Raw genomic sequence first — 224,111 nt, forward strand, 5'->3', positions numbered from 1 at the left:
ACGAATTGAATCAGCGACTCATCAGTCGATCAAGGAAGAGTTTTTCAACGGAATACGCCCAAAACGACAAATGCTGCGCCCATAGCCTAAGTCGCCTTTGGGCTCGAAGCGGAAGATGAACGGGAGATTTCGAATGTCTGCTTGGGAGTGGCGAGCGGACGATCTGACCCGCCTCCGCCAGTGTCTTTTCCCAAAAAGGCTCTACAGCCTCAATGACAGGTATCGCTTCAGCCCTGATAGTCCGGATCGGTTGGGGCTGCCGTAGCTGATGCGGCAGGGCTTTGGTCAGCAGCGGCTGCTTGCGCCTTCCGATCGGCTTTGATCTTCACAACTTTTTTGTGAAAATGCATGATCGTCGGTTTGACCTTGGTCGCGCTGTCCTCGCCAATATTGGCGCAATTGTTCTTCGACAAACCTTCAAGCCAGTTACCCAGTATCTTGTCTTTGTCATCCTGGATCAGTTCGGCACCATATTCACGCTTCCACCGAACCCAGTTCCCAATGTAAGAACGTGCCTCCTTGATCGCGGCGGGCACGGCTCGCAATTCTTCCGGGATGCGCTGATGGTGTTGCTCGCCCGGCGCGGCCTGATCTGAAAACTGCAACTTAAGATCTGAAAGGCCCGCACGGTTGAAGCCGTTTCGGATGGCCTTCTCTGTCTGCGCATTGAGCTTCACACCGCCGCGACGGTAGCTGAGATAGTACGTGTCCCCTTCCCGTTGGATTTCGCCTTGGCACGACTGCTTTATATCCAACTCGATCCGTTTGGAGCCAATTATGAAAATCGGCAACTTCTCCCCGCTTTTCTTGCGATCATCCATGAAAGAAAAATGCCATGGTGGGGCACCGTCTTTTATCTTCTTCGGGACGGATTTGAATCGATCTTTGCGGCTTTCGCCCATTAACGCTTTTTGCAAGTTCATTTGCCTGCTCCAAAAAGTATCAAAGAATGTTAGCAGGTTAAGCTGCCATTTGCATAGTTACGACTGAATGTCTACGAATTGGTCGTTCAGAAAACTATGACAAATGTCACAATTTCGGATCCGCGCTGCAAATGTGGCCGATCTGGCTTGCGGCTGTGCTCACGCTTGCCGCCTTCCGTAGAGCCCTTTCTCACGAAAACAATTCAGCATGAGTATGAAATTCGCGCCGCGGAAGTCATTGAGGGCCTCGCACCTACGCTTGTCAGCGGATGCTGTTATCAGCAGCTGGGGCATAAAGGTGCAAAAAATTTAGGATCTTTCTGAATAGCCGAGCGGTTGCTGAAAAATAGACTCCCTTTACTTGCTCGCCCCATCCAATCCCCGCAGGGTAAAAGCACGTGCTTGGCCTAACAGAAGCCGCACAATCAAAAAAAGGGACAGAATAAAATGGCTTTTTTGGAATCAATCTTTGGCCTGATAGGCGATTTGACGTGGGGGTGGGCACTGATCCCGTTTCTCGTCATCTTCGGCTTGTTTTTAACCATAGCGACAAATTTCGTTCAGTTTAGGTATTTTAAACGCATGTTCCGCGTACTCAAAGCGGGCAATCAATCCGCAGATCCTAACACAATCTCTGCGCGCGAGGCATTGTTCGTTTCCGTCGGCGGCCGCGTCGGCGGTGGTAACATCGCCGGTGTCGCGGTCGCCATCACACTTGGCGGTCCGGGTGCTGTGTTTTGGATGTGGATGATCGCGCTTATCGGCATGGCGACCAGCCTCGTCGAATGCACCTTGGCGCAAGTCTTCAAGGAGAAACAGGAAGACGGTTCCTACCGAGGTGGTCCGGCCCGTATGATCATGCATGGTCTTGGCAAAGAGTTTAAGTGGCTCGCTGTCCTCTATGCGATTTGCTTGATTGCGGCCTTCGGGATCGGTTTTCCGGCGTTCCAAGGCAATACAGTGGCTGGTGCAGCTGAAAATTCCTTTGGCCTGAATCGCTTCATAACGGGCGCGATACTCACCATCGGAACTGGCTATATCGTCTTCGGCGGCATTCACCGGATCGCCAAGGCGTCGGATATCATTGTTCCGATCATGGCGCTTGGGTATATCGCCATGGCGCTTCTCGTCATCATCATTAACATCGCCGAAATTCCCAGCATTATTGCAATGATTGTGGGCAACGCACTGGGCTTTGAAGAGGCCGTCTCGGGCGGCATGGGCGCTGCAATCGCCCAAGGTCTCCGTCGCGGTCTCTTCTCGAACGAAGCTGGTCTTGGCTCGGCTCCGAACGTAGCAGCCGCCGCCGACGTGATGCATCCTATCAGCCAGGGCATCACTCAGTCGTTCTCGGTCTTTATTGACACTATCTTGATCTGTAGCTGTACAGCCTTTGTGATCCTGATGAGCGATGTCTATGTACCCGGCGCTGATGTAGATGGCGTGGTCCTGACACAAAACGCCCTTGTGGATCACTTGGGTGCCTGGACGCAGTACTTCTTGACGATCGCAGTCCTGCTTTTTGCGTTCAGCTCAATAATCTACAACTACTACCTGGGGGAAAACGCGTTGTCGTTCATGACACCGTCGCCCCAGGCATTGTTCGGGTTCAAGCTTGTGTTGATGGCCATTGTCTTCGTCGGCGCTGTCGCTCCGGGCGCAACGGCGATCTTCTTCTTCTCTGACCCGATGATGGGCGTCTTGGCCCTAGTGAACCTCTTGGCTCTGATGATGCTCTTCCCGATCCTACGCCGCGTACTTAAGGATTTTGACGAACAGCGCAAAGCCGGTGTGGCCCGCCCAGTCTTCAATCCAGAAGACTTCCCGGACCTCGAATTGGATCACTCGGCGTGGCACCACAAAGACCAGCAAGAAGCCTGATGCAAGGCAGTTGAGGCAAAAAGTCTGGGGAATCCCCTGGACTTTTTTAAACCTGCATCTGTCCAGTAAGAGGAGATGTGAAACAGAAAATCCGCGCTACGAAACCAACGACTCGCTGCTTTCCGCCCACACGCGGTCAACTGACAGAAAGACGCAAATGACGACTTCGAGCCCAAAATTGACCGTTGATGCAGATTGCACGGAGGTCCGCCTTCTTTGCAGACAACAAGCGCCACCGACCACGACGGGCTATTAATATTAAGAAGCGATGTACATGGAATTCAACCGGAGCCTTTCAAGTGACAGTCGCTGATCGATTTTGCACTGTTACGTAAAGCGGATAGTGCGGGGGAAGTTATGAAGATTGACGGAGAACGCCACTGTGGCGCGATTACGCAAGCGGCGGAGCTTGATCCCGCATTGGTTGGGATTTGTCATTGTGCCGGTCTTGTCAGATTAAATTGATCCGATACCGTTTCAGTTGCCTGTTCTTTTGTTTCGCGCCGCTCTGCAAAGTCTTTTTGTTTACAGATTAGTTTGTTGCGAGCTCTCGTTCGAAGCGAGTGCCAAGAAGGACGGCAGAATGTGATTCCTCTGACATTACCCGCCTGAGGCATCGATAAGTCTCTGCAGAGGTCTGAAACGTTTTTCTCACCTTCCATTAGTCTTAAGAGTATCTGCAGTCGCCCTGGATGAGCCATACGGTCGTCTCCTAGCCTCTGGTGATGCACACCCACCGGTACACTCGGTGTCGCACTCGAGATCGATGAGAGCCTCGAGAAGTTCACCTTTGCACGGCACGAGCAAACCGAAGTTGCCGAGGCTGAACTTGAAGGACGTCTCGACTGCATAGAAGCGATGATGATAGGCGGTTGATGACGCCCAAGAACAATAAAAAGAAAATTACATCCTCGGGGTTCGCTCCGAAACAATGTTCTCGATCGCATCCGCTAGGTGAACATCGGCTATCGCCAGGTCACCACGTTCCACACGAAGCCTGTGAGCTTCAGCCAGAACGTCACCGTGAGTTGCTCCTTCGGGTGGCTCAAACCGGTAACTCGCAAGTTCGATCCTCAAGCCCAGCGGGTCGTGAAAATAGATCGAGTTCATGAAGCCTCGGTCTTTGATCGGAGTGTGCTTGATGCCCCTTTCATCCAACCGCTCCTCAACTTGCATGAGGACCGAACGGGACACAGCAAATGCTAGATGATGAACCGCGCCGACTTGATCCTCGAGCAATCTGCCGGACGGCTTTCGATCTTCATTAGTGAACACGGTGATCGTCTGACCGTTTCCGGCAGCGAAGTACAAGTGACCCTGTGAGTAATCATCCAAGTTTGGTTGATCAAAGATAAGCGAAAACCCGAGAAGACCCTCCCAGAAGTCTATTGATGTCTGCCGGTCTGCACCTGTCAGGGTAATGTGGTGAATGCCCTGTGCCTGCAACTTGCGCATGTTGAGTTTCCTCCCCTTTGATGAGTTCGCGTCTCACCCAACCATTAAGTCCGCAAGCAAACCACGATAGCAACCGCACGTTTTCAGGTTGCAGCTTCCGTACTACCGAAAGCCTCCCCATCAACATCCCTCGACTCCCCAAATCACCTCCCGTGATCCATTGATTTCATTAGCTTTTCTGAGGCTAAAATCGACCCTCCGCAGGGGTCGGTAGGGAAATGCTGTTTTGAGGGTTCTGAGGGTTTCCACAAAGGACTCCAAATATGGCCAACGCTATCACAATTGGTGACGCCAAACGTCACTACCAAAAGCACACACCGCTGCACGGAAGAACTCGCCAGCACAAGGCAGACCTCGACGCAATCGCCAAGGCATCCGCTCCGATGACCAAGGCCGAGAACATGGTTTCCAAACGCCGTGACGAGGTGATCGACCGAAAGATCGGTGACATGCTCATGCGTCTCCAAGGACGCCGCACCCGGCATCGCTATGACCAGTCCGCAGTGATCGCCCTTGAGCATCTGACCGATGACCCATTCGACCCCAACACGCAACTGCCGATCTGGCGGGACATGTTGCGCCGGTCGAAAGGGACAACGCTTGGCAAAGCCGAGTTCTTTCGGGATGCCCGCGCGATCTTCCAGCAGCACTCAATGTTCAACCCAGCGGCTCAATGAGATCGCACAACCAAAGGACCAACAACATGACATCAAAGACCAACCCCACAACGGGACCGCTGACCGACGAGACCGAAAGCTGGAAGCGAACCCTCTCGATACTCGCAGGTCTCCGTCAGATCGCTCAAGAAATGCGAGACGAGGCTGAACAGATCGAGACAGCCCACCCGAACCAGATGATCAAGCCAGGATACGGCGAGCGGGCTGAGATCGTAGCCATCCTAAACAAGACCTACGCTTTCATATCCACAGACATCCGCAGGGTCGCAAGAAGTAGCGGGCTGACTATGCCGGAGGAACTGAAATGAGCAACTCAAAGTACAAGGGTCACTTGCAACTTGACCTGATGCGTCTCCGCGAGAACCTCTCCGCAGCCTACTGTGAGGTGTTGACCGCAGGCACTTCGGGTGCAGCCTTCGTCCTCCAACAACCGTCAGGAGCCGTCTACACGGACCGTCCTGGTGCCTGGACGTTTGACCTGAGTTCCGCTCGAGGCTTCCAAGCAAAATCAAACCACATTCTCGGTGCAGAGATCGTTCCGTTCGAACATGCCCGCAGGGTCATGAAAACCAAGCTCCGAACACAACTGTCGCAGATCGATGGGTTGCTCGGGATAACCAAGGACGCACCGAATGGCAGACTTTGAAGTAATCCCCCAAGAGGCCATCGATAAGCTGGTCGCCAACCCAACAGTAGCCCCCGCGTTTAACTCAGTGTTCGGCGCGGGTCGCGCTGAGGAAAGGCTCACGTAAGGCGGAACCGTGAGTTGTTCCCGGCGAATGCTGGTGGGGCGTCGGATGTTCGAGGTTTTGCTGAGAGAGTGACCTAGAGAGAACTTAGAGGGAGCTGCTTAGGCCCCTTCCTTTTTCGTCGGGCAAGGGCACTTATCTGACCAGCAACGCATCCGCAAAGAACAACTCAATGACCGCTCCGAGCCAAACCCATCAAGTTGCTGCGAAGCTGCGAAAGTCAGGTATCCGATGTTGGACCCGGTTATGAGAGATGGCTTTGGTGAAGATGTGCTGCCGTACCTGCAATCGACTTCGGCGGCTCACCAAGTGTTTGCGCAGCATCGGATTTAGGCGGCCCGCAGCTACTGGAGCCGCCCTGATTGTTAGACTCAAGCCGGGTGGTATAGCCGACGCGTAAACACACCGCTTTGCTTGCTGTCACGAAGAAGCTTCGCGCCAGCCAACACTGCCAGGTCAGCAATGGGTTCAACCAGAACCACCATCAGGTAAGCTGCGCCGAAGCTTCCAACGGCGGCCATGTTCTCGGCTCCGAAGCCTTGGCCATAAAACGCCCAGAATGCCACCCAAGCAATCACACCACCTTGGTAAGCAAGTGAAAGCTTGAATACTTCGCCGTAGCTACAATCGACGTAGGCTTTTTGCTCAGGGATGATGCGTTTTGCCAAGGCGTCGATGAGGAACAGCGGGAACAACAGCGTTGTCACGTTCACGAAGTACATGGGCATGTCGCTCGGCGCAAACAAAGCACCTTGGACAAAAAGCCCACCCGCAAGACCAATTGCTGCGGGTCCCGCACCAAGCAGCAGCAGTATCGTGGTTCCCAATATGAAGTGCACCTCAGAGATGCCAACCGCAAAATGCGGGAACACCTCGAAGAACAAAAACACCGTAGCCACAGCCAGCACACTGCGTACCCCGAATGAAATCACCGAGTGCGACTTCAAATCGTCGGCCACCAGCTTGAGGGAATAACCAGCGGCGGCGGCGGCCGTTCCGTAGGCAAACACCATTTTCGCGCCGTCTACGACGCCCGGTTCAATATGCATATTCAGTCTCCTTGCCGTCCTTCCTGACGACATTTGATGCCGAGAAACTCGGCGGTTGCTCTAGCGGCAGGTCTCCTGGCTTGCGACTCAACGCGCTCCCGAGCCTTCCCAACACAGTGTGTCAGTGGTGCAATTCCGGGTTTGCTCACCGCTTACAGTTGCAGGGGCAGCCGAGGATTCTCACCTCGTTCCCTTTTCAGTCGGAACGAACCATCCCGACCACCGCATCGCATCCTATTCACGCGCTTTCCCGACGAGTCAATCAAAACGCTGACGCCTGACAAAACAATATCCTTGCTCTGGCTCAATTTGGCGTCAGGAGTTTCATTCCGTTAGGCACTAACCTGTTGATGGAGCTTGCTATCACGCCGCTCCGCCAGAGCTTGGCGCACGATTTGTACAGATGATGACAAAAACAAACCCGCCATGATCGTCGCTACGATTAGGTCAGGCCATCCTGTGGCTGTGCCCCAAACGCCGAGAGCGGCAAACATCACTGCCACGTTCCCTATGGCATCATTGCGGGAACAAAGCCAGACGGAGCGGACATTCGCGTCTCCATCTTTGTACCTGACGAGCAGAAGAACACTGGCAAGGTTTGTAAGCAGTGCAAGGAACCCCACCATTCCCATGATTTCAGCCTCAGGAACGCCGACGTAGAACACCCGATATACGGTCGACCCGAATACCCATGAACCCATCAGAAAAAGGCTGAGGCCTTTGGCTAGGGCAGCATTTGTTCGCGCTCGGATTGAAGCGCCTATTACAGCCAGAGAAATGCCATAGGTGAGGGCATCCCCCAAGAAGTCGAGTGCGTCGGCCTGTAGTGCCTGAGACTTCGCATAATGCCCGGCGGTCATCTCGACCACAAACATCGTGGCATTGAGTGCAATGACGATCCACAATCGCCTTTTGTAATCATCTGAAACGCCGTCAAACTTCGCGTCGTGTCCGCAACATCCTGACATAAGGAAACCTCTTTGAATCTGTCTTTAGCATAGTGTAGTTTCTCTAGTGGCTAGAGGTTCAAGAGGTAATTTGATGTTTTCGATTGGTGACCTGTCCAAGCGCACAGCGGTCAAGATTCCGACCATCCGCTATTACGAAGAGATGGGCCTGCTTTCCGCACCAGAACGCACTGAAGGCAACCAACGGCGCTATGATGCGGCTGGGTTGGAACGCCTTAGCTTCATCAAGCATGCGCGTGACCTTGGCTTCTCGATTGAGGCGATTTCGGAACTGATCGAGCTTCAATGCCACCCAGATCGTTCATGCCAAGCCGCGACGGATATCGCCATCTCACAGCTTTCCGAAGTCAGGGCCAAGATCAAACGGCTAAGGTCACTTGAAAAAGAGCTGGTTCGGATTTCCAAGGGTTGTGACGGCGATGGCGTGTCGGAAGACTGCTATGTTCTGGCTTCTCTAGCGGATCACAAGCTTTGCAATCACGAGCATTAACCCGAAATCAGACTTTGGCGTTGACGTAGCGAATTGGAGCTTTGCCCGCCCCGCAGACCTTGATGAGTCATGCGGCGAAGGTCCTGAGCGAGCCCGAATTCACCGATGCTGCAACGTCGGCCAATGTCTGCTACGCAAGGCTCTGGAGGTATTTTGCAATGCTCAAAGGTGCCGTATTGTACGCAAAAGACTTGAAAAAACTGCGTGCTTTCTATCTCGCGATTGGCGGCAAACAGACCGACGGGATCGACGGTGAATTTGCGGCCATCTCGAATGCCGATACCGAACTCATAATTCTGCAGGTTCCACAGACAATTGCACCACAAATTGTCATCGAAGACCCCCCAGTGGTGCGTTCCGGCACGCCTATGAAACCAATAATCAGCACCATTTCCATTGCTGATGTGCTCGAAATACTGCCAGAGATCGGTGGCAGGCCGGTTCCAGATATGAAGCAATGGAAGTTCCGTCAGAACCTTGTTCAAGACATTGTTGATCCTGAGGGCAATGTCGTTCAGCTTTGGCAGCCGGAAAGCTCTTGAAGCGGTCATTGATGCAGAGACTTCGTATGGCAGCTCCGTCCGCATAGCTGACTTTGCGTATTACCCAAGCGGGGAGCGCTCATCAGGAAAGTGATTGAGGCTTACCGCAAGGCCGCTCAAGGCGACGTTCATCCTCCGCGAACTCATGAACCATCACCGCAGTGACGTCAGATAGGGAAATATCTCCGGCGAAGTCCTTGAATTGCTCAAGGGCGTGTTCTGCTTCGCGCTGAGTCTTGATCGTGCTGTACGGATTGGTCTCAAGGTACTCCCTAGAGGCGCTGGCGAGGTAAACTGTTCCCGGTGCAACCTTTCGCTCGGTGCCGCCAGCCTTCCACTCTTGGTAGACCTTGAGAGCTTCTATGGCCTGCTCGTTGACCACCTCTACAGCAACGTCGTTTTCTTCATTCTCCCCGTATTCGAGGTTTTTGTGGTATTTGATGAGGTCCTCAAGTTCCCCGATGTCCTCCATACGTTGAACCTCGTCGGCGTCACCGATCCAACCGAGTAGATCACTGATCACGTCGCGCGGATCAGGCTTGCAGTTGTCCAGTTGGCTATAGAGTTCGGCTGAAAGGTTGTGCTGCCTACGCTTGGCATCGGCCAAATCACTAGTGCCGGTAGACTTCTTGAGTTGCTTCCTGCCATTGAAGTGCTGGCGAAGCTCAGCAGGGATTGTGAGAAGTACGTAATACTTGCCTTTGTTTAACGCCAAGGTTGTCGCGGGGTAGTCAAACACCTGTATCCTCCAAAGTATCCTCCGTGAGATACTCCAAGTATCTAATTTATTGAGAAAAAATACAATAAGGATGTGTGGAGGCGAGTACCGGAATCGAACCGGTGTACACGGATTTGCAATCCGCTGCGTCACCACTCCGCCAACTCGCCTTTGTAAATGAAATCAATCACTTGCTGTGGTGTGGTGGGCGTTCTAGCAGCTTTCCGTGGGAACGTCCAGAGCTTTGAGGGCAAAACCATTCGGTTGCAGTGAAATCGGGGTTCATGGCTCTGGATTTTGCTTGACCAACGCTTTGGTGGTCGTGGCCCGTTGCCGCAGCGCTGTGGATATGGCAAAAGCGCGAAAACAAGGGAAACAGAAAGACCGATCCCATGACAGATTTCGCAGCCCGACGCCTGACAATGGTCGACACCCAGATTCGTCCGTCCGATGTCACGAAATTCCCCATCATCGATGCCATGCTGAGCGTCGAGCGTGAGAAATTCGTGCCCGATGCGCTGCGTGAGGCAGCTTATGTCGGAGACCTGACCGATCTGGGGCAGGGGCGATGCCTGCTGGAACCGCGAACACTGGCAAAGATGCTGGATGCATTGAATATTTCCAATGACGAAGCGGTGTTGGATGTTGGCTCGTGCTATGGGTATTCTACGGCGGTGGCCGCACGCATGGCGCAGCTTGTTGTTGGCGTCGAAGCAGATGAAGCCATGGCTTCTGAGGCGCAGACCGTGTTGATGGAAACGGGTGAAGATAACGCGATTGTCCATATCGGACCTTTGGAACAAGGTGCGGCAGAGCATGGACCGTATGACGTGATCCTTGTTCAAGGCGGGGTCGAGCGAGTGCCCGAGGCGCTGTTGGATCAGCTAAAGGACCAAGGCCGGATTGCCTGCGTTTTCATGGAAGGCGACCTTGGTACTGTGCGCGTTGGTCACAAGATCGACGGGGAAGTCAATTGGCGATTTGCGTTTAACGCCAGTGCGCCGGTTTTGCCCGGGTTCACCCAAGAGTGTGCATTTTCGCTATAGTCCTGATTCAAAGTTTTTGACTGCCTTGATTAGTTCAATTCAAAGGCGCAAATTGCGGTCGAGGCAGTGTTTTTTTGAATTCGAGAGGAATCGGAGATGGGTGGGACCCTAACAAGAAAGTTGGCGCACGCGCTGGCTTTGACCGCGGGTATCGCAGTTTCTAGCCTTCCGGTGCGTATGGCTTGGGCGGATAACCTGACCGATGCATTTATCGGTGCCTACAACACCAGTGGTCTATTAGAACAAAACAGAGCGCTTTTGCGGGTTGAAGATGAAGACGTCGCAATTGCTCTGTCTGCATTGCGTCCGATTGTGAATTGGACCGTCGAAATCTCGCAGGATTTCAATCGCGCACGAACCAACAATTTCGTAACCTCCAGTCAACCAACGGATTTTTTCACCGGGCTGACTTTTAGCCAATTGCTTTATGACGGTGGCGCAACCTTGTTTGGCAAGCAATCGGCCCAGGAAACTGTGTTGGCGACGCGGCAAACATTGTTGGATGTCGAGCAGCAAATTCTATTCCGGGCGGCGACTGCGTATCTGAGCGTGTTGCTGCAGGAAGAAACCGTCGGCATCCGCCAGAACAACGTCGATCTGTCCAGCGAAGAGCTTCGTGCGTCTCAGGACCGGTTTGAGGTTGGCGAGGTGACCCGAACGGACGTTGCGCTGTCTGAGGCGCAATTGGCCAGTTCGCGGGCCGATCTTGCCGATGCGCGCGGTGATCTGGAAACAGCACAGGCAGAGTATGTTAATGCCGTCGGCAAACAACCGGGCAAGACAAGCGGGCAGCCAAGGCTTCCAAACCTGCCCAGCAGTCTGTCTGAGGCTCAGGGCTTGGCACGTCGCAACCACCCTGCGATCCAGTCGGCGCAGCACCAGGTGCGTGCGTTTGATCTGTTGGTTGAACAACAGCGCGCAAACCTCGGACCTAATGTCAGCCTGAATGCAAGCGCGGGTGTGACCGAAAGCTTTGACGACGATGATTATAGCAACGCAGGTTCGGTCTCGCTGAACCTGACCCAACCGATCTATCAGGGTGGTGGGCTTGCTGCGGCTGTTCGTCGGGCCATGGCCACGCGCGATGCGTCTCGGGCGAACTTGCTGAACGTTGAAAAAGATATCACTCAGGGCGTCACAGATGCATATGTGCGCTTCGAGACCGCCACAGCCAGCCTGCGCGCGTCGACCGAACGGGTGCGTGCGTCTCAGGTGGCATTCGATGGGATTCGCGAAGAAGCGACGCTGGGTGCGCGTACAACGCTTGACGTTTTGGCCGCTCAGCAAGACCTCCTTGACGCTCAATTGGCGGAAATCGCCTCTCGTACTGAGCGGTCTTTGGCGGCCTATCAATTGCTGCAGGCGCAGGGGCTTTTGACCGCAGAACGTCTTGGTTTGGCAGTGCAGATTTACGATCCGACCCTGTACTACAATCTGGTTAAAAAAGCGCCATCAGCGGTGAGCAAACAGAGCCGAGACCTCGATCGTGTGCTGAAAGCCTTGCGGCGCGACTAGTGCCGCAATACTACCTGTTGTGGGGCGAGGGCGGATTGGCTACACTCGCTCGCACAGGTAGAGCGGTAGAGAAGAATGTCGGATAGTGTCGTCAAAGCAGGCGGTGAGGATGTGCTTTCTTCGATCAAACGATTGGTGAGCGAAGAAGTGCGGGACGAGCCAGAGTTTCTTTTTATCCCAACGGCGCAGCCAGCCAAGCCAGGGCGGCTGGTTCTGACCGAAGCGCTGCGCGTCGGAGAAGATGCCGGTGCGGACGTCGAGCGCGACTCGCCTCTTCAGTTGGTGCGACAGTTGGACGAAAGCCGGGAAATCGCCGCTCGCAAACCCGGTTCTGAAGATACTGGTCCGATTCGATTGCGCGCGCGAGATGCGGTTGGCCCTGCACCGCTTGAGCGCAGGAATTGTGCGGTTGACGGGTCTGCCGACCCGGTTCAGAGCGAAACTGCAAATGGTTCTGGTCGCGACTTGGCTGGCAGCCTGAGTGCCAAGATTGAAGCGCTGGAAGCGGCAATTGCGCGTACCGAAGATCAATGGGAACCTGACGGTGAAAGCAACGACGCCTATTCCGGGACGCGCACGCGCGCGGTGGACTGGCCTGCCGAAGCGGATGAGACAGTCGACGACGATGGTGCTGCGATTTTCATCCGCGCCCGAAAAAACACCACTGATGTAGCCGCGCCGAGCGACAGGAAAGCACTTCTGCCCGAAGGTCTGGACGAAACGGCATTGCAAGAGCTGATCGCTCAGATCGTGCGTGAAGAATTGCAGGGCGAGTTGGGTGAACGCGTGTCGCGCAATCTGCGCAAAATGGTCCGGCGCGAGATTGCGCGTGCCTTGATCGCCGAAAAGGTTGATTGACGATCACCCTTTGTTGGGGTGTTGCGCCAGCGCCAGAAGTTGATCCAGATCCATGTGCTGTTCCAGATGGTCGGCCAAGGCGTCGAGCGTATCCTCGACGCCGTCTTCGTAAGCGATATCCGAGGTGACGCCCAGCCGCGACAGATAACTGGCGCGAAATGGATCCGATGAAAAGATCCCGTGCAGATAACTGCCGCGCACGCGGCCATTGGCGCTGCTGGCGCCTTCGGGGCGGCCATCAATGTCCAACCAGGCGCGCGCGCAATCCGGGCCAACTGTGCGACCCATATGGATCTCGTACCCGTTGACAGGCTCTTGGTCGGGCAGGGCTGTCGCCTGTGTCAGCTTTACCTGCTTGCTGCCCGTCATGACTGTTTCCACGTCCAGAAGACCAAGCCCCTCAACTTTGCCAGGGCGGCCATCCACGCCGTCTGGATCATCGATCGAGCGGCCCAACATCTGATAGCCACCGCAAAGGCCCAGGACATGACCGCCACGGCGGACATGGGCCAACAGATCGATATCCCAGCCTTGCGCACGGAAATAGGTCAGATCGCCGATCGTCGACTTGCTGCCGGGCAATAGCACCAGATCGGCATCTCCGGGCAGGGCGCTACCGGCGGGTACAATCTCGACCGTGACACCGGGTTCAGCCGAGAGCGGATCGAGGTCATCGAAATTCGCCATCCGCTCTAGCTGAGGCACAACGACCTTGCAGGCGCCACCCTTGGTGGATCGGATATCCATCATGTCTTCGGCGGGCAGCTTCCATGCATCGTGGAACCAAGGTACGACGCCAATGCAGGGCCAGCCGGTGCGCGCGGCAATATCGTCGCGGCCATCGTCGAACAAAGACACATCACCCTTGAAGCGATTGACAGCAAAGCCCCGGATCATCGCCAGATCAGCTGGGTCGAGCACCACCTGAGTGCCAACGATCTGCGCAATTACTCCACCGCGATGAATGTCACCCACCAGAACAACCGGAACGTTGGCCGCGCAGGCAAAGCCCATATTGGCGATGTCTCCTTGACGCAGATTGGTCTCTGCCGGGCTGCCAGCGCCTTCGACCAGAACCAGATCGGTATCCGCGCAAAGCCGGTGAAAGCTTTCGAGCGCCGCGCCCAGTAGCTTGGATTTGTCTTTGCGGTAGTCCCCAGCCTTCATCGTGCCAGCCCGTTGTCCCTGCACGATGATCTGAGCGCCTGTATCGGTCTCGGGCTTTAGCAAAATAGGGTTCATATCCGTATGGCTGGCCCGGCGCGCGGCACGGGCCTGTAGCGCCTGGGCGCGCCCAATCTCGCCACCGCTGTCGGCCACGGCAGCGTTGTTCGACATGTTCTGTGGCTTGAACGGTGCGACCCGCAAGCCACGCCGGGTAAAGGCGCGGGCCAGACCGGCCACAAGAACCGATTTGCCGACATTGCTGCCGGTGCCCTGAATCATGATGGACCGCGCCATGGCTTGTCTCCTATGTTGGCGGTCAGATGACCTGATTTGCAGGCAAAGGAAAAGCACAAGTTGAACACGCCTGCGCATCTTTTGATTGGGGCCGCTGTCTTTGCCCGCCCGGCCAAAGGGCGCGTGCTGGCCGCTGTACTGATCGGATCGTTGCTGCCTGATCTTTCGCTTTACCTGATGGCGGGGATTTCGCTGCATGTGCTGGCCATCCCGCCGCAGGTTGTGTTTCGCGAGCTCTATTTCTCAACCGCCTGGCAAACTGTGTTTGCCATCGACAATTCGTTTCTGCTGTGGGGGCTGGCCCTGCTGATCGGGTTATGGCGCAGTTGGCGTCTGGTGGTGCTGGGGGCTGGCGCTGGGCTATTGCACTTGGTCACTGACTTTGTGCTGCATGCCGGCGACGGACGCCCGCAGTTCTGGCCGTTCAGCGGTTGGGTGTTTCACAGCCCTGTCAGTTATTGGGACAGCAGTCATCACGCGTTCTGGGTGGCGCCGGTTTTGGCGCTCGCCTGCATGGCGGCTTATGGGGCGTTGTGGCTGCGCGGCCTGACACCTGGCGCCAAACTGTTTTTTGGCGCGCTTCTACTGGCCGAGTTGTGGGTTGCACGGCAATGGCTTTTGTTTTTCTGAGCCCAAAGAAAAACGCACCCCGATGACAGGGGCGCGTTTTTTCGTCCGTTTGAGACGGTGATCAGGCGGCTTCGGCCTGCTGCGCGGCGTTCCGACGCTCGCTTTCTTCACGCGACAGCGCAACGGATGTGCGCACACCACGGCCAACGAACTCCATCAGTCCGCTGACAACCCGCTCATTGGGGTCGATACCCGCGCAAGACAGCACTTCGCGCCCATCGCGCGAGCGTGCCCAGCGGGCGATTTGTTCCGGGCCATTGCCATATTTTTTGTCATCCGCAATGGCGTCGTCCAGTGCGGCCAACACAACAGCCGCGAAAAGTTTGCGTGCACGATTGCCTTGCTCGTTGTTAAAGGCAGTGCCGTCAACGAAATCTCTCATCTCGTCTTCCTTGTTTTTCTTGCTCTTGCAATTTTCGGCGTGACGGTTCTTATGACCGATTAGTTGCGATTCGGATACACCTAATTTGCATAACTACGTTGCGTCATTTGCATGGCTTGCTGCACCTGCAGCACTAGGTTTCGTTGTCTTGCCAGGTGTAGCCACGCCAGATATAGGGACGACAACTGACGCATCAACCGTTTGTGAAGGATTTATGTCATGCCCAAGATAAATGGGAACGAAATTCGCCCCGGCAATGTGCTTGAGCATAATGACGGGCTGTGGGCTGCTGTAAAAGTTGATCACGTAAAGCCCGGAAAAGGTGGCGCTTTTGCACAGGTCGAACTGCGCAACCTGCGCAATGGATCGAAGCTGAACGAACGGTTCCGGTCTGCGGACAAGGTTGAGCGTGTGCGTCTGGAGCAGAAAGATCAGCAGTTCCTCTACGAATCCGACGGCATGTTGGTGTTCATGGACTCCGAAACCTATGAGCAGATCGAACTGCCCGCCGAGTTGTTGGGGGAACGCCGACCGTTCTTGCAGGATGGCATGACCATTGTGGTGGAGTTCTATGAAAGCGAAGCGCTGAACGCGACGCTGCCTCAGAAAGTAACCTGCAAGATTGTCGAGACCGAGCCGGTGGTGAAAGGACAGACCGCTGCGAACTCGTTCAAACCAGCTGTGCTGGACAATGGCGTAAAGGTTATGGTGCCACCCTTTATCGGTCAGGATGAGATGATCGTGGTGAATACCGAGACCATGGAATATTCGGAACGCGCCTGATCCGGAAATTCTACCGACAAGACCGCATGGCTTTGGCCGGGGCGGTCTTTTTTACGAATGGTGCCCGATCCGGCGATAGCGTTCCGGGTTCGGGCCAAACAGTTCCAGCATCAGCTCGTATTTGATGCGGTTTGCGCTGACTTGCCTGTAAAACGCGATCAGAAACGCCGTCGGTCCCTGAATACGCGTAAGCCCGCTGGTGGCGGCAACCACCGTTCCGACATCGGTCTTTCCGTCCAGCACCAGATACCCGCCCAGCATCAGAATCCCTACGGTTCCCGCTCCGTTGATGACGCTTAGCAGGAATTTGGCGGAAAGCTTCCACAGAAACATCTTGCGTCGTGTTTCGAAGATTTCGTCGAATTGAGCGTCAATGTCTGTCGCAATCTGGTCAATCTGTTCTGTCGTCAGTTTGTCCGTCGCCCCGCGCAGAATACGGACGCGCTCTGCCACGAAGACATTCACTTTCCGCTGCGATATCAATACGATGACGATCTGCGGCACGATCATCGAAAACGCGATCATGCCCAGGCCGGGTTGGGTCGACGAGATATATCCTATGACACTGATCAGGGTGCCGATCTGGACCACTGGATCAGAAAAGGCACCACCGGCAAACTTACCCAGCTCCTCCGCTTCAGCTGAAATCGCGGTGGTCATGGTCCCCTTGCGAAAGGACTCACCAGATTCGGTGAGATCCGTCGCCCGCACAAGCAAACGCTGTCGGATCATGCGGATCAAATCCTCACCCAGCGTTCCCGCGCGGTAGCCCAGCAGCCATTTCAGGGCAAGGCTGAGCAGGATTACGGCCATCATGCCGCTTCCCAGAAGCAACAGACGGTCACCGCTGACATCGTCAGATGTTAGATGGTTCACAATATCGCGCTGGAATTCCAAGGGAACAGCGGCGAGGGCTGCGATTGCGATCGACAGCACGATCAGGATGATCTGCCGTCCTGCGCTGGCCCGCCAGATCGCGCGATAGAGTTTGAACATGTCTGCGCCCGCGTTACTGAACTTTGCCCAGTCTGACAGCACATAGGGTCATATTCAAATCTTATCCGGGGCTTAGTTGGCCGCGTTCACTCAACCAGGCGCAGCGTTGCGTCTGCGGCCTGCATCTCTCCACCGGCGCGGTCGAAACGCAGATAGGCAATCGCTTTACCACCGGATTGGGTAAACAGCGTGCCAACAGGTTTGCCGTCGGTCGTGATCTGGGTGCCCGCAGGGGCAGCCCCCGAGATTTCCACGACGCGCAGCCCTTTGCGCAGCTCGGTCTTGTGCTTCATGCGGGCCGTAACTTCCTGCCCGACATAGCAGCCCTTTTTGAAGTCGACGCCGTTGAAGTCTTCGAAGCCGGATTCAAGGATATAGCTGTCTGGCGTCAATTCGATGTTGGTTTCGGGGATGCCATGGCGTACCCGGATCGCATCCCAGTCGGTGCCGTCATGGGCTTCGGCGGCCTCGGTATAGGCCCGCCAGCCCATGTCTTTATGCCTTGGATCGGGCAGGGCACCTGCTGGCGCAGGACCTGTGCCGCGTTGCAGGTTCAGGCCCGAGGGTTCGATCGTTACATCCGCACGCAGCTTGTACATGGTCAACCGCTTGTGCAGCCCGTCTGCCAATGTCTCAGCCACGTCCAGCAGAACCGCGTCTCCGTCCCGTTTCAGAAAGAAATCGGCCAGATACTTGCCCTGAGGCGTCAACAGCGCGGCATAGACCAGCCCATCCGCCAGGCCCTCGATGTCATTGGTGATCAAACCTTGCAGGAAACTGTCAGTGTCCGCGCCGGACAGACGAAAGATGCGGCGATTGGGCATGGTTGATCCTCGTCATTTGCCTTGGCCCCGTGATATAGGAGTTCGCGCCGCCAAGACCAGAGGTAACAGACGTGCCCGCACCGATCAGTGTTGTCATTCCCACCCTGAACGCCGCAGACAGCCTGCCGCGGGTGTTCATGGCCCTTTACGAAGGGGTGCAGGAAGGTCTGATCCGGCAGGTGATCGTCAGTGACGGCAGGTCCAGCGATCTGACATTGGACATTGCCGACGATGCAGGGGCGCTGATCTTGCAAGGTGCTCCGTCGCGCGGGGGGCAGTTGCGCCGGGGATGCGCCGCAGCAACCTCGGAGTGGCTGTTGGTGCTGCACGCGGATACCGAGTTGCAGCAGGGCTGGACCGCGTTTGTGTCGCAACACTTGTCCACGGGCCAACCGGCCTGTTTTCGGTTGCGTTTTCGCGCGCAGGGCATGGCGCCGCGTATTGTTGCCGGATGGGCGAACCTGCGAAGCCAGGTGTTGGGCCTGCCTTACGGCGATCAGGCGCTACTGGTTCGAAAGACGGATTACGAAAGGGCAGGCGGGTATCCCGATCAGCCTTTGATGGAGGATGTGGCCCTGGTGCGAGCCTTGCCAGCTGTCACGTCGCTGCGCTGTGACGCGGTTACGAGTGCGGAACGCTATACCCGTCAGGGCTGGCTGCGTCGCGGCGCTCGGAATCTGTGGACTCTGACGCGGTATTTTCTGGGGGCTGATCCTCAGAAACTGGCACGGGCATATCGTCGTTGAAGGCAGTGCGCAGCTCGACAATCGATTTACCCAGACGGAAGGGCGCGGCGAAGCTGACCAGGCAAAGGGCGACGATCTGCAGCACCAGAATATGCGCATTGGCCTGGAGGTATTCCCATTCATCCTTGAGCTTGCCAACCTGTTCGATCAGGTCGTCATAACTTTGGGCGAGGATCAGGTAATCTCCTGCAATTGCGGGCACTTTGCGCCGCATATTGTCGATTGCCACCTGTGTTTCCTCGTCAAGCGAGGTGAAGACCAGAAACTGGTCGATGCTGAACGCGTCGACCTTGGCGGCCATGTCACGCGCCTCTTCCATGTCATCTTTTGAGCTTCCGCCAAACAAAAAGTGCAGACCCTGCAACGGGGCGACTTCATTTGTAACCTCGATGAACAAAGGCAGTTCCGAGTTGCTGGCGGTCGATGCCGACAAAAACTCGACCTTTTCGCATAAAATTCCGGTGTCCGGGTCATAGGCTGGGTCGCAAAATCGCAAGCGGAACCGCGCCGCGTCGCGGTCGAATGCCAAAGTAGCGGCGTAGGCCACGTCAATCTGCCGATCCAGCCTGGAACTGTCCGAGGTGTAAAGCCCCGCCAGAACGGCAACCAATGCACCGATTCCGCCCAGCACGACCCAGACCAGGTCAGCCAGCTTCCAGGCTCGATGCCCAGCTGGTTTGCGAAACAGAAAGCCAGTACCCACCAGTCCGATCAGGAAAAACAGGATCAGCAGGGGCAATTGGTTGTCAGTAATAAAGCTCATGGGCCGGAGTTTACGATCTATCCCGGCGCTGGCAACCGTGCTCACGCAGTGTTGTAAGTTGTGAAGGATTTAAGACCCTGAACTTTGGCCGAATTTTCGGAACAATCGCGTGCGATCAAAGGCCTGTTCCAGCGCATCGGTCCGGTCTTTCACACTGTCCCAAAGCCGTTCCTGCATCTCGGCAATCACGCATTCCAACAGGACGATAAGCGCCGACATCGAATCCCACGCCGAAGGCACCGCGATGCGGGCCGCAAAGGTATGTTTCGCCAACCGATGAATGGGCGAGCGCCATTGGTCCGTCAGCAGAACAACTTCGGCGCCGCGTTCGTGACAGAGTTGGCCGATCAGCAAGGTCGTATTCTCGTAACGCCTCACATCCAGGGCCACCAAAACATCCCCATCACGCACTTCCAGCAGATCATGCGTCCAGGACACCGCGTCCGACAGCATCTTCACGTCCGGGCGGATCATTTGTAAGTGCAGGTAGAGGTAGCGCGCCAGCGCCCCGGTGATACGTCCGCCGGTGATGAAGATGCGGCGATCAGGATCGCACAGCATGCGACAGAGGTTGTCGAATTCGTCAGGATCGATCTCGTCAATGGTCCGTTTCTGGTTTTCCAGGGCCTGCTGCGAATACCGGTTCAGAATATGCTCTTCCGGCAGATCGTTTTGCCAGACGTCACGCTTGTCTTCCGGGCCCGAGATCATCTCTTTCACCTCGGCGCGTACAGCGGCCTGAAACTGCGGATAGCCGCCAAAACCGGTCTTTTGCAGCATGCGCGCCACTGTCGTTGTCGAGACAGAGGCGACACTGGCCAGCTCGGTGATGCTGCCCAGCCCTGCCATAGGATAGTCATCCAGCAAAACACTGACCAATTGACGTTCAGACGGCGTCATCTCTTCGCGGTGGGCCATCAGTGTTTCTGTTACCCGCACGAGTGTCTCTCCTTCAGCGAACGTCGTGTTCTGTACAATTTTTAACATCATGACTTGGGTTGCAAGTTTTTGTACAGGAAAATTATTGACAGGTGAACTGCGGATGTAGAGATTTTTCCCATGGCGCAGTTGGAATCACATCACACCAAACCCGGATTTGGCCCGGTCGTCTTTGCCGAGCAGAGCGGCGAAGCGCCCTCGGTAATCGTTGTGTGTGAACACGCTTCGAACCGGGTGCCTGAGTTTTTGGGCGACATGGGCGTGGGGGCAGAAGCATTGCGCAGCCATATTGCCTGGGACCCGGGCGCTTTGCCGGTGGCCCGGAATATGGCGCGTCAGATGTCGGCTAGCCTGGTTTTTGGTGGCGTGTCTCGCCTGGTCTATGATTGCAATCGCCCGCCTGAGGCCGTTGACGCAATGCCCGCGCGCAGCGAAGATGTTGACGTGCCGGTGAACGCAGCGATGTCATCCGTCGACAGGGTCGAGCGCGTTGAACAGGTTTACCTGCCTTTTTCCAAGACGTTATCCGATGAAGTTAAGCGGAACCGAACGTCGTTGCAGTTGATGGTGACCGTCCACAGTTTCACACCTGTTTTCAAAGGCCAGAAGCGACAGGTTGAACTGGGCTTGTTGCATGGTGCCGATAGCCGGTTCGCAGCGGCGATGATCGCACACGCGCCTGCGAAGCTTCCCTATGTTACGCGGCTGAATGAGCCTTATTCAGCGGCAGATGGTGTCGCGCACACGCTGGATGTGCAGGGCCTGCGCAACGGGCTGTTGAATGTGATGATCGAGATCCGCAACGACCTGATCCAAACACCAACGCAACAACAAGCCGCAGCTGATTGCCTGGTTCCATGGATCAAGACCACGCTGACTGCCCTGAACGCGGAGGACGCTTCGTGATCAAGGCGATGGCGGCATATGTGCGCGTCGTTGATGCGGTGAACTACCGGATCGGACGTGTGATGATGTGGGGCCTCTTTGTGATGATGGGCATCCTGCTGTGGTCGTCGATCTCGAAAACCTTCTTTCTGCCCTCGCTCTGGACGTTGGAAATGGCTCAATTCGCGATGGTGACCTATTACATCATGGGCGGGCCATATTCGATCCAGCTGGGTTCGAACGTGCGGATGGATCTGTTTTATCACAACTGGAGCCCGCGCCGGAAAGCCTGGTTCGACGCCTTCACCGTGCTGCTGCTGATCCTTTATCTGGGCGTGCTGTTTTACGGCGGGCTGGGCTCAACCGCTTATAGTCTTGGCTATTGGGGCACTGAGCCGGTTGCCTATTTCACCGGGTTGCTGACCGGCAGTGAAGAGATCGGGCGGCTGGAACGGTCTTCGACCGCGTGGCGCCCCTATATCTGGCCGATCAAGGCGATCATGGTGCTGGGCTTTTTCCTGATGCTGCTGCAAGCGGTGTCGGAATTCTTCAAAGACATAGCCCGGATCAACGGGCAGGAGATCGGGGTGCGGCGGGCATGAGCCAGGACTATATCGCCATTTTCATGTTCGCCTCGATGATGCTGATGCTGTTCACTGGTCAGCGCGTATTCGGGGCCATCGGCGCGGTGGCAACCATTGCTGCGCTGGCCCTGTGGGGCACGGGCGGGCAGGACATTACCTTTTCTGCGGCGATGAAGCTGATGAAATGGTACCCGCTGCTGACTCTGCCGATGTTCATCTTCATGGGCTATGTGCTGTCCGAAAGCCGATTGGCGGACGATCTCTATCGCATGTTCCATGTGTGGATGGGGCCGGTGAATGGCGGGCTGGCCATTGGCACGATTGGGTTGATGGTGCTGGTCTCGGCCATGAATGGCCTCAGCGTCGCGGGTATGGCCATCGGGGCCACCATCGCTCTGCCCGAACTGCTGCGGCGCGGCTATGACAAAACGATGGTGACAGGCGTGATCCAGGCGGGGTCCAGCCTGGGGATTCTGGTGCCACCTTCGGTGGTGCTGGTGCTTTATGCAATGATCGCGCGGCAGCCGGTGGGGCAGCTTTGGTTGGCCGGGATTGTGCCGGGCCTGATGATGGCAGGAATGTTCATCCTCTATATCTGGATTCGTTGCCGCCTTCAGCCACATCTGGGCCCCGCAATGGAAGACGCGCATGAGGTGCCGCGGGCCGAAAAGATCCGGCTGCTGGGGGCCGGGGCGCTGCCCCTGATCATCTTCGCCGCGATGATGGTGCCCTTTGTAAACGGTTGGACTTCGCTGGTGGAAAGCTCGGCCATCGGGGCGCTGACGGCACTCTTTGTCTCGGTCGTCAAACGTCGGATGACGTGGAAGATATTCGAGACCTGCACCAAACAGACGCTGGCGATTTCCTGCATGTTCATGTGGATCATCCTGGCGGCGCTGGGTTTTGGCGCGGTGTTTGACGGGCTGGGCGCGGTCAGAGCCATCGACAACCTGTTCACCGAGCAATTGGGCCTGTCGCCCTGGCTGATCCTGATCCTGATGCAGCTCAGCTTTATCGTGATGGGCACGTTTCTGGATGACACCGCGATGCTGGTCATCGTGGCCCCGCTTTATGTGCCGCTTGTGGACATTCTGGGGTTCGACCTGATCTGGTACGGGGTGCTCTATACGATCACCACCCAGATCGCCTATATGACGCCGCCCTTCGGCTATAACCTGTTCCTGATGCGCGCGATGGCCCCGCCCGAGATTGGTTTGAAGGATATCTACCGCTCGATCATTCCCTTTGTCGGCGTGATGGTCCTGGCGCTGGTCATCATCATGGTTTTCCCAAATCTGGCCCTGTGGCTGCCCGGCTATGTCTATGGAAATTAACGAAGAAGGCCCCGCGAACGGGCACGTGAAACTTCAACAGAGAGGAAATTGACATGACAACAAGACGTAAGTTTCTGAAAACCGCCGGGGTGGGCGTTGCCGCAGCACCACTGGCCGCGCCGGCGCTGGCGCAAAGCGCGATCACCTGGCGCATGCAGACCTATGCGGGCCCCGCACTGGCCGCGCATGTGATCGACCCGGCGATTGAGATGTTCAACAAGATCGCCGGTGACCGGATGCAGATCGAGCTGTTCTATGCCGATCAGCTGGTCCCAACGGGTGAGCTGTTCCGCGCCATGCAGCGCGGCACAATCGATGCGGTGCAATCGGATGATGACTCGATGGCGTCACCCACCGAGGTCACCGTGTTCGGCGGCTATTTCCCCTTTGCCTCGCGCTATTCGCTGGACGTGCCGGTGCTGTTCAACCAGTGGGGCCTGAACGAGATCTGGGATGAGGAATACTCGAAGGTCGGCGTCAAACATATCAGCGCCGGGGCCTGGGATCCGTGCCATTTTGCCACCAAGGATCCGATCAACTCGCTGGAGGATATGAAAGGCAAGCGTGTCTTTACCTTCCCGACGGCGGGCCGGTTCCTGTCGCAGTTCGGCGTTGTACCGGTCACCCTGCCTTGGGAAGACATCGAGGTCGCAGTGCAGACCGGTGAGCTGGACGGCATCGCCTGGTCAGGTATTACCGAGGATTACACCGTCGGTTGGGCTGACGTGACCAACTATTTCCTGACCAACAACATCTCGGGCGCCTGGGCAGGGCACTTCTTTGCCAATATGGACCGTTGGAATGAGTTGCCTGAAGATTTGCAGACTCTGTTCAAAGTGTGCTGTGATCAGTCGCATTATTACCGCCAGTGGTGGTATTGGGGCGGCGAGGCCAACCTGCGGGTCAACGGCACCAAGATGCAGCTGACCACCATTCCGGATGAAGAATGGGCAACCGTCGAAGAGGCGGCTGTGAAGTTCTGGGATGAAATAGCGGCGGAGTCCGAGACCAAGGCCAAGGTCGTTGACATCTTCAAGCGCTATAATGCCGAAATGCTCAAGGCCGGGCGGCCTTACCGTTACGGCTAGGACAAGCGGGGCAGGCGGCTGCGCCTGCCCTGACCACAAGGGAATGAGGGTGATATGACACTGGACGATCTCAAGGCGCTGGTTTCTGCCGGGGACATCGACACTGTGCTGGTCTGCATGGTCGACATGCAGGGCCGGTTGATGGGCAAACGCTTTCACGCGGGTCATTTCGTGGCCGGTGCGTGGCAGGAAACCCATTGCTGCAACTACCTGCTTGCCACGGATCTTGAGATGGGCACACCCGATGGCTATGCCGCAACCAGTTGGGAACGGGGCTATGGCGATTATGTCATGAAGCCCGACCTCAGCACCCTGCGCCCGGTGCCGTGGCTGGAAGGGACCGCGATGGTGATGTGCGATGTGCTGGATCACCATACACATCAGGATGTGCCCCACGCCCCACGCTCGATCCTGAAGAAACAGGTCAAGCGGTTGAAGGCGATGGGCTATGACGCAATGTGCGCCACCGAGCTGGAGTTTTTCCTGTTCGAGAAGAGCTTTGACGAGATCCGCAAGGACGGCTTCCGCGATCTGGCACCGATCTCGGGCTATAACGAGGATTATCACATCCTGCAGACCACCAAGGAAGAACATGTGATGCGCCCGATCCGCAATCATCTGTGGGATGCGGGCATACCGGTTGAGAACTCCAAGGGGGAGGCTGAGACCGGGCAAGAAGAGCTCAACATCAAATACGCGCCTGCGATGGAGACGGCCGAATACCACTCGATTGCCAAGAACGCAGTGAAAGAGATCGCCTGGCAGCACGGTCATGCGGCGACTTTCCTGCCAAAATGGCATCACGACAAAGTGGGCAGTTCCTCCCATGTGCACCAGTCGCTCTGGGCTGACGGGCAGCCCGCGTTTTACGATAAATCCGACGCGCTGGGCATGTCGGTGCTGATGAAAAGCTATATGGCAGGGCTGCTGAAATATGCGCCGGACTATACGTATTTCATGGCGCCCTACATCAACAGCTACAAACGCTTCATGAAGGGAACCTTTGCGCCGACGCGGATCATCTGGTCGGTGGACAATCGCACCGCAGGGTTCCGTCTGTGCGGCGATGGCACCAAGGCGGTGCGGGTGGAGTGCCGGATCCCGGGCTCGGACATGAACCCCTATCTGGCTATGGCGGGCATGCTGGCTGCCGGAATTGCCGGGATTGAGGAGGGTCTGGAGCTGCAACCTGCCGCGACTGGCGATGTTTATCAGGGCGACACCGGCATGATCCCGGGCAATCTGGGTGCGGCACGGGATGCGTTGCACGGGTCTGCGATGCTGCGGGCAGCGATGGGAGATGATGTGGTCGACCACTATGCGCGTGCGGCTGAGGTCGAGATCGAAGAGTTTGCGCGCGTTGTGACCGATTGGGAAATTGCTCGCGGGTTTGAGCGTGCGTAACCTCGCTGGTCCGGTCGCTGCGCGCCCGGTGCCTTCGGCGAGAGTTTTTTGGAAAAGATGAAGCGGGGTAGTCCCTGCGCGTATTCAAGAGGTTGAGATGGCTCAAATACTGAGGTGTATCTCACCGATCGATGGATCGGTTTTTGCCGAGCGCGAGGTTCTGACGCGTGATGCGGCGTTTGCAGCGGCCGGGCGCGCACGAGCGGCGCAGGCGGATTGGGCAGCGCGGCCTTTACAGGAACGCGTCGATCTTGTCATGGCAGGCGTCGCCGAAGTGGGCGCGATGAATGATGAAATCGTACCGGAACTGGCCCAGATGATGGGGCGGCCCGTGCGCTATGGTGGTGAGTTTGGCGGGTTCAATGAGCGGGCCAGCTATGTGGCCGAAATCGCCGAGCGGGCGTTGGCGGATATTTCGGTGGGTGAGGATGAGACGTTCCGGCGCTACATCAAACGCATACCGCATGGGGTGGTGTTTGTGGTGGCGCCCTGGAATTATCCTTACATGACCGCGATCAACACGGTGGCCCCGGCCCTGATTGCAGGCAATGCTGTGGTGCTGAAACACGCAACGCAGACGCTGTTGGTAGGCGAACGGATGGCGCAGGCATTCCATGCCGCCGGGGTGCCCGAGGATGTGTTCCAGCACGTATTTCTGAGCCATGACGTGACCAGCGATCTGATCGCTGGACGGGCGTTTGATTTCGTAAACTTCACCGGCTCTGTCGGTGGCGGGCAGGCGATGGAGCGCGCCGCTGCCGGGACCTTTACCGGTGTTGGGACCGAGCTGGGCGGCAAGGATCCGGGCTATGTCATGGAGGACGCTGATCTGGAAGCAGCCGTTGAGACGCTGATAGACGGCGCAATGTTCAATTCAGGTCAGTGCTGTTGCGGCATCGAACGGATCTACGTGCACGAAAGCCTATTCGACGCGTTCCTCGCTCGCGCTGTCGAGATCGTGCAGGGATACAAGCTGGGCAACCCTTTGGACCCCGAGACGACGATAGGGCCAATGGCCAATGTGCGCTTTGCTGACGAAGTGCGCGCACAGATTGCCGAAGCGGTCGCCGATGGTGCCGTGGCGCATATCGAGACGTTCCCAGAGGATGATGGCGGGGCTTATCTGACGCCGCAGATCATGACCAACGTGACCCATGACATGCGGGTGATGCGGGATGAAAGTTTTGGCCCGGTGGTCGGGATCATGAAAGTCTCATCCGACGCTGAAGCCGTTGAATTGATGAATGACAGCGAGTTTGGCCTGACGGCCAGCCTCTGGACACGCGATGTGGACCGCGCGGCGCGGGTGGGCGATCGAATCCAGACCGGAACCGTGTTCATGAACCGCGCCGACTATCTGGATCCGGGCCTGTGCTGGACCGGGTGCAAAAATACCGGGCGGGGCGGTGGCCTGTCGGTGATCGGCTATCACAACCTGACCCGCCCCAAATCCTACCATCTGAAGAAAGTCACATCATGAGCCTTGTTGGAAACTGGTCCTATCCGACCGCGATCAAATTCGGTGCGGGACGTATCAAGGAATTGCCCGAGGCCTGCGCCGCAGCCGGGATCAAGCGCCCGCTGCTGGTCACGGACAAAGGGCTGGCCGATCTGCCGATCACTGCGGCGACGCTGGACATTCTGGAGGCCGCCGGTCTGGGGCGCGGCCTGTTCAGCGATGTGGACCCGAACCCCAATGAGCAGAACCTGGATGCGGGGGTGACTGCCTATAAGGCCGGAGGCCACGATGGGGTGATTGCCTTTGGCGGTGGCTCGGGCCTTGATCTGGGCAAGATGGTGGCTTTCATGGCCGGTCAGACACGCCCTGTCTGGGATTTCGAAGACATTGGCGATTGGTGGACCCGTGCCGATGCCGACGCCATTGCACCGATTATTGCGGTGCCGACCACTGCCGGGACCGGCTCGGAAGTCGGTCGCGCAAGCGTCATCACCAATTCCCAGACCCATGCCAAAAAGATCATCTTTCACCCCAAGGTGCTGCCCTCGGTCGTGATCTGCGACCCGGAATTGACCGTGGGGATGCCCAAATTCATCACCGCAGGCACGGGGCTCGATGCCTTCGCCCATTGTGTCGAGGCGTTCAGCAGTCCGCATTACCACCCCATGTCTCAGGGCATCGCGCTGGAAGGAATGCGGTTGGTCAAAGACTACCTGCCGCGCGCCTATGCCGATGGCACCGATATCGAGGCCCGCGCCCAGATGATGAGCGCGGCGGCCATGGGGGCAACCGCCTTCCAAAAGGGTCTGGGCGCGATCCATGCAATGAGCCACCCCATCGGCGCAGTGTTCAACACCCATCACGGCACGACCAATGCGGTCTGCATGCCTGCGGTGCTGGACTTCAACGCGCCAGCCATTGCCGACCGGTTCCAGCAGGCCGCCGCCTATCTGGGGATAGAGGGCGGCTTTGACGGGTTCCGCGCCTTTGTGCAGGAGTTCAACGACGCGCTGGGCATTCCCCGCACACTGTCTGATCTGGGCGTGACTGAGGGCGCGATCCCCGAACTGGTCAAAGGCGCGATCATTGACCCGTCTTGCGGCGGCAACCCGATTGAGCTGACCGAGGACAATCTGACCGCGCTCTTCAAGGCAGCGCTCTAACCTCTTGCGCGCACCCTTCCTCATCCTGCACTCTGCACGCAGGTGAGGGAGATTTGCATGACCAAAGAGATTGTTCTGATCCACGGGGCCTTTGCGGGCCCTTGGTGCATGGAGGATTACGCAGGCTTTTTCCGGGCGCGCGGCTGGACGGTGCACACGCCCGCGCTGCGCTTTCATGGCGGTGATCCCAAGGCCGAGCCTGATCCGGGCCTGACCGACACCAGCGTGATGGACTATGCCAACGATATTGCGGAATTCGTGCAGGGGCTGGACAGCAAACCGGTGCTGCTGGGCCATGCCATTGCGGGTGTGGTGGCGCAGCAGGTGGCGTCTCGCGGTCTGGCGAGCGCGATAGTCTTGATCAACCCGAACGCGGCCTGGGGGACCTTGCCCGAAACCGACGACGAACGCGCCGTGCCGCGCGCGTTGATGGAGGGCGGGGCGTTCTGGAAACAGCCCATGCGGGTCGAGTTCGACCTGATGGCCCCCTTTGCGCTGAACAAACTGCCCGAGGCGCAGCAGCACGCGGTCTTCGACCAGCTTGGCCCCGAAAGCGGGCGGGTGATGTTCGAGATGTTCTTTTGGATGTTTGACGACCACCACGCGATGAAGGTCGATATAGACAAGGTCGACTGCCCGGTGCTGATCGTTTCCGGCACCGAGGACCGGGCGGTGAACCCCAACACCTGCCGCGCGCTGGCGAAGCTCTACGGAGACCGCGCGACGTTTCTGCCCGCCGAAGGCCACGCGCATTTTCTGTTCATGGAGCCGGGGTGGGAGGGGCCTGCGGGGCAGATTGCGGAGTGGTTAGGTGAGAAAACCCCCTGACCAGGGTTTCAACCACGCTTGTGGAGATGTCCCGTACGGTCCCAACAATGCTTGATGCAAAGCATCAAGCACGCGCCCGACCCGCCCCCCAGGGCGGGCGCGTTCCGCACCCACCCTCGGGCCGGGCGCGAGGGTTGTGTATCGCGTCGCAAGATTACGTGCCGAAACTCCACCTGAATGGGCGCGGCGTCTCGTCTCTTTCAGATGATCTAACCGCGAGCCACCCCTCGGCTCCGCCAAAGGACTCCAGTTCCGTCACACGAGCGCCCAGACGAGACGCCTCAGAACTTATCTGCGGGAAGGCGAACCCTACCTCCACATCAGGTTGCCGGGTTTGAGCCGGTCCATCAGGGCGGTTATCGCCTAATTTGCAGACCTCGGTTTCGCCGCACCAAGGCGTCAATTTATTCCTTACCCGTTGTCCCGTTTGGGCACTCCGGCAAGTCGGCGAACCTACCGCTTCAAGTCAGGGAGAAACAAAAAAGCGTCCAAACAAAGGGCGCTCCTTTCTCCCACACTTGTGTGGGTGCGTGTTATCTAGGTACTAAATATGGTGGTTCAAGGGGCAAACCCTTCAAACATCCAACTCCTCCACAAACCGCGCGTTCTCTTGAATGTACTGGAATCGCAGCTCGGGTTTCTTGCCCATCAGGCGCTCGACCAGATCGCCGGTTTCGCCGGGTTCGTCCTCATCAATCGTGACACGGATCAGTTTCCGGGATGCCGGTTCCATCGTGGTTCCCTTCAGTAGGAGCACTCTGATACAATTTCTTTTGTACCAAATAGAACACTCCAGCTAATGGCCACCATGCGATCAAATATAAGTATCCAGAAAAACGCAGTTTTGAACTTGGTAGAAAACCTGGGAAGAACACGATCAAAATGACCACGGCTATCCAGCAAATACTGAAAGCTTTTATGACGCGTCCGATTGCGCGTGCTTCAGATTTATACCTTTCCGGTCTTTCAGGGCCTAGACGGATTTCAAAGATCTTCCTCAAACATCCAACTCCTCCACAAACCGCGCGTTCTCCTGAATATACTGGAACCGCAGTTCGGGTTTCTTGCCCATCAGGCGCTCGACCAGATCGCCGGTTTCGCCGGGTTCGTCCTCGTCAATCGTGACGCGGATCAGTTTGCGGGATGCCGGGTCCATCGTGGTTTCTTTCAGGTCCTTGGCGTCCATTTCACCCAGACCCTTGAAGCGGGAAACGTCGATCTTGCCTTTGCCGCCCAGACCTTTCTCAAGCCATGCATCCCGCTCGGCCTCATCCAGACAATAGACGCGTTTGGCGCCTTGGGTCAGGCGATACAAAGGCGGGCAAGCGAGGTACAGGTGGCCAGCGTCAATCATCGGACGCATCTGGGTGAAGAAGAACGTCATCAGCAGCGAGGCGATATGCGCCCCGTCCACATCCGCGTCGGTCATGATGATGATCTTGTCATAGCGCAGGTCATCGACGTTGAACTTGGTGCCAAGCCCCACACCCAGGGCCTGCGTCAGGTCATTGATCTCGGCATTGGTGCCCAGTTTCGAGCTGGCCGCGCCCAGTACGTTCAGGATTTTGCCGCGCAGGGGTAACAGCGCCTGGGTCTTGCGGTCGCGCCCCATCTTGGCCGACCCGCCTGCCGAGTCGCCCTCGACAATGAATAATTCCGTGCCGTCCCGTGTTGAACTACTACAGTCCACCAACTTGCCGGGAAGACGAAGTTTCTTAGTGGCGGATTTGCGTTGTGTTTCTTTCTCGGCCCGCCTGCGCAAGCGCTCCTCGGCCCTCAGGATGAGGAAGTCAAGGATGGCGCCTGCGGATTTCGTGTCGGCCGCCAGCCAGTTGTCGAAATGGTCGCGCACGGCGTTTTCGACCATCCGCTGCGCCTCGACCGTGGCCAGCCGGTCTTTGGTCTGGCCGACAAATTCGGGCTCGCGGATGAAACAGCTGACCAGAGCGCAGCCGCCGGTGATCAGGTCATCGCGGGTGATCTGGCTCGCTTTCTTATTGTTGATCAGCTCACCATAGGCCTTGATCCCTTTGAGGATCGCGGCCCAGAACCCCGCCACGTGGGTGCCGCCTTCGGGGGTGGGGACGGTGTTACAATAGGATTGGATGAACCCGTCGCGCGAGGGAGTCCAGTTGATCGCCCATTCGACCTTGCCGGGAGTATTGAATTTCTCCTGAAAGTCCACGGTACCGGCAAAAGGCTGCTCGGCATAGGTGGACGAGCCGTTCATCGTTTCCTTGAGGTAGTCGGACAACCCGCCGGGGAAGTGAAACGTCGCCTCTGTCGGGGTTTCTCCGTCGTCGATGGCGGATTTCCAACGGATTTCAACGCCCGAGAACAGATAGGCTTTGGAGCGGATGGACTTGAACAGCCGCGCCGGTTTGAACCGGTGATGGCCGAAGATATCCGGGTCGGCGTGGAAGGTCACAGTGGTGCCGCGCCGGTTCGGGGCTGCGCCAACTTTTTCAACTGGACCCAGCGGGATGCCGCGCGAAAACCGTTGTTCGAACAGCTGTTTGTCCCGCGCCACCTGCACGACCATCGAATCCGACAGAGCGTTCACAACCGAGGCCCCAACACCATGCAGACCGCCCGAGGTCTGATAGGCCTTGCCAGAGAACTTGCCGCCTGCGTGCAGGGTGCAGAGGATCACCTCCAACGCGGATTTATCTGGGAATTTCGGATGCGGATCGATCGGAATACCGCGCCCGTTGTCGCGCACGGTGAGGGCGTAGTCATCGTGCAGTTCGACCTCAATCCGGTTGGCATGGCCCGCGACCGCTTCGTCCATCGAGTTGTCGAGGATTTCGGCCACCATGTGATGCAGCGCGCGCTCATCCGTGCCACCGATATACATGCCGGGGCGTTTGCGGACCGGTTCCAGCCCTTCCAGCACCTCGATGGACGAGGCGTCATAGGTGGCGGTGGTACTGGGCGTCAACAGATCGTCTGGCATCGGGGCTGCTCTTGCTTTTGAGTTTTGCCCATTATGGCAGGTGATGTGGTTCGGGGGAAGAGGGCCGCGAGGTGTTGTGGCGGATTACCCGGACGAAAACCCGCGCGATCCTTTCTGCCTTGTGGCGGATTACCGTTTTCCCACTGCTGCTGTTCTGTCTAACGACAGCCAAAGTTTGCCGTTTTTGTATCCGCCGCGCACCGGGTCTTTGGCTTTCATGACATCGGCATAGTCCTCGGCCCAATCGCGGAAGCGGTCGTTTGTCACGATTGTCGCGTCATAGTCCTTGGCGACCTGAAGCACATAAGGGTCCGCAGGCACGCCTTTGGGCGCGACCATGACGCGGTTTTTGGGCAAACCCAAGTGCAGGGCCAGCGCAGTGTCACGCATGTATCTATCGGACACTTTGTATCCGACATTTGCGTCAAACACGACGCCCGGCGTCAGACCTGCCTGTTTTAGGGCGTCCACGACATCGCGAACTGTGTCGAGGCTCGGCTCTCCGTCCTTCCAATGCATTACATTCGAGCCGTCGATAACCGCCCAATTCTTGGGGTGTCGCAGCCATTTGCGTGCAAGCAATAAGGCGCTGGATATGGCGCATGGTACTGACAGCAAAAGCCAAACAGAAAACGAAGGGATCACGATGGCGATGGCAGTCGCGCTGATGGACAGCAGGAAAATCAGAAGGAAAAAGGGCATGGTCGAAATCTAAAGGTCACTTGGAAATAGGAGTTACGCCTTTATCGACCAATGCGATCTCATAGCCCAGCGGTTTTCAGATCATGGTTGCGAAGCGGTTCATTTTTGCACTCCAAACCTGTCACCGGCCTCGCTTTCCTCAGAATTCGCTTTTAGGTTGGCACCAACGACGAGCAGGAAGAGGAATACCGCGTATGAGCTGGATCAAAACGGTGCCGTTTGAGAGCGCCACGGGCAAACTGAAAAAGCTCTATGACCGGGTGACCGGGCCCGGTGGTAATGTGGACAACATCATGATGGCGCATTCCTTGCGGCCGCATTCGATGGAAGGCCATATGGCGATGTATAAGGCGGTGCTGCATCACTCGGGCAATACGATTCCAAAATGGTTTTTGGAAACACTGGGGGTCTGGGTCAGTTCGTTGAACAGCTGCTGCTATTGTGTCGAGCATCATTTTGCAGGGTTGCAGCGTTTGCTTGGGGATGCGGCGCGCGGCGATGCGATCCGGGCGGCGATTGAGGCGCGGGATCTGGCGAGCGCACCTTTGGATGCGGCGCAAGTTGCGGCGATGATCTATGCGCGCAAGTTGACCGAGACGCCCGGGGAGATGGTCGAAGCCGATGTCGAGGCTCTGCGCGCGGCAGAGTGGGATGACGGTGAAATCCTCGAGATCAATCAGGTCTGCGCGTATTTCTGCTATGCCAACCGGACGGTACTTGGGCTGGGATGCTCGACCAAAGGGGATGTGCTGGGTCTGTCGCCCAACAACTCGGACAATCCTGACGATTGGGGACATCGCTAAACACCGGCCAATGTTCAGGTGTCTTGTACCCAATCCAGAATGGCTTGCGCCACGGTCTCGGGCTGTTGATGGTGCAGCCAGTGATCGGCATCCGCGATGGAGATGCGGGTCAATCGCGGTGCGAAATCTTCAAGGTTTTCGGTTGCTTCTGGCAAAAGGGCAACGTCGTCTGCGCCCCAGATCAACAGATGAGGGCAGGTGACGCGCAAACGGTCCAAGGGCAGTTCCGGCACATCTGTGCACGGCTGTCCGGGCTCTGCAATCACAAGGGGCGAGGCTCGATACCAGTTCAGCATGGCCTGCAATCGCCCCGGACGGGCCCATTCGGTACGGTAGGCTGTCATCGCTTGGTCCGACAACCAATCTTGCCCCATACCGTGACGAAAAAATTTTTCGAGCTTGGCAAAATTGTTGGCTGACAGATGGCTGACGGCTGCGTCAGACCGCAACAGATGGATATATTGCGAGGCTTCAGATTGTGCACCTCCGGCCGCCAAAGCGCGTTGGAACGGTACAGGATGGACGCCGTTGGCGATGATCAGACGGTCGACAAGCTGAGGCTGGAACATGGCCAAACCATAGGCAACGGCTGCGCCCCAGTCGTGGCCCAACACCTTAACAGGTGCGCCGATTTGATCGATCAAAGAAACCATATCAGAAACAAGCGCTTGCAGGGCGTAGTTCTGAGATCCCTCTGGCGCCCAGCTTTGGCCAAAGCCACGCTGATCGGGGGCAATGCAGTGAAACTGATCGGACAGAAACGGAGCGAGATCGCCCCAGGCTGCGCCGAATTCAGGAAACCCGTGCAACATCAACAAGGGTGGCAGGCTAGGGTCGCCCCAGCTTCTGATACAGAAGGGTTGGCCGTTCAGGTCACGAAACGCGGTCTTCATGAAACGCCTTTGATGCGGCTTGGATGTAGGGGGCAGAATTTTCCACCCACTTGGCCAAGTCAACTTGATTCCAATCAACGCGGGGTATTGGAAAATCTGCTAGCTGGCCAGCAGAACAATGAAAACAGGAGAGTGTGAATGGCCGCGACAGTACAGTTTACCCCAGACCTTGAACGCGTGAATTCCGCGCCAAACCCCGCAAACGCCACCGCGCCGAGCGTCGAGAACATCCGGCATGCCTTCGAAAGCGGTGAATACCCCTATGGCCGCAAAATGGCCCGATCGGCCTATGAAAAGCAAAAAGCGAAACTGCAGGCGGAATTGTTGAAGGTGCAATTGTGGGCGCAGGATACAGGTCAGCGGTTTGTGTTGCTGTTCGAAGGCCGGGACGCCGCGGGCAAGGGCGGGACGATCAAACGTTTCATGGAACATCTGAACCCGCGTCAGGCCCGCGTTGTGGCCCTGAACAAACCCACTTGGGAAGAAAAGGGCCAATGGTATTACCAACGCTACGTGCAAGAGCTGCCAACGGTTGGTGAAATGGTCTTTTATGACCGGTCCTGGTACAACCGCGCGGGTGTTGAACGGGTAATGGGCTTTTGTTCGGCCAACGAATACCTTGAGTTCATGCGCCAAACGCCGGATCTGGAACGGATGCTGGTGCGCTCGGGCATTCAGCTTTACAAATACTGGTTTTCGGTCACGCAGGACGAACAGCAGCGCCGGTTCAAAAGCCGTGAGACGGACCCGCTGAAACAGTGGAAGCTGTCGCCCATCGACAAGGCAAGCCTGGACAAGTGGGAAGACTATACCGAGGCAAAAGAGGCGATGTTTTTCTATACGGATACCGCCGATGCGCCTTGGACCATAGTGAAATCCAATGACAAAAAGCGCGCCCGACTGAACTGTATGCGCCATTTCCTGTCGACGCTGGAATACCCGGACAAGGATCATGATCTGGTGGGTGAGCCAGACCCTTTGATCGTGGGGCAGGCGCATCATGTGATCCGGCAGTCAGACCATATTCTTGGGGCGTCGCTGCACCCCGAGTCGGATAGCTCTGCCGCTTCCGAACCCAAATAGGGCGCTGTTTCACCTGGTCTCGTTTTGAAATTTCACGCGCTGGCTCTTGCCCGATCCATCGGTCAGGACTAAGGCTGGCGGAATGCAAAACGGGATGACATATCGCGGCCATGTACGGGCCATTACTGTGCTGGGGCTGCCGCTGATCGGCGGCCATCTGGCGCAGTTTGCCATTGGTCTGACCGATACCGTCATGCTGGGATGGTACGGGGTCGAAGCGCTGGCGGCGGTGACATTGGCCAGCAGCTATTTCTTTGTTCTGTTCCTGTTTGGTGCCGGGTTTGGCTGGGCGGTCATGCCGATGGTTGCCACCGCTGCCGCCGAAGAAGATCAGACGCGCATTCGCCGGTCTACCCGCATGGGGTTGTGGCTGTCGCTGATCTATTCCGTGATCATGATGCCTTTGCTGTGGTGGTCCTACCCGGTTCTGATCGCCATCAAGCAAGAGCCGCAAGTGGCTGAAACTGCGTCAGAATACCTGCGCATTGCTGGCTGGGGCTTGTTTCCTGCGCTGTTGGTCATGGTCATGAAATCCTATCTGGCGGCGTTGGAGCGGACCCAGATCGTATTGTGGATCACCGTTGTGGCGGCGGTGGTCAACGGTTTGACCAACTATGCGCTGATCTTCGGCAATTGGGGCGCGCCCGAGCTTGGGGTACGGGGTGCCGCCATCGCGTCGGTTGTCACTCAGATCGTGTCTTTGCTCTGCGTGGTGATCTATGCGGTGCAGGTACTGCCGGAGCACAGCCTGTTCCAAAGGTTTTGGCGACCGGATTGGGACATGTTCATGAGCGTGCTGCGTTTGGGCGTGCCCATCGGTCTGACCACTTTGGCCGAGGTTTCGCTTTTTGCAGCGTCAGCCGTGATGATGGGCTGGCTTGGGCCGGTGCCGCTGGCAGCCCATGGCATCGCGCTCAATCTCGCGTCGGCCACCTTCATGGTGCATCTGGGCTTGTCGAACGTGGCCACGATCCGCGCAGGCAATGCATTGGGGCGTCAGGACCGGGCACATCTTGAAAAAGGCGCGGTCACCGTCACGGTCATGTCTCTGATCATGTCGCTGGCAACGATCATCTTGTTCCTGACCTGTGCCGAGCCGCTGATTTCACTGTTCATGAAATCCGGTGATCCGCAGCGGCCCGAGATTCTGATGATCGGGACGGGCCTTTTGGCGATGGCTGCGTTGTTTCAACTGGTGGATGGCGCTCAGGTCATCGCGCTTGGATTGCTACGTGGCTTGCAGGATGCCAAAGCACCGATGGTCATGGCGGCGCTCAGCTATTGGGTCATTGGGCTGCCCGCGTCCTACTATTTTGGCTTTGTTCAAGGCATGAATGGTATCGGCGTCTGGCTGGGGCTGGTGCTGGGATTGGCCTGTGCTGCCGTCTTGTTGATGGGGCGGTTCTGGTTGCATGCAGTGCGTGCAATCGCACTTCCGGCGACCTAGCCACTATTTTCCGGACAGCCGATCCGCCTTTTTGCGCACCAAAACCGTGCGCAGATCGTGCATCGCCATGAGCAACCGGTCGGTGACGTCTTCCAACTGAGCCTCCGTGGCCTTGGATTGTGCCCATTGAGTGGTCAGGTTCAGATGGTCGACGGCCCGGTGGATATCATCCATATCGCGCTGCGCCAGCACGGCTTTGCGCGCGTCCATCCAGCGATCAATCTCTGCTTTGTCGGCCTCGGTCAAAACCTGCTGACCATGTGGTTTGACCTCGCCGTTGCGAATGTTCAGCACAGCGATCTGCGTCATCTCGATCCGCTGATGCCGGTTTGCCGTGTCCACCTTGAACACGGCGGCACCGTTCTCGCGGACACGGAAGTAATACTCGGGCAATTCAGTGGACATGCCGTCCTCCGATCAGGTGAGGCCCGCGCAGAACCGCTCAATACGGTCGCAAGCCTCGGTCAATGCAGCATCCGAAGTCGCATAGCTGACGCGAAAGTTGGGAGACAAGCCAAAGGCCGCGCCAAAGACGACAGCCACATCAGACTCTTCGAGCAACGCGGTGGCAAAGGCCTCGTCCGAGTCGATCAACGTTCCCGCAGCCGAGGTTTTTCCGATCAGCCCGGCGATGGACGGATAGACATAAAACGCGCCCTCAGGCGTGGGACACGTGATGCCGTCGATCTGATTGAGACGCTCAACAACAAGATCCCGGCGGCGTTTGAACAACGCACTATTGGGTGCCAGGAAGTCCTGCGTTCCGTTCAATGCCTCAACGGCGGCCCATTGGCTGATCGAAGACGGGTTCGATGTGGATTGTGACTGGACCTTGCGCATGGCCGCAATCAACTCGACCGGACCGGCCGCATAGCCAATCCGCCAACCGGTCATGGCATAGGCTTTGGACACCCCGTTGCAGGTCAGCGTTCGATCATAAAGCTGCGGTTCAACTTCGGCAGGGGTGCAGAAGTCGAAATCGCCATAGGCCAGATGTTCGTACATGTCATCTGTCATCACCCAGACATGAGGGTGGCGCAACAGAACATCCGTCAGGGCCTTCAATTCGTCCCGGTTGTAACCTGCGCCTGTCGGGTTTGAGGGTGAGTTGAAGATGAACCACTTTGTTTTGGGCGTGATCGCGGCCTCTAACTGGTCTGGCGTTAATTTGAAACTGTTCTCCAGCGAGGTTTCGACAACAACCGGGGTGCCCCCGGCCAGAAGAACCATGTCGGGATAGCTGACCCAATAGGGGGCAGGGATGATTACCTCGTCCCCGTCGTTCAGTGTTGCCATGAACGCATTATAGAGCGTCTGCTTGCCACCCGTGCCCACCGAAATCTGCGCCGGAGTATAGTCCAGCCCGTGATCGCGCTTCATTTTGGCGCAAACCGCCTGTTTCAGCTCGGGGATACCATCGGGGGCGGTGTATTTGGTCTTGCCCGCTGCAATCGCTGCCACTGCAGCGTCCTTGATGTTCTGCGGCGTGTCGAAATCGGGTTCGCCCGCGCTCAGCCCGATGATGTCACGGCCAGCGGCTTTCAATTCGGCGGCCTTCGCCGTCATTGCGATGGTCGGCGAAGGTTTGACGCGTGACAGTGTCGCAGACAGAAAACTCATGTCGGGCCTCGGTTTGTATGTTGATCGGGACTGTCATAGGGTGCCGCCCAAAGACGATCAAGCCGATAGAGCACAGGAGCCATGGGCGCGTATGAATGAAGAAACGGATTGGTTCGGACCCGAGGCCGCAACCTTTGGGGATCGGGTCGCAGGTGCGCGCGAAGCTGCCGGAATGACGCAGGTTCAGTTGGCGCGTCGTCTGGGGGTGAAAAAGGCCACAATCGTCAACTGGGAAGACGATTTGTCTGAACCGCGCGCCAACAAATTGTCGATGATGGCGGGCATGTTGAATGTCTCGATCCGTTGGCTGCTGACTGGCGAGGGCGAGGGGACTGAGTCTCCGCTGGAAGAGGAGCCGCTGGACACCGAATTGGCTCCGCTTTTGGCCGAAATCCGCGCGATCCGGGGCGAGATGCGGGCCAGTTCGGAAAAACTGGCTCGGGTCGAAAAGGCGTTGCGCAGAACGCTGGAACGCAGCGCATGAGTGAGACCCGAGAGAACCGGATCAAGCGTATGCAAATGCGCTCGATGCGGCGCGGTATCAAAGAGATGGATTTGATCCTGGCCGCGTATGCGGATCGCAATTTGGCGGCCATGGATGACGCTGCGTTGGATTTATATGATCAGTTGCTGCTTGAGAATGATCAGGATCTGTACCAATGGGTGACAGGGCAGGCCGCCCCGCCGCAGGCTTTGGCCGATCTGATTTCTGACATCGCGCAAACGTTTCAAAAATAACACAAAATACGGCTTAACCGATTTTTCGGGAATTCGCGTCATCCTGTCTTAAACGGCGCGAGTGAATCGGAGGATCGTATGAGTATGGAAATGCAGGTTTCCACACCGGGCAGTAAGGGCTTTATGAACAGCTATCTGGAAGCGCTGGCCTTGGTTGAGCGTTTGCACCGGCTGCTGCTGGACGTCATTAAGGATGAGTTCGAGCGGGTCGGCGTGCTTGAGATCAACGCGGTTCAGGCCTTGTTGCTGTTCAACATTGGCGACCATGAAGTCACCGCCGGTGAATTGAAGAGCCGTGGTTACTATCAGGGCAGCAACGTGAGCTACAATCTCAAGAAACTGGTCGAAATGGGCTATATGCACCACCAGCGCTGCGAAATTGACCGCAGATCCGTCCGAGTCCGGCTTACCCCGCGCGGGCGAGAGATCCGTGATATCGTTTCAGAACTGTTCGCCCGTCACGCCGAAGGCCTGCAGGGACGGGGTGTGCTGGGCGCTGAAGGGATCGAGGATATCACCAGCTCGTTGCGCCGGGTGGAGAGATATTGGACGGACCAGATCCGCTATATCTACTGACCTCACAAACGCGCCAATGAAAAAGCTGGCCAACGCGGCCAGCCCTTCAGATCAGATGGGATTACCAGTGGCCGGTGCTTTCCATACTGGCCCAGGGTTCCGCCGGTTCCAGCGCATCACCGTTTTGCAGCAGCTCGACCGAGATATTGTCAGGTGAGCGGACAAAAGCCATACGGCCATCGCGCGGTGGGCGGTTGATGGTGACACCATTATCCTGCAGGTGCTGGCACATCTCGTAGATGTTGTCGACGCCATAGGCGAGGTGGCCGAAATGGCGGCTGTCGCTGGGCAATTCATCATCGCCATCCCAATTATGGGTCAATTCAATCGGTGCGTCTTCCTGACCCGGAGGTGCCATGAAGATCAGCGAAAAGCGTCCCGCTTCGCTGTCATGCCGACGAATTTCCTTGAGACCCAGCAATTCATAGAAGGCCATTGATTTCTCCAGATCCTTCACGCGGACCATGGTGTGCAGATATGTCAGCGCCATCGTGGCTTCCTTTCGATACATTAGATGACCTGCACCTTAGCGCGCAGCCCATGACTGTCGAGGGGGCAGGGTGCGAAGAAGTGCGAAAACCTGACGTCGACCCACATCTCGCGGTTCCTGTGGTCACGATGTCGAGATATAGTGGCCAGCGACTCATTGTTGAAAAGGAGAGTTTCATGCCTTTGTCCGCCGACCAGCAGGCCGAAATCGAGGCACAACGAGCGCAGTCGCAACCGACGCGCCGTGTCGTGGCCGAGGGCATGGAGGATCATCTCTACACGGCGCATCAAGTGCTGGACCACGGCTTTGTTCGCGTGATCGACTATATGGGGGATGACGCTGCCATTTGTCAGGCCGCTCGGGTGTCCTATGGCAAGGGCACCAAATCGGTACAGAATGATGAAGGGCTAATTCGCTATCTGATGCGCCATTGGCACTCGACCCCGTTCGAGATGTGCGAGATCAAATTGCACGTCAAACTGCCCGTCTTTGTTGCCCGCCAGTGGATCCGCCATCGGACCGCGAATGTGAACGAATACTCGGCCCGCTATTCGATCCTGGACCGCGAATTCTATATCCCGGCCCCCGAACATGTGGCGGCACAATCCGAGATCAACAACCAGGGCCGGGGCGAAGCGCTGCAAGGGGAAGAGGCCGCGCGCGTGCTGGAAATCCTCAAGGCCGACAGCGCGCGCTGTTACGACAATTACGAGGCGATGATTGATCAGGACGGCCAGCAGGGTCTGGCCCGTGAACTCGCGCGGATGAACCTGCCCGCCAATATCTATACCCAATGGTATTGGAAGGTTGATTTGCACAACCTGTTCCACTTCCTGCGCCTGCGCGCCGATCCACATGCGCAATACGAGATCCGTGTCTATGCGGATGCCATGTGCAAAATCGTGTCGGACTGGGTGCCCTTTGCCTATCGCGCGTTCGAAGATTACCGATTGGGTGCGGTGAGTCTGTCGGCCCAGATGGTCACTTGCCTGCGCCGTATGCTGGCCGGCGAGGATGTGACGCAAGAGACATCAGGCCTGACGGCGCGGGAATGGCGTGAGTTTCAGGATGTGATACGCGAAGGCTGAATTCGCATATCAGTTGTCTATACAAGGCGTCATGAAACCGTTACATTGGTTTCATGATACTGAGACAATCGATGAACGGAATTGGCCTTGCTTTGCTACTGGCAGGTACGGCGCAGGCGAAATCACCGATCGCTGAGGTGATCTGCGAACCGACCGAGCGCATGCATGACAAGCTGGAACGTCATTTCCGGGCGCAGCAGACCGCCTCTGGCATGCGTGGCCCGGAGCAAATGATGGAGGTCTGGACCAGCGAAACTGGCGATTGGACCATGGTTGTGACCTACGCCACCGGCACGTCCTGCATCGTGGCCATGGGCGAACACTGGTTTGCCCACGAACAGGACAATCCTGCGCGGGGATAGGTCTTGTTGTGTGGTTAACGGCCGCTAATTGGCCGTCAACCTGAATAAATCTCACCCGGTTTACGGGTGGAACCGATTACAATGGCTTCAAATCAGCCGCCATCTGACGACCGTCGCGTCCGTCCTGCAACTCGTACGAGACCTTTTGATTATCAGCGAGCCCGGTCAGACCGGAACGTTCAACGGCTGAGATATGCACAAACACGTCTTTGCCGCCTTCATCGGGGGCGATAAACCCGTAGCCTTTAGTGGTATTAAACCATTTCACGGTGCCGGTTGGCATTTCCCGTGTCTCCTTCTACTTTCACGTCATCCCCTAAATTGGCGGGGCAGTGGTTGGCGCGATCGCAATACAACACTGTTTCGCCCAAACGATACGGCCCGGATTGCGTGTTTCACCTTTTTCAACATTGCACGGTAAAGCAAAAAATCAAGAATAACCGGGATCAGTTGGCGTTTTTGCCCATTTTTGCATCAAAAACAGGAACTCTCTAAATATGCGCCTTTATGGACTAAAGACTTGCGATACTTGTCGTAAGGCACTGAAATCTCTTCCAAATGCCGAGTTTTTTGACGTCAGGGCAGAGGGTGTGCCGAAATCGGTCCTTTCGCAAGCGTTTGAAACTTTCGGCAAGGCTTTGCTCAATACCCGATCGACCACATGGCGCGACTTGGACGAAACACAACGCGCAAGACCACCGCTGGAGCTTTTGGTTGATCATCCCACTTTGATGAAACGGCCTTTGATCGAGAACGAGGGCGCACTTTTCTTGGGGTGGACTGAAGAAACCCGTAAAGGTCTTGGCATCGCTTAATCGGCTTCTTATCTGAACCCGACCAGTTTGGAGAATGATAAATGCGCAACGCCGCCATGATCTTGGGTATCGTCGCTGGCCTGATCGGAATGATAGTCGGTTTCTTTGGATATGGTTTTGTCGCGCTGATCAATCAGTTCGGAGAAATCGAAGGCCTTGCAGAGCAGGTCGACAACCCGGGATTGGTGCAGACCATGTCGATTCTGGCTCCGCTTTTGGCCATCGCGGGTGGTGCAATGGCGCATGCGAGGGCTTTGGTTGCGGGTGTGTTTTTGCTGATTTCAGCTGCGGGCATGTACTACGCCTTTGGTTTTGGCGCTTTCACCATGTTCCCGATTGTGTTTGCCGGAGTGGCAGGCGTCCTTGGGCTGGCCGCGGGAAAACCGGATCAGCCCAAGGCACATTTCTAGATCACTTCAGACGCAACAGACGGTCCAGCGACAGCGGACCTGCGCCATTGATAAAGATCACAAGGAACAGGAACGTCCACATCACACGCTGATCCATCAGGTCAGGCGCGGAATTGAACAAGCTGCCCAGTGTAACGCCGTGGCCGGTGACATCGACCAGGGTTTGAACCCAGACAAAACCGATCATCGCCAAGGCGGCAAAGCGGGTGAGCAAGCCGACCAACAGCAAAGCAGGCAGAACGAACTCTGCAACCGTGCCAAAGAAAATCACGACGCGCTGGAAAAAGGTCATTTGCGTGACGTCATACAAAACCGCTTCGGCTGCCTTCGGGAAGATCTGGCCAAAGGCACCGGCGGAGGCCGAGAAGATCGAGCCGTCAATCTTCAGCGAAGCCGAGTTCCAGTAATACACGAGAAGGACGGCGATAAAGACCAGCCGTGCCAGGGTTGGGGTCAGCCAACCGGATTTGGCATCCACCGTTTCGACAGCGTTGTTGTAGGATGAGATCAGGGCAATCATGTCTCCAGCCTTTCGAGAGTCACAGAAGTTATAGCTTCGCCCTGAAGCAGAAGGGCGAGTGTGGTTCCAAGGTCGAACTCGGAGGTTTCGGCGGCGGTCGCCTCATAGGCTTGGCCGATGGTTTGCCCATCTTGCAGGCGGTTGATCCAGTCTGCTCCACCAGGGGGCAAGACGTGGGGTTGAGGGTCGTAATCGAGCCGGGTGATCAGGATATCCTGACCTCCGGCCTGGGGTTTCGGAGCGTCGGGCTGTGTGTTGAACGCCCAGATCGCATGAACCGGCCAATCCGATATCAGCACCTCTAGTGAAGGTGCGAGGCCCAATTTGGCACGCATCAGATCTTCGGGATCTATAGCAAGCGCCTCAGCAGGGATCGGCTGCGCATCTGCTGCGTGATAGGACCGCCTGAGGGCCAGTTCCAGACGCGCGACGTCCGGCAGGTACCCCAGATGCGATAGCTGCTGCATGCCAGCTAGAAAACTTGGAAACTCTTCGCCATAGAACATCATCAAAGGCGAGGTCGGTGGGTGTTGGCGCAAGAAAATCCCGGCCAGCCCATCCATGTTCTGCGTGCCAAGCAACTTGGTGATCACAGGAAACGCCTGATGCATGGCCTCGGTCAGAGAGACCGCGACATTGTTGCGATAGACGCTAAAGCGTCGTCCTGCCGGCTGCGCTTGAGCGTCCAGCAATCCCTGCGGCACCGGTTGAGTGGCATCCAACAGGGCAGAGCGAAAACTGGATTGGCTCACACTCATGCCGGGATCCGATCCAATGCGGTCTGCGCACGTTCGGCCTCGGCCCGCAGCACAGGCCAATCCGGAACATCAGTGTCCCATTCGACCAGCAGGGGTTTGGGGCCAGAACGTTCCAAAACGTAGTCCAGCAAGGCCCAAACGGGGTCGACCACTTCGCGGCCGTGACTGTCGATCAATAGAGGGCGACCGTGATCATCCTCGTCCTCGTCATGGCCCCCTAGGTGAATTTCACCCACTTTTTCAAGCGGATATGCGTCGATATACCCTTGGGGCGAATAGTCGAGATTGGTGGCGGACACGAAGACGTTGTTGACGTCCAAAAGCAGGCCGCAACCAGTGCGGTTCGAAACTTCGCGCAGAAAATCGGTCTCGGACCAAGTGCTTTCCTCGAAGGCAAGATAGCTGGAGGGGTTTTCCAGCAGCATCTGCCGCCCAACCACGTCCTGCACTTGATCGATATGCTCGCAGACGCGGGCCAATGTGCTGTCGGTATAGGGAAGGGGCAGCAGGTCATTCAGGAAATGGCTGTCATGTGTCGACCAGGCCAGATGCTCGGAAAAGCTGGCTGGATTCAACCATCCAACCAAGTGTTTCAACCGCGCTAGGTGGTCTGGATCAAGTGGACCTTCGCCACCGATCGACAGGCCAACACCGTGCACGGAAATGGGAAACTGTTCGGAGAGGTGACGCAGCTGCGCCAGAGGACGCCCGCCGTCACCCATGTAATTCTCGGCATGTATTTCCAGCCATGCCACTGGGTCTGCATGTTCGAGTATCTGGGAAAAATGCTGAGGTTTATATCCCACACCCGGTGCTGCGGGTAGGCGATTTGACCGATAAGTATTGTCCAACATTTTTCACTTCCTCAATCACGACGAAAGGGCGGGCGATGGTGCCCGCCCTTTTGCTGTTCTTAGCCTGCGCTTATGCGGGCAGGTCGCGCTCGAGCGGCTCCAGCGAACCTTCGCGCGGTGTGCCGTTGGCTTCGGCGGGCAGTTCGATCGAGGCGCAGGTACCTGCGTCAACCAAAGTCCATGCGTTGCCCTGATAATCAACGGTCGAGGTGCCCGCGCAGGTTGTGCCGGGGCCTGCGGCACAGTCATTCTGACCGGCCAGCGAAATGCCATAGCACTTTTCTTTCGCTTGTGCGGAGGCGGTTGTTGCAACACCAGATACTGCGGCTGCTACTGCGGTTGCGATAACCAGTGACTTTGCTGTGTTCGACATCTCGGAAATCCTTCTAGTGACTGCGTATGTCTGCTTGTGACAATGACAAAGTAGTGGCTTGGACGCCCGAGGTGAATTCACGAGCCCGTGTCTCACAACCCCGTCAAAGACTGTCATGGCCTATTGAAGGTTAACACATTGTTTTCGAATTGAAAATTGTAAATTGTTTCAATCCGGCCCGGTGTTCAGGGCCGGATTCAGGGCAAATTCACGCCGAATGTTACAGCAAGTCCGGTGGCGTTGCGGCTGTAGAAAGCTCATTTGTTACAACGTCAAGCGGCTGAACCTGCGTCTGTTTTTCACCTAGGCGACGCACGCTGACGGTACGTTCTTCAACCTCGCGGTGTCCGATGGCCAGAATCACAGGGACTTTACCCACCGAGTGCTCGCGAACCTTGTAGTTGATCTTTTCGTTGCGAATGTCCGCTTCGGCCCGTATGCCAGCGGCACGCAGGGTTTCTACAACTTCGGCAACATAGGCGTCTGCATCCGAGGTGATCGATGCGACGACAACCTGACGCGGGGCCAGCCAGAAGGGCAGTTTGCCCGCGTGTTCTTCGATCAGGATGCCAATGAAGCGCTCGAACGAACCCAGGCAAGCGCGGTGCAGCATGACGGGCCGGTGTTTGGCCCCATCTGCGCCGACATAGCTGGCGTCCAGCCGTTCCGGCAGCACAAAATCCACCTGGAACGTGCCGCATTGCCAATCGCGCCCGATGGCGTCGGTCAAAACGAATTCCAACTTGGGGCCGTAGAATGCACCTTCGCCGGGGTTCAACTCGGGTTCCACTCCTGCAGCGCGGGTGGCGGTCAGCAGCGCCTCTTCGGCCTTGTCCCAGGTTTCGTCCGAGCCGGCCCGCTGCTCGGGACGGTCAGAGAATTTGACCTTGAAGCTTTCAAATCCGAGGTCTTTGTAGACATCCGTGAGGAAGCCGATGAACCGCGCGCATTCATCGCCGATCTGATCCTCGGTCGAAAAGATATGCGCGTCATCCTGTGCAAAGCCGCGCACCCGCATGATCCCGTGCAGCGCGCCCGAGGGTTCATAGCGCGCGCAAGAGCCGAACTCGGCCATGCGCAGCGGCAGGTCGCGATAGGATTTCAGGCCCTGTTTGAAGATCTCGACATGGCAGGGGCAGTTCATCGGCTTCAGAGCATTCACAGCCTTTTCGCGGGCATGCTCCTCGTCAACTTCGACGATGAACATATGCTCTTGATACTTGTCCCAGTGGCCCGAACGTTCCCACAGTTTACGATCGACGACCTGCGGGGTGTTGACCTCGACATAGCCGCCCGCATGTTGCTTGCGGCGCATATAGTCCTGCAACTGAGTGTAGATGGTCCAGCCGTTGGGGTGCCAGAAGATCTGACCGGGGGCCTCTTCCTGCATGTGGAACAGGTCCATCTCGCGGCCCAGCTTGCGGTGGTCGCGCTTGGCGGCCTCTTCCAGCATATGCAGGTGAGCTTTGAGCTTTTCCTTACCGGTGAAGGCCACGCCATAAATGCGTTGCAACATCTGACGGTTGCTGTCGCCGCGCCAATAGGCTCCGGCGATGGACATCAGTTTGAACGCATCACCGGGCACCTGTCCGGTGTGCTGAAGATGCGGGCCGCGGCACAGGTCCTGCCAGTCGCCGTGCCAATACATGCGCAGCGGTTCGTCGCCGGGGATGGCGTCGATCAACTCGACCTTATAGGGCTCGTTGTTCTCGGTGTAGAAATCAATCGCGCGCTGGCGGTCCCAGACCTCGGTGGTCACCGTGTCGCGTTTGTTGATGATCTCCTTCATCTTTTTCTCGATGGCGCCGAGATCTTCGGGGGTGAAAGGCTCTGACCGGTCAAAGTCGTAATACCAACCATTGTCGATGACGGGACCGATGGTGACCTTGGTGTCGGGCCAGATCTCCTGCACCGCTCGGGCCATGATATGTGCCAGATCGTGACGGATCAGCTCGTTGGCCTGCGCCTCATCCTTCATGGTGTGAATGGCGATTTGCGCATCAGCGTCGATGGGCCATTGCAGATCCCAGTGCTGGTCGTTCACCGTGGCCGAGATGGCCTTTTTTGCCAGCGAAGTCGAGATATCGGCGGCGACCTGCGCGGGAGTTACGCCTGCGTCATATGATCGTGCATTGCCATCAGGAAAGGTGAGTGAGACGGATTTTGAATCCAGGGCCATTTCGGCTCTCCTCGTCGGTTTGGCGCCCACTGAACGCCCGGTTGCGGGTTATATGTTTCGCGCTGCTTTGGCAGGTGCAGGGACAGGTGTCAAGGGTTGGGGCGAGGGGCGCTGCCCCTCGCGCTCCCCGCCGTATTTGGAACAAGAAGAAGCAGGGGCGATTGCGCTTGCGACGGGCGCGTGCATGATGCTTGGAAAAGTGAAGAGGGTTTCATGGCAGCGACGGAATTTCTGCAGACGGCGCAAGGGCGGCGGTTGGCTTATCACAAGAGTGCCGGCGTCGGCCCGACGATAGTGTTCTTGGGAGGGCTGAAATCGGATATGGAGGGCACCAAAGCGGTGCACTTGGAGGCTTGGGCACAGGCGCGCGGGCAGGCGTTTTTGCGCTTTGACTATTCGGGCCACGGCGAAAGCTCGGGTGCGTTTACGGACGGGTGTATCGGGGATTGGCACGAAGATACTCTGGCGGCAATGGACGCATTGACGGAAGGGCCCTTGGTGGTTGTTGGATCGTCCATGGGCGGGTGGCAGGCGTTGCTTTTGGCGCGGGCCAGGCCCGAGCGGATTGCCGGGTTGGTCACGGTCGCGGCGGCGCCTGATTTCACCGAAGATGGCTATTGGGCGTCCTTCTCAGACGCTCAGAAGGCGGCGCTAGAAGCGGTTGGTCATGTGGAATTGCCGTCGGATTACATGGAGCCTTACATCATCACAAAGCGGATGATCGAAGATGGGCGCACACGGCTGGTGCTGCGGACGCCCTTGGACCTGCGGTTTCCGGTGCGGTTTTTGCAGGGCACAGCGGATACGGCGGTTTCGACAGAGACAGCTGTGCGGTTGATCGAGCATGCCACGGGCTCGGATATGCGGTTGTTGCTGGTCAAGGATGCGGATCACAGGTTCTCGGACGGGCCGTGCCTGCAGATGATCGAGCAGGCGGTTCTGGATGTGATGGGTGATCATTAATGCGCAGGGCTGGCTGGGTGATTGGCCGGATCCTGTTGATCCTTTTGCTGGTTGGTGTCGGAGTTTACCTGTTTGCCCCGCGTGAGCCTGTAGATTTGAACCCGCGCTTTGATGCCCGCAAGTTTGGCGAGGGGGTGCAGATCTATTTTGAAAGCGTCGAAAGCGGTTTTGACGATATCGTGCCGGGCGTGGAAAAGCGGGTGATCTGGCAGGAGGGGTTCCGGGAACAACGCACGCGGTACGCCGTGCTCTATATCCATGGGTTTTCTGCCAGCTCTGAGGAAATCCGCCCGGTGCCGGATCTTCTAGCCGACGCACTTGGTGCCAATCTGGTTTATACCCGTCTGCAGGGGCATGGCCGTGAGGGTGCGGCGATGGGGGAAGCCACCGCAGTTGGGTGGATGGAGGACACGGCAGAGGCTTTGGCCGCCGCGCGGGCTGTCGGGGATGAGGTCATTGTTTTGTCGACATCAACCGGCGGTACGTTGGCTGCGGCGGCTGCCTTGGATCGTGAGCTGAGTCAGAACGTGGCGGCGATGATCTTTGTCTCGCCCAATTTTGGCGTCAACACGCCGGGTGCCTGGGTGCCCACCTTGCCACTGGCGCGCATCTGGTTGCCTCTTGTGATGGGGGATGTCCGCAATCCGCCGGGGCCAGACACCGAGAGGAACCTGTATTGGTCGACGAATTATCCGTGGACGGCTGTTGTGCCGATGTCAGTTCTGGTGGACGCGATTTATGCGTTGGATTTTGCGGGTGCACAAATCCCGGCTTTGTTCTGGTTCTCAGAAGATGATCAGGTCGTACGCCCTGACCGGACACATGATGTGGCGCGCGCTTGGGGAGGGTTTGCTTCGGTCAACCTCGTGACGATGGGCCCGGATGATGATCCGCAGTCACATGTCATTGCGGGCCGATTGATGTCTCCCGGACAGACCGAAGGTGCGGTGGCCGGTATGCTCGCCTGGCTGGCCGAGCAAGGGATCGAATGATGCGCAAACCGAAAAGCATGTGGAGCCTTGAAACTTTGGGCCGCGTGCGGTTGTCGCGTCACTTTTTCATGCGCGAGTTTCTGTATTCCGAAATCGGAAACATTCACCAGATCCAGAATATCCCCGACGACCCCGACCTGGCCATCGAAACGGGGCGGGCTCTGTGTGAAACCTTGCTTGATCCACTGCAGGAAACCTTTGGTCGGATCGCCATCCGGTCGGCCTATCGTGCGCCGGATTTGAACCGGTTCGGCAATGAAAACAAACTGAACTGCGCGCGCAATGACAATCCGATGGAATGCCATATCTGGGATCGCGGCAGCGGAGAGGATCGCATCGCCGGGGCCTCAGTCGTGATCCCCTGGTTTGCGGATCGCTATGCAAAGGGGCGCGATTGGCGGGATCTGGCCTGGTGGATGCATGACCATATCGACTATTCCGAGATTTGGTTTTTCCCCAAGCTTTGCGCATTCAATCTGGTGTGGCGGCCAACGCCTGTGAAGCGGATCGACAGCTATATTGCGCCACGAGGCTGCCTGCTGCGCCCCGGTGGGACGCCAGATGAAAGGCTTGAGGAGCGCCAAACACGTTATGGTGATTTCCCAAGTTTTCGCGGGATCCGGTATCCGATGTGACGAGATGAGCAAGAGGTGTCTTTTGAAAAGACGGGTCATATTGGCCGGAATGATGTCGGCTTCGTTGGTGCCCGATCAGATTTGGGCCGCGCCCGAAGGGAAACGACGCGCAGAGGGACGGTTTACCACTGGAAGTACCGCGGGCGGTGTGTCGATTTTTCAGGATGCGGATCAATGGGCTGTCTATCTTGAGGCGGATTTTGTCCATGACGGCTCGCCGGATCCGTGGGTTGCGCTGGGTCAGGATGGGTTTCGCCGCGACGCCATCATCGGAGAGCTGAAGCAGTTTCGGGGCGCACAGAGTTTTCCGATTGGGCCCAAGCTTACGCCGATCGAATTTAACGAGGTCTATATCTGGTGCGTCCAACACAACACGTCGCTTGGTCGGGCCAGGCTGACTTGGCTTTAGGGATACAGTGCCGCGCGTTCAGATTTTGACAGCGTTGTCGGAGTGACGCAGGGCGTTCCTGTTGCGACATCGAAAAAGGGTGTGTTTTTCCAGCGCCCCACGAGACGGGACGGCACAACCCGTGTGATTAGCCCCCACGCTGCGTAATGCAGCTTTTCATGTGATTGTTTGCCATTCCCGCGCGGGACGAAGCCGCGTGTGGTCACAGGGCCAATTGACTCAGGGGAGCGTAACCGGTTCACGTCAAAACCCGCAAACGGGATTTTGGGGGTGGGGCTTGTGGTTGCCAGCGGCGCGTTACAGCACTTGGCGTACCAGCGCAGCATGCCTTTGGGGCTAAGGCGCATGCAGGAGAGGTTCTCTTTGCCAGACAGAAATGTGATCTCTTCCGGTGACATTTGAAAGACATTCACCGGCCCCGGAGCAGGGTCGGGTTGTCCGAAATAAAGCTGGGCCGCGCGGCAGTCGTGACAAAAGCACACAACATGAGTCCCGGTTCGCGCACCACGCTCGGAAATGCGTCCTGTCAGCGCCCCGCATGAGCAGGAAAAGGTCAACCCCTGGTCAGGGCCGGGGGTCATGCCACCTTGTTGCTGTTCGCGGCGCGGCGGCGGGGTTTCTTGCGGCTATTTTCATTCATGAAATCAATCACAAGCGGGCGGATGTTGTCGCGCCAGCTGCGCCCTGCGAAGATGCCATAGTGACCCGCACCGGGTTCCACATGGCTGGCCTTCTTGCTGTCCGGCAGACCGGTGCACAGGTCAAGCGCCGCGATACACTGGCCCGGGGCCGAGATGTCGTCATTGGCGCCTTCGACAGATTTGACCGCGACATCTGTGATCTTGCCGATATCAACCTTGTGCCCGGCCACGACGAATTCATTGCGGGCGATCTCGCGGTTCTTGAAGACACGTTCGACTGTGGACAGATAGAATTCTGCGGTCATGTCCATCACGGCCAGATACTCATCGTAGAACCGGTTATGGGCATCGTGGTCTGACGCTTCATCCCGCATCACACGCTGAATCTGATCGGTGAAAGCCTTGCTGTGGCGTTCGGCGTTCATCGACATGAACGACGCCAGTTGCAGCAGGCCCGGATAGACCATGCGACCAACGCCCTTGTACTTGAAACCGACACGCTGGATCATGGTTTCTTCCAGTTGCCCCATCGTGACGCGCCGTCCGAAATCGGTCACTTCAGTGGGGGTGGCGTCCGGGTCAACCGGGCCACCAATCAGCGTCAGGGTGCTGGGCTGTGCTTTGGGCTCGACCTCGGCCAGATAAGCGGTGGCGGCCAGAGTGAGCGGCGCCGGTTGACATACCGCGACCACGTGGGATTCGGGGCCCAATTCTTTCATGAAATCGACCAGGTAAAGCGTGTAGTCTTCGACGTCGAACTTGCCTTCGGACACCGGGATATCGCGGGCATTGTGCCAATCGGTGATATAGACTTCGCAATTCACCAGCAGACTTTTGACGGTTGACCGCAGCAAGGTGGCGTAGTGGCCCGACATCGGCGCAACCAGCAAGACTTTGCGAGGCTGTTCCTCGCGGCCGTTGACGCGGAAGTGGATAAGGTCGCCGAAGGGGCGTTCCAAAACAGTCACGACATCGACCAGATGATCTTTGCCGTCCTCGCAGGTGAAGGCGTGAATACCCCAGTCGGGCTTGACGACCATGCGTTGAAATGTACGCTCGGTCACCTCGCCCCAGGCGGCCATCCAGTTGAAGGCCGGATTAGGGATCATCGAGAATTGCGGGTAGGAGGCCATGGCACTTGCGGTAGCACCAAGCCACTGGTTGGTGTTACGCATGGTTTCCATCAGGTCATAAGTCATCATATAACGCATGGTACGGGCCTCCTGTTTGATTGCCCGAGCGTTCGGACCACACGTCGCTTTGCCCGAAGGTTAAAGCCACGTTATTCTGCACAGCAGCAAGGGTAAGTGGGAATAGTTAAAATGACAACCAGTGATGGCCAAACTCCTGAATTGACCGAAGAACATATTGAACGTCTTAAGGAAAATATGGAGAAAGTCGAAGCATTGTCCAAGCGGCTGGTCGAAGTCATGGCCGGAAAACAAACCCATTCCCCCGCGCTGGACGGCCCGAATCAAGAGCTTTTTGCAAAAGCAGCAACGGCTTACTGGACCGAGACTCTGCAGAATCCGGCCAAGATTCTGGAACAGCAAATCGAATACTGGGGTAAGTCGGTGCTGAACTTTGCCGAAGCGCAGCAGGCGATGGCAAAAGGCGAGGTGGGTGAACCCGGTCAGGTTTCCAAAGATCGTCGTTTTTCCAATCCCATGTGGGACACAAACCCCTATTTCCGCTTCATCCGCCAGCAATATCAGACAAATGCTGAAGCCATTGAACAGGCGGTTGCGTCAGTTGAAGACATGGATTCGAAAGACAAGCAGCGCCTGCGCTATTTTTCGCAGCAGATTATCGACATGATGGCGCCGACGAATTTTCTGGCCACCAATCCGGACGCATTGGAAAAAGCCGTCGAAACCGAAGGTCAGTCGCTGATCAAGGGGCTCGAGAATCTGGTCTCTGATCTAGAAGCGAACAACGGAGAATTGGTGGTCAAACTGGCCGATGACAGCGCGTTCGAAGTAGGTGGCAACATCGCGACGACGCCGGGCGACGTGATCTATCGCAACCGCATGATCGAGCTGATCCAGTACAAAGCTGTGACAGACACTGTGCATGAGACACCCATTGTCTTGTTTCCCCCCTGGATCAACAAATTCTATATCCTCGACCTGAAAGCCCAGAACAGCCTGATCAAATGGGTTACAGAACAGGGGTACACCCTGTTTGTCGTGAGCTGGGTCAATCCAGATGAGTCCTTTGCCGATGTCGGGATGGAAGACTACATCCAGGACGGGTTTTTGACCGCGATCGAAGAGGTCAAGAAAATCTGCAAGGTGAAACAGGTGAATGCCGTTGGCTATTGCATTGCAGGGACCACCTTAAGCCTGACGCTGTCTTTGCTGAAACAGCGCGGTGACAAATCGGTCAAGTCTGCCACGTTCTTTACCACGTTGACAGATTTCGGAGAGCAGGGTGAGTTCACCCCGTTTTTGCAAAACGACTTTGTCGACGGGATTGAGGACCAGATCACCAAGGATGGTATTTTGCGCGCCTGGATATTGGGGCGCACCATGTCGTTCCTGCGCTCGCGTGATCTGATCTATACGCCCGCAATCCGCAGCTACATGATGGGGGAAACACCACCCGCGTTTGATCTTTTGTTCTGGAACGGTGACGGCGCGAACCTGCCCGGAAAGATGGCCATTCAATACCTGCGCGGACTTTGCCAGAGAAACGATTTCGTCGGCAGTGGGTTTGACCTGATGGGGCACAAGCTGCAGATCAGTGATGTGGATGTTCCCGTGATGGCGATCACCTGTGAAACGGATCATATTGCCGCCTGGAAAGACTGTTATCGCGGCGTGCAGCAGATGGGGTCGCGCTCGAAAACCTTTGTCGTGTCTGAATCCGGCCACATCGCGGGCATTGTGAACCCGCCTAGCAAAAAGAAATACGGTCACTACACCAACTCTGATCTCAAAGCCGATGCTGACGACTGGATGAAGGGTGCCACGTTCAACGACGGGTCGTGGTGGCCTCTGTGGGAGGCATGGCTGAAGAAACGTTCTGGCAAGCAAGTTCCTGCACGTCAGACTGGTGATTCGGATCATCCGAGCCTTGCACCGGCCCCTGGTGAGTATGTGAAGGTCAAGGCAAGCGCCTGATTTCATTTTGAGATTAAAAATTTTCTGCACTGCAGCAAGAAAAAACTTGAAATGCTGCGGCGCAGCAATCATATTGCCTTCAAGCTGATGAAAACCGGGGTGGTCCCGGAGCGGCTAGAAGGATTTAGGACAATGGCAAAGACCCAAGACTTTACCGCAGTCATGAAAGACATGATGGGCGCATTCCCGATCGACACATCGGCACTGGAAGACGCATTCAAGTCGACTGCATCACTGAACGAAAAACTGTCTGGCGTAGCGCTGGACGCGGCTGAGAAATCGGCAGAGATCTCGAACAAATGGACCAAAGAAACTCTGGCCAAGCTGACCGAGATGTCGAAAGCCAAAGCAGAGCCTGCTGACTACGCAAAAGCTGCAACCGACTTCGCAAGCGCGTCGGCTGAAGTTGCTGCCGAAAACATGGCTGCTTTCGCTGAGATCGCCAAAAAAGTTCAGTCGGAAACTGTTGAGCTGCTGATGGCTGCCGGCAAAGAAGCTGCAGAAGATGCAACTGCTGCCGTCAAGAAAGCAACCAACGAAGTAACCGCTGCTGCCAAGAAAGCAACAGCGGCCAAATAAGCCGAACCTGCGGTCGGCACCTTTCCCTCCCAACTGGTGCTATCGCGTCGGGCAGGTCATTTGACCTGCCCTTTCTTTTTGTTCTGCACTCGCATAACCTATGCTGCAATGCATCATCATTGGGGAGGGTCAACGGTGGCAGAACAAGAAAAGCCTTTGCTGATCAAACGCTACGCAAGTCGGCGGTTGTACAACACCGAAACCAGCGACTACGTGACGCTTGAAGACATTGCGGGGTTCATCCGTGATGGTCGTGAGGTGCAGATCATCGATCTGAAAACCGGCGATGACCTGACGCGCCAATACCTTCTCCAAATTATCGCAGAACATGAAAGCCGGGGCGAGAACGTGCTGCCGGTGAACGTGCTCAACGACCTTGTGCGCAGCTATATGGTGCCGGGCGGGGGGATGATGCCACAATTCCTGCAAAGCTCGTTCGAGATGCTGCGCGAAAGCCAGACCAAGATGATGGAGAACATGAACGCGATGAACCCGATGTCGCAGATGCCCGGGTTCGAAGCGATGCAGGCGCAGCAGCAGGCCTTTCTCAAGGCAATGACCGGTGGCCTGTCTGGGAACTGGTCCGGGCCGGACAGCGAAGCCGAAGGCGATGACGAGCCCAAGGAAGATCTGGACGACATCAAAAAGCAACTCGCCGAGTTGCAGCAAAAGCTGTCGAAACTCAGTTAATCCGCATCACTCGGGAAGGCCGGCGCGCCGCAAGCCTTCCAGCCATTTCTCCCAATCGTCGTCATAGCGCACGGGTACCATCTTGCGGACCATGGCGATGGTAAGGCTGGGCATGGTGTGCAGCAACCTGTCAACGGATGCCTGTGCTTCATCCGATTTGCCAAGCATCGCAAGCGAGGCCGCCTCTTGCCGCATCAAAGAGGCATAACCGGGGCTTTCCTTCAGGCCCGCGCGGGCGTTTTCAAGACAGATATCGAAACGGTCCGTCACATAGGCGGCAATTCCAAAGCCACCCCGCCAGAAGGCCCGCAAGGGATCCCGAGGGCTGAGGATGGTCGACTTTTCATAGGCTGCCTTGGCCTCGTCAAACCGACCTGCAATTCCATAATAGGCAGCAAAATTACCAAACCCTGTCGCGAGGTTCGGATTAAGCGTCACTGCGCGTGACAAGTGAGTTTCAGCCTCGTCAAATTCGCGCGCGAACATACTGGCCATGCCAAGCATCGCATGGGCATGCGCATTGTTGTCGTCCAACCCGGTGGCGATACTTGCCGCATCTTTCGCCGACAAGATCGCGTTGCGCGTATCCGGCCGCCAGACATGCAGCATGGCCATCAAATCGCAAAGCGCAATGCCCGCATGCCCGTCACACAGGTTCGGGTCAGCCTCCACTGCGTTTGAGAGCAAGGCCCGCGCCGCGTCGTTGTCGGCTTTGGCGAACTTGCCCAAATGCCACCGGGCCTGCAGCACCTTGTCCCACGAGGATAGGCTGTCAGGCCGTTTGGCCCGCGCGCGGCGCGTTTCGGCCCCCAGCGTTTCCGGCGCAACGGCTTGGACAATGGCCTGGGTGATCTCGTCTTGCACCGCAAAAATGTCGTCGATGGCGCGGTCGTACCGCTCGGCCCAGATATGCGCCCCTGTCGACCCGTCAATCAGCTGTGCCGTCACTCGGACCCTTTGACCGGCCTTGCGAACACTGCCTTCCAGCAAATAGCGTACCCCAAGATCGCGACAGACGTCGTCCACGCGAATGGCCTGGCCCTTATAGGTAAACGACGTATTCCGCGCGATGACAAAGAATTCTCGGAAATGGGACAGGGCGGTGATGATGTCTTCGGCAATACCGTCCGAGAAATATTCCTGCTCGGGGTCGGCGGACATGTTGTCAAAGGCCAGAACTGCGATGCCCGGATTGTCGCTGATTGGCTGGGTCTCGGTGACGTTCTGGGGTACCGGCGCGTCATCTGGGGACCATTGATAGATGCGCACGGGGTCTTCGATGTTCTTCAGACTATGCTCACCGCCATCCGAAAACATGGCACGTAGTCTTTGGCCGATCCCCTGTCGCACCATGTCCGAGATACAAATACCGCCGGGTTGCGCCTTCGCCTCAAGGCGGGCGGCAACATTGACGCCCTGGCCATAGATGTCGCCGCCTTCGATGATCACATCGCCCAGGTTGATCCCGATCCGCAGACGTAACTCGGGATCCGCCTCAGCATCGATCTGCGTCTGCACCGCAATCGCGCAGGCGACCGCATCCGTGACGCTTGGGAATTCGACCAACGCACCATCGCCCATCAGCTTGACCAAACGCCCCGAATGCGCGGCGATTTGAGGATCGAACACGGTTTTGCGCAGGGTGAGCAGCTTGTCGAGGGTGCCTTGTTCGTCCCGCGCCATCAGGCTGGAATATCCAACGACATCAGCGGCAAGAATAGCGATCAGACGGCGGGGCATGGCGATCTCCGGACATCAGGTCCAATCGCCTGACGTCCGGTATTTGTACAAAATTTTCGACACTTGCCTACTTAAAAAGGTCGGGCTGTCAGGTGCCAAAGGCCTGCGCGGGCGTTGTCACATCAGCCACGGCAGCCAGCAGGATGTCAGCGATTACGTCCAGCTCTTGCCGTGTCAGACGGACCGGCAGGCGCACATCGCACGCTTTCATCAGCATGGCGCGGGTCTGGGGTAGGTCGAACTGCTCGGGCAGGAATTGCCAGTTCCAGAACGCCCGCGCGTTATCTTCGCTCAGGCCAAACACCTGAACCTTGACGCCGCGCGCCTCGGCGGCGGCGGCAAATTCGCGTGTTTCGGCTTCGCTCAGCCCAACCAGGTTGAACTGAATGGAATCAGGTGCGCGCCGTTCTGGGGCCAGCGGGGCAGGCACGTTGATATAGGGCGAGCTGTTCAGGCGTCCGGCCACATAGTCGTGGTTCACCAACCCGTCTTTCACACGCCGCGCAAGCTCCGGGATCTGTGGGCGGATAACTGCCGCGCTCAGATTGCTCATCCGCAGGTTATAAAGCGGCAACTGGTTCTGCCATCGGGCAAAGGCTTCTACCAGATCCGACGTATTGTCGCCCTGCGGGCCTTTGTGCTTTTTCCAGTTATGCTCGTAAGCGCCCGACATGATCACCGCGCGAGCAACAAGATCCGCATCATCCGTGATCAGGATGCCACCTTCGCCCGCATTGATCATCTTGTAGGACTGGAATGAGAAACACCCGACCTTGCCAATCGTGCCGATATTGCGCCCGTGCCAGGTTGTGCCAAGCGAATGGGCCGCATCTTCGACCACCGGAATACCGCGCGCGTCGCACAGTTCCATGATTGCGTCCATATCCGAGGTATGGCCTCGCATGTGGCTGATGATCACCGCTTGAACATCGTCCAGCTTGGCCGCGAAATCCGTGATATCGATGCGATAGTTTTCACCGACCTCGCACAAGACCGGAATGCATTCCGCATGTACGACCGAGGACGGGACAGCGGCAAAGGTAAATCCGGGGATCAGCACCCGCGCGTCCCGCGGCAGACCCAACGCCTTGAGCGACAGGAACAACGCAGCCGAGCAGGACGAAACTGCCAGCGCGTATTTGGTTCCCAGCAGGGCCGCAAATTCCGCCTCAAGCAGGGCAACCGGCGCATCTTGAGGCGCGGTATAGCGAAACAGGTCGCCTGATTGCATCAGGGCGTCTATGGCATCTCGGGCTGCGGGAGGGATCGGTTCGGCGTCGTGGACGTTAGGAGGAAGCGTCATATTTGATTTTCCCAAATTCTATTATTTGGAAATATAAAGTAACGGGACTGTCAAACCAAGTGTTCATTCTGCCACTCGGCAAAATTTCACCAAACTGTCGTAGTTTTAGGGGATCAGACGCCCAAACGGTCGCGCAGCGCGTACCAGGTCATCGCCAGTGCCAAAAGCGGGCTGCGCAGCGCCGCGCCGCCGGGAAAGGGCAGGGCGGGCACGCGGGCCATGGTATCAAACCCTTCGGCCTGACCCCGAATGGCCAGCGCCATCAATTGACCTGCATGGGTTGCCGTGCCGACACCGTGGCCGGAATAGCCCGAGGCCGACAGGATGTTCCTGCCAACCCGGGCCATATAGGGCATACGTCGCATGGTAATGGCCAACGTCCCGCCCCACGCATAGTCGATCTTTACGTCGCTCAAATGCGGAAAGATCTCACTCATGGGTTTGCGCACTTTCGCCGAGATGTCAGCGGGAAAACGATAGCCATAGCTTTCACCACCCCCAAACAAAAGACGGTTATCGGCGCTGAGGCGGAAATAGTTCACAACAAACTTGGTGTCGGCAACCGCCACGTCCTGGGTCAGAACCCGCGCGGCCTCGGCCCCCAAAGGCTCGGTTGCCGCGATGAAATTGTTGATCGGCATGACCCGCGTCGCCACCTGGCCCTGCAACGCGCCCAGATAGCCATTGCAGGCCAGGATCACATGAGCCGCTTTCACCTGGCCCTTCGCTGTTCGCACGATGGCCGGATCGGTTTCCTCCAGACCGGTGACCTCGGTGCTTTCAAAGATCCGCACGCCCGCCGCAGCCGCAGCTTTTGCCAGACCCAGCGCGTAGTTCAGCGGATGCAGATGCGCAGCACCCCGATCCAGATACCCGCCACAATAGGCGGGCGAGGGGCAGAGGTCATGGCCACCCGCCGCGTCCAGCAGTTCCATCTGGTCATAGCCATAGCGGTCCGACAAATGCGCCGCGTGATCGTGCAACTCTTGCTGTTCGCTACGGTTGAGGCCCAGAACCGCCACGCCCGGTTTCAGGTCACATGCGATCTGGTGCTTCGCGATCAGCGATTTGACCAACTCTTTCGCATCCTCGGCCAGATCCCATAGCTTTGCAGCGTCATCGTCGCCGACCAGCTTTTCCAGATCTTCCTGATCCATCCGCTGCGCGCTGCCCAACTGGCCGCCATTGCGACCCGAGGCACCAAACCCGACCCGGTGCGCCTCAAGCAGCACAACATCCATCCCGGCCTCGGCCAGATGCAGCGCCGCCGACAGACCGGTATAGCCGCCACCCACGATGCACACATCCGCTTTCAGATCTTCCTCAAGCGTCGGAAAACGCCCCATTGGGTTGGCAGTGGCCGCGTACCAGCTGCCCGGATACTCGCCCCTACGGTCGTTGGAATAGAGCAGATTCATCTTCTTCTCGTTCCAAATACGGAAATCCCGAACAGCTCCAAAAGCTCAGACATTCAGCAACAGGTGCTCGCGCTCCCAAGGTGAAATCACCTGAAGGAACTCCTCATACTCGGCGCGTTTCACGATGCCATAAACACGCGCGAATTCAGGGCCCAGAACCTGGTGGAGCGCTTCGGCCTCATCAAACAGATCCAAAGCGCTGCCCATGACCTGGGGGATGTCCCCGTCGCCATCATAGGCATCGCCATAGAACTGGCGGCGCGGGCGTTCCTGATTGACCATGCCCAAATACCCGCAAGCCAGCGAGACAGCGATGCCCAGATAGGGGTTACAGTCCATCCCGGCGATGCGGTTTTCAACCCGGCGGCTGTCCGGCCCCGACAGGGGCACCCGGATCCCGGTTGTGCGGTTGTCGCGCGCCCATTCCAGATTGATCGGTGCCGCATGGTCTTTCACATAGCGGCGATAGGAATTTACATATGGCGCCATCACGGCCAGCCCAGCGGGCAGATGGTTTTGCAGCCCGGCGATGAAGTTATAGAACGCATCCGTCTCACCACCTTGCGGGCCCGAGAAGATGTTCTGCCCGGTCTCCAGATCGGTGATCGAGTGGTGAATGTGCATCGCCGATCCCGGCTCATCCGCAATGGGTTTGGCCATAAAGGTGGCAAAGCAGTTGTGCCGTAAGGCGGCCTCGCGGATCAGGCGTTTGAAATAGAACACTTCATCCGCCAGTTTCACCGGATTGCCGTGACGCAGATTGATCTCAAGCTGACCTGCACCGCCTTCCTGGGTGATGCCGTCGATCTCGAACCCCTGGTGCTCGGCGAAATCATAGATATCGTCGATCACCGGGCCAAACTCGTCCACCGCCGTCATCGAATAGGCCTGCCGCGCGGCTGCCGGTCGGCCTGAGCGCCCCATCATCGGCTTGATGCCCTGCGCGGGGTCGACATTTGGGGCGACCAGAAAGAACTCCATCTCGGGCGCGACGATCGGCTTCCAGCCTTTGTCATGATAGAGCTGCACAACGCGTTTCAGCACGTTACGTGGGCTGAAAGGGATCGGTTTTTCATCCCGGTCATAGGCGTCATGGATCACCTGCAAGGTCCAGTCCCCAGTCCAGGGCGCGGCGGATGCGGTTGAGAAATCGGGCTTGAGGATCATGTCGCGTTCGATGAACCCATCCTCGCCCGCAGCCTCTCCCCAATCGCCGGTGATGGTTTGGTAAAAGATGCTGTCGGGCAGGTGGAAATAGGCCTGTTTGGCGAATTTCGATGCGGGCACGGCCTTGCCGCGCGCGATGCCTGGCAGGTCCGAGATGATGCACTCGACCTCATCCAGACGCTGACCTTCGATATAGGTTTGTGCCGCTTGCGGCAGCTCGTCTTTCCAGTCGGCCATCAGGCCCTCTCTTTCTTCAAGAAATCAGCCATGAATTGGGCGATGCGCGTGTTGTCATCGTGGCTGCCCATCCGCATCGTTGCCGAGTCCAAAAGCGGGTCCGGTATCATGCCTTTGCCGCGTGTTTCGATCAATCCGCGCTGAAACCCATCAGTATGTTCCGGGTGCGGTTGCACCGTCCAGATCGTGTCCCCGTAAGCCACCACCGCATTGCGGCAAAACGCATTCGAACCCAAAACCTTGGCGCCCTCTGGCAGCTTGGTGACCTGATCCTGATGCCATGCGTTCAACGCCACGGTTTCGCCGTTCAGCTGGTATTCCGTGCGACCAACGGCCCAACCTTCGCGGAATTTCTCGACCGTGCCGCCAAGCGCCTGCGCAATGATCTGGTGCCCAAAGCACACACCGATCAGCGGTCGCCCGCTGTGTTGAATGGCCCGGATCAGATCCTCTAGCGGCGGGATCCAGGGCAGATCTTCATAAGCTCCGTGGCGCGACCCGGTGATGATCCAGCCATCGGCAGCCTCGGGGCTTGCAGGGAATTCTCCGTCGACCACGGCAAACGAGACATAGTCGAACCCATTGCCTTCCAGCAATGTGCTGAACATGGTGTCGTATTCACCGAACTCGTTGAGCAGTTCGTCAGGCGGATGGCCGGTCAGAAGGATGCCAATTTTCATAGGTCACCAAATTTGATCAAATTTATCCTAAGGCCGGAACTCGGGGCGGACAAGGGGGTCATACAGAATCGAGATAGCTGAGCCAATGTTCGTCTTTTGAGCGATCCGCGAATCGGGCGATTTCCTGACGCTTGGTCAGGCAGAAATTGCGGATCAGATCAGTTGGCAAAACCCGAGCCATCAAAGGGTCCGATTCGAAGGCAGCAATGGCCTGCGGCCAATCGGCGGCCAGCTGCGGCAAGCCCTTGAACTCGTAGGCATTGCCGGAAACCGGGGGCGGCGGTTGCATATTGTCTTCGATCCCCACCAAAGCGGCGCCCAAGACGGCAGCCAGCATCAGATAGGGATTGGTGTCCCCACCCGCAACGCGGTTTTCGATGCGACGTGCAACAGGCGCGCCACCGGGGATCCGCAGCGCGGCGGTTCTGTTATCATAGGCCCAGCTTGCCCCGGTGGGTGCATGCGCGCCTGGCACAAGCCGGTCATAAGAATTGCCGAAGGGTGCAAAGATCAATGTACTGGCGGGCATTGCCGCCAGACATCCCGCCACAGCAGCGCGAAGTAGGTCTGAACCTTGCGGGCTTCCGTCATCAAAGATGTTTTTGCCCGTCTTGTCTTTGACCGAAAAGTGCACATGCATCCCATTGCCCGCGTCGTCGCGATATGGCTTGGCCATGAAGCTTGCGGCAAACCCGTGTTTGCGCGCCAGTCCTCGGGTCAACATCTTGAAAAGCCATGTATCGTCAGCACAGCGCATCGCGTCCTGATGGTTCAGGTTGATCTCGAACTGGCCGACGCCACTTTCCGAGATTGCGGTTTGCGCCGGAATGCCCATGGCCGCGCAGCCATCATAGAGCGCGTTGAAAAACGCATCAAACGCGTCCAGCTCTGACATCGATAAAACCGCTTCGCCGGCAAGTCGCCGACCCGTTACCGGGTTGATGGGTGGGCGAGGGCGGTCACCTGACGCGTCAAGCAGTGTGAACTCAAGCTCGGTTGCCGCGACAACTGACCATCCACGCTGTGCATAGCGGTCCAGAACCGATTGCAGCGCATGGCGGGGATCTCCGGAAAACGGAGTGCCATCATCGTCAAACAGGCTCATCGGAACCAATGCGGTCGGAGTGTCCAGCCACGGGACCGGCACCGGCCCCCGTTCGGTCGGGCGCAGCACACCATCCGCGTCACCGGTTTCAAACACCAGCGGGCTATCTGCGATATCCGCCCCCCAAAGATCGACGTTCAGGGCCGAGAACGGCAGGCGCACCGCGCCTTTGTCCAGTTTCTCACCATAGCTGGACGGGACGCGTTTACCACGGGGCACGCCGTTCAGATCACAGGCGGCGACGCGAAATGTGTGCAGGGCACTCAGGTCCATGGGGGCTCCGTTCCTAGTCTGGGGTAGGTGTAATTCAGCTTGCGGCCCTTGTCACGGAATTTGATCAAATTCTTAATGCTGCAGCAAACGGTGCGAAACGTTAAAGCAATTGTGCCGCGAAGCTTGCACCATATATTGGGTGGCGATGGTTATATTCTTCTCACTCCTCCTCTTGGTCGCCGGTATTCTGGCCTATCGGTACTGGTCGAAACAATCCAAACGCGCGGCGCTGTTGGCCACAGCCTTGTCCGAGGACGAGCGTGACACGATCGAGCGGATGGTGCCGATCATCCGAAGGCTACCCGCAGGTTTACGCAATAAGCTGGACGGCAAGGTGAACCTGTTTCGAAATCAGGTCAGCTTTTACGGATGCGACGGGTTGGAGGTGACGGAAGAGATGGAGCTGTCCATCGCCGCCCAAGCCTGTCTGCTCGTGATCAACAGCGATCTTTGGTATGACAATCTGACAACGATCCTGATCTATCCCAACGCCTTCAAATCCAAGCAGCAGCGGCATTCGGGTTATGTGGTGACCGAAAAGGAAATCATCCGCACCGGTGAAAGCTGGGATCGGGGTCCGGTCATCCTTTCCTGGGCGCATAGCAAACAGGGCGCTTTGGATGACCATGACGGGCACAACGTTGTTCTGCACGAGTTCGCGCATCAGATTGATGATCTGTCAGGCGGCACCAACGGTGTCCCGATCCTGAGCGCGGGGCAAAGCTTTGCCGAATGGGAAAAGGTCTTTCTGACCGCCTATGACGCGCATGTTCAGGCGGTGGAACATGGCCATCCCACGGTGATCGATCCTTATGGCGCCACCGGGCATGAAGAGTTTTTCGCCGTGTCCGTCGAGGTGTTCTTTGAACGCCCGCGCGCGCTGAAACAGGCAGTGCCGGATGTGTACGCTCAGTTGTCCAAGCTCTTTAGGCTGAACCCCGTGGACTGGGCTTAGCGCGCCAGGTTCAGGCGAAAGCGCATTTTGCTGCGATGGGCTGCGGGCAGGTGACGGTTCAGACGTTTGTTGACCCGGCCAAAACCCCAGACGATGACAAGTGTGAGCAGGATGAAATAGAAGGCCAGGATCGGGTAGGGGATGAACGGATTGAACGTCTTGTCCGCGAAATAGCTTGCGTAATACAGCGCGTCTCCCCGTTGCTGCCAGGCCGGGAAGGCCGAGAAAAAGACCAGCGTGGTCGACTGGAACACAAAGATCGCCTCATTTGTATACGCAGGCCAGGCCAGACGCAGCATGGTGGGCCAGACGATCCTGCGAAACCGCGCCCAACCGGTCATGCCATAGGCGTCGGCGGCCTCGATATCGCCTTTGGGGATCGAGCGCAGCGCACCATAGAAGATCTCACCCGAATAGGCGGATGTGTTTAGAAACAAGACCATCAGCGCCCCCAACCAGGCCGAGGTAAAGGCGTCGAACATCGGATAGGCCTTCTTCAACGACAGGAAGAAGAAATAGGCAAAGAAGAACTGGATAAAGAGCGGCGATCCACGGAACAGGAAGATGAACCATTCGGCCGGTTTGCGCAGCCATTTGTTTGGCGAGGCTTTTCCGACCGCCAATGCGGTGGCCAGAAAGAAGCCGGTTACCATGGCCATGATCCCGAAATAGATATTCCAGATCATGCCCGAGCCGATCAGCGTAAAATGCTCGCACAGGGTGAAGTCTGTTTTGGGAAGCAGCCGTTCGCCGAAGCCGATGGACCGGAGCGCGTAGTCCTGAATGGTCTGGATGCAGCTCATGCGAGGGCTCCTTGGAAAAGAGCGCGGGTGCACGGTATTGGTTGTGCAGCAACTGCGCGCGGCATGCAGAAGAGGTCGTGCAGCAGGCGGGTCATGCTGTGGTCTCCTTGCGCAGAAGCTCTCCGCCCGATGTGGCCTGACCGTGGGACAAGCGGCGCATCAACCTCTCGAGCCCGATTTCCGAGACGCGGGTCATGCCCAGATAGAAGATCAGCAGGAACAGGAAGTACCACATGCGCCAATCGCCATGTGGATAGTCGGTAAAGCGCGAGGTTTTGGTGCCACCCAATTCGCGCGCCCAATAGACAATGTCTTCGATCCCCAGCAGGAACAGAAGCGGCGTGGCCTTGATCAGCACCATCCAAAGGTTGCTGAGGCCGGGCAGGGCATAGACCCACATCTGCGGTACGAGGATGCGCCAGAAAGTCTGGCGGCGGGTCATGCCGTAAGCCTCGGCCGTCTCTAGCTGCGCATGGGGCACGGCGCGCATGCCACCAAACAGGACGTTGGCGGCAAATGCGCCGAAGACGATGGAAAAGGTGATTACCGCAAGCGCAAAGCCATAGGTTTCATGCACCCATTCGGGCGCGGTGCCCAATGGCAGTTTGGCCGATTGGCAGACCAGAAAATCATTGCCCTGACGGATCGGATCGGTCCACTCGGGGCACAGCACCTTGTGCCGGATCCACTCGAATCCCTGATCCAGTGCGATGACAAAAAACAGAAAGAAGGCGATGTCGGGCACACCGCGCACGACGGCGATATAGGCCTTGCCCAGCCAGCTGAGGGGCAGGAATTGTGACCGGGCCGCCATGGCGCCTGCAAAACCAAAGCTGAGCGCGACAGGGGCGGTGACCGCCAGCAGGCCCAACACTTTCAGGAAAGACAGATAAAACGACCAGTGGACGCCATTGGTCAGATAGCACGAAAACCAAAAGAATGTGCTTAGCGTTTCGGGATCAGCGCAATAGGAAAACATATGGCGTCTTTCGAGCGTCAGGTCCGGTCCGGGGCCGGGGTCGGCCCGGCACCTAGATCAGGTGCCGAGCCGTAGAGATATGGCTTAGTTGGTTACAACCGAGCCGTCGGTGCCATAGGTCGCGGTGCCTTCACCGAACCACTTGATTAACATCTCGTTCAGAGAGCCGTCAGCCTTCATCGAGGTGATGGCTTCGTCGAACTTGCCGCGCAGTTCGCCGTCACTTTCGCGCAGGCCCATGCCGACACCGCCACCCAGTGGGACCGGATCGCCAACAAAGACCAGTTCGCCGCCCGATTCCTCGACCAGCGGCGCCAGATAGTCACGGTCGGCCAGAACCGCATCTGCTTCACCATTGCGCACTGCGGCAATGGTTTCTTCAGGTGTTGCGAATTCGACCAGCGTCGCGCCGGATTCGGCCACGTAACCCGCCTGGATGGTTGCGGTTTGGGCCGCAACGATACCACCGGTCACATCAACGCCTTCCGATGCGGCGACATAGGCCGAGGCTGTGGGCGGATAGTAGTTCTGGGTAAAGTCGATAACCTCGTCACGCTCGTCCGTGATCGACATGCCCGCGATGATGGTGTCGTAGTTGCCCGATACCAGGTTCGGAATGATCGAATCCCAATCATTCTTGACCCATTCGCATTCCAGTCCGGCGCGTTTGCACAGCTCATCACCCACTTCACGCTCGAACCCGTCGATCTCGCCAGCGTCGTTGATGAAGTTATACGGAGGGTAGGCACCCTCGGTGCCCATGCGCACAGTGTCGGCCATGGCGATGCCAGCGGTCAGCGCGAGTGCCGCGGTGGTCAGAATCAGGTTTTTCATGAGTTACTCCCCTTTTTTGGTTCTGATTTTGATTAAGCCGCCTGAGTGGCGGAAAGAAAACCCTGAAGCCTTTTGGATTCAGGGGCAGTGAAAATGTCTTCGGGCAGGCCTTCTTCCTCGATCAGACCCTGGTGCAGGAACACCACGTGGCTTGAAATATCGGCGGCCATTTTCATGTCGTGGGTCACGATAATCATGGTGCGCCCCTCGGCAGCCAGATCCTTGATCACGCGGATCACTTCCTGTTCCAGTTCGGGGTCGAGGGCCGAGGTCGGCTCATCGAACAACAAGGCCTCGGGCTCCATGCACAGGCCGCGCGCGATGGCGGCGCGCTGTTGCTGACCACCGGACAATTGTGCTGGATAGACATCGCACTTGTCGCCGATACCGACCTTTTCCAGATACTTCCGCGCGCTGTCCTCAACCTCGGCCTTGTCGCGGCCCAGAACAGTGATCGGCGCCTCCATGACGTTTTGCAGGATGGTCATATGGGCCCACAGGTTGAATTGCTGAAACACCATCGACAGGTTGGTTCGAATGCGCATTACCTGCTTGGCATCTGCCGGACGGCGACTATGCCCGCTGCCAGCCCATTGAACCGGTTCACCTTTGAACAGAATTTCGCCCTGCTGGCTGTCTTCCAGCAAGTTGCAGCACCGTAGCAGCGTGGACTTGCCCGATCCTGAAGATCCAATCAGCGAAACGACGTCGCCGCGATGGGCCGTAATATCCACTCCCTTGAGCACTTCGAGATTGCCGAAGCTTTTGTGCAGGTTCTTGATCTCGATGACGGGCGTGGAGTCTGTCACGGGCGGTCCTGTTGTTGTGAACGGTTTTGATGCGCTACTTGGACTGAAAAAAGCCGCCAATGCAATGAGCAAAACACAGAATCCGGGGCGGATACTGCCAAATTGACCAAAGGGAATTGCCGAAATGGTCAGCTCTTGTGCAAAAGCGCCTGCGGTGATGGCGGTGTCGGAACGCGCAAATAGTGCTCGGCCGGAATGTCCACCAGTCCCCGGAGGTGCAGCGCTGAGCGGTCCTGCAGTGCAAGGTCTGAAACCGCTTTGCCAAGGGCAGAGTTGAGCTGCGCAGCGTCCCGTGTATTCGAAGTAATGTAGGGCAGCGCAGGGGTTGGCGTGGTAAGCTCTACCTCGCGCAGAGCTTCCCCCAAATCCGTGTGTTCGCGCAGCAGCAACCAGGTCAGAAGGTCAAGCGAAGCCAGATCCGCCTGACCGCTGGCAACAGCCTGCGCCGAAGCCGCATGTGCGCCTGTTTGCAATAGCGTGTCGGGGCTCAGCCCCAGTTCGGATAAATGCGTGATTGGTGCGGACCAGCCAGATTGTGACAACGGCTCGTTATAGGCAAAACACCCGCGAACCAGTTCGGACAGAGGCCTGTTGTCCTTCGCACGCGCCACAAAAATCGAACGGTAATAGCCGGGCGGGCATCCGGGTAGGCCATAGTCCGGCGTACCCACGAGCTGAACTGTATCATGCAGCTTCGTGCGATAGGGCATTCCACAAGTTTGTGCAAAGACCAGATCCGGGTCCTGCCAGATCTCCCAAAAATCGCGATCCCGGGTCAGCCTTGGCGGGCCAAGCCCAAGATGATCACGAATCAAGGTCCAAAACCGATCATTGGCGGGCTGGAGGGCGGGCATGTCATACATGCCCAGCATTGCCGTCACGCTTGGGAAGCCTTCTGTCGGGCCCGCGCGGAATCCACGTCGCTGACGCCCAGCAGGCTGACCACAAGCCGCAGCAGCGAATCCTCTTCTCCGCTGCGTTGGCCATCGGCCAGCGCTACCGACCACATGGCCTGCACTACGGATAGGCGGTCATCGTAGGCAACCGCCTCTTTGATAGCGCGGGTAAAGCGGACCGTGTCGGGGGCTTCGGCCTCCAGGTCTTCGGCGCGGGCGCGCAAGGCGGCAGCCTCGAACGGGGACAGCCCGTAACGTTCAGCCGAAATCCGATCGATCCGAGCCATTTCGGTGTCGGCATAATCATTGTCTGACCGGGCAATGCGCACCAGCAACGCCGTGAGTGCAAGGCGGGCATCGTCATTAGCCAGCGGATCGGGTTCGGGCTGTGTCAGCCGGGACAGAAGATCTTTGAACATGGGTTTGATATAGTCCCGACCTATAAGGCTTCCAAGCGGCTTTGTACCCGCGCGCGCGCTGCCTGACTGTCGTTAAAGCTCAGACCCATGGCCGCGCGGGCCTCTTCCACGATCTTGATCTCACCTTCGTCTGATACGCCGTCGGCCAGCACCACTTCCCACAGGGCTTCCATAGCGGCCAGACGTTCGGCCTCGCCCGTTGTTTCGCGGATCAATTTGCCGAACGTATCGGTTTCGGGTGCTGCGGCATGAAGCTTTTCGCAGGTGGCGCGCACTTTTGCGGCCTCTATCGCGTTATGCTGATAAAGACGCGCCAGAATGCGGTCGATCAGGCTGATCTCTTCAAGTTTATAATCCCGGTCCGCCTGTGCCACACGCACCATCAACGCCCCAAGCGCCAGTTCGGCGTCGGGATCAGGCAGCATGTCATGCTGTGGCGGTCGAAACGCCTGAAAGAGCTTTTTCAACATGGGCATAGTTTATTCGATATTTTGATAAGCGCCAAGTTCCAGCTATCCGTCATAGCCTTGGATGATCACAAGATCGCCGGTCGAGATCGGGTCGCGCAAGGCCTTGGCCTTTTGATATCCCTCGCTTTGGTAGCAGGCCAGCGCCTGTTCATAGCTGTCGAACTCGATCACAACGGTCCGCGCGCGGGCGGTGCCTTCTGCAATTGTTCTTTCACCGGCGCGAACCAGAAATTTCCCACCATATTCTGCAAATGGCGCAGCATTGGCAGCGATGTAGTTTTTATAGACGTCCATGTCCTCGATATCGACATGTGCAACCCAATACCCTTTGGCCAAGGTGCAATCCTCCTGAGGTTGAGGCCGCAGGGTGCGAGGATCAGATCGAAATTGCAATGGCGGATTGATCAACCGGCGGATTGCAGCGCTGTTTCGGCCTTGGCTTTCAGCCATCCCAACATCTCGCGATAGGGCACAGGGCCATAGCTGATCCGGGCGACGCCCAGTTTTGCCAGTGTCACATTATCCGGTGTACCGGGCAGAGCAATGATATTGACCGGCAGCTCTGTGGCGTCACACAGCTTGCCAATCATCACCTCATCCCGAAGGCCGGGTGCGAAAAAACCGCTGGCACCTGCATCCGCATAGGCTTGGGCCCGCAGGATGGTATCAGTCAGCATCGCCTCATCATGGGTATCGGGGTGCGCTTTGAGGAAAATATCTGTCCGCGCGTTGATAAAGGCCGGAACGCCTGTAGCGTCACAGGTTTCGCGCAGGGCAGCGACACGGGCGGCTTGAATCTCTGTCTCGTAAAGCTCTTTCGTTCCAACGATCTGATCTTCAAAGTTAAAGCCCACCACACCCGTTGCCAGTGCCTTTTTTGCGTTCAGTGCGATGTCTGAGGGAACTTCGGCATAGCCGCCCTCGAAATCCAGTGTCACGGGCAGATCAACCGCCTCGACAATCCGGCGCACATTGTCCAGTGCAAAGTCCAAGGGCAGGATTTGACCGTCCGAGAAACCTTGGGCCATCGCAACTGGTGCGCTGCCCGTCGCGATGGCCTTGGCACCTGCGTCGCGCACGGCTCCGGCGCTGCCTGCATCCCAGATGTTGTACAGGATTACAGGATCACCTTTCTGATGGAGCGCGGCGAATGCCTCAGCGCGTTGAACTTGGTCAGTCATGAGATCGTTCCTTCAAAAATCGCAGTTGGATCACTGTAAGACGCAGCATATGCGTTGGCCTGCCTATTCGCTGCCCGCGCTGCCCGAAACATAACGCGCGCTGAAAGTCGCCTCTCCCAGCCGTTTCAGCAATGAAAGCTCGGTCTCCAGCCAGGATTTATGTCCTTCTTCTTCCAGCAAGATACGCTCGAACAGGGTGCGCGATCCCACATCGCCCACTTCAGCAGCCTGTGCCGCCGCTTGGGTATAGAAATCAACGGCTTCCGCCTCGTCCTTGAGATCCGATGAGAACATCTGCTCAAGGCTTTCAGCCGCTGCGGGGCTTTTCTGAAGTTCAAGCTGCGGGGTGCCGCCCAGAAACAGGATGCGCTCGATAAAGACGTCCGAATGCCCCATCTCTTCTTGCATTTCACTGCGCATCTTCTCGGCCAGAATATCAAGGCCCCAATCATCCAGCACATGCGCATGCAACTGATACTGATGGGCCGCCGTCATCTCCATCCGAAGCGCTTGTTGAAGATTGGTGATCGTTGTCGCGTTGCTCATCTGAACACTCCCAAGTCTCTGATCCAAGCCTGACCAGCCCAAAGGGGCAAGTCTGCTTGTTCAAAGACTTAGGGGGTCGCATCGGTCAAAGCAATGCGCTTGCGCAAACAGAGTACGATCAGACCAGGCGCGAGCTGTCTTTCGCTGCCCGCACAAAGTCGCGAAACAGCGGATGGGGATCAAACGGCTTGGATTTCAGTTCAGGGTGATATTGCACCCCGATGAACCAAGGGTGATCTGACCACTCGACGATTTCTGGCAGGCGACCATCGGGCGACATGCCCGAGAAGTTCAAACCAGCTTTTTCCAACTTGTCGCGGTATTTGATGTCCACCTCATACCGGTGGCGGTGCCGTTCCTCGATCTGGGTGTTGCCATAGACATCCGCCACTTTGGAGCCCTCGGCCAGAACCGCGTTATAGGCGCCCAGCCGCATGGTACCGCCCTTGTCGTCACCCACTTTGCGCTCGACCTTGTGGTTGCCCTGAACCCATTCTTTCAGGTGATACACTACTGGTTCGAAACGCTTTTTCCCGGCCTCATGGTCAAATTCCTCTGACCCGGCCTCCGTTATGCCCGCCGCATTGCGCGCAGCTTCGATCACCGCCATCTGCATGCCCAGACAGATGCCCAGATAGGGCACTTTATGCTCGCGCGCATATTGCGCGGCCTTGATCTTGCCTTCCGTGCCACGCTCGCCAAAACCGCCGGGGACGAGGATGGCGTGATAGCCTTCCAAATGAGGTGCTGCGTCTTCGGTGTCAAAGATCTCGGCATCGACCCATTCGACCTTGACCTTGACCCGATTGGCCATGCCGCCATGGGTCAGCGCTTCGGCAATCGACTTATAGGCGTCTTCCAACTGCGTGTATTTGCCGACAATCGCGACTTTCACCTCGCCTTCGGCATTGTGGATGCGGTCGCTCACGTCTTCCCACTTGGCCAGATCGGGCTTGGGGGCCGGGCTGATCTGGAACGCGTCAAGCACCGCCTGATCCAGCCCTTCGCGGTGATAGGCGAGAGGGGCATCATAGATCGTCGAAAGATCCTGCGCGGCGATCACGCTGTCGGGGCGTACGTTACAGAACAGGGCCAGCTTTTCGCGTTCTTTGGTTGGAATCGGACCTTCTGAGCGGCAAACCAGAATATCCGGTGCCAAACCGATTGAGCGCAGCTCTTTCACCGAGTGCTGGGTCGGCTTGGTTTTCAACTCGCCCGAAGCCTTGATGTAAGGCAGCAGGGTCAGGTGCATAAAGATGCACTGCCCGCGCGGCTTGTCCTGGCTGAATTGACGGATGGCTTCGAAAAAGGGCAGGCCCTCGATATCGCCCACGGTGCCACCGATTTCACACAGCATGAAATCAACCTCATCCTCGCCGATGGCGATGAAATCCTTGATCTCATTGGTGACATGCGGGATCACCTGAATGGTCTTGCCCAGATAGTCGCCTCGGCGCTCTTTCTCGAGCACATTCGAATAGATCCGCCCGGAACTGACCGAGTCGGTCTTGCGCGCGGCCACGCCGGTGAAACGTTCGTAGTGACCCAGATCCAGATCCGTCTCGGCCCCGTCATCAGTGACGAACACTTCGCCATGCTCAAAGGGCGACATGGTGCCAGGATCGACGTTCAGGTAGGGATCCAGCTTGCGCAGGCGTACGGAATATCCCCGGGCCTGCAACAAAGCGCCCAAAGCCGCCGAAGCCAGCCCTTTTCCCAAGGATGAAACCACACCACCGGTGATGAAAATAAAACGCGCCATGTTGTTCGGCTAGCTCCCGTGAGACGTCAAAATCAGCTGCCCGGCGGTTCAAGAAAAACCGCTGCATCACGGGACTTCACGTATAAAGGATTCGCGCCCATAGCGCAAGAGAACCGCAAGATGCTGTTGCAGTTCTCTGTCGAGTTTCTAGGTTTAGTGGCTTAGTCGGCCTGAGGGATCAGCGGAGCATTGTCGCCCGACGCCGGTGGCAGCAGGTCATCCGCCGACGGAACCGCAGGTGTGCTGTCTTCGGCCGAAGCCGGTGCTGGAACGCCCAAACGGTCAATAACCGAGCCGCTGGAAGATTTTTGCGCCGCCAGAATGGTCAGCGTGATCGACGTGACGATAAAGCAGGCCGCCAGGATCCAGGTCACCTTACCCAGTGCCGTTGCCGCAGCGCGTCCGGTCATGGCACCGCCACCGCCGCCGCCGCCCATGCCAAGACCACCGCCCTCGGACCGCTGCATCAGCACGACGGCGATCAGGCCCAAAGCCAAGAGAAGGTGGATGATAAGAACGACGTTTTCCATAGTGGTCCTGTACAGCGTGGCGTGTATCGCGTGGTACTTATGCAAGTTTGCCATCGGGGGCAAGTCACGACTTCGCGTCATTTGCGTTGATGTATCATATCACAGCAAAGGGACTGGACAGAGCGATTCATCCGGCGCAGGTTGCGGCCATGCCACATGACAGTCACGACCACCCGCACGCCCTGTTGCCGCCTGAGCCCGCTTTGCGCGTCAAAGCGCTCGAGACGATCCTGACCCGCAAAGGGCTGATCGATCCGGCTGCACTGGATGAAATCATCGATACCTATCAGAACAAGATTGGGCCCCAGAACGGTGCCCGTGTTGTCGCAAAAGCCTGGACCGACCCAGACTTCAAGGCCGCGCTGCTGGAAGATGCCACACCAGTGGTGGCCGATCTGGGCTATTACGGGCGTCAGGGCGAGCATATGGTGGTGGTCGAAAACACGCCCGAACAGCACAACATGGTCGTCTGTACCCTGTGCAGCTGCTATCCTTGGCCTCTGCTTGGCATCCCACCGGGTTGGTACAAATCCGACGCCTACCGAGCCCGTGCGGTGCGCGAGCCGCGCAAGGTTCTGGCCGAGTTTGGCGTCAGCCTGCCCGAAACCTCATCAGTGCGCGTATGGGATTCAACCGCTGAAGTGCGCTATCTCGTCTTGCCCATGCGCCCGGAGGGCACAGAGGCGCTGGACGAAGAGGCGCTATCCGCTCTGGTCACGCGCGACAGTATGATCGGCACCGGCTTGCCCAAGGTGCCGGCATGACTCGGGTGCATGACATGGGTGGACGCTTCGGCGACGGGCCGATCAACCCCGAACCCGAAGACGTGCCTGTATTTGCCGAAGACTGGCATGGCCGGGCGCTGGCTGTCATTCTGGCGGCAGGGTTCCTGGGGCAATGGAATATTGATGTATCGCGCCACGCGCGCGAATGTCTTTCCCCCAAGGACTACACGCGCTTTTCGTATTATGAGAAATGGCTTGCTGGTCTGGCCGGCCTGTTGGTCGATCGCGGCGTTCTGACCTTGGATGATTTACGCGGGGCAGGTGAGGATGGCCCGCATCCGCTGGCGGACAAGATGTTGCGAGCCGAAGCTGTGGCCGCTGCGCTGGCCAAAGGCGGGCCCGCAGATCGCCCCTCGAATATCGCGCAGCGTTTTTCGATTGGGCAAGAGGTTGTCACCGCGCGCCCTGCTGGCAATCGGCTGGTTGACGGTGGCCATACACGGTTGCCGATCTATGCAGCAGGTGCCAAGGGACGCATTCTACGCGTGCACGGATCCCATGTGCTGCCGGATTCCAGCGCTCATGATCTGGGCGAAGCACCCGAACCGCTCTATGCGGTGTCCTTCGCAGCCTCGGAGCTTTGGGTAAACCCAGAACACCCCAAGGACGAGGTCGTGTTGGATCTGTGGCAAAGTTATCTGGAACCCGCATGAGCGATTGCGCCGAAATAGCCGCGCCGGAACCGGTATTTGCCGAACCTTGGCACGCGCAGGTCTTTGCGGTGACCGTCGCGTTGAACGAGGCAGGGCGGTTCGTCTGGCCAGAATGGGCCGCGCGGTTTTCCGAGACGCTCAAGCGAAATGGGCTGAGCCGCGACTTGGACGGCGGTGACGACTATTTTCACGCCTGGCTCGAAACGCTTGAAACGTTTTTGGCGGAACAGGGCGCGGCGCTGCCCGGTGACGTTGCCGATGTACAGTCGGCCTGGGAAGATGCCTACCTGACCACACCACATGGACAACCGGTGCGATTGCCTCAGGGCAGGTAAGGGCAATTTGCCTCTGCGCCATTTCAGGGCTGCGGCGAAATATCGGTTTCCCTGTTCACAGAGCCTCGTTATACGAGCCGAGTTTGAGTCCTCAGAGTGAAAAGGATCGGGTATGGCCAACGTGGTTGTTGTCGGCGCCCAATGGGGTGACGAAGGAAAAGGCAAGATCGTCGACTGGCTCAGCGAGCGGGCGGATGTGATTGCGCGTTTTCAGGGCGGGCACAATGCCGGGCACACTCTGGTCATCGATAAAGAGGTCTACAAGCTCCACGCGCTGCCCTCGGGCGTGGTGCGCGGTGGCAAGCTGAGTGTGATCGGCAATGGCGTTGTTCTGGACCCGTGGCATCTGATCAAAGAGATTGGAACGATCCGCGCGCAGGGCGTCGAGATTACGCCCGAGACGCTGATGATCGCGGAAAACACACCGTTGATCCTGCCAATTCACGGTGAGTTGGACCGGGCGCGCGAAGAAGCGGCCAGCAAGGGCACCAAGATCGGGACCACCGGTCGCGGGATTGGCCCGGCTTATGAAGACAAGGTGGGGCGCCGCTCGGTTCGGGTTGCTGATCTTGCCGATGAGGCCACGCTGGAGGCGCGGGTGGACCGCGCTTTGCAACACCACGATCCTTTGCGCAAAGGTTTGGGGATTGATCCGGTGGATCGCGACGCACTGATCGCCCAGCTCAAAGAGATTGCGGCCGAGATTTTGCCCTTTGCGGCACCAGTGTGGAAGGTCTTGAACGAAAAGCGCAAGGCTGGGAAACGCATCCTGTTCGAAGGGGCGCAGGGCGCGCTTTTGGACATCGACTTTGGCACTTATCCCTTTGTCACCTCGTCCAATGTGATTGCGGGGCAGGCGGCCACCGGCGTGGGGATCGGCCCGGGCTCGATTGATTTCGTTCTTGGCATTGTGAAAGCCTATACCACGCGCGTGGGCGAGGGGCCGTTTCCGACCGAGCTGGAAGATGCTGACGGGCAGCGCTTGGGCGAACGGGGCCACGAGTTTGGCACCACCACCGGGCGCAAGCGCCGCTGCGGCTGGTTTGACGCCTGCCTTGTGCGCCAGACCTGCGCCACCAGCGGGGTTAACGGGATATCTCTGACCAAGCTGGACGTGCTTGACGGGTTTGATACGCTGAAGATCTGTACCGGGTACATGCTGGACGGTGCGCGGCTGGATTACCTTCCCACCGCGGCAGATCAGCAGGCGCGCTGCACGCCGATCTATGAAGAAATGCCGGGGTGGAGCGAATCCACCGAAGGGGCGCGCAGCTGGGCCGATTTACCAGCGAACGCGATCAAATATGTGCGCCGGGTCGAAGAGCTGATCGAATGCCCGGTGGCGCTGTTGTCCACCAGCCCGGAGCGGGATGACACCATTCTGGTGACCGACCCGTTTGCAGATTGATGGCGGATCAGCAGAAACCCGGCCTCAGCTACAAAGCCAGGCGGCGCTGGTCGCTGGTTTTGCTGCTCGTCGGCTTGCCGCTTTACATTGTCGCGGTGGTTACCGTGGTGAATTGGCTTGATCGTCCACCGATCTGGTTGGAGTTTGTCGTCTATGTGGTTTTAGGTGTGCTCTGGGCTTTGCCGTTCAAATTCGTCTTTCGCGGTGTCGGCAAGGAAGACCCTGATCACGACCAATAGTTCGGTTGCCTCTCGAAGGACGATCACCGAAGGACCAGATGGTCCGCGCTATGCCGCTTTCTCTGACAGAGCACCTACAAGCGGTAGGTGCTGGATTGATTAGACGTCAACGCAACCCCGGTGGAAGGAAAAAGGCCAGAGCATAACTCTGGCCTAGTTTACGAGGGGTAATTTCTAACGCAGGCCGGTGTGCTTACCCGGCCGCGCGTTCATCGTCCGGGCGAAAACCGATATCCGTTGACGCGGCAAAGCGACCGCCACCGGCTTTTTCGATCTTTCCGTCCCGCAGCAATTGACCGAATGAACGCAAGCTTTCTTCTCGGTCAAAGCTGTCTTGTTTCAGCGAACGCACCTTGTTCATCAGTTGCGGGCGCGAAAACTGTTCCTGACCTTCGATGAACGACAAATAAGCCGCAGCGGCCTCAAGAAGATCCGGAAGGGATTGAGCGCCTTGTTCTTGCGCGAAGGTTGCAAATCCACCTTCTTCTTCGCCAGAGAGTGGCTGAGACGCGCTGCTATGCTGCGCCAATGTCTCGTCTTCGTTCCTCTCTGGCGCGGCGTCCACGCGCTGTTCAGCTACCAGTTTCAGCGGAGACGCGGCATCCGCATTTGGGCGTTTGCTGGTGACCTTGACTTCGGGGCGACGCGGGCTCACCACCGAGGCCAGATCGCCTCTGTACTCTTCGTCTGGTGAGCCTTGGTTCGCGTTCGGATCAGCCTGTCTTTCTGCTTCGGTCGCAGCCACGGCTGTACGCAGATGCGAATACGCTTCACGCTGTCCGCTGGTTTCCGGGTCTTCCATCCGTTCATCTGCCGTATCCATCAGACGCGAGACGTCTTCGGTGCGGGTGTCTTCTTCTGGAGCGTCCTCTGGCGGGGTTGGGCGTGCCGCCATTTCAGCTTCGATCAGTGAAATCTCTTCCAACAGGTCGGCTTCATCATCCGCGTCCAGGACGTTGCGCTGATCCTCCTCCTCGTCCGACTGCTCTGGCGTGTGCGATGTCGCTGAGGTTTGACGTTCGCTGGAATCTTCCGGCATGTGCGGTGGCTCGCTGCTTTCAACGACGTGATCGGCACTGACAGCAGCTTGATCCGTGGTGTCGTCTTGACCCGCATCGGTATCACGCGCCAGCATTGCAGCGGCTTCTTCGATAACCGAACTGTCGAAAACCGGCTCCATATCGGCGGGTTCTTCTTCAGTGTCAAAGTCCGCGTCGAGATTGCCCGGCTCTATCGGCGTTGTGGGCAATTCCTCAGCGAATTCTTGAGGCTGGGGTTCGGTCTTAACCTCAGGTGCAACTGTTTTCGGACGATGGGCTTCATACTCTGCGACTACAGCTTCCAGTTCACGCTGCTGACGGTCGGCTTCCGGCCAATCGTCTTCCTCCGCAGGTTCATTTTCGGCGCTGTCGGAAGTCTCAGCTTCCAAATCCGAAGGATCGAGAGCACCCGAGGCGAACGCAGCAGAAATTGCGTCATATTGCGGCTTTTTGGGTTCGATATAACCGGTATCCACATCTTCACCGCCCGCGTCGGCGGCAGGGGTTTGATCCGAATGCGAAACGACAGCGCGGATACGCTGCAGTTTTGCAGCAATGCTGTCTGCCGGAGGTTCGTCTTGAAAGTCGACTGCCGGGGCAGGCGTGGGAACAGGGCTAGATTCAGTTAGGGTTGGAGCCGCAGCGGCAGGGGTGTTGTCAGCACCCTCAGCATTACCCGTTTCGCTTTCGGTCGCGCGCAAAAGCAGTCCGCTCTCGCTTTGGCGGGCTTCGACATGGCGCGATGCTTCGCGCTGGGCAATGCGGGTCAGCATCGCGGCGTCAGGTTGTGGAGGTTCGGACCCAAAATAGCGGTCGTCAGCCGCCAGGTCACGGAAGTACTCGGCAATCGCCTTCATTGTTTCAAATGAGTCGTCAAAGCCTTCCAATGTGCATGAGAAGGTGCCGTAAGAAACGGTCAATACCTTGTTGTTCTGTACCATCAGACGCACGTCCTTTACAAACTAACGGGCCGTTGTACCGCGCGTGTGGCACGGCCGCGACACTAAACTATGACCATGAGCCTATCATTTTGTGGTCTCAATATGTCCAAAACCGGGAAAAATGGTCAATCTTACGAAAATTGAGGTTATTGTACGCTCAAACGGGCCAATAGCGTTGTTTGGTGGGGGTGAAATCGCCCCGCAAGACGTCGAATTGGCGTTAAGCCGCGCCGAATCCGTTGTCGCGGCGGATGGCGGTGCCGCGCGGGCAATCGATTCGGGGCGTATTCCTGACGCGGTAATCGGTGATTTCGACTCGTTGGACACGCGATATAGCGATCAAATCCCGCCCGAGCGTTTGTTTCCAATTCGTGAACAGGACAGCACGGATTTTGAGAAGGCACTGACTCGCATTTCTGCGCCCGTCGTCCTGGGTATCGGGTTTCTGGGCGCGCGTGTAGATCATCAATTGGCGGTCTTCAATACGCTGGTGCGTTATCCCGACAGTGGCTGCATTTTGCTGGGCGCGCATGAGATTGTTTTTCATGCGCCACCGCGTCTTTCAGTGCCGCTGAACGGCGGAGAAACCGTGTCTTTGTTTCCGATGCGACCGGTGTCCGGGCGCGGTCAGGGTCTGGAATGGCCGATAGACGGGCTGGCACTAGCGCCGGACGGGCGCATCGGCACGTCGAACCGGGCCACCGGTGATCTTGATGTACAGTCGGATGCTCCGGGCCTGCTGGTGATGCTTCCGCGTGCGGCTTTGGATGATGTTATGCAGCTGTTTCTGTCAGGGCGCTGCGGGCGATGGAGCGTTCCCTCCATATGACATAGAACCCTGCGGCCATAGTGATGAGGATGCCAATCGCGGCCAGCCCGTTGGGAAGATCGTGGAATATGATCCAGCCGAACAAGGTGGCCACCGGAATCTCCAGGTATTGCATTGGGGCCAGTGTCGCCGAGGGTGCATACCGCAGCGACCAGGTCATGCAAAGATGTGCCAATGTGCCCATCACGCCAATGCCTGCCAAGAGCCAGAGGGGCGTGTTGTGAGCGATGGTCAGCGAAATATCCCAGGTCTCTGTCAGTGTGCCAATCAGCAAAACCGGCAAAAGCACAACCGAAGCCATAGCGCCCGACACCGCCTGTTGTGAAACCGGATCGGTTTCCTTGGCGATTTGGCGCGTAACCAGCATGAACAGCGCAAAGATTACAGCGACGACAAGCGGCAGCAGGGCAGGCGCACCCACCTCGGCAAAGCTGGGTTGAATGACCATCAAGGTGCCGATGAAACCCACAACGCAAGCCATCAGACGCCGTGCGCCGACCTCTTCATTCAGAAAGTAATTGCCCAAGAGCAGCAGGATGAAGGGCATTACAAATGCGATGGCCACGGCATCGGCCAATGGTAGAAACTTGAGCGACGTGAACATGGCGGTAAGACCTGCGATCTGCAGCGCTGTCCTGAGTGCGGTCAGCCAAAAGATCCGCCCGCGCATCCGCCATGGTCGCCTGGTCAGATAGACAATCGGAACAAGGATCAATGCTTGCACCGCAAAACGGGCAAAAACCAAAAGGCCGATGGGCGTTGTTTCCCCTAATAACTTGGCCAAGGCATCACCCATCGGGGCGAGCAGGCAAAAGCCAAGCATAAACATGATGCCGATCAGCGGCCGATCCTGAGTCATTGCGCGACGCTAAACGGTTGTTTGGTTGGGGGAAAGGCGGATGAGCTCTAATTTTCAGGCAAGGGCTGAAATTTTGTGTAGTCAGGACCGATGCAATGCGGCAGACCGTCATTCAACTCCAGCCAGTTCAGTTTCTCTTCGAACGCGACGTGCAGGGTCGGGCGCAAAGCCTCAGGGTCTAACAGCGTTGCAACATAGAGGTGCAGGACATCCGACATGGCGGTCGAGCGGAATGAGATCGGTGTGCCGCAAGTCGGGCAGAAACTGCGTTCAACACCAGGAGACGAGCGGAACAGCTTTGGCGCTTCGCCGGTCCAGCGCCACTTGCCATCCCGCACAGCAAAATAGGTGGTCATGGGGGCCGCGCATTGGCGTCTGCAACTGTCACAATGGCAGGTCACGCAGGACATAACCGGTGGTTCAACCTCATAGCGTACCGCTCCGCATAGGCATCGACCTTCCATTCGGCGGCTCCTTTTTTCGTTATCCCTTGCGCTCAGCAGTTGGGCACGTTCACGGCCAACCCGCCCAGCGATGTTTCCTTGTATTTCTCATGCATGTCATGCCCGGTCTGGCGCATGGTTTCGATCACTGAATCTAGTGGCACAAAATGCTGCCCGTCTCCGCGCAGCGCCAATGACGCGGCAGACACAGCCTTGATCGCGCCCAGCCCGTTGCGCTCGATACAGGGCACCTGCACCAAACCCGCTACCGGATCGCAGGTCATGCCAAGATGATGCTCCAGCGCAATTTCCGCGGCGTTTTCAACTTGTTCTGGCGTTCCGCCCATCACGGCACACAGCCCAGCCGCAGCCATGGCCGAGGCGCTGCCAACTTCGGCCTGACACCCGGCTTCAGCCCCCGAGATCGAGGCGTTGAACTTGACCAAGCCGCCAATAGCCGCAGCGGTCAGCAGGAAATCTTCGATCCGGCTTTCCGAGGCGCCGGGCACGTGATCAAGGTAATAGCGCAAGACCGCAGGCAAAACGCCCGCCGCACCATTGGTGGGGGCGGTCACCACCTGGCCACCGGCGGCGTTTTCCTCGTTCACCGCCATGGCATAGACGCTCATCCAGTCGTTGATCGTGTGCGGTGCGTTCAGGTTCATGCCCCGCTCGGCTTGCAGCGCATCGTAAATGCCCTTGGCGCGGCGGCGCACGTTCAACCCACCGGGCAGGATGCCATCGGTGGTCAGGCCACGCTCAATACAGTCATTCATCACTTGCCATAGCCGGGCTGAACCCTTGGCAAGGCTTTCGGAACACCCGCGTGAGATCTCGTTCTCGCGTTTCATCTGTGCAATCGACTTGCCGCTGGACCTGGCCATATCCAGCATTTCGACCGCCGACTTGAACGGGAAGGGAATAGGCGCGCCTTCTTCGGTTGCCTTACCTTCGGCAAGTTCCTCTTCGGTCAGGACAAAGCCACCTCCGATGGAATAATAGACCTGCCGCAAGATCACATCGCCTTGCGCATCGGTGGCCATCAGGATCATACCATTGGCGTGGCCGGGCAGGGTGGTGTCGAAGTCGAAGATCAAATCGGCTTTGGGGTCAAACGCCAGATCAGGCAGGCCTTGAGGTGAAACCTTGTGTGTCTTTGCAATCTTGGCCAGAGTGGCTTCGGCCTTTTCGTGGTCGTAGGTGTCGGGCACAAACCCTGCCAGCCCCAGAATGGTGGCACGGTCGGTGGCGTGGCCCACACCGGTAAAGGCCAGGGACCCATACAGCGATCCGCGCAGGCCCGAGAATTCAAACGGTGACGCGCGCATCAGATCGAGAAAGCGCGCGGCAGCCACCATCGGGCCCATTGTGTGCGACGAGGACGGGCCGATGCCCACTTTGAACATGTCGAAAACAGAAAGGAACATATCAGAGAGCAGAGCCTTCAGGCGGGTTGGGGAGGATCGGTGACGTAAACGGGTTTGGCCCCAGACCTTCTGCAACAATCGCAGTCTGCGTCGCGGGGCGGGATTCAAGCCGTGTCAGGATGTGATGCAGATGGGGCGTGTCGGCCAACTGAAACCAACTTTTGTCAGCTTGCGTCGGATAAAGTTGCATCCACCGCATCATCGCGGCCAGATAGTAGGTCAAGACCGAGGGGTGATCGGGCTGCAACCAGCGCGGGGATCTCGCGGCTTCTGCCTCCAGGTTCTGCAGATGGGTTCTCAACCGTGGACGAATTCCGGTGCGCAGGGTCTCGGCCTGTCCGGAGGCTATGTACTTTTCAGCATAGAACAGGATCCGCAGATCCGCGTGCAGCGTGTTCGATGCAAAAAACAGCCATTTCAGAAAATTCGCGCGCTCGGCGCTGTCAGGGGCGGGGGCAAGTTGTTGGTGCGTGTCTGCAAGCCATAGTAAAATGGCGGCGGTTTCAAAGATCGGCCCTTGGGGCGTTTCCAGAACCGGGATCAACCCGTTGGGGTTCAACGCGCGATAGGCCGAACTGTCCTGCGCCTTTTCACGCCGGTCTACCAGCTTTGTCTGATAGCGTTGGCCCATCTCGTCCAGCGCCAGGCGGACGACCAGCGAAGCGTTGTCAGGAGCATAGTGAAGCACGTAAGGCGTTTGCATAAGCCCTGTCTACGGCCATGGGCTCGAGTCGGAAGGTTCGAATGCGACGTTTCCTATCGGAAACGCGCAGCAAATTCCACCTTCTATCCTTTGTTTTCGTGAATTGCCCCTCGCAGTTGTCGGGGTCATTCCGTATAAGCCTCGCACGAGGGTGTAGGAAAGCTTTCATGGTAGGAGAAATGACACCGATCGAACGGGCCAAACGGGTTGCAGCTTACCGTGCTGCAGAACTTGTCGAAGACGGAATGCGCGTGGGTTTGGGAACGGGCTCGACCGCCGAATGGCTGGTGCGGCGCCTGGGCGAACGGGTTCGGCAGGGTGGCTTGAAGATCAAGGCGGTCCCGACCTCAAGTGCCACAGCTCAGTTGGCGCGCGAAGTGGGGATTGAGGTGGTCTCAATGGATCAGGCGCGTTGGCTGGATTTGACAATCGATGGCGCTGACGAATTCGATGACGAACTGAACCTGATCAAAGGCGGCGGCGCGGCTTTGTTACATGAAAAGATCGTTGCAACGGCAAGCGACCAGATGGTTGTGATTGCTGATGCCGGAAAAGAGGTTGAGAATCTGGGTGCCTTTCCCTTGCCCGTCGAGGTTATCCCTTTTGGCTGGCAAACGACGCGGACGCTGATCGAAGAAGCGTTGGATGCAATGGATGTGCTGGGCACTTCTGTCACCCTGCGCATGGCAGGTGAAGTTCCGCGCGTCACCGACGAAGGCAACCATATTCTGGATCTGCACCTCAAGCGGATCGGCAATGTCCGGCAAATGGCATTGGTTCTGAACCAGATCCCGGGCGTGGTCGAGAACGGGTTGTTCATCGATATCTGTGACAAGGTCGTGATCGGCTTTGGCGATGGCCGGGTCGAGCTGCGCGATATCAATGCGGGCACGGTCCAGACCGATCAGCCGCAAGACAATACAGAAAACGTCTTCTCGGACGAGATGGACTGAGTCCCACGGGCCGAGATGGTACAGTTCGAACGCAAAATCGCTTTTCTTGCGCCAAGGGGTTGGCAGGCCGGAAATAACGCCCAGATATCCTGCGGTATTTGGCAAGCTGATAGAAGGAACCCAGCATGAGCTTTGACTATGATCTTTTTGTCATCGGTGGAGGCTCGGGTGGGGTCCGTGCGGCACGTGTCGCGGCAGGAGAGACCGGTGCAAAGGTGGCTTTGGCCGAGGAAGATCGCTATGGCGGTACCTGCGTAATCCGGGGTTGCGTGCCGAAAAAGCTGATGGTGTTTGCCAGCGAGTTTTCCGGCATGGTCGGTGACGCGCAGGCGTTTGGCTGGGATATTCAGCCCGGTGCGTTCAACTGGGATACGTTTCACGGTAAACTGGTGGCCGAGCTGGACCGGCTGGAAGGCGTTTACCGCAATATCCTGAAAAACAACGGTGTCGAGAGCTTTGACCAGCGCGCGCATTTGGTGGATGCGCATACAGTTGAACTGGCTGATGGCACCCGCAAGACCGCCAAGCATATCTTGATTGCCACGGGTGGGCGTCCGGTTGTGCCCGAGTTTCCGGGCTCGGACCTGGCGATAACATCAAATGAGGTCTTTCATCTGGACAAGCTGCCAGACAGCATCCTGATTGTCGGAGGTGGCTATATCGCCAGTGAATTTGCCGGGATCATGAATGGGTTGGGCGTCAAAACCACCCAGTTTTACCGCGGTGCGCAGATTTTGCGCGGCTTTGACGATGAGGCGCGTGGGCTGGTCTGTGAGGAAATGCGCCAGAATGGGATCGATGTGCGTCTGGGTACGAATGTGCTTGAGATGACCAAAGAGGGTGATCAGATCCGCGTCAAGGCCACTGACGGGACCGAAGACCGGTTTGAGGTCGTCATGTACGCCACCGGCCGCGCACCCAATGCTGACAACCTTGGGCTGGAAGCTTTGGGCGTCGAACGCGGCCGTAAGGGTGAGATCGTCGTGGACGCATACAGCCAGACCGCCGTACCGTCGATCTATGCAATTGGTGACGTGACGGATCGGGTCAACCTGACCCCCGTTGCCATCCGCGAAGGGATGGCCTTTGTCGAAACCGTCTTCAAAGGCAACCCGACGCCTGTGGATCACGAGCTGATCCCAACCGCGATCTTCACCCAGCCTGAAATGGGCACAGTGGGGCTCGGTGAGGAAGAGGCGGCTGCGCAGGAACCGATCGAGGTCTATGCGACCACGTTCAAGCCGATGCAAAAATCGTTTGCGGGCGGTACCCAGCGTGTTTTGATGAAATTGCTGGTCAGCAAGGCAACCCGCAAGGTTCTGGGCTGCCATATTGTGGCTCCGGGCGCAGGGGAGATGATCCAGCTGGCCGGCATTGCCATCAAGATGGGCGCCACCAAAGAGGATTTTGACCGCACGGTTGCAGTTCATCCGGTCATGGCCGAAGAACTGGTCACTATGCGGCAACCTGTGCGCACGGCTTGATTTGCAACCGGACGCACACAAGTTACAAGTAATTCCGTGATCACACGGGCCTAGACAAAGGAAATGATACATATGGCGGGCAACAGCGGCGGCCCCTGGGGGGGCGGAGGCTCCTCGGGCGGCGGAGGAAATCGGGGTAACAACGGGAACGGGCAACGTCCTCCCGAAGGCGATGGCCCGCAGATCCCCGAGATCGATGAGCTGATGAAAAAAGGTCAGGAACAGCTGCGCGTGCTGATGGGCGGACGCGGTGGTTCGGGCCGTGGCGGCGGCGGCAAAGGGTCTGGCGGCGGTGGTCCGGCCTTTACCAAAAGCACGATTGCCATAGGCGCTGTTGCAGCCGCTGTGCTGTGGGGGCTGGCCAGTTTTTACACGGTCAAGCCAGAAGAACAGTCGGTCGAGCTGTTTCTGGGCGAGTTCTATGCGGTTGGAAACCCAGGCCTGAACTTTGCCCCATGGCCCTTTATCACCGCCGAGGTCATCCCGGTCACGCGCGAACAGAACGAAGATATGGGCGGGTCAACCGGACGTGACGACGGCTTGATGTTGACCGGCGACGAGAATGTGGTCGATATCGACTATCAAGTGGTGTGGAACATCAACGATCCCGCCAAGTTCTTGTTCAACTTGCGTGATCCGCGCCAGACAATCCGCGCGGTGTCTGAATCGGCCATGCGCGAGATTATCGCGCAAAGTGAACTGGCCCCGATCCTGAACCGGGATCGTGGTGTGATCGCCGAGCGTTTGCAGGAACTGATTCAAGCCACCATGGACAGCTATGATTCCGGTGTGAATATCGTCCGTGTGAACTTTGACAAAGCAGACCCGCCGCAGGACGTGATCGCCGCCTTCCGTGACGTTCAGGCTGCCGCTCAGGAACGCGACAGGTTGCAGAACGTGGCCGATGCCTATGCCAACCGCGTTTTGGCTGAAGCCCGTGGTGAAGCCGCGCAGGTGTTGGAAGAGGCCGAAGCCTATCGCGCGCAGCAGATCAACAGCGCGCAGGGTGAAGCCAGCCGTTTCAGCGCGGTTTTGGAAGAGTATACCAAAGCGCCCGATGTGACGCGCAAGCGCTTGTATCTGGAACGGATGGAACAGGTGTTGGGTGACGTCGACAAAATCATTCTTGACGAAAACTCGGGCGGCCAAAGCCAGGGTGTTGTACCCTATCTGCCGCTGAACGAACTGCGCCGCAATTCCGGTCAGGAGAATAACTGATGCGTAAGTCCACTCTCATTCTTCCCGTCATTGTTGTTCTGATCGTCGGTCTTCTGTCTTCGATCTTTATCGTGGACGAACGCGAGCGTGCGCTGGTTCTTCAATTCGGTCGTGTTGTCGCGGTTAAAGAAGAGCCGGGTCTTGCGTTCAAGATCCCGCTTATTCAGGAAGTAGTCCGCTATGACGACCGCATTTTGTCGATTGACGTGCAACCTTTGGAGGTGACACCTCTGGATGACCGCCGTCTCGTGGTGGATGCCTTCGCACGCTATCGGATTTCGGATCTGGAACAGTTCCGGCAAGCGGTTGGTGTTGGTGGCATACCCGTTGCCGAAGACCGGCTAGACCGCATTCTGCGCGCCGAAACCCGCGAAGTTCTGGGTTCGGTTTCGTCCCGCGATATCCTCAGCTCGGATCGTGCTGCCCTGATGCTGCGGATCCGGAACAGTGCGATTGCCGAAGCGCGGGCGCTGGGCGTGAACGTGATCGACGTGCGTTTGAAAGCAACCGACCTGCCACAAGCCAACCTTGAAGCCACATTCGACCGGATGAAGGCGGAACGTGAGCGTGAGGCAACGGACGAGCGCGCCCGTGGTAACGAAGCCGCGCAACGTGTGCGCGCACAGGCCGACCGTACCGTGGTGGAACTGGTGTCCGATGCGAACCGTGAGGCCGAGATCATTCGCGGTGAGGCGGACGCCGAACGCAACGCGATCTTTGCCGAAGCTTTCGGTAAGGATCCAGAATTCTTCGAGTTCTACCGGTCCCTGTCTGCCTATGAGCGCGCCCTTCAAGGGGGCAACAGCTCGATGGTCCTGAGCCCAGATTCTGAGTTCTTCAATTATCTGAAGTCTCCGACCGGGCAGGCCTCGCAGTAATGGGTATGATCCTGCTGGCTTTCGGGCTGGTGCTGATTGTCGAGGGGCTGGCCTATGCGCTGGCCCCTTCGCTTATCGAACGCATGTTGGAAGCGCTGCGTTCGGTTCCGGAACAAGCACGCCGCCTGATGGGACTTTTATGTGTTGTTTCAGGCCTGATCCTGCTCTGGGGCGCCTATCAGTTCGGGTTTTGACCTGTCGGAATTTCACGGCTGAGTGAATTCCCTGCGATCCCGAGTTGCGGGCGTGATCAAACTGACTACATTGTTTCCCAACACATGCCGCGAAACGCGGACATTTAGGGTTGGTATAGGGTTGGTATAAGGAGATCCCAGGTGCAGGCACATGCGCGCAGTCTTGCGGTACGATCTGACGAAATGGTCACGAAAATGCGGTTGGTATGGTTGGGATTTGCTACGATCCTGCTGGTGATGGCGCAAGCTCTGGCCGCGCATGCGCGGGGCGAAAGCCTGGCGCCATTGGCAGAACAGATCAGCCCGGCGGTGGTCAACATCACCACAAGCACCTTGATCGAAGGGCAGGCTGGCCCGCAAGGTATCGTTCCCGAAGGCTCTCCGTTCGAAGATTTCTTCCGTGAATTTCAAGACCGCAACGGAGGTGGCGACAGCGACCGCCCACGGCGCAGCAATGCGCTGGGGTCAGGATTCGTGATCTCGGAAGATGGTTATATCGTTACCAATAATCACGTTATTGCCGAAGCCGATGAGATCCTGATCGAGTTTTTCCCGGGCGATGGTCAACCGGTCAAGGAGTTGGTGGCCGAAGTTGTGGGCACCGATGAAAAAACGGATATCGCGCTGTTGAAGGTAGAGGCCTCGGGCCCGCTGCAATATGTGCAGTTCGGTGACAGTGACACCGCGCGCGTAGGCGATTGGGTCATCGCGATGGGCAACCCGTTGGGGCAAGGCTTTTCGGTCTCGGCTGGCATCGTTTCGGCACGCAATCGTGCGCTCAGCGGATCTTATGACGACTACATCCAGACCGATGCTGCAATTAACCGAGGCAACTCGGGTGGGCCATTGTTTAACATGAGCGGCGAGGTGATCGGTGTGAACACCGCGATTCTGTCGCCCAATGGCGGATCGATCGGGATCGGCTTTTCGATGGCGTCGAACGTTGTGACCAAGGTCGTTGATCAATTGCGCGAGTTCGGTGAAACCCGTCGTGGCTGGCTGGGCGTGCGCATTCAGGACGTCACCGAAGACATGGCCGAGGCGATGGGCCTGGAAAAACCCGGCGGTGCGCTGATCAGTGATGTCCCGGATGGCCCTGCTAAGGAGGCGGGCCTGCTAGCTGGTGATGTGATTGTCAGCTTTGACGGTGTCGAAGTGGAAGACACCCGTGGGTTGGTCCGTCAGGTCGGTGAGACCACAGTCGGGAAGTCGGTTCGTGTTGTGGTCCATCGTGACGGTGGCACGCAAACCGTTCTGGTGGTGCTGGGACGCCGGGAAGACGCAGAACGTGCCGAAACCGCAGAGGCGCCTGCAGTAGAGGAAGAGGAAGGCGCAAACAGCGAATTCCTGGGCCTGACGATTTCTCCGCTGACAGACACTCTGCGGGAAGAGCTTGGTCTGGCCGCTGATGCCGATGGCTTGGTTGTCACGGATGTAGACGAAGCGTCCGAGGCGTACTCCAAGGGCTTGCGGGCAGGGGATTTGATCACAGAAGCAGGCCAGCAAAAGGTCACTTCGGTTTCCGACCTCGAAACGCGCATGGAAGAAGCCACAGAGGCGGGGCGCAAGTCGCTGCTCTTGCTCGTACGGCGGGGTGGTGAGCCGCGCTTTGTCGCGCTGAGCCTTTCAAGCTGACGCTCTCTAAACTGAAAACGTATCAAGGCCGGGGGCTATGGTCCTCGGCCTTTTCTTTTTCTCAACGCGCACGCAAGAAAGAAGCCATATGCCGGGGAAGGCATATGGCTCTGGTACAGGGAGAGGCCGATGGACAGATATCGGGGATGATAAATCAGCCTCCTACGGTAACACAACAACGGCTAAACCCAGAACTTTGTCCAGTCTGTGAACAAGTTCACATAAGCCGAAAAGCTACATCAGATCCGACTCGGCCAATTCGCGCAGAGCTTCGAAATCATGGATCTGAACGCCGCCGCGAGTCGCCTCGACCATATCCTTGCGTTTCCAAGTCGAGATCGTTTTTGAAACGGCTTCTCGTGTGGCCCCGACAAATTCGGCCAATTCGCTTTGCGACATGGTGATGCGGTCGTTTGGATCGTCCTGCTGGTTGGCCAGATACAACAGTTTCCGCGCCAACCGGATGGGCATGGGCAAGAATACCTGTTCGTTCAACTGCAACCCCATATGGCGCATCCGCGCTCCGGCCAGCCGGATCATATCGACGGCAAGGTCAGGTTCTTGCCGGATCTGAGCCATGACATCGCGATGAAACACGCGCAACACGCGCGATGGTTCGGCAGCAGCGACGGTCGCAGTGCGCGGGCCTTGGTCAAACAGGGCAATCTCGCCGAAAACTTCGCCCGGACGCATCAGGCTGAGAGACAGTTTTCGCCCACTCATGGAAAGGAACGAAACCTCTAACGTGCCGTCCAGTATAGCATAAAGCGCATCCCCTTCATCGCCCTGTTCAAACAGGATATCCCCGCGATCCAAGGACACTTCTTTTGCCTGCGCGGTCAGCATCTCGCGCAGTTCCTCTGACGCTTCGGACAGGAAGCCGCTGTTGGGAAAGGCCATCATTGGCGCTCTAATCTCCGATTGAGTGGTGGCAGTGGTGCTTCAACCTTCCACAGCTTTGACGCCAAGCCAAGGAATTTGTCGCGGCTATTCGCTGCGCGGTGGGGCTTTCTCAGCGTCCGGGTCATCCATGAAACGTTGCAGCATACTGAACTGCAGCATCAGGAAAGCCATCAATGCGATCGGGAAGCCGAAGGTTTCGATTTTGACCCAAAGGTCGGTGGACATCGTCCGCCAGACGAACTCATTGGCGACTGCCAAGACGGCAAAACAGGCGCAGAGGCGGCGGGTCAGGATCATCCAGCCTTCGTGTTTCATCGGCAGCATGTCTTCCAGCACATAGGCCAGATACGATTTTTTCTGCAGCAGACCAATGCCGAGGATCAGCGCGAAAAAGCCGTAGACGAGCGTTGTTTTCATCTTGAAGAAGCGTTCGTCATTGAACCATGCGGTCAGTCCGCCAAAGAACAGCACCATGAACGCAGTGAAGATCTGCATGCGGCTGAGCTTGCCCGTCAGGAACCACAATACACCCATCGCCGCCAGCATGAGGGGGACAAAGAGGATCGTGGCGACGATAAAGCCGGAATACTCGGTGCCGCCGATCATGAAACTATCGTCGCGCAGGCGCAGGTAGATGAAGAAAAAGGCCAGTGGCGGCCCAAGTTCCAGCACCTGTTTCAGAAACGGGTTGATGTCTTTCTTGTCGGTCATCTGAGCCTTCCTGCTGCTTACCCGCCCATTTCAACTATTACGGCGCCAAGTGCAATCAATGCCATCAAGGCGATCCGTCGTGGTCCAACGGTTTCTTTCAGAACCAGCCATCCGATCAAGGCGGCAAAGACGGTTGAGGTTTCGCGCAGGATGGCGGCTTCACCCACTTTGTCGAGACGTGTGGCCAACATGATCGAACCGAAAGAGAGCGGGGCGATGATCCCTCCGACCAACCCGCGCAGCATAAGAGGACCTAGGGCCGGGCGGTTGACCATGGCGCGCCACCGGAGCGCGGCATAGACCGGCATCGCCGCGCCGTCGATCATGAAAAACCAGGCCAGAAAGGTGAAGGGATCGGCTGTCGCGCGAATGCCGTAGGCGTCATAGGTTGTGTAAAGCGCCACAAACAGCCCGGTGATCACCGCAAGAACCAGAGCGATGCCAAGTGTATCCCTGTCCGTCTCAAGATAACGCAGGTTATACGCGGCCAGACCGAAGATGCCCGCCATCAATGTGGCGACACCCAGCCATTGGATAACGTTGAAGGTCTCGCCAAACAGAAGATAGGCACCAAAGACCGTAAACAACGGGCCGGTGCCGCGCACCACCGGGTAGACAACCGTATAGGAGCCCTTGGTATAGGCCAGTGCCTGTAGCGTTTTGTAGGCGATATGGATCAGCCAGACCAAGGCGAAGATCGGCCACATATAGGGCTCGGGCCAAGGGACCACGAAAAAAGCAAACGGTGCTGCCATGAGCCCATAACAGGCGTCGATCGCGCCACGCGACAACCACGGGTCGTGGCGGCCTTTTTGCAGCGCGCCAAAAGCGGCATGCAGGAAGGCGGCGCTGAGTGCCAGTGCAAGGGCCAGATGATGGCCCGCTTCGGTACCTTCGAGGGAGATTAGCCAATCGCTCAAATCAGGGCTTTCGCTGGGAGAGAGGCCGGGGGTTTTCCATCCCCAGACCCCCGGAGGATTTTGGGGCCAGATGAAGGGGCGGATCAGCCCTGGGCGAGGCCGGTGAGGGCGGCGGCGAATTCTTCGGGATCGAAGGGGGCCAGATCATCGATCTGTTCGCCGACACCGATGGCGTGGATCGGCAGGCCGAACTTGTCAGCCAGCGCCACCAGAACGCCGCCTTTGGCGGTGCCGTCAAGCTTGGTCATCACAAGGCCCGAGACATCAGCCAGCTTCTGAAAGGTCTCGACCTGGCTAAGCGCGTTCTGGCCTGTGGTTGCATCCAGCACCAGCAGCGTATTGTGCGGGGCTGTTTCATCGACCTTGCGGATGACGCGGACGATTTTGGCCAGCTCTTCCATCAGGTCGGCGCGGTTTTGCAGGCGGCCGGCGGTATCGATCATCAATAGATCCGCGCCCTCGTTCTGCGCCCGCGTGAGCGCGTCAAACGCAAGGCTGGCCGGGTCCGAGCCCTCGGGTGCGGTTAGGACCGGCACACCTGCGCGATCGCCCCAAACCTGAAGCTGTTCGACAGCGGCGGCACGGAACGTGTCACCGGCGGCAATTACGACCTTTTTACCAGCCGCTTTGAACTGACTGGCCAGCTTGCCGATAGTGGTGGTTTTGCCGGATCCATTGACGCCCACAACCAGAACCACTTGGGGCCGCTTGGGGTAAAGCGGCATCGGTTTGGCCACAGGCTCCATCACCCGAGCGACTTCCTGGGCCAGCAATTCTTTGATTTCCCGGGTCGAGAGTTTGCGGCCAAAACGGCCTTCGGCCATGTTGGCAGTGACGCGCAGAGCGGTGTCGACGCCCATATCCGACGCAATCAGAAGCTCTTCGAGCTGTTCCAGCATATCGTCATCCAATGTGCGCCGGACAACGGCGCGGTCATCGGATTTGGAGAACAGACGGCTGAGCAACCCCTTTGGTTCCTCAGCTGGTTCCTTGGCGGTAGCTTGGGGTTCCGGATCGGGCGCGGCGGCGGGTGTGGGCTGCGGTTGTGGCGCGACCGGGGCGACTTCGACGGTTTCTTCAGGCGCGGGGGCTGTTTCCTCACCGCCATCTTCGACGATCGCATCCAGACCCTCTTCCAGGCGGGATGAGGATTTGAACAGCTTGTCCTTCAGCTTTGAGAAAAATGCCATTTATCAAGTCTCCGCAGGTGTTCCCCTCACCTAATGCGGATTTGCAGCAGTTGCAAAGGGTCCGGTGCATGCAATTGGATGCCCGACAACTGTGGGGCAGGTGGTCGGACAAATCGGGTTCTGTTTTGCCTCAAGCGTGAATGGCGTGGCGGCGCAAGCTCTGCCAAGATGGAGGCATGTTGAAACGTATAGTGATTCCCGCGCTGATTTGCGCCCAGACCGCTGCGGCCCAATCACCGCTGAGCGCGGATGAGTTTGACGCCTATACTCAGGGCAAGACACTTTTCTATGGGTTTGAAGGTCAGATCTATGGGGTCGAACGCTATTTGCCGAACCGCCGTGTGATCTGGTCGTTTCTGGACGGACAGTGCAAAGAAGGCATCTGGTATGAGCAACAAGGCCAAATCTGCTTTGTCTATGAAGACCGTTCGGACCCGCAATGCTGGGTGTTCACCGAAACCGGGCGCGGGTTGCTGGCGCAGTTTGAAGGCGATCCGCAGGCTACCGAGCTTTATGAGGCCGAAGATATCGGGGAAGAAATGGTCTGCCTTGGTCCTGAGGTGGGCGTTTGATCAGCGCGCGCGCAGTTCGTCATAGTCAAGCATGACATGGGTTTGATAGGCGCGCCTTTTGGTGAGGCGGCGATAGTAGGCTTGCAGATTGGTGAGTGGCGGGCGCGGGATGTCGATATCGTAATACCGGTAAAGAACGTGACCTAACTGTATGTCGGCAAGCGAAAATTCCTCACCCGCCAACCACTTGTTTTGTGCAAGCTGTGCATCGGCAATAGCCAGTTTGTCGTGCAGGTCGCGAAGGGCTTGGGTAAGGGCCAGAGCGTCTTGCTGATCAGGCGGTGTACGCACAACGTGCCAAAAGACAGGGACAGTGAACGCCATTGCCACATTCAGCTTGGCCCATTCGGCCCATTTGTCGATCTGGGCGCGGCGCGCGGTATCCGTCGGCCAAAAGCTGCCCTGAGCATGGACGCTGGCGAGATATCGCAAGATTGCACCGGTTTCCCAAAGAACGGGCCCGTCATCGTCCTGCAGAACCGGGATGGTTCCATTGGGATTGAGCGCCAGGAACTCGGGCGTATCCAACCCGCCAAAATGATGCCCCAGATCATGCCTGTGATAGGGCAGTCCCAACTCGCCCACGCACCACATCAGGGCCTGCACGTTTGACGATGTTTTCCGCCCCCAGATCGTAAGCATCGCTTAGAACAAGCTGCCCTGATCAGGCGCGTCAGGTTTGGGTTTCTTGGGCGCGGGTTTTGCAGCAGTGCCTGTGCTGAGAATGCCGTCAGCGAATTCGATCTCAAGCGTGCTTTGTTTCGAAGCTTGGGCCTTGGTCGTCACCACACCGCCCTCGGCGCGAACCACCGCGTATCCACGTTCGAGCGTTGCCTTGTAGCTGAGCGTTTCGCGCAGGCGGTCGGTGGCCTGAAGCTGTTGGCGAAGGCGCTCCAGCCTTGTGGCTTGCGCCGTGTTCATCCGGTCAGTCAGGCGGGTCAGGTTGTCTTTTTGCTGGCCGATGTCGCGTTGGATCGGGCGCAGCGACAGGCGCGACGAGACATTGCGCAGCGCATCTTGGCGCGTCGTTACCAGATTGCGCAGGGTTGCGGGTCGCAGATGGGCCGAAAGCTTTACCATTTGCAAACGCCGGTTCTGCACGCCGCGATCCAAGGCTGGGGTCAGGCGATCTGCAATCAGATCAAGCCTTTGGCGCGGGGTGTTCAACAAGCTGTCTGGGCGCGGCAAGGCGCGGGAGAGGTCGCGCAATCGCTGAGCCCGGCGTTGCACCGCATCGGTTGCAGCGCGCGACAGGCGCGCACCTTGTTCACCGGTCCACGCCAGCAGTTCCATGCGCACGGGTACAGCCAGCTCGGCGGCTGCCGTGGGCGTGGGTGCGCGCTGGTCTGAGACATAGTCGATCAGCGTTGTATCCGTCTCGTGCCCAACGGCCGAGATCAACGGGATATCCGAGGCTGCGGCGGCGCGGGCAACAACCTCTTCGTTGAAACCCCAAAGGTCTTCGATGGAACCGCCCCCGCGGGCCACGATGATCAGATCAGGGCGCGGCAATGCGCCTCCCGGCGTCAGTTTGTTGAAACCGTCAATGGCGCGGGCAACTTCAGGGGCGCAGTTCGCGCCTTGAACAGCCACGGGCCAGATCAGCACCTTGCGCGGGAAGCGGTCGCGCAGGCGGTGCAGAATATCACGGATCACGGCGCCCGAAGGCGAGGTCACCACACCAATGATCTGCGGCAGATAAGGCAGGGTTTTCTTGCGCTCGGCTGCGAACAGACCTTCTGACTCAAGCTGCTTCTTGCGCTTTTCCAGCAAGGCCATCAGCGCGCCTTGGCCGGCGACGGCAACCTCATCAACGTTCATGTTGTATTTTGACTGGGCCCCAAAGGCGGTCAGGCGGCCGGTCACGACAACCTCAAGCCCTTCTTCCGGCACCACAGACAAGCCCGTGATCTGACCCTTCCACGTAGTGCAGGCCAGCACGTTCCGATCATCCTTGATGTCGTAATACAAATGCCCTGAGCGCGCCTTGAAGACGCGCCCGACCTCACCACGCACTCGGATTCGTCCGAAAGTGCCCTCGAGTGTGCGTTTTATCTCACCCGAGATGTCAGAGACGCTGTATTCGGGGGTATTTTGGCCGGGAAGCGGGTCATCAAGCAGGTCGGACATTTCAGCGCCTTGTGTCAAATGCTGACCCAGCTTAGAACGCCGCGCAGGCAAGGCCAAGCAGATCGGAGCGCATTCATGAATATCCTCATTCTCGGCAGCGGCGGGCGCGAACACAGCCTGGCCTGGGCGGTGATGCAAAACCCCAAATGCGACCGTCTGATCGTGGCTCCGGGCAATGCCGGGATCGCGCAGATCTCGGATTGTGCTGCGCTGGACATCGAAGACGGTGGTGCGGTTGTCAGCTTTGCCGAAGAGAATGCAATTGATTTCGTGATCGTCGGGCCTGAGGCGCCTTTGGCCGCAGGGGTCGCAGATCGTTTGCGCGACGCAGGTGTGCTGGTGTTTGGCCCTTCGGCAGAGGCTGCGCGGTTGGAGGCCTCAAAGAGCTTTACCAAAGAGGTCTGTGATGCATCCGGCGCACCCACCGCAGGGTATGCGCGGTTTACTGAGGCTGAACCCGCAAAAACCTATATCCGCCAGCAGGGTGCTCCGATTGTGGTCAAGGCCGATGGGCTGGCTGCAGGCAAGGGCGTGATCGTTGCCATGGATGAGCAGACTGCTTTGGACGCCATTGATGATATGTTTGGCGGGGCCTTTGGCGGTGCAGGGGCCGAAGTGGTCATCGAGGAGTTCATGGAGGGCGAAGAAGCGTCATTGTTCGTGCTCTGTGATGGCGAGGATATCCTGTCCATCGGCACTGCGCAGGATCATAAGCGGGTGGGCGAGGGCGATACCGGTTTGAACACCGGTGGCATGGGCGCCTATTCACCCGCACCGGTTTTGAGCCCCGAGGTCGAGGCCCGCGCCATGGACGAGATCGTGCGCCCGACCATGGCCGAAATGGCGCGCCGAGGTACACCGTTTCAGGGGGTTCTCTATGCCGGTCTGATGATCAAGGACGGTCAGCCGCGTCTGGTGGAATACAATGTGCGCTTTGGCGACCCGGAATGTCAGGTGCTGATGATGCGTTTGGGCGCTCAGGTGTTGGATCTGATGCATGCCGCTGCTGAAGGGCGCTTGTCCGAGGCGCGTGTAAACTGGGCAGACGATCATGCCATGACCGTGGTTATGGCCGCCAAGGGTTATCCCGGGTCCTATGAAAAGGGCACAGTGATCAACGGGTTGGAGGGTCTGGGCGAAGACAGCGTGAACATGGTGTTTCACGCTGGTACAAAAGACGCGGACGGCAAGATCGTGGCCGCAGGAGGACGGGTTTTGAACGTCACGGCGCGCGGCGACACGCTGCAAGAGGCGCGGGATCGGGCTTATGCGATGGTGGACGATATCGACTGGCCAGACGGGTTTTTCCGCCGCGATATCGGCTGGCGTGCGCTGTGATCCAAAGGCCGGGCTTTGCCCGACTTGGTTTTTGGGGTAGGGGGCCTTGCCCCCTAGACCTGTGGCCTCACACCCAGGATTTTTTGGCCAGATGAAGGGGCGGATCAGCAGTTCAGGGCCTGGTCGAAGCTTGCGGGGCCGTTAAAGGGCCCGATATCGGATTGTGTCCAGCCGTTTTGGTAGGACACGCTGATCAGCCGCGACCAGTTTGCATTTGCTACAATGAGCTCTGGGCTTGCCCCGCAATCCCTGACACCTCCACTGATGAAGTCTTCACCGATGCGATGGTTGGTGAGATTGGGCAGGGTTGCAATCTCGGTCAGGCCGCCGTTTTTGAAGCGCCATATCCGCAGTGTTTTGGCCAGGTGAGGACGGTCGATATAGGCGATTTCCACATGGCGGTCATTGTCCAAGTCCAAAATTGCGACCGGTGCGAGCCAGCGAAACCGAGTGCCGATATGCGGCGTGGCGGCGAGTTTTTCACCGGCTGCATTGTAAATTGCCAGCTGCGCTCCGGTGTCTTGATGCGACTCAACGACAACTACCTCGTTGGTGCCATCCAGATCGACATCCGCGAGGCGTGGGGCGAGATCCTCAAACACCCTATTCTTTGGCAATCTGATGGTCAGAACGGTTTGCGTCCCACCGGATTGTCGCGCATCACTTTGGACAGTGATTTCAAGCGCACCAAATTCGATGTTGTCGCCCAAAACGCCATGCGCATAGCGCGTTGTGGGCTCTGTGTAGTGGGCTGCAACGATCGTTTCGGCTGCGGCAATGGTTCCTGCTGCCGATAGCCACACGCATAACACCAGCAGCGCACCGCGGGCCCCGCCGTGCCAGAGGCGGACGGGCAGGCGCGGCGCTTTGAGGCGCATCAAATTTGCTTTTCGGGCATCTGAACAACCAGACCGTCCAGCGCGTCGGTCACCTTGATCTGGCAGGTCAGGCGCGAACGGGCAGGATCGGGTTCAAAGGCAAAGTCCAGCATGTCTTCTTCCATGTCGTCCTTTGCAGGAAGCTTTTCGACCCAATCGGGGTGAATGTAGACATGGCAGGTCGAACAGGCGCATGCGCCGCCGCAATCGGCTTCGATGCCGGGAATGTTGTTGTCACGGGCCCCTTCCATGACGGTCAGTCCGTTGGCGACCTCGACAGTGTGTTCGGTCCCGCCATGCTCGACATAGGTGATCTTTGCCATTGCGTGCGTCTTCCTTTTGCGATGTTCGAAAAGCTGTTTAATCAAGGCGTACCGCTCTGACCAGTCCGATTTGCCAGTCGTTGCAGCATGGCCCGGTTTTCTTTCCAAATGTTCCGTTTGTGTTCCAAAGATGCTGCATGAGTGCGCGTACTGTCGCAGGTCAGTGGGTTTGTGCGTCAGGGCTTGCGATTCCGATAGTGTTCAATTGCGGTTTCAGCCGATGAAAAAGCTCTGAATTGCAGTGTTGATTTTCGATGTAGAATCGGTGCCTGTATTTTGCTCAGCATCCGGTAACGGGCGTTGACCTTGTTATCGGAGCCCAAATGGCCGCGTCTTCCCAAGATCACTCGCTTGCTGCAGCAGGCCTCATGATCGCCGCCATGGCAGTGATTGGGGTGATCGACAATTACATTGCACCTTTGGCGCGCCATGTCGGGCTTTGGCAGTTTCACTTCACGCGTGCCTTGTTTGCTCTACCCCTGGTCTTGTCGCTGTCGCTGATCGGGCTGGGCCGGTTGCAACCAATGCGTCTTTGGGCGGTGGCCTTGCGCAGCGCGCTTGTTGCGACTTCGATGCTGTTTTACTTCACCGCGCTGGCCATGATGCCAATTGCCGAAGCGCTGGCCGGGCTGTTTACGTCGCCGATTTTCATATTGTTGATTTCGGTCGGAGCCCTGAGGCAGCGGATCGGGATCTGGCGCATTTTTGCGGTCCTTCTTGGGTTTCTAGGCATTGTTCTGGTGCTGCAGCCAGATCCCCGAGATTTTGACGTCACCGTCTTGATCCCCATCTGCGCTGGTTTTTTCTATGCTTTAGGTGCAATTACAACGCGTAGCCTGTGCCGCGGTGAAAGCACTGTGGCCTTGCTGGCGGGTATGTGGATCACGCTTGGAACGATCGGGGCCTTGGGCTCGGTCGCCTTGTCGATCTGGCCTCAGGTTTCGAGCGGAGATGAGGTTCAGTTTTTCAATCGACCTTGGGTTTGGCCGATCTGGCCGGCCCTCCCTTTGATCGTACTACAAGCCGTGGGGTCGGTTGTCGCCGTGTTCATGATTATCAAGGCGTATCAGTTGAGCGAGCCAAGCTATGTCTCGGTTTTTGAATACTCTGTCATGATATTTGGGCCGCTTTTTGCATGGATCGCATTTGGTCAGCCTGTTGGTGGGTGGCAGGTGCTGGGGATCGTGTGCATCGGCTTGGCCGGGACCATTATCGCTCTGCGATCACGTTAAGTTTAGCGGCCCGAACGCAAAACACGAGAGTCACGCGACTCAATGCCCTGATTTTGCCCGATTCATCGTTCAACTATAGGTTAAGTTTGGGTATATTTTGATGAATAACAAGTATTTGTATCGATTGTTTCGACTAAGGCGATTAATTACTGTCAGTTTGGTCTTGCTCTTCACCCAATGGGCCTTGGGGTGGTGGATCTTCGGATCTTCGACGCTGCTGAGCCATCCTTTTTTGATCTACTCAGCCGCTCTATTTTGTACCGCAGTAATCTTTGCGATGGTTCTTATCTATCCTCGAGTCTGGGTCGAAACGATATCGACGGTGATGGTTCTGGGGTTGGTTCTCATGCTCTTGCCCGTGATCGAGCATTTGCCCGATATCGCGTCTGAACGCAGCCGTGGTTTTGCGATGATTTGGACCACGCTTGGCACATTGCTAGGGGCTCTGTTCCTTTGGTTGGGGTTGAATTGGCTTCCCACGCTTTTGATCGAACTGCCATTTGGCGCGCGGCAATGGCGTTCAAGCATATGGTTTGAAATCTCCGCAAAGGACGCGATGAAAGCGTTGAAGGCCAGCCCCAACACCGACAACGGGCGTACCCACTATGGACCGCTGGAAAGCGACGGGATGTTCTGGGCATGCACCCGCATCAATTCGGTCGACCCGGTAAGCCATAACTCCGATGTTCAGGAATTGTCTTACAAGTGCAAGATCGAACAGGAGAGTGAAAGTCATCAAGTGATAACGGTGGTTTACAAAATCGACGGTGAACCCATGGTGGATGTCGAACACACGCGCGTGCGCCAAATCGGTCGTCAATGCTTGTGCGAAACGCGTACGATCAAGAGCCGGCGGAACCTGTTCGAAGATATCGGATTTTGGCTTCAGGACTATGGTGGCGACCATATCTACGGACGCCTTGCCCGCGCTTCAGGGCAGGATTCCATCGCCTTGGTTGACGTGCCGTATCAAAGCCCGCTTGTTGGCTTGGCCCGGTTTTTCGAGCGGTTCGACAATTCGCATCCCGACAACCGAAGCGGACCGATCTAGCGGGTTCAACCGGTCAGCAAGGCCAGAGTCGCGTCCTAACGTTTGAATAAAACGCTTTGGGATTGTTTGTCCCTGTGATCTCCACGCAATTCCGCGTGCAATGCGCGACCGGCCTGAACGGCGGGGCGAGCACTGACCGTCTCGAGCCAGCGCGCGAAATGCGGCTTGTCGTGCAAGACCTGCTGTTGACCTTCCCACAAGCTGGCCCAGCCCCAGATCGAAATATCCGCGATGGAATAGAAATCGCCCGCCACAAATTCATGGTCTGCCAGTCGCCGGTCGAGGACGCCATAAAGGCGCGACACTTCCGAGCGGTAGCGATCCTTGGCATAGGGCAGGTCCTGCGGCGGATCCAGCTGCGGGGCGTATTTCAGAAAGTGATGCGCTTGTCCGGCCATTGGACCGACACCGCCCATCTGCCACATCAGCCATTCTTCGACAGCGATCCGATCACGCTCGGTCGTTCCATAAAACCGCCCGGTCTTGCGGGCGAGATACATCAGGATCGCACCGCTTTCAAAGACCGATACCGGCGCCCCATCTGGGCCGTCATGGTCCACGATTGCTGGCATCCGGTTGTTGGGGGCGATTTTCAGAAACTCGGGATCGAACTGATCCCCTTTACCGATGTTGATCAGATGCGTGGTGTAGGGCAGGTCCATCTCTTCCAAAGCGATGGATGCTTTCCAACCATTTGGCGTGGGCCAGAAATACAGGTCGATCATGAGCGCTCCTTGGGTTGAGGGGATCATGAGGCTTTCTGCGCAAACGGCAAGAGGGCGCGTGGCTTTGGAGTGGCAAAAAGACGTGACCAACGATGCGCGTGCGCGTTGGGTAGGCCATGGCGCAGTGCGGCCAGTGACAGCCGCTGTGGTTCGCGCAACAGGGCATTATAGACCCGCAATGCCCCTGGCCGCGTATAGCTGGACCAATGGCAAACGCGGCGCTGAGACTGACCGATGGGTGCGATCATATGCGAAAGATGCGCCAGTGTCGTATTGCAGTCGATCTGAAGTGTCACTGCATTTTCAGCGTCGATCCCCGCGCCAACGCTGCGGTCACCAGGTTGGGGAGGTTGCACCAGTTGCTCATACAGAAAGTCAAACAGATCGTTCTCGCGGCTGGTGATATTGATCAGTTCTGATCGACGCCCCGCTTCCGAGGCCAGGGCTGCCAAAACCCGAGCGCGATAAGTGGCACCGGTCATTGAGATGATGCGCTTCAATGCGCCCGGACAAATGTGGTGCAGTGCTTCGATAGCCAGTTCTACACCCATCGAATGGCCGATGAAGTGAATAGGGCGGTCCGGGTTGAGCCGGTGTAGCTTATTGATCACATCAGCAAGCACCCGCCCGGCCGATTGCGCCCTGCGCTGCGCGGTCCAAAGCGGGCCGCGCGCATTCCAGCCGAAGGCAACGGCCAGACCTTCATCGGTAAAGCCCGAGCCGAAACCCAGATGTTGAGGCCAGCTTGGGCTGTAATCCGGCAAGGCGCGGGGACGTAGCGCCAGGATATGACGGTGCGGGCAGGTTGCGGAATTGTCGGGCATGTATTTGTACCCATGGGTCATGATGATGACCGGGCCCCTGATATCCTGCGTTTGCTGCAAGACGCTTTCGACAAGGCGCGAGCTGCGATGCAAAACCGCACGAGGTCCCTCAGCATTGATCCTGATCATTGGCATGGCGCTGCCTCACACAAGATATTGTGGTGCCGATTTCTCATAACGCTATGACGTTTCGGTGAACGATGGATTACAGAACCGTGACGATGGGTCTGTCGGGGTTGACGAAGCCCGGACCGAGGCGTAATGGCAAGCCACCACGTGGCGATTTGTTACCGGATTGCGGGCCACGCTAAACAACACCGCTAAAAGGTCAGGATGAAAGACCCCTTTCGCTTGGCCGCGTCTGGGGTTTTTTGTTTGCCTCCCACAGCGAGGCTGAAAGGAAAGACATGAGCGAGAGCTGGAACAAACGCACGCAAGCCGTCCATGGTGGCATTCGTCGCAGTCAATATAACGAGGTCAGCGAGGCGATTTTTCTGACCCAGGGGTTTGTCTATGACACTGCCGAGCAGGCCGAGGCGCGGTTCATCGAATCCGGCCCGGATGAATTCATCTATGCCCGCTATGGCAACCCGACAGTGTCGATGTTTGAACAGCGCATCGCCGCGCTTGAGGGTGGCGAGGATGCCTTTGCCGCCGCCTCGGGCATGGCGGCGGTGAACGGGGCGCTGACCTCGATGTTGAAGGCGGGTGACCATGTGGTGTCGGCCAAGGCGCTGTTTGGGTCGTGCCTCTATATTCTGGAAAGCATCCTCACCCGCTTTGGGGTTGAGGTCAGCTTTGTCGACGGGACCGATCTGGCCGACTGGGAGGCCGCCATCCGGCCTGACACCAAGGCCGTGTTCTTCGAATCCATGTCGAACCCCACGCTTGAGGTGATCGACATCGCATCCGTGTCCAAACTGGCCCATGCGGTGGGCGCCACGGTGATCGTGGACAATGTGTTTTCGACCCCGGTCTTCTCGCGCGCCATCGAACAGGGCGCTGATGTGGTCGTCTATTCGGCCACAAAACATATCGACGGGCAGGGGCGTGCGCTGGGTGGTGTCATCATTGGCACCAAAGAGTTTATTCGCGGCACGGTTGAGCCCTATATGAAACACACCGGCGGTGCGCTCAGCCCGTTCAGTGCCTGGATCATGGTCAAGGGGATCGAAACCATGGCGTTGCGTGTGAATGCACAAGCGGACAGCGCCCAGAAGATCGCCGAAGCATTGGACGGCCACGATGCATTGGAGCGGACGCTTTACCCGGGCCTGAAGACGCATCCTCAGAATGCACTGGTGCAGGATCAACTGGGGGGCAAGGGCGGCACGGTTCTGTCTCTGGACATCAAGGGTGGCAAGGACGCGGCGTTTGCGTTCCTGAACGCTTTGACCATTCCGGTGATCTCGAACAATCTGGGTGATGCGAAATCCATCGCTACCCACCCGGCGACAACCACCCATCAGCGCCTCAGCGAAGAACAGCGCGATGAGTTGGGCATCACCCCGGGCCTGATCCGACTGTCTATTGGTCTGGAAGACGCAGATGATCTTCTGGCAGACTTGCGTCAGGCCCTAGCGGCATCTCAGCGCTAGGCACTTGCTCGGGCGGGGACACTGCCCGAGCCGTTCAAGCCCTGTATAAATGACGTTTTCGCTCGCTAAGTGGCGGATTTCTGCAGTTGATTTCGATCCAGGCTGCTATTTCACACGTATGAGAGTATACTGGTATGTCTTCCAATACCGTCTATATTCGGACGGTGAGCAAAGGAACTCTTGCGTATGAACCTGCACCCGCGTGACCTGGGCAACGCGCCCGATAACGATGAAGCTGCTGCTGCGCTTGATGTGTTGCGCAAATGGGCGGCCTCGGCAACCGAGGCTGAGATCACGCAATTGGACCCTGCGGTAGCGCGCTTGGTCCCGGGAACGGTACCAGACAACTATCCAACTCTCTCGCGTGATTACCCCGAGGGTTTTGTTGTGGATGCGGCATACAAATCATCACTGCCGGATCTGCAAAACGGGCCGTCCAGCCTGATCCGAGGCGCCAAACAGCAAATCCAGCATGTGGGTATATCGAACTTCCGCCTGCCAATCCGGTTTCAGCGCAAGGAAGGTGGTGATCTGACGCTTGAGACGTCGGTGACGGGTTCTGTCAGCCTTGAGGCTGAGAAAAAGGGCATCAACATGTCCCGGATCATGCGCTCTTTCTACAAGCATTCCGAGCGGACGTTCAGTTTTGAAGTCATGGAAGCGGCGCTGGACGATTATATGACCGATCTCGACAGTCTGGATGCACGGATTCAGATGCGGTTTTCTTACCCCGAGCGGATCGAAAGCCTGCGGTCGGGTCTGTCCGGCTATCAGTATTACGACATCGCGCTGGAACTGGTTGAACGCGGTGGCGAGCGGCTGAAAATTATGCATCTCGACTATGTCTACTCCTCGACCTGCCCATGTTCGCTGGAACTGAGCGAACATGCACGCGCGACACGCGGACAATTGGCCACACCACATTCGCAGCGCTCTGTGGCGCGTGTTTCCGTTGTGGTCGACTGCAATGCGGATTGTTTGTGGTTCGAGGACCTGATTGCCTTGTGCCGCCGCGCTGTTCCGACAGAGACGCAAGTTATGGTCAAGCGGGAGGACGAACAGGCCTTTGCCGAGTTGAACGCGGCCAATCCGATTTTTGTCGAGGATGCAGCCCGTCTGTTCTGTGCCGAACTTCTTGCCGATCATCATGTCGGCGATTTCCGCATTGTAGCCAGCCATCAGGAAAGCCTGCACAGCCATGATGCTGTATCGATTCTGACCGAGGGCCCCACCTTCGACAGTGCAAGTCTGGACCCACGTTTATTCTCGACTCTGTTCCACGTTGGATGAGTTGATCCGCGAACCGATTGGAAACCGGTGAAAAAAAGGGCGATGGGCGCCTTTTTGCCGCAGTGCAGCGGGAAATGCTGCGTTGCGGCTGAAATTTCGGTATGCTGCGACAGAGAGCAGGTGCCGCAACCCATCAGATCTTGCCGCACCGCAGCCTGAAAGGACGTCGGGACGTGCAAGGCCAAGGACCGCGACTGAGCGAAACCGCCCCGATAAATGGGGTGTCCGTATCCCATTCTTCACTACTCGGCTGCCTCAGTTTCACAGGAGAGACATGTGATGAACCCGATTTCCCAACCCCTTGAGTTCCAGGCCGCAGCCATTCGTGTGGCCGGGTATGCTGTCGTCAGCCAGATGAAGATCATGCAAGTCATGGCGCGCTCGGCGATCGAGCTGCCTATGGCTCCGGTTCATGCCTTGCATGCGGCAGCCTCGGCCCCCGCAAAGACAGCCCCGAAACCCGTCGCAAAAAAAGCCGCACCAAAACCTGTGGCCAAGAAAGCTGCGCCGACCAAGCCAAAGCCGGTGGCGAAAAAGGCCGCGCCGGCCAAACCCAAAGTGGTGGCAAAGCCCGCAGCCGTGGCTAAGCCTAAACAAGCTGCACCCAAAGTTAGAACCCCGCTGACAAGCAGGGCCAAGCCCGTTGTTGCGAAACCGACCGAACAAAAGCCGACACCTGCTGCCAAGGCGTCCAGCACCACAGAACCGTCAAAGCCAACAACCAAAGCTGCACCAGTGAAAGCCCAGCCGAAGGCAGAGGCACCAGAGCCGACAGCCAAAGCTGCACCAGCGAAAGCTCAGCCGAAGGTAGAGGCGCCAAAGCCGACAGCAAAAGCAACTGCGGCAAAAACGGCCCCGGCAAAGACCAGCCAAGCTCCAGCAAAAGCAGCGACCCCGGCAAAAGCGGCATCGGCGCCTACAGCGCCGGCCAAAGCACCTGCAAAGCGGACGCAAGCCAAAACCACAACGGCCAAGCCCGCAGCCGCGCCCAAGGCACCCGCGAAGGCAAAGACGGCGTCAACTGCGGCTGTTAAGCCGTTAGAGCAGAAGGAAAATCCTCCGGTTCGCCGCGCACGCGCGCCGTCCAAGCCCCCGGCGATGCCAGCAACATCTGCAAAAACCCAAGACTGACTTGGGATCAAGCGCTTGACACGGTCGGGCAGGCACGCCAACGCTGCCCGACATGATGGATCTTCGCCCGGTCGGATATGTGATTGGCTTGCTGGTCGCCATTCTTGGGGTGACCATGCTGCTGCCCATGGTGGCAGACCTGATCGAAGGTCGGAGCGAATGGCATGTGTTTCTGGAAAGCGCAATCATCACGACCCTGACCGGGGTTGTGATGGCTATGAGTTGCGCAAACGGAGTGGGCGAAGGGCTGACCATCCGCCAGACCTTTTTGCTGACGACCGGCGTCTGGGTGGCGCTGCCGGTGTTTGGTGCTATCCCGTTTTTATACGGTGCCACTGAACTGCGGTTTGTCGACGCCTATTTCGAAGCGATGTCCGGCCTGACCACGACAGGCTCGACGGTGATTTCCGGTTTGGACGATCTCCCGCAGGGATTGCTCTTGTGGCGTGGACTTCTGCAGTGGCTGGGCGGCATCGGTATCATTGTTGTTGCCATGGTTTTTCTGCCTGAACTGCGCGTCGGTGGCATGCAGATCTTCCGCTCGGAAGGGTTCGAGACCATGGGGAAAATCCTGCCGCGTGCGCAGGAAATCGCCGGGCAAATCTCGTTGATCTACGTGTTCCTCACGGTTGTATGCGCGTTTGTCTATGCCGGTTTTGGCATGGGCTTTTTCGATGCGGTAGTGCATGCGATGACCACAATCGCCACGGGTGGGTTTTCGAACTATGACAGTTCCTTTGCAACTTTCTCGGGACCCATGGAATACGCGGCGTCGGTCTTCATGATCCTGGCGGCGCTGCCCTTTGTCCGGTACGTGCAACTGGCCAATGGCAGCACCAGTTCCTTGTGGAAAGACAGCCAGATACGAGCCTTTCTTGCCACGATTCTTGTGCTGGTCATTGTGATGTCGGTGTTCCTGACCTCGGTCTTTCCGCATCATTGGGAACAAGCGGTGCGCGAATCGCTGTTCAACATCACCTCGATCATCTCGGGCACGGGCTATGCCAGCGTCGACTATATGCTCTGGGGCAGTTTCCCAGTGATGCTGTTTTTTCTGATCGGGTTGATCGGAGGCTGCGCGGGATCAACCGCCTGTTCGATCAAAGTCTTCCGCTATCAGCTGCTGTTTGCCTCGATCAAAACCCAGATCAATCGCATCCGGTCGCCTCATGGCGTGTTTGTCCCCACCTATGACGGGCGCAAGATCAGCCGGGATGTTCTAACCTCGGTCATGAGCTTTTTCATGTTCTTCGTGCTGTCCATGGGTGCGCTGTCTTGGGCTCTTGCTCTGACGGGGCTCGACTTTATCACCTCGGTCTCGGGTGCCGCGACCGCTTTGGCCAATGTGGGGCCGGGGCTGGGCAGCCAGATCGGCCCAGCAGGCAATTTCGCGGGGCTCAACGATACGGCCAAGTGGCTGCTGACCATCGGTATGCTGGTCGGGCGGCTGGAACTGCTGGCCGTCTATGCAATCTTTACTGTTCAATTCTGGAGAGCTTGATGAAGAAACCCTTGGGGGCGCAAATCTCGCATATGCTGCGGGATCGTGGGGTCGAGGTGATATTTGGTATTCCCGGTGTACATAATCAGGAGATGTATCGCGGTATCGAAGAGGCCGGGATCACTCATGTACTTGCGCGGCACGAGCAGGGCGCGGGCTTCATGGCCGATGGATATGCGCGGGCCACAGGTAAGCCGGGTGTCGCCTATGTGATCACCGGGCCTGGCCTTTGCAATATCATGACGCCGATGGGGCAGGCCTATTCGGATTCGGTACCGATGTTGGTTTTGTCCTCTTGTCTGGATGAAACACAGGCCACGCGCGGGCAGTTGCATCAGATGAAGGATCAACGCGCCGCTGCCGGAACGGTGGCCGATTGGTCTTCTCAGGCGGAAAGTGCGGCAGCGGCCTATGGGTTGGTTGAACGGGCATTCGAAGAATTTGCCCTGTCGCGCCCACGTCCCAAGCATATCCAGGTGCCGATCGCTCAGCTTGAGGCCGACGCAGAAGCCGCTCCGTTTCCCAACCAGGATGCGCTGCGGGTGCAGGCCTTACCGCCGGATGTCGCTCCGGTTCTGTCGATGCTGAACATTGCGCAGAGGCCCTTGTTCATTTTGGGGGGCGGTGCAAAGTCGAACCTGTGGCGTCAGATCCTGACCCAGCTGGGCGCGGCCTGTTTTACCACATACGCGGGTCGAGGGCTGGTTGGGTCAAATTACCCGCTGGATTTTGGTGCGATGCTGCCGCGACCGGGCAGTGCCGAGGTGATTGCATCTGCGGATCTGGTGGTCGCCGTCGGCACAGAACTGGCCGAAGTTGACTTGTGGCGCGACGCGTTGGGCCATACCGCGCAATTGGTGCGCGTTGATCTGGATTCCGAAGTGCTGTCTGACCGCCATCGGGCAACGATCAAGCTGCAAGCGGATGCGGAAAGCTTTGCCCATGCGCTGTGGGCTGTGGCGGATCAGGCAAAACCCTCCACTGGCTGGAGTACGGATGAGGTCGCCCACGCACGCGCGCGCTGGCGCGCGGAGGTCGATGCAGAGCGTCCTGGGATCGTGCCAGTCATCGATGCCCTGCGCGAAGCAATGCCCGCGGACACAATGATCTATTCGGATATGACGCAGTTCGCTTATGTCGCCAAAGAGGTCTGGGACATGGCTGTCCCGTATCACTGGCACCATCCGACCGGTTTCGGAACACTGGGCTATGCGCTGCCCGCTGGCATCGGTGGCGCAGTTGCGCGGCGAGAAAAGCCAACGGCGGTTATCGCCGGGGACTATGGCTTTCAATACACGCTGCAAGAGCTTGGCACGGCGGTGGAACTTGGCCTATCGCTGCCAATCATCCTGTGGGACAACGGCAAGCTGAAAGAGATCGAAGACAGCATGGTGCGCGGCCAGATTGCTCCCAACGCGGTCATCGCGCGCAACCCGGATTTCGGAAAGCTTGCCGAAGCCTATGGTGCGCTGTCGGCACGACCGACGGACCTCGCCGCACTTCAAATAAAGGTTCGTTCTGCGTTCGACGCGCCCGTGCCCACATTGATCCATGTGACGCCGGACATTCTGGGATAAAAAAGGGCGCCGCAATCTTTTGCAGCGCCCCAAATTACTCAGAGTAGTCAGATTAGTCCCAGCAATGCACCAGAACCGTCATGCCATTGGCGCGGCGGCTCAGTTCATTGGGGGTTATGCGCGTTTCGCTCTGTCCGGCCTGTCCTGCAACACCGGCTTTTTCCAGCACCGCATTCAGGCTGTCCACCGATGCAGCGAGGCTGACGCTGGCGGGCAAGGCGCGGCCTTCGGTGGGGGTGGGCAGCAACATGCCGACCACGTGGCCGTTATCGTCAAAGACAGGGCCACCCGCGTCGCCGGGCTGTGTACTCATGGTCAAGCGTTTCACACCGCTTTCGCCATTCAATCCGCGAATATCGGCGACTTGTCCGAAGGTCAGCGTGGGTGCACCCAAAGCGCCTTCATACGAGAACCCGGATGCCGCAATTTCGGACTGGATGCGGGGCGTCACGGGGCTGAACTCGGCCACGTTGATCGGTGCCAGGGTCTGACTGGGTCGCAAGACAGCAATACCCAGTTCCGCGTCGCTCCAGGCCACCTGCAATTGCTGATCCCCGTCGAGCGTGATGCGCGCGCAACTGTCTGCGGCCTCGGCCACGGTCAGGACGATACCCGAAGTATCGGCAAAAAAGCCCGAGCGCGAAACGCGCGGTTTGCGGATTTGCAGGCCCGAGACCAGGTCGATCCGCTGATCAGCGTCAGCACCTGCTGCAGCGTCCAGTACTGCATCTGTTGTGGCATAGCTGTTTGTCATGGCGGCCAGAACACGCGTGCGTCTTGCGTCATCGCCTTCGGGCCAGACCAGGGTAAAGCCTTTGATCTTGCCGTCTTCCAGCTGTGCCTGCGTATAGGACACAATACCGTTGCCGCGCCCTTCGATGGTAAAACGGTTGTTGCGCAGCTCTCTGGGGCCGTTCAGCGGGATGATCTCAAGCGATTGCATCACCTCGTAAAGCGCCTGCAGCGTGGCTCGGTTGCCTTCCTGGCTGATCAAAAGCGCCTGCGCGTCCAGATCTGAGCTGGCTTTGAAATGCGCAAAGGGGGCTTCATACCGGTCAAAGGCCAAAACGCCCAGCGGCAGGTCCAAAGACATTCCGGCCTGCGCATCGCTGTGGCGCGCCATGCCAACGCTAATCAGCGGGGCATTGAACTCGCCCATCAATGTCTTGCGTTGCAGCGTCGTAAGGACACCCGTGGCCTCAAACCCGTTGAACCGCTGCCATTCCGCCATCGAACGCCGTGTGCCAGCACCAAAAGCGCCGTCGATTGTCGATGCGTAGTAACCGCCAGCTTTCAATGCCGTCTGCAGATCGCGACGCTCTTGCGCGCTGAGCAACCGCTCACCTTGCAAAGCTTCTGCGCGTGTTTCGTCCGAGGATTGAACGCTCAAACCAAGCTGCTGGTTTGGTTCAACTGCCGGTTCCACCGGGGTCGAGATGACACCACGGTCCAATACATTTGCGCCAACCGGCCAGAATTGCTGACCCAACTGGTTCGACAGGGCGATGAAACTGTCGCCGGGTATTTGCCCTTCGGCTCGGTAGACGCGCAAGACCTGTTCCGCATCCGCGCGCAGGTAGGGGCCGATGACAATAGCGTACCACCCGGAATTCAGGCGAAACCCGTTCACATCCGGTAGCAGGTCACCATAGGCCTGCGCCCGCTCTTGGGCTTCGAAAAGCGTTGGGCGCGCTTCGACTTGCACCCATACGCCCTGATCCTCCTGGGCTTGCGCAGCGCCCAGACCAATGGTGAAGATAAAGAAAATTGCAGCAAATACGCGTGTCATTGTCTGCCCGTTTTATGCAGTGTTTTTGTCTGAGGCGCAGGTTACGCGATTTCAGCCCCCGAACGCCATGCCTGTGTTACGGGGAATTTGCACTGTGGCCGCGCAGTGACAACCTGTGTGCAAAGGCCCGTTGACGCCCATGGACCCCTTGCATAGGAAGGGCAAAACCGACCGGAACCGGGTGCCCGATGCGCCCAAAGGGAATGTCATGACCGAACCGTCCAGTGCGCCACGCTCTTTTCAGGAAATCATCCTGCGGCTTCAGACCTATTGGGCCTCGAAGGGCTGTGCGATCCTGCAGCCCTATGACATGGAGGTCGGGGCAGGGACGTTCCACCCGGCCACAACACTGCGTGCTTTGGGCTCCAAGGCCTGGGCTGCGGCCTATGTACAGCCGTCACGCCGTCCGACCGACGGACGCTATGGTGAGAACCCCAACCGGTTGCAGCACTATTACCAGTACCAGGTGCTGATCAAACCCAGCCCGCCGGATCTGCAGGAGCTGTATCTGGGCAGCCTCGAGGCCATCGGCATCGATATGGAGCTGCATGACATCCGCTTTGTCGAAGATGACTGGGAAAGCCCCACGCTCGGCGCCTGGGGCCTGGGGTGGGAGGTCTGGTGCGACGGTATGGAGGTCAGCCAGTTCACCTATTTTCAGCAGGTCGGTGGCCATGACTGCGCGCCTGTCTCGGGTGAGTTGACCTATGGGCTGGAACGTCTGGCGATGTATGTGCTGGGCATCGATCATGTCATGGATATGCCCTTCAATGATCCGCAGTCGCCCAGCCCGCTGACCTATGGCGATGTCTTCAAACAGACCGAGGAAGAATACGCCCGCTGGAATTTTGACGTCGCTAATACCGAGGTTCTGCTGCGCCATTTCGAAGAGGCCGAGGCCGAATGCGCGGCCATTCTGGCGCAAGAGGATATCGACCCCAAGACCGGGAAACGGATCATCATGGCTCACCCAGCCTATGACCAGTGCATCAAGGCCAGCCATATGTTCAACCTACTGGACGCGCGGGGCGTGATCTCGGTAACCGAGCGTCAGGCCTATATCGGGCGCGTGCGGGCTTTGGCCAAACAATGCGCAGATGCATTTGTTCAGACCAAAGCGGCCGGGTTCGAGGCCTGATGGCCGCCTTAGGCCAAGCCGGGCAGCAACACTTTCAAACCGTCTGCGATCATGCTGATGGCAATGGCCGACAAGATCATGCCCATAAAGCGGCTCATGATCACGCGGGCCGTGTCCGACAGATGGCGCGCAATGGCCGCCGCGTTCCAGAAGGTCACGAACAGCAACAGGACAACTGCTCCGAAAACGCCGGCATAACCAAGCGCTTTGACGGGTTTGTCAATCTGGTGCGCATAAAGGATCAGTGTCGTGATCGTGCCGGGCCCGACCAGAATTGGAAAGGCCAGCGGGTAAAAGGCGACCGTTGCGGGCTCGGGATAGGCATCCTTTTCCCCCGTTGTTCCATGATGCGAGCTGCTTTCATGTCCGTTCAGCATGTTCAACCCGATCATCAGAACAACCAGCCCACCTGCCACCCGCAGATGGTTGACGCTAATGCCGAACAGACCCAGGGCCTGGTTACCCACGGCTGCAAAGGCGCTTCCCAAGATCAGGCAATAGACGGCCGTTTTGACCGCAACCTTGCGCTGATCAGCAGGGGTCAGGCCATCAGTAACGCTCAGGAACACCGGCAGGTTGGTGATCGGGTTCATGATCGCAAAAAGGGCCCCGAAAAACCCGACGATAAATGTGGTGTCCATCTTCAAAGCCCTATATCTGAACGGGTTAACTGGGAAACTGTCCGATTTATCTCGAAGATGAAAGAGGTTGCGTAGGTCATGACCGGCAAACTGCTTGCGATTATCCTTTTGGCCTCAGCCGCTTTGGCCGGTGGTGCGATGTATTACCTGCAGGTCTATGGGTTCTATTACGAGGTCGAGGCGCAACCCGGGCAAGATGTGACCTTGCTGCCGCATGATACAGATACGCCAGTCACCATTTCTTACGAGCAGTTTCAGGCTATTGACGCGGACAGTTCTCCGATCCGGTATCGGGCCTGTTTTCAAACCGAATTGGGGTTTGATCAGTTGCAAGCCTATCAACGTGTCGAAAACCCTGAACCGCTTACTGCGCCGGGATGGTTTGACTGCTATGATGCGGTCGAACTGGCGGATGATCTGAAATCCGGGCGGGCGCAGGCGTTCCTGGGGGCCAAAAACATCCGCTATGGTGTCGACCGGATCGTAGCCATCACCGAAGATGGGGCAGGATATGTCTGGCATGCGCTCAACAATTGTGGGGAAAAGGCCTATGACGGGACAGTGGTTGGCGAAGAATGCCCGCCGCGTCCGGAAAGCTGAAGTACAGCCATGAGTTATGCGGTTGAAATCCCGCAGTTTCTAACCGCAACCCTTGGTTTTGCGGTCTATCTGCTCGGCGCCGAGCTTAATGCGCGGGTGGCTGTTCTGCGACAGTTCAACATCCCCGAGCCGGTAACCGGTGGGTTGCTGGCCTCGTTGGTGGTGTTGGCGCTGTACCTGGTTTTTGGGCTTGAGCTGTCGTTTGAGCTTCAGACCCGGGATTTCCTGCTCGTCCTGTTCTTTGCGGGCATCGGGCTGAATGCGCGGATCGCTGATTTGATTTCGGGTGGCAAGCCCTTGTTTTTACTTCTGATCCTCACTCTGACGACGATCGCCGCCCAGAACGTAATCGGTGCGGTGGGCGCGACGATCTTTGGCTATCCGGCGCAGGCGGGTGTCCTGTTTGGCTCGGCGGCGCTGATCGGGGGGCACGGGACAGCCATCGCCTGGGCCCCGGCGGTAGGGGACGCTACCGGGCTCGACGGCGCGACCGAGCTGGGCGTGGCCGTCGCAACGCTGGGCCTGGTTCTGGCGGCCCTTGTGGGTGGCCCAATCGCACGGCTGTTGATCGAGGGCCGCAATTTGTCGCCGGAGCGACCGGATGAAGAACTCATCGTCGGGCTGCCGGACCAGGCCGGGAAGAGCAAATCGCAGATTGATCACCTCACGATCATGCGGGTGCTTCTCTATCTCAATATCGCGATTATCTTCGGCTATATGCTGAACGAGGTTATCCTGGCGGCTGGCCTCAAACTGCCACTTTTCGTGCCCTGTCTGATCATGGGGATCGTGATCGCCAATCTGCGCACAGCGCTGTTTCCTTCGGCACCGCCGGTCTCGCAGACGCCCTCGCTGGCGCTGATATCCGAATTTGCGCTGGGGGCCTTTCTGGCCATGTCACTTATGAGCCTGCAACTTTGGACCATTGCCGAACTTGGTTTGGCCATTGCCGTGATCATGACCGCGCAAACCCTGTTCACTGTGGTCTTTGTGATCTGGGCGCTGTTTCCGATTATGGGGTCGAACTACCGCGCCGCCGTTCTGGCTGCAGGCTTTGGCGGCTTTGCTTTGGGCGCCACACCCACAGCGATTGCAAATATGACAGCCGTAACCAAGCGATATGGCCCGTCGCCTATTGCCTTTATCGTGCTCCCCCTTGTATCCGCATTCTTTGTGGATATTGCCAATGCCATCGTCATCCAGACGATTGTAAATTTCTAAGGACCGAAAATGCCCGACCTGCTGATCGAACTGTTTTCCGAGGAAATCCCCGCGCGCATGCAGACCCGCGCCGGTGAAGACCTGAAAAAGCGGATCACCGATGGTTTGGTCGAGGCCGGTTTGACTTATTCCGGGGCCGCCGCCCTGACAACGCCGCGTCGTTTGACCCTAGCGGTCGAAGGGCTGCTGTCTGAAAGCCCCACGGTACGCGAAGAACGCAAGGGCCCCAAAGTGGGCGCGCCGGACAAGGCCATCGAAGGCTTCCTGCGCGGCGCAGGGCTGACCCGTGATCAGTTGGAAGAGCGTGAGACCCCCAAAGGCGCGGTCTATTTCGCCATGATCGAAAAACCGGGCCGGCCGGCGGCTGAGATCGTGGCCGAAGTGGTTGAGGCCACCATTCGCAACTTTCCTTGGCCGAAATCCATGCGCTGGGGCAGTGGCCCTATGCGCTGGGTACGTCCGCTGCACTCGATCCTGTGCATTCTGAGTGATGAGACAGGCGCGCAGATCGTGCCGCTTACAGTCGAGGGGATCACGGCCGGAGACAGCACGCAGGGTCACCGGTTTATGGCGCCAAACCGGTTTTCTGTAACCTCCTTCGAGGATTACGCCGCCAAGCTCAAACGCGCCTTTGTGGTTTTGTCGCCCGAAGAACGAGCCGAGTATATCTGGAACGACGCCCAGAACATGGCTTTTGCCGCCGGTCTTGAGGTGGTCGAAGACAAGGGCCTGCTGGCCGAGGTTGCCGGGCTGGTTGAATGGCCTGTGGTGCTGATGGGGCAGATCGATGACGAATTCCTCGACCTGCCGCCCGAGGTGCTGCAAACCTCGATGAAAGAGCATCAGAAGTTCTTTTCAGTGAAGAACCCCAAGACCGGGCGGATCGAACGGTTCATTACAGTGGCCAACCGCGAAACCGCCGATAATGGCGCGACCATGCTGGCAGGGAACCAAAAGGTGCTGTCGGCGCGTCTGGCGGATGCGAAATTCTTCTGGGAGAATGACCTGCGCGTCGCCAAATCGGACATCACCCAATGGACCCGCGCGTTGGAGAATGTGACCTTCCACAACAAGCTGGGCACACAGGCCGAACGCATCAACCGCATCGCCGCTCTGGCCCGCGAGCTGGCCCCGGTGACAGGCGCGGATGCGGATCAGGCCGAGAAAGCCGCGCGTTTGGCCAAGGCCGACCTGAGCTCTGAGATGGTTTATGAATTCCCGGAACTTCAAGGGCTTATGGGGCGGTATTACATCGAGGCCGCAGGTGAAGACGCCGCCGTAGCCGCGGTGGCGCAGGAACACTACTCGCCGCTGGGCCCATCGGATGACGTGCCCACCGCACCTTTGTCAGTGACCGTTGCACTGGCCGATAAGCTGGACACGCTGACCGGGTTTTGGGCGATTGATGAAAAGCCCACCGGATCGAAAGACCCGTTTGCGCTGCGCCGTGCGGCGCTGGGGGTTATTCGGTTGATTTTTGGCAACGATCTACATCTTCGGTTGGATCGCTTTTTTGACAGTCAGTTGGTTCGGGCGGAAAGCGCCATCAACGACGCACTACCGGATGCAAATGTCCGCGATCTTCTTGAAGAAATCGCGCGTCATGGCGTTTTTGGTGGAGCTTTTCAGACCGTCAAAGAAAAAATTGGCGGATTACCTGCGGCGGCATTTCTTGAGTTAGAGAAAAAGGTTCCCGACGCATCCGACGACCTCCTCTCTTTTATCCATGACCGTCTCAAGGTCTTTCTGCGCGATGAAGGCATCCGCCACGATATCATTGACGCCTGTATCGTGATGGACGGCAATGACGACCTCAACCTGCTTGTCAAACGCGCGCGTGCGCTGAATGCGGTGATTGCGACCGAGGATGGGGAAAACCTTGTGCAGGGCTTCAAACGCGCCAACAACATCCTGACGCAGGCCGAAGAGAAGGACGGGGTCGAATACTCCTATGGCGCGGATGTGAAATTTGCCGAGACCGACAGCGAAAAGGCGCTGTTCAGCGCTTTGGAACAGGCTGAAGATCAGATCAACGCGGCGCTGGAGGGTGAAGATTTTCCGACGGCGATGGCAGCTATGGCGGCGTTGCGCGGGCCGGTGGATGCGTTTTTTGAGGATGTGCAGGTCAATACCGACAATGACATCCTGCGGCGCAACCGTCTGAACCTGCTCAGCCAGATCCGGCAGATCTGTTCGTCGGTTGCGGATTTGTCGAAGATCGACGGCTAAACCCTTGGGCGCGCGAGCGGACGCGCCCAGATCACCCTTGCGTGACCGGCCCATCTGCCTATGCTGCGGTGAAACCAAAAGGTGCCGCAGTGCAGAATAATCCACATACCACTCTGATCACCTCTGACGCGCCGGTCGCAGCCAATACCCATGGCGGGCGGGCGAAATGCTTGCAACGCTTGGTGCGGCTGGACATGCCGGTGCCCCGGACTGTGGCGCTGTCGTTTGAGTCGGTGCACCAGATTGCGAATGGGAATGTGCCTGATATCTCGGCGGTGTTAGAGCAGTTCGAACCCACCGCGCTATTGTGCGTGCGGCCCAGTTCCGAAGATCCCGATTGGGGCGGACCTGGCGCTGTTTTGAACATCGGCATGAATGACGCGCGGTATCTGGACTTGTCGGCGGATATGGGCCGCGACGCGGCTGCGGCGCTCTATCTGCGATTTGCGCAAAGTTACGCGACCCATGTGGCGCGTCTTGACCCGGATGTCTTCGACGATATCGACGCTGATGGCCGCGAAGGTCTGAGCCTGACGCTGCGCGCTTACGAGGATGAGACCGAAGAAGCCTTCCCTCAGGAGCGTGGGGAACAGCTGGTCGGAGTTCTGCGCTCCATGGCCCGCGCGTGGGAGGGCACATCAGCCCGGCTGCTGCGTCAAGCCAAGGGCGCGCCTGCGGATGCGGGGCTGGGCCTGGTCATTCAGGAAATGATTCCCGGTGTCGGGCAGGGCGAGTGTGGCTCGGGCGTGTTGCAACTGGTTGATCCGGCCACGGGAAAGCCGCAGATCACCGGGCGATACCTGAGCCAAAGCCAGGGGCGCGATGCGTTGGGGGAAGGCGTCTCGGCCCTGTTTTTGCAAAAGGATGAGCGCGGCCCCTCGCTGGAAGATGTCGCGCCCGAGGCGTTTTCCGACCTCAAGGCCCATGCGGCGCTGATGCGTGAGAAACTGCGCGAAGAGATGCAGGTCGAGTTCGTTGTCCAGAACGGCAATGTGCATATTCTCGACGGCGTCCGGGTTCAGCGCGGATCGCGCGCAGCGGTGCGGATTGCCGTGCGGCTGGCCGAAGACGGAATCATCCCCCCACAAGAGGCGGTGATGCGGATCGATCCGCATTCGCTGAACGAGTTGCTGCACCGGCAGGTTCATCCCGGCGCCAAGCGAGACGTATTGACCACCGGCATTGGTGCCAGCCCGGGCGCTGCGACTGGCCGGTTGGTCTTTACTGCTGCCGAAGCACAGGCCAGCGCGGCGCGGGGGGAGCCCTGTATTCTGGTGCGCCGCGAAACATCGCCCGAGGATGTGCGCGGGATGCATGCGGCGGTGGCGGTTCTGACCGAAAAGGGCGGCATGACCAGCCACGCGGCAGTGATCGGGCGCGGGCTGGGTCTGCCCTGTATCGTCGGGGCCTCGGAGATGCGGTTCCAGACCAAGTTGAAACAACTAACCGCCCCCGATGGCCGGGTGTTCAAGACCGGAGATGTCCTGACGATCGATGGTTCGTCTGGGCAGGTTCTGGTGGGTGAGCCAGCCATGCTGGAAGCCGCATTGGATGATAGTTTTCAAACGCTTATGGGCTGGGCAGATGCCGAGCGTGACATTGCCATCCGCGCCAATGCCGATACGCCCGCCGACGCGCAGACCGCTCGAAACTTTCAGGCCGAAGGGATTGGTCTGTGCCGGACGGAACACATGTTCTTTGATCCCGGCCGTTTGACGGTAATGCGCGAGATGATCTTTGCGCAGACGCCCTCGGGCCGGGCGGCCGTGTTGGAGCGCTTGCTGCCGATGCAACGGCAGGATTTTGTCCAGCTGTTCCGCATCATGGAGGGTCAACCGGTCTGTATCCGCCTGTTTGACCCGCCGCTGCACGAGTTCCTGCCCACCACCCGCAGCGGACAGCGGGAAGTGGCTGAAGCATTGGATCTGCCTGTGTCGGATGTCGAACGACGGGTGGATTCAATGAGCGAATACAACCCGATGCTGGGGCTGCGCGGGGTTCGTCTGGGTGTGACTGTCCCCGAGATCTACGACATGCAGGCCCGCGCGATCTTTGAGGCGACGCTGGAGGCGTCAAAAGACGGCGCGCCGGTTGTGCCCGAGGTGATGATTCCTCTGGTCTCGGCCAAGCGTGAGGTTGAGCTGGTCAAGGCACGTATCGACAAGGTCGCCACCGAAGTTGCGTCGGAACAGGGCCAAGAGTTCGACTATCGTCTGGGCGTGATGGTCGAAACACCGCGCGCATGTTTGCGGGCGAACGAAATCGCGCCGCACACTGCCTTTATGAGTTTCGGGACCAACGACCTGACGCAGATGACATATGGCCTGTCGCGCGATGACGCGGGCCGGTTCATGTCGGCCTATGTGCGGTTGGGCGTGTTCAATGAAGATCCGTTTCACGTGCTGGATGCAGATGGCGTGGGCGAGTTGCTTCGGTTGGGAGCCGAGCGAGGGCGGGAGGCGCAGCCGGGTGTAACCTTGTCGGTTTGCGGTGAACATGGCGGCAACCCCGAATCAATTGCGATCTGTCGCGCGCTTGGATTCGACTATGTCTCATGTTCGCCCTTCCGGGTTCCGGTGGCTCGGCTGACTGCCGCTCAACTGGCGATTTCTTCTAAACTTGGGGGTTGACGCGGCTCAGGCCCCATAGAAATAGTAGCATCGCACACGCGCCATTGTTGAAAGTTTTTAACCGCGTGAGCAATTTTTTACTTGCATTTGCCGAAAAACTGGACGTTCGGCGAATTGTCGGCTATCAGCCTCGACGCGCCCGCCGGGGGAGGGTTTGGCGCGTATGTGCCTGTGCGAGGTTATCTGATGAAGAGCTACATATTGGCTGTTGCCGTTTCGGCAGCAACCGTGCTGCCCGGTTTGTCATATGCAGACCGGCAGACCGTTGAATCGACAAAGGAAGAACTGGTCGCCCGCAATGAGCTGCCAGCACAAAGCTTCAAAGACTATCTGACTCTGTTCAAGCCGCGCAAAGCGCCGGAACAGATTGAAATGAGCTATACCAAAGACTGGTTGGACCAGCAGCCCGATGCCACCGGAGATGAGCATTTCCGTTGCTTGGCCGAAGCGCTGTATTTTGAGGCACGCGGTGAAAGCGTGAAAGGCCAGTTCGCGGTGGCAGAGGTTATTCTGAACCGTGTCGACAGCACGCGGTTCCCCGACTCGCTGTGCGGTGTGATCCAGCAGGGTACTGGCAAGAAATACCAGTGTCAGTTCACTTATACTTGTGATGGCCAGAAAGAGGTCATTCATGAGAAACGCGCCTATGAGCGCGTCGCCAAGGTTGCACGTGCCGCGATTGATGGGCTGACCGAGGATCTGACCGAGGGGGCTACGCATTACCACACCAAGGCAGTGCGTCCGTCTTGGTCGCGCGTATACAAGGAAACCGCGCGGATCGGTGTGCATATCTTCTATCGCCACAACTACCGGACAGCCAGCAACTGACCAAAGCGCCATCGCGGATTCTGCGGTGGCGTAGCGCGATGTCGTTGACAGATGATGGGGCGTGCGTTGTCGATGGACGACGCATTCAGTGGCTGGAATGGCGTTTACAAGGGTGTTATAGGCCTGCAGACCGCCTAGAAGGGGCGAACTGATCAGCCGAGGCCAAAGAGGCGAGACCCATGAGTTCCGAAATCCGCCTTGCGTTTGCGCACCCGTCCGAGCGATCCGAAGCTACCGCGCCGCGTGGGCCGCTGGACCGGATTTCTCTGCGCGATCATATTGTCGACGTCGAGATCGGGGCGTTTCAGGCCGAGCGTGGCACCACTCAGCGTATCTGCTTCAACATCGTTGTCGAAGTGCGACCTTTGACCGGCCCTATTGATGACGATGTCGATCGTATCCTGTCTTATGACAAGGTGACCGAGGCCATTTCTTTTGAGCTGGCGGCAGAGCGGCTGAACCTGCTCGAAACACTGGCAGATCGTGTGGCCGAGCGAATTTTACTTGAGCCACAGGCTGTAAGAGCCTTTGTTCGAATAGAAAAACTTGATCGCGGTCCGGGCGCGCTTGGGGTTGAAATCGTACGTGGCAAAGACGCAGTTGACCCCGATTTGGTCGAGGAAGAACGCCCGCATCCCCGTTTGGTATTTTTGTCCAATGAAGCGATAGCGTCGGACAAGCTGACAGGCTGGATCGATCAGTTGGAAAGCCGTCAGCGTCCGCTGATCCTTTGTGTTGGTGCCGCTGATCTGCCTGTATCACAAACCGGTCACGCGATGACCCAGCGCCGCATCGACCTGCTGGCAATCGAACAGAACGCCTGGGTTCTGGCCGCGCGTGATCATCGCTGTGTTGTGGTCTCGACCCGGACCGAGTTGGATTGGGCGATGCGCAACGGTCAAATCTGTGTCTGGGCACCGTCCAAGATCGTGTTGGATGCGGTGGACGGGCCGTCTGCGGCCCCGTCAGATGCTGTGGCCTTGGCCGCGTGGTTTGCATCGACGTTTGAAGCCAGCGAAATGATGGTGATCGGAGGCGAATTGCCGGATGCGCCAAAAACGCCTTTGCGCGCGGTATCTGTCGATCAGAAAACCCTGTGACAATGTATTTCCGCCCGCTGGTTCAACATGGTCCTGCACGTCCAAACGGGGCTGTGCCTTTGGCGGGGCGGCAGGATCTGTGGTTTACCCATGCCGAGCAATTGCAACGAGGTAAACCTGCGCAGGTCGTGCCTGTGCCGGACTTGCCCAGCGGCTGGCAAGATCGCCTGACGCGTCCGCGCGCCTCAGTTGCGGCACTGGATATGTCGCAGCCTCAGATTATGGGGATCTTGAACGCGACCCCCGACAGTTTCTCGGATGGCGGGTTGCACAACTCGGTTGAGGCGGCACGAGATGCGGCCCGAAATATGGTGCAAAACGGCGCCAGCATTCTGGATGTTGGCGGAGAATCCACGCGGCCCGGCGCAGATTTTGTTCCCGAGGACGAAGAGATTCGGCGGACCCGCCCGGTGATCGAAGCGATCCGCGCCGAGACAGAGGCTGTGATCTCGATCGACACACGTAAAGCTTCAGTCGCGCAGGCCGCGTTCGAGGCAGGGGCAGGGCTGATCAACGATGTCTCGGGCTTTACCTTTGACCCCCAGCTTGCACCTTTTTGTGCAGAACACGATGCCCCGGTTTGTGTGATGCATCTGCAGGGCGATCCGGCAACGATGCAGGATGACCCGCGTTATGAGGATGTCTTGCTGGACGTGTATGATTTTCTGGCGCAGCAGATTGAGCGGCTAATCGCATTGGGTCTGAAACATGAGCGGATTATTGTTGATCCCGGTATCGGATTTGGGAAGACCCAAGAGCATAATCTGGAACTTTTGAGAAATATCAGCCTTTTCCATGGGTTAGGGTGCCCAATCCTGCTGGGAGTGTCGCGTAAGGGGCTGATCGGTCAGATTGGGAAAGAGCCACGCAAGGATGCGCGCGCGCCGGGATCAATCGCTGTGGCTTTGGCCGGATTGTCTCAGGGTGTGCAGATCATTCGTGCGCATGATGTCGCTGAGACCGCTCAGGCCTTGCGTCTGTGGGCTGCCGTCCGGTAATTCGGACGCAGGCAGGTGTTTCAGGAGAGTATTGATGCGTAAATTGTTCGGAACCGACGGGGTGCGTGGCACCGCGAACACGCATCCCATGACGGCCGAGATGGCCCTGCGCATCGGCGCGGCTGTGGGGCGATATTTCCGCCGCGATGCCTCGGGTGTGCATCGGGTGGTCATCGGTAAGGACACGCGGCTTTCGGGCTATATGCTGGAGAACGCTCTGACCGCCGGGCTAACCTCGACCGGGATGAATGTGTTGCTGTTGGGGCCGGTGCCGACACCAGCGGTCGGGCTGATGACCCGGTCCATGCGGGCCGACCTTGGGGTGATGATTTCGGCCAGCCACAACCCGGCAGAGGACAACGGCATCAAGTTTTTTGGCCCCGACGGGTATAAGCTGTCCGATCAGGCCGAACTAGAGATCGAGCGGCTGATCGAAGAGGGTGTCAAACCTGCTCAGGCGCAGAATATCGGGCGCGCGCGTCGGGTGGATGATGCGCGGTTTCGCTATGGCGAGCGGGTGAAATCATCCCTGCCGCGGGATGTGCGCCTGGACGGGCTGAAAGTGGTGATCGATTGTGCCAACGGTGCTGCACACCGTACCGCGCCTGAAGTCCTGTGGGAACTGGGTGCCGAGGTTATCCCGGTTGGCATTGCGCCGAACGGAAAGAATATCAACCTCGATTGTGGCTCGACCCATCCCGAATTTGCGGCTGAAACGGTTGTGGCCCATGGTGCGGATGTTGGGATCTGCCTGGATGGCGACGCAGACCGGGTGGTCATTGTCGACGAAACCGGTACCGTGGCAGATGGCGACCAGCTTATGGCCCTGCTGGCCTCGGCCTGGAGTAAGGCAGATCAGCTGAAGGGCGGGGCTTTGGTGGCCACCGTGATGTCCAATCTGGGGCTGGAGCGGCATCTAAGCGCGCAAGGTTTGCGTTTGGAGCGCACTGCCGTTGGTGACCGCTATGTGGTTGAGCGGATGCGCGAGGGCGGGTTCAACCTGGGCGGTGAGCAATCCGGCCACATCGTGATGAGCGATTATGCCACCACAGGCGACGGGCTGATGGCCGGGCTGCATTTCCTGGCGGAAATGGTTCTGTCCGAGAAAAAGGCCTCCGAGCTGTCGCGCCAGTTCGAAACCGTGCCTCAACTGCTCAAGAACGTGCGCTATGGTGAAGGGCAGGTGCCGCTGGAGGCTGACAGCGTCAAGTCTGCGATTGCGGAGGCTGAGGCGCAGCTGAACGGCAAAGGGCGTCTGCTGATCCGCAAGTCCGGGACCGAACCTTTGATCCGGGTGATGGCGGAATGCGAAGATGACGGTCTGTTGACGCAGGTGGTGAACGGAATCGTGGCCGAGGTTGAGGCCGCTGCGGGCTAAGCGCGGCTCAGCATTCGTTTCAGGCTGAACCACTGGCTGATGGCCATACCGGTGAGGATCAGCGCAAGCGCGCCGAAGAAGCGCAGGGGCAGGGCCTCGGACAGGATCCAGGCCCCGAACACCATCGACCAGACCGGAACCTGATAGTTCACAAGCGTCAGGAAAACCGAGCCAGCGCTGCGCGTGATGGATACCCGCAGCGACGTGGCAAAGGCGGTTGGTACAAGGCCCAAAACGAGCAAAGCAAGCGTTGGGCGGGGCCCTTGCCAGGTTGGTAGCCCCTCGGTCATCAGCAGGATCGGTATCAACACCACGGCACCGACAAGCAGCATCAGCGCAGCCAGAACCAGCGGGTCAATCGGTGGACACCGACGTGTCATGATCGACGAGCTGGCATAGCACAGGGCGGCGCAGATGCAGGCCAGTTGCGCAAGCGGCTCTGCACCTTGTCCCAATTGCGCCAGACCCGGCCCCATCAGCACCAGCGCGCCGGTAAAGCCAAGACAGACACCAATCAGGCGGCGCAGGTTCATCGGCTCATCCGAAAAGAAATGCGCAAGCGGCAGGACCATCAGCGGGATCGCGGCCATGGATAACCCGGCAAAGGCCGAAGGCACAAATTGTTGGCCCCAGCTGAGCAGCATGAACGGCACTGCGGTCGACAACAAGCCGATCAACACAATGGATGTCGCCAGAGCAGGTGTGAGCGTTGGAATGCGGCGGCCGGACAGTCGCATCAAAAGCAGCAATGTCACCGCTCCCAGGGTGGTACGCGCCGTGGCAACGGTGATCGGGCCATACCCCTCAAGTGCCATGGCCACGACCATGAAAGTTGCGCCCCATATGAGGCCCAAAGTGAAGACGCCGCTCCAGTCACGCTTTGAAGGTTGTTCAACCATTCCATCCCCTTATCTCGCAGGCCGACCGGTGTCACGAAGGGAATTTGACAAAGAGTAAGTTTATATTTACCGTAAGTTATGACTTACGAAAAAGCTCTGTCAGCCCTTGGGGATACCACACGCAGACACGTGTTCGAGGCGGTGGCGCGCAAGCCGCAATCAGTGGGGCAGATCGCAGCGGACATGCCTGTCAGCCGTCCTGCCGTGTCGCAGCACCTTCGCGTGTTGTCCGATGCGGGGCTGGTGATGTGTCAGGCTCAGGGCACGCGGCGCATCTACACGGCCTGTCCCGACGGGCTGGATGCGCTGCGGTCATGGCTTGATCGCTACTGGTCGGAGGTGATGAGCCGATTTGCGGATGAGGTAAATTCAGGGAAGGAAGACGCGTGACCGATCCTATTGTGAAGACTGTTGTTGTCAAAGCCGAGCCCGCGCGCGCCTTTGATATCTTTGTAAACCGTATCGCGAAATGGTGGCCTCTGGAGGGGCACGCGGTATCGGCGGCCCATAACCAGCCCGCGCTTGGAGTGACAATCGAACCTTGGGTCGGTGGGGCGGTCTATGAGACCATGTATGATGGCGACCGCGCAGAATGGGGTGAGGTTTTGGTCTATGAAGAGGGCCAGCGCATCGCATTCACATGGCATCCGGGGACAAATACGGATTACCCCACCCGTGTTGAAGTGAGTTTTGAAGCTCAAAACGACGCTGAGACCAAGGTGACGCTGACCCATTCAGGGTGGGAGGTCTGGGCAGCCGAGGCTGCGGACAAACGCAAAAATTATGACAGCGGCTGGGATTTTGTGCTGGGCGAGCGCTATGCGAACGCAGTTGCCAATTGAAAAGGGCGGCCCTGTTGGCCGCCCTTTCACCGACTGAAGTCAGGCTTAGTTCTTTTCTTTGTCGACCATTTTGCCAGCCGAGATCCAGGGCATCATGGCGCGCAGCTTAGCGCCTGTTTCCTCGATCATGTGCTCGTCATTGGCACGGCGCGACGCTTTGATGGTCGGCTGACCAACGGCGTTTTCCAGCATGAAGTCGCGGACGAACTTGCCTTGCTGGATGTCGTTCAGAACCTCTTTCATACGCGCTTTGGTCTCGTCGTATTTCAGGATACGCGGGCCGGTGACGTATTGGCCGTATTCGGCTGTGTTCGAGATCGAGTAATCCATGTTCGCGATGCCGCCTTCGTAGATCAGGTCAACGATCAGCTTCACTTCGTGCAGACACTCAAAATAGGCCATTTCGGGCGCATAGCCTGCCTCGATCAGAGTTTCAAAGCCGCAGCGGATCAGCTCTACCAGACCACCGCACAGAACAGCTTGCTCACCGAACAGGTCGGTTTCGCATTCTTCGCGGAAGTTGGTTTCGATGATGCCCGAGCGACCGCCACCGATGGCCGAGCAATAGGACAGGCCGATTTCCAGCGCTTTGCCAGTTGCGTCATTGTCAACGGCCACCAGGCAGGGCACGCCGCCGCCTTTGGTGTATTCGCCGCGCACAGTGTGGCCGGGGCCTTTGGGTGCCATCATGATGACGTCAACGCCTTCTTTCGGCTCGATCAGGCCGAAATGTACGTTCAGGCCGTGGGCGAATGCAATCGCGGCGCCCGGCTTGATGTTGTCATGGACATATTTCTTGTAGGTCTCTGCCTGCAATTCGTCGGGCATGGTGAACATGATCACGTCACACCACGCAGCAGCTTCGGCGATGCCCATCACCTCCAGACCTTCAGCTGCGGCTTTCTTGGCCGAAGGTGAGCCTTCGCGCAGGGCGATAACCAGGTTCTTCGCACCCGAGTCGCGCAGGTTCAGCGCGTGGGCATGGCCTTGGCTGCCATAGCCCAGGATGGCCACTTTTTTGTCTTTGATCAGGTTGATGTCGCAATCGCGATCGTAATAGACGCGCATTTCGCCGGTCCTTTCTGTTTCGATTGCTGTGCTTCTATCCTGCGGGATGAGTATTGGCGATAGGGTCTGGATTGAGTATTGAAGAAAAAGGTGAAGAATAATTCGCGAAATAAGAAGAACCTGAAGAAATCATGCTTGACGATATCGACAGGCGCATCCTGCGCATCTTTCAGGCCGAACCCAGCCTGACCACAGCCGAACTGGCCGAACGATGCCGGATCAGCGCGGGCGTGTGCTGGCGACGGATCGAGAAGATGCAGGCGGCGGGCATCATCGAGGGGCAAGAGGCGGTGATCGACTGGGCCGCATTGGGCTATGCGGTTGAGGTTTCCTTGCGGATCACGCTGGACAAGACGCAACCGCGCGCCTTTGACGAGTTTACCGAAGCCGCGCGGGACGTGTCGGAAGTGATCGAGATCCAGACCTTCCTGGGGCGTGTTGACGTGCGCCTGTCTGTGCTGGCGCGTGACATGACACATTATCAGCAAGTGTATCGTGATCGCATTCTGACCTTGCCGCATATCGCGGATATCGAGGCGCTGATGCATATCGCGCGTGTCAAACGCGACGAGGTGTTGCCGGTATGATCGAATTGGATGAGGTCGACCGCAAAATCCTGCGCGCGCTTGCACAGGATGCGACACAAAGCGCTGGTGCGTTGGGGCGCCGCTTTGGGCTGTCGCAGCCCGCAACCTGGCGGCGTATTCGCAGGTTGGAACAGGCCGGGGTGATCAAAGGGCGCAGGCTGCGTCTGAATGCCGAAGCGCTGGGGTTTGGGGTAACCGTGTTTCTGGGCGTCAAGCTTGGCCGCAAAGGGCAGATCAGCCTGGAAGATTTCGAACGCGCCGTGAGCGCCATCCCCGAGGTTCAGACCGTTGAGCACGTGTTGGGGCTCTATGATTACCGATTGCGGGTTGTGGCGCGGGATCTGGCCGATTTCGAGCGCGTCCTGCGCCGCCGGATCATGACACTGCCTGGTGCCGGCGACGTTGAGGCAAACGTTCTGCTCAGCGAAGAGCGCTTGCCGGGCCCGATCGGGTGATCAGTACTTCGACCGGATACAATACCCAGGATGATGGGTCAGGCGGGCGAACGTCATAGGCTGGCCGTCTTTCCACGTCGTGCGTTCCAATTGGATCATCGACGTTCCGGTCGTGGTGCCCATGAACTCGGCTAGGCGGCCATCGGCGGAAATGGCGGAAAAGGCGATTTCGGCTTCGGTAAAGGGGGCTGCGTTCAACAGCCATTCATGGGGGCCGGAATGGTTCAGATCCGCCGTTTCGATTTCAGGAACCGTTTCAATTACAACCCAGCGTTCTTCCAGCTGGAAGGGGCGGTTGTCCGCGTAATGCATGCAAACGATATGTAGAACGCGTGCGTCCGGATCGACATTCAACTGCGACGTCAGCCAGCGTGGGCTTGAAACCACATTCCGCTCGACCAGCGCATAGCGATAGTCCGAGTTCTGCTGTTCGACGGCCTGGCGCGCCAGGGAAATCTCAAGCTTGGCTTGTTTTCTGGGTTCTTTTTTGACCCGTGTGCCGCTTTTGCGTTTGCGTTCGACAAATCCCTGATCGGACAGTTCGCGCAAAGCCCGGTTGACTGTGGCGCGAGCGCAGCTGAACTCTTCGGCCAGCTGAGTTTCGGTCGGGAGTAAAGAACCTTGTGGCCAAACTCGGGTTTCGATCCGTCGTTTGACCTCGTCCCGCACAACTTGAAAACTGATCCGTCTTTGTTCAGTCACGAATTCAAGACCTCTTCTATTAAAAAGTGAGTGCATATGCTCAGAAACACGCAATGGTGTAAAGGGAGGGTGACTCTGTTTAGCGTCACTTCTTCTCGACTGTTCTGATTTGCTAGCACAAGAAACCGTAAATTTAGCGGTGACTTTACGGAGAAACGCAGCAGATTTGGAACGCTTTACCTTGCGTTCAACAGCGTGCAGAAAGGGGCAAGCCAAGGAAAGGACAAAGCATGCCCGCGCTATTGGATAATGTCGATCCCACCGGTCTGGAAGAGTTTTCGGTTGTCTTCACGGATCGCTCTCTCAACCACATGTCGCAAAATTTTCAACAGGTTATGCGCGATATCTCGTCCATGCTGCGCGAGGTTTATAATGCGGATGCAGTCGCCATCGTACCCGGAGGCGGCACCTACGGGATGGAAGCTGTCGCCCGCCAATTTGCCAAAGGAGCCAACGTCTTGGTGGTTCGCAATGGTTGGTTTTCCTACCGGTGGAGCCAAATTATCGAATCCGGCGGGTTAACGGCGTCGGCGACGGTGATGAAGGCACGTGAAACCGGCAATTCAAGCCCGTCTCCGTTTGCGCCCGCACCAATCGAAGAGGTGGTTGCAACAATTCGCGAGCAGCGCCCGGATATCGTATTCGCGCCGCATGTCGAAACTTCGGCCGGATTGATCCTGCCGGACGACTACGTGACACAAATGGCTGCAGCAGCACATGAGGTCGGCGCGTTGATGGTGCTGGATTGCATCGCCTCAGGCTGTGCCTGGGTGGACATGAAGGCAACCGGCGTAGACGTCCTGATCTCGGCCCCGCAAAAGGGGTGGAGCGCGTCTCCTTGTGCCGGTTTGGTTATGCTGTCCAAGCGAGCCGAGGCGCGGTTGGCCGAGACAACCTCGGACAGTTTTGCGGTGGATCTGAAAAAGTGGCGTCAGATCATGCAGGCCTATGAAGATGGCGGCCATGCCTACCACGCCACGATGCCAACCGATGCGCTGCGCGCCTTTCGCGACACGATGCAGGAAACCCGCACTTACGGGTTCGAAAAGCTGCGTCAAGCCCAGTGGGCCTTGGGCGATGGCGTGCGGGCGATGCTGCGCGAAAAAGGGATCGTTTCGGTCGCGGCAGATGGATTTGGCGCGCCGGGCGTCGTGGTCAGCTATACAGCGGATCCCGAGGTGCAGAACGGTAAGAAATTCGCAGCTTTGGGCATGCAGATCGCAGCAGGCGTGCCGTTGCAATGTGATGAGCCCGCAGGGTTCAGCACGTTCCGCCTTGGCCTGTTTGGTCTGGACAAGCTGTATGATGTCGATGGCACCATTGCCCGGCTAAAGCGGGTGCTGGATCAGGTTCTGTAAGGGCAGCGCCTCAGCGCATTCCAAGACCCATTTGCATCAGCGTTTTGCGCACCGGTGGCAGGGAATAAAGTGCATTCAGACCTATCGCCCGCGCATCACGCAACGGACGCGCCTCGATCATCGAGGCGCGGTTCAACAGATCGATACCTTTGACGCGCAGCTCGATCTCGGAATGGCGGGCTTTGTGATACGCGTCCAGCATGGCTGCATCGCCCAGCCCCTCGGGGCGGGCCTGCGCCAATTCCAGCAGACAGCGCAGATCGCCCAGGGACATATTCAGCCCCTGTGCACCGATAGGCGGGACCACATGCGCCGCTTCGGCCATCAGGGCCACCCGTTCGCCGGACAACCGTTCAGCCGATTGGCTGATGATCGGCCAGATTGTGCGCCGCGAGGCCAGTTTCAGTGGTCCGAACAATCCGCAGGATCGTTCGGTCATCGCCGCCTCGAAGGCCTCTGGTTCCAGGTTCAACAGTTCCACTGCACGGGGGCCACGTTCCATCCAGACAATCGCGGAGGACGGCTGTCCTTGCCAGTCTGGCAGGGGCACAAGGGTAAACGGCCCGCCTGAGCGGTGGATCTCGGTCGAGACATTGTCATGCGGGATCGGGTGTGTGACCGCAAAGGCCAGCGCTTTCTGGCCATAGCGCGTGGTGCGGGTGGCGATCCCGGCGGCTTCGCGCATGGGCGAGTTTCGCCCGTCAGCAGCAATGACCAGTTTGCAGTGGATGCGGCTTCCCTCGCTTAGGCCGACGCGCGCCTCATTGATGCGGGTGAACAGGTTGACTGTGCCTGTGCCGGGGCGAAAATCCACATTGGGCAGATCGGCCAGCCGGGCCACCATCTCGCGCCGCAAGAGCCAGTTGGGCAGGTTCCATCCAAAGGGCTTGTCCGAGACATCCGAAGCATTGAAATCGCGTACCACGCGGGGTTCCGGCACATCACCGCCCGCATCCACGATCCGCATGATCTGCAAGGGCGCGGCATCGGCGGCCAGACGGTCCCAAAGCCCGCAGTGTTCAAGCAGGGTTTGGGCAGGTTGCAGAAAGGCGGTGCTGCGCAGGTCTGACCCGTCCACATCGCGTTCGGTGATCGGAGGGGTCGGATCGACGCATATAACGTCAAAGCCAGCCGTGCCAAAGGCTGCCGCGGCTGTCAGGCCTGCGATTCCGCCGCCAGAAATAAGGATGTCACAGCTGTCACTCATGGGCATGTCTCCGTTCCCGCAGACCTTAGTGCCGCCGGGTAGGGCGTGCCAAGCGACATCCTGTCTCGTGCGTCATCCGCGTGAGATGAGGACCAGGATCAGAAACATCAACGGCACCATCAGAAGCGCGGGAATATAGAGCCCGGGCAGACCGAACAACAGGATCGCACAACCCCACATGCTAAAGATCGCTGCGGCGGTGTAATACAGATCCTCGGGCTGTGCATTGGCGGCATCCCGGGCCATCCAGCCAAACAGGGGCACTGCAAACAAAACGCGCTGCCACAAGGGCAAGCGCTGCGGCATCTCTAGCGCGGTCATTGGGATCTCCGATTCTGTTCGTCGCTAGGCTGGATATGGGGCGAATGCTGCGCCCGCGAAACGCACAGATCGTCGCAGTGTGACAGCCTATCGCAGGCGGCCCAAAAACGCGGTCAGGTCATCGGTGTGGTGATGAATATGGTCGGCCTCATGCGGGTCAGGCGCGACGTGCACGGTGCGCATTCCCATCTGATGCGGGGCGGCAAGATTGCGGGGGTCATCCTCGAACATCGCGGCCTTTTGCGCCTCGATTCCGTCCTGCGCAAAGATCGCCTCAAACGCGGCTTTTTCTGGCTTGGGGCGATAGCCCGCATGTTCGACACCATAGATCGCGTCAAACAGCCCATCCAGCCCGCGCGCCGCCAAAACACGCTCGGCATAGGGCGCTGAGCCGTTAGTATACACAATGCGACGCCCGGGCAGAGCGCGGATATGGCCGGCCAAGGTGGCGTCGGGCTCCATATGGCTCATGTCTACCTGATGCACCGCATGCAGATAGGGATCAGGATCCAGATCATGTTCTGCCATCAGCCCAGCCAGCGTGGTGCCGTATTCGCGCCAGTAATGCGACCGCAGCCTATCGGCCTCGGGGCGGTCGACGCCGATGGCCTGCACCACGTAATCGGTCATCAGCACCTCGATCTGATCGAACAGGCGCATATGCGGTGGGTAGAGCGTATTGTCGAGGTCGAACACCCATTGGGTGACATGAGAAAAAGCCGGTTTCACCATAGTTCGGGTTTAGGCCGACCGCCCGGTGTTTTCAATGCCACCCTTGATTGCCGCCCCTTGGGACGGATAGACAGGTTCGAACGAATGAATGGAAGTTGTGATGCCCCAGTCGAGACAGTCCAACAAGGACGCCTATGCTTTGATCCTCGAAGCCATTGATGTCGGTGTCTATAAACCGGGCGACCGTCTGGTCGAAAGCGAGCTGGCAGAACGGTTTGGCGTGTCGCGCACCCCGATCCGAGAGGCGTTGCAGCGGCTTGAGACGCAATCGCTGCTGGAACGTGATGGCCGGTCGCTGATCGTTGCCTCGCTGGATCACAACCAGATGGCCGAGCTTTACGTGGTGCGAAGCGAGTTGGAAGGGCTGGCCGCCGGGCTGGCCGCGCGTCATGCGACCGCCGAAGAGATCAAAGTGTTGCAGGATATGGTTACTGAGGACGCCGCACTGGTGGGGGATCCACCTGCGTTGTCACGGGCGAACCGCCGGTTTCATGAACAGATCCATCTGGCCTCGCACAACCGGTATCTGGTGCAGCAACTGGATCTGGTGCATCGCAGTATGGCGCTGATGGCCACCACATCGCTGGCGGTGCAGGGGCGCGGCGAGATCGCATTGCGAGAGCACAAGGCCATCGTAGACGCCATCGCTGCCCGCGACGAAGAGGGTGCGGCGCGCGCGCTGAAAGACCACATTTCGGATGCCTTCATGACGCGGCTAAAACAAGATGCGGTTGATCGCGAAAAATAGCATCAGCTGACCGGAGATTCCTCTGACGCATGTCCATGTTGCGTCTTGTCCCAAAAGAACGGTTTTACCATCAATTCCCAAAGGCCTTTATAGGCGGCCAGTACACCCAACGTGTAATAAAGGATCATGGTGGGGACCCAAGGGATCAAGAAACGCCGTTGACCTGCGACAACGCCCAACGCTCCGGCTGCGATGTTTGTCAATTCGGCCAATAGAAACAGCCCGAAAAACACCGGCAACACAGCGGGGCTTGCAACCGTTTCAAACGGGTGCGCCATCCCCAAAGCCGAAAGCCAAAACACCCAAAGCACTGGGGCCAAAAGAAACTGTCCAACCGTTCCCAAAAAGAAGGCCTGAACCCCCAGAAATTTGCGCCAACCAAGCTCTTGCAGTAGTTTTTTGGGTGACCGCATATGCACCAGATAGGTGACCATGAAGCCCTTGAGCCAGCGTGAACGCTGTTTGACCCAGGGCCAGGCGCGGAAATTGGCCTCTTCATAGGTGGTGGTTTCCACAATCTCGGTCCGGTATCCGGCGCGGCAGAGCCTGACGCCCAGATCAGCATCCTCGGTCACGTTGTGAGCATCCCACCCGCGCAGCTTCAGCAGCTTGTCGCGCTTGAAAAAGAATGTGGTGCCCCCCAACGGTACCACCAGCCCAAGCTTGGCGATCCCCGGCAGGATCACCCGAAACCAACTGCTGTATTCAATGGTAAAACAGCGCGACCGCCAATTGGTGCGGGGGTTGTAGTAATCGAGCATGCCTTGCAGGCAGACCACATCCTCGGACGCCTGGGCAAAGCGGCGCACAACGGTTTCGATCTGGTTGGGGACAGGCGCGTCCTCGGCATCCCAAACCCCGAGGATCTCACCCCGGCAGAAATCCAGCGCATAGTTCATCGCGCGCGGTTTGGTCGTAAGCTTACCCAGCTCGGGCACCTCGACCGTTCGGATCCAATTTGGGAGCAGAACGTTGCCGAGAGTGGCGCGGGTCACCTCGTCGCGCTCTTCCAGCACCAGAACCACATCCAGCAGTGCTTTGGGATAGGTTAGCCGCGACAAGCGTTGGACCAGGGCCGTCGCAATCTCACGCTCTTTATAAAGCGGGACCATGATCGATACGGTGGGCAGGCGAATGAAAGGTCGTTTTTCCGGCTCAGGTTCAGGCTCATATCGCAGCAGGTAGGTCATAAGCCCCACCAGTCTGAACATCATGAACAGACATAGCGTCAGAATGGCCGCACCCAACAGCAGAGCTAGCCCCAGTTGAGGCAGGGAAAAACAACCTGCGCCCAGGGCGGCCAGTGCAATCACGGGCCGGATGCGGGACCGCGCAGTCCAGTTGCGACAACTATGGGCGGGCCTGACCCGCGCCGCTGCCTTGCGGGCGAGATCTTTTTCATAAAGCCTGCGAATATTCGTCTCGATCTGGTTTGGGTCCGCCAAGACCGGGACAACGCTATGTCCCTTTTTGCGCAACGCTTTGGACGCCTTTTTGAACAGGTCTGGGCGAGCGGTTGCGATCAGCAGTACGGGGCCCATACGCATCCAGGGTATGAGGTTATGTTCCAGCCAGAACCCGACTGGCATGACATCGCACAGGTTAGCATCGGCCGGGGTCTGTTCCAGATCAGCAATCTGCAACCCGCTTTGATGGGATAAGGCGGCCATAACTTCTTCGCGCGCGGCCCAGCCTTCGCCAACAAGGATTTCACCCAAGGGTGCTTTCAGGCGCGTTTGCAAATGTAGCGCCTTTGCAAGTTGGCCGGGTGTGATGACACCCAGTTCGACCAGAAAGGCACCGATCGGCTTGCGTTTGTCCAGGGCCGGGACCGGGGTCGCGCGTGCGAGATGCTGGAGATTTAACTCAACCATAAAAAAAGACCCTGCCGGTTTAACCTTCGGCAGGGTGCTTACTTAGGGTTAACAGCGGGTTAACAGAAACGAATCAGCTGTTAGACTGTCTCTTTCCGGGCTGCCATTGCAGCGGCAAACCGTTCGAACAGATAGAAACTGTCCTGCGGTCCGGGCGAAGCCTCGGGGTGGTATTGCACGGAATAGACCGGGCGGTCCGACATGCGGATGCCACAGTTGGAACCGTCAAACAGCGACCTGTGGGTTTCCACTACCCCATCGGGCAGAGATTGTGCGTCCACTGCAAAGCCATGGTTCATCGAGGTGATCTCGACCTTGCCGGTTTCCAGATCCTTGACGGGGTGATTGGCACCATGGTGGCCGTGGTTCATCTTGACGGTCTGTCCACCCAGAGCCAGGGCCAGCATCTGATGCCCCAGACAGATGCCAAAGACAGGCAGATCGGTTGTGTCCAAGATCTCTTTGATCATGGGTACCGCGTATTCACCGGTTGCCGCCGGATCGCCCGGGCCGTTGGACAGGAACACACCGTCGGGCTCATAAGCCAGTACATCGGCCGCCGTAGCTGTCGCCGGAAGAACGGTTACGTCGCACCCGGCAGAGGCCAGGCAGCGCAAAATGTTGCGCTTGGCGCCGAAATCCAAAGCGACGACCTTGTGCACAGGCGCTTCCTGCCGCTGATAGCCCTCGGGCCAGGCCCACCGCATTTCGTCCCAGCGATAGCTTTGGGCGCAGGTCACATCCTTGGCCAGATCCATGCCTTCGAGCCCGGCAAAGCCCCGTGCCGCAGCCACCAGCGCCTCGATATCGAAGTTGCCCTCGGGATCGTGGGCCAAAGCCACATGCGGTGCGCCTTGCTGCCGGATTGCCCGCGTCAGACGACGGGTGTCGACGCCGCCAATGGCAATCCGCCCGCGCCGTGCCAGCCAGGTCTTCAATTCTTCGGCAGCGCGCCAGTTTGACGGCTCGGTCGGATCCCATTTGACAACCATACCGTCCGCGACCGGATCACCGGTCTCATCATCTTCAGGGTTTACGCCGACATTGCCGATATGTGGGAAGGTAAAGGTCACGATCTGGCCCGCATAAGACGGATCGGTCATAATCTCTTGGTACCCGGTCATCGCGGTGTTGAAGCAGAGCTCGGCCTCGGTCTGACCTGTGGCACCAAATCCAATTCCGTAAAAGAGCGTTCCATCTGCCAATGCCAGACATGCTGTGGGCTTGGACGGGGCGTTCTGTGCCATGGCGCGACTCTCCTATATGGTAAACCGGCGCATACCTAAGGGGGATAAGCCTTTGGGTCAAGCCTGTTCAAATTTTGGGCTATTGTTGAAAAACAATGACTTAGCTATATCCGTCTACCATTGTGCCCGCCTTTTTGTTTCGATATGGTCGGGGTTCATTTTGCCATGGGGATGGACAAACCAAATGGACATGCGATCAAGGGTAACTGCAGCCCTAAAGCAAGCTATGAAAGACAAAGAAGCCGAGCGTCTGTCGACGCTTCGCCTGATCAATGCCGCGATCAAGGATCGCGATATTGCTGCGCGGGCATCCGACAATGAAGAGGTCAAAGGGTGTGGCGATGCGGAGGTTCTTGAAATCCTTGGTAAAATGACCAAGCAACGCAAGGAAAGTGCGCGTGCCTATGAAGAGGGCGGACGTCTGGATCTGGCCGAGCGTGAATTGCGCGAGGTCGAAGTGATTGAAGAGTTCCTGCCCAAGCAACTGGATGAAGACGAGGTTTCAAGCGCGATTCAAACTGCGATCACGGCCACGGGCGCGGGCTCAATCCGCGATATGGGCAAGGTCATGGGCGAGTTGAAAACGCGCTATACCGGTCAGATGGACTTTGGCAAAGTCGGCCCGATGGTCAAAGATCACTTGTGCGCCGCTTCCAGCAACGGGTGCTGACCTACTGCGCGGCCCCGTCGCGCAGTTTCACCGTCAATTCGTCATAAAGAGCGATCCGTTCTTCTTCGGATAAAAACGCTCCGATCTCGACCTCGCGTCCCTCTCCGATGAGGGTGACGTAATGCGGGACCGGTCCGCCTTTGGCATGCATCTCGGGCCGTGCCCAATAGCGGTTGCAAGTCCAGATCTGATCACCTTTGCGCGGATTATGATGGACCAGACGCGCCTGCGTCCCGCTGAGCGTCAGGACTTCGGAAATGCTGCGCGCGCGATAGTTCGTTTCGATCGCCAACCACAGACCCAGCACGGTGATCAGCAGGAACGGTAATAACCCCCACAATATGGCAGAGCCCAGCATCGCCAGCACCGGGATCAGGCCAAACAGAAACACACCCATGACAACGCCCATCGCCCCGCGTGGGGGCAGAGAGTTATGCGGCCAGAGACGCAGCTCTTGCTCGGTTTCAGACATGGTGTTCCAATGGTACGGCATGGGTGCAGAGATAAACCAGATCAGGCCAAAGTCTAAGGGCTTATCGTCACATCACATGGCCGACACGGGCCCAGGACAGGGCGTCATCCAGCCGATCATCACCCCAGAACACTTCGCCTTGCACAACAAAGCTGGGCGCCCCGAAAACGCCAAGCTTCACGGCTGTTTCGGTCTGCTCGACCAGGGCCTGCTCCATGTCTGCAGCGCGGGCCCTGGCCAGGACAAGCCGAGGGTCCTGTTGCGTGCGGTGCAGAGCCTCGGTCAGAGCGGCCTCGGATCCAGCCTCGACCCCATCTTCGAACCACAGCCGATATAGCGTCTGGGTAAAGCTCTTACCCCAGCCTTCGCTCATCCCCAGCAAGGCGACTTGATTGGCGAGTTGTAGATCAGAGATCGGGTAAGGTGCGGGCAGGCTGGCATGGATGTGGTACTTTGCCGCCCGCCGTTCGATATCGCGCCACATATAGGCAGACTTCACGGGTTTACCCGCAAAGGGAACGTTCTGCTGCGCGGTCATTACGGTGCGCACGTTGAACGGTCGCCAATTCACGGATGCGTTGTTCTCTGCGCACCACTCATCCAGCCGAGAAATCGTCAGAAAGCTGTAGGTGCTGCCGATCGAGTACCAGAAGTCGAACTCAGCCATTCCAGAGCCTCCGTTCTGTTGGGGGCTCCATCATAGCCCAGAAACGCGCAATTGGCGAATGCGTGATTGCGGGCAAAGAAAAAACCCCGCCACTTGGGCGGGGTTTCAATTGGGTCAGATCGGGATCAGTGCGCGTGGCCTTTGTCCCAGTCTTCCTGCTTGGGCAGCTGCTCGAACGTGTGTTCGGGCGGCGGCGAGGGCAGGGTCCATTCCAGCGTATCCGCGTATTCATTCCAATAGTTGTTCTGGGTCACACGTGCGCCACGGAACAGAGCGTAGAACACTATGCCGAAGAACAGCAGGAACGAGGCGAAGGACACAAATGCGCCGATTGAGGATACAAAGTTCCACTGCGCAAAGGCCTCGGGGTAGTCGATATACCGACGCGGCATGCCCTGACGGCCCAGGAAGTGCTGAGGGAAGAATGTCAGGTTGGCGCCGATGAAGAACATCCAGAAGTGGATCTTGCCCCAGAACTCGGAATATTGACGCCCTGTCATCTTGCCGAAGTAGAAGTAGACCCCGGCAAAGATCGCAAACACGGCCCCCAAGCTCATCACATAGTGGAAGTGCGCGACCACATAGTAGGTGTCGTGATAGGCGCGGTCGATACCGGCCTGCGACAGAACCACACCGGTCACACCACCAACGGTGAACAGGAACAGGAAGCCAAAGGCAAACAGCATCGGAGTTTTGAACTCGATGGACCCGCCCCACATGGTGGCAATCCACGAGAAGACCTTAACGCCGGTTGGTACCGCGATGACCATCGTGGCCAGCATGAAGTAGGCCTGCTGACGCAGCGACATGCCAACTGTGTACATGTGGTGCGCCCACACGACAAAGCCCAGCACACCGATTGCGATGATCGCCCAGACCATCGGCAGATAGCCAAAGATCGGCTTGCGCGAGAAGGTGGCGATCACGTGGCTGATGATGCCAAAGCCGGGCAGGATCACGATATACACTTCCGGGTGGCCGAAGAACCACAGTATGTGCTGATACAGGATCGGGTCACCACCACCGGCCGGATCAAAGAAGGTGAAGCCAAAGTTGCGGTCCATCAGCAGCATGGTGATCGCGCCCGCCAGAACCGGCAGAGACAACAGAATCAGCCACGATGTGACGAAGATCGACCAGCTGAACAGCGGCACTTTGAACAAGGTCATGCCCGGGGCACGCATGTTCAGGAACGTGGTGATCATGTTGATCGCGCCGAGGATCGAGGAGGCGCCCGATACGTGCACGGCGAAGATCGCAAGGTCCATGGACATGCCGCCTTCGGTTGTCGAAAGCGGCGGGTACAGAACCCAACCCACGCCCGACCCAAGCTGGTCATTGCCACCGGGGCTGAGCAGCGAGGCCACGCCCAAAGAGGTGCCTGCGACATAAAGCCAGAAGGACAGGTTGTTCATCCGCGGGAACGCCATATCCGGCGCGCCGATCTGCAACGGCATGAAATAGTTGCCAAATCCGCCAAACAGGGCCGGGATGACAACAAAGAACATCATAAGAACACCGTGATAAGTGATCATCACGTTCCACAGATGTCCGTTGGGGGTACAAGGATCGGCCATGAAGCCTTCGAGGCACATATACTGTACACCGGGGTGCATCAGCTCAAGCCGCATGTAAACGGTCATCGCCACCGAGATGAACCCGGCAATCGCCGAGAAGATCAGGTAGAGAATCCCGATGTCCTTGTGGTTGGTCGACATGAACCAGCGCTGAAAGAACGAGCGCTCGTCTTCATGATCATGACCGTGAATGGCTGCGTCTGCCATTATGGGTGCCTCCTGTTGCAACGACACCGCGCAGCCAGACCTCTCCGGCGCGCGGGTTTCCCGGTGGTTTTAGATTGCGAAGGGGCGACCTTCAATGGTCGAGTTTGATCTGAATCAAGAATAATTGTCGCGGGGCAGGGCCGCAGGCTTGCGATCCCTTCCAATCTGGGGAAGAGAAGTCGGATTTCAAGCACGGCACGACATCTCTGTATTTGTTCCTTGACCGTGGGTTTCATGGACCTCAGAAAAAGAAGCAACAGAACGACCGGAGATCGTCGATGACCGCATATGACCCCGAAAACATCTTTGCCAAGATTCTACGAGGCGAAATCCCCTCGACCCGCGTTTACGAAGATGATGACACGCTTGCCTTCATGGACATCATGCCGCGCACCGACGGGCATCTGCTGGTCATTCCCAAGACACCGTGTCGAAACCTTCTGGACGCAAGCCCCGAACAGTTGGCAGCGGTCATGGCAACAACGAAGAAAATGGCTTTGGCGGTAAAAGCGGCCTTTGGCGCTGATGGGGTCACCATCCAACAGTTCAACGAAGCCGCAGGCGGGCAGGAGGTCTTTCACCTGCATTTCCATGTCTTGCCGCGTCACGAGGGCATGCCGATGCGCCCACCTGGAAATATGGGAGACATGGACGCCATAGCGAGTCATGCCGAGAAAATCCGTGCGGCGCTGAACTAACGCTTCGCTCCGTCCCAAAATTCGTTGCAAAGTTGGCGCGCAGGTCAGGTTTCTCAATGCAACGGGAACGTGGCAGAAAAACTGTCCTGTAAAAGAAAAGTGCCGTTCCGATATGGGGTCGGAACGGCACACTCGTACTCACAACACATCTCGGATCTCGTTGGGTTTTGCCCTCGATCACCGGTAACACACCACTCACTCATGAACGGTAAGTACACATTACGTGGAGTGAGGCCATTTGTGAGGAGCAAAGTGAAAAATCCCTAAATTTTACGGAAATCTGGGGTATTTCACGCTCAAACGGGAAACAGAAGTTTCAGGTGTAATCTATTGTCACCAAACCGTCGTCAGATGACGATTCGACAGACGCATATCAGAGGCTCAGTCGTCGCCAAAAACCGTCTCGAATGTCCTCTGCAGCGCGACATCAACATCTGCCATCGTCACCGGTAAGCCCAGATCGACCAGCGAGGTTACACCATGGTCCTGGATGCCGCAGGGAACGATCCCGCTGAAATGTTCCAGATCAGGTTCCACGTTGATCGAGATTCCATGGAAGCTGACCCATTTACGCAATCGAATTCCAATGGCTGCGATCTTGTCTTCGGCGGGTTGGCCGTTGGCAGTCAGAGGCTTGTCTTTGCGTTGAACCCAGACGCCCACGCGTCCCTCGCGAATCTCGCCGGTCACGTTGAATTCTGCCAACGCAGAGATCACCCAATTCTCCAGCTGTTTGACAAAGCGCCGGACATCGTGGCCGCGTTTGCCCACATCCAGCATCACGTAGACGACCCGTTGTCCGGGTCCGTGATAGGTGTACTGGCCACCGCGTTTGCTTTCATAGACAGGAAAACGATCCGGGTCGGTCAGGTCTTCGCGCCGGGCCGAGGTCCCTGCGGTATAAAGCGGGGGATGTTCCAGCAACCAGATACACTCATCCGCCTCGCCAGCCGCAATTGCTGCAACGCGTGCCTCCATAAAAGCGACAGCGTCGTCATAATCGGTCAGACCATCCGAGGTTTTCCATTCCATGGGGCGTCCATAGACCGTCTTTAAGGTCGGGGAAAGGGCTCAGGCCGCCTCGGCCAAGCAACGTTGCAGAACCTCTACATAGGTGTCCGTACCCTGTGCTCCGGACAGCAGGTATTTGCCGCCAAACACCATCGACGGAACACCGGAAATACCACGGCTGGTCCAGAACTGTTGTTTTTCGCGCACCGGTGCGACATGCGCGCCCGAGGTCAGGGCTTCGCGCGCTACTTCGGGGTCGAGACCGGCAGCCTCGACCGCCTCCAGCAACACGTCCGTGTCCGAGACATCGCGTTGCCGGGTGAAATAGGCGTCAAACAAAGCAAGCTTGAGCGGGTGTTGCCGTCCTTGGGTTTCTGCCCAGTCCAACAATTGATGCGCTGCAAAAGTGTTATAGATCCGGCTGCCCTCGTCGAAATTGAAGGTAAAGCCCAGCTCTTGCCCCAAAGCGGTCAACCGATCGCGCGCCTGTTGGCTCTGTTCCGGGGTCGAGCCATATTTCTCGGTGATATGTTCGCGCAGGTTCTGACCTTCAGGCCCCATATTCGGGTTCAGCTCGAACGGATGCCAGCGCAACTGCGCCAAAACGCCTTCCTTCTGCAACGCCATATCAAGCTGACGAAATCCCACGATGCACCAAGGGCAAACAACGTCCGAGACGATATCGACTTGCAAGGTTGGGCGGGGATCTGGTGATGACATGAGACGGTCCTGAACGTGGCTTTGTTTTGGGTGCGAGCCACAAAGATATGAAACCCGGACAGGAATTCAAACCACCTCGGCATTTGCCTCTTCACAATGCCCAAAACACGGTCTATACGCCCCTCTACCAAGTCAATGACAGTGCGGTCGTGGCGGAATTGGTAGACGCGCAGCGTTGAGGTCGCTGTGGGGTAACACCCGTGGAAGTTCGAGTCTTCTCGACCGCACCAGAACTTACTTGATCAGTTGGTTTTGGGTCATATAAATAAGGGCAATCAGCATTTTCCGAGTGTGTCGCATAACGCAAACAGCACACACGGACAGCACACAATGGCCCTTAGAATGAAGATCAAATACATCGACCCAATCAGCCCTACCCAATGGCGTTTCCGCAAAAGGTGGCCCAAGCGGGTGCGCCAAATTCGCGGTGAGGATGCCTATCAGAAACACATCAAGGCGCGTGAAGGGGCAGCATTTCAGCGTGAGTACCAATTCCACCTGAGGAATTTTGACGCGATTGTTGAAGATACCTATAGGCGGCACCCTGAGGTTGACACTCGGTCGGCCACTCAGAAGTTCATCGACGCCCAGCGCCTAGCAGAGCAATACATGGAAGGTGTTCAAGGGGTGGACCCCGAAGATAGCTGGACACGCGGGGTAGTGGGGCACAGTTTGGCGGCTCGGGGCGAGGACCCCGAGGTTGTTGCTGCTATCCTGAACCCTAATCGTGAAGCCCCTAAGCCAACACTGGTCGACATGCGGGACACCTATGCGAAGGACAATGGTCTTGCTGATGATCGGAAAGAGATGGTCAGAATTGACCGCACCTTCGGTCGTCTAAGTGACGCCTTAGGGAAATCTTTGGACGAAGTGACAATTGAGAGTGTCGACCGACTGACTGCGCGGACCTTCAAGGACCATCTACTTGGGCTAAAGAAAGCTAATGGGAAACCTCTGGCACTCAAATCGTGTCAGCGCGAGATGATTATCGTGGCCGCCGCTTATCGTCATGCCGTCAGGGAACTAGAGATACCAGCAGGGCGCGACCCCTTCGAGCGTCTATCGTGGCCCAAGGAACAGGTTAGCTCGCTGGATAAGAACGTCCCGTTGCCTGACAGTGTTGTTGACGCCGTACAGAAGACCTTAGAAGGCGGTCGAAGCAAAGACCTTCCTGATATGTGGCGGGTGCTGAAAGGTACCGGGATGCGCCTAGGTGAAGCCTGTGGTCTGCGCATTAGCGACGTTGACCTAACCGGGGAAACCCCGTCCATCCTAGTCACCCCAAACGAAATCAACGGCATCAAGAACAGCAACAGCGACAGATACGTTCCAATAGCCTCAGACAGCCTCAGGGAATCCCTCAAGGCGCGTGTAGAGGGGCGTGCGGGCAACGAGCCACTGTTCCCCTCATATGGCCGTGACGGAGGCCCTACGGCTGCCTCTGCGGCGCTGATGAAGGCGGTTAGAAAGAACACCGACGACAAGCGCATGAAGGTCCACGGGTTGCGCCACAGGGCAAGCGATAAGCTGAGGGATGCAGGGGCACCTGTAGAGGTACGTCACGGGTATCTAGGGCACTCCGCTCAGTCTGTCGCTGAGAATACTTATGGTGGACGTGAGGCGCGGCTTAGAGAGTTTGCTAGGTGGGGCGTTAAGGCTGGTCTTTAGACCACACACACTAAACCAGAGTATCTCACTTCAATTCCTTAGTTGGTCTTTATCTTTAAATAGACCGTGAACTGAAGAGAAAGCTAAGTGAGGGGTGTCGGGTCACGAAAATTGGTCGCGAACGGACTGCACGGGTGAAGCCGCTGTACAAACCAAACACGATCATCCGACTGAAACACGCGAGGCTGGCGAGCGGACGTCCTTTCGTCTAGGGAATTTGAAAAACGAGTTGGACTGTTGTGCAAAACAGAAATGGTTCACAGTCACCACTGTTTGGGAAAAATAATAACACCAATCTAGTCCTGACGTCTGCGTCGCCGTGCTAGTACAACAAAGCCGTGAATCGCTGCAAACCCAAACATACTAGTCATCATCGGAAACACTATCTGAACCAGAACACCGTACCCACTGTAGCCACTGTAGCCAATCAGCCTCTGAACAAAGTAAATTTCGTAAGTCGCAATAGCGCATAAAATCGCGGCAACCAAAAACCCGGCTGATTCCCAAAAACTCTGCGGAATACGACGCGTCTCGCTCACGTGGATCGCACAAAGTATAAGAACGATCAGTGGACATCCGATACCCACCGGAACGCTTAACCACAAAGGCCAGTCCCAAAAACTCTCATGAGCCGCCGTGTGGAACCCATCACCAAAAAAAGCCCATAATTCTCTAAGTGTCATGTTGATATACATGCAATTCTAGGCAATCTCCGCAAGTCGGGTCCAATCATACCTTCAATTCACGAAAGCAATAGTCAATGAAAGCGATCACCCTATTCATTCTTCTTTTCCCCACCCTCGCTATGGCTTCTCCACAAACTGCCGCAACAGCCAATTCAGTCTATGAAGTAATTAAGGACTTCCAAACTCTAATCGCTGCAGTAGTCGGTTTCTCAGGCGTAATCTTCACCATGGTTGTCCAAGGCAGGCAGGCACGCGCACAACGCCAATACGAAGCCGAAACCGCGGCAAAAAGTATGACACAAGCCTTGGATGCAAAAATTATGACACTAGCGCAGCAGTTGCGGATCAACTCGCAAAATAGCGAAGGTAAACCATCGGAAGGTGAGGCGTCTGTCTTTCCCAACCGCCCCCTAAACCATGTCTTCCGGGCTTTGCTGCCAAAGTTCGAATTACTGCCGCCAAATGAAATCGTCAGAATAATACGTGCAAACATGTACTATGAGCAGTACTTTCAAAGACTGAGCTTTTTCGGACCTCCAACTCAACAGCTACCAAACCATATTAGCGTGCCGTCTGAACGTTTTGAGGATGCGCAGAAGCTCCAATCACTTACAGCCAATTGGATGGAAAAGCCACCAAGCTTGAAACATGAATGATTAGTGGCGATAAACAAGTTTGGTATTCGTGCGTTGTATCAGTGCAATTCCTGCCGTTGCAAAGAGGCAATTTGAAGTAGCGTTTGCAAACATAGCAGCGAGTGATTTCGCAGACCTCCAGACGCTGGTTTGAGCTCACCTCTCTCGCCCCGTGTATGGCGAACTTTAGTAGGACATAGACGGCACTAGAAACGGGTCGGGAGAAATGAACTCTCCTACGGACCGGTTTTGGCCATACAAATAAGGGGTATTGGGGGCCGTTCCCGTTAGATAAAAGTTTTAGTTCAATCCCCTCTTAAGGGGCACCATCAGGGGACACTCAAGGGTCGCTTTCGCTCCGAAAGACCAATTGAGGATGGATGATGGTTTTCCATCACTTCCGGCTCAAACTCTATCACCATGTTCGCAAGAACAGGTAGGTCTGCACCTTAAGGTTAGTATCTGATCGGGCACCTGAATAATTCAGGCATACCATCAGGGGACACTTAACAATCAAATCTCGCTGCCTTAATCGCCATCGAATGATACATGCCGTTCTTGTTCAACGACGGAACCAGCACCCCGAACGTGGGGGTTCCTCCAACTTATTCCTCCCGCCCGGTTACGCATGAAGTGGCCCTGTACCCAATGGGCGCGACGCTTTGACTTGCTCTTATCGTCTCCCAAAGCGGTCTCTTGGCTTGCTTGAACCTGACGCTTCCCTAATTCGCCCAACTTAACCTTGACTATAGTTCTGTTTGGCAGAGTTCGGCCTGACTTTTGCGCCCGACGCCTTTCCGCGCGTGGGTACGCTGGTACTTCCTCTTTTTCTAGCATTGCCTTGTGTTCGAACAATATCGACATACCGACAGCGATGCTTAAGAAGTCGAAGCACAGGGATTTCTCATGTTCGATGGCTGCTTCTTCTGTGATCTCGTCGCCAATCGCGTTAGCAAGTTTCAGTGTCGGTGATTGCAAGACTTCTACCGAAGCTCCTTGAGACTTGAAGACCAGAAGGTTTGGCAACAAGCCCTCATTGTTGGCATGATATACTTGCGTGTAGAGGCTGTCTTGGTCTTGGGTGATAAGCGCAGCAGGCCACAATCCCGTTGCAGGTTGTGGTATTGTCAAGAGCATTGCGGGAAAGGGTAATCGCACACTGCTGAACATGCTGTCGAGGCCGTCCTCCTGCATCTGAAAAGACAGATTACGAAGCATCAGTTCAGCCTGTTCATCAAATTGAAATACTTGCGCGAACTCGAAAATTTCCCGTTGCCGTTCCCCGTGGAAGTCTAGCTCTTTGAGAAGGTCAGGGGCGAAAGCAGAGCGTGATATATTTTTCAGTGAAAACAGAACCGTAGGATAGTGGTCATAAAATCTCAGGAGGTTAGCGAGCATAGTTCAAATCCTAGAGTGAACGTTGTAAAGCGCGTTTCGTTTTCTCTCGACCAGGTCTATGGCCATTGGTTTGCCGCTGCCAGCTACTTTTTTTTGGCATGATCGGATTGGATAGGCAGACGCCATTCGGCGGTTAGAACCTACAGTTGAGCCTAATGGTAAACCGTAGAGGTGACCCCAAAGGGTTATGCTAAGGTGCTGGCGGGGTTGGCAAAATGTTCATCTCTTCCATGGTCTGTATCACCATCAGCGTTCCACATTTTTGGCGAAAAATTGTGAGTGGCAGAGATAGACATAGCTGCCGCGCGTACCCCCCGGTGCCCCCTGATCGAACCACTGAACAGCACACAGACAGCACACCTAAGGTGACTTCGTGTCACCGTTTAGGACACCGTCAGGCTGCCAGAGCGTTGAAAACAAGGGACATGCGGGGGATATACAATCCGTTTGATGTTGTCAGGCATCAATAGAGGCGCAGACAGCGCATCGAACTGCCGCCAACTTATTCTTGAACGGCTGGGCATCTGTGCAATTGGGCGTGTAGACCAGTCCACCTTAAGCAGACACCTAAGCCACCACCTCAGGTGCCCATCAGGTACGTGTTATACAACAACTTTTGGTATCACATATGGCGATTATTCAGTATCGCGTCATCACGCTCCGTTAAGTCACGCCGTCAGATACTGCGAACGGGACAGTGTAGGCGTACCCTCAGGCTATGACGACGGCTAAGCGGGACGAATGACATTCGCTGCACTACCCCAATGACGGCCTTTAGCAACGCAGGCAAAAACAGTCGTTAGTGTCCAATACCTACCTCTCAGTCTAGGGCTGACTTACACCGAAAGCCCGGCCAGCATGCCAGTTCTACTAAAAGCGTCCCTTCATCGTTCTTACGAGAATACGTGCGGCTGCAAGGGCTTGTTCGTTGTCCGCTGACTTCATCTGTTCTGTTAGGTATTCAAGGGATTCTTGGTTCTTTAGGTCCAGTAGTGTGCGTGCCGCATCCTCGCGATCAAAGTCGCTTGAGGCTTCCCGTAGTATCTTAAGTAGAACCTTAGCAATTTCATCTTCAGATACCGTGCTCTCAACCATAGCTGCACGTTCCGATCTGGCACTCTCTTCGAACTCGTAACTGCGCACCGGGTTTTGCCTCAATCTGTATCTATCCGGTCCGATCAGATCGATCATAAACTCGGTCTGAAGCTGTTTCAGCAATCTTTCAAACTCGACGGCATCCAACTTTCCCGGCTTCCACGCGCCGTAGCCTTTGCGAAGTTTCTCGTTTTGTGAACTATCGTACTGAGAGAAAATTTCTTGCTCTTCCATTCCATTGATTGGGTGTTTCTCCAGTATCGTTAGAATGACAAACTTTGTGCCCCGATATTTTCCTTCTCGTAACCGACGAAGCCCGCCGTCAATGAGGCTGAAGATATATCCCGCTGCAGCTCCCAACACACCAATTGCTGTTGCTGCGCCCTCTAGACCAATTGTAGTATCGAACTCCAAACCCAACATTTCACTGCCTCGCACACTTTAGAATTTGAAATGTAGGTTAGATTTTCTGAGATGTCTTCTATCAACACGATACAGCTCGCTCGCTCATAGGTGATCCAGTTCTTCAGGCATCGTGCCAAAAGCGGTTGCTATTGGAATCGGTACCTCAACGCTGCCAGAAAGGGGTCTCTCCACCAGCGGGAAATTCCCGAAAGCGTCATAAAAACAATGGGTTGACGGCGATTCCTTGAGGATTCATGTATGTGTTGCATCGTGTTGATGCAGAACTACTCAGAATAGGATTTATGGAATGATCGTCTTTGATTTTTGCTTCGGCCCCTTTGATCTGCTCATCGAACGTGAGACCCAATCAGTCTCCTTCAGGGTGACCCGTGAGGGACCCGGTGAGGTGTTCCTTGATGTTGGGCGCTACGCTCTGACCTTCACGAACCACAAGAAGTTTGGGGCAGGGCGTTCTGCTGCCTCGGGTACACACGGGTAACGGAAGGTGAAACAAAAGGTGCCCTTCTGGTGGGTTGAGGGGTACCTTAAGGCTGGACTTCAAGCATTAATCCTTTGGTCCAGTCAGAAGGTATTCTGTTAGCCACCAACGGCAGATAACGTGAGAAAGTATGATTTCGAAACTGAGCAGCACCCCGGCAGTAGAACGACGGAAATGCGCTGGTAGGGGATGTTACAAAGTTTTACTCGCGACTTAGAGTTGAAGCTCATCATGTTCATTCGCGCCACATTGTGGTTTTCCGAAAACAGACGTCAGACACCTTTATAAGTGAAAGAAACCGACCGGTGTGCCTCGCACAGTGCGGCGTTTGTGACCAATCGACCGACAAAGGAACCAAAAATGACACTCGTCTACGCCCAAAAACTGGAAGACGGCATTCTGATTTTCTCAGACACGTATTCGGAAGTTCCTATGACACAGGAACGGGCCAACCCTTTTGTCGACCCTCTGATCAAGATTGCGATGCCGATGGAAGGTGTCGTGGTTGCGTATGCCGGAAATTCCGCTCGAGCCGAAGCGGCTCTCGAGAAAATCGAGCCAAACGGCTTTGATCAAATGCTGCGGAACCTGAGAAACCAAAGCGCGCGCGATGACGTTGATTTCGTTGTGGCACGTCAAGACGATCTGTCACTGAAAAGAGTTTCATCTGGAGAGATTTCTGATGTGCCTTCTGCATTTCTTGGGAGTGCGAAGGGGTCTGAGGTGTTACAGCGGATGATCCATGATGATATTCTGCCTCAAGGCAGTCAAATTAGTTTCATTGCCATTTTTGACTTTATCTCCAAGGCGAGCCAAGAACGCTACGGAAGAGTTTTAACTGCGTTTGGCGAAACCCTTCGACAGAGTGTGCCGGATATAGGAGGCTTTTGCATCGGCTATATGATGGGACGCGAAAACGGGCGGTTTATGGGCTACTTCGAGGCCCATCGTGGCATGCTGGAAGATCATGAAATAGGCACCGATGGAAGTTCGCGCACCATAGCTTTCCAAGACAGGGTCCAGGGTGGTTTCCAGATCGTCGTTAGCGGACAAGAGGATCGATTCAGTGTCATGTACCCGATGGTGCCGTGCGCCTTTACCGTCGACTTCAAAGCAGGGGCTCCTTGGCCGGAAGTAACCCACTCGCCTCAGGAAGGTGACGTTTATGACATCGAGCATTGGCTTGTTGAGCGCGATGCAGAGCCGATGGTTAGCAGTTGGCAATCAAACGCAAACTTATGCCAGAAGGCGCTCAGACTGCTAACTTCAGGGCAATTCGACCGCGCGGAAGAGTGCATCGCAAAGGCGCTGCATAGCATCGAAAAGAAGTTCTATGAGACCTATCGAACGATTGATTTTTCAGGGTCGCTAATAAACGCTCTCGACGAACGTGGGGAATTTCAATTCAGCATTCACGATGCGTGGGACCTCTGCCAAATTGTTGTCGCACGCCGTAAATTTGCGGAAGCAAAAGGAGATAATAACTTCCTCAAAATTGCCGCGGAAGACGAAGCTGAAATCATTCAGGTAATTAACAATATGAAGTTCGCTTGCCGTATCGCGAAAGGCGGCAAGTGAAGGGACTTCAGTGCTTCGTGTGAGATCGATGCTCTGGATTTCAGTCATAAGACGGCGACCAAGTACATGAAGGTGGCAGCCATCAAGGTGAACCATGGTTCACTTTTTGCCGCTGCTGATAGCATCCGAGAATTGATCACTCATAGAGAGAAGTAGACCCCTAAGCCTGAGACCCGAGCGGCAACCTTCGACGATCTCCGTAGCTGCCTGAGCAGTACCCTCCAAACCCAATGTTATGGGCACATGAGTTGAACTACGAGGTAGTTGCCGCCCTCCCCTGGCTGTTGTCGCGTTGTTCGGGTTGCGCACTCACATGGCACGAATTCTCTTTCTCGATAGCGAACTGCATCGGCGCCAAATTGACAGTCTATCACTCCATAAGTTCGATCTCGCCCGGGCGCCACGATCCGTCGAACCAAGGCTCGAGAGGGCCATACAATCGCAATACGGTCGACCAAGATTTGCCCGGCATCGTCTGTATCCAGTTGCCCTCTTTGCCTTCAGGCGCTTCAGGCGCGAACCAGACAGTGTAACTTCCGTCTTCATTCGCTTCCAATGTAGCTTGGTTGCTGTCGACCCCTGCGAGTTTCTGATCAGTTTCGAGCAGTGAACGGGTTTGGGTGTCGTAAACGACGAAAGACCAGTAATCCTGCGCGGGCGGATTTGGCGGGATGGTGACGGAATAGGTGTTGCTCCCATCGAAGTAGTTCCCGTCACTGTCCCGGTTTGCCAGCGCATATTGCGACCCGACACCAACCTTTTGTGCAACCATGGCAGGCGTAATGCCAGTCGCGTAGTAGTGGAACAGGGTCCGCGCATCGAGGATTTTCACGTCCCCCGCCTGGAACTCATGATTGCCACCCACGAACGCCGTCTTCCAATACCCTTCGTCATAGTAGAATGGCGCACGCGAGCGAGGAGCAAAGTTCAACGACTTAGCCGCCGCCGTGCCCAATGCGACTGCCTCTGTGAGCAGCAGCCTCAGTTCGTCATCGGGTTCAAATGGTTCACCTTTCCGAATACCCAGCGAGAACATTGCTCCCATCAATTCATCGGGAAGTGCTCCTTCCGCTTCGCTGTCTACAACGGCCTTCATCTCTTCAAAGAAGGAAAAGTCATTGGCGTGTATCGTGTTGAACTGAAGATCAGTCAGGTTCACAAATTCCTGATCGGGCGGCGCGTCGCGGTCTTCCCACCGATAAACACGAAGAGTTTCCTTCACACGATCCACTGCGGCTCCAACGCCGTCTTCCCCATAAAACGCACGCAACAGAAACCAGTTCCGATAGCTTGGCGGCTTCACAATATAGTAACCGTCGTCCGGCAACTCACCTTCATAGTCGGGCGGAACGATCAAGAACTTCCCACCCTCGCCAGCGTCAGGCCCAGCGTTCCCGATGTCAGTGACATAACGCATATAGGCATCGTTCACGAACCCCAGCATGCCCGGCGGCACGTCGTAAACCACTGGCCCTTCGGACAGGTCCGTACAGTTAAGAATGTAGATTGTCGTGGTGTTCGGCGTGAGAAGAAGCGAACGGGCGTTATACAGGTCTTCAAAGATCCCGATCTTCATCGGATCAACGCCAGCGCCCTCTTCGAGCCCGTGACACATTGCATATGTTGAGGCTGCAGGCATTCCATCCATGAATACCTGCATGCCACGCATGAAATTTAATGCGTTATACGACAGCTTAGCTGTATCCGGCGTCGGCAAGCCGTCAAAATACTCCAACGTTCCAAATCGTGTCTCCACCTGATCCGGTACGATTATGCTATCCGGAACTTCAGCCTTGTACTCTTGGGCTGGAGATTGCGATGCGAGTACCAGGGCAGTCAGCACAGCTAACGACGTTGTTTTCATTGTTCGCTCCATTGGGAATTTCTGTTTGTTTTGATCAGTTTACTTTTTCTAGATCGCCCAGCATCCAGCCACTCTCCAGCCATCCGTCTTGCGGACCATATAGACGGAACAAAAGGAAGTACGGCTCAGTCGTTGGTATCCAGTTGCTTTCCATCCCTTCCGGTGCCTCTGGTCCAAAAAAGATGTCGTAAGAACCGTCTTCATTGGCTTGCATCGCATCAGTGTCGCGCTCGGACAGGCCCACTGGATCAACGTTCCGGATGAAGCTCTTGGTCTCCATCGAATAGACAATCACGGACCAGAAATCGTCGGCAGGTGTGTCTGCTGGCACGTTAAGTCTGTAAGTCTGATTGTGGTCGTACATTTCGCCGTCGCTGTCGCGAAGGCCCGTCAGGTAAAAGGTTCCGCCACCGAGTTGTTTCGGCAGGTACGTGATCCAGAAGTAGCTTCCGCCCGCACGCGCATCCACAAGGACTTCGGTCTCAGTTTCATACGGGAAACCTGCCTCGGGTTGACCTTCGGCAAAGTCCCATATCAGCCACTGGCTTTTCATCTCGCCGCTATCGTTGACCCAGAGCGGAATCATCGCTTTGCCGGGCGTTACAAAGTAGTTCTGCATTGAGGCATACGCCAACAACAAACCCTCATTCATTGCTTGCATCTGAATTTCCGATGGCTCGAAAGGTTTTCCCTTTTCGATCCCGAGATCCTTCAGGAAATTTACCATGACCTTGTCTTGTGGTCTTACCGGGTTGTTTTGAACGTAATCGTTCAAGTCCTGAAAGAAGGTCTCGTTGTAGTATGGAAGCGAGTCGTACGGCACTTCTGACGCTTCGAGATAGTTGTTGGGTGGTGGATTGTCAGCCTCAGACAGGTAGTACACTTTGATCGTTTGAGCGTAGTCGGCCGCATCGGCGTCCGTTCCGCCATTCGTCAGTTTTGGCCGGAACGAAAACCCATATTCGTAGGTATCTGTTTCAAAGGGAAGGTATCCCGCTTCAGTTAATTCCTCCAGCGACATATCCCCTTCGTAGCCTGGGGGTAGCATAAGGTACTTGCCGCCGGCACCTTCATCGAAACCGTCGGGACCAACGTCCACAATCGGAACATCCCAGGCATTTACGATTGTACCGAAGTAGTTCACCTTGTCGGTGGCAGCGGGCACTTCAATGACAAGGGGGCCGGGTTCGGAGGTCATTGAAGCCCAAGCATAGGCCGTAACATCGTTGGCCGTAAGAAACCCATGTTTGGAGTCGAACGGCTTGTTGAGATAAATGATGTCATTGTAGTCGCCACCGAGGTCGCGACGAATGCCTTTTAGGAAATCGATCATACCGGCGGCAGGCATTCCCCAGATGGCCGTCTGGGTGGCACGCTGCACCATGATCTTGTACTCGATGTCCTCGACCTCGGCTGATCGTGCAAGGATGTCGCCCGTGTCGTTGAAGGACTGGGATAAAACTGGTGAAGCAGAAATACCTGCGCCGAGCACCATTCCCAAAAAATGCATCGAAAAACCGCCGTGCAATGGCCGAAGTATTTTCATATTGCAATGCTCCCTGCTGTTTAGGGAAAGCTTGCACATCCGTTCAGCCGATGCGTATCATTTCACGACACGCGGGCGAACAAGCGGGTTGACGGATTGAACCTACCACCGATGATTTCGGCCAAGGCCTTGGGCGCGATGCCCCAGTTTGTGCTTGAGGCCGCTGGGGAAAGACGCTTGTTGCGTGCTTTTGACTCTGCCGATCTTCCTGTTCACTTCATTGAGGAAAGAGGCGGTTACATCTCGGAGCATGCCTTGGCGACCTTTGTGCACGAAGCCGCACGATCCACGGGACAACAAAACATCGGATTGTTGTGGTCACCGTATCTCACTGTCGCTGACTACGGCGCCTGGGGGAGTTACGTTCTTTCTGCTCCAACGCTTGGGGCAGCGCTAATACGAGCTTCTGCCGTTATGCCATTTCATTCGTCCACGGATCGCGCGTGGCTTGAAACTTCGGGCACAAGCGCGCGCTACTGTTATCGTTTTGGACTTCGCTCGCATTTCGCGTATCCGGACATCGGTTTCTCGGCCGTTGGGGTTTTTCTGAGCATATTCCGCGCGTATTTAGGAAGCGACTGGAAGCCATCTGCCGTGCTCTTGGACTTCCCGAAGGTTCCTGGATTTGTCGAGGCAGAAGACACCTACGCTTGTCCTGTAATCTGGAACGCCTCCCGGCTTGGGGTTGAGTTTGATGCATCGGCTTTGCGAGCCGAAACCACGCCCAAAAAACTTACCGGCGGCTCGACAACCGTCGGAGATATTTCTCGCGAACGATTGGGCGGCCCACCTCAAACACTTAGAGGACAAGTCGAGGAAGTGGTTTGGCAACAACTTCATCGGGAGGAAATGTCGATTGATGCCACCGCGCGTTCGCTTGATCTTGGCGTTCGCACACTACAACGGAAGTTAGCAAGCGAAGGGGTTCGTTTTCGCGAAATCGTCAACGATGTCAGGGTAGCAAGGGCCGAGGAACTACTCACAGATACGCGCGAGACAGTCTCCAGTATCTCCTCCATGCTAGGATATGAAACCGCAAATAATTTCAGCCGCGCATTTAGGAAGGTGACGGGACTGACTCCCTCTGACTATCGCAAGATGAACTCCGGCAATAGTTGACTAGTGGGTCGCGAGAGCAATCTTCCAATGTCTGCTTTGTCCGCCCAGAAAATCTTGAGGAACCGTGCGGCTAAGGTCCGCTTCATGTTGGCAGTGATGGTTTCACGGTCCTATTCGGATCGGGCAGCATTGGTATTGGGAAAGGACCGGCAATCAGATGGGAAGCGTATCCAGGGCATTCCGCTCAATCGGTTGCTGAGAATACTTATGGTGGGCGTGAGGCGCGGCTTAGAGAGTTTGCTAGGTGGGGCGTTAAGGCGGGGCTCTAAAGGCAAGTTTGTTAACAGCTTTGCCTGCAAAACCCAAACTGACAGATTGAATCATGCACTGGGATAGGATGCTCTATTCATCTGGGCCGACGTAGTGCCAGACACCATCGCTTGCTTCATGATAACAATTACGGTCGCCTTTTGGACTACGACGTGCCCAGGCAAGACGTCATCGCAGAACAGCGCGGTGGGCTTGAAGAAATCCTACGATCTGAAGGAGTTGTTCGCCTCAGTCGGCGGGCGCTTGAGTTCAAGGTCTGCACCCGTGCGCTTTAAAGAGGCAATGTGACATATCAGGGCGCATGTGCCACGTCTATTCAGTTTCGCCGTTTTCACACACCTCAGTGCAACATCTTCCAGACAATGCGCAGATCGGTGTCGCGGGTTGGCTTGGGCTTGTGTAAGAAAGGGCTCAAGAGCAAACCAGACCAAAGCACATGTCCCAGACCATTACTGTATTCACCACGATGAAGAATGAAGGCCCCTATATGCTGGAATGGGTCGCGTATCATCGGTCTTTGGGCGTCGACCACTTCGTGATTTTCACCAATGACTGCGAGGACGGCACCGATGAGATCGCGCGGCGCCTGCAGGCGTTGGGTGTGGCCACCCATGTGGACAACGCCGTGGGTGAGGGGGGCAACCCGCAGCACCAGATGCTGCGGCGGGCGCGGCGGCAGAAATGGGTGAAACGGGCCGATTGGCTGCTGTGTCTGGATGTGGATGAGTTCTGGAATATCCGCTGCGCCGACAACAGCTTTGGCGGGTTGATCGAAGCTGTAGAACAGAAAGCAGGGCAGCAGGTCGATGCGATCTCGTTTGCCTGGCGGCTGTTTGGCAGCTCAGGCAATGTGAGCTTCGAAGACAGGCCGGTCACGCAGGCGTTTTCGCTGGGGGATAAAGAGTTTCCCTATCACTCGGGCCGGGCTTACGGGCTCAAGACCTTGTTCCGCAACAACGGCAAATTTACCCGTTTTGGGCCACATCGTCCAAAAGGGTTTGATGAAGAGGGCGCGCAGCAGATTGCCTGGTCGGATGCCGGTGGAAATCTTTATCCAGCAAGCGATGTGGGCTGGCGGGCCTGGCGGAATTTTGAACATAGCTTTGGGCGCATCCATCACTACTCGGTGCGGTCGCTGGAAGGGTTTCTGATCAAGCGCGATCGCGGGCGCACCAATCATATCAAGGTCGACCAGGGGCAATCCTATTGGCAGGATATGAATGCCAACAAGATCAGCGACAGCTCGATTATGCCCTTGGCGGAACGGGCCGCGCCCATGCTGGCCGAGTTCAAGGCGGATGCGGAGCTGAGCCGGTTGCACGCGCAGGCCTGTGACTGGCATCGCGCCAAGATCTCCGAGATCAAGACACGCCCGGATTGGGTCGAGTTCCGGTCCTGGCTGGCCGACAATCTGGTGTGACCGCCATGGATGAAGACCTGCCCAAGGACCAGAGCCAACCTGACCATCCCGAACGTAAGACAGGATATGAGCGGATCCTGACCGACCCGCCGCCGCCCTGGTTTGTCGAGCTTTATCCCGGCGGTTCAGGGCGCGGCGCTTTCGAGAAACTCGACCGGCATTCGATCTTGTTTCATCACCGCGACAAACGGCGGTTGGTGGTCAGCTTTGACAATATTGCCAATGTCAACGACCTGTCCTTTGCGCGTGAGCCCTGGGGGTGGAAGTTCTTTCGCGATATCGGCTGGTCCCATCTGGGGGTCTTTGCCCGCACCAAAGCCTGGTTCCGGGATCCCGAGATCCTGTCATTCATGCAGGCCAAGGCAGATTCGGGGTTTTTCGCGCGGTTTGATCAGGTGGTTTTTGCAGGCGCATCGATGGGCGGGTTTGGAGCGCTGACCTTTTCCGCACTCGTGCCCGGATCGACTGTGATTGCGTTCAATCCGCAAACCACTCTGGACGAGCGTTTGGTGCCTTGGGAAACGCGGTATCGTTTCGGGCGGGTGCAGGATTGGGATTTACCGCTTGGTGATGGGGCCAAGACATTGGAGCAGGCGGGCCGGGCTTATGTCTTTTATGATCCGTTTTTCGAGCTGGACCGGATGCATGCGGCGCGGCTGCAGGGCGCCAATACGGTGCTATTGAAGACCTGGTTTTCCAACCATTTTGCGGCACCAATGCTGCGAAAGCTGGATATGTTGAAGCCGGTCATGCTGGGCGCGATGGACGCGACATTGGAAGAGGCAGAGTATTACCGCCTGATCCGCGCGCGCAGGACCTTGCCCTGGTACATGCGGGGGATCGAGGCGGCAGGGCAAGAGCGGCACCCGCAGCTTGTCCGCAGCGCGCGCCAACGGTTTCGGCAATTGCGTCGTGCAGCTACGGCGGCAGGCCCGGATGGGGATGACGCATGAGCCGCAACCGGGGCGTCTTTATCGGACAACGCAAAGACCGGTTGGGCGCGCGACTGCTGATGATGCTGACATGCATCCGCCTGGCCGAAGATTTCGACACAGATTATCGCGTCAACTGGTTTCCAAAAGGCAGCGACGCTCCCGAGCTTGAAAACCCATCGGAATTGTTCAGCGAAGACTGGATGAAAGCGCAGTTTCTGGACAGTGCCACTTTTGATGCGCGAACTCAGACGGCGCTGCCGATCTGGTCCTTCCTCAACGACGAAACCCCCGATCGTTTGCTGGCCCATCTTGCCGAGGGACGTTCTGTTTTGGTTGAGGAAGGCTTCGAGGTTCTGTCGTTTCCCTGGGAAGATATCGAGGCCATTCGCCCGCGCTACCGTGCTTTTATCCATCAAATCGGTTTCACCCCCGAGTTGCGCGCCATTATGGACAAGGCGGATGCTGCTTTGTCTGGAGAAGGGGTCTCGGCCTATCACATCCGGCGCGGGGATATCCTGAACGGCTTGCCCTGGAAGCACACGACATGGCCCGCCAAGATCGAGCCCGAGGAGCTATATGAAGCGCATCTGGACACGCATCCGGGCCGTCCAGCCATCATGTTTTCCGATCAACCCGAACTGATTAAACGGTTCAAAGAGCGGTACCCGGATCTGATGCAGATGTCCGACATTGCCGATCTGTCCCAACTGTCGCGGGCCAAACGCGACTTTATCGAGCTTTACACCATGTCCCGCGCGGATGAGGTGATCGCACCCTATATCTCGGCCTTTTCCATGGCGGCTGCGCGCATCTCGGGCCATCAGCGCAAAGTGTTTCGAGATGTTCTAAGCCCCTCAGAACTTGAGCAGGCCCGAGCCAAAGTGATCGCGCGCTGCGCCCGGGGGCCCGAGGCGTTTCTGAACACGTCCGAGGCGGCGCATGTCTATGCCAAGGCGGTGCAGTACCTTATTGCCGAAGATCGCTGCCAAGAGGCATTTGACCATGCCAAACCGATATTGGAGGCGGGTTCCGATAATGCGTTTTTGCCGCTGTTGCAGGCGCTGAACTGCCTGTATCTGGGGAAATGGGCCGAAGGCGAGGCGTTAGCGCGGCAAGGATTGCAGAACCCCGATATCTGGCCCGAAGACCATGCGGTTCTTACGGCCCTGTTGGCGGCTGTGCTGGGCGCACAGAAAAAGCGGTGGGGGGCGACCTTGTGCTTTGCACAAGCCTTTTGGGCAAAGCCCATGCGCCCTGATGTGGTCGTCTTTGGATCAAGAATGCTGTACCGGGATCAGATTGCCTTCCGAGCGTTGCCTCCGGTCGATTGGGCGCTGCAACGGCAGTTGCGTCAGCGCCGCTTTGCGCCTTTCAACAACCTCTATTTGGTTCAGCAGAAAGTGCTTGCACGTCAGCCCTGTAACTTCGATCTCATCTTGCTCGATTGGGGTAGCCTGGCATTGGATCAAAAGGCGCGGCGTTTGCTTGCCAATCAGGGGCGTTTGCAAGCGCTCGAGCGCGGATTGGTTGAAGCAACGGATTTTCCCAAGGATGATCCGCGCTATCAAACCGCGCAAACCTTTTTGCACTGCCATATGGACCTGCTGTCACCAATGCAGGCAATCGACCGGTTGCGCCAGCTTGCGCGGAATATGCCCGAACATGCGCTTACTCACAAACGTTTGGCAGAGCTTTATCTAAAGGACGGAGATCAAAGGTTAGCCCGTCAGGCGATGGCTGATGGTTTGGCCTGCGATCCCGAAAACCCGTTTCTTATCTTTGCGATGGGGCAAATGCTTGAGCAAATCGGGGCAGAGGATATGGGCCAGCGGCAAATCCTTCAGGCCGCTCGGCTGGACAAGAGCACCGCCGCGCTGCAAGGCATGGCCGGGCAGATATATCTGCGTCGGGGCAACAAGGACAAAGCGCGCATCTTCCTCGAAAAAGCACATTCCCTGTGTCCACCCTACAAACGTTTTGCGAACCAATTGAAACGTGTTGCAGCCTGATGTCTCGGAGGCCACCAAAATACCTTGTTCAGGGTGGGGCTTTGGTCTTGGTTGGAACCGCCAAAGCGCCTAGGCTTTGGAAAACCAATAAATGTGCGCCGCGCGGCTGCGTCATGCAGTCAAGCGGCAAAAGGGGCAAGCAGTGACGTCGGAACAGGATACGCGTTTTGTCAGTGTGACACCGATGAAGAACGAGGGCCCGTTTGTGCTGGAATGGGTGGCCCATAATCAGGCTGTAGGCATTGATCAGATGGTTGTTATGACCAATGACTGCACCGATGGCACCGATGCGCTGTTAAACCGTTTGGACGAGAGGGGGGTCTTGATCCATGTGGACAACAACTCTAGCCGCCCAACCAGCCCGCAGAAGCGCGCTTATAGAACCTTTCTCAAACGCGAATACGCCCGCCCGCAGGATTGGGTGGTCGTGATCGACGCGGATGAACTGATCAACGTCAAGACCGGCGACAACACGCTGCGGGCGCTGACACAAGCCATTCCAAAGGCCAAGACAATCTCGATGACCTGGCGCTTGTTCGGCAATGCGGGCGTCGTGGAATATCAGGACGGGTTTCTGTCGGATCAGTTCCGCATGGCGGCGAAAGAGTTCAGCCCAAGGCCGTCTCAAGCCTGGGGGTTCAAGACGCTGTTTAAGCGCGAGCTTTGGGATGCCATCGGTGTGCACCGCCCCAAGCGCCCAACCGTTGAAACGATGGAAGACTGCCATTGGTATAACGGATCGGGTCAGCTGATGCCCGACCGCTATTACGAGGCCAGTTGGCGATCGGCGCGCGACTCGGTTGGGTATGAGCTTGTGCAGCTGAACCATTATGCGCTGAAATCCTGTGAAAGTTATCTGGTGAAAAAGATGCGCGGGCGGGCGCATCATCTGGGGGAAAGCCTGGGTCTGGAATACTGGAACATCATGAACCGCAACTTTGTCGAGGACCGCTCGATCGACGCCATTGCGCCGCGCAAGCAGGCCCGGTTCGACGCGTTGATGTCCGATCCCGAAACGGCGCGACTGCACAAGGCCTGTTGCGCGCTGCATCGCGAGAAAATCGCCGAGCTGCGGCAGGTGCCCGACATGCAGGATCTGATGCGGCAGATGCTGGGGGATCCGGCGGCGGCCCCTTAAGGGGCCACGCCGCTGATGTGACTGAGGAAAAGCGATGTTATGGCTTCATATAGGCATGCCCAAAACCGGCACCACGGCGTTGCAGGGGTTCATCCGAGGCAACGAAAAGGCGCTAAGCCAGGGCGGGCTGCGATACATGCATGCAGGTCGCAAGCGCGAGAGCGATCGCCGTCCGAAAATTAGTCACAACATGATTGCCTTTGACCTCAACGGCAGCGGCGAAGCGGTGGCGGAAATAAAAGAAGCGATGGCGGGGGAATACACCCAGTATCGCGAAGGCACCTGTCTGGTTTCGTCCGAGATGTTCTATTCGGTCGATATGACCGAGTTGGCGCGCATCTTTGCGGACATTCCCAAAGATGAAATGCGGGTGACGTTTTACTGTCGCAGATACTCGGATTTCTTCGAGGCCGATTACAAGCAGCGCGCTAAAAACGGGCGTTTGGCGCCAGGTGGGACAGCCTATATCCGGCAGCGTTTGAAAGCCATCGCGGACGCGCCTCAGACCTATACGTTCACCGGTGCAGCGCACCGCGTTCGGACTGCGTTTCCTGATGTTGAGGTTGTGCCCATGCTCTATGATCGGGCCGAGATGGTGAACGGCAATGTCATTGACGACTTTCTGACCCGAATATCGGTTCCGATCCCCGACACGCTGTCCACCGACAGCCCTTCAAATCCGTCTTTGTCACGCCCCGCCAGCGAAGCGTTCGGGATCGTCAGCCGGGCTATGGGACGGCAGAAAAGCCGTCAGTTGCGGCGCAGCGTGTTGGAAGATCCGACGCTTTATCGTCGCCATGATGTGCTTGAGTCCTCGGAACGCGAATGGCTGGACGGGTATCTGGCCGAACATGATGCAGAGTTTCAAACCGAGTTTTTTCCTGAGCGTGCGACGTTGTTCGCCCCGACCGAACTGGATGAAGCCGCCACTCAGTTCCGGCGTGATACCCCGGAAGAGACAGAGGCGCTGCGTCGCGCCTCTGAGATCGTGTTCCGGCTGGCGCTGACAGGCTGATCGCAGGCTTATTCTACCGGGATCTCTTGCCGCAGCCGCCCGGTTGTCTTGTCAAAGATCAGAATGCGGCTGTCATCGGTCACGACCGCATACCAATTGTTGCCGATGGTGACGGCCTGGGCCTTGGCGCCATCGGGCAATTCGATCTGTTCGGGCAGGGTGGGGGTGCGACCCGATAAGCGGATGACAATCAACGCAAAGGTCACTAGAACCCCGCCAATCATCACCGCGGTCAACAGCATGACCATTCGCCGCAGCAATCGCAGCTGAGGCGTTTCCTGCGGTTCCTGAGGGTCGGAAGGGACAGTCATGGGCACCCGCCTGATAAAGTTTCACATCGCGGCTGCGCCGCCGCCTCGCCTTGATAAGGCGCTTTCGCGGGATGTTCCAGACAGCGCCGCCTTGTCGCGCACGCGGCTAGCGCGCCTGATCGAAGAGGGGGCGGTACAGGTGGACGGGTCCGTGGTCAAAGACCCAAAGGCCAAACCCATCGAGGGCGCGCATGTGGCAATCACATTGGCCGAGGCCGAAGACAGCCATATCGGCCCCGAAGATATCCCGCTTGATGTCATCTACGAAGACACCGATGTGATTGTGATCAACAAACCTGCTGGCATGGTGGTGCATCCTGCGCCAGGCTCACCCAGCGGGACATTGGTGAACGCGCTGCTGCACCATTGCGGATCGGACCTGTCGGGTGTGGGCGGGGTAAAGCGTCCCGGGATCGTGCATCGGATCGACAAGGAAACCAGCGGTCTGCTGGTAGTCGCCAAATCAGATACCGCGCATCACGGGCTTGCTGCACAGTTCGAGGCGCACAGCGTTGAGCGTTATTACCGCGCGCTATGCTATGGTGTGCCGGACGCAGGCGACCCGCGCCTGCGCGGGGTCAAAGGGGTCAGTTTCGAGCCCGGCAACATCCTGCGCCTGACCACGCAGCTGGCGCGGCACAAGACCGACCGGCAAAAACAGGCGGTTCTGTTTCACGGCGGCCGTCACGCAGTCACCCGCGCTCGGGTCGTTGAAAGCTTTGGCGATCCGGCCTCAATCGCTCTGATCGAGTGCTGGTTGGAAACCGGCAGGACCCATCAGATCCGGGTTCACATGGCCCATGCAGGCCACGGTCTGGTGGGCGATCCGGTCTATGGCGGCAAGCGAAAACTGCCGACCCGGGCCTTTGACGCGGCAACAGCCCAGGCTGTGCGCGATTTTCCGCGACAGGCGCTGCACGCAGCGGTTTTGGGGTTCGAACACCCGATTTCCGGTGAATTGCTGCGGTTCGAGGCTGAATTGCCCATGGATATGGCCGGTATGCTGACGCAGTTGCGCGGGCAATGACACAAACCGCAAAACACGGTGATTTCGAAAATCTTAGCTTTCCTTTATCAACCGTTAATTTCAAACTGCTAGCAGATCCTCTTGAATGATCCGGTATCGGTTCCCATATCCCATGTTAAGGGCTTAAACATATGTCCAGGGGGCAGTAACACATGTCAAATTACAAAAATCTTCCCGCACCAACGCCTGAAGGCGGTCTGAACCGCTATATGCAGGAAATCCGCAAATTCCCGCTGCTTGAGCCGGAAGAGGAATACATGCTGGCCAAGCGTTGGGTTGAGGAACAAGACACGGCGGCCGCCCATAAGATGGTCACGTCGCATCTGCGCTTGGCGGCCAAGATTGCCATGGGCTATCGCGGTTATGGCTTGCCACAGGCCGAAGTGATCTCGGAGGCGAATGTGGGCCTGATGCAGGCGGTCAAACGCTTTGACCCCGAAAAAGGCTTCCGTCTGGCGACCTACGCCATGTGGTGGATTCGCGCCTCGATCCAGGAGTATATCCTGCGGTCATGGTCTTTGGTGAAACTTGGCACCACCTCGGCGCAGAAAAAACTGTTTTTCAACCTGCGCAAGGCCAAAGCCCGGATTGGCGCGTTGGAAGAAGGCGATTTGCACCCCGACAACGTAGCCAAGATCGCCACCGATTTGGGGGTCACCGAAGAAGAGGTGATCAGCATGAACCGTCGAATGTCTGGTGGCGATGCCTCGTTGAACGCCACGGTTGGCTCTGAAGGCGAAGGCACGATGCAATGGCAGGATTGGCTGGAAGACGAAGATGCCGACCAGGCCGGGGATTATGAGGCCCGCGACGAGCTGGAAGCGCGGCGCGAGCTGTTGACCGCAGCGCTTGACGTCCTGAATGACCGGGAAAAAGACATTCTGACCCAGCGCCGTCTGATGGATCAGGCCGTCACTCTGGAAGAGCTGAGCACGCAATACAATGTCAGCCGCGAACGCATTCGACAGATCGAAGTGCGCGCGTTTGAAAAACTGCAGAAAAAGATGCGCGAATTGGCTCGCGAAAAGGGAATGCTGGGTCAGCACTGACCAACCCAAAGCTTGTAAAAGACCGGTCCATGCGGCCGGTCTTTTTGTTTGGTATTTGCGATCAGTGACATGACAGGCCGGTTGCGCGGTGATAGGGGTGACCAAGTTGGTGGCGCTAACAGGTCGTGGGAGGAGAAAGATGCAGAAACCGGTTCAGTGGGGCATTCTGGGGGCCGCAAAATTTGCGCGTCAGTACATGGGACCTGCCATCCACGCAGCAAACGGTGCCCGCCTTGCGGCACTTGCCACATCCGATCAGGCCAAGGCGGCTCCGTTTCAAGAGTTCTGCCCGGATCTGAACGTTCATGACAGCTATGACGCGCTGCTTGCCGACCCGCAGATTGATGCGGTTTATGTCCCGTTGCCCAACCATTTGCACGTGGAATGGAGTTTGAAGGCGCTGCAAGCAGGCAAGCATGTGCTGTGCGAAAAGCCGATGACGATGCGGGCCGAAGAGTTCGACCAGTTGATCGCGATGCGTGATGAGACCGGCCTGTTGGCGGCCGAAGCCTATATGATCGTACATCACCCGCAATGGCAACTGGCCCGCAAACTGGTGCAGGATGGTGCGATCGGTAAGCTGGTGCACGTCAATGGCGCGTTTTCGTTCGACAATCGTGAAGACACGACAAATATCCGCAACCGCGCCGAAACCGGCGGCGGCGGGCTGCGTGATATCGGGGTCTATGTGATCGGGTCCACGCGCTTTGTCACCGGGCAAGAGCCCGAGACCGTGCGCTCTCAGATCCGGTGGGAAAACGGCGTCGACGTCTTTACCGAGATCAACGCACGCTTCCCCGGGTTTACGTATTCCAGCTATGTCTCCACCCGGCTGCATCCTAATCAATGGATGGAGTTCCATGGAGAGGGCGGGGTGATCCGCCTGACCGCCCCGTTCAATGCCCGCGTCTTTGGTGAGGCTCGGGTTGAACTGCATTGTCCAGGCCTGGAAGTGCAAATCACCCGGTTCCCCGGCGATGATCACTACAAGCTGCAGGTCGAGGCCTTTTGCCGGTCGGTGCGCGACAGGGTCGACTATCCGTGCCCGTTGGAGTTTTCGCGCGGGACCCAGGCCATGATCGATCAGGTGTTTGCCAACTCCGAAACGCTCTGACCCGATCTTGCCAATAGGGCGGGCGCAGGGCTAACCTGTTGCCCACCCAATCAGGAGAGGGATCATGGCTGGTGGCTGGGCACGTGATGGTGCGGTAAGCGAACAGATCGAGGCCTCAATCAGCGATGAGCTTGCGCGCATGCAGGCTCAAAAGCGACCTGTGGGCGAAAGCCTGACCCATTGCGCCGAATGCGAAGAACCGATCTCAGAAAAACGCAGGCAAGCGCTGCCTGGTGTAAAGCTGTGCCTCGATTGTCAGCAGGATCGAGACAGCAGTTTCAAAACGCGCGGCGGCATCAATCGGCGCGGGTCGAAAGACAGTCAGTTGAAATAGGCCAGGTGTAGATGCGCGAGACCCAGCACAAGCCCGTGCAATGGATGCAGAGCGGATTGGTGTTTGGTTTCATGGCGGCCTTTCTGTGGGGCACACACAGCGTCATCGTACGGTTTCTGACAAGTGATCTCGGCGGCTTGCAGATTGCTGTTATGCGTTTATTCATTGCAGCACTTGCGATCTATGGAATGCTGCGTCTGATGCGCGCGCGTCCGTCGGTTAAGCTTCGGGATTGGAACTTTCGATTGGCTGTTCTGGCAACCGTTGTGAATTACATCCTGTTTCACGTCGGGCTGGAATATACGGGTGCGGCAAACGCGATGGTGCTGGAAAACACCGCGCCTTTCTTTGTGCTGGTCTTTCTGTATTTCTTCGCCAATGCCTCTGTCGGTAGAACCGAGGTTCTGGCGACGGCTTTGGCCATTTTCGGTGTCTTCCTCACGGTCTTTCGGGATATCGAAGGCGGAGGAGATCCTTTGTTCGGGGACCTTCTGGAAATCGGAGCAGGTCTGAGCTGGGCGGTCTTTCTGATCACCAGCAGTCGGGCGATGCAATCCTCTCAGACCACGACCGAGCGGCTCAACTTTCTGTTTGGGATATTCCTGTGCTCGGGCATCTTGCTGATGCCCCTCGCGGTGTTCTCGCTGCAGATGCCCTCCTCTGAGGATTGGGTCTTCCTGTTTCTGCTGGGCATTCTGCCCACTGCGATGGCCTATTATTTCTGGTACGAGGCCGCAGCGCGGGTCTCAACCCTGACCGCCACACTTCTTTTTGCGGCCTCTGTTGTTTTTACGTTTGTCAATTCCGCAATCTTTCTTGGGGCAACAATCACATTGCTTGAAATCATTGGCGCCGCTTTAATTGTCGGCGCGATCTTTTTGACTTCCCTGAAGAAAAGCAACGGTTGAGTTCAGCATCTTGCCTGCGCCCTCAATGGAAGCGACAGAATATGCTGCGGGCCCGCATCGCCGTGCGGCCAAATTTCGCCAGTGTCGACAAACCCTGCTTTGCGATAGACCGCAATGGCCGCGGGGTTTGCAAGGTCGACCGTCAGAAATAGGGTTTCGGCCTGCGGGTAGAGCCTCGGCAAATAGGCCCTGAGCGCCTGCATCGCGGTGGTCCCATAGCCTCTGCCCTGGACGCGTTGGTCCAGGATAACAGCCCGCAGGCCCAAATCCTTTTCTGTTGCGAACGGGTAGTCGGTGCTATAGGCGCGGTCGATTTTGAAGAGACCAACCGCACGCCCTTTGGCGTTAATCTGGTGCAGATCGAACCGATCCGCTGGTTCGGCCAGAGCTTCGGCCACTGTGCCAGCGAATTTCAACTGATCAGGCCGCAATCGGATGTCCGCGACCTGATCCGCGTTGTTACGGTCCAGCGGGTAGAGGGTGATCACCCCTCCAACGCTTCCAACTCGTCGATGAAGCCCGAGATCATCGACAGGCCTTTGTCCCAGAACTTGGGGTCGCTCGCGTCCAGGCCGAAGGGGGCCAGCAGTTCGGAGTGGTGCATGGACCCGCCCGCGCGCAGCATGTTGAAATATTTGTCTTCGAACCCTTCCGCTCCGGCCTCGTAAACCGAATAAAGCGCGTTCACCAACCCGTCGCCGAAGGCATAGGCATAGACATAGAAGGGCGAGTGGACGAAATGGGGGATATAGGCCCAGAAGGTCTCGTACCCTTCCATGAATTCAAACGCCGGGCCAAGGCTTTCGGCCTGAACGCTCATCCACAGGGCGTTGATGTCATCGGGGGTCAACTCGCCCTCACGCCGGGCGGCGTGCAGCTTGCATTCAAAGTCGTAGAAGGCGATCTGGCGCACGACCGTGTTGATCATATCCTCGACCTTGCCTGCCAGCAGCACCTTGCGCTGCTCCGGTGTCTCAGCCTGATCCAGCATTTTGCGGAAGGTCAGCATCTCACCAAAGACCGAGGCGGTTTCGGCCAGGGTCAGTGGCGTTGAGGACAGCATCTCACCTTGGCCTGCGGCCAGCACCTGATGCACGCCGTGGCCCAGCTCATGCGCCAGGGTCATCACGTCACGCGGTTTGCCCAGATAGTTGAGCATCACATAGGGGTGCACATCGGTGACGGTGGGATGGGCAAAGGCGCCGGGCGCTTTGCCGGGCTTGACGGCGGCGTCGATCCAACCTTTGGAAAAGAACGGCGCTGCAAGCTCGCCCATGCGCGGGTCAAACGCGGAATAGGCGTCCATGACCGTTTTCTCGGCCTCGTCCCAGCCGACAATACGGGTGTCTTCCATCGGTAGGGGCGCGTTGCGGTCCCAGACCTGCATCACGTCCAGCCCCAGCCATTTGCGCTTCAACTCGTAATATCGATGGCTTAGCTTGGGATAGGCTGCGACAACGGCCTCGCGCAGCGCTTCGACCACTTCGGGTTCGACATCGTTTGACAAATGGCGACCGGTCTGCGCGGTCGGCATGTTGCGCCAGCGATCAACGATTTCCTTTTCTTTGGCCTGTGTGTTGTGCACCCGGGCGAAGGTTTTGATGTTATCCTGAAAGACGCTGGCCAACTCGCGCGCGGCGGCTTCGCGTTTGGCGCGGTCCTGTTCGGTCAGCAGGTTCAGCGTGCCTTCGATATTCAGCTCTTGGCCGTCCACCGTGAAACTCAGACCCGCGATGGTTTCGTCGAACAAACGCTCCCACGCGTCACCGACAACACCCAGATCGTGCAGAAATTTCTCAAGCTCATCCGACAGCTGATAGGGTTTCATCGCACGGATGCGGCGGAATACGGGCTCATACCGGGCCAAATCGGCATTGGCGTCGAAATGCGCATTGAGTGCGTCATCGTCGATGCGGTTGATCTCCAGCGTGAAGAAAACCAGTGGCGTGGTGAAAACGGTGATCTTTTCCTGCATGTCCGACAGGAATTTGGCGCGGTCAGCATCGGTGGTCAGCTGATAGTATCGCAGCCCCGCAAAGGACATGATGCGCCCGGCGATGCCGTTGATCTTTTCATTGCGAGTCACGCAGGTCAGCAAACCTACGGCGTCCAGTTCCGCCAGCTTGCCTTCGTAATCCGCGGCAAAAGCGGCGCATTCCTGTTCCAGCCAATCCAGATCGCGCGACAGTTCGGGCGCGTCTTCCGACGTATAGAGATCGGTCAGATCCCATTCCGGCAGATTGCCCAGATTGTCAGAGCCGCCACCGGCATTTGCGTCACGGACGGGGAAGGGAAGGTCGCGCATGGATCACCTCGGATTAGCATCTTTAGCCAACATCTAGGCGCGTGAGCTGCAGATCACAAGCGGTGTGACAAAGCTGTGTGGTTCAGGACTTTTTTCGGTTGCAGGGGCTTCCCGCTTTCACCGACAGCGCAGTTTGGAAATGCGTGGCCAATGCGTCAAAGACAGGGCCCCGAACGTCAGGAGCCTCCATCAGGACTTCGTGTTCACCTTCGGGGATTTCCACCAGCTTGCCCTTGGGCCAGTTGGCCATGCGGGTTCTGATCGCGTAGCGGTCCACGATCTGCTCGTGCGACCCCAGATAGGTCAGGCAGGGAGTGTCGGGCGCATTTTGCTCCATCAACCAGCTGCATTCATCAAGTGCCTCGCGCAGCCAAATGGTCGACGGCGCACCCAGGGCCAGATCCGGATAAGCGGTCAATTGGTCTTTCATCATCTGAAACATGTCCGGATCGCGGGTCAGAACATTGCCATCAAACGGCGCGGTCATGACATAGCTTTCCAAAGACGTGGTCGGCGGTGTTTTCTCGCCCAGGCCAAAACGTGGGCCCCAATAGGCTGTCATCCAGCTGAGTGGCTTCATGATGGGCGAAAAGTAGATGCCCCACATTGGCCCGGTAAAGGCGCAAGAGGCAAAACTGTCATTCTCAAGCACGGCCCGCAGTCCGATAGCCCCCCCCATGGAATGCCCCAGGACGTGCCAAGGTTTTGGCAGATCCAGCTGCTCTGCCAATTCCAAAGCCGCACGCACGTCGTGCTGGTAATCGGTGAAATCCGCAACATGGCCCTTGCGAGGGTCATCGAGCAGGCGGTCCGCCATTCCTTGACCGCGCCAGTCGATGGCCAGCACGGCAAAGCCCCGATCAATGAATTCCCCGGCGGCGTCGCCATATTTCTCGATATATTCAGTGCGTCCGGGGAACAGCAGAACCGTCCCGATCGCGTCTTGTTCAGGCAGCCAATGCCCGACACGAATGCGGGTGTCGTCGGCGGTTGTCAGCCAATGGGCCTTTCCACCGGCCGGACCGCCGGCCACGTCTTCATAAAGAGGGGCCGGCGACGAAATCATCAGGCCAGCACCGAAGCCAGTTTCATCGCGATACCCATATCGCCATCCACGCTCAGCTTACCGGACATGAATGCGCCGGTCGGGTTCAACTCGCCAGACAGGATTTCTTGGAAGGTTTCCGCGTCCGCGCTGAGGGTCACATCGGCCTCGTCATCGCTCACGCGGGCGCCGCTGGCATCCAGAACGATTGCGCCTTCGCCTTCGATGGCGAACTTGGCAGAGGCGTCGAAATCGCCGCCCGACAGTTTTTCGTTCAACGCGGCTGCGGCTTTTTCAAGAATGTCGCTCATGGTCTTCCTCATTTTGTTTGTGCGCCGTGAATGGACATCCGCGGTCGCAACGCTACACTGACCATTGTTATGGGTATTGCAACACACAAACTCAAAGGTACCGTTGCGGCATTCGTTGTCCTAGTCATGTATTCCTCTACTTGCATTGCGCAAGAAGCGGATTTGCGTGATGAGGCAGCATTGTTGGAACAATTGTCGCAATCAACGCCCGAACAGGCGGTCAACATTGATCGGCAATTGCAGGCGCTTTGGTCACAATCGGGATCTGCCTCCGCCGATCTGCTGCTGGAACGCGGCCGCGAGGCGCTGGACGAGGGAGATGCAGAAGCTGCGATCGATCATCTCACTGCTCTGACAGATCACGCGCCCAAGTTCGCCGAAGGATGGCACGCACGCGCTTCGGCGTTTTTTGGAATCGACAGATTCGGTATGGCCGTTGCAGATCTTGAGTATGCGTTGACATTGAACCCCAACAACTACGAGGCGCTCTACGGTCTTGGGCTGATCTTCGAGATTGTCGAAAAGCCGCAACAGGCTCTGGATGCCTATAACCGCGCCTTGGCTATACATCCCCATCACGAAGAAGTAACCAATGCCGTGAATCGTCTGAAGCCTCAGGTTGAAGGCCAGTCGCTGTAAAGAACAAAGCGCAGGGGGCAAAGGTGAGCGGGTCTTCCCGGGTAGTGGCCGTACTTGGCCCGACCAATACAGGCAAAACACATTACGCGATTGAACGCATGCTGGGGCATCGCACCGGTGTGATCGGTCTGCCGCTGCGGCTGCTCGCGCGCGAGGTGTATGACAAGATCGTCGCCATTCGCGGCCCCTCGGTGGTGGCGCTGGTCACGGGTGAAGAACGCATCGTGCCGGCACGGACCCAGTATTGGGTCTGTACGGTCGAGGCGATGCCCGAAGGCATGGGCGCAGATTTTGTGGCTATCGACGAAATCCAGCTTTGTGCGGATCCCGAACGCGGCCATGTTTTTACCGACCGCTTGCTGCGGTCCCGTGGCACCAATGAGACCCTTTTTCTGGGTTCGGACACGATGCGCGGGGCGATCGCCGCCCTTGTGCCCGAGGCACAATTCGTGCGGCGCGAGCGGATGTCGCAACTGGTTTATACGGGCTCGAAGAAAATCAGCCGGATGCCGCCGCGCAGCGCGATTGTCGGGTTTTCGGTGGAAAACGTCTATGCCATCGCCGAGCTATTGCGCCGCCAAAAAGGTGGGGCGGCAGTGGTCATGGGGGCGCTCAGCCCGCGCACGCGGAATGCGCAGGTCGATCTCTACCAGAATGGCGAGGTTGACTACCTGGTGGCCACGGATGCCATTGGCATGGGGCTAAACCTGGACGTTAATCACGTTGCCTTTTCGTCTCTGACCAAATTCGACGGTCGTCGCATGCGTCCTCTGGCTGCAAATGAGCTTGCCCAGATTGCCGGACGCGCGGGGCGGGGCATGTCCGATGGCACCTTCGGCGTCACTGGTGAAGCGCCGCCGTTGGAGGATGGGCTGGCGCAGGCAATCATGGACAGCCGCTTCACGCCGATGAAAAAGCTGAATTGGCGGAATGCCGCCTTACGGTTCGGATCGATTGAGGCGCTGATTGACTCGCTCGAACTTGGCCCCAACGACGAACACCTGATCAAGGCGCGCCCCGCTGATGACCTGAATGCGCTGAAATCCCTGTCGCAAGTGACCGAGGTTATGGCCCGTGCCAGCGACGGTCCATCGGTCCGTCTGCTGTGGGATGTGTGCCGCATCCCTGATTTTCGCGGTATCAGCCACGCCGAACATGCCAATCTGCTCGAAGTGATCTATGGTCACCTGCACGAAGGCGGATGCATCCCTGATGACTTCATGGCGCGGCAGATTCATCGGATCGATCGCACCGATGGCGATATAGATGCACTGTCCAAAAGGTTGGCTTATATTCGCACCTGGACATATGTTGCACAACGAAACGGCTGGGTTCGTGACGAATCCCATTGGCGTGAGGAAACGCGCATTGTAGAAGACAGGCTGTCGGACGCTCTTCACGAACGTTTGACTCAGCGATTTGTGGACCGGCGCACATCCGTGTTGCTGCGCCGGCTCAAACAGAAGGAGGCCCTTTTGGCCGAAGTAAATGACAAGGGTGAAGTGACCGTCGAAGGCGAATTCGTCGGTCGTCTGGAAGGGTTCCGGTTTATTCCGGACAAGGCTGCGCAGGGAACCGAGGCGAAAGCGCTCAAATCGGCATCTTTGCAAGCCCTCGCGCCGCAATTCCATCTGCGCGCTGACCGCTTCTACAATGCACCCGATACCGAAATTGATTTCACCGATCAGGGCGGCCTGATGTGGGGCGAATATGCCGTCGGCAAACTGGTTGCCGGGGCGGAACCGCTCAAGCCCATGGTCGAAGTGTTTGTGGACGAGGCCGCAGGGCCTGACGTCGAACAGAAAGTGCAGCGCCGGTTGCAGCATTTCATCGACCGCAAGGTGGCCGCACTGTTTGAGCCGCTGCTGAACCTGTCGCGCGATGAGGAACTGAGCGGTCTGGCCAAGGGCTTTGCCTTCCGCATGGTCGAGGCGCTCGGTGTGCTGCCCCGCGCCGGTGTTGCGCAAGAGGTCAAGGATCTTGATCAGGATGCCCGTGGCGCGCTGCGCAAGCATGGCATTCGGTTTGGTCAGTTCACCATCTTCATGCCGTTGCTGCTGAAACCCGCGCCCACGCGGTTGCGTCTGGTTCTGTGGGCTCTGTCTAGCGGTCTGCAGGAATTCCCCGAAGCACCGCCGCCGGGTTTGGTCACCGTACCCGTCGCCAAGGATGCGCCTCAGGGCTACGACACCATGTGTGGCTATCGCGATGCCGGCGACCGTTCGATCCGCATCGACATGCTGGAACGTCTGGCCGATATGCTGCGCGCCGAAGACAGCCGGGGCGGTTTTGAAGCCAAACCTGACATGTTGTCGATCACGGGCATGACACTGGAACAATTTGCCGACCTGATGCAGGGGCTGGGCTATAAGGCCGAGCGCGGTGAGCGTGAAAAAGTCAAGCCAACACCGGTTGAACAGCCTGCGACTGAGGCCGCTGAGCAGTCCGTGGCCGAAGAAACCCCAACGCCCGAGGCCGCTCCGGCAGAGGTCGCCGCACCCGCCGAGGCGCCAGCCGAGGCCACCGACAGCACCGAGGCGGCAGCCGAGGCTACCCCAGCCTCTGAGACGGCCGCCGAGCCTGCATCGGAGGAGCCCGAGGTTGAGGTATACTACACCTTCACCTGGGGACGTCAGCGGCAGCAAAACCGCGGCCCGCGCCGCGAACAGGGGCAGGGCAAGGGTAAGCCGCGCGGTAAACCGCAGGGCAACAAGCCGCAGGGCAAAAAGGGTGGCAAACCTCAGGGTGCCAAGTCCTTCTCATCGCGGCCTCCGAAGAAGGAAAAAGCCATTGATCCGGATAACCCGTTTGCCGCAGCGCTTATGGGTCTGAAGGACGGCAACTGATCGCCGATGGCTCAGGCCAAGCTGCGGATCGATAAATGGCTGTGGCAGGCGCGGTTCTTCAAGACCCGCAGCCTGGCCGCCAAACAGGTCAGCGGCGGCCATGTCAGGCTCAACGGAAACCGGGTGCTGAAAACGGCGCAAACCGTGGCTCCGGGCGATGTTTTGACCTTTCCGCAAGGGCGCATCATTCGCGTTGTCCGTGTCGAGAACCTCGGAGAACGGCGGGGCCCAGCCTCTGAGGCGCAGACGTTATACTTTGATATGACGGAAAAACAGGAAAGCGCTCCCAGAAATCCGGGATATGAAGGAAAAGGTCGTCCGACCAAGAAAGAACGACGTGCTATCGATCTTTCTCGCATGTCTGATGACTGATCTGATCTTGCGAAGACCGTCAGACTGAACTAGCTAGTCGCCAAGCCCTAAACAGGAATTGACCCATGACCTATGTCGTTACAGACAACTGCATCGCCTGCAAATACACAGATTGTGTTGAAGTTTGCCCTGTAGACTGTTTCTACGAAGGCGAGAATGCTCTGGTCATCCATCCTGACGAATGCATCGATTGCGGCGTGTGCGAACCGGAATGCCCGGCAGACGCTATCCGCCCCGATACCGAGCCGGGTATGGAAGGCTGGGTCGAATTCAACCGGAAGTATTCCGAGCTTTGGCCGGTGATCGTGACCAAGAAAGATCCGTTGCCCGAGGCTGAAGAGCGCGACGGCGAAGAGGGTAAGCTCGAAAAGTATTTCTCGGAAGCGCCCGGTGAAGGCGGCTGAGCGATTCGCGGCAAAGCCCGTGGCGTGTGGTTTAGATTTTTCCGCTAAGTCTCTGCCATGAAACGTAAATCAATGTATGCACACTCGCATCACTTCCGGATGTCGCATTTTTGTGATATAATCGGTAGCTGAACGATTACTGAGATGGGGATGTACTCCTTAAGTATGACTGCTTTGGAGTTCTGATTTTGCGACAAACCTGCTGCCTGACGGGGCCAAGTAAGGCACCGCACAGGTTGTTTTGTCGTCTCACGTCCCGATCCGCAACCAAGGATGAACCTGTATGTCAAAGTCGAAAAAGCTCGAGTTCCGCCCGAATGATTACGTCGTCTATCCCGCCCATGGCGTGGGTCAGATTGTCTCGATCGAAGAGCAGGAAGTCGCGGGCTATGCACTAGAGCTGTTTGTGATTTCTTTCGAAAAGGACAAGATGACCCTGCGCGTGCCGACGAACAAAGTGACCGAATCCGGTCTGCGCTCGCTCAGTTCACCGGATGTGATCAGCCAGGCGATGAAAACGCTGAAAGGCAAGGCCAAGGTCAAGCGCGCGATGTGGTCGCGCCGCGCGCAGGAATATGAACAAAAGATCAATTCGGGCGATCTGATCTCGATTGCCGAAGTGGTCCGTGACCTGCACCGCACCGATGATCAGCGTGAGCAAAGCTATTCTGAGCGTCAGCTTTACGAGGCCGCGCTTGAACGCCTGACCCGCGAAGTTGCAGCGGTATCCGGCGCGGATGAGTTGGCTGCAGCCAAGCAGGTTGACGAAGTGCTGACATCGCGCGCTGCCTGATTGTCCAATCGGGTACTGAACAATGCCGCTCCGTTCGGGGCGGCTTTTTTCGTTCTGGGTGCTTGGCCTTTAAGTTCAAAGACTGTAGTTTTTGAATGTCTGCAAAGGGATGCACGCTCAGAATGAAGCAGACTGTCAAGTATCTGTATATCAGTCACGATCCGGTTTCGGTCTGGTTCCGCTATGCCCTGATCGTGTTCGATATCGCGACCATCGTGTTTTTCGTGGCGACCGCACATGTCTCGTATGGTCCGGGCATCACGACCGCAAGTTTTGTCGTTGGGTTTCTGATCCTGTTGGATTTTTCCGCCCGGCTTTGGATTTCAAAAGACCGCTGGAAGTTGCTGCGCCAGATCTACACGCTGGCCGATATTGTGGTGATCCTGTCTCTCTTTCTCGATCCGTTTCTGACGGGCAATCTGGCCTTCTTGCGAATCCTGCGCGCATTGCGACTGATCCATTCCTACCATCTGCTCAGGGATCTGCGACGCGACAGCACATTCTTCCGCACGCATGAGGATGCCGTCATCGCAGCCATAAACTTGCTGGTGTTTGTCTTTGCAACCTCTACGGCTGTCTTGGTGTTCTTCATCCCGGACGACACCCAGACCCCGTATATCGATGCGCTGTATTTCACCATGGCCACGCTCACGACCACCGGGTTTGGGGATATCACGTTGCAAACGCCGGGTGGCAAGCTGTTTTCAGTGTTTATCATGGTGGTGGGTGTGGCGCTGTTCGTGCGTTTGGCGCAGGCGATCTTCATGCCGCAGAAAGTGCGATACAAATGCCCGGGCTGCGGGTTGTTTCGCCATGATCCAGACGCTGTGCACTGCAAGCATTGCGGCGCGACCCTCAGGATTGAAACGGGAGGTGCGTCTTAGATCAATGCAACCAGGGTCAACAGAACCGTCACTTCGGTCAGCTGTTGGGTTGCGCCGAGTATGTCACCCGTCTGACCTCCAATCTTTGCCTTGGCTATCTTTGCGACGGCGAAAGCTGTTCCGCATGACAGCAGAACGGGCAGGATAGCTCCGGCACCCAATACCAATCCGGCCAGTGACATAGCCAGAAACAGACCCAACCCAACGCTCGACACCGGTGGTCGTCCTACCGATTGGCTAAGTCCGGACTTACGGGCATTGGGCAAGAAATGCATCAGCACGGGTATCAAGCTTCGAGAGACCATACAGGCAGCAAGGATACCGGTGAACATGTCGGCATGGATCAATGCAGCGATACCGGTGATACGCAATGTTTGAACAAGCCCAATCGCCAACACGCCATAGGTGCCGATCTGGCTGTCCTTCATGATCTCCAGACGACGCTCGGTCGTATAGCCGCCCCAAAGCCCGTCGAACATGTCAGCCAGGCCGTCTTCATGCATCGCGCCGGTCACGACGATTAAAACGCTTACAACCAGCGCGGCACTCACAAAGGCGGGCAGGCCAACCCAGATGGCCAACCAACCTGTCAGCGTCGCCAACGCGCCGACGACAAGCCCCACGATCGGAAAGGCCCAGACCGCCTTGGCTTGCCGCGTAAAGGCAGGTTCGGGCAAGCGCGGCATGGGCAAGCGTGTCAGCAATACGAAAGCCAGCGGAATATCCCAGCGGGAAATCGGCTGTGTGTCGTTTTTGTGCACGTGCAGGCCTCTCTCGGTCTTGTCGCATTGGCCACAATGGTTAAACACACAGGACCACTGTGATGCAACGAGGCTTTGAATGCTGCCTGACTTGAATGACTTGAACGATTTCCGTGCTGCTCTGGCTGAGGCTCCGTCTGCGGATGCACAGGCAAGGCAAGATGCCAGTGATCGGAATGCGCAGCTGACCAAGCCTCCTGGCGCTTTGGGACGGCTTGAAGACCTTGCGATCTGGTATGCGGGTTGGCGCGGCGATGCACGGCCAAAGATTTTGACACCGCAAGTGATCGTGTTTGCCGGAAATCACGGGGTGACGGCGCAAGGGGTTTCGGCCTTTCCACCCGAAGTGACCGTGCAGATGGTGATGAATTTCGAACATGGTGGCGCGGCCATCAACCAGCTGGCCAAGGCCGCCGGGGCGCAGATGGATGTGTATGCGTTGGATCTGGACCGCCCGACGCAGGATTTCACCGTTGGACCCGCGATGAGCGAGGACGAATTGTTGACGGCACTGCGTATCGGCTGGAACGCGGTTGATCCGCAATCGGACCTGCTGGTTGTCGGAGAGATGGGGATTGGCAACACCACACCCGCTGCCGCCCTCGCATGTGCTTTGTTTGGCGGTGACGCAGGCGATTGGACCGGACGGGGGACGGGTGTTGACGATGCGGGCCTGGCCATCAAAACCCGTGTCGTGGCCGAAGGCGTCGCCCTGCATGCAGGCACGGGCGACGGGCTTCAGATCCTGCGTTGCCTGGGTGGCCGCGAGATCGCCGCGATGGCGGGCGCGATTGCTGCAGCACGCGTTTTGCGTATTCCGGTCGTTTTGGACGGGTTCATTTGTTCAGCCGCCGCGGCCTGTCTGGCGCAGCTGTCCGAAACAGCTTTGGATCATACAATCGCGGGGCACCAGAGTGCCGAAAGCGCCCATGCCGCCCTGTTGGACAAACTGGGCAAAGAACCACTGCTCAGCCTGGGTTTGCGGCTTGGTGAAGGGTCGGGTGGGGCGCTGGCGATCAACATCCTAAAAAGCGCCGTGGCGTGCCATTCGGGCATGGCGACATTCGCCGAAGCGGGTGTTTCGGACGGCTGAAGCGAACCGTCTGGCCGTGTCCAATGACAGGGTCAGGCGGATTTCTTGTCTGTCTCTTCCGCCAATTCCAGCAGCGCAGTTTCAAGGTCTTTTTCCAGCTGTCGCGACCGCTCGATATATTTCTTGTTGTCTGCGGTCGGAACACCGGGCACCCAAAGCTCGGCCAGTTCTCGGACAGAGGCGCGATCATGTTGGTAAAAGGTCTGCTCGGCCTGCGCGGCCTCGTATTCGCTGAGGCCGATATTTTCCAAAACATAGCGACCAGCGCGTAAGGATCCGTCGAACAGCTCGCGCACGATGTCATTGGCGCCAGCTTGATACAGTTCGTACACATGGGTCCGGTCGCGAGCACGTGCGATGATATGCAGGTCAGGACGTTGGCGGCGGGCATAGCTCACCAATCGTGTTGCCTGTTTGCGGTCATCCATCGCCACCACCAAGACAGCCGCTTTTTCAATCCCAGCGGCGCGCAGCAATTCGGGGCGCGTCGGGTCGCCCAAAAAGCCTTTCACCCCAAAGCGGCGCATCAGCTGAATGGTTTCGATGTCATGGTCCAGAACGACTGTCTTGAAGCCACTGGCCTGAACAAGCCGGTTCACGATCTGACCGAACCTGCCTATCCCGGCGATGATCACCGGGCCTTTTTCATCAATGTCGTCGGGTTCGACCTGGTGTTTGTGATCTTTTGCGGCTCGGCTGAGCAGATCATAGAGGATAAACAGAAGCGGGGTGATCAGCATGGTCAATGCAATGATCATCAGCAGCTTTTGCGACAAGGCGGGGGGGATGACGTTTTGCTGCGTCGAAAACGCCAGCAGGACAAAACCGAACTCACCCGCTTGTGCCAGGCCCAGAGTAAACAACCAGTGATCGCGGCCTTTCAGTTTGAAGGCGCGGCCCACGATGAACAGGATGATGCCTTTGACAAGGATCACAAGCAAGGCCAGCCCGATCAGATCAAACGGGTCATCAAAGAAAAAACCCACATCGATACCGGCGCCAACCGTGATGAAGAACAATCCCAATAGCAGACCCTTGAAAGGTTCAAGGTCGCTCTCCAGCTCGTGCCGAAACTCCGAGCTTGCAAGAACGACACCCGCCAGAAACGCACCCAAAGCAGGTGAAAGGCCAACAAGCGTCATCAGGAAGGAAATGCCCACAACAATCATCAAGGCCAGCGCGGTATACATTTCGCGCAAACGAGTGGCATGGATGAACCGGAACAGCGGACGGGTCAGATAGATCCCGGCCAGGACGACAAAGGCAACAGCCCCGATCGTGACGAGCGTGACCGCCCAGCCCGGAAGCCCTTCGACCAGTGACAGGGTGTGATGGGGGTCGACCCCGTGCCCCCCATGCTCCCCCCGATCAATGGAGCCGTCAGTATTGAAATGGGCCACTGCAGGCAGTGCAAGCAGTGGCAGGAAGGCCAATATGGGGATAACCGCGATGTCCTGCGTCAGCAGCACCGAAAATGTTGCGCGCCCGCCATTGGTCTGCATCAGGCCTTTCTCGGACAGGGTCTGCAACACGATGGCGGTCGATGACAAGGACAGCGTCAGCCCCACAGCAAGAGCGACTGACCAGGGTTGCCCGGTGTAGAAAGTCACGGCAGCGATCACCGCTGTGGACAACCCGACCTGAAGGCCACCCAACCCCAGCAACTTGTCCCGCATATCCCACAGCGCGCGGGGCTCCAATTCGAGCCCGATCAGAAACAGCATCATAACGACGCCGAATTCCGCCACATGTTGCAGGCTTTCTGTCTCGGCCCCCACCAGCCCCAGAACCGGGCCAATGGCGATACCCGCCGCCAGATAGCCCAACACGGACCCAAGCCCAAGCCGTGCCGAAAGTGGAACAGCGATCACGGCTGCCGCCAGATAGATCGAGGCCTGATAGAGGAATTCGTTCATTGTTGTCCTTCCTGGGCCCTCAGGTGGGCAATGGGGCGTCGCGTTTGAGCTGATCCATGACGATCTGGCTCTGAACCCGTGCAACAGCAGGATGCGGCAGGATCACCTCGTGAAGCAAGCGATTGAGCGCTGACAAGTCGTCACAATAGACGTGAAGCAGATAATCGGCCTCACCGGTCATCGTCCAGGCGCTGCTGATCTCGGGGCGGGCGTTGACCATGCGAGCAAAGCTTGCGGATTGTTCGGGGCCGTGGGTGCTGAGATGGACTTGGATAAAGCCCTGAACCTGAAGGCCCAGTTTCACCGGATCCAGCCTTGCGGTATAGCCGGTGATAAAGCCGTCGGCCTCAAGCCGCTGCCGTCTGCGCCCCGCCTGACTGGCAGAGAGATTTAGGATCTCTCCCAATTGCTGAGCGGTGAGATGCGCGTCCTTTTGCAGGGCAGATAACAGTCGTGTGTCGGTATCATCGAGCATGTGCACTAAAATTCCATCTCGGTCCGGTTTCATGCGGCAAACGCGCATGGGACAAGGCTAGCGGAACAGCAAGGATAGATACAGGGTCTGTCGGCCTCCGCGTCTTGCTTGCGCGTGTTTGGCTTGGCGCGATTGCGGCGATGCTGGAAAAGGCAGATCCGTATCCTTGACCGCTGGGTCAACCGCTTGGGATCTTCAATGTCAGATTGCGGCCGCGCTTCTGGTATCGCAACTCGCTTTCTCCAATCGCGACAACATTGCCACCATCCAGCCTGTCGCCCACTTTCAACTTCTTGTAACGACCGCTGGGCAGGCGCACCAGGGCACGGCGGTTCGAGGGCGTGCCATAGACCCCAATCAGGTTGAGCTGACGCAGATTGATCGCGTTGTCGATTGTGGCTTGCCGTGCAACCGAGGCAGTCGTCGGTATTTTAGGCGTGACCGATCGCGGCGCGACCGAGCCTGCTTCGTCTGTGTCGTTGTTGACATTGGCTGTCGACCCAAGCGACGCGCCGGAGGCGGCAGGGCGCTGTGCCACCTGAATGGCGATATTACTGGGGCGTGATTTGGGACGCGGCACACTGATGGTGGCCACAAGTTCGGGTGTTTCGTCCACCGTTGGAGGCGGCGGTGGTGGCTGCAGACCTGCAGGCCGAACCTTGGGGCGTAGCGCGGCAAGCTCATCACGCAAACGTCCGCCATATTGCTGCCGTTCAAAACGTTCGGGCAAATCAACTGGTCGCACACGCGGGCGATAGCTGGCCAGCCTTTGATCGGCCTCGGGTGCTTCGGGCTCTGCTTCGAACCGAACCGGTGGGCGCGGCGGTACCTTTTGTGGCGGCCCGGCAAAGACCATGACACCGCCCGGGTTCAACGTTCCTTCAGCGCTGGGGGTCACCAAACCGCGTTCGTCCAGCACAAACCGTTGCCCTTGCTGGCTGGGCAGCTCTGCCTGATCGAAGGGTTTATCCGTTTCAAGACTGTCCAAAGCGGGCAGGGCGACTGCATCAAATGACATCACAGGTTGAGCCACCGAGCTGTAGTAGAACTCGGTTTCGGGCTCAATGACCGGCTCGATCAAAGGCGAGGGGGCAACCGGTAGAGCCCCTGTGAATTCCAGAATTGGTGCCTGCGGTGCATCAGCGGGTGCGACCTGTTGCACCGTTTCCGGCGGGGTCTGTAGCGCTTCGAGAATGGCGGCATCTGTGGCGCTGAGTGCTGGGGTCCCAGTCGTCGTCCCCGATTGCGCCTCTTCAGTTACTGCGTCAGCGGTTTCCAGGTCCGGCGGGCTTTGGGTTGGAACGGGTTCGTCTGCAACTTCTGGCTCGGACAGTGCCAGTTCTGGGGGTTCCAATCTGCTGGGCTCGATTGGCGAGACGGGTGTCGCCGGAGCCTCTGACGCTTGCGGTGCCAATGCAACGTTTTCGGCGGATGGACCCGCTTCAAAATCGGCCGTTCCAGGCGTCGCGATTTGTGGGGGGATCGAAGGCGGGTCCACATCCGCACTGTCGGTGCGAACCAGTGACCACGCTCCGAGCGCTACACCCAACGCAACCGAGGCCACGGCAACCGGGAGGCCATGCCGTTTTAGATCGAACTGCGCAGCCCAGGCTGTTGCTGTCCCGGAAACCTGCCCCAGAACACGCTGCGCAGTCGCGACGAGATCTGGATGATGCGCCGGTTCTTCGGGTTCTTCTGTTGCCTCGTCCAAGGTTTCGGGAGCAGCTTGCTCAAGGTCAAATTCGAAGATCTGTCCGGTGGGGGAATCTTCGTTTGTCGCATTCACACCAAAAGATTGCGGAATGAACCCATGGCCGGTTGCAAATGTCTTTGCCTCGTCCAAGGTCTTGCGGGTTACTGCGGCAACCTGAACCTCGTCGCCATCTGCGATTGTCGAATAGGCAAGTTCCTCCAGCGCATAAGGCGTCGCCGTCTCAAGCGTTTCCCTTACTTTTTGCCGGGCTTCTTCGTCGGTCAGTTCACCCGTGTCGACTGTCAAAAACCGGATTTGTTGCTGCGGTAACAAGAGCGTGCAGGCCAGGTGGTTTTCGATGGCGAATCCCCGGTCACGCAGCGCCCGTACTTCTGCATTCAGATCTGCTGATTCCAGTGGGACCGAGCCAATACAATACCAATCTCCATCGGATTGGTGATGCAGGGAAATTCCGGTTTCAGAAAAAGTCAGCGCGAAGGCAGGTTTCATAATCCGGTGGAACCACAAACATCAGTTTCAATGCAAACGCTTTGGCGTCTGGTGCCAGAGATTAGAGCAGGAACCCGCCGAGGGAAAGGAAAAGCACGACCGTGCTCTTGTATGGCAAGGTCTTGCCGCCCCATCTATAGGATGAAGTCATAGGAGAGATCACCTTGAAGACACTTGCTTTTTTGGCGGCGTTGACGGCCGCAGTCTCTGCGATGCCCGCTGCTGCGGAAGAACGTCGCATCACCGTTGACGCGTCGGGAACCATTCAGGCCGAGCCCGATATGGCGACGATCACGCTGGGTGTCACGAATGAGGACGCGCAAGCCTCGGTTGCGATGCAGGCTACATCGGATGCAATTGCGCAGATCCTGGGCCGACTTGAGGCGTTTGGGCTGGAAGCGCGCGACGTTCAGACACGCGACTTGTCGCTTTCTCCGGTCTGGAGCGGTCGGAACCAAAGCGGCGAGACACCGGAAATCACCGGCTTTGTTGCCTCAAACCGTCTGTTTGTGCGGGTGCGTGATCTGGATCAGCTGGGGCAGATCATGGATGCGGTGATCCAGGACGGCGCAAATGATTTCGGCGGGCTCAGCTTTGGGGTGCAGGACCCTAAACCGCTGGAGGCGGAAGCTCGCGCCAAAGCAGTTGCCGAAGCCACCGCCAAGGCCGAGCAATTGGCGCAGGCCGCGAATGTGTCGCTGGGTCCGGTGCAGATGATCCGTGAACAGGGTGGGGGTATCCGACCAGTGGCCGAAATGCGCGCCTTCAACGTGGCCGCAGACAGCGGTGTGCCGATTGCAGGCGGCGAAATCTCGGTGACCGTCAACGTGTCGATGGAGTTCGCAATAACTCAATGACCTTGAACGCGGGCGCACAAAGCTGCGCGCCCGCGATGGTCCCGTCAGGCGCTGGCTTTTGACAGCGCCTGATCCAGATCGGCGATCAGATCGTCAGCGTCTTCGATCCCGATCGACACGCGCACCACGCCCGGACCGGCCCCAGCGGCCTCTTGCTGTTCTGGCGTCAACTGTCGGTGGGTGGTCGAGGCCGAGTGGATGATCAACGACCGCGCGTCGCCCAGATTGGCCACATGGCTGAAGATTTCCAACGCATTGACCAGCTTGATACAGGCGTCATAACCGCCCTTCACCGCAAAGGTGAACAGCGCCCCGGCACCGCGCGGATAGTTCTTTTGCACCCGGTCGTAATAGGGGGATGAGGGCAGTCCCGCATAGGTCACATAGTCGATCCGGTCATCCGCCTCCAACCAGGCCGCGATTTTCTGCGCGTTCTCCACATGACGCTCCATCCGCAGGCTCAGCGTCTCGATCCCCATCAGCGTGTAATGCGCCGCTTGCGGGTTCATTGTCATGCCAAGATCGCGCAACCCGATGGCAATGCCGTGGAAGGTAAAGGCGAGCGGGCCAAAGGTCTCATGGAATTTCAGGCCGTGATAGGCGGGCTCGGGCTGGCTGAGCGAGGGGAACTTGTCATTGGCCGACCAGTCGAACTTGCCAGAATCCACGATGCAACCGCCAGTGACAGTGCCGTTGCCGGTCAGGTATTTGGTGGTCGAATGAACCACCAGCGTGGCACCCTGCTCGATGGGGCGGCACAGGTAAGGCGTGGCCGAGGTATTGTCGACGATCAACGGAATCCCCGCCGCATCAGCCACATCGGCCAGCGCGCGGATATCGGTGACATAGCCACCGGGATTGGCCACGGATTCGCAGAAGACCGCGCGGGTGTTGTCGTCAATCGCGGCTTTCACAGCGTCCAGATCGTCGGTATCCACGAATTTCGCCGACCAGCCAAAGCGTTTGATGGTCTGGCTGAACTGCGTGACGGTGCCACCATACAGCCGGGTCGAGGCCACGACATTGCAGCCAGGCCCCATCAGCGGGAACAGCGCCATGATCTGAGCCGCATGGCCGGACGAACAGCACACCGCACCAACGCCACCTTCCAACGTCGCGACACGCTCTTGCAAGACGGCTACGGTTGGGTTGGTCAGACGGGAATAGATAAAGCCGACCTCTTGCAGGTTAAACAAAGCTGCGGCGTGATCGGCATCTCGGAACACATAAGCCGTGGTCTGATAGATCGGTGTCTGGCGGGCTCCGGTCGCGGGGTCCGGGCGGGCGCCTGCGTGGATCTGTAGCGTATCAAAGCCGTAAGTCGGGCCGTCTGACATGTTGAAATCTCCCTTTGGATTATAGCGTTAATCAATCTCTAGGCCATTGACCGCGTCCGCACAACGCTCCGGTTATCGCTGCCACAACCCCTTGGCCTTGATCGCCTTGCGAATGGCCTGTTCGCGCTGGGGCAGGTTGTCCTGATCAAACAACTCGCGGATCTTGGCACCTTTGCCCTGAATGACCAGCTTCTTGATCGGGTCATAGGTCTTGAGCACTTTCTTGACCTTGTTGGGGGCCGCGACGGTTTCCAGAACGTCGATCACATGATCAGCTTCGCGCGCATAAAGCAAAGGGAACAGGCGATAGTGACAGCTGACCGACCCATCCAGCAGTCCATCGGGCAGAACATCGCGGCCACCGCCAAAGGAATGGATCACCAAAGGCAGGGCAACTTGATCCAGCCAAGGATCAAGGGTCTGACCGGTGAGTTCGGGGATCTCTTCGTCACGAATGGTGCGGGCATAGTCCAGAAACCGCGCACCGAATTGGCGGGGGCATTTGTAAAAGAAAAAACCTGCGTTGAAATAGAGAAACCGGCGCCAGTAGTCCTGCGGCTGGGTGGTGTCAATGGAGCTCTCAAAGTCCAGCCCGAACCGGTCATAAAGCGCGCGCCAGATCCCGTCATAGCCCGGGCCATAAAGCGTCGGGCGTGGCCAGGTGCCTTCGACCTTTTGCGACGCACCGGGGCGGTCGAAGTCAAAGGGCACATCTGCCAGTTCACCGGTGATCAGCGTATCGCTGTCAAACAGGATAAACGGCTCATCTTCGGGCAGGGCCAGCAGCGCTTCGATCTTGTTGCCTTGCGGATAGCTCGCGCCAAAGACATGCGAGTCAAACGGCACGATCTCAGCCCCCAACTGATCCAGCGCTTTCAGCACGTTGGGGTTCTGAATGCTTGGGTCTTGCGGCCAAAGCGGGCCCGTTTGCGGCACCGCCACCAATAGGCGACCGGAAAAGCCGGGGGAACTGTGGCGCAGCGAGGCGGCGAACAGAAGGGCCTCGTATTGCAGGCGGTTGTTTTGCCCGATGATGACAACATTGAACTTCGAGGTCTTGGCCATCATGCCTGCACTTTCTTGCCTGAGGGCCTCGTAAGCCCCGAATGGGTTCGGGATTACAGCAACGCGTCAGATGCGTCAAAACCCGATCTGTTTGAGTGCGCTGCTGGAATTTGTTTTCGTGCGTCGACGTTAGGGGCAGGACATCGCAAAACCGGGCCCAAACACGTTTTGCCTCAAATTTACTCGGATGTGGTGCGAGATGGTCAAATCTGAGCGTCGATTGGCGGTTTTTGACCAAATGATAAATTTTACCAGTTGATAAAAAAATTTTTTGTGCCAAGCTGAAACGCATAACAAACATATCTACAGGGAGTAGAGTGATGGCACAGGGCCAGATGGCACCCGGCATCGTTGCCGGGCGGCTTTCCAGCGATGAGTTGACATCGAACTTCAGCGATCTGCATCCTCCGCTGCAGCCTCATGAGGCGGCTGTGGCCGCAGATCGGTGCTATTTCTGTTACGACGCGCCATGTGTGACGGCCTGTCCAACGGATATCGATATTCCGCTGTTCATCCGTCAGATTCAGGCCGCGCAACCGCAATCCGCTGCGCGCACGATCTTTGACCAGAATATTCTGGGCGGCATGTGCGCACGGGTCTGCCCGACCGAAACCTTGTGCGAAGAAGCCTGCGTGCGCGAGACGGCCGAGGGCAAGCCGGTCGAGATCGGTCGCTTGCAGCGCTATGCCACCGATACATTGATGGCAGCGGATGAGCATCCCTTTGAACGGGCCGCGCCCACAGGGAAAACCATTGCCGTCGTGGGCGCCGGACCTGCGGGTCTGGCTTGTGCGCACCGGTTGGCCATGCTGGGCCATGACGTGGTGATCCATGAAAGCAAGCCCAAGGCGGGCGGGCTGAACGAATACGGTATTGCTGCCTATAAATCGACCAATGATTTTGCGCAGGCCGAGGTCGATTGGCTGCTGAAAATCGGTGGCATCACCATCGAGACCGGGTCCGCTCTGGGCAATGGCGTGTCGATGGAGGGGCTGCTGGATGCATATGACGCCGTGTTCCTGTCCATCGGTCTGGCCGGTGTGAACGCGCTGCGGGCGCAAGGGGCCGAAAAAGACGGCGTGCGTCACGCGGTCGACTTTATCTCGGATGTGCGGCAGGCGGATGATCTGGCAAACCTGCCGGTAGGGCGCAATGTCGTGGTGATCGGCGGTGGTATGACCGCTGTAGACGCGGCGGTGAAATCCAAGCTGCTGGGGGCCGAGCATGTGACCATCGCCTATCGGCGTGGGCGCGACGCCATGGGTGCCAGCCGCTATGAACAGGATCTGGCCGCTTCGCACGGGGTACGGATCATGACCAATGTTCAGCCGGTGGCCGTGCATGGCAACGGGGCAGCGGTTGAGATTGAGCTGGAATACACCTCAAGCGAAGGCGGCAGCCTGAAGGGGACAGGCGAAACAATACGTGTTCCCGCAGATCAGATCCTCAAGGCGATTGGCCAGAACCTGGATGGCGCGCCAGAAGGGTTGCAGCTGGACGGCAACAAGATTGCCGTCACGGGCGCTGGCCGGACATCGCTGGCCGGGGTTTGGGCCGGGGGCGATTGCGCCGCTGGTGGCGAAGATCTGACCGTGACCGCCGTGGCCGAAGGCCGGGATGCCGCAGTGGACATCCATGCCAGCCTGTCCGCGTGACACATGGGTTGCGCCATGAATGCTTGTGAAAAGATGAAGATGCAGAACCGCATCAGGGAGGCCGGATAAATGGCTGATTTGACGACGAACTTTCTGGGAATTTCAAGTCCGAACCCGTACTGGCTGGCCTCGGCGCCGCCCACGGACAAGGAATACAATGTCCGCCGCGCCTTTGAGGCCGGTTGGGGCGGTGTCGTGTGGAAAACGCTGGGGGCCGAAGGTCCTCCGGTGGTGAACGTAAACGGCCCGCGTTATGGCGCGATTTACGGCGCAGATCGGCGGTTGCTTGGTCTCAACAATATCGAGTTGATCACCGATCGCCCGCTTGAGGTGAACCTGGAAGAGATGGCCCGGGTCAAGTCCGACTATCCTGATCGCGCGCTGATCGCTTCTATCATGGTGCCCTGCGAGGAAGAGGCGTGGAAAGCCATTCTGCCGCGGGTGATGGAGACCGGCGCGGATGGGATCGAGCTGAACTTTGGCTGCCCCCACGGGATGAGCGAACGCGGCATGGGATCTGCCGTTGGGCAGGTGCCTGAATATATCGAGATGGTGACCCGGTGGTGCAAAAAGTACTATGACCGCCCGGTCATCGTGAAGCTGACACCCAATATCACCGATATTCGCAAACCCGCAGCAGCGGCCAAAAATGGTGGCGCGGATGCGGTGTCGCTGATCAACACGATCAACTCGATCACCAGCGTCAATCTCGATACGTTCAGCCCCGAACCCTCTATTGACGGCAAAGGCAGCCACGGAGGCTATTGCGGCCCGGCGGTCAAACCGATTGCGCTGTCGATGGTGTCCGAGATCGCGCGGGATCCGGCCACCCACGGTATGCCCATTTCGGGCATCGGTGGCGTGACCACGTGGCGCGATGCGGCCGAGTTCATCTCGCTGGGTTGTGGCAATGTGCAGGTTTGCACCGCCGCGATGACCTATGGCTTCAAGATCATTGATGAGCTGACCGCAGGCCTGTCGGAATGGATGGACGAAAAGGGCTATTCCAGCGTTGATGAGGTCATTGGCCGTGCGGTGCCCAATGTCACCGACTGGCAGTATCTAAACCTGAACTACATCGCCAAGGCCAAGATCGATCAGGACCAGTGCATCAAATGCGGTCGCTGCTATGCGGCCTGTGAGGACACCAGCCACCAGGCGATTGCAATGTCCGAAGATCGGGTGTTCGAAGTGATCGACGAGGAATGCGTGGCCTGTAACCTCTGTGTTGACGTTTGCCCGGTCGAGGGCTGCATCTCGATGGAGCCGATGGCTGCGGGAGAGATCGATCCACGTACCGGGCGCGAGGTTCAGCCCGAATACGCCAACTGGACAACGCATCCCAACAATCCGATGGCCAAAGCGGCTGAATGATTGGGACCGGAAGGATCGGGATGGGCGTCGCTGACGCCCAGCCCATGCGGTAAGCGTTAAAGAATGCCGCGAAAGGATGCAGACGACTAGACCTTGTGTTTCCCGACGCGAACATCCGACGACCCTTGTCGGATGTTCGCTGCAAGCCCATACTTCATGATTTCTGCACCGCGGCCACTGTTGGCTTAGTCGATACTGGCTTCGATCTCAGAGCGTATTGACCAACGAACACGCTCAGGAGGACGACAATCATTCCAATGCTTTGCGGAATACTCAGCGTTTCATTGAGAAAGAACCAACCGAGCAAAGCCGCACTCATTGGACTTAGAAGGCCCAGTATCGAAGCCGCTGTTGGTTGGATGATACGGATGCCGCGCAACCAAATAATGTATGTCAGGGCCGCGCCGATAAGGCCCAAATAGGCTAGCCCTAAGACGTTCGTTCCGCTTATCGTCGACCAATCCGTTGGCGCAAAAGGAGCAAAGGGCACCAAAAGCAAGCCGCCAGCCGTCAATTGCCAACTCGTAAAGGTCAGAGCGCTAACCGGTGGCTGCCATTTTCGGCTCAGCACGGTGCCGAAGGCCATGGATGCAGACCCGGCAATACCTGCAACAACCCCCCACATATCCAGCTTCGCTTCGGGTGTCAGGACGAGAAGTGCAACCCCAACAGCGCCCGCCGCGACTGCGAACAGTGAAAGCACCTTTATTGGCGATCCGAGCAAGAAGCACGATGCGAAGATGACCACAAACGGCTGCAATGCCCCCATCACAGCTGCGACGCCGCCGGGTAAACGATATGCGGTAAAGAAGAGTAGTGACCAGAATATCGCGAAATTCAATGCGCCCAAAACGAACATCTTCCAGACCCAGTGACCGTGGGGGACTTGGCGCACTAGGCACAACAGAAGGAGGCCAGCGGGCAGAGCGCGCAGGACAGATACGGTCAGTGGATCAAGGTTGGGCAGGAACTGTGTGGTGACAATGTAACTGCTGCCCCAAACAAGGGGGGCCAGCGCCGTGAAGGCAAGATCAAAGGGGCGGGACATCGGGATCTCCAATTTATCTCGACGTAGAGATAAAAGCAAATAGCTTGACGTCAAGATAAAAATCCATTCTGTGTTGTAGCATGTTCGATATTGAAGAGATCAGAGCGCAGTGGGCAAAGCAGCGGCCAGACATTGACACCGGACCAATGGGCGTGATTGGCAGGGTGGTCAGATTGTCGGCTCTCTACAGCGAAGAGATGGGCAAGACCTTTGTAAAACACGGGCTGAGCGCGTCGAGTTTTGATGTGTTGGCCACGCTTCTGAGGTCGGGGCCGCCCCATGCGCTGTCGCCTAACCAACTGCTTGCGACGATGATGGTGACGTCAGGCACAATGACGAACCGCATTGACCAGCTTGAAAAGGAGGGCTTAGTGGCGCGTGTCCCGAACCCGGAGGACAAGCGCAGTGTCCATGTGAAGCTCACAGCGAGCGGGATAGAAAAGATTGACGCCGCCGTATCAGACCACGTTGTTGTTCAGAAGCAATTGGTTGAAGGGCTGTCCGAATTGGATCAGTCTGAGCTGAACACCATGCTGGATAAATGCCTTTCGTCCTTCGCGGATAGGTAAAAAGCAGACTTTAAGAGCTCTTCATCGAACGGCGGCTTTGTCCGCAGAGCCGACCTTTATCGAAGTGACTTCAGGGTCTGCATTTGCAAGTGAACGCCCTGTCGAGGAATTATCTGAGAGGATCGTGGATGCAAAACCTCAGCAATCCAAGGCAGGGGCTATGACGGGTCATTTGTTTGGGCGAGGGCTGGTCGCGGTCGCCGCCCTTTTTTATGGCGTCAGAAGCTTGCGATAGAGCAGATCCACAAAGGGCTCTGCGCCTTCAAACGGGTCTTCGTCACCCAGGATGGCGCGAACCTGCACGTCGAAATCGGCATAGTGCTGGGTCAAGGCCCAGATCGAGAAGATCAGATGATAGGGGTGTACCTGCGCGATTTTGCCCTGATCCATCCAGCGGGTCAGGATGATGACTTTGGAATCGACCAGAGCTTTCAGGTCTTCGGACAAAGCTGAATGGATGCGCGGTGCGCCCTGCACCAACTCATTGGCAAACAGACGGCTTTCGCGCGGCAACTCGCGGCTCATTTGCAGTTTGCGCTGGATATAGGCCAGAATCTCTTCCATCGGGTCGCCGTTTTCGTCAAGCGCATGCAGGGGCGCCAGCCAGACCTCGAGCAAGCCAGACAAAAGCGCAGTGTGAATCGCCTCTTTCGACGGGAAATAGTAGAGCAGATTGGGTTTGCTCAACCCGGCCTCGGAGGCGATTTGATCTACGGTTGCACCCCGGAACCCATGTGCGGAAAACACGTTCAGAGCGGCGTCCAGAATCATGGCGCGGTTCTTTTTCTGTATTCGGGTTGGGGCGCGGTCTTTCGGCATGTTTTCTGGTCGTCTCATTTTGCGCCAATCTGGCGATTGCACTGCTAAAAATTCGGGCTGCGCCACGCAATTTCTTGACTGGTGTTGAACCCGTGATAGCCTGAGTTTGACCAGATGGTCAAATCAAGACAGAAAAAAGCGAGCTTAATCGCAAGCGACAGGGAAAATGACTATGGCGGCTCCGGCGCAGAACCTCAGGATTAATGGCGACAGGCTGTGGGACAGTCTGATGGCGATGGCAAAGATCGGCCCCGGTGTTGCTGGTGGCAACAATCGCCAGACGCTGACGGATGAAGATGCGGAAGGCCGCGCGCTGTTTCAGACCTGGTGTGAAGAGGCGGGCTGTTCCATGGGGTTGGATCAGATGGGTAACATGTTTGCCCGCCGCGAAGGCACCGATCCCGAGGCGCTGCCGGTCTATGTGGGCTCGCACCTGGATACCCAGCCGACGGGCGGCAAATATGACGGCGTTCTGGGGGTTCTGGGCGGGCTAGAAGTGATCCGCACGCTGAACGATCTGGGCATCAAGACCAAACATCCGATCGTTGCGACCAACTGGACCAATGAAGAGGGGACGCGCTATGCGCCGGCGATGTTGTCGTCGGGCGTGTTTGCCGGGATGCACACGCAGGATTGGGCCTATGACCGCGAAGATGCCGAGGGCAAGAAATTCGGCGATGAGCTGAAGCGGATCGGCTGGCGCGGTGATGAGGAAGTGGGTACGCGCAAGATGCATGCGTTCTTTGAACTGCATATCGAACAAGGGCCCATCCTGGAAGCCGAAGGCAAGGATATTGGGGTGGTCACCCATGGCCAGGGGCTCAGCTGGACTCAGATCACCGTGACCGGCAAGGACGCGCATACCGGATCAACCCCGATGCCCATGCGCAAGAATGCCGGTTTGGCCATGGCGCGTATTCTGGAGAAAGTGGATGAGATCGCCTGGTCTCATGCGCCGCATGCGGTCGGCGCGGCAGGGCATATCGATGTGTTTCCAAACTCGCGCAACGTGATTCCAGGAAAGGCAGTGTTTACCGTCGATTTCCGCTCACCCGAGTTGGAGGTGATCACCGATATGGAGAACCGCCTGCGGGTGGCGGCAGAAGATATCGTCAATGAGATGGGACTCGAGATCGCTTTTGAAAAGGTTGGCGGCTTTGATCCGGTGAAGTTTGACGAAACCTGCGTGAGCGCTGTGCGAAACGCCGCTGAACGGCTGGGCTATTCGCATACCGATATCATCTCGGGCGCGGGGCATGATGCCTGCTGGATCAATCGGGTCGCGCCCACCGCGATGGTGATGTGCCCCTGCGTCGACGGCTTGAGCCATAATGAGGCGGAAGAGATCAGCAAGGACTGGGCCGCTGCCGGGGCGGATGTTCTGTTTCATGCGGTCGTCGAGACCGCTGAAATCGTGGGTTAGGGGGCGCTGCCCCCGTCGCCCGTTGGGCGACTCCCCCGAGGTGTTTTTGAACAGAAGAAGCACGCGGCGCAGACCGCGAAAGGGAGAGTAAAATGAGCACTGTGATCAAGAACGGAACCGTGGTGACAGCGGATTTGTCCTATAAGGCCGATGTTCTGGTCGAAGGTGGCGTGATCACCCAGATCGGGATGGATCTGAAGGGCGACAAAGAGCTGGATGCCAACGGCTGTTATGTCATGCCGGGTGGGATCGATCCGCATACCCATCTGGAGATGCCCTTTATGGGCACCTATTCCAGCGATGATTTCGAAAGCGGCACGCGGGCAGCCTTGGCCGGTGGCACCACGATGGTGGTTGATTTTGCACTGCCCAACCCCGGTGAGAGCCTGCTGGATGCGCTGAAACGCTGGGACAACAAATCGACGCGGGCCAATTGCGACTATTCCTTTCATATGGCGGTGACCTGGTGGGGCGAGCAGGTCTTTGACGACATCAAGACCGTCATCGAGACGCGTGGCATCAACACATTCAAGCATTTCATGGCCTATAAAGGCGCGTTGATGGTGAATGATGACGAGCTTTTTGCCTCGTTCAAGCGGCTGGCCGAGCTGGGCGGTATCGCGATGGTCCATGCCGAGAATGGAGATGTGGTGGCCGAGCTGAGCGCCAAGCTGCTGGCCGAGGGCAATGTAGGCCCCGAGGCGCATGCCTATTCCCGTCCACCGCAGGTTGAGGGTGAGGCCACGAACCGCGCGATCATGATCGCCGATATGGCCGGTGTGCCGCTTTATGTGGTGCATACGTCCTGTGAAGAGGCGCATGAGGCTATTCGCCGGGCCAAGATGAACGGCAAGCGGGTGTGGGGTGAGCCGTTGATCCAGCATCTGACCCTGGATGAGAGCGAGTACTTCCACCAGGACTGGGATCATGCTGCGCGCCGTGTCATGAGCCCTCCGTTCCGCAACAAGCAGCATCAGGACAGCCTGTGGAATGGGTTGCATTCGGGGACGCTGAGTGTTGTGGCCACGGATCATTGCGCCTTTACGACCGAACAGAAACGCTATGGCGTGGGGGATTTTACCAAGATCCCCAATGGTACGGGTGGGTTGGAAGACCGGATGCCGATGCTGTGGACTCATGGGGTGAACACCGGCCGTCTGACCATGAACGAGTTTGTGGCAGTCACTTCAACAAACATCGCCAAGATACTGAATTGCTATCCGAAAAAAGGCGCGGTTTTAGTGGGCGCAGATGCCGATCTGGTGGTTTGGGATCCCGAAAAGACCAAGGTGATCAGCGCCGATACGCAGCAATCAGCGATCGACTACAATGTGTTTGAAGGCAAAGAGGTCAAAGGCTTGCCGCGCTTTACGCTGACCCGGGGCCAGGTGGCTGTGCATGATGGCGAAATCCGCACACAGGAAGGCCACGGGGAGTTTGTGGCCCGAGAGCCGAACGGGCATGTGAACAAAGCGCTGAGCACATGGAAAGAACTGACAGCCCCGCGCCCGGTAGAGCGGTCGGGTATTCCGGCGACAGGCGTTTGATCGACGCGGGCCGCCGTGTGGCGGCCTACCGTTTCGTGTTTTCAAGGGGATGGAATGAATACTGCAACTCAACCTCAGCCTGTTGTCGAGGCGCGACAACTGGATCTGACGTTTCAGACCAATGACGGGCCGGTGCACGCGCTCAAGGATGTGAACCTGACCATCGACAAGGGCGATTTTGTCAGCTTTATCGGACCCTCGGGCTGCGGAAAGACGACGTTTCTGCGTTGCGTCGCAGCGCTGGAGACGCCCACCGGGGGTTCGCTGACGGTCAATGGCATGACACCCGATGAGGCACGGCGCAAGCGGGCCTATGGCTATGTGTTTCAGGCGGCGGGGCTTTATCCGTGGCGGACCATTTCCAAGAATATCAAACTGCCGCTTGAGATCATGGGCTATTCTGCGGCGGAACAGGATGAGCGGGTGAGCAAGGTCCTGGAACTTGTTGATCTTGAAGGGTTTGGTGCCAAATTCCCCTGGCAGCTCTCGGGTGGGATGCAGCAGCGGGCCAGTATCGCGCGGGCGTTGGCGTTTGACGCGGATATCCTTCTTATGGATGAGCCGTTTGGCGCGCTGGATGAGATCGTGCGTGATCACTTGAACGAACAGCTTCTGGCGCTTTGGGCGCGGACGGAAAAAACCATCGGGTTTGTGACCCATTCGATCCCCGAGGCGGTGTATCTAAGCACCAAGATCGTGGTGATGAGCCCTCGGCCCGGGCGGATCACAGATGTGATCGACAGCCCTTTGCCGAAAGAACGGCCCTTGGACATTCGCGACACGCCCGAGTTTATCGAAGTTGCGCACCGGGTACGCGACGGGCTGCGGGCAGGGCATTCCTATGAGGACTGACACGCAGATCAGGCGCGCCACGCACGAAGACACGTTGGCCTGCGCCAAGGTTGTTCATGCCTGGGCGTCTGAGACCGATTGGATGCCGGACGAACTGCCGGTGGAGCAATTGGCCGGGCTGATCCGCGACGCGTTTGACAGCCGTGAGATCTGGGTCGCCGGTGATCCGGTGGATTGTTACATGTCCGTCGATCCTGCCCAGAAGAAGATTGGCGCGCTCTATTGCCGCCGGACCGGGCAGGGCATCGGCAAGGTGTTCTTGGATAAGGCCAAGGAAAATCGTGATTTCCTGTGGCTGACGACGCATATCCCAAACACATCTGCGCAACGGTTTTACCTGCGTGAAGGGTTCGAAGTGACGGCAGAAGAACCGCCAGTACCCCCGGATACCGTGCCGGTCTATCGGATGGAGTGGCACGCATGAAGCAGGCCCTTGCAGTTCTTACCGTGTTGTTCGCGATTGTCGCGATTTGGTACGCAGCGGTTGCGCCGATGAACATTCGCGTGGCCTTGGATCAGGCGGAACGTGCCGGAGAGCTTGTGACGCCCGAAACCGCCCGTGACCGGCGTGAGACGTCGACCTGGGTACTGATGGCGAAAAACCCAAGCCATATCTCGACTGGGTATGCGCTGGACCGTCCGCGTTTACCCGCGCCGGATCAAGTTGCGCAGGAGCTTTGGAAGACCACTGGAGAAATGGTGGTAAAAGGGCGCGCGTTTTCGAAACGGTCGCTTATTTATCATGCCGGGATCACGCTGCAGTCTACCTTGTGGGGGTTCCTGCTGGGCACCACGTTGGGGATTTTGGCGGCAGTTGCGATTGTCTATTCTCGCGTGGCGGATATGAGCCTTATGCCCTGGGCCATCATCAGCCAGACCATCCCCATTGTTGCACTTGCACCAATGATCATTGTCGTTAGCTCTCAGGTCGGGATCGAAGGGCGCGGTGTGCCCAAGGCGATTATCTCGGCCTATCTGTGCTATTTCCCGGTGCTGGTCGGGATGGTAAAAGGGTTGCGCTCGCCCTCGCTGCCGCAACTGGACCTGCTGAAAACCTATAACGCTTCGGGAACACAGGGTTTCTTCAAGCTGCGGTTGCCGTCTTCTTTACCGTATCTGTTTACCTCGCTCAAAGTGGGGATCGCTGCAGCATTGGTTGGAACAATTGTCGGAGAATTGCCAACAGGGGCAGTTTCGGGTTTGGGTGCGCGGATTTTGATCGGTGACCAATTTGGGACGCCTCTGGCGATCTGGGCGGCTTTGTTTGCCGCGGCGATTTTGGCGGGCCTTCTGGTGACGCTGCTGGATCTGCTGCAACGTATCGCGTTACGCCGCATGGGGATGAACACATGACCTGGCTGTCTGTTTCGTTGCTATTCTGGGGCTTGGCCTGGTGGGCCAACTACCGGCTGGCGATTTCAAAATATCGCAAGACCCGTGGTGCCCGCGTGCTGGTTCCGGTGTTGTTCGGTGTGACTTTGCTGGTTCTATGGGAAGGTATTGTGCGCGGGCTGAACGTCTCACCAGTCATTCTGCCACCACCGTCCGACGTCGCCGATGAGTTTATCCGGTCGTCCCATATTCTGTGGGAGGATTTCAAACAAACGGTCTTCAAGGGTGCGCTCACCGGCTTTTTCATGGGATGCGTTGCGGCCTTTGCCTGTGCGATTGCCATTGACCGTTCAGCGTTTTTGACCCGTGGTTTGTTGCCGATCGGGAATTTCGCGGCGGCTTTGCCCATCGTTGGCATCGCACCCATTCTGGTCAGCTGGTTCGGGTTCGACTGGCAATCCAAAGCCGCCGTTGTGGTCGTGATGGTGTTCTTCCCCATTCTGGTCAACACGGTGCAGGGCCTGCGCGAGTCTGATGCGATGCAGCGCGACCTGATGCGAACTTATGCAGCCAGCTATTGGCAAACGCTTGTCAAACTGCGTCTTCCTGCCGCGATGCCGTTTATCTTCAATGGGTTGAAGATTGCAACGACCCTTGCTTTGATCGGCGCAATTGTGGCTGAATACTTTGGGTCCCCGACACGGGGCATGGGGTTCAGAATCTCGACGGGCGTGGGAAGTCTGGAAATCGATCTGGTCTGGGCCGAGATCGCCGTGGCAGCGTTGGCCGGCACAGTATTCTACGGTTTGGTCGCATTGATCGAAAAAACGGTGACCTTCTGGCACCCGTCGCAGCGAGGCTAACAACAAAATTCAAAAGATCCCGGAAGCGGGGCACTAAACTCAACTAGGAGAAGATGAAGATGAATAAGCTAATCAGCGGGGCGGTTGCCGCCTTTGGTCTGGCCGCCAGTTCTGCCTGGGCCGCAGACGAAGTGACACTGCAGTTGAAATGGGTCACGCAGGCCCAGTTTGCGGGCTATTATGTCGCTGCGGACAAAGGTTTCTACGAAGAAGAAGGACTGGACGTCACCATCCTGCCGGGTGGACCCGACATTGCGCCCACTCAGGTGATCGCTGGTGGTGGGGCCGACGTGACCGTGGAATGGATGCCTGCGGCACTGGCCGCGCGCGAAAAGGGCCTGCCTTTGGTCAACATTGCGCAGCCTTTCAAAAGCTCGGGCATGATGCTGACCTGCTGGAAGGACGCTGGCATTTCTTCGCCCGAAGACCTCAAGAACCGCACCCTGGGCGTCTGGTTCTTTGGCAATGAATTCCCGTTCATGAGCTGGATGAGCCAGTTGGGTATCGACACTGGTGGCAAAAGCGAAAGCGGTGTCGAAGTTTTGAAACAGGGCTTTAACGTCGATCCGTTGCTTCAGCGCCAGGCCGATTGCATCAGCACCATGACGTATAACGAATACTGGCAGGTGATTGATGCGGGTGTGAACCCTGACGAGCTGGTGACCTTCAAATACGAAGATCAAGGCGTGGCCACGCTCGAAGACGGTCTTTATGTGCTGGAAGAAAACCTGGACGATCCTGCCTTTGTCGACAAGATGGAGCGTTTTGTGCGGGCCTCGATGAAAGGCTGGAAATACGCCGAAGAGAACCCGGACGAGGCTGCTCTGATCGTTCTGGACAATGACGAAACCGGCGCACAGACCGAAACCCACCAGAAACGCATGATGGGTGAGATCGCCAAGCTGACTGCTGGTTCGAACGGAACGCTGGATCCGGCGGATTTCGAACGGACCGTTGATACGCTTTTGGCGGGCGGTTCTGATCCAGTGATCACTGCCAAGCCCGAAGGCGCCTGGACCCATAAAGTGACGGATGCAGCGCTGAACTAAACGCTGTTTTTCCAAGAATGAAACGCGGCCCCGTTTGGGGCCGCGTTTTTGTGTCCAGACGGCTCTTGACCGTATTGAGATGGCGTATTCTACTGTCAAATGACGCATTTACTGCGAGATAGTTAAGTTTCGGTAGAACATGCAGGGGTTTGCAGAAGAATTCAGAATGGCGGTGTCTCTGATCCTTCAAGGGGATGCAGAGCTGTGGGCCATTGTGATGCTGTCTCTTCGGGTGTCGATCCTGGCGGTGTTGATTTCCGCGCTGATCGGGATGCCGATTGGCGCGGCGCTTGCAGTTGCACGCTTTCCCGGACGTCGGGCTTTGATCATCCTGATGAACGCGCTGATGGGCTTGCCGCCCGTGGTCGTGGGCCTGTTGGTCTATCTGATGCTGTCGCGGTCGGGCCCGCTTGGCGTGCTGGAATTGCTCTATACTCCCACGGCGATGATCATCGCGCAGGTGGTTCTGGTCACACCGATCATTGCCGCCTTGTCCCGGCAAGTGGTCGAGATGCTGGCCGAGGAATACGCGGAACAACTGCGATCGCTGGGCGTGTCGCGCCTGGCTTCGGTGCCGGTGCTGTTGTGGGACGCGCGCCTGGCGCTGGTGACCGCTCTGCTGGCAGGGTTTGGCCGCGCAATTGCCGAGGTTGGGGCGGTGATCATCGTCGGCGGCAACATCAACCATGTGACGCGGGTGATGACCACCACCATCGCGCTTGAGACCTCAAAGGGCAATCTGGCGCTGGCTCTGGCGCTTGGTGCCATTCTGATCGGCATCGCGGTGGCCGTAAACGCGATGGTCAGCGCCTTAACCTTGCGGGCCGAGCAGGAGGGGTTGCGTCATGCGTGACTTGGCACCTGAAACCGGGGCTGGGCTGGCGGTACGCGGGCTGCGGCTTGCACGCAAAGGCTCGGTTCTGCTGGACGTGGCAGCGCTTCAGTTGGACGGGCCCGGGCCGACCCTGATCCTTGGTCCCAATGGCGCCGGTAAAAGCCTGCTGCTGCGGTGCTTGCACGGGTTGATCTCAGCCGATCAGGGGCGGGTGCTGTATCGGGGTGGTGTCCTGACTGCAGAGCACATGGCGCGCCAAGCGATGGTGTTTCAGCAACCGGTGCTCTTGCGCCGCTCGGTCGCGGCGAATCTGGACTTTGTGCTAAAACGTCAGGGATTGTGCCGTGAGATCCGCAAGGCTCGGATCTCGGCACTTTTGGCCGAAGGCGGTTTGCAAGACAAGGCCCGTCAATCCGCGCGTTCTCTTTCAGGGGGTGAGGCGCAGCGGCTGGCCATTCTGCGGGCGCTGGCCACGGATCCCGAAACGCTGTTTCTGGACGAACCCACCAGTGCATTGGACCCAAGCGCCACGCAGGTGATCGAACAGATGATCCGGCGCGCCTCGGCGCGTGGGGTGCGCATCGTCATGGTCACACATGATATCGGGCAGGCCCGGCGTCTGGCGGCGGATATCGTGATGATGCAGGGCGGTCGCGTGGTCGAACATGGAGCGGCCAAACAGGTGTTGGACGCACCGATAACGCAAGCTGCGCGCCGCTATTTGGCGGGTGGGCTGGTAACCTGATTCAATCATTTGGAGATGACATGATCCGCGCAATGATCAAAGCGGCCCTTGTGGCTATTGCCGTGACAGCGGGCGAGAGCCGGGCCGAGTCGCCGTTCATCATCGTGCAATCCACCACCTCAACGCAGAATTCGGGGCTGCTCGATTTCATTCTGCCGGGGTTCGAGGCTGAAACCGGCATCGATGTGCGGGTGGTAGCCGTGGGCACCGGGCAGGCAATCCGCAATGCAAGAAATGGCGACGGGGATGTGCTGCTTGTGCACTCGAAATCCGCAGAAGAAGCTTTTGTCGCCGACGGTTGGGGGGTCGAACGGTTTGATGTCATGTATAACGACTTTGTCCTGGTCGGTCCGAAATCGGATCCGGCGCAGGTAAAAGGTGGGGATGACATCGTCGCTGCCCTAACAGCAGTGGCAGAGGCTCAAGCGCCCTTTGCCTCGCGCGGGGATGACAGTGGCACGCATAAGGCCGAACTTGGCCACTGGGCGCGCACGGGCATCGACCCGACGGATGCGTCCGGGACGTGGTATCGCGAAACCGGGTCGGGCATGGGGGCCACATTGAACATTGCAAGCGGTATGGGAGCCTATGCGCTGACTGACCGGGCCACGTGGCTGAGCTTTGGCAATCGGGGGGACTTGGACATACTTGTCGAAGGCGACCCGGCCTTGTTCAACCAATATGGCGTGATCCTTGTGAATCCCGAAAAGCACTCAGGTGTGCGCGCCGCAGCCGGGCAGCGGTTTATCGACTGGTTGACCGGCCCGGACGGGCAGAGCGCGATCGAAGCCTATCAGCTAGATGGCCAACAGCTCTTCTTTCCGAACGCAAAGTGAATTGGCCTGTGGCGCGCGTATTCTTGAAAAGATGAAGCCTTATCCGTTGGCTCCATTGAAGTGAACCTGGCCCAAACCGCTCAGGTCATAGCCGCCCATTTCAGCAGCGCGTGCGTGAAACCTGTCGCTGCGCAAAAAGCTAAGAAGCAGCTGCATCGGAGGGTCGAAATAGGCGCGGCGCCAGATGGCAAGGTCCAGTCGCTCGGTATGGGTGGGGGCAAATTCCAGCCCGTAAGATTGCGCCAACGCCCCCAGACCAAAACCGATATCAGCCTTCCCATCGCGCAGGGTCGCGGCCAGGTCTTCTTCGGTGCGGGCGCAACCGGGCAGGGTGTTGAGATCATCGAGCGACAGCCCATGGGCCGTGAGCTGTTTTTCGAACAGGCGCTGGCTCGCGGCGCTGTTCTGACGAAGGATGATGTGGCGGGATTTGAGGTCGTGAAACCCGGACGGTGCGTCTTGGCCTGCGGCCAGCAGAAACCCCCGTTGGCGCTGCGCTAGTTCGACCAGCACCACAGGCGCTTCACCTAGCGTGTCGCGCAGCGATTGTGTGTTGAACCCATGCTCTTCGTGGATATGCAGGGCCGCGGCCTGCGCGCTGCGCTCTTTCAGCCGGGTCAGCCCGTCAAAGGAGCCATCGTAATAGGTCGCAAGACCCGACCCGCTTTCCCGCAGCGCCCAATCCAACAGCGGATCATGGCTGCCCGCCACAATTGGCGGCAGCGGCGGTTCGGCCACCTGCGGGCCAGACCGTGAGGCGTTGAGCCAGGCGATAATCTCGGCCCTTGGGAACAACAGCTTGCCCATTGCCCGGACGCATGGCACTTCGCCGGACGAGGCCAGATCATAGGCTTTGCGCTCGCCAATTCGCAGCAATTCGGCCAGTTCGCGGGTGGTCAGGTATTGTGACATTCAGTCCAGGCGCACCGCAGGACCGGATGTTGTGTCGGCGGCGCTAAAGCCGATCTGGTTCAGCACGGCGGGCGCGGCGAAGGCGATCACGACCATTGCAGCAGCGGCGGCAAGAAAGGCTTTCATGGATCTCCTCTGGTCTTCTATGGCGCGCCTGTGGCCTGGCGCAGGAACTCGATCAGATCAACGCGGTCTTGTGCTTCGGTGATGCGTTGCATGGGCATCTTCGAGCCGGGGATATAGTGGTCCGGCCCTTCGTCAAATAGCGCGTCGATTGTTATCTCATCCCAAATGATATCAGAGTCTTGCAGGATATCCGAGTAGAAATATCCCGGCAGCGTCCCGGCCCTTCGCCCGAAGATCCCGTGCAAAGTCGGGCCCGCGCGGCGCTGGTTGTCGGGGGTCAGGCTGTGACAGATCGAGCATTTGCGTGCAAACTGCCGCTCGCCATTGCTCATGGCGTTCGGGTCTTTGAGGAAACTAGGCTCGGCGGCGGCCATCTGGTCCTGTTCGCCCAAAGTGGCGATGGGCCAGCTATACATCGCCTCGTCGATGCCGCCCGCGTGGATGTTCTGCCCGTCCGGCGAAAAGGCCAAAGCCCAGACCGGGCCGCGCAGGGTAGCGCGGAAATCCTGAGTGATGCGCCAGTCGACCGTGTCGATCAGCATGATATATCCCTCGCCGTCGCCCACCGCCAATGTTTGACGGTCCGGGCCGAGGGCCAGGGCCAGGATCGGGCGGCGGTCCAGGGTAAAGTCGCGCTCTGCGCCGGTGGAAAGGTCAAGGATACGGGTGACGCCATCGACCGCGCCATAGGCAATCCAGTTGTCTTGTGCATTCAGGACCAATTCATTGATCCCAAAGCCGTGTTCGACAAGGCGCTGGCGCTCGGACCCGGATGCCATATCCCAGATGCGCAATGACCCGTCCATGCCGGCCGAATAAAGCAGGTCTCCGTCGGGTGAGAACACCACCGCGTTCACGCCGCCTCCTGTGGGCCCCAAGACTGTCGGGCTTGAACCGTCGATGGGCCAAAGCCCAATCGAGCCGTCCCAACTGGCCGTTGCCACATGGGTTTTCGAAGCAGCAAGCCCCACGATCTTGCCTTTGTGCTGCCCCAGAACTTTGCCGCCGGGCCATTGGCGCAGGGTGAAGTCATCGCCTGCGGAATAAAGCGCTGTGCCGTTGAACGCGACGACGTTGACCGCCGCTTCATGCCCCTCTAGCCACTCGGGTGCCTGATCGGTCCAGATGGCAACGGAATTGTCGAAACTGGCGGTGGCGATGCGCCCATCAGGTGCGGTGGCGATGCCCATGATCGGCCCGCCATGGCCTTTGAGCGTAAAGAACTCTGCAAGGGCGGGCAGGGGGATCAGCGCAAAGGCCAGAACCAGCCCGCGCATTTATTCAGCGGGCGAGGTGGCGGCTTTGCCAGCCTCTTTTTCGTGAACCTCTTCCAGCCACAACGAATGGTGTTCGCGCGCCCATTGCTCCTCGACCTCGCCGGTGCCCATGGCGTCAAACGCGCCTTCCATTCCGACCGAGCCGAGATAGATATGGGCGATGATGATGGCGATGAACACATAGGCCACCATCACGTGCCAGACCTGCGCGTATTGCATCTCTTCTTGCGGTGACATCTGCACCGGCAGGTTCAGGCCGAACATCTGCGGGATCCCGGTGGAATTGGCGATTGCGAAGGTCTTGGCAAACATCGGCAGTTCGAACGGAAACAGCAGCGAAAGGCCCGACAAGCTGATTGAGATACCCAACAGGATGCAGGACCAGAAGATAATCTTTTGTCCGGCATTGAACTTTCTGGCGGGCGGGTGGCTGCCCTTGGTGAATAGCCCGCCGCCAGCGGCCAGCCATTTCAGGTCGGTCCGGTTGGGGATGTTGTGGGCGATCCAGTTGAGGGTGACGATGATTAGGCCCAGCATGAAGGCCCAAGCCAGGTTGTTGTGAAGCCATTTGCAGGCCTGCGCGATGGTTGCGAAGCCTTCCTTACCGAAAAGCGGGATCAGGAAGTCGCGGCCATAGAGCGTCAGCAGCCCGGTGATGCCAAGGATCAGGAACGATCCGGCAAACAGCCAATGGCCAAATCGTTCGAAACTGTTGAACCGCGTAACCGTGCGACCGGTTTTGTCGCCATCAATGCGAATACGCCCGCGCAGCAGAAAGAACAGGATGATGATCGCCAGCATCCCGCCCAGGATGTAGGTGCCATATTCGCGCAGGGGCCCGGTTCGGAACGCCCACCACCACATGCCACCGTCCTGAATCAGCACACTGTCAGCCGGCCCATTAGAGGATACGGTCACATCCGCCGATCCATAACGCAGTTGCCGATAGACATCGCTGTCCGAGGCTACTCCGCTTGGGCCAAACTGCCCCAGCAAACCTTCGACATTGCCCTGTCCGGTATTTTCGGACCGATAGCTGTTATCGACCTTCTCGCCGCGCTGTCGGGCCAGAATATCCTCAAGCGTGGTGGCGCCGCCAGTCTGTGCGCGATCGGGTTCGGCTGTATCCCCTGTGGTTTGGGCCGCAGCCGAAAGAGTCAGTCCAAGGGTGAACAGGATTGCAGTGAGAAAGCGCAGCATCTGAACCTCGGTCAAAATCCAAGATCAGATGACCCGCAAGGGCTGCGGGTCATCCGTTTTGCTTTATAGGACGGGCTCAGCCGTCTTTCTGGTCGTAGGCTGTACCCCAGCCCCAGGCGCCCGAACCGAAGCCGCGCGCCACGACGCGCTCGCGATAGACGGCTGACACCACATCGCCGTCACCGGCAAGCAGAGCCTTGGTCGAACACATCTCGGCGCAGATGGGCAGTTTGCCCTCGGCGATCCGGTTGCGACCATATTTGGCGAACTCTGCGGTCGAGTGCGTTTCTTCGGGGCCACCGGCGCAGAAGGTACATTTGTCCATCTTGCCGCGTGATCCGAAGTTGCCCGCCTGCGGGTATTGCGGTGCGCCGAACGGGCACGCGTAAAAGCAATAGCCACAGCCAATGCACAGGTCCTTGGAGTGCAGGACAACCCCTTCTTCGTTCTGATAGAAGCAGTCGACCGGGCACACCGCCATGCAGGGCGCGTCCGAACAGTGCATACAAGCGACCGAGATCGAGCGTTCGCCCGGGTCACCGTCATTGATCGTCACCACCCTGCGGCGGTTCACGCCCCACGGTACCTCGTGCTCGTTCTTGCACGCGGTGACGCAGGCATTGCACTCGATGCAGCGTTCGGCGTCGCAGAGAAATTTTGCTCTTGCTGCCATTATCTCTTCTCCTCCTTACGCTGCCCAGATCTTGCAAAGAGTCGCTTTGGTCTCTTGCATCTGGGTCACTGAATCATAGCCATAGGTCTGGGCGGTGTTGGTACTTTCACCCAGAACGTAAGGGTCAGCACCGGCGGGATATTTGTGCCGCTGGTCCTCGCCCTGGAAATGGCCGCCAAAGTGGAAGGGCATAAAGGCCACGCCCGCACCAACCCTGTTGGTCAGCATCGCCATTACCTTGACCTTGCCACCTTCGGGACCTTCGACCCAGACCTGTGATCCGTCGCGAATGCCAAGGTTGTTGGCATCACGGGGATTGATCTCGACGAACATGTCCTGCTGCAACTCGGCCAGCCACGGGTTCGACCGTGTCTCGTCGCCGCCACCCTCATACTCGACCAAACGACCTGACGTGAGGATTATCGGATAATCCTTTGAAAAGTCGTTCTTTTGGATCGACGCATAGAGCGTGGGAAGACGATAGGCGTGTCGGTCTTCATAGGTTGGATAGTCCTCAACCAAATCACGCCGGTTGGTGTACAGCGGCTCGCGATGCAGCGGGATTGGATCCGGGAAAGTCCAGACAACCGCGCGGGCTTTGGCATTTCCGAACGGTGCGCAACCATGCGCGATCGCAACCCTCTGGATGCCGCCCGAAAGGTCGGTCTTCCAGTTGGTTTCCGGCCCTGCAACCGCGTCGATTGCAGCGCGTTCCTCGGCCGTCAGATCACCGTCCCAGCCAAGATCCATCAGCATCTGCATCGTAAACTCAGGATATCCATCCTGAATTTCCGAACCGACACTATAGACCCCGTCGGCCAACAGGTTGTCGCCATCGCGTTCCACCCCGAAACGGGCGCGGAAGGTCAGGCCGCCTTCGGCCACCGGTTTGGACATGTCATATAGGTTTGGAGTCCCCGTATGACCCATCTCCGGTGTCCCCCAGCAAGGCCAGGGCAGTCCGTAGTATTCACCGTCGTTCGGGCCTCCGATGGCTTGCAGCGTTGTCCTGTCGAACGTGTGCTGGTTGGCCATATGGCTTTTCAGCCGTTCCGGCGACTGGCCGGTATAGCCGATCGTCCAGAGCCCCGAGTTGAACTCACGCGTGATGCTTTCGACATTCGGGGTCTCGGCGTCCTCCATCTCGATATTGCGGAAAAGCCGATCTGCCCAGCCAAACTTGTTTGCGAACTTGGCCATGATGACCTCATCCGGCAGGCTTTCGAACAGCGGATCCACCACCTTGTCGCGCCACTGCAGCGACCGGTTCGATGCCGTGACCGAGCCACGGGTTTCGAACTGCGTACAAGCGGGCAATAGGTAGACGCCGTCAGTGCGGTCATGCAGTACAGCCGAGACGGTGGGATACGGGTCGATCACGACCAGCATGTCCAGCTTCTCCATCGCTGTCTTCATTTCCGTCATCCGGGTCTGCGAATTGGGTGCGTGGCCCCAAAGAACCATGGCCCGAACGTTGTTGTCCTGATCCATGTTGGCCGGGTCTTCCAGGACCCCGTCGATCCAGCGGGACACCGGAATGCCGCGCTCGTTCATCAGAGGTTTGTCTTTCCCTTCCTTGTCCTTGATCGTCGCGAACTGACCTTTCAGCCAATCCAGATCTTCGCCCCAGACACGGCTCCAATGGCCCCAGGCACCTGCGGACAGGCCGTAATAGCCGGGCAGGGTATGGGACAGAACACCCAGGTCCGTCGCGCCCTGCACGTTGTCATGGCCGCGGAAGATGTTGGTGCCACCACCCGAGGTGCCCATGTTGCCAAGTGCAAGCTGAAGCACGCAGTAGGCGCGGGTGTTGTTGTTGCCGTTGGTGTGCTGGGTTCCTCCCATACACCAGATCACGGTGCCGGGACGGTTGTTTACCATAGTCCGGGCAACGCGCTTGAGCTGTGAGCCGGGAACACCGGTTACGCGCTCGGTCTCTTCGGGGTTCCAGTTGGCCACTTCGGTGCGGATCTGATCCATACCCCAGACACGGGTGCGGATGAACTCTTTGTCCTCCCAGCCGTTGTCGAAAATGTGCCACAGGATACCCCAGATCAGCGCGACATCGGTACCGGGACGGAACCGCACGTATTCGTCCGCATGGGCCGCGGTGCGCGTAAAGCGCGGATCGCAGACGATCAGGGGGGCATTGTTCTGCTCTTTCGCGCGCAGAACGTGCAGCAGCGAGACGGGATGCGCCTCGGCCGGGTTGCCGCCGATGATGAAGATGGCCCGAGAGTTATGGATGTCGTTATACGAATTGGTCATGGCGCCGTAGCCCCATGTATTCGCAACACCCGCAACCGTGGTCGAGTGGCAGATACGGGCCTGATGGTCCACATTGTTCGTGCCCCAATAGGCGGCGAATTTGCGGAACAGATAGGCCTGTTCGTTATTGTGCTTGGCCGAGCCCAGCCAATAAACGCTGTCCGGCCCGGATTCGGCGCGGATATTCATCATGCCGTCGCCGATCTCGTCGATCGCCTGTTCCCAGCTGATGCGTTTCCACTCTCCGCCTTCCTTTTTCATTGGGTATTTCAGGCGGCGTTCGCCATGGGCGTGCTCGCGGACCGAGGCCCCCTTGGCGCAATGTGCACCCAGGTTGAACGGGCTGTCCCAGCCGGGTTCCTGCCCGACCCAGACGCCGTTTTGCACTTCGGCCACAACGGTACAGCCGACGGAACAGTGGGTGCATACGGATTTGATGTTTTCGACCGCGGCGTTGGCCGCTGTCTGGGCGCTGGCTTGCGTCACGGTTCCACCCGTGGCGCTGATCGCGGCCAGGCCGCCGATCGTCAGGCCCGAGCCACGCAGAAATGCGCGGCGATCGACGGTTTTCTCGCCGATCTGGGACAGGATACTTGTCCGCTGGGGGCGTCTCGCAACCCCGTTGGTCTTTTTCCTAAGCATTGGTTTCCTCCCTTGCGCGCCGTGTCAGCCACGGCTGGCTTGGTACTTCTGGTGCCGACATCAGGGCCAATCGCAACCGTCCGTCGGGGTGAAAACGTCCGATCCTAAAACCGGGTGCTTTCGATGTAGGCGCGGGTATGCGCTGTATCCTGCATCCGTGTGTCATCCACCGGCAGCTCGGCTGCCTCGGCTTCACCGGTCAGGCTGGCGGCAGCAACAGCAGCAGGTGCTGCGGTTCCGGCCAGTTTCAGGAAGTCGCGGCGCGTGGCGCCTTCTTCCTTTTTCTTGCTCATGGGCTCCTCCTGTCCCAATTGCGATTTGGTGCCCACCCGGGCACCGGCGAATGGCGGGCTAGGCCGCCGTCATTCGGAACGCTTCCCGTTCGATCTCCATGAACACACGGCCAGCAGTCCCGACCGAGGCAAAGAGGACCGAGTTCTCGGCACCTTCCAAATCCGAATAGAAATGCGTGGCCCAAGGGCCGATATGTTTGCTCCAGAACGTCTTTTGATCCTCAAGCGATGCCGGTTTGCCGAACCGCCCGACGATCATGCCGGCCATCATCTCCATCATCGAGGCGATATTGTCTTCGGGTTCATACACATTGGGCGCACGGGTAATCCCGCGCGCGGCCATGTCATTGCGCAGCTGCGCCAGTGGTTTTTCATTCAGAAAACCAGTGAGATAGAAACTGGCATATGGCAGCAACTCGCCCCGTCCCAGACCGATGAACAATGCGTTGAACTCACGTTCGGCAGCAGCGGGTCTTGTTACCTTGGCCACCCGCGCCATGGCCTGAATGGCCTGACCCAGATCCGAGTCGTCACCGCTGAGCCCTACCATCTGATCCAGCAACAGCTGGTCCGGTGGTCCCGCCAGCAGCAAGCCCAGAAAGTTATAGAAATCCGCGCGCAGGCGATCCTCGGGTGAGACGTCCAGAATATGCGCGTCAGGTGCGGTCATGCGGTTGTCCTTCAAATTCAAATGTCATGCGGCGCGGGGCAGGGGGCAGGTCAGCCTCGGGCTCTTCGATCTCAGGCTCTTCGGTTTCAGCCATCACAACAGGTTCGGGAAGGGGCTCGGCTTCGGGCTCTGACGCGGCCTCTTCCGGTTCTTCCGTTGTTTCTGCTTCCGCTTCGGCTTGCGCCGCCAAGGCCTCGACATGGGCCATCATGCCTTTGCCAACCTGATAGGCGGTCTGCAGGTTTTCGATCACACAGGCCGCATCGGTATAGTCCTCGCCATAATCAATCAGCCCATCCACATTGGCCAGTACGGGATTGAGCCGCCACAACCGGCGCAGCGCGCGGCGACGCAGGCGGTCAGGCACTGCTTTGGCCATGAAGCCCGACACATCATCGCCCGGTTGAAGCGCATCCGGGTCAGGCAGGTCGAACTCGGCCAATATCTCGGTGTCGGTTTTGTCCTCGAGCTCGGCTTGCTGTTCGGCGACGATCTGCTCTTCCGCGACCAGCGCTTCGGCTTTGGCTTCGGCCTCAACGGCGGCCTTGCGGCGCGACCAGAAATCGCCAGGCCTGCTCATTGCGTCACCCTGCGCGGTGCGCGATACACATCCGAGGCCTGGCGGATCCGCGCGTCGCCTTTGCCGTCTTCGACAAGATCAACACGTTTCTTGTCGCGGCGGCGTTTGACAAATACCTCGTCTCGGTGATGTTCGAGCGTGAAATCCCGCAGCCAGGCAATCAATCCTTCGGTCATCGGGATCTTCTCGACGATCTCTTCGCCGGTATCGGCATAGTCCTGACCTTCGTAGGGCGAGGCTGTGATCAGAACGGCATTTAGCGGTGTGTCGCCCTTCAACTCGTCTCGCAACACCAGATAGAGCGAGGGTTGGCTATCGGACAGATTAACACGGTAGGCCTCGGTCTCGTCCGCCCAAAGGGTCAGCGTCAACGTGGCCGCGTGGTATTCAACCGCGTCCCCTTCACGGCGCATCTCGACCCAATCTGCGGGTCCCGCGCCGGGCAAGGCAGCAACAGCCCGCCAGTTCCACTTCGCCCAGCGTGTAACTCCGGGTGTTTTGCGCACGACGACGCCAACTGGCATTTCAATCTGGTTTGCGGCCCTAGCCAACAATTCCTCCCCGAGACGGCTCTCCCCTGCCACCTCTGTCTCCCACTATGATACATAAAGTAGCGTTCTGCCAAGAAAACTTTGCGCATCTGACCGCGGCGTTGTCGAAAAAGTCTCATCTCAAATTCATCGAACCAGATCCGCGCGTATCGATCCGCATTTTATGCGCTGCGAACTGCTTTGCATTGCCAGCCTCTGGATTACGTCTAAGGTAGCAAAGCCGGGGTTCAGTCGGGGAGGAATGGATGACCGCCAAGATACTTCTGTGTGATTGCGAAGGGACGCAGGCCGTTAAGGCTGACAGTATTTCCGGGGCCTGCGATGCAGCTTGTTCCAAAGTCTACACCGCGCTCTGTACCCGCCAATTGGATGCGGCGGCTCAAATAATGCAATCTGAAGGCCAGGTGGTTGTCGCGTGCGGTCAGGAAACAGAGGTGTTCCGCGATTTGGCCGAGGATCTTGGGGTTGATCAGCCTGGTTTCGTCGATCTGCGCGACCGGGCCGGCTGGTCCGAGCAGGGAGTCGATGCGGGGCCCAAGATGGCGGCGCTTGCGGCCGAGGCGTTGGTGTCCCACCCCGTGACCCCGAGTGTGGATGTAATCAGCGAGGGCACTTGCTGCATCATTGGCCCCGGAGCCGCTGCCTATGATCTGGCGGCTTTGCTTTCAGATACCCTGGCGGTGACTGTGTTGGTCACCGATGATGAGGACCCGCTCAGCCGAGCCTATGACGTGGTGCGCGGTCAGCTGCGCGGCGTCAGTGGGGCGTTGGGTGGATTTAGCTTGCGGCTAGACCAGCTGCGGCAGCTAGAACCGGGCGGTCGCGGCGCCTTTGGCTGGAGTCCAGCGCGGGACGGGGCCGTGTCGCGATGTGACATCGTGGTCGATCTTACCGGCGGCACCCCTTTGGTTGCGGCCCCCGAAAAGCGCGAAGGGTATTTGCGGGCAGATCCCAAAGACCCGATTGCCGTGACCCAGCTTGCGCTCGAGGCCATGCAACTGGTCGGCACGTTCGAAAAGCCGCTTTATGTCCGGCTGGACGAAGCGCTTTGTGCCCATTCACGGGCCGAGCAGACTGGTTGTTCCAACTGTTTGGATATCTGCCCAACTGGGGCAATCACCCCGGCGGGTGAGCATGTTCAGATCGACCCGATGATCTGCGCCGGGTGTGGGTCCTGCGCTGCGCTCTGCCCCTCGACCGCTATCACTTATGAGGATCCGCCCGTCGCGGCTGTACTGTCACGTATGGGGGTCTTGGCGCGGGCCTACCGCAAGGCCGGGGGACATGCGCCGCGCCTTTTGGTCCATGACGGTCATGGGGCCGAGATGATCAGGCTTGCCGCCCGGTTCGGTCGGGGCCTGCCTGCCGATGTCATTCCCTTCGAACTAAGCGTGGTCTCGGGCTTTGGCCACGCAGAGATGTTGGCCGGTCTGGCGCATGGCTTTGCATGTGTCGATATTCTGGTCTCGCCGAAAACCGAGCGCGCTGCACTGGATCGCGAGCTTGAGCTGGCGCAGGCCATCGCCGGGCCGGACAAGCTGGGCCTGATCGACATTCAGGACCCGGATGCGATGTCGGATGCACTTTATGCTCAAGACGTGCCCGAACCGCTGGCAGAGCCGGTGCTGCCTCTGGGCAACCGACGCCAAATCGCTCGTCTGGCGGCACAGGCGCTGAACTCAGGGGCAGAGGCGCCTTTGCCCTTGCCGCAAAGCGCGCCTTATGGGGCGATTGCAGTCGATACTGACAGTTGTACCCTGTGCCTCAGCTGCGTATCGCTTTGCCCATCGGGAGCATTGATCGATAATCCCGACAAACCTCAGCTGAATTTCCAGCAGGATGCCTGCCTGCAATGCGGGCTGTGCAGCACCATTTGCCCGGAAACGGCTATCACCCTGGTGCCCGAATTGGACCTGAGCGACGGCGCATTGTCTCAACGGGTGCTCAATGAAGAAGAGCCCTATGCTTGCGTTGAATGCGGGGCCTTGTTTGGGGTCAAATCCACAGTTGAACGCATCATGGACAAGCTGGCGGGCTCGCATCCGATGTTCGCCAGCTCGGATCAGGCACGCATGATCCAGATGTGCGACAACTGCCGCGTGAACGCGCAGTTCCACAGTCAGGACAATCCGTTTGCCTCAAAACCACGCCCCAAAGTGGTGACAACGGACGACTATTTCTCAAAGCGCAAGGATCACTGAAGTTGCAGCGGGGCCCCAAGGTCGGCCGCATCCATGACCGAGACAAAAGCGATGATCGCCTCGAGATCATCGAGCGTCATCTCTACCGGGTGAATGGGCGAGGGGCGGTCGGCGGCGAAAGGCGGCGTGACATCCTCGATCTGGGTGAAAGACGGGTGCGGGTTCAGGGCAAAGAACGCCTCGAACCGTTCCGACCAGTTGGGCATCGCGCGCAGCACCGCAAAAGACGGGGTCGAGCCCAACCCGTTCATCCGGTTCTTGGGGCCGATCACATGGCAGCGTCCGCAATGCGTCATCGACAACTCTTCGCCCAGAATCACATTGCCATCGATCACCAGTTCGATCTGATCCTGCGCCACTTCGAAACTGGCGCTGAAGGGGGCTCCCTGATCGGGGGCAAAGCTTTCGACCGTGCGTTTTCCGATATCCGATCTCAGCCAGTCGCGAAACCGTTCCTGCCTGGGATCCTCGGTGATGCTGAGGTAGAAGACCACACCGTCGCGGGCAAAGACGGGTTCACCCTCAGGCCCGGCGCTCAACGACATTTCTCCGGCCTCATCCGCAATAACACGGATCCCGGTCTTGAGAGAGAAGCGTGGAAGGATATGTTGCAAAAGGCCCGAGTTTGCCAACGCCTCTGGGGCGGCAAGCCCAAGCGCCTGCTGGCCCAAGGAAGGGCTGGCGGTGAGCGTCAGGCTCAGGCACAAGAGAACAAAGCGCATGGTCTAGCCTAGCGGGCAGCGGGCCAGGGCGTCAAATGAACTAAAAAATGAAGAAGACGGAGAGACATGCAATGAGCGGCGACGGGTTTATGTCGATACGCAAAGCCCCCCAGACGGGGCAGATCAAGGGGAAGGGCGCATGAGCATCCGTGACGCGGTTCTGGCGAACCTCAAAAAGATCACCGATCCGGTCTCGGGTCAGGACATTGTCAGCGCCGGTGTCGTGCGTGCGCTGAACGTGGATGGTGACACGGTGCGATTTGTGCTCGAGATTGATCCCAAACACGCCGAAAAGATGGAACCGGTGCGGGCTACGGCTGAACAGGCCGCGCAGATGGTTGACGGCGTTTCCAAGGTCTCGGCCATGTTGACCGCGCATTCCGACAAAGCGCCGCCGGATCTCAAGCCCAAACCCAAACCGTCGCAGACCGGACCCCAGGCGGTGCCGGGTGTGGACCGGATTATCGCTGTCGCCTCGGGCAAGGGCGGGGTGGGCAAATCCACAGTGTCGGCAAACCTGGCCTGTGCGCTGGCAGCCGAAGGCCGCCGCGTGGGCCTTCTGGATGCGGATGTCTATGGGCCGTCGCAACCCCGGATGCTGGGCGTCTCGGGCCGACCGGCCAGCCCGGATGGCAAGACGATCCTGCCGCTGCGCAACCACGGCGTCACCATGATGTCGATGGGGCTGATGACCAATGAGGGTCAGGCGGTGGTCTGGCGCGGCCCGATGCTGATGGGCGCACTTCAACAGATGATGGGGCAGGTGCAATGGGGCGCTCTGGACGTTCTGATCGTCGACCTGCCGCCCGGAACCGGAGACGTGCAACTGACGCTGAGCCAGAAGTTCCAGGTGGATGGCGCGATAGTTGTCTCGACACCACAGGATGTGGCCCTGATCGATGCCCGCAAGGGGATCGACATGTTCAACCAGCTCAAGACACCGATCCTTGGCATGATCGAGAATATGTCGACCCATATTTGCAGCAATTGCGGGCATGAAGAACATATCTTTGGCCATGGAGGCGTTGCGTCCGAGGCGCAGGCCCTGGGTGTGCCGCTTCTTGGGGAAATCCCGCTGCATCTGGACATCCGGCTGGCCGCCGATGGCGGTGCGCCGATTGTGGTGACGAAACCCGAAAGCGCGCAGGCCGAGGAGTTCCGCAAGATCGCTCGCGACCTGATCGCCCAAGGCAACGCATGAGCGAACCGGTCTTTCCCCCCTTGCTCTCGGGTCACCCGGTTCAGGGTGGGGAAGACCCGTTCGAGCGGGCGCAGGCCATGGCCGCACTTGGCTGTGATGCGGGCACCGTCGTTTACAACATACAGGCCAATTACCTTCGGGTGGCGATTGTGTTTGCCCCCGAAGTTGGCTTGCAGGACGCCATAGCGATGCTGCCGCTTTGCGCGGTTGGTTTTCAGAACGCGCTGGGGGCGCTGGCTCCGCCCGAGGTTGCCGTGCATCTGGGCTGGTCAGGCGAGATCCACGTAAACGGCGCGCGCTGTGGTCGGTTCAGGGTTGCCGCCGCGACGGGCGAACCAGAAGCAGAGCCCGACTGGCTGATCGTTGGATGGGAGCTGACGCTGCTGCAAACCAGTGACGCGCCGGGGGAAACGCCTTACGTGACTGCGCTTTACGACGAAGGCTGTGCCGATGTCTCTGCAACCCAACTGGTCGAAAGCTGGTCGCGTCACATGCTGACCTGGCTCAATCGCTGGCAAGAGGATGGCAAGGCGCCGCTCCATGCCGAATGGATGGGCCTCCTGCGTGGCGTCGGTGAACCCTTGGCTGACGGTGGCGTCTTTCTGGGCACCGACGAACGCTTTGGCATGCTGATCCGAGACGGGGCCGACACGCAACTGCGCGCCCTGACCGAACTGTTGGAGAACACGCAATGAAACTGGCCCGCGCGATCCATTTCGATGAAAGCGACATGAACGTGTTCCACTCACCCGCCAGAACTGGTGAATGGTGCATTTCGGGCGGGTTTGAATTTTCGAACTGGGGCGAGGGCGATCTGGAAGGCAAGGCCCGTCAGGCTTTTGCCAATGGCTGGCTCGGGCTGGAAACCTTTGGGCGGGTGACCTTTGTGGCTGTCACGCAGGTGGAACCGGCTGAGGTTGAGCAGATCGCGCAGAACCTGGCGGATCACTTTGTGCGCTTCTATGGCGCCCCGTCGGTCGATCAGGCCCTTGGCGTGGCGCGGGATGAGATTGCCCAGATGGCCGAACTTTGCGACGAACACGCGCCCAACACGCTGCTGACCGTCGCGCGCGAATTGGGCAGTGCCGGGGTGCACGAGACCTATCGCATCATCACCCCGCAAGACGCACAGCTAGAGGCTTTGGCCGTTCACGGATCGCTGGACGACTGAAGTTTAGAACAGGTCGGTAAACCCGCCGAATTGCCCGCGTTTAAAGATCAAACCCTGACCTTTACGGTGCAGGACCTTTTCAACATGACCGACCAGGATCAGGTGATCTCCGGCGTCGTGGCGGTCAAACAGGCGGCAATCGAACCGTGCCAGACAATCAGCCAATACAGGTCGCCCGGCCTCATCCGCTGACCATTCAGCATGTGAGAAATCAAGCCCGTCGCGCGCAAAGTTCAAGGCCTGTTCCTGTTGATCCTGCGCCATCACATGGATCGCATAGTGCGAGCAGGTGCTGAAGGTTTCAAAACGGTTGGAGTCCTTGGCCAGGCACCACAGCACCAAAGGCGGGTCCAGTGACACGGATGCAAAAGAGTTGACTGTGATCGCCCGCGGCCCATCGGAGGCCGCCGCGGTGACCACTGTGACCCCGGTCCCAAAACACCCCAGCGCCTCGCGAAAGGCGCTGCTTTGATCCGGTGTTGGGATAAAGGTTTTTTCGGTCATCTCGTGCTCTTACCTCGGGCTCGGATGACGTGCCATGCGCAGGCGGGTTTGTCCATCAAAACTAGGCGGGGCGGCCAGATCAGTTCAGATCTTCCAGCAAACGCCCATGTTTACGCGTTTCGACGACGACTTTTCCAAACGTTGTCAAGCCGCGTGCCTGCAACATGGGCAGCATCTTGACCAGAACCTCTGCCGTCGCCACAGCGTCGCCCAGCGCGGTGTGACGCAGCGCTTCGGGGATGGTGATGTCCAGCCGCGCACAAACCGCGTCCAGTGTGTGCGTCTCGCTGGCACCAAAAAGCACCGCCGACAGCAGCACTGTATCCAGAATCGGATGGGACCACTCGACCCCCATTTTGCCGGAATGCCGGTGCAAAAACGCCATGTCGAACGGGGCATTATGCGCGACAATGATGGCATCGCGCGCAAAGTGATGAAAACTGCGCCCGGCCTCGACGATATCCGGCGCGCCCTGAACCATGCGATCGCTGACGCGGTGCACGCGTGTCGATGCGGCAGGGATTGGAATGCCCGGGTTGACCAGCGTGTCGATCTTTTCGCCTTCGACAATTCGGCCCTTGACCACACGCACGGCACCGATCTGAACGATCTCATCCTTGTGGGGTAAAAGCCCTGTGGTTTCGGTGTCAAAAACAACAAAAGTCAAATCGACCAGGTGCCGGTTCTCAAAGCCTTCATCCGCATCTGTTTCCAGAAGGTCGAAGTCATAGACCAGCGGGCGCGCATCGTCGGGGGCGATCTGAGCGGCGCTGTCGTCAAAGATCAGTATGTAACCCGGTGCGCCGCCCAGCGGTTTCATCCGAGCAGAATAGCTCTGCCGCCCATCGACACTGGTCAAAGAGCATTCGACCTCAAGCCCAGTGCGCACCATCTCTTTATACGAATCCGTTAATCCGGTGCTTTCGAGATAGTCAAACAGCGAGGCGTTCAGTCTGGGATGCGCGATTTGGGCCAGAACTTCGGCGGCCTGCGCGTCGTAAAGTACGATCTGGTGTTTGGGCCCGGCCAACAACATGGCCACCGGGATCTCGGTCAGCAAAGCGGTCAGGCGCTGCTTTTCACTTGCCAAATGCGCGGTTTCTGCAGCGACAGCCTCGGCCGTGCTCATTGCGGTGTCCGACAATTGATCTGCCAGACCGGCTGCCGCGGGGGCCAGATCCCCAAGATAACGCGCGGCCTTGAGATCAAGGTCCGAGCTGACACCGGCATGCGCGCGGGCGCGTAATTGGGCTGACAGGCGTTCAATCGGCTTTGCGATATTGTCGTCAAACAGCAGCCAGACCCCGACGACCAACGCCAACAGGCCAAAAGCGATCAGGATTTGAGCAAAGACGAAGGCATTCAACAATCCGGGATCATCGACCCGTTCATAGCTGATCCACAAGGCCAGCGCGCTGACGACAAGCCCGCCCAGTGCCAAAAGGCAGAAGAACAGAAATATCCGCAGGCGCAGGCTTAGTCGGTTCAGCACGGGTTCAGACCTCGCACGTGGCCTTGATGACAGGATCGCTGCCTGTGGCTTTGAACCATTGGGCGTTCAGCAGCTCTCCATCGGCCGAGAACTCGGCCCCGTCCGCCAGATTGGCCCGGCTGTTTTCGGCACAATTCACCGCCACGGGCACCATCGAAACAGGCGCCCAGCGGCCAAAGAAGTACAGGTCAACAAGACGTTGATCCGGAACGCTTTCATTGGTGCGGACCGAGACGGTGTCGATGGCTGCAAACCGATCCACAAAAGGAACCGCATAGGTCCAGGGGCGATAGAAGGCCCGGCTTTCGACCTCTTGCACTACAGTCAGCGCGTTTGGCAGTTGATCCTTGGTGCGGTTGTACCAGGAGTACTCGCTGGTGATCGTCATTGCGATCATGCCCACGCCCGCCGCAACCGGAGCCGCCCATCGTGGGAGGCGACCACCTGTCAGCTTGTTCAGCAGCATGACAACACCGGCAAAAGCCAGGCCTGCAAATACCGTCCCGATCAGCTCCAGAAACATGTCTTTTCCCCTCCTATCGGGCGCGACCCGCCCCTTCTTCTCGTTCCAAATACGGTCGCCGAAGGCGATCCTGCCCTTTGGGCCAACGCATCGCTATCCCAACATGCCTTTGCCGTGCCCAATCGCCGATTGCATGGTTTTTACCACGACAAAGGCGTTACGCAGATGACTTCGCTCAAAGTCAGACAAAACAGATGGCGGCAAGTAGTTGTCTGGTTTCTGTCCGGCCTTGGCCTGTCGTACCTGATGTTCTAGCCGGGTTTCGGCAATTAGGTCATAGGCATCCAAAAGGTCCCGCGCACCCGACGGGCTCAGCACACCCGCAGCCTCTGCCGCCTTCAACCGAGCCCGCGTGTTGACCCCCGTCAATTGTCCTTGCAGCGCGTAGATGCGCCCCAGATCGACAATTGGGACGACGCCGTTGTGCTTCATATCCAGCGTGTTGCGGTGCTCACCGGACCGGATGGTGGCAAAGCCGCGTAACAACCCCAAGGGGGGCGTATGCTTCAACGAGTTTGCCACCATATGGGCGACAAAGATGGAATTGGCATTGGCCGCCGCCAGCGTCTCGGCCTGAAGGTCAGTAAACAGCTCGAACGCGCCGCCAATGGGGCGTAGGTCGAACATCACTGAGGCGAGCATTTGGGCTTCGGGGTTGGGTTTGGAGATCCAGTTCTCGAAATAGGACCGCCACACATTCAGGGGCTGACACCAGCGCGGATTGGTCGCCATCATGTCGCCCGGACAGTAGAAATATCCGCAAGTATCCAGCCCGTCGGACACGAATTTGGCCAGATCCGCGAAATAGGCCATGTCGCCTTCGGTGACGTTGTCATCCAGCATCAGGCAATTGTCCTGATCTGATACGCCCGTCTGCTCCTGCCGTCCCTGAGAGCCACAGGCCAGCCACAGGTAGGGAACAGGTGGCGGCCCCAGCTTTTGTTCAGCCAAAACCAACAAGCGGCGCGTGGCCGTATCGGCGATATCCGTGATCAACCGGGTAACAATCTCGTGCCGATTGCCACCTGCGACCAGTTGGACCAGCAATTGCGGGATCTCGGCCGTGACCGCTGCCATCTGCTCTGCCGTGTGCGCCTGAGCGATGCGGCGTACCAGTTCGGCGGAATTGACAGCCTGGTAATGGGTCAGATCAGTTTGCGTGACGATCCCGACCAGCTTGTTGCCCTGAGCAATGGGGATATGACCGATGCCACGCTCCATCATCACGTGCAGAACATCCGACCCGATATCGGTCGGGGACAGGGTGATCGGATCGGCGGTCATGATATCCGAGACTGTTGTCGTCTCGGGCAAGGCTTCAGCCACGAATTTGCCCGACACATCGCGCAGCGTGACGATCCCCAAAAGCGCCTCATCTTGGGTGACGCAAAGCGAAGAGATATGCTTGTCGCGCATCATCTGAGCGGCCTGTTGAACAGATGTGTCAGGCGAACAGGTTGCGGGGTCGCGCGCCATCAAAACATCTATCAGGCTTGTGGCCAGGCTTTGCGGGGTGCTGCGCTCGGTGCGTGTGCGGTTGAAGAAATTGGCCACGACATCATGGCCCTCAATCAACTCACGCACCAGGTCAGGGGGCAGAACGATCAGAACAGACGGGGTTGTGGCCGTCGCATGGGTTGCAGCCTTGCCATCTTTCAGCAGACCGCGTTCACCAAACGAATTGCGCAGTCCCAACTGCGACACGACCGAGCCATTCTGATCGGTTATGTCCACCTGTCCGTCATAGATGACAAAGACACCGGGCAAGGAATGACCCAATTCGTAAACCTTGCCGTCTTCCTCGACCTCCCAGACCTCAATTTGGCCCGCCAGCTTTTCCAGCGCCTCGGAGGGCAGCGAGTCATAGGGGTGGACGGATTTCAGAAACCGCGCGATTTCGTCATGAGACAGAGGCATTTACGTTCTCTGATGCTTGGTGAAAAAAGTCCCGCCCGGTGGTGTGCCAGGCGGGAACAGTAAGTCGAAAGATGCGGTCGAAGACAAGAGCCGCCGACCGCAACACACTCAGTGATCCTGAGCCACGCCCGCACCACGGGGAATGCGCACGCTTTCGACCAGATCTTTGATCTCCTGCGGAGTTTCCTTGGTCATGCCGGCCACCACGTAGGCGACACCGAAGTTGACCATGGCACCGATCGCGCCGAACGAGGTCGACTTGATCGGACCCAGCAGCGGGTCTGCATCTGTGAAAGAGTTGGTGCCCGGGATGAACAGCCAGCCCTTGTGCAGGAAGATATAGACCAGTGTGACGACCAGACCAGCCAGCATACCAGCGACCGCGCCGGTGTTGTTGATGCGGGTCGAGAAGATCCCCATCATCAGCGCCGGGAAAATCGAGGCCGCCGCCAGACCGAAGGCCAAGGCCACGGTTTGCGCCGCAAATCCGGGTGGGTTCAGGCCCAGCCAGGTTGCCACCACAATGGCTACTGCCATCGCGATCCGTGCTGACAGAAGTTCACCTTTTTCCGAGATCTGCGGGTTGATAGCGCCCTTGATAAGGTCGTGGGACACAGCCGATGAGATCGCCAGAAGCAAGCCCGCAGCTGTGGACAGTGCGGCAGCCAGACCACCGGCAGCGACCAGACCGATCACCCAACCGGGCAGGTTGGCAATCTCGGGATTGGCCAGAACCAGGATGTCGCGGTTGAACTTGGTCAGCTCGTTGCCAACCCAGCCTTTTTCTTCCGCAAGCGCCTGCATCGATTCAGACTTGTCATTGTAGTACTGAATCTTGCCGTCGCCGTTCTTGTCTTCCCAATCCAGCAAACCGGTTTTCTGCCATGTGGCCATCCAGTCATAGCGCGGATCGTTGTCGATTTCCTCGACAGACACGGCGCCACCATCGATGCCGCCATTGGGCCACATCATTTCACTGATGTTCAGACGAGCCATTGCGCCAACCGCAGGGGCGGTCAGGTACAGCAGCGCGATGAAAACCAGCGCCCAGCCAGCAGACCAACGTGCGTCGGACACTTTCGGCACGGTGAAGAAGCGCATGATCACGTGCGGCAGACCGGCTGTACCGATCATCAGCGACAGCGTGAACAGCACCATGTTCAACGTGTTCGAGTGGTGGGTCGTATATTCATTGAACCCCAACTCGGTCACGATGGCATCCAGCTTGGTCAGCAGAGGCTCACCACTGGCGGTATCCCCGAACAGACCCAGCGCCGGAACTGGCGTGCCGGTCAGCTGCAGCGAGATGAAGATTGCCGGGATGGTATAGGCGGTGATCAGCACGCAGTACTGAGCGACCTGAGTGTAGGTCACACCCTTCATCCCACCAAACACCGCGTAGGCAAACACGACGCCGGCGCCAATCAGCAGACCTGTGGTGTTGCTGACCTCAAGGAAGCGGCCAAAGGCCACGCCCACGCCGGTCATCTGACCGATCACATAAGTAACGGAGGCCACGATCAGACAGATCACCGCAACGATACGTGCGGTCTGGCTGTAAAAGCGGTCGCCGATGAATTCCGAGACGGTGAACTTGCCGAACTTACGCAGGTAGGGTGCAAGCAGCAGAGCCAGCAGAACATAACCGCCGGTCCAACCCATCAGGAAGGTCGAGTTGTCATAGCCGGTAAAGGCAATCAGGCCCGCCATCGAGATGAACGAGGCCGCAGACATCCAGTCTGCCGCTGTCGCCATACCGTTGGTGACCGGGTGAACGCCGCGACCAGCGGCGTAGAATTCCGATGTGGAACCCGCGCGGGCCCAAATCGCGATGCCGATGTAAAGCGCGAAGGATGCGCCAACAAACAGCAGGTTGATGGTAAACTGATCCATGGCTCGCTTACTCCTCGTCCACGCCGTATTCAGCGTCCAGCTTGTTCATGCGCCAGGCGTAGTTGAAGATCAGCACCAGAAAGACCAGGATCGATCCTTGCTGAGCAAACCAAAAGCCCAGATCTGTGCCGCCAACAGAGATGCCGGACAAAAGCGGACGCAGCAGAATGCCGAATCCGAAAGACACCAGCGCCCAGATCGCGAGGCTGATGTAGATGAGGCGCAGGTTGGCCTGCCAATAGCCCTTATCGGCCTCGGCAGTCTGCGCGGAGTTTGTAGACTGATCCGCCATTGCGGTTTCCTCCTTCACTTCCTCGTTGGCGGCCCTTTGCGCAACTCCTCCAGCGCGCTGGACCGCTTCTCGAATGTACCAAACGCCCCGTGACGTCAGGCAAAACTTCTCTGGTCCGCCAAGGCGGTTCCGTTGAAGTATTCTGTTCAGGATCAAAGCCTTGCGGCTTGTCTCCTCCCCCCTTAACTCATCGCAGCGCCCACGATCTCTTCAAGATCGCGGGCGATGTCGTCGATCTGGCCCATAGCGTCTGTGCGTTTCAGCACGCTTTGGGCGTCGTAATATGTGATCAGTGGTGCGGTTTGCGCATGATAGGCCACCAGGCGCGCGGCAACGGTTTCCGCGTTGTCATCGGCCCGGCGTTTGAACTCGGTTCCACCACAATTGTCGCATTTGCCCTCAACTGCGGGGATCTTGAACGTGTCGTGATATCCTTCGCCGCACATCGCGCATGTATAGCGACCCGAAATACGGGTCACCATTTCCGCGTCTTCAACCTCAAGGCTGATTGCCGTGCTGACCTTCTGTCCCGATGTGGCCAACAGGTCATCCAGGGCCTTGGCCTGAACCGTCGTGCGCGGAAACCCGTCCAGGATCACTCCCTTTGTGCAATCCGGTTCTGCCATCCGGTCACGTAAGATCGCGATCACGATCTCGTCGCTGACCAGTTCGCCTGCCTCCATCACGGCCTTGGCCGCCAGACCGGCTTCGGTCCCCGCAGCAACTGCGGCGCGCAAAAGATCTCCGGTGCTCAATTGTACCAGACCAAACTTGTCTTCCAGCATACGGGCCTGCGTTCCCTTCCCGGCGCCCGGAGGGCCGAGAAGGATCAAAACAGCGGGGCGGGTGAGTGTTTCTGCGTCCATCATACCCTCACGAATTTGCCCGGTTTGCGATCAGGTCTTCGACAACGGACGGATCCGCCAGGGTGGATGTATCGCCCAAAGAGCCGAAATCGTTTTCCGCAATCTTGCGCAGGATACGACGCATGATCTTGCCCGAGCGTGTTTTGGGCAGACCAGGCGCCCACTGGATCACATCCGGGCTGGCAATCGGTCCAATCTCGGTCCGCACCCAGGTGCGCAGTTCTTTCAGCAACTCATCCGAAGGATCGCGGTCATTCATCAAAGTGACATAACAATAGATGCCTTGGCCTTTGATTTCATGCGGATATCCAACAACTGCGGCTTCGGCAACGGCGGCATGCGCGACCAGCGCACTTTCGACCTCGGCGGTGCCCATACGGTGGCCCGAGACGTTGATCACATCATCCACGCGCCCGGTGATCCAGTAATCGCCATCTTCATCGCGGCGGCAACCGTCGCCGGTAAAGTAATAGCCTTTGTAATCCGAGAAATAGGTTTTCTCGAACCGTTCGTGATCGCCCCAGACGGTACGCATCTGCCCGGGCCAGCTGTCCCTGATGCACAAAACGCCTTCAACCCCGTTGCCCTCAATTTCGACACCGGACTGAGGGTCCAGAACCACCGGTTCGATCCCAAAGAACGGTTTCATCGCAGACCCCGGCTTCATTGCATGGGCACCGGGCAGGGGGGTCATCAGGTGGCCACCGGTTTCGGTCTGCCACCAGGTGTCAACGATCGGGCATTTACCTTTGCCGACAACTTCGTTGTACCAGTTCCAGGCTTCGGGATTGATCGGTTCACCCACGGTGCCCAGTGTCCGCAGATCGCTCAGGTCGTGCTTTTCAACCCACTCGCTGCCCTGGCCCATAAGGGCCCGGATTGCGGTTGGGGCGGTGTAGAATTGGTTGACCTTGTGCTTGGCGCAAACCTCCCAGAACCGGCCCGCATCGGGATAGGTTGGGACACCTTCGAACATCAGCGTGGTCGCGCCATTGGCCAGCGGGCCATAGACGATATAGCTGTGCCCGGTGACCCAACCCACATCTGCCGTGCACCAGTAAATGTCGCCATCATGGTAATCAAAGGTGATCTCATGGGTCATGGCGGCATAGACGATATAGCCACCGGTGGTATGCACCACGCCCTTCGGCTGCCCGGTCGATCCCGAGGTATAAAGGATGAACAGCGGGTCCTCAGCGTTCATCTCGGCCGGGGCGCAATAATCATCAGCTTCCAGCGCCATTTCGTTATAGTCAAAGTCGCGCCCGTCGATCCAAGTGGTCTGACCCCCGGTACGCTTGACCACAAGACATTTTACAGTGTCGGGGCAATGCAGCAGGGCGGCGTCGGCGTTTGACTTCAACGGGGTCTTGCGACCCCC

General features: G+C 57.8%; 227 protein-coding genes, 2 tRNA genes, 1 pseudogene and 2 riboswitches (1 of these 232 running past the window's edge). Of the genes and pseudogenes, 116 read left to right on the top strand and 114 right to left on the bottom strand.

The window, feature by feature from the left end:
• Positions 1-227: 227 nt before the first annotated feature.
• Positions 228-923 (bottom strand): hypothetical protein, encoded by a 696-nt coding sequence (locus GOX45_RS03705; protein ID WP_171098168.1) that lies wholly within the window; start codon positions 921-923, stop codon positions 228-230.
• Positions 924-1,370: 447 nt separating this feature from the next.
• Between GOX45_RS03705 and GOX45_RS03710 the strand changes: the two genes are divergently transcribed.
• On the top strand, positions 1,371-2,804 hold the full coding sequence (locus tag GOX45_RS03710; RefSeq protein ID WP_171098170.1) for a sodium:alanine symporter family protein: 1,434 nt from the start codon (positions 1,371-1,373) through the stop codon (positions 2,802-2,804).
• Positions 2,805-3,238: 434 nt separating this feature from the next.
• On the opposite strand, the gene GOX45_RS22285 is transcribed toward GOX45_RS03710, so the two are convergent.
• A complete protein-coding gene (locus tag GOX45_RS22285; RefSeq protein WP_371808950.1) occupies positions 3,239-3,751 on the bottom strand; it encodes an ArsR/SmtB family transcription factor in 513 nt (170 codons plus the stop codon).
• A complete protein-coding gene (locus tag GOX45_RS03720) occupies positions 3,708-4,259 on the bottom strand; it encodes a VOC family protein (RefSeq protein ID WP_171098174.1) in 552 nt (183 codons plus the stop codon). The genes GOX45_RS22285 and GOX45_RS03720 overlap by 44 nt, the downstream gene beginning before the upstream one ends.
• A 263-nt stretch (positions 4,260-4,522) precedes the next feature.
• Here GOX45_RS03720 and GOX45_RS03725 point away from each other — a divergent pair, with 263 nt between their 5' ends.
• The 3 genes from GOX45_RS03725 to GOX45_RS03735 are packed head-to-tail and all read left to right on the top strand — an operon-like array spanning position 4,523 to position 5,582.
• Positions 4,523-4,936, top strand: a complete 414-nt coding sequence (locus tag GOX45_RS03725; RefSeq protein WP_171098176.1) for a hypothetical protein — start codon at positions 4,523-4,525, stop codon at positions 4,934-4,936.
• A 26-nt stretch (positions 4,937-4,962) separates the two neighbouring features.
• Entirely contained in the window at positions 4,963-5,244 is a 282-nt protein-coding gene (locus GOX45_RS03730; protein ID WP_171098178.1) for a hypothetical protein, read from the top strand.
• Complete coding sequence (locus GOX45_RS03735) at positions 5,241-5,582, top strand: hypothetical protein (RefSeq protein WP_171098180.1); 342 nt, start codon at positions 5,241-5,243, stop codon at positions 5,580-5,582. Before GOX45_RS03730 ends, GOX45_RS03735 begins: the two co-directional genes overlap by 4 nt.
• A gap of 474 nt (positions 5,583-6,056) precedes the next feature.
• Here GOX45_RS03735 and GOX45_RS03740 read toward each other — a convergent pair whose 3' ends face one another.
• Both GOX45_RS03740 and GOX45_RS03745 read right to left on the bottom strand, forming a co-directional pair.
• On the bottom strand, positions 6,057-6,734 hold the full coding sequence (locus GOX45_RS03740; protein ID WP_171098182.1) for an energy-coupling factor ABC transporter permease: 678 nt from the start codon (positions 6,732-6,734) through the stop codon (positions 6,057-6,059).
• Positions 6,735-6,781: 47 nt separating this feature from the next.
• Positions 6,782-6,976, bottom strand: a riboswitch (cobalamin riboswitch).
• A gap of 90 nt (positions 6,977-7,066) precedes the next feature.
• Positions 7,067-7,702, bottom strand: a complete 636-nt coding sequence (locus GOX45_RS03745; RefSeq protein WP_171098184.1) for a cation transporter — start codon at positions 7,700-7,702, stop codon at positions 7,067-7,069.
• Positions 7,703-7,775: 73 nt separating this feature from the next.
• Here GOX45_RS03745 and GOX45_RS03750 point away from each other — a divergent pair, with 73 nt between their 5' ends.
• Both GOX45_RS03750 and GOX45_RS03755 read left to right on the top strand, forming a co-directional pair.
• The gene (locus GOX45_RS03750) at positions 7,776-8,192 is read left to right on the top strand and encodes a helix-turn-helix domain-containing protein (protein WP_171098186.1); all 417 of its coding nucleotides are present in this window, start codon (positions 7,776-7,778) and stop codon (positions 8,190-8,192) included.
• Positions 8,193-8,254: 62 nt separating this feature from the next.
• The gene (locus GOX45_RS03755; protein ID WP_171098188.1) at positions 8,255-8,734 is read left to right on the top strand and encodes a hypothetical protein; all 480 of its coding nucleotides are present in this window, start codon (positions 8,255-8,257) and stop codon (positions 8,732-8,734) included.
• 82 nt (positions 8,735-8,816) lie between these two features.
• Here GOX45_RS03755 and GOX45_RS03760 read toward each other — a convergent pair whose 3' ends face one another.
• Both GOX45_RS03760 and GOX45_RS03765 read right to left on the bottom strand, forming a co-directional pair.
• On the bottom strand, positions 8,817-9,473 hold the full coding sequence (locus GOX45_RS03760) for a DUF6538 domain-containing protein (RefSeq protein ID WP_171098189.1): 657 nt from the start codon (positions 9,471-9,473) through the stop codon (positions 8,817-8,819).
• 75 nt (positions 9,474-9,548) lie between these two features.
• Positions 9,549-9,622: transfer RNA gene (locus tag GOX45_RS03765), tRNA-Cys, on the bottom strand.
• A gap of 222 nt (positions 9,623-9,844) precedes the next feature.
• Between GOX45_RS03765 and GOX45_RS03770 the strand changes: the two genes are divergently transcribed.
• The 3 genes from GOX45_RS03770 (at position 9,845) to GOX45_RS03780 (ending at position 12,871) form a co-directional block, all read left to right on the top strand.
• Positions 9,845-10,498, top strand: a complete 654-nt coding sequence (locus GOX45_RS03770) for a protein-L-isoaspartate O-methyltransferase (RefSeq protein WP_171098191.1) — start codon at positions 9,845-9,847, stop codon at positions 10,496-10,498.
• Positions 10,499-10,594: 96 nt separating this feature from the next.
• Positions 10,595-12,013, top strand: a complete 1,419-nt coding sequence (locus GOX45_RS03775; protein WP_171098193.1) for a TolC family outer membrane protein — start codon at positions 10,595-10,597, stop codon at positions 12,011-12,013.
• Positions 12,014-12,088: 75 nt separating this feature from the next.
• Positions 12,089-12,871, top strand: coding sequence for a hypothetical protein (locus GOX45_RS03780; protein ID WP_171098195.1), 783 nt, complete (start codon positions 12,089-12,091; stop codon positions 12,869-12,871).
• A 3-nt stretch (positions 12,872-12,874) separates the two neighbouring features.
• Here the strand turns inward: GOX45_RS03780 and GOX45_RS03785 are convergent, their stop codons facing one another.
• Entirely contained in the window at positions 12,875-14,332 is a 1,458-nt protein-coding gene (locus tag GOX45_RS03785; protein ID WP_171098197.1) for a cobyric acid synthase, read from the bottom strand.
• Between the two features lie 60 nt (positions 14,333-14,392).
• Between GOX45_RS03785 and GOX45_RS03790 the strand changes: the two genes are divergently transcribed.
• A complete protein-coding gene (locus GOX45_RS03790) occupies positions 14,393-14,962 on the top strand; it encodes a cobalamin biosynthesis protein CobQ (protein ID WP_171098199.1) in 570 nt (189 codons plus the stop codon).
• Positions 14,963-15,023: 61 nt separating this feature from the next.
• Here GOX45_RS03790 and GOX45_RS03795 read toward each other — a convergent pair whose 3' ends face one another.
• A complete protein-coding gene (locus tag GOX45_RS03795) occupies positions 15,024-15,344 on the bottom strand; it encodes a DUF6280 family protein (RefSeq protein ID WP_037310273.1) in 321 nt (106 codons plus the stop codon).
• A gap of 219 nt (positions 15,345-15,563) precedes the next feature.
• Between GOX45_RS03795 and efp the strand changes: the two genes are divergently transcribed.
• Entirely contained in the window at positions 15,564-16,127 is a 564-nt protein-coding gene (efp, locus tag GOX45_RS03800; RefSeq protein ID WP_171098201.1) for an elongation factor P, read from the top strand.
• A 51-nt stretch (positions 16,128-16,178) separates the two neighbouring features.
• Here efp and GOX45_RS03805 read toward each other — a convergent pair whose 3' ends face one another.
• Complete coding sequence (locus GOX45_RS03805) at positions 16,179-17,123, bottom strand: ABC transporter transmembrane domain-containing protein (protein ID WP_171098203.1); 945 nt, start codon at positions 17,121-17,123, stop codon at positions 16,179-16,181.
• 86 nt (positions 17,124-17,209) lie between these two features.
• Entirely contained in the window at positions 17,210-17,947 is a 738-nt protein-coding gene (locus GOX45_RS03810) for a folate-binding protein YgfZ (protein WP_171098205.1), read from the bottom strand.
• A gap of 71 nt (positions 17,948-18,018) precedes the next feature.
• On the opposite strand from GOX45_RS03810, the gene GOX45_RS03815 reads away from it, so the two are divergent.
• Positions 18,019-18,693 (top strand): TIGR04283 family arsenosugar biosynthesis glycosyltransferase, encoded by a 675-nt coding sequence (locus tag GOX45_RS03815; RefSeq protein ID WP_171098206.1) that lies wholly within the window; start codon positions 18,019-18,021, stop codon positions 18,691-18,693.
• Between the two features lie 832 nt (positions 18,694-19,525).
• Here the strand turns inward: GOX45_RS03815 and GOX45_RS03825 are convergent.
• On the bottom strand, positions 19,526-20,395 hold the full coding sequence (locus tag GOX45_RS03825) for a MurR/RpiR family transcriptional regulator (protein WP_371808493.1): 870 nt from the start codon (positions 20,393-20,395) through the stop codon (positions 19,526-19,528).
• A gap of 120 nt (positions 20,396-20,515) precedes the next feature.
• On the opposite strand from GOX45_RS03825, the gene GOX45_RS03830 reads away from it, so the two are divergent.
• The 8 genes from GOX45_RS03830 (at position 20,516) to GOX45_RS03865 (ending at position 29,140) form a co-directional block, all read left to right on the top strand.
• The gene (locus tag GOX45_RS03830; protein ID WP_171098208.1) at positions 20,516-21,301 is read left to right on the top strand and encodes an N-formylglutamate amidohydrolase; all 786 of its coding nucleotides are present in this window, start codon (positions 20,516-20,518) and stop codon (positions 21,299-21,301) included.
• An 8-nt stretch (positions 21,302-21,309) separates the two neighbouring features.
• A complete protein-coding gene (locus GOX45_RS03835) occupies positions 21,310-21,882 on the top strand; it encodes a TRAP transporter small permease subunit (RefSeq protein ID WP_171099227.1) in 573 nt (190 codons plus the stop codon).
• Entirely contained in the window at positions 21,879-23,198 is a 1,320-nt protein-coding gene (locus tag GOX45_RS03840) for a TRAP transporter large permease subunit (protein ID WP_171098210.1), read from the top strand. Before GOX45_RS03835 ends, GOX45_RS03840 begins: the two co-directional genes overlap by 4 nt.
• 53 nt (positions 23,199-23,251) lie before the next feature.
• Positions 23,252-24,286, top strand: a complete 1,035-nt coding sequence (locus tag GOX45_RS03845) for a TRAP transporter substrate-binding protein (RefSeq protein ID WP_171098212.1) — start codon at positions 23,252-23,254, stop codon at positions 24,284-24,286.
• A gap of 54 nt (positions 24,287-24,340) precedes the next feature.
• A complete protein-coding gene (locus tag GOX45_RS03850) occupies positions 24,341-25,690 on the top strand; it encodes a glutamine synthetase family protein (RefSeq protein WP_171098214.1) in 1,350 nt (449 codons plus the stop codon).
• 97 nt (positions 25,691-25,787) lie between these two features.
• Positions 25,788-27,170, top strand: a complete 1,383-nt coding sequence (locus GOX45_RS03855) for an aldehyde dehydrogenase family protein (RefSeq protein WP_171098216.1) — start codon at positions 25,788-25,790, stop codon at positions 27,168-27,170.
• The gene (locus GOX45_RS03860; RefSeq protein WP_171098218.1) at positions 27,167-28,312 is read left to right on the top strand and encodes an iron-containing alcohol dehydrogenase; all 1,146 of its coding nucleotides are present in this window, start codon (positions 27,167-27,169) and stop codon (positions 28,310-28,312) included. Before GOX45_RS03855 ends, GOX45_RS03860 begins: the two co-directional genes overlap by 4 nt.
• Positions 28,313-28,369: 57 nt before the next feature.
• A complete protein-coding gene (locus GOX45_RS03865; protein ID WP_171098220.1) occupies positions 28,370-29,140 on the top strand; it encodes an alpha/beta hydrolase in 771 nt (256 codons plus the stop codon).
• Between the two features lie 574 nt (positions 29,141-29,714).
• Here the strand turns inward: GOX45_RS03865 and GOX45_RS03870 are convergent.
• The 3 genes and pseudogenes from GOX45_RS03870 to GOX45_RS03880 all read right to left on the bottom strand — a co-directional run.
• Positions 29,715-29,888 (bottom strand): annotated as a pseudogene (locus GOX45_RS03870) (hypothetical protein); the annotation flags it as partial.
• A gap of 249 nt (positions 29,889-30,137) precedes the next feature.
• Positions 30,138-32,096, bottom strand: coding sequence for a DNA topoisomerase IV subunit B (gene parE, locus GOX45_RS03875; RefSeq protein ID WP_171098221.1), 1,959 nt, complete (start codon positions 32,094-32,096; stop codon positions 30,138-30,140).
• Positions 32,097-32,225: 129 nt separating this feature from the next.
• Positions 32,226-32,798, bottom strand: coding sequence for a hypothetical protein (locus GOX45_RS03880; protein ID WP_171098223.1), 573 nt, complete (start codon positions 32,796-32,798; stop codon positions 32,226-32,228).
• 194 nt (positions 32,799-32,992) lie between these two features.
• Here GOX45_RS03880 and GOX45_RS03885 point away from each other — a divergent pair, with 194 nt between their 5' ends.
• On the top strand, positions 32,993-33,601 hold the full coding sequence (locus GOX45_RS03885; protein WP_171098225.1) for a carboxymuconolactone decarboxylase family protein: 609 nt from the start codon (positions 32,993-32,995) through the stop codon (positions 33,599-33,601).
• A gap of 14 nt (positions 33,602-33,615) precedes the next feature.
• Here the strand turns inward: GOX45_RS03885 and GOX45_RS03890 are convergent, their stop codons facing one another.
• Positions 33,616-34,494: an alpha/beta fold hydrolase gene (locus tag GOX45_RS03890; RefSeq protein ID WP_171098227.1), complete on the bottom strand. Its 879-nt coding sequence runs from the start codon at positions 34,492-34,494 to the stop codon at positions 33,616-33,618.
• A gap of 138 nt (positions 34,495-34,632) precedes the next feature.
• Between GOX45_RS03890 and ppk2 the strand changes: the two genes are divergently transcribed.
• Positions 34,633-35,577 carry a polyphosphate kinase 2 gene (gene ppk2, locus GOX45_RS03895; protein ID WP_171098229.1) on the top strand — a complete coding sequence of 315 codons (945 nt, stop codon included), beginning with the start codon at positions 34,633-34,635 and terminating at the stop codon, positions 35,575-35,577.
• 82 nt (positions 35,578-35,659) lie between these two features.
• On the top strand, positions 35,660-37,024 hold the full coding sequence (locus GOX45_RS03900; RefSeq protein ID WP_171098230.1) for an MATE family efflux transporter: 1,365 nt from the start codon (positions 35,660-35,662) through the stop codon (positions 37,022-37,024).
• A gap of 3 nt (positions 37,025-37,027) precedes the next feature.
• Here the strand turns inward: GOX45_RS03900 and GOX45_RS03905 are convergent, their stop codons facing one another.
• Both GOX45_RS03905 and GOX45_RS03910 read right to left on the bottom strand, forming a co-directional pair.
• Positions 37,028-37,429 (bottom strand): hypothetical protein, encoded by a 402-nt coding sequence (locus GOX45_RS03905; RefSeq protein WP_171098232.1) that lies wholly within the window; start codon positions 37,427-37,429, stop codon positions 37,028-37,030.
• Positions 37,430-37,441: 12 nt separating this feature from the next.
• Entirely contained in the window at positions 37,442-38,644 is a 1,203-nt protein-coding gene (locus GOX45_RS03910) for a pyridoxal phosphate-dependent aminotransferase (protein ID WP_171098234.1), read from the bottom strand.
• Positions 38,645-38,735: 91 nt separating this feature from the next.
• Between GOX45_RS03910 and GOX45_RS03915 the strand changes: the two genes are divergently transcribed.
• The 3 genes from GOX45_RS03915 to GOX45_RS03925 all read left to right on the top strand — a co-directional run bounded on the left by GOX45_RS03915 (position 38,736) and on the right by GOX45_RS03925 (position 39,958).
• On the top strand, positions 38,736-39,128 hold the full coding sequence (locus GOX45_RS03915; RefSeq protein ID WP_171098236.1) for a helix-turn-helix domain-containing protein: 393 nt from the start codon (positions 38,736-38,738) through the stop codon (positions 39,126-39,128).
• Positions 39,125-39,382, top strand: coding sequence for a succinate dehydrogenase assembly factor 2 (locus GOX45_RS03920; RefSeq protein WP_171098238.1), 258 nt, complete (start codon positions 39,125-39,127; stop codon positions 39,380-39,382). Before GOX45_RS03915 ends, GOX45_RS03920 begins: the two co-directional genes overlap by 4 nt.
• A 78-nt stretch (positions 39,383-39,460) precedes the next feature.
• The gene (locus GOX45_RS03925) at positions 39,461-39,958 is read left to right on the top strand and encodes a MarR family winged helix-turn-helix transcriptional regulator (protein ID WP_171098240.1); all 498 of its coding nucleotides are present in this window, start codon (positions 39,461-39,463) and stop codon (positions 39,956-39,958) included.
• 61 nt (positions 39,959-40,019) lie between these two features.
• On the opposite strand, the gene GOX45_RS03930 is transcribed toward GOX45_RS03925, so the two are convergent.
• Positions 40,020-40,448, bottom strand: a complete 429-nt coding sequence (locus GOX45_RS03930; RefSeq protein WP_171098242.1) for a VOC family protein — start codon at positions 40,446-40,448, stop codon at positions 40,020-40,022.
• A gap of 176 nt (positions 40,449-40,624) precedes the next feature.
• On the opposite strand from GOX45_RS03930, the gene thyX reads away from it, so the two are divergent.
• Both thyX and GOX45_RS03940 read left to right on the top strand, forming a co-directional pair.
• Positions 40,625-41,536 carry an FAD-dependent thymidylate synthase gene (thyX, locus tag GOX45_RS03935; RefSeq protein WP_171098244.1) on the top strand — a complete coding sequence of 304 codons (912 nt, stop codon included), beginning with the start codon at positions 40,625-40,627 and terminating at the stop codon, positions 41,534-41,536.
• Positions 41,537-41,607: 71 nt separating this feature from the next.
• Positions 41,608-41,898 (top strand): hypothetical protein, encoded by a 291-nt coding sequence (locus GOX45_RS03940; RefSeq protein WP_171098246.1) that lies wholly within the window; start codon positions 41,608-41,610, stop codon positions 41,896-41,898.
• A 76-nt stretch (positions 41,899-41,974) separates the two neighbouring features.
• On the opposite strand, the gene GOX45_RS03945 is transcribed toward GOX45_RS03940, so the two are convergent.
• Positions 41,975-42,181 (bottom strand): cold-shock protein, encoded by a 207-nt coding sequence (locus GOX45_RS03945; protein ID WP_008758035.1) that lies wholly within the window; start codon positions 42,179-42,181, stop codon positions 41,975-41,977.
• 214 nt (positions 42,182-42,395) lie between these two features.
• On the opposite strand from GOX45_RS03945, the gene GOX45_RS03950 reads away from it, so the two are divergent.
• Positions 42,396-42,713, top strand: a complete 318-nt coding sequence (locus GOX45_RS03950; RefSeq protein WP_171098248.1) for an ArsC/Spx/MgsR family protein — start codon at positions 42,396-42,398, stop codon at positions 42,711-42,713.
• Between the two features lie 41 nt (positions 42,714-42,754).
• Positions 42,755-43,123 (top strand): hypothetical protein, encoded by a 369-nt coding sequence (locus tag GOX45_RS03955; RefSeq protein ID WP_171098250.1) that lies wholly within the window; start codon positions 42,755-42,757, stop codon positions 43,121-43,123.
• Between the two features lies 1 nt (position 43,124).
• Here the strand turns inward: GOX45_RS03955 and GOX45_RS03960 are convergent, their stop codons facing one another.
• The 5 genes from GOX45_RS03960 to thrS all read right to left on the bottom strand — a co-directional run bounded on the left by GOX45_RS03960 (position 43,125) and on the right by thrS (position 47,807).
• Positions 43,125-43,643, bottom strand: coding sequence for a DoxX family membrane protein (locus tag GOX45_RS03960; protein ID WP_171098252.1), 519 nt, complete (start codon positions 43,641-43,643; stop codon positions 43,125-43,127).
• On the bottom strand, positions 43,640-44,401 hold the full coding sequence (locus GOX45_RS03965) for a DNA-binding domain-containing protein (RefSeq protein WP_171098254.1): 762 nt from the start codon (positions 44,399-44,401) through the stop codon (positions 43,640-43,642). The genes GOX45_RS03960 and GOX45_RS03965 overlap by 4 nt, the downstream gene beginning before the upstream one ends.
• Complete coding sequence (locus GOX45_RS03970; RefSeq protein ID WP_171098256.1) at positions 44,398-45,255, bottom strand: DUF692 family multinuclear iron-containing protein; 858 nt, start codon at positions 45,253-45,255, stop codon at positions 44,398-44,400. The genes GOX45_RS03965 and GOX45_RS03970 overlap by 4 nt, the downstream gene beginning before the upstream one ends.
• Before the next feature lie 70 nt (positions 45,256-45,325).
• Complete coding sequence (locus tag GOX45_RS03975; protein WP_171098257.1) at positions 45,326-45,628, bottom strand: DUF2282 domain-containing protein; 303 nt, start codon at positions 45,626-45,628, stop codon at positions 45,326-45,328.
• A 220-nt stretch (positions 45,629-45,848) separates the two neighbouring features.
• Positions 45,849-47,807: a threonine--tRNA ligase gene (thrS, locus tag GOX45_RS03980; protein WP_171098259.1), complete on the bottom strand. Its 1,959-nt coding sequence runs from the start codon at positions 47,805-47,807 to the stop codon at positions 45,849-45,851.
• A gap of 213 nt (positions 47,808-48,020) precedes the next feature.
• On the opposite strand from thrS, the gene GOX45_RS03985 reads away from it, so the two are divergent.
• The 4 genes from GOX45_RS03985 to GOX45_RS04000 are packed head-to-tail and all read left to right on the top strand — an operon-like array spanning position 48,021 to position 50,806.
• Complete coding sequence (locus GOX45_RS03985) at positions 48,021-48,770, top strand: alpha/beta fold hydrolase (RefSeq protein ID WP_171098261.1); 750 nt, start codon at positions 48,021-48,023, stop codon at positions 48,768-48,770.
• Entirely contained in the window at positions 48,770-49,762 is a 993-nt protein-coding gene (locus GOX45_RS03990; RefSeq protein ID WP_171098263.1) for a carboxylesterase, read from the top strand. The genes GOX45_RS03985 and GOX45_RS03990 overlap by 1 nt, the downstream gene beginning before the upstream one ends.
• A 17-nt stretch (positions 49,763-49,779) precedes the next feature.
• On the top strand, positions 49,780-50,397 hold the full coding sequence (locus GOX45_RS03995; protein WP_171099229.1) for a hypothetical protein: 618 nt from the start codon (positions 49,780-49,782) through the stop codon (positions 50,395-50,397).
• 52 nt (positions 50,398-50,449) lie between these two features.
• Positions 50,450-50,806 carry a DM13 domain-containing protein gene (locus tag GOX45_RS04000; RefSeq protein WP_171098265.1) on the top strand — a complete coding sequence of 119 codons (357 nt, stop codon included), beginning with the start codon at positions 50,450-50,452 and terminating at the stop codon, positions 50,804-50,806.
• Here GOX45_RS04000 and GOX45_RS04005 read toward each other — a convergent pair.
• Both GOX45_RS04005 and phaZ read right to left on the bottom strand, forming a co-directional pair.
• On the bottom strand, positions 50,803-51,387 hold the full coding sequence (locus tag GOX45_RS04005) for a DUF6151 family protein (RefSeq protein WP_171098267.1): 585 nt from the start codon (positions 51,385-51,387) through the stop codon (positions 50,803-50,805). The genes GOX45_RS04000 and GOX45_RS04005 overlap by 4 nt on opposite strands.
• On the bottom strand, positions 51,384-52,658 hold the full coding sequence (gene phaZ, locus GOX45_RS04010) for a polyhydroxyalkanoate depolymerase (protein WP_171098270.1): 1,275 nt from the start codon (positions 52,656-52,658) through the stop codon (positions 51,384-51,386). Before phaZ ends, GOX45_RS04005 begins: the two co-directional genes overlap by 4 nt.
• Before the next feature lie 111 nt (positions 52,659-52,769).
• Here phaZ and GOX45_RS04015 point away from each other — a divergent pair, with 111 nt between their 5' ends.
• From GOX45_RS04015 to phaR, 3 genes are all read left to right on the top strand, one after another.
• Positions 52,770-54,572, top strand: a complete 1,803-nt coding sequence (locus GOX45_RS04015) for an alpha/beta hydrolase (protein ID WP_171098271.1) — start codon at positions 52,770-52,772, stop codon at positions 54,570-54,572.
• Positions 54,573-54,704: 132 nt separating this feature from the next.
• The gene (locus GOX45_RS04020; RefSeq protein ID WP_171098273.1) at positions 54,705-55,151 is read left to right on the top strand and encodes a phasin family protein; all 447 of its coding nucleotides are present in this window, start codon (positions 54,705-54,707) and stop codon (positions 55,149-55,151) included.
• A gap of 135 nt (positions 55,152-55,286) precedes the next feature.
• Positions 55,287-55,841 carry a polyhydroxyalkanoate synthesis repressor PhaR gene (phaR, locus tag GOX45_RS04025; protein ID WP_171098275.1) on the top strand — a complete coding sequence of 185 codons (555 nt, stop codon included), beginning with the start codon at positions 55,287-55,289 and terminating at the stop codon, positions 55,839-55,841.
• A 6-nt stretch (positions 55,842-55,847) separates the two neighbouring features.
• On the opposite strand, the gene GOX45_RS04030 is transcribed toward phaR, so the two are convergent.
• The 6 genes from GOX45_RS04030 to GOX45_RS04055 all read right to left on the bottom strand — a co-directional run bounded on the left by GOX45_RS04030 (position 55,848) and on the right by GOX45_RS04055 (position 63,764).
• Positions 55,848-57,581 carry an adenylate/guanylate cyclase domain-containing protein gene (locus GOX45_RS04030; RefSeq protein ID WP_171098276.1) on the bottom strand — a complete coding sequence of 578 codons (1,734 nt, stop codon included), beginning with the start codon at positions 57,579-57,581 and terminating at the stop codon, positions 55,848-55,850.
• An 88-nt stretch (positions 57,582-57,669) separates the two neighbouring features.
• On the bottom strand, positions 57,670-58,884 hold the full coding sequence (locus GOX45_RS04035; RefSeq protein ID WP_171098278.1) for a DegT/DnrJ/EryC1/StrS aminotransferase family protein: 1,215 nt from the start codon (positions 58,882-58,884) through the stop codon (positions 57,670-57,672).
• A 113-nt stretch (positions 58,885-58,997) separates the two neighbouring features.
• Positions 58,998-60,302 (bottom strand): FAD-binding oxidoreductase, encoded by a 1,305-nt coding sequence (locus tag GOX45_RS04040; protein WP_171098279.1) that lies wholly within the window; start codon positions 60,300-60,302, stop codon positions 58,998-59,000.
• Positions 60,303-60,347: 45 nt separating this feature from the next.
• On the bottom strand, positions 60,348-61,706 hold the full coding sequence (locus tag GOX45_RS04045) for a glutamine synthetase family protein (protein ID WP_171098281.1): 1,359 nt from the start codon (positions 61,704-61,706) through the stop codon (positions 60,348-60,350).
• A complete protein-coding gene (locus tag GOX45_RS04050) occupies positions 61,706-62,386 on the bottom strand; it encodes a type 1 glutamine amidotransferase (protein ID WP_171098283.1) in 681 nt (226 codons plus the stop codon). Before GOX45_RS04050 ends, GOX45_RS04045 begins: the two co-directional genes overlap by 1 nt.
• Before the next feature lie 58 nt (positions 62,387-62,444).
• Entirely contained in the window at positions 62,445-63,764 is a 1,320-nt protein-coding gene (locus GOX45_RS04055; protein WP_171098285.1) for a glutamine synthetase family protein, read from the bottom strand.
• A gap of 145 nt (positions 63,765-63,909) precedes the next feature.
• On the opposite strand from GOX45_RS04055, the gene GOX45_RS04060 reads away from it, so the two are divergent.
• The gene (locus tag GOX45_RS04060) at positions 63,910-64,719 is read left to right on the top strand and encodes a zinc-dependent peptidase (protein ID WP_171099231.1); all 810 of its coding nucleotides are present in this window, start codon (positions 63,910-63,912) and stop codon (positions 64,717-64,719) included.
• Here GOX45_RS04060 and GOX45_RS04065 read toward each other — a convergent pair.
• The 12 genes from GOX45_RS04065 to secG form a co-directional block, all read right to left on the bottom strand.
• Positions 64,716-65,522: an ABC transporter permease gene (locus GOX45_RS04065; RefSeq protein ID WP_171098287.1), complete on the bottom strand. Its 807-nt coding sequence runs from the start codon at positions 65,520-65,522 to the stop codon at positions 64,716-64,718. The two genes, GOX45_RS04060 and GOX45_RS04065, sit on opposite strands and share 4 nt — an antisense overlap.
• Before the next feature lie 91 nt (positions 65,523-65,613).
• Complete coding sequence (locus GOX45_RS04070; protein ID WP_171098289.1) at positions 65,614-66,501, bottom strand: ABC transporter permease; 888 nt, start codon at positions 66,499-66,501, stop codon at positions 65,614-65,616.
• An 84-nt stretch (positions 66,502-66,585) separates the two neighbouring features.
• A complete protein-coding gene (locus tag GOX45_RS04075; protein WP_171098291.1) occupies positions 66,586-67,335 on the bottom strand; it encodes a transporter substrate-binding domain-containing protein in 750 nt (249 codons plus the stop codon).
• Positions 67,336-67,367: 32 nt separating this feature from the next.
• A complete protein-coding gene (locus GOX45_RS04080) occupies positions 67,368-68,144 on the bottom strand; it encodes an ATP-binding cassette domain-containing protein (protein WP_171098293.1) in 777 nt (258 codons plus the stop codon).
• 128 nt (positions 68,145-68,272) lie between these two features.
• Entirely contained in the window at positions 68,273-69,016 is a 744-nt protein-coding gene (locus GOX45_RS04085) for a phosphate/phosphite/phosphonate ABC transporter substrate-binding protein (RefSeq protein WP_171099233.1), read from the bottom strand.
• 5 nt (positions 69,017-69,021) lie between these two features.
• Complete coding sequence (locus GOX45_RS04090) at positions 69,022-69,459, bottom strand: TerB family tellurite resistance protein (protein WP_171098295.1); 438 nt, start codon at positions 69,457-69,459, stop codon at positions 69,022-69,024.
• A gap of 20 nt (positions 69,460-69,479) precedes the next feature.
• Positions 69,480-69,929 (bottom strand): TerB family tellurite resistance protein, encoded by a 450-nt coding sequence (locus GOX45_RS04095; protein WP_171099235.1) that lies wholly within the window; start codon positions 69,927-69,929, stop codon positions 69,480-69,482.
• 42 nt (positions 69,930-69,971) lie between these two features.
• A complete protein-coding gene (locus GOX45_RS04100) occupies positions 69,972-70,265 on the bottom strand; it encodes a DUF1330 domain-containing protein (RefSeq protein ID WP_171098297.1) in 294 nt (97 codons plus the stop codon).
• A 68-nt stretch (positions 70,266-70,333) separates the two neighbouring features.
• Positions 70,334-71,110, bottom strand: coding sequence for an isocitrate lyase/phosphoenolpyruvate mutase family protein (locus tag GOX45_RS04105; RefSeq protein WP_171098299.1), 777 nt, complete (start codon positions 71,108-71,110; stop codon positions 70,334-70,336).
• Between the two features lie 63 nt (positions 71,111-71,173).
• Positions 71,174-71,656 carry a bacterioferritin gene (locus GOX45_RS04110; protein ID WP_171098300.1) on the bottom strand — a complete coding sequence of 161 codons (483 nt, stop codon included), beginning with the start codon at positions 71,654-71,656 and terminating at the stop codon, positions 71,174-71,176.
• 118 nt (positions 71,657-71,774) lie between these two features.
• Entirely contained in the window at positions 71,775-73,418 is a 1,644-nt protein-coding gene (locus GOX45_RS04115) for a CTP synthase (protein ID WP_171098302.1), read from the bottom strand.
• A gap of 161 nt (positions 73,419-73,579) precedes the next feature.
• A complete protein-coding gene (gene secG, locus GOX45_RS04120; RefSeq protein WP_171098304.1) occupies positions 73,580-73,948 on the bottom strand; it encodes a preprotein translocase subunit SecG in 369 nt (122 codons plus the stop codon).
• 149 nt (positions 73,949-74,097) lie between these two features.
• Between secG and nthA the strand changes: the two genes are divergently transcribed.
• From nthA to GOX45_RS04145, 5 genes are all read left to right on the top strand, one after another.
• The gene (gene nthA, locus GOX45_RS04125) at positions 74,098-74,712 is read left to right on the top strand and encodes a nitrile hydratase subunit alpha (RefSeq protein WP_171099237.1); all 615 of its coding nucleotides are present in this window, start codon (positions 74,098-74,100) and stop codon (positions 74,710-74,712) included.
• Positions 74,709-75,386 carry a nitrile hydratase subunit beta gene (nthB, locus tag GOX45_RS04130; RefSeq protein ID WP_171098306.1) on the top strand — a complete coding sequence of 226 codons (678 nt, stop codon included), beginning with the start codon at positions 74,709-74,711 and terminating at the stop codon, positions 75,384-75,386. Before nthA ends, nthB begins: the two co-directional genes overlap by 4 nt.
• Positions 75,383-75,721 carry a nitrile hydratase accessory protein gene (locus GOX45_RS04135; RefSeq protein ID WP_171098308.1) on the top strand — a complete coding sequence of 113 codons (339 nt, stop codon included), beginning with the start codon at positions 75,383-75,385 and terminating at the stop codon, positions 75,719-75,721. Before nthB ends, GOX45_RS04135 begins: the two co-directional genes overlap by 4 nt.
• A gap of 112 nt (positions 75,722-75,833) precedes the next feature.
• Positions 75,834-77,129, top strand: coding sequence for an adenylosuccinate synthase (locus tag GOX45_RS04140; RefSeq protein WP_171098310.1), 1,296 nt, complete (start codon positions 75,834-75,836; stop codon positions 77,127-77,129).
• Positions 77,129-77,368, top strand: coding sequence for a DUF2842 domain-containing protein (locus GOX45_RS04145; RefSeq protein ID WP_171098311.1), 240 nt, complete (start codon positions 77,129-77,131; stop codon positions 77,366-77,368). The genes GOX45_RS04140 and GOX45_RS04145 overlap by 1 nt, the downstream gene beginning before the upstream one ends.
• Positions 77,369-77,561: 193 nt before the next feature.
• Here GOX45_RS04145 and GOX45_RS04150 read toward each other — a convergent pair whose 3' ends face one another.
• A complete protein-coding gene (locus GOX45_RS04150) occupies positions 77,562-79,349 on the bottom strand; it encodes a hypothetical protein (protein ID WP_171098313.1) in 1,788 nt (595 codons plus the stop codon).
• 121 nt (positions 79,350-79,470) lie between these two features.
• Here GOX45_RS04150 and GOX45_RS04155 point away from each other — a divergent pair, with 121 nt between their 5' ends.
• Complete coding sequence (locus GOX45_RS04155) at positions 79,471-80,178, top strand: thiamine diphosphokinase (RefSeq protein WP_171098315.1); 708 nt, start codon at positions 79,471-79,473, stop codon at positions 80,176-80,178.
• On the opposite strand, the gene GOX45_RS04160 is transcribed toward GOX45_RS04155, so the two are convergent.
• The 4 genes from GOX45_RS04160 to GOX45_RS04175 are packed head-to-tail and all read right to left on the bottom strand — an operon-like array spanning position 80,123 to position 83,610.
• The gene (locus GOX45_RS04160) at positions 80,123-81,037 is read right to left on the bottom strand and encodes a DMT family transporter (protein ID WP_171098317.1); all 915 of its coding nucleotides are present in this window, start codon (positions 81,035-81,037) and stop codon (positions 80,123-80,125) included. The two genes, GOX45_RS04155 and GOX45_RS04160, sit on opposite strands and share 56 nt — an antisense overlap.
• Positions 81,038-81,084: 47 nt before the next feature.
• Positions 81,085-81,501, bottom strand: a complete 417-nt coding sequence (locus GOX45_RS04165; protein ID WP_171098318.1) for a GFA family protein — start codon at positions 81,499-81,501, stop codon at positions 81,085-81,087.
• 32 nt (positions 81,502-81,533) lie between these two features.
• Positions 81,534-82,907 carry an L-serine ammonia-lyase gene (locus GOX45_RS04170; protein ID WP_171098320.1) on the bottom strand — a complete coding sequence of 458 codons (1,374 nt, stop codon included), beginning with the start codon at positions 82,905-82,907 and terminating at the stop codon, positions 81,534-81,536.
• A gap of 1 nt (position 82,908) precedes the next feature.
• Positions 82,909-83,610 (bottom strand): glutathione S-transferase family protein, encoded by a 702-nt coding sequence (locus GOX45_RS04175; protein WP_171098322.1) that lies wholly within the window; start codon positions 83,608-83,610, stop codon positions 82,909-82,911.
• A 167-nt stretch (positions 83,611-83,777) separates the two neighbouring features.
• On the opposite strand from GOX45_RS04175, the gene rpiA reads away from it, so the two are divergent.
• The 6 genes from rpiA to GOX45_RS04205 all read left to right on the top strand — a co-directional run bounded on the left by rpiA (position 83,778) and on the right by GOX45_RS04205 (position 89,972).
• Positions 83,778-84,563, top strand: a complete 786-nt coding sequence (gene rpiA, locus GOX45_RS04180; RefSeq protein WP_171098323.1) for a ribose-5-phosphate isomerase RpiA — start codon at positions 83,778-83,780, stop codon at positions 84,561-84,563.
• Between the two features lie 125 nt (positions 84,564-84,688).
• A complete protein-coding gene (gene gor / locus GOX45_RS04185; RefSeq protein WP_171098325.1) occupies positions 84,689-86,047 on the top strand; it encodes a glutathione-disulfide reductase in 1,359 nt (452 codons plus the stop codon).
• Between the two features lie 72 nt (positions 86,048-86,119).
• The gene (gene hflK / locus GOX45_RS04190) at positions 86,120-87,265 is read left to right on the top strand and encodes an FtsH protease activity modulator HflK (RefSeq protein WP_171098326.1); all 1,146 of its coding nucleotides are present in this window, start codon (positions 86,120-86,122) and stop codon (positions 87,263-87,265) included.
• Positions 87,265-88,143, top strand: a complete 879-nt coding sequence (gene hflC / locus GOX45_RS04195; protein WP_171098328.1) for a protease modulator HflC — start codon at positions 87,265-87,267, stop codon at positions 88,141-88,143. The genes hflK and hflC overlap by 1 nt, the downstream gene beginning before the upstream one ends.
• Positions 88,143-88,337 (top strand): DUF2065 domain-containing protein, encoded by a 195-nt coding sequence (locus tag GOX45_RS04200; protein ID WP_171098330.1) that lies wholly within the window; start codon positions 88,143-88,145, stop codon positions 88,335-88,337. Before hflC ends, GOX45_RS04200 begins: the two co-directional genes overlap by 1 nt.
• 195 nt (positions 88,338-88,532) lie before the next feature.
• On the top strand, positions 88,533-89,972 hold the full coding sequence (locus tag GOX45_RS04205; RefSeq protein WP_254445932.1) for a Do family serine endopeptidase: 1,440 nt from the start codon (positions 88,533-88,535) through the stop codon (positions 89,970-89,972).
• Positions 89,973-90,206: 234 nt separating this feature from the next.
• Here GOX45_RS04205 and GOX45_RS04210 read toward each other — a convergent pair whose 3' ends face one another.
• The 4 genes from GOX45_RS04210 to ftsY form a co-directional block, all read right to left on the bottom strand.
• A complete protein-coding gene (locus tag GOX45_RS04210) occupies positions 90,207-90,875 on the bottom strand; it encodes a Crp/Fnr family transcriptional regulator (RefSeq protein ID WP_171098334.1) in 669 nt (222 codons plus the stop codon).
• Positions 90,876-90,959: 84 nt separating this feature from the next.
• Positions 90,960-91,586, bottom strand: a complete 627-nt coding sequence (locus GOX45_RS04215) for an inner membrane-spanning protein YciB (protein WP_171098336.1) — start codon at positions 91,584-91,586, stop codon at positions 90,960-90,962.
• Between the two features lie 17 nt (positions 91,587-91,603).
• On the bottom strand, positions 91,604-92,506 hold the full coding sequence (locus tag GOX45_RS04220) for an EamA family transporter (RefSeq protein WP_171098338.1): 903 nt from the start codon (positions 92,504-92,506) through the stop codon (positions 91,604-91,606).
• An 83-nt stretch (positions 92,507-92,589) separates the two neighbouring features.
• Positions 92,590-93,696, bottom strand: a complete 1,107-nt coding sequence (ftsY, locus tag GOX45_RS04225; protein ID WP_171098341.1) for a signal recognition particle-docking protein FtsY — start codon at positions 93,694-93,696, stop codon at positions 92,590-92,592.
• A gap of 176 nt (positions 93,697-93,872) precedes the next feature.
• Between ftsY and GOX45_RS04230 the strand changes: the two genes are divergently transcribed.
• Entirely contained in the window at positions 93,873-94,268 is a 396-nt protein-coding gene (locus GOX45_RS04230) for a hypothetical protein (RefSeq protein WP_171098343.1), read from the top strand.
• Here GOX45_RS04230 and GOX45_RS04235 read toward each other — a convergent pair whose 3' ends face one another.
• Complete coding sequence (locus GOX45_RS04235; RefSeq protein ID WP_171098345.1) at positions 94,269-94,910, bottom strand: glutathione S-transferase family protein; 642 nt, start codon at positions 94,908-94,910, stop codon at positions 94,269-94,271.
• A gap of 3 nt (positions 94,911-94,913) precedes the next feature.
• A complete protein-coding gene (gene xseA, locus GOX45_RS04240; RefSeq protein WP_171098346.1) occupies positions 94,914-96,398 on the bottom strand; it encodes an exodeoxyribonuclease VII large subunit in 1,485 nt (494 codons plus the stop codon).
• Positions 96,399-96,473: 75 nt separating this feature from the next.
• Here xseA and purD point away from each other — a divergent pair, with 75 nt between their 5' ends.
• The gene (gene purD, locus GOX45_RS04245; protein WP_171098348.1) at positions 96,474-97,736 is read left to right on the top strand and encodes a phosphoribosylamine--glycine ligase; all 1,263 of its coding nucleotides are present in this window, start codon (positions 96,474-96,476) and stop codon (positions 97,734-97,736) included.
• Between the two features lie 104 nt (positions 97,737-97,840).
• Here the strand turns inward: purD and GOX45_RS04250 are convergent, their stop codons facing one another.
• Both GOX45_RS04250 and GOX45_RS04255 read right to left on the bottom strand, forming a co-directional pair.
• A complete protein-coding gene (locus GOX45_RS04250; RefSeq protein ID WP_254445933.1) occupies positions 97,841-98,614 on the bottom strand; it encodes an FG-GAP-like repeat-containing protein in 774 nt (257 codons plus the stop codon).
• Positions 98,614-98,937: a 2Fe-2S iron-sulfur cluster-binding protein gene (locus tag GOX45_RS04255; RefSeq protein WP_171098350.1), complete on the bottom strand. Its 324-nt coding sequence runs from the start codon at positions 98,935-98,937 to the stop codon at positions 98,614-98,616. Before GOX45_RS04255 ends, GOX45_RS04250 begins: the two co-directional genes overlap by 1 nt.
• Before the next feature lie 323 nt (positions 98,938-99,260).
• Here GOX45_RS04255 and GOX45_RS04260 point away from each other — a divergent pair, with 323 nt between their 5' ends.
• Both GOX45_RS04260 and GOX45_RS04265 read left to right on the top strand, forming a co-directional pair.
• Complete coding sequence (locus GOX45_RS04260; RefSeq protein ID WP_171098352.1) at positions 99,261-100,169, top strand: DMT family transporter; 909 nt, start codon at positions 99,261-99,263, stop codon at positions 100,167-100,169.
• Positions 100,170-100,446: 277 nt separating this feature from the next.
• The gene (locus tag GOX45_RS04265; protein ID WP_171098354.1) at positions 100,447-101,220 is read left to right on the top strand and encodes a hypothetical protein; all 774 of its coding nucleotides are present in this window, start codon (positions 100,447-100,449) and stop codon (positions 101,218-101,220) included.
• Positions 101,221-101,255: 35 nt separating this feature from the next.
• Here the strand turns inward: GOX45_RS04265 and GOX45_RS04270 are convergent, their stop codons facing one another.
• Positions 101,256-101,945, bottom strand: a complete 690-nt coding sequence (locus tag GOX45_RS04270; RefSeq protein ID WP_171098356.1) for a glutathione S-transferase N-terminal domain-containing protein — start codon at positions 101,943-101,945, stop codon at positions 101,256-101,258.
• Between the two features lie 23 nt (positions 101,946-101,968).
• Positions 101,969-102,904, bottom strand: a complete 936-nt coding sequence (locus GOX45_RS04275; protein WP_171098358.1) for an alpha/beta hydrolase — start codon at positions 102,902-102,904, stop codon at positions 101,969-101,971.
• Between the two features lie 131 nt (positions 102,905-103,035).
• Positions 103,036-103,113, top strand: a riboswitch (SAM riboswitch).
• 63 nt (positions 103,114-103,176) lie between these two features.
• Between GOX45_RS04275 and metZ the strand changes: the two genes are divergently transcribed.
• Together metZ and folE2 are read left to right on the top strand one after the other, a co-directional pair.
• Positions 103,177-104,367, top strand: coding sequence for an O-succinylhomoserine sulfhydrylase (gene metZ / locus GOX45_RS04280; RefSeq protein ID WP_171098361.1), 1,191 nt, complete (start codon positions 103,177-103,179; stop codon positions 104,365-104,367).
• Between the two features lie 186 nt (positions 104,368-104,553).
• Complete coding sequence (gene folE2 / locus GOX45_RS04285; RefSeq protein WP_171098363.1) at positions 104,554-105,657, top strand: GTP cyclohydrolase FolE2; 1,104 nt, start codon at positions 104,554-104,556, stop codon at positions 105,655-105,657.
• A gap of 410 nt (positions 105,658-106,067) precedes the next feature.
• On the opposite strand, the gene GOX45_RS04290 is transcribed toward folE2, so the two are convergent.
• Both GOX45_RS04290 and GOX45_RS04295 read right to left on the bottom strand, forming a co-directional pair.
• Positions 106,068-106,436, bottom strand: coding sequence for a hypothetical protein (locus GOX45_RS04290; RefSeq protein ID WP_171098365.1), 369 nt, complete (start codon positions 106,434-106,436; stop codon positions 106,068-106,070).
• A gap of 18 nt (positions 106,437-106,454) precedes the next feature.
• Positions 106,455-106,745, bottom strand: coding sequence for a hypothetical protein (locus tag GOX45_RS04295; protein WP_171098367.1), 291 nt, complete (start codon positions 106,743-106,745; stop codon positions 106,455-106,457).
• A gap of 95 nt (positions 106,746-106,840) precedes the next feature.
• On the opposite strand from GOX45_RS04295, the gene GOX45_RS04300 reads away from it, so the two are divergent.
• Both GOX45_RS04300 and GOX45_RS04305 read left to right on the top strand, forming a co-directional pair.
• Positions 106,841-108,289, top strand: coding sequence for a TrkH family potassium uptake protein (locus GOX45_RS04300; protein WP_171098369.1), 1,449 nt, complete (start codon positions 106,841-106,843; stop codon positions 108,287-108,289).
• Positions 108,289-109,866 carry a 5-guanidino-2-oxopentanoate decarboxylase gene (locus GOX45_RS04305; protein ID WP_171098371.1) on the top strand — a complete coding sequence of 526 codons (1,578 nt, stop codon included), beginning with the start codon at positions 108,289-108,291 and terminating at the stop codon, positions 109,864-109,866. The genes GOX45_RS04300 and GOX45_RS04305 overlap by 1 nt, the downstream gene beginning before the upstream one ends.
• 52 nt (positions 109,867-109,918) lie before the next feature.
• On the opposite strand, the gene GOX45_RS04310 is transcribed toward GOX45_RS04305, so the two are convergent.
• Positions 109,919-111,655, bottom strand: a complete 1,737-nt coding sequence (locus tag GOX45_RS04310; protein WP_171098373.1) for a serine protease — start codon at positions 111,653-111,655, stop codon at positions 109,919-109,921.
• A gap of 208 nt (positions 111,656-111,863) precedes the next feature.
• Between GOX45_RS04310 and GOX45_RS04315 the strand changes: the two genes are divergently transcribed.
• Positions 111,864-112,793 carry a glycine--tRNA ligase subunit alpha gene (locus tag GOX45_RS04315; protein ID WP_171098375.1) on the top strand — a complete coding sequence of 310 codons (930 nt, stop codon included), beginning with the start codon at positions 111,864-111,866 and terminating at the stop codon, positions 112,791-112,793.
• Positions 112,794-112,801: 8 nt separating this feature from the next.
• On the opposite strand, the gene GOX45_RS04320 is transcribed toward GOX45_RS04315, so the two are convergent.
• The gene (locus GOX45_RS04320) at positions 112,802-113,434 is read right to left on the bottom strand and encodes a MarC family protein (protein ID WP_171098377.1); all 633 of its coding nucleotides are present in this window, start codon (positions 113,432-113,434) and stop codon (positions 112,802-112,804) included.
• 78 nt (positions 113,435-113,512) lie between these two features.
• Between GOX45_RS04320 and GOX45_RS04325 the strand changes: the two genes are divergently transcribed.
• The 8 genes from GOX45_RS04325 (at position 113,513) to glmM (ending at position 124,418) form a co-directional block, all read left to right on the top strand.
• Entirely contained in the window at positions 113,513-114,034 is a 522-nt protein-coding gene (locus tag GOX45_RS04325; protein ID WP_171098379.1) for a DUF6446 family protein, read from the top strand.
• Positions 114,035-114,043: 9 nt separating this feature from the next.
• The gene (gltS, locus tag GOX45_RS04330; RefSeq protein ID WP_171098381.1) at positions 114,044-115,255 is read left to right on the top strand and encodes a sodium/glutamate symporter; all 1,212 of its coding nucleotides are present in this window, start codon (positions 114,044-114,046) and stop codon (positions 115,253-115,255) included.
• Between the two features lie 9 nt (positions 115,256-115,264).
• Positions 115,265-117,484 carry a glycine--tRNA ligase subunit beta gene (glyS, locus tag GOX45_RS04335; protein ID WP_171098383.1) on the top strand — a complete coding sequence of 740 codons (2,220 nt, stop codon included), beginning with the start codon at positions 115,265-115,267 and terminating at the stop codon, positions 117,482-117,484.
• 68 nt (positions 117,485-117,552) lie between these two features.
• The gene (locus GOX45_RS04340; RefSeq protein ID WP_171099241.1) at positions 117,553-120,114 is read left to right on the top strand and encodes a pyruvate, phosphate dikinase; all 2,562 of its coding nucleotides are present in this window, start codon (positions 117,553-117,555) and stop codon (positions 120,112-120,114) included.
• Between the two features lie 186 nt (positions 120,115-120,300).
• Positions 120,301-120,942 carry a cell wall hydrolase gene (locus tag GOX45_RS04345; protein WP_171098384.1) on the top strand — a complete coding sequence of 214 codons (642 nt, stop codon included), beginning with the start codon at positions 120,301-120,303 and terminating at the stop codon, positions 120,940-120,942.
• 179 nt (positions 120,943-121,121) lie between these two features.
• Positions 121,122-122,042, top strand: a complete 921-nt coding sequence (locus tag GOX45_RS04350) for a dihydroneopterin aldolase (protein ID WP_171098386.1) — start codon at positions 121,122-121,124, stop codon at positions 122,040-122,042.
• 2 nt (positions 122,043-122,044) lie between these two features.
• Positions 122,045-123,040 (top strand): dihydropteroate synthase, encoded by a 996-nt coding sequence (gene folP, locus GOX45_RS04355; RefSeq protein ID WP_171098388.1) that lies wholly within the window; start codon positions 122,045-122,047, stop codon positions 123,038-123,040.
• A 34-nt stretch (positions 123,041-123,074) separates the two neighbouring features.
• Entirely contained in the window at positions 123,075-124,418 is a 1,344-nt protein-coding gene (glmM, locus tag GOX45_RS04360) for a phosphoglucosamine mutase (protein ID WP_171098390.1), read from the top strand.
• Here glmM and GOX45_RS04365 read toward each other — a convergent pair.
• Positions 124,415-125,317: a DMT family transporter gene (locus GOX45_RS04365; RefSeq protein WP_171098391.1), complete on the bottom strand. Its 903-nt coding sequence runs from the start codon at positions 125,315-125,317 to the stop codon at positions 124,415-124,417. The two genes, glmM and GOX45_RS04365, sit on opposite strands and share 4 nt — an antisense overlap.
• 78 nt (positions 125,318-125,395) lie before the next feature.
• Between GOX45_RS04365 and GOX45_RS04370 the strand changes: the two genes are divergently transcribed.
• The gene (locus GOX45_RS04370; protein WP_171098393.1) at positions 125,396-125,707 is read left to right on the top strand and encodes a helix-turn-helix transcriptional regulator; all 312 of its coding nucleotides are present in this window, start codon (positions 125,396-125,398) and stop codon (positions 125,705-125,707) included.
• Complete coding sequence (locus tag GOX45_RS04375) at positions 125,704-126,159, top strand: SRPBCC domain-containing protein (protein WP_171098395.1); 456 nt, start codon at positions 125,704-125,706, stop codon at positions 126,157-126,159. The genes GOX45_RS04370 and GOX45_RS04375 overlap by 4 nt, the downstream gene beginning before the upstream one ends.
• Before the next feature lie 45 nt (positions 126,160-126,204).
• On the opposite strand, the gene ilvC is transcribed toward GOX45_RS04375, so the two are convergent.
• Entirely contained in the window at positions 126,205-127,227 is a 1,023-nt protein-coding gene (gene ilvC / locus GOX45_RS04380) for a ketol-acid reductoisomerase (RefSeq protein ID WP_171098396.1), read from the bottom strand.
• A 131-nt stretch (positions 127,228-127,358) separates the two neighbouring features.
• Here ilvC and GOX45_RS04385 point away from each other — a divergent pair, with 131 nt between their 5' ends.
• Positions 127,359-127,814 carry an Lrp/AsnC family transcriptional regulator gene (locus tag GOX45_RS04385; protein WP_171098398.1) on the top strand — a complete coding sequence of 152 codons (456 nt, stop codon included), beginning with the start codon at positions 127,359-127,361 and terminating at the stop codon, positions 127,812-127,814.
• Entirely contained in the window at positions 127,811-128,269 is a 459-nt protein-coding gene (locus tag GOX45_RS04390) for an Lrp/AsnC family transcriptional regulator (RefSeq protein ID WP_171098400.1), read from the top strand. The genes GOX45_RS04385 and GOX45_RS04390 overlap by 4 nt, the downstream gene beginning before the upstream one ends.
• Here the strand turns inward: GOX45_RS04390 and GOX45_RS04395 are convergent, their stop codons facing one another.
• Positions 128,270-128,971, bottom strand: a complete 702-nt coding sequence (locus GOX45_RS04395; protein ID WP_171098401.1) for a GntR family transcriptional regulator — start codon at positions 128,969-128,971, stop codon at positions 128,270-128,272.
• Between the two features lie 230 nt (positions 128,972-129,201).
• On the opposite strand from GOX45_RS04395, the gene GOX45_RS04400 reads away from it, so the two are divergent.
• The gene (locus GOX45_RS04400) at positions 129,202-130,329 is read left to right on the top strand and encodes an aminotransferase class V-fold PLP-dependent enzyme (RefSeq protein ID WP_171098403.1); all 1,128 of its coding nucleotides are present in this window, start codon (positions 129,202-129,204) and stop codon (positions 130,327-130,329) included.
• Positions 130,330-130,339: 10 nt separating this feature from the next.
• Here the strand turns inward: GOX45_RS04400 and GOX45_RS04405 are convergent, their stop codons facing one another.
• The 3 genes from GOX45_RS04405 to GOX45_RS04415 all read right to left on the bottom strand — a co-directional run bounded on the left by GOX45_RS04405 (position 130,340) and on the right by GOX45_RS04415 (position 132,589).
• A complete protein-coding gene (locus GOX45_RS04405) occupies positions 130,340-131,536 on the bottom strand; it encodes a UbiH/UbiF family hydroxylase (protein WP_171098405.1) in 1,197 nt (398 codons plus the stop codon).
• A 72-nt stretch (positions 131,537-131,608) separates the two neighbouring features.
• On the bottom strand, positions 131,609-131,857 hold the full coding sequence (locus GOX45_RS04410; protein ID WP_171098407.1) for a hypothetical protein: 249 nt from the start codon (positions 131,855-131,857) through the stop codon (positions 131,609-131,611).
• Between the two features lie 87 nt (positions 131,858-131,944).
• Positions 131,945-132,589 (bottom strand): pyrimidine 5'-nucleotidase, encoded by a 645-nt coding sequence (locus GOX45_RS04415; RefSeq protein ID WP_171098409.1) that lies wholly within the window; start codon positions 132,587-132,589, stop codon positions 131,945-131,947.
• A gap of 100 nt (positions 132,590-132,689) precedes the next feature.
• Between GOX45_RS04415 and GOX45_RS04420 the strand changes: the two genes are divergently transcribed.
• A complete protein-coding gene (locus GOX45_RS04420) occupies positions 132,690-133,337 on the top strand; it encodes a GntR family transcriptional regulator (protein WP_171098411.1) in 648 nt (215 codons plus the stop codon).
• 2 nt (positions 133,338-133,339) lie between these two features.
• Here the strand turns inward: GOX45_RS04420 and GOX45_RS04425 are convergent, their stop codons facing one another.
• Both GOX45_RS04425 and carA read right to left on the bottom strand, forming a co-directional pair.
• Positions 133,340-135,211, bottom strand: coding sequence for a glycosyltransferase (locus GOX45_RS04425; protein WP_171098412.1), 1,872 nt, complete (start codon positions 135,209-135,211; stop codon positions 133,340-133,342).
• 80 nt (positions 135,212-135,291) lie between these two features.
• Positions 135,292-136,458 (bottom strand): glutamine-hydrolyzing carbamoyl-phosphate synthase small subunit, encoded by a 1,167-nt coding sequence (gene carA / locus GOX45_RS04430; protein WP_171098415.1) that lies wholly within the window; start codon positions 136,456-136,458, stop codon positions 135,292-135,294.
• 184 nt (positions 136,459-136,642) lie between these two features.
• On the opposite strand from carA, the gene GOX45_RS04435 reads away from it, so the two are divergent.
• The gene (locus GOX45_RS04435; protein ID WP_171098417.1) at positions 136,643-137,128 is read left to right on the top strand and encodes a GatB/YqeY domain-containing protein; all 486 of its coding nucleotides are present in this window, start codon (positions 136,643-136,645) and stop codon (positions 137,126-137,128) included.
• Between the two features lies 1 nt (position 137,129).
• Here GOX45_RS04435 and GOX45_RS04440 read toward each other — a convergent pair whose 3' ends face one another.
• From GOX45_RS04440 to ctaD, 3 genes are all read right to left on the bottom strand, one after another.
• Complete coding sequence (locus tag GOX45_RS04440; RefSeq protein WP_171098419.1) at positions 137,130-137,621, bottom strand: DUF2244 domain-containing protein; 492 nt, start codon at positions 137,619-137,621, stop codon at positions 137,130-137,132.
• 46 nt (positions 137,622-137,667) lie between these two features.
• Positions 137,668-138,267 (bottom strand): 2-hydroxychromene-2-carboxylate isomerase, encoded by a 600-nt coding sequence (locus tag GOX45_RS04445; RefSeq protein WP_171098421.1) that lies wholly within the window; start codon positions 138,265-138,267, stop codon positions 137,668-137,670.
• A 125-nt stretch (positions 138,268-138,392) separates the two neighbouring features.
• Positions 138,393-140,051: a cytochrome c oxidase subunit I gene (gene ctaD, locus GOX45_RS04450; protein WP_171098423.1), complete on the bottom strand. Its 1,659-nt coding sequence runs from the start codon at positions 140,049-140,051 to the stop codon at positions 138,393-138,395.
• 278 nt (positions 140,052-140,329) lie between these two features.
• On the opposite strand from ctaD, the gene GOX45_RS04455 reads away from it, so the two are divergent.
• Positions 140,330-140,749, top strand: coding sequence for an HIT family protein (locus tag GOX45_RS04455; RefSeq protein ID WP_171098425.1), 420 nt, complete (start codon positions 140,330-140,332; stop codon positions 140,747-140,749).
• A gap of 381 nt (positions 140,750-141,130) precedes the next feature.
• Here GOX45_RS04455 and lipB read toward each other — a convergent pair whose 3' ends face one another.
• Complete coding sequence (gene lipB, locus GOX45_RS04460; RefSeq protein WP_171098427.1) at positions 141,131-141,781, bottom strand: lipoyl(octanoyl) transferase LipB; 651 nt, start codon at positions 141,779-141,781, stop codon at positions 141,131-141,133.
• A 39-nt stretch (positions 141,782-141,820) separates the two neighbouring features.
• The gene (locus GOX45_RS04465) at positions 141,821-142,480 is read right to left on the bottom strand and encodes a DsbA family oxidoreductase (RefSeq protein WP_171098428.1); all 660 of its coding nucleotides are present in this window, start codon (positions 142,478-142,480) and stop codon (positions 141,821-141,823) included.
• Positions 142,481-142,623: 143 nt separating this feature from the next.
• Between GOX45_RS04465 and GOX45_RS04470 the strand changes: the two genes are divergently transcribed.
• Both GOX45_RS04470 and GOX45_RS04475 read left to right on the top strand, forming a co-directional pair.
• Positions 142,624-142,710: transfer RNA gene (locus GOX45_RS04470), tRNA-Leu, on the top strand.
• A gap of 112 nt (positions 142,711-142,822) precedes the next feature.
• Positions 142,823-144,148 carry a site-specific integrase gene (locus GOX45_RS04475; RefSeq protein WP_171098430.1) on the top strand — a complete coding sequence of 442 codons (1,326 nt, stop codon included), beginning with the start codon at positions 142,823-142,825 and terminating at the stop codon, positions 144,146-144,148.
• Between the two features lie 296 nt (positions 144,149-144,444).
• Here GOX45_RS04475 and GOX45_RS04480 read toward each other — a convergent pair whose 3' ends face one another.
• Complete coding sequence (locus tag GOX45_RS04480; RefSeq protein ID WP_171098432.1) at positions 144,445-144,843, bottom strand: hypothetical protein; 399 nt, start codon at positions 144,841-144,843, stop codon at positions 144,445-144,447.
• Between the two features lie 65 nt (positions 144,844-144,908).
• On the opposite strand from GOX45_RS04480, the gene GOX45_RS04485 reads away from it, so the two are divergent.
• Entirely contained in the window at positions 144,909-145,490 is a 582-nt protein-coding gene (locus tag GOX45_RS04485; RefSeq protein WP_171098434.1) for a hypothetical protein, read from the top strand.
• 507 nt (positions 145,491-145,997) lie between these two features.
• Here GOX45_RS04485 and GOX45_RS04490 read toward each other — a convergent pair.
• On the bottom strand, positions 145,998-146,867 hold the full coding sequence (locus GOX45_RS04490) for a hypothetical protein (RefSeq protein ID WP_171098436.1): 870 nt from the start codon (positions 146,865-146,867) through the stop codon (positions 145,998-146,000).
• Between the two features lie 870 nt (positions 146,868-147,737).
• Positions 147,738-148,385, bottom strand: coding sequence for a hypothetical protein (locus GOX45_RS04495; RefSeq protein WP_171098438.1), 648 nt, complete (start codon positions 148,383-148,385; stop codon positions 147,738-147,740).
• A 289-nt stretch (positions 148,386-148,674) separates the two neighbouring features.
• Here GOX45_RS04495 and GOX45_RS04500 point away from each other — a divergent pair, with 289 nt between their 5' ends.
• Both GOX45_RS04500 and GOX45_RS04505 read left to right on the top strand, forming a co-directional pair.
• A complete protein-coding gene (locus GOX45_RS04500) occupies positions 148,675-148,866 on the top strand; it encodes a hypothetical protein (RefSeq protein ID WP_171098440.1) in 192 nt (63 codons plus the stop codon).
• Between the two features lie 360 nt (positions 148,867-149,226).
• Positions 149,227-150,444: a hypothetical protein gene (locus tag GOX45_RS04505; RefSeq protein WP_171098442.1), complete on the top strand. Its 1,218-nt coding sequence runs from the start codon at positions 149,227-149,229 to the stop codon at positions 150,442-150,444.
• A gap of 370 nt (positions 150,445-150,814) precedes the next feature.
• Here the strand turns inward: GOX45_RS04505 and GOX45_RS04510 are convergent, their stop codons facing one another.
• Positions 150,815-152,308: a DUF1254 domain-containing protein gene (locus GOX45_RS04510; RefSeq protein ID WP_170532676.1), complete on the bottom strand. Its 1,494-nt coding sequence runs from the start codon at positions 152,306-152,308 to the stop codon at positions 150,815-150,817.
• 34 nt (positions 152,309-152,342) lie between these two features.
• Positions 152,343-153,854: a DUF1214 domain-containing protein gene (locus tag GOX45_RS04515; RefSeq protein WP_217350277.1), complete on the bottom strand. Its 1,512-nt coding sequence runs from the start codon at positions 153,852-153,854 to the stop codon at positions 152,343-152,345.
• Positions 153,855-153,965: 111 nt separating this feature from the next.
• Here GOX45_RS04515 and GOX45_RS04520 point away from each other — a divergent pair, with 111 nt between their 5' ends.
• From GOX45_RS04520 to GOX45_RS04545, 6 genes are all read left to right on the top strand, one after another.
• On the top strand, positions 153,966-154,973 hold the full coding sequence (locus GOX45_RS04520; protein ID WP_171098444.1) for an AraC family transcriptional regulator: 1,008 nt from the start codon (positions 153,966-153,968) through the stop codon (positions 154,971-154,973).
• Positions 154,974-155,679: 706 nt separating this feature from the next.
• Positions 155,680-156,663 (top strand): glycosyltransferase family 2 protein, encoded by a 984-nt coding sequence (locus tag GOX45_RS04525; protein WP_171098446.1) that lies wholly within the window; start codon positions 155,680-155,682, stop codon positions 156,661-156,663.
• A gap of 5 nt (positions 156,664-156,668) precedes the next feature.
• A complete protein-coding gene (locus tag GOX45_RS04530; protein WP_171098448.1) occupies positions 156,669-157,616 on the top strand; it encodes a hypothetical protein in 948 nt (315 codons plus the stop codon).
• Positions 157,613-159,607: a hypothetical protein gene (locus GOX45_RS04535; RefSeq protein ID WP_171098449.1), complete on the top strand. Its 1,995-nt coding sequence runs from the start codon at positions 157,613-157,615 to the stop codon at positions 159,605-159,607. Before GOX45_RS04530 ends, GOX45_RS04535 begins: the two co-directional genes overlap by 4 nt.
• A 142-nt stretch (positions 159,608-159,749) precedes the next feature.
• A complete protein-coding gene (locus GOX45_RS04540; protein WP_371808951.1) occupies positions 159,750-160,745 on the top strand; it encodes a glycosyltransferase family 2 protein in 996 nt (331 codons plus the stop codon).
• A gap of 34 nt (positions 160,746-160,779) precedes the next feature.
• A complete protein-coding gene (locus GOX45_RS04545; protein ID WP_171098451.1) occupies positions 160,780-161,760 on the top strand; it encodes a hypothetical protein in 981 nt (326 codons plus the stop codon).
• Between the two features lie 8 nt (positions 161,761-161,768).
• Here the strand turns inward: GOX45_RS04545 and GOX45_RS04550 are convergent, their stop codons facing one another.
• Positions 161,769-162,071, bottom strand: a complete 303-nt coding sequence (locus GOX45_RS04550) for a DUF6476 family protein (protein ID WP_171098453.1) — start codon at positions 162,069-162,071, stop codon at positions 161,769-161,771.
• Between GOX45_RS04550 and GOX45_RS04555 the strand changes: the two genes are divergently transcribed.
• The 5 genes from GOX45_RS04555 to GOX45_RS04575 all read left to right on the top strand — a co-directional run bounded on the left by GOX45_RS04555 (position 162,070) and on the right by GOX45_RS04575 (position 166,503).
• Positions 162,070-163,098, top strand: coding sequence for an RluA family pseudouridine synthase (locus GOX45_RS04555; RefSeq protein ID WP_171098455.1), 1,029 nt, complete (start codon positions 162,070-162,072; stop codon positions 163,096-163,098). The two genes, GOX45_RS04550 and GOX45_RS04555, sit on opposite strands and share 2 nt — an antisense overlap.
• 152 nt (positions 163,099-163,250) lie before the next feature.
• On the top strand, positions 163,251-164,147 hold the full coding sequence (gene rpoH / locus GOX45_RS04560) for an RNA polymerase sigma factor RpoH (RefSeq protein WP_171098456.1): 897 nt from the start codon (positions 163,251-163,253) through the stop codon (positions 164,145-164,147).
• A gap of 139 nt (positions 164,148-164,286) precedes the next feature.
• Positions 164,287-165,261 (top strand): Gfo/Idh/MocA family protein, encoded by a 975-nt coding sequence (locus GOX45_RS04565; RefSeq protein WP_171098458.1) that lies wholly within the window; start codon positions 164,287-164,289, stop codon positions 165,259-165,261.
• A gap of 64 nt (positions 165,262-165,325) precedes the next feature.
• Positions 165,326-165,595: a DksA/TraR family C4-type zinc finger protein gene (locus tag GOX45_RS04570; RefSeq protein ID WP_171098460.1), complete on the top strand. Its 270-nt coding sequence runs from the start codon at positions 165,326-165,328 to the stop codon at positions 165,593-165,595.
• A gap of 11 nt (positions 165,596-165,606) precedes the next feature.
• Positions 165,607-166,503 carry a DMT family transporter gene (locus GOX45_RS04575; RefSeq protein WP_171098461.1) on the top strand — a complete coding sequence of 299 codons (897 nt, stop codon included), beginning with the start codon at positions 165,607-165,609 and terminating at the stop codon, positions 166,501-166,503.
• Between the two features lie 2 nt (positions 166,504-166,505).
• Here GOX45_RS04575 and GOX45_RS04580 read toward each other — a convergent pair whose 3' ends face one another.
• The 4 genes from GOX45_RS04580 to GOX45_RS04595 all read right to left on the bottom strand — a co-directional run bounded on the left by GOX45_RS04580 (position 166,506) and on the right by GOX45_RS04595 (position 170,164).
• Positions 166,506-166,991: a GNAT family N-acetyltransferase gene (locus GOX45_RS04580; protein WP_171098463.1), complete on the bottom strand. Its 486-nt coding sequence runs from the start codon at positions 166,989-166,991 to the stop codon at positions 166,506-166,508.
• Positions 166,988-168,808, bottom strand: a complete 1,821-nt coding sequence (locus GOX45_RS04585; RefSeq protein WP_171098466.1) for a M3 family oligoendopeptidase — start codon at positions 168,806-168,808, stop codon at positions 166,988-166,990. Before GOX45_RS04585 ends, GOX45_RS04580 begins: the two co-directional genes overlap by 4 nt.
• 82 nt (positions 168,809-168,890) lie before the next feature.
• Positions 168,891-169,874 (bottom strand): alpha/beta hydrolase, encoded by a 984-nt coding sequence (locus GOX45_RS04590; RefSeq protein ID WP_171098467.1) that lies wholly within the window; start codon positions 169,872-169,874, stop codon positions 168,891-168,893.
• Positions 169,874-170,164, bottom strand: a complete 291-nt coding sequence (locus GOX45_RS04595; RefSeq protein ID WP_171098469.1) for an SCP2 sterol-binding domain-containing protein — start codon at positions 170,162-170,164, stop codon at positions 169,874-169,876. Before GOX45_RS04595 ends, GOX45_RS04590 begins: the two co-directional genes overlap by 1 nt.
• Positions 170,165-170,194: 30 nt before the next feature.
• On the opposite strand from GOX45_RS04595, the gene GOX45_RS04600 reads away from it, so the two are divergent.
• From GOX45_RS04600 to GOX45_RS04625, 6 genes are all read left to right on the top strand, one after another.
• Entirely contained in the window at positions 170,195-170,803 is a 609-nt protein-coding gene (locus GOX45_RS04600) for a tetratricopeptide repeat protein (protein ID WP_171098472.1), read from the top strand.
• Between the two features lie 23 nt (positions 170,804-170,826).
• Entirely contained in the window at positions 170,827-173,649 is a 2,823-nt protein-coding gene (locus GOX45_RS04605; protein WP_171098474.1) for a helicase-related protein, read from the top strand.
• 6 nt (positions 173,650-173,655) lie between these two features.
• A complete protein-coding gene (locus GOX45_RS04610) occupies positions 173,656-174,021 on the top strand; it encodes an RNA-binding S4 domain-containing protein (protein WP_171098476.1) in 366 nt (121 codons plus the stop codon).
• A gap of 65 nt (positions 174,022-174,086) precedes the next feature.
• Positions 174,087-174,425, top strand: coding sequence for a ferredoxin FdxA (fdxA, locus tag GOX45_RS04615; protein WP_171098478.1), 339 nt, complete (start codon positions 174,087-174,089; stop codon positions 174,423-174,425).
• Positions 174,426-174,708: 283 nt separating this feature from the next.
• Complete coding sequence (locus tag GOX45_RS04620) at positions 174,709-175,218, top strand: CarD family transcriptional regulator (protein WP_171098480.1); 510 nt, start codon at positions 174,709-174,711, stop codon at positions 175,216-175,218.
• 122 nt (positions 175,219-175,340) lie between these two features.
• Positions 175,341-176,102 carry an ion channel gene (locus GOX45_RS04625; protein WP_171098482.1) on the top strand — a complete coding sequence of 254 codons (762 nt, stop codon included), beginning with the start codon at positions 175,341-175,343 and terminating at the stop codon, positions 176,100-176,102.
• On the opposite strand, the gene cobS is transcribed toward GOX45_RS04625, so the two are convergent.
• Positions 176,099-176,863 (bottom strand): adenosylcobinamide-GDP ribazoletransferase, encoded by a 765-nt coding sequence (gene cobS, locus GOX45_RS04630; RefSeq protein WP_171098484.1) that lies wholly within the window; start codon positions 176,861-176,863, stop codon positions 176,099-176,101. The genes GOX45_RS04625 and cobS overlap by 4 nt on opposite strands.
• Before the next feature lie 79 nt (positions 176,864-176,942).
• Here cobS and cobT point away from each other — a divergent pair, with 79 nt between their 5' ends.
• Complete coding sequence (cobT, locus tag GOX45_RS04635) at positions 176,943-177,956, top strand: nicotinate-nucleotide--dimethylbenzimidazole phosphoribosyltransferase (RefSeq protein ID WP_171098486.1); 1,014 nt, start codon at positions 176,943-176,945, stop codon at positions 177,954-177,956.
• Positions 177,957-177,988: 32 nt separating this feature from the next.
• On the opposite strand, the gene GOX45_RS04640 is transcribed toward cobT, so the two are convergent.
• The 3 genes from GOX45_RS04640 to GOX45_RS04650 form a co-directional block, all read right to left on the bottom strand.
• Positions 177,989-179,872 (bottom strand): monovalent cation:proton antiporter-2 (CPA2) family protein, encoded by a 1,884-nt coding sequence (locus tag GOX45_RS04640; RefSeq protein ID WP_171098488.1) that lies wholly within the window; start codon positions 179,870-179,872, stop codon positions 177,989-177,991.
• Positions 179,873-179,891: 19 nt separating this feature from the next.
• Positions 179,892-180,347 carry an Lrp/AsnC family transcriptional regulator gene (locus tag GOX45_RS04645; RefSeq protein WP_171098490.1) on the bottom strand — a complete coding sequence of 152 codons (456 nt, stop codon included), beginning with the start codon at positions 180,345-180,347 and terminating at the stop codon, positions 179,892-179,894.
• Positions 180,348-180,525: 178 nt separating this feature from the next.
• Positions 180,526-182,550, bottom strand: coding sequence for a hypothetical protein (locus GOX45_RS04650; RefSeq protein WP_171098492.1), 2,025 nt, complete (start codon positions 182,548-182,550; stop codon positions 180,526-180,528).
• A gap of 164 nt (positions 182,551-182,714) precedes the next feature.
• Here GOX45_RS04650 and GOX45_RS04655 point away from each other — a divergent pair, with 164 nt between their 5' ends.
• Entirely contained in the window at positions 182,715-183,407 is a 693-nt protein-coding gene (locus GOX45_RS04655) for an SIMPL domain-containing protein (protein WP_171098495.1), read from the top strand.
• Positions 183,408-183,451: 44 nt separating this feature from the next.
• Here GOX45_RS04655 and GOX45_RS04660 read toward each other — a convergent pair whose 3' ends face one another.
• Together GOX45_RS04660 and GOX45_RS04665 are read right to left on the bottom strand one after the other, a co-directional pair.
• Positions 183,452-184,744, bottom strand: a complete 1,293-nt coding sequence (locus GOX45_RS04660) for an O-acetylhomoserine aminocarboxypropyltransferase/cysteine synthase family protein (RefSeq protein ID WP_171098497.1) — start codon at positions 184,742-184,744, stop codon at positions 183,452-183,454.
• A gap of 72 nt (positions 184,745-184,816) precedes the next feature.
• Positions 184,817-185,812, bottom strand: coding sequence for a hypothetical protein (locus tag GOX45_RS04665; protein WP_371808952.1), 996 nt, complete (start codon positions 185,810-185,812; stop codon positions 184,817-184,819).
• A gap of 317 nt (positions 185,813-186,129) precedes the next feature.
• Here GOX45_RS04665 and GOX45_RS04670 point away from each other — a divergent pair, with 317 nt between their 5' ends.
• Together GOX45_RS04670 and preA are read left to right on the top strand one after the other, a co-directional pair.
• A complete protein-coding gene (locus GOX45_RS04670) occupies positions 186,130-187,464 on the top strand; it encodes an NAD(P)-dependent oxidoreductase (protein ID WP_171098500.1) in 1,335 nt (444 codons plus the stop codon).
• Positions 187,465-187,533: 69 nt separating this feature from the next.
• Entirely contained in the window at positions 187,534-188,838 is a 1,305-nt protein-coding gene (gene preA / locus GOX45_RS04675) for an NAD-dependent dihydropyrimidine dehydrogenase subunit PreA (RefSeq protein ID WP_171098502.1), read from the top strand.
• Between the two features lie 154 nt (positions 188,839-188,992).
• Here preA and GOX45_RS04680 read toward each other — a convergent pair whose 3' ends face one another.
• Positions 188,993-189,886, bottom strand: a complete 894-nt coding sequence (locus GOX45_RS04680; protein WP_171098504.1) for an EamA family transporter — start codon at positions 189,884-189,886, stop codon at positions 188,993-188,995.
• A gap of 80 nt (positions 189,887-189,966) precedes the next feature.
• On the opposite strand from GOX45_RS04680, the gene GOX45_RS04685 reads away from it, so the two are divergent.
• A complete protein-coding gene (locus GOX45_RS04685; RefSeq protein WP_171098505.1) occupies positions 189,967-190,455 on the top strand; it encodes a MarR family winged helix-turn-helix transcriptional regulator in 489 nt (162 codons plus the stop codon).
• Between the two features lie 210 nt (positions 190,456-190,665).
• On the opposite strand, the gene GOX45_RS04690 is transcribed toward GOX45_RS04685, so the two are convergent.
• Positions 190,666-191,274: a TetR family transcriptional regulator C-terminal domain-containing protein gene (locus GOX45_RS04690; protein WP_171099246.1), complete on the bottom strand. Its 609-nt coding sequence runs from the start codon at positions 191,272-191,274 to the stop codon at positions 190,666-190,668.
• A gap of 172 nt (positions 191,275-191,446) precedes the next feature.
• Here GOX45_RS04690 and GOX45_RS04695 point away from each other — a divergent pair, with 172 nt between their 5' ends.
• The 10 genes from GOX45_RS04695 to GOX45_RS04740 all read left to right on the top strand — a co-directional run bounded on the left by GOX45_RS04695 (position 191,447) and on the right by GOX45_RS04740 (position 200,756).
• Positions 191,447-192,697, top strand: coding sequence for a Zn-dependent hydrolase (locus tag GOX45_RS04695; protein WP_171098507.1), 1,251 nt, complete (start codon positions 191,447-191,449; stop codon positions 192,695-192,697).
• 92 nt (positions 192,698-192,789) lie between these two features.
• Positions 192,790-194,244: a dihydropyrimidinase gene (gene hydA, locus GOX45_RS04700; RefSeq protein WP_171098509.1), complete on the top strand. Its 1,455-nt coding sequence runs from the start codon at positions 192,790-192,792 to the stop codon at positions 194,242-194,244.
• Between the two features lie 54 nt (positions 194,245-194,298).
• Complete coding sequence (locus tag GOX45_RS04705) at positions 194,299-195,096, top strand: ABC transporter ATP-binding protein (protein WP_171098511.1); 798 nt, start codon at positions 194,299-194,301, stop codon at positions 195,094-195,096.
• Positions 195,086-195,520 (top strand): GNAT family N-acetyltransferase, encoded by a 435-nt coding sequence (locus GOX45_RS04710; protein ID WP_171098513.1) that lies wholly within the window; start codon positions 195,086-195,088, stop codon positions 195,518-195,520. Before GOX45_RS04705 ends, GOX45_RS04710 begins: the two co-directional genes overlap by 11 nt.
• The gene (locus tag GOX45_RS04715; protein WP_171098514.1) at positions 195,517-196,449 is read left to right on the top strand and encodes an ABC transporter permease; all 933 of its coding nucleotides are present in this window, start codon (positions 195,517-195,519) and stop codon (positions 196,447-196,449) included. The genes GOX45_RS04710 and GOX45_RS04715 overlap by 4 nt, the downstream gene beginning before the upstream one ends.
• The gene (locus GOX45_RS04720; RefSeq protein ID WP_171098516.1) at positions 196,446-197,291 is read left to right on the top strand and encodes an ABC transporter permease; all 846 of its coding nucleotides are present in this window, start codon (positions 196,446-196,448) and stop codon (positions 197,289-197,291) included. Before GOX45_RS04715 ends, GOX45_RS04720 begins: the two co-directional genes overlap by 4 nt.
• Positions 197,292-197,350: 59 nt before the next feature.
• Complete coding sequence (locus GOX45_RS04725; RefSeq protein ID WP_171098519.1) at positions 197,351-198,340, top strand: ABC transporter substrate-binding protein; 990 nt, start codon at positions 197,351-197,353, stop codon at positions 198,338-198,340.
• Between the two features lie 139 nt (positions 198,341-198,479).
• Positions 198,480-199,193 carry an ABC transporter permease gene (locus tag GOX45_RS04730; RefSeq protein ID WP_171098520.1) on the top strand — a complete coding sequence of 238 codons (714 nt, stop codon included), beginning with the start codon at positions 198,480-198,482 and terminating at the stop codon, positions 199,191-199,193.
• On the top strand, positions 199,186-199,920 hold the full coding sequence (locus tag GOX45_RS04735) for an ATP-binding cassette domain-containing protein (RefSeq protein ID WP_171098522.1): 735 nt from the start codon (positions 199,186-199,188) through the stop codon (positions 199,918-199,920). The genes GOX45_RS04730 and GOX45_RS04735 overlap by 8 nt, the downstream gene beginning before the upstream one ends.
• Positions 199,921-199,940: 20 nt before the next feature.
• Complete coding sequence (locus GOX45_RS04740) at positions 199,941-200,756, top strand: substrate-binding domain-containing protein (RefSeq protein WP_171098524.1); 816 nt, start codon at positions 199,941-199,943, stop codon at positions 200,754-200,756.
• Between the two features lie 39 nt (positions 200,757-200,795).
• On the opposite strand, the gene GOX45_RS04745 is transcribed toward GOX45_RS04740, so the two are convergent.
• The 10 genes from GOX45_RS04745 to GOX45_RS04785 form a co-directional block, all read right to left on the bottom strand.
• Positions 200,796-201,668, bottom strand: coding sequence for a helix-turn-helix transcriptional regulator (locus tag GOX45_RS04745; RefSeq protein ID WP_171098525.1), 873 nt, complete (start codon positions 201,666-201,668; stop codon positions 200,796-200,798).
• Positions 201,669-201,794 carry a hypothetical protein gene (locus tag GOX45_RS22195; protein ID WP_256367816.1) on the bottom strand — a complete coding sequence of 42 codons (126 nt, stop codon included), beginning with the start codon at positions 201,792-201,794 and terminating at the stop codon, positions 201,669-201,671.
• A 17-nt stretch (positions 201,795-201,811) separates the two neighbouring features.
• Positions 201,812-203,071 carry a c-type cytochrome gene (locus GOX45_RS04750; protein WP_171098527.1) on the bottom strand — a complete coding sequence of 420 codons (1,260 nt, stop codon included), beginning with the start codon at positions 203,069-203,071 and terminating at the stop codon, positions 201,812-201,814.
• A complete protein-coding gene (locus tag GOX45_RS04755) occupies positions 203,072-204,271 on the bottom strand; it encodes a formate dehydrogenase subunit gamma (protein ID WP_171098529.1) in 1,200 nt (399 codons plus the stop codon).
• A gap of 76 nt (positions 204,272-204,347) precedes the next feature.
• The gene (fdh3B, locus tag GOX45_RS04760) at positions 204,348-204,944 is read right to left on the bottom strand and encodes a formate dehydrogenase FDH3 subunit beta (RefSeq protein WP_170792313.1); all 597 of its coding nucleotides are present in this window, start codon (positions 204,942-204,944) and stop codon (positions 204,348-204,350) included.
• Between the two features lie 15 nt (positions 204,945-204,959).
• Positions 204,960-207,854, bottom strand: a complete 2,895-nt coding sequence (locus GOX45_RS04765) for a formate dehydrogenase subunit alpha (protein WP_171098531.1) — start codon at positions 207,852-207,854, stop codon at positions 204,960-204,962.
• A 104-nt stretch (positions 207,855-207,958) separates the two neighbouring features.
• Complete coding sequence (locus tag GOX45_RS04770; protein ID WP_171098533.1) at positions 207,959-208,147, bottom strand: ubiquinol-cytochrome c reductase iron-sulfur subunit N-terminal domain-containing protein; 189 nt, start codon at positions 208,145-208,147, stop codon at positions 207,959-207,961.
• A gap of 58 nt (positions 208,148-208,205) precedes the next feature.
• Positions 208,206-208,817, bottom strand: a complete 612-nt coding sequence (locus GOX45_RS04775) for a molecular chaperone (RefSeq protein ID WP_171098535.1) — start codon at positions 208,815-208,817, stop codon at positions 208,206-208,208.
• Entirely contained in the window at positions 208,804-209,397 is a 594-nt protein-coding gene (locus GOX45_RS04780; protein WP_171098537.1) for a DUF3306 domain-containing protein, read from the bottom strand. The genes GOX45_RS04775 and GOX45_RS04780 overlap by 14 nt, the downstream gene beginning before the upstream one ends.
• Positions 209,394-209,948, bottom strand: coding sequence for a DUF3305 domain-containing protein (locus GOX45_RS04785; protein ID WP_171098539.1), 555 nt, complete (start codon positions 209,946-209,948; stop codon positions 209,394-209,396). Before GOX45_RS04785 ends, GOX45_RS04780 begins: the two co-directional genes overlap by 4 nt.
• Before the next feature lie 245 nt (positions 209,949-210,193).
• Between GOX45_RS04785 and GOX45_RS04790 the strand changes: the two genes are divergently transcribed.
• Positions 210,194-212,149 carry a 4Fe-4S binding protein gene (locus GOX45_RS04790; RefSeq protein ID WP_171098541.1) on the top strand — a complete coding sequence of 652 codons (1,956 nt, stop codon included), beginning with the start codon at positions 210,194-210,196 and terminating at the stop codon, positions 212,147-212,149.
• Here the strand turns inward: GOX45_RS04790 and GOX45_RS04795 are convergent.
• A complete protein-coding gene (locus tag GOX45_RS04795; protein ID WP_171098544.1) occupies positions 212,143-212,871 on the bottom strand; it encodes a cytochrome c in 729 nt (242 codons plus the stop codon). The genes GOX45_RS04790 and GOX45_RS04795 overlap by 7 nt on opposite strands.
• Before the next feature lie 139 nt (positions 212,872-213,010).
• Here GOX45_RS04795 and GOX45_RS04800 point away from each other — a divergent pair, with 139 nt between their 5' ends.
• The 3 genes from GOX45_RS04800 to GOX45_RS04810 are packed head-to-tail and all read left to right on the top strand — an operon-like array spanning position 213,011 to position 215,243.
• On the top strand, positions 213,011-214,072 hold the full coding sequence (locus GOX45_RS04800; RefSeq protein WP_171098546.1) for an Mrp/NBP35 family ATP-binding protein: 1,062 nt from the start codon (positions 213,011-213,013) through the stop codon (positions 214,070-214,072).
• A complete protein-coding gene (locus tag GOX45_RS04805; protein ID WP_171098548.1) occupies positions 214,069-214,767 on the top strand; it encodes a biotin/lipoate--protein ligase family protein in 699 nt (232 codons plus the stop codon). Before GOX45_RS04800 ends, GOX45_RS04805 begins: the two co-directional genes overlap by 4 nt.
• Positions 214,764-215,243: a DUF6505 family protein gene (locus GOX45_RS04810; RefSeq protein ID WP_171098550.1), complete on the top strand. Its 480-nt coding sequence runs from the start codon at positions 214,764-214,766 to the stop codon at positions 215,241-215,243. The genes GOX45_RS04805 and GOX45_RS04810 overlap by 4 nt, the downstream gene beginning before the upstream one ends.
• Before the next feature lie 3 nt (positions 215,244-215,246).
• On the opposite strand, the gene GOX45_RS04815 is transcribed toward GOX45_RS04810, so the two are convergent.
• The 8 genes from GOX45_RS04815 to acs all read right to left on the bottom strand — a co-directional run.
• Positions 215,247-215,747: a flavin reductase family protein gene (locus GOX45_RS04815; protein ID WP_171098552.1), complete on the bottom strand. Its 501-nt coding sequence runs from the start codon at positions 215,745-215,747 to the stop codon at positions 215,247-215,249.
• A 79-nt stretch (positions 215,748-215,826) separates the two neighbouring features.
• Complete coding sequence (locus GOX45_RS04820; protein WP_171098554.1) at positions 215,827-217,239, bottom strand: exonuclease domain-containing protein; 1,413 nt, start codon at positions 217,237-217,239, stop codon at positions 215,827-215,829.
• A 4-nt stretch (positions 217,240-217,243) separates the two neighbouring features.
• Positions 217,244-217,762, bottom strand: coding sequence for a hypothetical protein (locus GOX45_RS04825; protein WP_171098556.1), 519 nt, complete (start codon positions 217,760-217,762; stop codon positions 217,244-217,246).
• Between the two features lie 93 nt (positions 217,763-217,855).
• A complete protein-coding gene (locus GOX45_RS04830) occupies positions 217,856-219,679 on the bottom strand; it encodes a DUF294 nucleotidyltransferase-like domain-containing protein (protein ID WP_171098557.1) in 1,824 nt (607 codons plus the stop codon).
• A gap of 108 nt (positions 219,680-219,787) precedes the next feature.
• Positions 219,788-221,572 (bottom strand): sodium:solute symporter family protein, encoded by a 1,785-nt coding sequence (locus GOX45_RS04835; RefSeq protein WP_171098559.1) that lies wholly within the window; start codon positions 221,570-221,572, stop codon positions 219,788-219,790.
• Between the two features lie 7 nt (positions 221,573-221,579).
• Entirely contained in the window at positions 221,580-221,864 is a 285-nt protein-coding gene (locus GOX45_RS04840) for a DUF4212 domain-containing protein (RefSeq protein ID WP_170451294.1), read from the bottom strand.
• Positions 221,865-222,046: 182 nt separating this feature from the next.
• A complete protein-coding gene (locus GOX45_RS04845) occupies positions 222,047-222,730 on the bottom strand; it encodes an adenylate kinase (RefSeq protein WP_171098561.1) in 684 nt (227 codons plus the stop codon).
• 7 nt (positions 222,731-222,737) lie between these two features.
• Positions 222,738-224,111 carry the 3' portion of an acetate--CoA ligase gene (gene acs / locus GOX45_RS04850; protein ID WP_171098563.1) on the bottom strand. It continues 591 nt past the right edge of the window, so 1,374 of the gene's 1,965 nt are visible here — the last part of the coding sequence; its start codon lies off the right edge, out of view; the stop codon is at positions 222,738-222,740.

The organism is Ruegeria sp. HKCCD7255, from assembly GCF_013031565.1.
GTDB lineage: Bacteria > Pseudomonadota > Alphaproteobacteria > Rhodobacterales > Rhodobacteraceae > Ruegeria.

Excerpts from the sequence above, each read along its gene's own strand:
- GOX45_RS03705 (WP_171098168.1), bottom strand. The coding sequence starts at position 923 with ATGAACTTGCAAAAAGCGTTAATGGGCGAAAGCCGCAAAGATCGATTC.
- GOX45_RS03710 (WP_171098170.1), top strand. The coding sequence starts at position 1,371 with ATGGCTTTTTTGGAATCAATCTTTGGCCTGATAGGCGATTTGACGTGG.
- GOX45_RS22285 (WP_371808950.1), bottom strand. The coding sequence starts at position 3,751 with ATGCGATCGAGAACATTGTTTCGGAGCGAACCCCGAGGATGTAATTTT.
- GOX45_RS03720 (WP_171098174.1), bottom strand. The coding sequence starts at position 4,259 with ATGCGCAAGTTGCAGGCACAGGGCATTCACCACATTACCCTGACAGGT.
- GOX45_RS03725 (WP_171098176.1), top strand. The coding sequence starts at position 4,523 with ATGGCCAACGCTATCACAATTGGTGACGCCAAACGTCACTACCAAAAG.
- GOX45_RS03730 (WP_171098178.1), top strand. The coding sequence starts at position 4,963 with ATGACATCAAAGACCAACCCCACAACGGGACCGCTGACCGACGAGACC.
- GOX45_RS03735 (WP_171098180.1), top strand. The coding sequence starts at position 5,241 with ATGAGCAACTCAAAGTACAAGGGTCACTTGCAACTTGACCTGATGCGT.
- GOX45_RS03740 (WP_171098182.1), bottom strand. The coding sequence starts at position 6,734 with ATGCATATTGAACCGGGCGTCGTAGACGGCGCGAAAATGGTGTTTGCC.
- GOX45_RS03745 (WP_171098184.1), bottom strand. The coding sequence starts at position 7,702 with ATGTCAGGATGTTGCGGACACGACGCGAAGTTTGACGGCGTTTCAGAT.
- GOX45_RS03750 (WP_171098186.1), top strand. The coding sequence starts at position 7,776 with ATGTTTTCGATTGGTGACCTGTCCAAGCGCACAGCGGTCAAGATTCCG.
- GOX45_RS03755 (WP_171098188.1), top strand. The coding sequence starts at position 8,255 with ATGAGTCATGCGGCGAAGGTCCTGAGCGAGCCCGAATTCACCGATGCT.
- GOX45_RS03770 (WP_171098191.1), top strand. The coding sequence starts at position 9,845 with ATGACAGATTTCGCAGCCCGACGCCTGACAATGGTCGACACCCAGATT.
- GOX45_RS03775 (WP_171098193.1), top strand. The coding sequence starts at position 10,595 with ATGGGTGGGACCCTAACAAGAAAGTTGGCGCACGCGCTGGCTTTGACC.
- GOX45_RS03780 (WP_171098195.1), top strand. The coding sequence starts at position 12,089 with ATGTCGGATAGTGTCGTCAAAGCAGGCGGTGAGGATGTGCTTTCTTCG.
- GOX45_RS03785 (WP_171098197.1), bottom strand. The coding sequence starts at position 14,332 with ATGGCGCGGTCCATCATGATTCAGGGCACCGGCAGCAATGTCGGCAAA.
- GOX45_RS03795 (WP_037310273.1), bottom strand. The coding sequence starts at position 15,344 with ATGAGAGATTTCGTTGACGGCACTGCCTTTAACAACGAGCAAGGCAAT.
- efp (WP_171098201.1), top strand. The coding sequence starts at position 15,564 with ATGCCCAAGATAAATGGGAACGAAATTCGCCCCGGCAATGTGCTTGAG.
- GOX45_RS03805 (WP_171098203.1), bottom strand. The coding sequence starts at position 17,123 with ATGTTCAAACTCTATCGCGCGATCTGGCGGGCCAGCGCAGGACGGCAG.
- GOX45_RS03810 (WP_171098205.1), bottom strand. The coding sequence starts at position 17,947 with ATGCCCAATCGCCGCATCTTTCGTCTGTCCGGCGCGGACACTGACAGT.
- GOX45_RS03830 (WP_171098208.1), top strand. The coding sequence starts at position 20,516 with ATGGCGCAGTTGGAATCACATCACACCAAACCCGGATTTGGCCCGGTC.
- GOX45_RS03835 (WP_171099227.1), top strand. The coding sequence starts at position 21,310 with ATGGCGGCATATGTGCGCGTCGTTGATGCGGTGAACTACCGGATCGGA.
- GOX45_RS03840 (WP_171098210.1), top strand. The coding sequence starts at position 21,879 with ATGAGCCAGGACTATATCGCCATTTTCATGTTCGCCTCGATGATGCTG.
- GOX45_RS03845 (WP_171098212.1), top strand. The coding sequence starts at position 23,252 with ATGACAACAAGACGTAAGTTTCTGAAAACCGCCGGGGTGGGCGTTGCC.
- GOX45_RS03850 (WP_171098214.1), top strand. The coding sequence starts at position 24,341 with ATGACACTGGACGATCTCAAGGCGCTGGTTTCTGCCGGGGACATCGAC.
- GOX45_RS03855 (WP_171098216.1), top strand. The coding sequence starts at position 25,788 with ATGGCTCAAATACTGAGGTGTATCTCACCGATCGATGGATCGGTTTTT.
- GOX45_RS03860 (WP_171098218.1), top strand. The coding sequence starts at position 27,167 with ATGAGCCTTGTTGGAAACTGGTCCTATCCGACCGCGATCAAATTCGGT.
- GOX45_RS03865 (WP_171098220.1), top strand. The coding sequence starts at position 28,370 with ATGACCAAAGAGATTGTTCTGATCCACGGGGCCTTTGCGGGCCCTTGG.
- parE (WP_171098221.1), bottom strand. The coding sequence starts at position 32,096 with ATGCCAGACGATCTGTTGACGCCCAGTACCACCGCCACCTATGACGCC.
- GOX45_RS03880 (WP_171098223.1), bottom strand. The coding sequence starts at position 32,798 with ATGCCCTTTTTCCTTCTGATTTTCCTGCTGTCCATCAGCGCGACTGCC.
- GOX45_RS03885 (WP_171098225.1), top strand. The coding sequence starts at position 32,993 with ATGAGCTGGATCAAAACGGTGCCGTTTGAGAGCGCCACGGGCAAACTG.
- GOX45_RS03890 (WP_171098227.1), bottom strand. The coding sequence starts at position 34,494 with ATGAAGACCGCGTTTCGTGACCTGAACGGCCAACCCTTCTGTATCAGA.
- ppk2 (WP_171098229.1), top strand. The coding sequence starts at position 34,633 with ATGGCCGCGACAGTACAGTTTACCCCAGACCTTGAACGCGTGAATTCC.
- GOX45_RS03900 (WP_171098230.1), top strand. The coding sequence starts at position 35,660 with ATGCAAAACGGGATGACATATCGCGGCCATGTACGGGCCATTACTGTG.
- GOX45_RS03905 (WP_171098232.1), bottom strand. The coding sequence starts at position 37,429 with ATGTCCACTGAATTGCCCGAGTATTACTTCCGTGTCCGCGAGAACGGT.
- GOX45_RS03910 (WP_171098234.1), bottom strand. The coding sequence starts at position 38,644 with ATGAGTTTTCTGTCTGCGACACTGTCACGCGTCAAACCTTCGCCGACC.
- GOX45_RS03915 (WP_171098236.1), top strand. The coding sequence starts at position 38,736 with ATGAATGAAGAAACGGATTGGTTCGGACCCGAGGCCGCAACCTTTGGG.
- GOX45_RS03920 (WP_171098238.1), top strand. The coding sequence starts at position 39,125 with ATGAGTGAGACCCGAGAGAACCGGATCAAGCGTATGCAAATGCGCTCG.
- GOX45_RS03925 (WP_171098240.1), top strand. The coding sequence starts at position 39,461 with ATGAGTATGGAAATGCAGGTTTCCACACCGGGCAGTAAGGGCTTTATG.
- GOX45_RS03930 (WP_171098242.1), bottom strand. The coding sequence starts at position 40,448 with ATGGCGCTGACATATCTGCACACCATGGTCCGCGTGAAGGATCTGGAG.
- thyX (WP_171098244.1), top strand. The coding sequence starts at position 40,625 with ATGCCTTTGTCCGCCGACCAGCAGGCCGAAATCGAGGCACAACGAGCG.
- GOX45_RS03940 (WP_171098246.1), top strand. The coding sequence starts at position 41,608 with ATGAACGGAATTGGCCTTGCTTTGCTACTGGCAGGTACGGCGCAGGCG.
- GOX45_RS03945 (WP_008758035.1), bottom strand. The coding sequence starts at position 42,181 with ATGCCAACCGGCACCGTGAAATGGTTTAATACCACTAAAGGCTACGGG.
- GOX45_RS03950 (WP_171098248.1), top strand. The coding sequence starts at position 42,396 with ATGCGCCTTTATGGACTAAAGACTTGCGATACTTGTCGTAAGGCACTG.
- GOX45_RS03955 (WP_171098250.1), top strand. The coding sequence starts at position 42,755 with ATGCGCAACGCCGCCATGATCTTGGGTATCGTCGCTGGCCTGATCGGA.
- GOX45_RS03960 (WP_171098252.1), bottom strand. The coding sequence starts at position 43,643 with ATGATTGCCCTGATCTCATCCTACAACAACGCTGTCGAAACGGTGGAT.
- GOX45_RS03965 (WP_171098254.1), bottom strand. The coding sequence starts at position 44,401 with ATGAGTGTGAGCCAATCCAGTTTTCGCTCTGCCCTGTTGGATGCCACT.
- GOX45_RS03970 (WP_171098256.1), bottom strand. The coding sequence starts at position 45,255 with ATGTTGGACAATACTTATCGGTCAAATCGCCTACCCGCAGCACCGGGT.
- GOX45_RS03975 (WP_171098257.1), bottom strand. The coding sequence starts at position 45,628 with ATGTCGAACACAGCAAAGTCACTGGTTATCGCAACCGCAGTAGCAGCC.
- thrS (WP_171098259.1), bottom strand. The coding sequence starts at position 47,807 with ATGGCCCTGGATTCAAAATCCGTCTCACTCACCTTTCCTGATGGCAAT.
- GOX45_RS03985 (WP_171098261.1), top strand. The coding sequence starts at position 48,021 with ATGGCAGCGACGGAATTTCTGCAGACGGCGCAAGGGCGGCGGTTGGCT.
- GOX45_RS03990 (WP_171098263.1), top strand. The coding sequence starts at position 48,770 with ATGCGCAGGGCTGGCTGGGTGATTGGCCGGATCCTGTTGATCCTTTTG.
- GOX45_RS03995 (WP_171099229.1), top strand. The coding sequence starts at position 49,780 with ATGTGGAGCCTTGAAACTTTGGGCCGCGTGCGGTTGTCGCGTCACTTT.
- GOX45_RS04000 (WP_171098265.1), top strand. The coding sequence starts at position 50,450 with ATGTCGGCTTCGTTGGTGCCCGATCAGATTTGGGCCGCGCCCGAAGGG.
- GOX45_RS04005 (WP_171098267.1), bottom strand. The coding sequence starts at position 51,387 with ATGACCCCCGGCCCTGACCAGGGGTTGACCTTTTCCTGCTCATGCGGG.
- phaZ (WP_171098270.1), bottom strand. The coding sequence starts at position 52,658 with ATGCGTTATATGATGACTTATGACCTGATGGAAACCATGCGTAACACC.
- GOX45_RS04015 (WP_171098271.1), top strand. The coding sequence starts at position 52,770 with ATGACAACCAGTGATGGCCAAACTCCTGAATTGACCGAAGAACATATT.
- GOX45_RS04020 (WP_171098273.1), top strand. The coding sequence starts at position 54,705 with ATGGCAAAGACCCAAGACTTTACCGCAGTCATGAAAGACATGATGGGC.
- GOX45_RS04030 (WP_171098276.1), bottom strand. The coding sequence starts at position 57,581 with ATGCCCCGCCGTCTGATCGCTATTCTTGCCGCTGATGTCGTTGGATAT.
- GOX45_RS04035 (WP_171098278.1), bottom strand. The coding sequence starts at position 58,884 with ATGACGCTTCCTCCTAACGTCCACGACGCCGAACCGATCCCTCCCGCA.
- GOX45_RS04040 (WP_171098279.1), bottom strand. The coding sequence starts at position 60,302 with ATGAATCTGCTCTATTCCAACGACCGTAGGGGCGAGTATCCGGGCAGC.
- GOX45_RS04045 (WP_171098281.1), bottom strand. The coding sequence starts at position 61,706 with ATGGCCGACTGGAAAGACGAGCTGCCGCAAGCGGCACAAACCTATATC.
- GOX45_RS04050 (WP_171098283.1), bottom strand. The coding sequence starts at position 62,386 with ATGAAAATTGGCATCCTTCTGACCGGCCATCCGCCTGACGAACTGCTC.
- GOX45_RS04055 (WP_171098285.1), bottom strand. The coding sequence starts at position 63,764 with ATGGACCTGAGTGCCCTGCACACATTTCGCGTCGCCGCCTGTGATCTG.
- GOX45_RS04060 (WP_171099231.1), top strand. The coding sequence starts at position 63,910 with ATGGTTATATTCTTCTCACTCCTCCTCTTGGTCGCCGGTATTCTGGCC.
- GOX45_RS04065 (WP_171098287.1), bottom strand. The coding sequence starts at position 65,522 with ATGAGCTGCATCCAGACCATTCAGGACTACGCGCTCCGGTCCATCGGC.
- GOX45_RS04070 (WP_171098289.1), bottom strand. The coding sequence starts at position 66,501 with ATGTTTTCCTATTGCGCTGATCCCGAAACGCTAAGCACATTCTTTTGG.
- GOX45_RS04075 (WP_171098291.1), bottom strand. The coding sequence starts at position 67,335 with ATGAAAAACCTGATTCTGACCACCGCGGCACTCGCGCTGACCGCTGGC.
- GOX45_RS04085 (WP_171099233.1), bottom strand. The coding sequence starts at position 69,016 with ATGCTGGGCATGTATGACATGCCCGCCCTCCAGCCCGCCAATGATCGG.
- GOX45_RS04090 (WP_171098295.1), bottom strand. The coding sequence starts at position 69,459 with ATGTTCAAAGATCTTCTGTCCCGGCTGACACAGCCCGAACCCGATCCG.
- GOX45_RS04095 (WP_171099235.1), bottom strand. The coding sequence starts at position 69,929 with ATGTTGAAAAAGCTCTTTCAGGCGTTTCGACCGCCACAGCATGACATG.
- GOX45_RS04105 (WP_171098299.1), bottom strand. The coding sequence starts at position 71,110 with ATGACTGACCAAGTTCAACGCGCTGAGGCATTCGCCGCGCTCCATCAG.
- GOX45_RS04110 (WP_171098300.1), bottom strand. The coding sequence starts at position 71,656 with ATGAGCAACGCGACAACGATCACCAATCTTCAACAAGCGCTTCGGATG.
- GOX45_RS04115 (WP_171098302.1), bottom strand. The coding sequence starts at position 73,418 with ATGGCGCGTTTTATTTTCATCACCGGTGGTGTGGTTTCATCCTTGGGA.
- secG (WP_171098304.1), bottom strand. The coding sequence starts at position 73,948 with ATGGAAAACGTCGTTCTTATCATCCACCTTCTCTTGGCTTTGGGCCTG.
- nthA (WP_171099237.1), top strand. The coding sequence starts at position 74,098 with ATGCCACATGACAGTCACGACCACCCGCACGCCCTGTTGCCGCCTGAG.
- nthB (WP_171098306.1), top strand. The coding sequence starts at position 74,709 with ATGACTCGGGTGCATGACATGGGTGGACGCTTCGGCGACGGGCCGATC.
- GOX45_RS04135 (WP_171098308.1), top strand. The coding sequence starts at position 75,383 with ATGAGCGATTGCGCCGAAATAGCCGCGCCGGAACCGGTATTTGCCGAA.
- GOX45_RS04140 (WP_171098310.1), top strand. The coding sequence starts at position 75,834 with ATGGCCAACGTGGTTGTTGTCGGCGCCCAATGGGGTGACGAAGGAAAA.
- GOX45_RS04145 (WP_171098311.1), top strand. The coding sequence starts at position 77,129 with ATGGCGGATCAGCAGAAACCCGGCCTCAGCTACAAAGCCAGGCGGCGC.
- GOX45_RS04150 (WP_171098313.1), bottom strand. The coding sequence starts at position 79,349 with ATGGTACAGAACAACAAGGTATTGACCGTTTCTTACGGCACCTTCTCA.
- GOX45_RS04155 (WP_171098315.1), top strand. The coding sequence starts at position 79,471 with ATGGTCAATCTTACGAAAATTGAGGTTATTGTACGCTCAAACGGGCCA.
- GOX45_RS04160 (WP_171098317.1), bottom strand. The coding sequence starts at position 81,037 with ATGACTCAGGATCGGCCGCTGATCGGCATCATGTTTATGCTTGGCTTT.
- GOX45_RS04165 (WP_171098318.1), bottom strand. The coding sequence starts at position 81,501 with ATGGAAGGTCGATGCCTATGCGGAGCGGTACGCTATGAGGTTGAACCA.
- GOX45_RS04170 (WP_171098320.1), bottom strand. The coding sequence starts at position 82,907 with ATGTTCCTTTCTGTTTTCGACATGTTCAAAGTGGGCATCGGCCCGTCC.
- GOX45_RS04175 (WP_171098322.1), bottom strand. The coding sequence starts at position 83,610 with ATGCAAACGCCTTACGTGCTTCACTATGCTCCTGACAACGCTTCGCTG.
- rpiA (WP_171098323.1), top strand. The coding sequence starts at position 83,778 with ATGGTAGGAGAAATGACACCGATCGAACGGGCCAAACGGGTTGCAGCT.
- gor (WP_171098325.1), top strand. The coding sequence starts at position 84,689 with ATGAGCTTTGACTATGATCTTTTTGTCATCGGTGGAGGCTCGGGTGGG.
- hflK (WP_171098326.1), top strand. The coding sequence starts at position 86,120 with ATGGCGGGCAACAGCGGCGGCCCCTGGGGGGGCGGAGGCTCCTCGGGC.
- hflC (WP_171098328.1), top strand. The coding sequence starts at position 87,265 with ATGCGTAAGTCCACTCTCATTCTTCCCGTCATTGTTGTTCTGATCGTC.
- GOX45_RS04200 (WP_171098330.1), top strand. The coding sequence starts at position 88,143 with ATGGGTATGATCCTGCTGGCTTTCGGGCTGGTGCTGATTGTCGAGGGG.
- GOX45_RS04205 (WP_254445932.1), top strand. The coding sequence starts at position 88,533 with ATGCGGTTGGTATGGTTGGGATTTGCTACGATCCTGCTGGTGATGGCG.
- GOX45_RS04210 (WP_171098334.1), bottom strand. The coding sequence starts at position 90,875 with ATGATGGCCTTTCCCAACAGCGGCTTCCTGTCCGAAGCGTCAGAGGAA.
- GOX45_RS04215 (WP_171098336.1), bottom strand. The coding sequence starts at position 91,586 with ATGACCGACAAGAAAGACATCAACCCGTTTCTGAAACAGGTGCTGGAA.
- ftsY (WP_171098341.1), bottom strand. The coding sequence starts at position 93,696 with ATGGCATTTTTCTCAAAGCTGAAGGACAAGCTGTTCAAATCCTCATCC.
- GOX45_RS04230 (WP_171098343.1), top strand. The coding sequence starts at position 93,873 with ATGTTGAAACGTATAGTGATTCCCGCGCTGATTTGCGCCCAGACCGCT.
- GOX45_RS04235 (WP_171098345.1), bottom strand. The coding sequence starts at position 94,910 with ATGCTTACGATCTGGGGGCGGAAAACATCGTCAAACGTGCAGGCCCTG.
- xseA (WP_171098346.1), bottom strand. The coding sequence starts at position 96,398 with ATGTCCGACCTGCTTGATGACCCGCTTCCCGGCCAAAATACCCCCGAA.
- purD (WP_171098348.1), top strand. The coding sequence starts at position 96,474 with ATGAATATCCTCATTCTCGGCAGCGGCGGGCGCGAACACAGCCTGGCC.
- GOX45_RS04250 (WP_254445933.1), bottom strand. The coding sequence starts at position 98,614 with ATGCGCCTCAAAGCGCCGCGCCTGCCCGTCCGCCTCTGGCACGGCGGG.
- GOX45_RS04255 (WP_171098350.1), bottom strand. The coding sequence starts at position 98,937 with ATGGCAAAGATCACCTATGTCGAGCATGGCGGGACCGAACACACTGTC.
- GOX45_RS04260 (WP_171098352.1), top strand. The coding sequence starts at position 99,261 with ATGGCCGCGTCTTCCCAAGATCACTCGCTTGCTGCAGCAGGCCTCATG.
- GOX45_RS04265 (WP_171098354.1), top strand. The coding sequence starts at position 100,447 with ATGGTTCTTATCTATCCTCGAGTCTGGGTCGAAACGATATCGACGGTG.
- GOX45_RS04270 (WP_171098356.1), bottom strand. The coding sequence starts at position 101,945 with ATGATCGACCTGTATTTCTGGCCCACGCCAAATGGTTGGAAAGCATCC.
- GOX45_RS04275 (WP_171098358.1), bottom strand. The coding sequence starts at position 102,904 with ATGCCAATGATCAGGATCAATGCTGAGGGACCTCGTGCGGTTTTGCAT.
- metZ (WP_171098361.1), top strand. The coding sequence starts at position 103,177 with ATGAGCGAGAGCTGGAACAAACGCACGCAAGCCGTCCATGGTGGCATT.
- folE2 (WP_171098363.1), top strand. The coding sequence starts at position 104,554 with ATGAACCTGCACCCGCGTGACCTGGGCAACGCGCCCGATAACGATGAA.
- GOX45_RS04300 (WP_171098369.1), top strand. The coding sequence starts at position 106,841 with ATGATGGATCTTCGCCCGGTCGGATATGTGATTGGCTTGCTGGTCGCC.
- GOX45_RS04305 (WP_171098371.1), top strand. The coding sequence starts at position 108,289 with ATGAAGAAACCCTTGGGGGCGCAAATCTCGCATATGCTGCGGGATCGT.
- GOX45_RS04310 (WP_171098373.1), bottom strand. The coding sequence starts at position 111,655 with ATGACACGCGTATTTGCTGCAATTTTCTTTATCTTCACCATTGGTCTG.
- GOX45_RS04315 (WP_171098375.1), top strand. The coding sequence starts at position 111,864 with ATGACCGAACCGTCCAGTGCGCCACGCTCTTTTCAGGAAATCATCCTG.
- GOX45_RS04320 (WP_171098377.1), bottom strand. The coding sequence starts at position 113,434 with ATGGACACCACATTTATCGTCGGGTTTTTCGGGGCCCTTTTTGCGATC.
- GOX45_RS04325 (WP_171098379.1), top strand. The coding sequence starts at position 113,513 with ATGACCGGCAAACTGCTTGCGATTATCCTTTTGGCCTCAGCCGCTTTG.
- gltS (WP_171098381.1), top strand. The coding sequence starts at position 114,044 with ATGAGTTATGCGGTTGAAATCCCGCAGTTTCTAACCGCAACCCTTGGT.
- glyS (WP_171098383.1), top strand. The coding sequence starts at position 115,265 with ATGCCCGACCTGCTGATCGAACTGTTTTCCGAGGAAATCCCCGCGCGC.
- GOX45_RS04345 (WP_171098384.1), top strand. The coding sequence starts at position 120,301 with ATGAAGAGCTACATATTGGCTGTTGCCGTTTCGGCAGCAACCGTGCTG.
- GOX45_RS04350 (WP_171098386.1), top strand. The coding sequence starts at position 121,122 with ATGAGTTCCGAAATCCGCCTTGCGTTTGCGCACCCGTCCGAGCGATCC.
- folP (WP_171098388.1), top strand. The coding sequence starts at position 122,045 with ATGTATTTCCGCCCGCTGGTTCAACATGGTCCTGCACGTCCAAACGGG.
- glmM (WP_171098390.1), top strand. The coding sequence starts at position 123,075 with ATGCGTAAATTGTTCGGAACCGACGGGGTGCGTGGCACCGCGAACACG.
- GOX45_RS04365 (WP_171098391.1), bottom strand. The coding sequence starts at position 125,317 with ATGGTTGAACAACCTTCAAAGCGTGACTGGAGCGGCGTCTTCACTTTG.
- GOX45_RS04370 (WP_171098393.1), top strand. The coding sequence starts at position 125,396 with ATGACTTACGAAAAAGCTCTGTCAGCCCTTGGGGATACCACACGCAGA.
- ilvC (WP_171098396.1), bottom strand. The coding sequence starts at position 127,227 with ATGCGCGTCTATTACGATCGCGATTGCGACATCAACCTGATCAAAGAC.
- GOX45_RS04385 (WP_171098398.1), top strand. The coding sequence starts at position 127,359 with ATGCTTGACGATATCGACAGGCGCATCCTGCGCATCTTTCAGGCCGAA.
- GOX45_RS04390 (WP_171098400.1), top strand. The coding sequence starts at position 127,811 with ATGATCGAATTGGATGAGGTCGACCGCAAAATCCTGCGCGCGCTTGCA.
- GOX45_RS04400 (WP_171098403.1), top strand. The coding sequence starts at position 129,202 with ATGCCCGCGCTATTGGATAATGTCGATCCCACCGGTCTGGAAGAGTTT.
- GOX45_RS04405 (WP_171098405.1), bottom strand. The coding sequence starts at position 131,536 with ATGAGTGACAGCTGTGACATCCTTATTTCTGGCGGCGGAATCGCAGGC.
- GOX45_RS04410 (WP_171098407.1), bottom strand. The coding sequence starts at position 131,857 with ATGACCGCGCTAGAGATGCCGCAGCGCTTGCCCTTGTGGCAGCGCGTT.
- GOX45_RS04415 (WP_171098409.1), bottom strand. The coding sequence starts at position 132,589 with ATGGTGAAACCGGCTTTTTCTCATGTCACCCAATGGGTGTTCGACCTC.
- GOX45_RS04420 (WP_171098411.1), top strand. The coding sequence starts at position 132,690 with ATGCCCCAGTCGAGACAGTCCAACAAGGACGCCTATGCTTTGATCCTC.
- GOX45_RS04425 (WP_171098412.1), bottom strand. The coding sequence starts at position 135,211 with ATGGTTGAGTTAAATCTCCAGCATCTCGCACGCGCGACCCCGGTCCCG.
- carA (WP_171098415.1), bottom strand. The coding sequence starts at position 136,458 with ATGGCACAGAACGCCCCGTCCAAGCCCACAGCATGTCTGGCATTGGCA.
- GOX45_RS04435 (WP_171098417.1), top strand. The coding sequence starts at position 136,643 with ATGGACATGCGATCAAGGGTAACTGCAGCCCTAAAGCAAGCTATGAAA.
- GOX45_RS04440 (WP_171098419.1), bottom strand. The coding sequence starts at position 137,621 with ATGCCGTACCATTGGAACACCATGTCTGAAACCGAGCAAGAGCTGCGT.
- GOX45_RS04445 (WP_171098421.1), bottom strand. The coding sequence starts at position 138,267 with ATGGCTGAGTTCGACTTCTGGTACTCGATCGGCAGCACCTACAGCTTT.
- ctaD (WP_171098423.1), bottom strand. The coding sequence starts at position 140,051 with ATGGCAGACGCAGCCATTCACGGTCATGATCATGAAGACGAGCGCTCG.
- GOX45_RS04455 (WP_171098425.1), top strand. The coding sequence starts at position 140,330 with ATGACCGCATATGACCCCGAAAACATCTTTGCCAAGATTCTACGAGGC.
- lipB (WP_171098427.1), bottom strand. The coding sequence starts at position 141,781 with ATGGAATGGAAAACCTCGGATGGTCTGACCGATTATGACGACGCTGTC.
- GOX45_RS04465 (WP_171098428.1), bottom strand. The coding sequence starts at position 142,480 with ATGTCATCACCAGATCCCCGCCCAACCTTGCAAGTCGATATCGTCTCG.
- GOX45_RS04475 (WP_171098430.1), top strand. The coding sequence starts at position 142,823 with ATGAAGATCAAATACATCGACCCAATCAGCCCTACCCAATGGCGTTTC.
- GOX45_RS04480 (WP_171098432.1), bottom strand. The coding sequence starts at position 144,843 with ATGTATATCAACATGACACTTAGAGAATTATGGGCTTTTTTTGGTGAT.
- GOX45_RS04485 (WP_171098434.1), top strand. The coding sequence starts at position 144,909 with ATGAAAGCGATCACCCTATTCATTCTTCTTTTCCCCACCCTCGCTATG.
- GOX45_RS04490 (WP_171098436.1), bottom strand. The coding sequence starts at position 146,867 with ATGCTCGCTAACCTCCTGAGATTTTATGACCACTATCCTACGGTTCTG.
- GOX45_RS04495 (WP_171098438.1), bottom strand. The coding sequence starts at position 148,385 with ATGTTGGGTTTGGAGTTCGATACTACAATTGGTCTAGAGGGCGCAGCA.
- GOX45_RS04500 (WP_171098440.1), top strand. The coding sequence starts at position 148,675 with ATGATCGTCTTTGATTTTTGCTTCGGCCCCTTTGATCTGCTCATCGAA.
- GOX45_RS04505 (WP_171098442.1), top strand. The coding sequence starts at position 149,227 with ATGACACTCGTCTACGCCCAAAAACTGGAAGACGGCATTCTGATTTTC.
- GOX45_RS04510 (WP_170532676.1), bottom strand. The coding sequence starts at position 152,308 with ATGAAAACAACGTCGTTAGCTGTGCTGACTGCCCTGGTACTCGCATCG.
- GOX45_RS04515 (WP_217350277.1), bottom strand. The coding sequence starts at position 153,854 with ATGAAAATACTTCGGCCATTGCACGGCGGTTTTTCGATGCATTTTTTG.
- GOX45_RS04520 (WP_171098444.1), top strand. The coding sequence starts at position 153,966 with ATGATTTCGGCCAAGGCCTTGGGCGCGATGCCCCAGTTTGTGCTTGAG.
- GOX45_RS04525 (WP_171098446.1), top strand. The coding sequence starts at position 155,680 with ATGTCCCAGACCATTACTGTATTCACCACGATGAAGAATGAAGGCCCC.
- GOX45_RS04530 (WP_171098448.1), top strand. The coding sequence starts at position 156,669 with ATGGATGAAGACCTGCCCAAGGACCAGAGCCAACCTGACCATCCCGAA.
- GOX45_RS04535 (WP_171098449.1), top strand. The coding sequence starts at position 157,613 with ATGAGCCGCAACCGGGGCGTCTTTATCGGACAACGCAAAGACCGGTTG.
- GOX45_RS04545 (WP_171098451.1), top strand. The coding sequence starts at position 160,780 with ATGTTATGGCTTCATATAGGCATGCCCAAAACCGGCACCACGGCGTTG.
- GOX45_RS04555 (WP_171098455.1), top strand. The coding sequence starts at position 162,070 with ATGGGCACCCGCCTGATAAAGTTTCACATCGCGGCTGCGCCGCCGCCT.
- GOX45_RS04550 (WP_171098453.1), bottom strand. The coding sequence starts at position 162,071 with ATGACTGTCCCTTCCGACCCTCAGGAACCGCAGGAAACGCCTCAGCTG.
- rpoH (WP_171098456.1), top strand. The coding sequence starts at position 163,251 with ATGTCAAATTACAAAAATCTTCCCGCACCAACGCCTGAAGGCGGTCTG.
- GOX45_RS04565 (WP_171098458.1), top strand. The coding sequence starts at position 164,287 with ATGCAGAAACCGGTTCAGTGGGGCATTCTGGGGGCCGCAAAATTTGCG.
- GOX45_RS04570 (WP_171098460.1), top strand. The coding sequence starts at position 165,326 with ATGGCTGGTGGCTGGGCACGTGATGGTGCGGTAAGCGAACAGATCGAG.
- GOX45_RS04575 (WP_171098461.1), top strand. The coding sequence starts at position 165,607 with ATGCGCGAGACCCAGCACAAGCCCGTGCAATGGATGCAGAGCGGATTG.
- GOX45_RS04585 (WP_171098466.1), bottom strand. The coding sequence starts at position 168,808 with ATGCGCGACCTTCCCTTCCCCGTCCGTGACGCAAATGCCGGTGGCGGC.
- GOX45_RS04590 (WP_171098467.1), bottom strand. The coding sequence starts at position 169,874 with ATGATTTCGTCGCCGGCCCCTCTTTATGAAGACGTGGCCGGCGGTCCG.
- GOX45_RS04595 (WP_171098469.1), bottom strand. The coding sequence starts at position 170,164 with ATGAGCGACATTCTTGAAAAAGCCGCAGCCGCGTTGAACGAAAAACTG.
- GOX45_RS04600 (WP_171098472.1), top strand. The coding sequence starts at position 170,195 with ATGGACATCCGCGGTCGCAACGCTACACTGACCATTGTTATGGGTATT.
- GOX45_RS04610 (WP_171098476.1), top strand. The coding sequence starts at position 173,656 with ATGGCTCAGGCCAAGCTGCGGATCGATAAATGGCTGTGGCAGGCGCGG.
- fdxA (WP_171098478.1), top strand. The coding sequence starts at position 174,087 with ATGACCTATGTCGTTACAGACAACTGCATCGCCTGCAAATACACAGAT.
- GOX45_RS04620 (WP_171098480.1), top strand. The coding sequence starts at position 174,709 with ATGTCAAAGTCGAAAAAGCTCGAGTTCCGCCCGAATGATTACGTCGTC.
- GOX45_RS04625 (WP_171098482.1), top strand. The coding sequence starts at position 175,341 with ATGAAGCAGACTGTCAAGTATCTGTATATCAGTCACGATCCGGTTTCG.
- cobT (WP_171098486.1), top strand. The coding sequence starts at position 176,943 with ATGCTGCCTGACTTGAATGACTTGAACGATTTCCGTGCTGCTCTGGCT.
- GOX45_RS04640 (WP_171098488.1), bottom strand. The coding sequence starts at position 179,872 with ATGAACGAATTCCTCTATCAGGCCTCGATCTATCTGGCGGCAGCCGTG.
- GOX45_RS04645 (WP_171098490.1), bottom strand. The coding sequence starts at position 180,347 with ATGCTCGATGATACCGACACACGACTGTTATCTGCCCTGCAAAAGGAC.
- GOX45_RS04650 (WP_171098492.1), bottom strand. The coding sequence starts at position 182,550 with ATGAAACCTGCCTTCGCGCTGACTTTTTCTGAAACCGGAATTTCCCTG.
- GOX45_RS04660 (WP_171098497.1), bottom strand. The coding sequence starts at position 184,744 with ATGTCAGACGGCCCGACTTACGGCTTTGATACGCTACAGATCCACGCA.
- GOX45_RS04665 (WP_371808952.1), bottom strand. The coding sequence starts at position 185,812 with ATGATGGCCAAGACCTCGAAGTTCAATGTTGTCATCATCGGGCAAAAC.
- GOX45_RS04670 (WP_171098500.1), top strand. The coding sequence starts at position 186,130 with ATGGCACAGGGCCAGATGGCACCCGGCATCGTTGCCGGGCGGCTTTCC.
- preA (WP_171098502.1), top strand. The coding sequence starts at position 187,534 with ATGGCTGATTTGACGACGAACTTTCTGGGAATTTCAAGTCCGAACCCG.
- GOX45_RS04680 (WP_171098504.1), bottom strand. The coding sequence starts at position 189,886 with ATGTCCCGCCCCTTTGATCTTGCCTTCACGGCGCTGGCCCCCCTTGTT.
- GOX45_RS04685 (WP_171098505.1), top strand. The coding sequence starts at position 189,967 with ATGTTCGATATTGAAGAGATCAGAGCGCAGTGGGCAAAGCAGCGGCCA.
- GOX45_RS04690 (WP_171099246.1), bottom strand. The coding sequence starts at position 191,274 with ATGCCGAAAGACCGCGCCCCAACCCGAATACAGAAAAAGAACCGCGCC.
- GOX45_RS04695 (WP_171098507.1), top strand. The coding sequence starts at position 191,447 with ATGGCGGCTCCGGCGCAGAACCTCAGGATTAATGGCGACAGGCTGTGG.
- hydA (WP_171098509.1), top strand. The coding sequence starts at position 192,790 with ATGAGCACTGTGATCAAGAACGGAACCGTGGTGACAGCGGATTTGTCC.
- GOX45_RS04705 (WP_171098511.1), top strand. The coding sequence starts at position 194,299 with ATGAATACTGCAACTCAACCTCAGCCTGTTGTCGAGGCGCGACAACTG.
- GOX45_RS04710 (WP_171098513.1), top strand. The coding sequence starts at position 195,086 with ATGAGGACTGACACGCAGATCAGGCGCGCCACGCACGAAGACACGTTG.
- GOX45_RS04715 (WP_171098514.1), top strand. The coding sequence starts at position 195,517 with ATGAAGCAGGCCCTTGCAGTTCTTACCGTGTTGTTCGCGATTGTCGCG.
- GOX45_RS04720 (WP_171098516.1), top strand. The coding sequence starts at position 196,446 with ATGACCTGGCTGTCTGTTTCGTTGCTATTCTGGGGCTTGGCCTGGTGG.
- GOX45_RS04725 (WP_171098519.1), top strand. The coding sequence starts at position 197,351 with ATGAATAAGCTAATCAGCGGGGCGGTTGCCGCCTTTGGTCTGGCCGCC.
- GOX45_RS04730 (WP_171098520.1), top strand. The coding sequence starts at position 198,480 with ATGCAGGGGTTTGCAGAAGAATTCAGAATGGCGGTGTCTCTGATCCTT.
- GOX45_RS04735 (WP_171098522.1), top strand. The coding sequence starts at position 199,186 with ATGCGTGACTTGGCACCTGAAACCGGGGCTGGGCTGGCGGTACGCGGG.
- GOX45_RS04740 (WP_171098524.1), top strand. The coding sequence starts at position 199,941 with ATGATCCGCGCAATGATCAAAGCGGCCCTTGTGGCTATTGCCGTGACA.
- GOX45_RS04745 (WP_171098525.1), bottom strand. The coding sequence starts at position 201,668 with ATGTCACAATACCTGACCACCCGCGAACTGGCCGAATTGCTGCGAATT.
- GOX45_RS22195 (WP_256367816.1), bottom strand. The coding sequence starts at position 201,794 with ATGAAAGCCTTTCTTGCCGCCGCTGCTGCAATGGTCGTGATCGCCTTC.
- GOX45_RS04750 (WP_171098527.1), bottom strand. The coding sequence starts at position 203,071 with ATGCGCGGGCTGGTTCTGGCCTTTGCGCTGATCCCCCTGCCCGCCCTT.
- GOX45_RS04755 (WP_171098529.1), bottom strand. The coding sequence starts at position 204,271 with ATGCTGCGCTTTCTCACTGCAATCCTGTTCACCCTTGGACTGACTCTT.
- fdh3B (WP_170792313.1), bottom strand. The coding sequence starts at position 204,944 with ATGGCAGCAAGAGCAAAATTTCTCTGCGACGCCGAACGCTGCATCGAG.
- GOX45_RS04765 (WP_171098531.1), bottom strand. The coding sequence starts at position 207,854 with ATGCTTAGGAAAAAGACCAACGGGGTTGCGAGACGCCCCCAGCGGACA.
- GOX45_RS04770 (WP_171098533.1), bottom strand. The coding sequence starts at position 208,147 with ATGAGCAAGAAAAAGGAAGAAGGCGCCACGCGCCGCGACTTCCTGAAA.
- GOX45_RS04775 (WP_171098535.1), bottom strand. The coding sequence starts at position 208,817 with ATGACCGCACCTGACGCGCATATTCTGGACGTCTCACCCGAGGATCGC.
- GOX45_RS04780 (WP_171098537.1), bottom strand. The coding sequence starts at position 209,397 with ATGAGCAGGCCTGGCGATTTCTGGTCGCGCCGCAAGGCCGCCGTTGAG.
- GOX45_RS04790 (WP_171098541.1), top strand. The coding sequence starts at position 210,194 with ATGACCGCCAAGATACTTCTGTGTGATTGCGAAGGGACGCAGGCCGTT.
- GOX45_RS04795 (WP_171098544.1), bottom strand. The coding sequence starts at position 212,871 with ATGCGCTTTGTTCTCTTGTGCCTGAGCCTGACGCTCACCGCCAGCCCT.
- GOX45_RS04800 (WP_171098546.1), top strand. The coding sequence starts at position 213,011 with ATGAGCATCCGTGACGCGGTTCTGGCGAACCTCAAAAAGATCACCGAT.
- GOX45_RS04805 (WP_171098548.1), top strand. The coding sequence starts at position 214,069 with ATGAGCGAACCGGTCTTTCCCCCCTTGCTCTCGGGTCACCCGGTTCAG.
- GOX45_RS04810 (WP_171098550.1), top strand. The coding sequence starts at position 214,764 with ATGAAACTGGCCCGCGCGATCCATTTCGATGAAAGCGACATGAACGTG.
- GOX45_RS04815 (WP_171098552.1), bottom strand. The coding sequence starts at position 215,747 with ATGACCGAAAAAACCTTTATCCCAACACCGGATCAAAGCAGCGCCTTT.
- GOX45_RS04825 (WP_171098556.1), bottom strand. The coding sequence starts at position 217,762 with ATGTTTCTGGAGCTGATCGGGACGGTATTTGCAGGCCTGGCTTTTGCC.
- GOX45_RS04830 (WP_171098557.1), bottom strand. The coding sequence starts at position 219,679 with ATGCCTCTGTCTCATGACGAAATCGCGCGGTTTCTGAAATCCGTCCAC.
- GOX45_RS04835 (WP_171098559.1), bottom strand. The coding sequence starts at position 221,572 with ATGGATCAGTTTACCATCAACCTGCTGTTTGTTGGCGCATCCTTCGCG.
- GOX45_RS04840 (WP_170451294.1), bottom strand. The coding sequence starts at position 221,864 with ATGGCGGATCAGTCTACAAACTCCGCGCAGACTGCCGAGGCCGATAAG.
- GOX45_RS04845 (WP_171098561.1), bottom strand. The coding sequence starts at position 222,730 with ATGGACGCAGAAACACTCACCCGCCCCGCTGTTTTGATCCTTCTCGGC.